188 protein-coding genes, 8 tRNA genes, 1 rRNA gene, 1 other RNA gene, 3 pseudogenes and 3 riboswitches are annotated in these 200422 nt (G+C 41.0%); of the genes and pseudogenes, 44 read left to right on the plus strand and 157 right to left on the minus strand.

Annotated features, from left to right (window positions below; all coding sequences use genetic code 11):
- Positions 1-182: 182 nt before the first annotated feature.
- From O0550_RS13545 to O0550_RS13595, 11 genes are all read right to left on the minus strand, one after another.
- Positions 183-518, minus strand: coding sequence for a metal-sensitive transcriptional regulator (locus O0550_RS13545; protein WP_003340917.1), 336 nt, complete (start codon positions 516-518; stop codon positions 183-185).
- Positions 519-571: 53 nt separating this feature from the next.
- Positions 572-778 carry a copper chaperone CopZ gene (copZ, locus tag O0550_RS13550; protein ID WP_003334601.1) on the minus strand — a complete coding sequence of 69 codons (207 nt, stop codon included), beginning with the start codon at positions 776-778 and terminating at the stop codon, positions 572-574.
- 211 nt (positions 779-989) lie between these two features.
- Positions 990-2552: a flotillin lipid rafts scaffold protein FloT gene (floT, locus tag O0550_RS13555; RefSeq protein ID WP_003340919.1), complete on the minus strand. Its 1563-nt coding sequence runs from the start codon at positions 2550-2552 to the stop codon at positions 990-992.
- A gap of 36 nt (positions 2553-2588) precedes the next feature.
- Complete coding sequence (locus O0550_RS13560) at positions 2589-3098, minus strand: NfeD family membrane protein (RefSeq protein WP_022585592.1); 510 nt, start codon at positions 3096-3098, stop codon at positions 2589-2591.
- 229 nt (positions 3099-3327) lie between these two features.
- Entirely contained in the window at positions 3328-4089 is a 762-nt protein-coding gene (locus O0550_RS13565) for a suppressor of fused domain protein (protein ID WP_258426618.1), read from the minus strand.
- Positions 4090-4251: 162 nt separating this feature from the next.
- A tRNA-His gene (locus O0550_RS13570) sits at positions 4252-4327 on the minus strand.
- A gap of 29 nt (positions 4328-4356) precedes the next feature.
- Positions 4357-4449: transfer RNA gene (locus tag O0550_RS13575), tRNA-Ser, on the minus strand.
- A gap of 124 nt (positions 4450-4573) precedes the next feature.
- Positions 4574-4927, minus strand: coding sequence for a hypothetical protein (locus tag O0550_RS13580; protein WP_003340921.1), 354 nt, complete (start codon positions 4925-4927; stop codon positions 4574-4576).
- Between the two features lie 61 nt (positions 4928-4988).
- A complete protein-coding gene (locus tag O0550_RS13585) occupies positions 4989-5282 on the minus strand; it encodes a MerR family DNA-binding protein (RefSeq protein WP_309304388.1) in 294 nt (97 codons plus the stop codon).
- A gap of 328 nt (positions 5283-5610) precedes the next feature.
- The gene (locus tag O0550_RS13590; protein WP_258426620.1) at positions 5611-6699 is read right to left on the minus strand and encodes a GerAB/ArcD/ProY family transporter; all 1089 of its coding nucleotides are present in this window, start codon (positions 6697-6699) and stop codon (positions 5611-5613) included.
- 158 nt (positions 6700-6857) lie between these two features.
- Positions 6858-7499, minus strand: a complete 642-nt coding sequence (locus O0550_RS13595; RefSeq protein WP_258426621.1) for a hypothetical protein — start codon at positions 7497-7499, stop codon at positions 6858-6860.
- 215 nt (positions 7500-7714) lie between these two features.
- Between O0550_RS13595 and O0550_RS13600 the strand changes: the two genes are divergently transcribed.
- Complete coding sequence (locus O0550_RS13600) at positions 7715-7957, plus strand: cupin domain-containing protein (protein WP_258426622.1); 243 nt, start codon at positions 7715-7717, stop codon at positions 7955-7957.
- Positions 7958-8071: 114 nt separating this feature from the next.
- Here O0550_RS13600 and O0550_RS13605 read toward each other — a convergent pair whose 3' ends face one another.
- The gene (locus O0550_RS13605; protein ID WP_258426623.1) at positions 8072-8419 is read right to left on the minus strand and encodes a DUF3139 domain-containing protein; all 348 of its coding nucleotides are present in this window, start codon (positions 8417-8419) and stop codon (positions 8072-8074) included.
- Between the two features lie 138 nt (positions 8420-8557).
- Here O0550_RS13605 and O0550_RS13610 point away from each other — a divergent pair.
- A pseudogene (locus tag O0550_RS13610) lies at positions 8558-8851 on the plus strand (tyrosine-type recombinase/integrase); the annotation flags it as partial.
- Between the two features lie 230 nt (positions 8852-9081).
- Here the strand turns inward: O0550_RS13610 and O0550_RS13615 are convergent.
- Positions 9082-9303 carry a DUF7667 family protein gene (locus tag O0550_RS13615; RefSeq protein ID WP_003343611.1) on the minus strand — a complete coding sequence of 74 codons (222 nt, stop codon included), beginning with the start codon at positions 9301-9303 and terminating at the stop codon, positions 9082-9084.
- Between the two features lie 75 nt (positions 9304-9378).
- Positions 9379-9573 (minus strand): helix-turn-helix transcriptional regulator, encoded by a 195-nt coding sequence (locus O0550_RS13620; protein WP_104030946.1) that lies wholly within the window; start codon positions 9571-9573, stop codon positions 9379-9381.
- Positions 9574-9775: 202 nt separating this feature from the next.
- Here O0550_RS13620 and O0550_RS13625 point away from each other — a divergent pair, with 202 nt between their 5' ends.
- Positions 9776-10453: a hypothetical protein gene (locus tag O0550_RS13625; protein ID WP_258426624.1), complete on the plus strand. Its 678-nt coding sequence runs from the start codon at positions 9776-9778 to the stop codon at positions 10451-10453.
- Positions 10454-10910: 457 nt separating this feature from the next.
- Here O0550_RS13625 and O0550_RS13630 read toward each other — a convergent pair whose 3' ends face one another.
- Complete coding sequence (locus O0550_RS13630) at positions 10911-11249, minus strand: YolD-like family protein (RefSeq protein WP_258426625.1); 339 nt, start codon at positions 11247-11249, stop codon at positions 10911-10913.
- 231 nt (positions 11250-11480) lie between these two features.
- Between O0550_RS13630 and O0550_RS13635 the strand changes: the two genes are divergently transcribed.
- Entirely contained in the window at positions 11481-11870 is a 390-nt protein-coding gene (locus O0550_RS13635) for a hypothetical protein (protein ID WP_258426626.1), read from the plus strand.
- A gap of 6 nt (positions 11871-11876) precedes the next feature.
- Positions 11877-12329 carry a hypothetical protein gene (locus O0550_RS13640; RefSeq protein ID WP_258426627.1) on the plus strand — a complete coding sequence of 151 codons (453 nt, stop codon included), beginning with the start codon at positions 11877-11879 and terminating at the stop codon, positions 12327-12329.
- Positions 12330-12550: 221 nt separating this feature from the next.
- Here the strand turns inward: O0550_RS13640 and O0550_RS13645 are convergent, their stop codons facing one another.
- The 29 genes from O0550_RS13645 to O0550_RS13785 form a co-directional block, all read right to left on the minus strand.
- Positions 12551-13975 carry an IS1182 family transposase gene (locus O0550_RS13645; RefSeq protein ID WP_258426628.1) on the minus strand — a complete coding sequence of 475 codons (1425 nt, stop codon included), beginning with the start codon at positions 13973-13975 and terminating at the stop codon, positions 12551-12553.
- A gap of 219 nt (positions 13976-14194) precedes the next feature.
- Complete coding sequence (locus tag O0550_RS13650) at positions 14195-15811, minus strand: type I restriction-modification system subunit M (RefSeq protein ID WP_258426629.1); 1617 nt, start codon at positions 15809-15811, stop codon at positions 14195-14197.
- Positions 15812-15829: 18 nt separating this feature from the next.
- On the minus strand, positions 15830-17065 hold the full coding sequence (locus tag O0550_RS13655) for a restriction endonuclease subunit S domain-containing protein (protein ID WP_258426630.1): 1236 nt from the start codon (positions 17063-17065) through the stop codon (positions 15830-15832).
- Between the two features lie 42 nt (positions 17066-17107).
- Positions 17108-20164: a type I restriction endonuclease subunit R gene (locus tag O0550_RS13660; protein WP_258426631.1), complete on the minus strand. Its 3057-nt coding sequence runs from the start codon at positions 20162-20164 to the stop codon at positions 17108-17110.
- A 4-nt stretch (positions 20165-20168) separates the two neighbouring features.
- The gene (locus O0550_RS13665; RefSeq protein ID WP_258426632.1) at positions 20169-20747 is read right to left on the minus strand and encodes a restriction endonuclease subunit S; all 579 of its coding nucleotides are present in this window, start codon (positions 20745-20747) and stop codon (positions 20169-20171) included.
- Positions 20748-21606: 859 nt separating this feature from the next.
- Positions 21607-21909 carry a hypothetical protein gene (locus O0550_RS13670; protein ID WP_258426633.1) on the minus strand — a complete coding sequence of 101 codons (303 nt, stop codon included), beginning with the start codon at positions 21907-21909 and terminating at the stop codon, positions 21607-21609.
- A gap of 30 nt (positions 21910-21939) precedes the next feature.
- On the minus strand, positions 21940-22062 hold the full coding sequence (locus O0550_RS13675; RefSeq protein WP_258426634.1) for a hypothetical protein: 123 nt from the start codon (positions 22060-22062) through the stop codon (positions 21940-21942).
- Between the two features lie 352 nt (positions 22063-22414).
- Positions 22415-23812 (minus strand): Fe-S cluster assembly protein SufB, encoded by a 1398-nt coding sequence (sufB, locus tag O0550_RS13680; RefSeq protein WP_003334570.1) that lies wholly within the window; start codon positions 23810-23812, stop codon positions 22415-22417.
- 42 nt (positions 23813-23854) lie between these two features.
- The gene (sufU, locus tag O0550_RS13685; protein WP_035318447.1) at positions 23855-24292 is read right to left on the minus strand and encodes a Fe-S cluster assembly sulfur transfer protein SufU; all 438 of its coding nucleotides are present in this window, start codon (positions 24290-24292) and stop codon (positions 23855-23857) included.
- Positions 24279-25505 carry a cysteine desulfurase gene (locus O0550_RS13690; protein WP_022585580.1) on the minus strand — a complete coding sequence of 409 codons (1227 nt, stop codon included), beginning with the start codon at positions 25503-25505 and terminating at the stop codon, positions 24279-24281. The genes sufU and O0550_RS13690 overlap by 14 nt, the downstream gene beginning before the upstream one ends.
- Positions 25502-26803: a Fe-S cluster assembly protein SufD gene (sufD, locus tag O0550_RS13695; RefSeq protein WP_003334567.1), complete on the minus strand. Its 1302-nt coding sequence runs from the start codon at positions 26801-26803 to the stop codon at positions 25502-25504. Before sufD ends, O0550_RS13690 begins: the two co-directional genes overlap by 4 nt.
- 24 nt (positions 26804-26827) lie before the next feature.
- Positions 26828-27610 (minus strand): Fe-S cluster assembly ATPase SufC, encoded by a 783-nt coding sequence (gene sufC, locus O0550_RS13700; RefSeq protein ID WP_003340935.1) that lies wholly within the window; start codon positions 27608-27610, stop codon positions 26828-26830.
- A 359-nt stretch (positions 27611-27969) separates the two neighbouring features.
- Entirely contained in the window at positions 27970-28566 is a 597-nt protein-coding gene (locus O0550_RS13705) for a DUF1802 family protein (protein WP_031309395.1), read from the minus strand.
- A gap of 248 nt (positions 28567-28814) precedes the next feature.
- Positions 28815-30392, minus strand: coding sequence for a phosphoenolpyruvate carboxykinase (ATP) (gene pckA, locus O0550_RS13710; protein ID WP_003340939.1), 1578 nt, complete (start codon positions 30390-30392; stop codon positions 28815-28817).
- Between the two features lie 275 nt (positions 30393-30667).
- Entirely contained in the window at positions 30668-31030 is a 363-nt protein-coding gene (locus tag O0550_RS13715) for an SCP2 sterol-binding domain-containing protein (RefSeq protein WP_258426635.1), read from the minus strand.
- A 421-nt stretch (positions 31031-31451) separates the two neighbouring features.
- The gene (locus O0550_RS13720) at positions 31452-31853 is read right to left on the minus strand and encodes a VOC family protein (RefSeq protein WP_003334561.1); all 402 of its coding nucleotides are present in this window, start codon (positions 31851-31853) and stop codon (positions 31452-31454) included.
- A gap of 57 nt (positions 31854-31910) precedes the next feature.
- The gene (locus O0550_RS13725; RefSeq protein WP_003334560.1) at positions 31911-32342 is read right to left on the minus strand and encodes a hypothetical protein; all 432 of its coding nucleotides are present in this window, start codon (positions 32340-32342) and stop codon (positions 31911-31913) included.
- 227 nt (positions 32343-32569) lie between these two features.
- Positions 32570-33961, minus strand: a complete 1392-nt coding sequence (locus O0550_RS13730) for a HAMP domain-containing sensor histidine kinase (protein WP_258426636.1) — start codon at positions 33959-33961, stop codon at positions 32570-32572.
- A gap of 3 nt (positions 33962-33964) precedes the next feature.
- A complete protein-coding gene (locus O0550_RS13735; protein WP_003340952.1) occupies positions 33965-34660 on the minus strand; it encodes a response regulator transcription factor in 696 nt (231 codons plus the stop codon).
- 49 nt (positions 34661-34709) lie between these two features.
- A complete protein-coding gene (locus O0550_RS13740; RefSeq protein ID WP_258426637.1) occupies positions 34710-36065 on the minus strand; it encodes a hypothetical protein in 1356 nt (451 codons plus the stop codon).
- Positions 36066-36215: 150 nt separating this feature from the next.
- On the minus strand, positions 36216-36596 hold the full coding sequence (gene gcvH / locus O0550_RS13745) for a glycine cleavage system protein GcvH (RefSeq protein ID WP_003334555.1): 381 nt from the start codon (positions 36594-36596) through the stop codon (positions 36216-36218).
- A gap of 150 nt (positions 36597-36746) precedes the next feature.
- Entirely contained in the window at positions 36747-37199 is a 453-nt protein-coding gene (locus O0550_RS13750) for a redoxin domain-containing protein (RefSeq protein ID WP_003334554.1), read from the minus strand.
- A 91-nt stretch (positions 37200-37290) separates the two neighbouring features.
- Positions 37291-37836: a peroxiredoxin gene (locus O0550_RS13755; RefSeq protein ID WP_003334553.1), complete on the minus strand. Its 546-nt coding sequence runs from the start codon at positions 37834-37836 to the stop codon at positions 37291-37293.
- Between the two features lie 203 nt (positions 37837-38039).
- Entirely contained in the window at positions 38040-38411 is a 372-nt protein-coding gene (locus O0550_RS13760; protein ID WP_258426638.1) for an arsenate reductase family protein, read from the minus strand.
- Between the two features lie 219 nt (positions 38412-38630).
- Positions 38631-38768: a hypothetical protein gene (locus tag O0550_RS13765; RefSeq protein WP_258426639.1), complete on the minus strand. Its 138-nt coding sequence runs from the start codon at positions 38766-38768 to the stop codon at positions 38631-38633.
- Positions 38765-38929, minus strand: a complete 165-nt coding sequence (locus O0550_RS24535) for a recombinase zinc ribbon domain-containing protein (RefSeq protein WP_309304385.1) — start codon at positions 38927-38929, stop codon at positions 38765-38767. Before O0550_RS24535 ends, O0550_RS13765 begins: the two co-directional genes overlap by 4 nt.
- Before the next feature lie 524 nt (positions 38930-39453).
- On the minus strand, positions 39454-39723 hold the full coding sequence (locus O0550_RS13775; protein ID WP_258426640.1) for a hypothetical protein: 270 nt from the start codon (positions 39721-39723) through the stop codon (positions 39454-39456).
- 760 nt (positions 39724-40483) lie between these two features.
- Entirely contained in the window at positions 40484-41017 is a 534-nt protein-coding gene (locus O0550_RS13780) for a DUF4367 domain-containing protein (RefSeq protein WP_003340958.1), read from the minus strand.
- A 28-nt stretch (positions 41018-41045) separates the two neighbouring features.
- On the minus strand, positions 41046-41558 hold the full coding sequence (locus O0550_RS13785; protein WP_003340959.1) for a hypothetical protein: 513 nt from the start codon (positions 41556-41558) through the stop codon (positions 41046-41048).
- Between the two features lie 45 nt (positions 41559-41603).
- On the opposite strand from O0550_RS13785, the gene O0550_RS13790 reads away from it, so the two are divergent.
- Positions 41604-41768 carry a hypothetical protein gene (locus O0550_RS13790; protein WP_233882583.1) on the plus strand — a complete coding sequence of 55 codons (165 nt, stop codon included), beginning with the start codon at positions 41604-41606 and terminating at the stop codon, positions 41766-41768.
- 102 nt (positions 41769-41870) lie between these two features.
- On the opposite strand, the gene O0550_RS13795 is transcribed toward O0550_RS13790, so the two are convergent.
- The 6 genes from O0550_RS13795 to O0550_RS13815 all read right to left on the minus strand — a co-directional run bounded on the left by O0550_RS13795 (position 41871) and on the right by O0550_RS13815 (position 46496).
- Positions 41871-42044, minus strand: a complete 174-nt coding sequence (locus tag O0550_RS13795) for an aspartyl-phosphate phosphatase Spo0E family protein (protein WP_258426641.1) — start codon at positions 42042-42044, stop codon at positions 41871-41873.
- 290 nt (positions 42045-42334) lie between these two features.
- On the minus strand, positions 42335-42475 hold the full coding sequence (locus O0550_RS13800; RefSeq protein WP_003340961.1) for a hypothetical protein: 141 nt from the start codon (positions 42473-42475) through the stop codon (positions 42335-42337).
- A 14-nt stretch (positions 42476-42489) separates the two neighbouring features.
- A complete protein-coding gene (locus O0550_RS24540) occupies positions 42490-43260 on the minus strand; it encodes a tetratricopeptide repeat protein (RefSeq protein ID WP_309304386.1) in 771 nt (256 codons plus the stop codon).
- 5 nt (positions 43261-43265) lie between these two features.
- Positions 43266-43772, minus strand: coding sequence for a helix-turn-helix domain-containing protein (locus O0550_RS24545; RefSeq protein ID WP_309304387.1), 507 nt, complete (start codon positions 43770-43772; stop codon positions 43266-43268).
- Between the two features lie 407 nt (positions 43773-44179).
- Entirely contained in the window at positions 44180-45502 is a 1323-nt protein-coding gene (gene alr / locus O0550_RS13810) for an alanine racemase (RefSeq protein ID WP_258426642.1), read from the minus strand.
- 184 nt (positions 45503-45686) lie between these two features.
- Positions 45687-46496 (minus strand): DUF2797 domain-containing protein, encoded by an 810-nt coding sequence (locus O0550_RS13815; protein WP_096887053.1) that lies wholly within the window; start codon positions 46494-46496, stop codon positions 45687-45689.
- A 135-nt stretch (positions 46497-46631) separates the two neighbouring features.
- Between O0550_RS13815 and O0550_RS13820 the strand changes: the two genes are divergently transcribed.
- Complete coding sequence (locus O0550_RS13820; RefSeq protein ID WP_003340970.1) at positions 46632-47363, plus strand: polysaccharide deacetylase family protein; 732 nt, start codon at positions 46632-46634, stop codon at positions 47361-47363.
- A 78-nt stretch (positions 47364-47441) separates the two neighbouring features.
- On the opposite strand, the gene O0550_RS13825 is transcribed toward O0550_RS13820, so the two are convergent.
- The 6 genes and pseudogenes from O0550_RS13825 to O0550_RS13850 all read right to left on the minus strand — a co-directional run bounded on the left by O0550_RS13825 (position 47442) and on the right by O0550_RS13850 (position 53841).
- The gene (locus O0550_RS13825) at positions 47442-49364 is read right to left on the minus strand and encodes a heavy metal translocating P-type ATPase (protein ID WP_258426643.1); all 1923 of its coding nucleotides are present in this window, start codon (positions 49362-49364) and stop codon (positions 47442-47444) included.
- A 269-nt stretch (positions 49365-49633) separates the two neighbouring features.
- On the minus strand, positions 49634-50836 hold the full coding sequence (locus tag O0550_RS13830; RefSeq protein ID WP_003340973.1) for an MFS transporter: 1203 nt from the start codon (positions 50834-50836) through the stop codon (positions 49634-49636).
- A gap of 75 nt (positions 50837-50911) precedes the next feature.
- A pseudogene (locus O0550_RS13835) lies at positions 50912-51169 on the minus strand (multidrug ABC transporter permease); the annotation flags it as partial.
- Between the two features lie 54 nt (positions 51170-51223).
- Positions 51224-51805, minus strand: a complete 582-nt coding sequence (locus O0550_RS13840; protein WP_258426644.1) for a GNAT family N-acetyltransferase — start codon at positions 51803-51805, stop codon at positions 51224-51226.
- Between the two features lie 122 nt (positions 51806-51927).
- A complete protein-coding gene (mtnK, locus tag O0550_RS13845; protein ID WP_258426645.1) occupies positions 51928-53154 on the minus strand; it encodes an S-methyl-5-thioribose kinase in 1227 nt (408 codons plus the stop codon).
- Between the two features lie 24 nt (positions 53155-53178).
- On the minus strand, positions 53179-53841 hold the full coding sequence (locus O0550_RS13850) for a DUF1722 domain-containing protein (RefSeq protein ID WP_003340986.1): 663 nt from the start codon (positions 53839-53841) through the stop codon (positions 53179-53181).
- Between the two features lie 10 nt (positions 53842-53851).
- A riboswitch (SAM riboswitch) is annotated at positions 53852-53975 on the minus strand.
- Between the two features lie 225 nt (positions 53976-54200).
- A riboswitch (SAM riboswitch) is annotated at positions 54201-54330 on the plus strand.
- 87 nt (positions 54331-54417) lie between these two features.
- On the opposite strand from O0550_RS13850, the gene O0550_RS13855 reads away from it, so the two are divergent.
- Genes O0550_RS13855 through O0550_RS13870 form a run of 4 tightly spaced genes read left to right on the plus strand, consistent with a single transcriptional unit; the run spans position 54418 to position 57531 of the window.
- Positions 54418-55632, plus strand: a complete 1215-nt coding sequence (locus O0550_RS13855) for a 2,3-diketo-5-methylthiopentyl-1-phosphate enolase (protein WP_258426646.1) — start codon at positions 54418-54420, stop codon at positions 55630-55632.
- On the plus strand, positions 55629-56306 hold the full coding sequence (locus O0550_RS13860) for a 2-hydroxy-3-keto-5-methylthiopentenyl-1-phosphate phosphatase (protein WP_003334526.1): 678 nt from the start codon (positions 55629-55631) through the stop codon (positions 56304-56306). Before O0550_RS13855 ends, O0550_RS13860 begins: the two co-directional genes overlap by 4 nt.
- A complete protein-coding gene (locus O0550_RS13865) occupies positions 56303-56962 on the plus strand; it encodes a methylthioribulose 1-phosphate dehydratase (protein ID WP_003340989.1) in 660 nt (219 codons plus the stop codon). The genes O0550_RS13860 and O0550_RS13865 overlap by 4 nt, the downstream gene beginning before the upstream one ends.
- A gap of 56 nt (positions 56963-57018) precedes the next feature.
- Positions 57019-57531, plus strand: coding sequence for a cupin domain-containing protein (locus O0550_RS13870; protein WP_258426647.1), 513 nt, complete (start codon positions 57019-57021; stop codon positions 57529-57531).
- Between the two features lie 171 nt (positions 57532-57702).
- On the opposite strand, the gene O0550_RS13875 is transcribed toward O0550_RS13870, so the two are convergent.
- From O0550_RS13875 to O0550_RS13885, 3 genes are all read right to left on the minus strand, one after another.
- Complete coding sequence (locus tag O0550_RS13875) at positions 57703-58758, minus strand: copper amine oxidase N-terminal domain-containing protein (RefSeq protein WP_258426648.1); 1056 nt, start codon at positions 58756-58758, stop codon at positions 57703-57705.
- A gap of 158 nt (positions 58759-58916) precedes the next feature.
- Positions 58917-59702 carry an endonuclease/exonuclease/phosphatase family protein gene (locus tag O0550_RS13880; RefSeq protein WP_101669182.1) on the minus strand — a complete coding sequence of 262 codons (786 nt, stop codon included), beginning with the start codon at positions 59700-59702 and terminating at the stop codon, positions 58917-58919.
- A gap of 1 nt (position 59703) precedes the next feature.
- Entirely contained in the window at positions 59704-61338 is a 1635-nt protein-coding gene (locus O0550_RS13885; RefSeq protein ID WP_276565014.1) for a PTS transporter subunit IIBC, read from the minus strand.
- Positions 61339-61694: 356 nt separating this feature from the next.
- Here O0550_RS13885 and O0550_RS13890 point away from each other — a divergent pair, with 356 nt between their 5' ends.
- Together O0550_RS13890 and O0550_RS13895 are read left to right on the plus strand one after the other, a co-directional pair.
- Complete coding sequence (locus tag O0550_RS13890; protein ID WP_258426650.1) at positions 61695-64058, plus strand: glycoside hydrolase family 31 protein; 2364 nt, start codon at positions 61695-61697, stop codon at positions 64056-64058.
- An 85-nt stretch (positions 64059-64143) separates the two neighbouring features.
- Positions 64144-65199: a LacI family DNA-binding transcriptional regulator gene (locus tag O0550_RS13895; RefSeq protein ID WP_121472971.1), complete on the plus strand. Its 1056-nt coding sequence runs from the start codon at positions 64144-64146 to the stop codon at positions 65197-65199.
- 53 nt (positions 65200-65252) lie between these two features.
- Here O0550_RS13895 and O0550_RS13900 read toward each other — a convergent pair whose 3' ends face one another.
- The 4 genes from O0550_RS13900 to O0550_RS13915 form a co-directional block, all read right to left on the minus strand.
- On the minus strand, positions 65253-67031 hold the full coding sequence (locus O0550_RS13900; protein ID WP_258419787.1) for an acyl-CoA dehydrogenase family protein: 1779 nt from the start codon (positions 67029-67031) through the stop codon (positions 65253-65255).
- An 86-nt stretch (positions 67032-67117) separates the two neighbouring features.
- The gene (locus tag O0550_RS13905) at positions 67118-68296 is read right to left on the minus strand and encodes an acetyl-CoA C-acetyltransferase (protein WP_003341005.1); all 1179 of its coding nucleotides are present in this window, start codon (positions 68294-68296) and stop codon (positions 67118-67120) included.
- Positions 68297-68326: 30 nt separating this feature from the next.
- Positions 68327-70735, minus strand: a complete 2409-nt coding sequence (locus O0550_RS13910; RefSeq protein ID WP_258426651.1) for a 3-hydroxyacyl-CoA dehydrogenase/enoyl-CoA hydratase family protein — start codon at positions 70733-70735, stop codon at positions 68327-68329.
- A 254-nt stretch (positions 70736-70989) separates the two neighbouring features.
- Positions 70990-71403 carry a hypothetical protein gene (locus tag O0550_RS13915; protein WP_003334513.1) on the minus strand — a complete coding sequence of 138 codons (414 nt, stop codon included), beginning with the start codon at positions 71401-71403 and terminating at the stop codon, positions 70990-70992.
- Between the two features lie 246 nt (positions 71404-71649).
- Between O0550_RS13915 and O0550_RS13920 the strand changes: the two genes are divergently transcribed.
- The 7 genes from O0550_RS13920 to O0550_RS13950 all read left to right on the plus strand — a co-directional run bounded on the left by O0550_RS13920 (position 71650) and on the right by O0550_RS13950 (position 77875).
- Positions 71650-72387 (plus strand): hypothetical protein, encoded by a 738-nt coding sequence (locus O0550_RS13920; protein ID WP_258426652.1) that lies wholly within the window; start codon positions 71650-71652, stop codon positions 72385-72387.
- A 382-nt stretch (positions 72388-72769) separates the two neighbouring features.
- On the plus strand, positions 72770-73915 hold the full coding sequence (proB, locus tag O0550_RS13925; RefSeq protein WP_258426653.1) for a glutamate 5-kinase: 1146 nt from the start codon (positions 72770-72772) through the stop codon (positions 73913-73915).
- 26 nt (positions 73916-73941) lie between these two features.
- Positions 73942-75243, plus strand: coding sequence for a glutamate-5-semialdehyde dehydrogenase (locus O0550_RS13930; RefSeq protein WP_258426654.1), 1302 nt, complete (start codon positions 73942-73944; stop codon positions 75241-75243).
- 28 nt (positions 75244-75271) lie between these two features.
- Positions 75272-76120, plus strand: coding sequence for a pyrroline-5-carboxylate reductase (gene proC, locus O0550_RS13935; RefSeq protein WP_003341014.1), 849 nt, complete (start codon positions 75272-75274; stop codon positions 76118-76120).
- A gap of 119 nt (positions 76121-76239) precedes the next feature.
- Positions 76240-77067, plus strand: a complete 828-nt coding sequence (locus O0550_RS13940; RefSeq protein ID WP_003341018.1) for a nucleoside/nucleotide kinase family protein — start codon at positions 76240-76242, stop codon at positions 77065-77067.
- Positions 77068-77222: 155 nt separating this feature from the next.
- Positions 77223-77513, plus strand: coding sequence for a hypothetical protein (locus O0550_RS13945; RefSeq protein ID WP_003341029.1), 291 nt, complete (start codon positions 77223-77225; stop codon positions 77511-77513).
- 29 nt (positions 77514-77542) lie between these two features.
- Positions 77543-77875 (plus strand): spore coat protein, encoded by a 333-nt coding sequence (locus O0550_RS13950; RefSeq protein ID WP_003334500.1) that lies wholly within the window; start codon positions 77543-77545, stop codon positions 77873-77875.
- A gap of 125 nt (positions 77876-78000) precedes the next feature.
- Here O0550_RS13950 and O0550_RS13955 read toward each other — a convergent pair whose 3' ends face one another.
- The 18 genes and pseudogenes from O0550_RS13955 to O0550_RS14040 form a co-directional block, all read right to left on the minus strand.
- A complete protein-coding gene (locus tag O0550_RS13955; protein WP_258426655.1) occupies positions 78001-81108 on the minus strand; it encodes an efflux RND transporter permease subunit in 3108 nt (1035 codons plus the stop codon).
- The gene (locus tag O0550_RS13960; RefSeq protein WP_258426656.1) at positions 81101-82348 is read right to left on the minus strand and encodes an efflux RND transporter periplasmic adaptor subunit; all 1248 of its coding nucleotides are present in this window, start codon (positions 82346-82348) and stop codon (positions 81101-81103) included. The genes O0550_RS13955 and O0550_RS13960 overlap by 8 nt, the downstream gene beginning before the upstream one ends.
- A 96-nt stretch (positions 82349-82444) precedes the next feature.
- Entirely contained in the window at positions 82445-83014 is a 570-nt protein-coding gene (locus O0550_RS13965) for a TetR/AcrR family transcriptional regulator (RefSeq protein ID WP_003341032.1), read from the minus strand.
- A 259-nt stretch (positions 83015-83273) separates the two neighbouring features.
- A complete protein-coding gene (locus O0550_RS13970; protein WP_003341033.1) occupies positions 83274-84491 on the minus strand; it encodes an MFS transporter in 1218 nt (405 codons plus the stop codon).
- Between the two features lie 84 nt (positions 84492-84575).
- Positions 84576-85526, minus strand: a complete 951-nt coding sequence (locus tag O0550_RS13975; RefSeq protein WP_022585544.1) for a 4-hydroxy-3-methylbut-2-enyl diphosphate reductase — start codon at positions 85524-85526, stop codon at positions 84576-84578.
- Positions 85527-85564: 38 nt separating this feature from the next.
- Positions 85565-86491, minus strand: coding sequence for a ketopantoate reductase family protein (locus O0550_RS13980; protein ID WP_258426657.1), 927 nt, complete (start codon positions 86489-86491; stop codon positions 85565-85567).
- 167 nt (positions 86492-86658) lie between these two features.
- Complete coding sequence (locus tag O0550_RS13985; RefSeq protein ID WP_096887074.1) at positions 86659-87747, minus strand: quinone-dependent dihydroorotate dehydrogenase; 1089 nt, start codon at positions 87745-87747, stop codon at positions 86659-86661.
- A 162-nt stretch (positions 87748-87909) separates the two neighbouring features.
- Positions 87910-89037, minus strand: coding sequence for an alanine dehydrogenase (gene ald, locus O0550_RS13990; RefSeq protein ID WP_003334490.1), 1128 nt, complete (start codon positions 89035-89037; stop codon positions 87910-87912).
- Positions 89038-89194: 157 nt separating this feature from the next.
- Positions 89195-90424, minus strand: coding sequence for a PucR family transcriptional regulator (locus O0550_RS13995; RefSeq protein ID WP_258426658.1), 1230 nt, complete (start codon positions 90422-90424; stop codon positions 89195-89197).
- Between the two features lie 126 nt (positions 90425-90550).
- Positions 90551-91810, minus strand: coding sequence for an MFS transporter (locus tag O0550_RS14000; RefSeq protein WP_003341038.1), 1260 nt, complete (start codon positions 91808-91810; stop codon positions 90551-90553).
- A 151-nt stretch (positions 91811-91961) separates the two neighbouring features.
- Positions 91962-92237 (minus strand): PqqD family protein, encoded by a 276-nt coding sequence (locus O0550_RS14005; protein ID WP_003334486.1) that lies wholly within the window; start codon positions 92235-92237, stop codon positions 91962-91964.
- Positions 92237-93532: a radical SAM/SPASM domain-containing protein gene (locus O0550_RS14010; protein ID WP_101669195.1), complete on the minus strand. Its 1296-nt coding sequence runs from the start codon at positions 93530-93532 to the stop codon at positions 92237-92239. Before O0550_RS14010 ends, O0550_RS14005 begins: the two co-directional genes overlap by 1 nt.
- Positions 93533-93867: 335 nt before the next feature.
- The gene (locus O0550_RS14015; RefSeq protein WP_121472983.1) at positions 93868-94698 is read right to left on the minus strand and encodes an alpha/beta hydrolase family protein; all 831 of its coding nucleotides are present in this window, start codon (positions 94696-94698) and stop codon (positions 93868-93870) included.
- A 108-nt stretch (positions 94699-94806) separates the two neighbouring features.
- On the minus strand, positions 94807-95250 hold the full coding sequence (locus O0550_RS14020) for a S1 RNA-binding domain-containing protein (RefSeq protein WP_003334483.1): 444 nt from the start codon (positions 95248-95250) through the stop codon (positions 94807-94809).
- Positions 95251-95363: 113 nt separating this feature from the next.
- Positions 95364-96455 (minus strand): acetate/propionate family kinase, encoded by a 1092-nt coding sequence (locus O0550_RS14025; protein WP_233882867.1) that lies wholly within the window; start codon positions 96453-96455, stop codon positions 95364-95366.
- Between the two features lie 150 nt (positions 96456-96605).
- Positions 96606-97103 (minus strand): annotated as a pseudogene (pduL, locus tag O0550_RS14030) (phosphate propanoyltransferase); the annotation flags it as partial.
- Positions 97104-97223: 120 nt separating this feature from the next.
- Positions 97224-97730, minus strand: a complete 507-nt coding sequence (locus tag O0550_RS14035; RefSeq protein WP_003334481.1) for a VanZ family protein — start codon at positions 97728-97730, stop codon at positions 97224-97226.
- Positions 97731-98157: 427 nt separating this feature from the next.
- A complete protein-coding gene (locus O0550_RS14040) occupies positions 98158-98973 on the minus strand; it encodes a Cof-type HAD-IIB family hydrolase (RefSeq protein WP_003334480.1) in 816 nt (271 codons plus the stop codon).
- Positions 98974-99178: 205 nt separating this feature from the next.
- On the opposite strand from O0550_RS14040, the gene O0550_RS14045 reads away from it, so the two are divergent.
- The 3 genes from O0550_RS14045 to O0550_RS14055 all read left to right on the plus strand — a co-directional run bounded on the left by O0550_RS14045 (position 99179) and on the right by O0550_RS14055 (position 101503).
- Positions 99179-99874 carry a CoA transferase subunit A gene (locus tag O0550_RS14045; protein ID WP_121472985.1) on the plus strand — a complete coding sequence of 232 codons (696 nt, stop codon included), beginning with the start codon at positions 99179-99181 and terminating at the stop codon, positions 99872-99874.
- 95 nt (positions 99875-99969) lie between these two features.
- Positions 99970-100626, plus strand: a complete 657-nt coding sequence (locus tag O0550_RS14050) for a CoA transferase subunit B (protein ID WP_068792579.1) — start codon at positions 99970-99972, stop codon at positions 100624-100626.
- A 172-nt stretch (positions 100627-100798) separates the two neighbouring features.
- The gene (locus tag O0550_RS14055) at positions 100799-101503 is read left to right on the plus strand and encodes an alpha/beta hydrolase (protein ID WP_258426659.1); all 705 of its coding nucleotides are present in this window, start codon (positions 100799-100801) and stop codon (positions 101501-101503) included.
- On the opposite strand, the gene purU is transcribed toward O0550_RS14055, so the two are convergent.
- A complete protein-coding gene (purU, locus tag O0550_RS14060) occupies positions 101476-102375 on the minus strand; it encodes a formyltetrahydrofolate deformylase (RefSeq protein ID WP_003341052.1) in 900 nt (299 codons plus the stop codon). The two genes, O0550_RS14055 and purU, sit on opposite strands and share 28 nt — an antisense overlap.
- Positions 102376-102526: 151 nt before the next feature.
- On the opposite strand from purU, the gene O0550_RS14065 reads away from it, so the two are divergent.
- Entirely contained in the window at positions 102527-102805 is a 279-nt protein-coding gene (locus O0550_RS14065; protein ID WP_022585532.1) for a DUF5316 family protein, read from the plus strand.
- A 407-nt stretch (positions 102806-103212) separates the two neighbouring features.
- Positions 103213-103488 (plus strand): YesK family protein, encoded by a 276-nt coding sequence (locus O0550_RS14070; protein ID WP_233882587.1) that lies wholly within the window; start codon positions 103213-103215, stop codon positions 103486-103488.
- A 63-nt stretch (positions 103489-103551) separates the two neighbouring features.
- Here the strand turns inward: O0550_RS14070 and addA are convergent, their stop codons facing one another.
- Genes addA through O0550_RS14090 form a run of 4 tightly spaced genes read right to left on the minus strand, consistent with a single transcriptional unit; the run spans position 103552 to position 116155 of the window.
- Entirely contained in the window at positions 103552-107742 is a 4191-nt protein-coding gene (addA, locus tag O0550_RS14075; protein WP_258426660.1) for a helicase-exonuclease AddAB subunit AddA, read from the minus strand.
- Positions 107739-111209, minus strand: a complete 3471-nt coding sequence (addB, locus tag O0550_RS14080) for a helicase-exonuclease AddAB subunit AddB (protein ID WP_258426661.1) — start codon at positions 111207-111209, stop codon at positions 107739-107741. The genes addA and addB overlap by 4 nt, the downstream gene beginning before the upstream one ends.
- Positions 111210-111221: 12 nt before the next feature.
- Positions 111222-114899 carry an AAA family ATPase gene (locus tag O0550_RS14085; protein ID WP_258426662.1) on the minus strand — a complete coding sequence of 1226 codons (3678 nt, stop codon included), beginning with the start codon at positions 114897-114899 and terminating at the stop codon, positions 111222-111224.
- Positions 114899-116155: an exonuclease SbcCD subunit D gene (locus O0550_RS14090; RefSeq protein ID WP_003334467.1), complete on the minus strand. Its 1257-nt coding sequence runs from the start codon at positions 116153-116155 to the stop codon at positions 114899-114901. The genes O0550_RS14085 and O0550_RS14090 overlap by 1 nt, the downstream gene beginning before the upstream one ends.
- Before the next feature lie 183 nt (positions 116156-116338).
- On the opposite strand from O0550_RS14090, the gene O0550_RS14095 reads away from it, so the two are divergent.
- Positions 116339-116893 carry a GNAT family N-acetyltransferase gene (locus tag O0550_RS14095; RefSeq protein ID WP_003334466.1) on the plus strand — a complete coding sequence of 185 codons (555 nt, stop codon included), beginning with the start codon at positions 116339-116341 and terminating at the stop codon, positions 116891-116893.
- A gap of 72 nt (positions 116894-116965) precedes the next feature.
- On the opposite strand, the gene O0550_RS14100 is transcribed toward O0550_RS14095, so the two are convergent.
- Entirely contained in the window at positions 116966-117862 is an 897-nt protein-coding gene (locus tag O0550_RS14100; RefSeq protein WP_003334465.1) for a COX15/CtaA family protein, read from the minus strand.
- A 205-nt stretch (positions 117863-118067) separates the two neighbouring features.
- Positions 118068-119018 carry a heme o synthase gene (cyoE, locus tag O0550_RS14105; RefSeq protein WP_022585527.1) on the minus strand — a complete coding sequence of 317 codons (951 nt, stop codon included), beginning with the start codon at positions 119016-119018 and terminating at the stop codon, positions 118068-118070.
- A 269-nt stretch (positions 119019-119287) separates the two neighbouring features.
- Between cyoE and O0550_RS14110 the strand changes: the two genes are divergently transcribed.
- Together O0550_RS14110 and O0550_RS14115 are read left to right on the plus strand one after the other, a co-directional pair.
- Positions 119288-120058, plus strand: coding sequence for a sulfite exporter TauE/SafE family protein (locus O0550_RS14110; RefSeq protein WP_003334461.1), 771 nt, complete (start codon positions 119288-119290; stop codon positions 120056-120058).
- 120 nt (positions 120059-120178) lie between these two features.
- Positions 120179-120265, plus strand: coding sequence for a putative holin-like toxin (locus O0550_RS14115; protein WP_113756953.1), 87 nt, complete (start codon positions 120179-120181; stop codon positions 120263-120265).
- A gap of 264 nt (positions 120266-120529) precedes the next feature.
- On the opposite strand, the gene O0550_RS14120 is transcribed toward O0550_RS14115, so the two are convergent.
- The gene (locus O0550_RS14120) at positions 120530-122827 is read right to left on the minus strand and encodes an immune inhibitor A (RefSeq protein ID WP_258426663.1); all 2298 of its coding nucleotides are present in this window, start codon (positions 122825-122827) and stop codon (positions 120530-120532) included.
- A 345-nt stretch (positions 122828-123172) separates the two neighbouring features.
- Between O0550_RS14120 and O0550_RS14125 the strand changes: the two genes are divergently transcribed.
- On the plus strand, positions 123173-123487 hold the full coding sequence (locus O0550_RS14125) for a DUF4870 domain-containing protein (protein ID WP_003334459.1): 315 nt from the start codon (positions 123173-123175) through the stop codon (positions 123485-123487).
- 80 nt (positions 123488-123567) lie between these two features.
- Here O0550_RS14125 and O0550_RS14130 read toward each other — a convergent pair whose 3' ends face one another.
- The 4 genes from O0550_RS14130 to adhE form a co-directional block, all read right to left on the minus strand.
- Positions 123568-124362, minus strand: coding sequence for an ABC transporter ATP-binding protein (locus O0550_RS14130; protein ID WP_258426664.1), 795 nt, complete (start codon positions 124360-124362; stop codon positions 123568-123570).
- Positions 124356-125285, minus strand: a complete 930-nt coding sequence (locus tag O0550_RS14135) for an ABC transporter permease (protein ID WP_003341063.1) — start codon at positions 125283-125285, stop codon at positions 124356-124358. The genes O0550_RS14130 and O0550_RS14135 overlap by 7 nt, the downstream gene beginning before the upstream one ends.
- A 125-nt stretch (positions 125286-125410) precedes the next feature.
- The gene (locus O0550_RS14140; RefSeq protein WP_101669204.1) at positions 125411-126424 is read right to left on the minus strand and encodes an ABC transporter substrate-binding protein; all 1014 of its coding nucleotides are present in this window, start codon (positions 126422-126424) and stop codon (positions 125411-125413) included.
- 374 nt (positions 126425-126798) lie between these two features.
- Positions 126799-129408: a bifunctional acetaldehyde-CoA/alcohol dehydrogenase gene (gene adhE, locus O0550_RS14145; RefSeq protein ID WP_258426665.1), complete on the minus strand. Its 2610-nt coding sequence runs from the start codon at positions 129406-129408 to the stop codon at positions 126799-126801.
- A 399-nt stretch (positions 129409-129807) separates the two neighbouring features.
- On the opposite strand from adhE, the gene O0550_RS14150 reads away from it, so the two are divergent.
- Positions 129808-130095 (plus strand): HesB/YadR/YfhF family protein, encoded by a 288-nt coding sequence (locus tag O0550_RS14150; protein WP_003334454.1) that lies wholly within the window; start codon positions 129808-129810, stop codon positions 130093-130095.
- A gap of 95 nt (positions 130096-130190) precedes the next feature.
- On the opposite strand, the gene O0550_RS14155 is transcribed toward O0550_RS14150, so the two are convergent.
- The 3 genes from O0550_RS14155 to O0550_RS14165 form a co-directional block, all read right to left on the minus strand.
- The gene (locus O0550_RS14155) at positions 130191-130967 is read right to left on the minus strand and encodes a 3-hydroxybutyrate dehydrogenase (protein ID WP_162988380.1); all 777 of its coding nucleotides are present in this window, start codon (positions 130965-130967) and stop codon (positions 130191-130193) included.
- Positions 130968-131043: 76 nt separating this feature from the next.
- A complete protein-coding gene (locus O0550_RS14160; RefSeq protein ID WP_258426666.1) occupies positions 131044-132426 on the minus strand; it encodes a GntP family permease in 1383 nt (460 codons plus the stop codon).
- A gap of 325 nt (positions 132427-132751) precedes the next feature.
- Positions 132752-134146 (minus strand): sigma-54 interaction domain-containing protein, encoded by a 1395-nt coding sequence (locus O0550_RS14165; protein ID WP_258426667.1) that lies wholly within the window; start codon positions 134144-134146, stop codon positions 132752-132754.
- Between the two features lie 445 nt (positions 134147-134591).
- Positions 134592-134757, plus strand: a riboswitch (cyclic di-AMP (ydaO/yuaA leader).
- A 5-nt stretch (positions 134758-134762) separates the two neighbouring features.
- Between O0550_RS14165 and O0550_RS14170 the strand changes: the two genes are divergently transcribed.
- The 3 genes from O0550_RS14170 (at position 134763) to O0550_RS14180 (ending at position 138042) form a co-directional block, all read left to right on the plus strand.
- Positions 134763-135545 carry a CAP domain-containing protein gene (locus O0550_RS14170; protein WP_101669207.1) on the plus strand — a complete coding sequence of 261 codons (783 nt, stop codon included), beginning with the start codon at positions 134763-134765 and terminating at the stop codon, positions 135543-135545.
- 188 nt (positions 135546-135733) lie between these two features.
- On the plus strand, positions 135734-136567 hold the full coding sequence (locus O0550_RS14175) for a MerR family transcriptional regulator (protein WP_003341081.1): 834 nt from the start codon (positions 135734-135736) through the stop codon (positions 136565-136567).
- Between the two features lie 113 nt (positions 136568-136680).
- A complete protein-coding gene (locus tag O0550_RS14180) occupies positions 136681-138042 on the plus strand; it encodes an MATE family efflux transporter (RefSeq protein WP_101669208.1) in 1362 nt (453 codons plus the stop codon).
- Positions 138043-138132: 90 nt separating this feature from the next.
- Here O0550_RS14180 and O0550_RS14185 read toward each other — a convergent pair whose 3' ends face one another.
- The 6 genes from O0550_RS14185 to O0550_RS14210 all read right to left on the minus strand — a co-directional run bounded on the left by O0550_RS14185 (position 138133) and on the right by O0550_RS14210 (position 141595).
- A complete protein-coding gene (locus tag O0550_RS14185) occupies positions 138133-139014 on the minus strand; it encodes an ROK family protein (RefSeq protein WP_258426668.1) in 882 nt (293 codons plus the stop codon).
- A 49-nt stretch (positions 139015-139063) separates the two neighbouring features.
- Complete coding sequence (locus tag O0550_RS14190; protein ID WP_096887093.1) at positions 139064-139462, minus strand: DMT family transporter; 399 nt, start codon at positions 139460-139462, stop codon at positions 139064-139066.
- The gene (locus O0550_RS14195; RefSeq protein ID WP_258426669.1) at positions 139459-140049 is read right to left on the minus strand and encodes a TetR/AcrR family transcriptional regulator; all 591 of its coding nucleotides are present in this window, start codon (positions 140047-140049) and stop codon (positions 139459-139461) included. Before O0550_RS14195 ends, O0550_RS14190 begins: the two co-directional genes overlap by 4 nt.
- Positions 140050-140196: 147 nt before the next feature.
- Complete coding sequence (locus O0550_RS14200) at positions 140197-140367, minus strand: hypothetical protein (RefSeq protein ID WP_003334443.1); 171 nt, start codon at positions 140365-140367, stop codon at positions 140197-140199.
- Between the two features lie 79 nt (positions 140368-140446).
- Positions 140447-140857, minus strand: a complete 411-nt coding sequence (locus O0550_RS14205; protein ID WP_064017349.1) for a disulfide oxidoreductase — start codon at positions 140855-140857, stop codon at positions 140447-140449.
- A gap of 3 nt (positions 140858-140860) precedes the next feature.
- The gene (locus O0550_RS14210) at positions 140861-141595 is read right to left on the minus strand and encodes a DsbA family protein (protein WP_258426670.1); all 735 of its coding nucleotides are present in this window, start codon (positions 141593-141595) and stop codon (positions 140861-140863) included.
- Between the two features lie 638 nt (positions 141596-142233).
- Between O0550_RS14210 and O0550_RS14215 the strand changes: the two genes are divergently transcribed.
- On the plus strand, positions 142234-142962 hold the full coding sequence (locus tag O0550_RS14215; protein WP_258426671.1) for a copper amine oxidase N-terminal domain-containing protein: 729 nt from the start codon (positions 142234-142236) through the stop codon (positions 142960-142962).
- A gap of 209 nt (positions 142963-143171) precedes the next feature.
- Here O0550_RS14215 and O0550_RS14220 read toward each other — a convergent pair whose 3' ends face one another.
- The 21 genes from O0550_RS14220 to O0550_RS14315 form a co-directional block, all read right to left on the minus strand.
- On the minus strand, positions 143172-143615 hold the full coding sequence (locus O0550_RS14220) for a flavodoxin (RefSeq protein ID WP_163245867.1): 444 nt from the start codon (positions 143613-143615) through the stop codon (positions 143172-143174).
- Between the two features lie 165 nt (positions 143616-143780).
- A complete protein-coding gene (locus tag O0550_RS14225; protein ID WP_041752418.1) occupies positions 143781-144272 on the minus strand; it encodes a DUF4188 domain-containing protein in 492 nt (163 codons plus the stop codon).
- Positions 144273-144300: 28 nt separating this feature from the next.
- Positions 144301-144387 carry a hypothetical protein gene (locus tag O0550_RS24865; protein ID WP_488153943.1) on the minus strand — a complete coding sequence of 29 codons (87 nt, stop codon included), beginning with the start codon at positions 144385-144387 and terminating at the stop codon, positions 144301-144303.
- 41 nt (positions 144388-144428) lie between these two features.
- Positions 144429-145982 carry an MDR family MFS transporter gene (locus O0550_RS14230; RefSeq protein WP_258426672.1) on the minus strand — a complete coding sequence of 518 codons (1554 nt, stop codon included), beginning with the start codon at positions 145980-145982 and terminating at the stop codon, positions 144429-144431.
- Between the two features lie 10 nt (positions 145983-145992).
- A complete protein-coding gene (locus tag O0550_RS14235; RefSeq protein WP_003341104.1) occupies positions 145993-146658 on the minus strand; it encodes an HlyD family secretion protein in 666 nt (221 codons plus the stop codon).
- A gap of 225 nt (positions 146659-146883) precedes the next feature.
- On the minus strand, positions 146884-147498 hold the full coding sequence (locus tag O0550_RS14240; RefSeq protein WP_258426673.1) for a TetR/AcrR family transcriptional regulator: 615 nt from the start codon (positions 147496-147498) through the stop codon (positions 146884-146886).
- Positions 147499-147662: 164 nt separating this feature from the next.
- Positions 147663-148145, minus strand: coding sequence for a DinB family protein (locus O0550_RS14245; RefSeq protein WP_258426674.1), 483 nt, complete (start codon positions 148143-148145; stop codon positions 147663-147665).
- 130 nt (positions 148146-148275) lie between these two features.
- Positions 148276-149379 (minus strand): hypothetical protein, encoded by a 1104-nt coding sequence (locus tag O0550_RS14250; protein WP_258426675.1) that lies wholly within the window; start codon positions 149377-149379, stop codon positions 148276-148278.
- Between the two features lie 278 nt (positions 149380-149657).
- Complete coding sequence (locus O0550_RS14255; protein WP_258426676.1) at positions 149658-151760, minus strand: WG repeat-containing protein; 2103 nt, start codon at positions 151758-151760, stop codon at positions 149658-149660.
- Positions 151761-151919: 159 nt separating this feature from the next.
- Positions 151920-152873 (minus strand): alpha/beta hydrolase, encoded by a 954-nt coding sequence (locus O0550_RS14260; RefSeq protein WP_003334427.1) that lies wholly within the window; start codon positions 152871-152873, stop codon positions 151920-151922.
- Between the two features lie 346 nt (positions 152874-153219).
- Complete coding sequence (locus tag O0550_RS14265) at positions 153220-154146, minus strand: iron-hydroxamate ABC transporter substrate-binding protein (protein ID WP_258426677.1); 927 nt, start codon at positions 154144-154146, stop codon at positions 153220-153222.
- A gap of 22 nt (positions 154147-154168) precedes the next feature.
- On the minus strand, positions 154169-155185 hold the full coding sequence (locus tag O0550_RS14270) for a FecCD family ABC transporter permease (RefSeq protein WP_096887104.1): 1017 nt from the start codon (positions 155183-155185) through the stop codon (positions 154169-154171).
- Complete coding sequence (locus tag O0550_RS14275; protein WP_258426694.1) at positions 155186-156160, minus strand: FecCD family ABC transporter permease; 975 nt, start codon at positions 156158-156160, stop codon at positions 155186-155188.
- A gap of 468 nt (positions 156161-156628) precedes the next feature.
- Positions 156629-157072 carry a YehS family protein gene (locus tag O0550_RS14280; RefSeq protein ID WP_003341127.1) on the minus strand — a complete coding sequence of 148 codons (444 nt, stop codon included), beginning with the start codon at positions 157070-157072 and terminating at the stop codon, positions 156629-156631.
- A gap of 25 nt (positions 157073-157097) precedes the next feature.
- Positions 157098-158078 carry an ABC transporter ATP-binding protein gene (locus tag O0550_RS14285; protein ID WP_163245880.1) on the minus strand — a complete coding sequence of 327 codons (981 nt, stop codon included), beginning with the start codon at positions 158076-158078 and terminating at the stop codon, positions 157098-157100.
- Entirely contained in the window at positions 158053-159063 is a 1011-nt protein-coding gene (locus O0550_RS14290) for an ABC transporter ATP-binding protein (RefSeq protein ID WP_031309379.1), read from the minus strand. The genes O0550_RS14285 and O0550_RS14290 overlap by 26 nt, the downstream gene beginning before the upstream one ends.
- Positions 159064-159106: 43 nt before the next feature.
- Positions 159107-159952 (minus strand): ABC transporter permease, encoded by an 846-nt coding sequence (locus O0550_RS14295; protein ID WP_258426678.1) that lies wholly within the window; start codon positions 159950-159952, stop codon positions 159107-159109.
- A gap of 4 nt (positions 159953-159956) precedes the next feature.
- Positions 159957-160907, minus strand: a complete 951-nt coding sequence (locus tag O0550_RS14300; protein ID WP_003334415.1) for an ABC transporter permease — start codon at positions 160905-160907, stop codon at positions 159957-159959.
- Positions 160908-161003: 96 nt separating this feature from the next.
- Positions 161004-162602 (minus strand): ABC transporter substrate-binding protein, encoded by a 1599-nt coding sequence (locus O0550_RS14305; RefSeq protein ID WP_022585491.1) that lies wholly within the window; start codon positions 162600-162602, stop codon positions 161004-161006.
- 222 nt (positions 162603-162824) lie between these two features.
- Positions 162825-164558, minus strand: coding sequence for a sensor histidine kinase (locus O0550_RS14310; RefSeq protein ID WP_258426679.1), 1734 nt, complete (start codon positions 164556-164558; stop codon positions 162825-162827).
- Positions 164551-165270, minus strand: coding sequence for a response regulator transcription factor (locus tag O0550_RS14315; protein ID WP_258426680.1), 720 nt, complete (start codon positions 165268-165270; stop codon positions 164551-164553). The genes O0550_RS14310 and O0550_RS14315 overlap by 8 nt, the downstream gene beginning before the upstream one ends.
- A 553-nt stretch (positions 165271-165823) precedes the next feature.
- Here O0550_RS14315 and O0550_RS14320 point away from each other — a divergent pair.
- Positions 165824-166822, plus strand: a complete 999-nt coding sequence (locus O0550_RS14320; RefSeq protein ID WP_003341146.1) for a PLL family lectin — start codon at positions 165824-165826, stop codon at positions 166820-166822.
- A gap of 178 nt (positions 166823-167000) precedes the next feature.
- Here O0550_RS14320 and O0550_RS14325 read toward each other — a convergent pair whose 3' ends face one another.
- The 4 genes from O0550_RS14325 to O0550_RS14340 all read right to left on the minus strand — a co-directional run bounded on the left by O0550_RS14325 (position 167001) and on the right by O0550_RS14340 (position 169898).
- Positions 167001-167201, minus strand: a complete 201-nt coding sequence (locus O0550_RS14325; RefSeq protein ID WP_003334410.1) for a YwbE family protein — start codon at positions 167199-167201, stop codon at positions 167001-167003.
- A 44-nt stretch (positions 167202-167245) separates the two neighbouring features.
- The gene (locus O0550_RS14330) at positions 167246-168559 is read right to left on the minus strand and encodes a WD40 repeat domain-containing protein (protein WP_258426681.1); all 1314 of its coding nucleotides are present in this window, start codon (positions 168557-168559) and stop codon (positions 167246-167248) included.
- A gap of 160 nt (positions 168560-168719) precedes the next feature.
- Positions 168720-169226 (minus strand): hypothetical protein, encoded by a 507-nt coding sequence (locus O0550_RS14335; protein ID WP_258426682.1) that lies wholly within the window; start codon positions 169224-169226, stop codon positions 168720-168722.
- A 60-nt stretch (positions 169227-169286) separates the two neighbouring features.
- Positions 169287-169898 (minus strand): hypothetical protein, encoded by a 612-nt coding sequence (locus O0550_RS14340; protein ID WP_003341154.1) that lies wholly within the window; start codon positions 169896-169898, stop codon positions 169287-169289.
- Between the two features lie 208 nt (positions 169899-170106).
- Here O0550_RS14340 and O0550_RS14345 point away from each other — a divergent pair, with 208 nt between their 5' ends.
- Positions 170107-170466, plus strand: a complete 360-nt coding sequence (locus tag O0550_RS14345) for a PhzF family phenazine biosynthesis protein (RefSeq protein ID WP_255253119.1) — start codon at positions 170107-170109, stop codon at positions 170464-170466.
- Between the two features lie 207 nt (positions 170467-170673).
- On the opposite strand, the gene O0550_RS14350 is transcribed toward O0550_RS14345, so the two are convergent.
- The 7 genes from O0550_RS14350 to secG form a co-directional block, all read right to left on the minus strand.
- Positions 170674-171324 carry a FusB/FusC family EF-G-binding protein gene (locus O0550_RS14350; protein WP_258426683.1) on the minus strand — a complete coding sequence of 217 codons (651 nt, stop codon included), beginning with the start codon at positions 171322-171324 and terminating at the stop codon, positions 170674-170676.
- Between the two features lie 179 nt (positions 171325-171503).
- Positions 171504-171776 (minus strand): CD3324 family protein, encoded by a 273-nt coding sequence (locus O0550_RS14355; protein WP_022585481.1) that lies wholly within the window; start codon positions 171774-171776, stop codon positions 171504-171506.
- Positions 171777-172074: 298 nt separating this feature from the next.
- Positions 172075-173118 (minus strand): hypothetical protein, encoded by a 1044-nt coding sequence (locus tag O0550_RS14360; protein ID WP_258426684.1) that lies wholly within the window; start codon positions 173116-173118, stop codon positions 172075-172077.
- Positions 173119-173356: 238 nt separating this feature from the next.
- Positions 173357-173711: a transfer-messenger RNA gene (ssrA, locus tag O0550_RS14365) on the minus strand.
- Between the two features lie 190 nt (positions 173712-173901).
- On the minus strand, positions 173902-174375 hold the full coding sequence (gene smpB, locus O0550_RS14370; RefSeq protein WP_096887117.1) for an SsrA-binding protein SmpB: 474 nt from the start codon (positions 174373-174375) through the stop codon (positions 173902-173904).
- Positions 174376-174478: 103 nt separating this feature from the next.
- Positions 174479-176968: a ribonuclease R gene (rnr, locus tag O0550_RS14375; RefSeq protein ID WP_258426685.1), complete on the minus strand. Its 2490-nt coding sequence runs from the start codon at positions 176966-176968 to the stop codon at positions 174479-174481.
- A 184-nt stretch (positions 176969-177152) separates the two neighbouring features.
- Positions 177153-177395, minus strand: coding sequence for a preprotein translocase subunit SecG (gene secG, locus O0550_RS14380; RefSeq protein WP_003334399.1), 243 nt, complete (start codon positions 177393-177395; stop codon positions 177153-177155).
- A gap of 419 nt (positions 177396-177814) precedes the next feature.
- Between secG and O0550_RS14385 the strand changes: the two genes are divergently transcribed.
- A complete protein-coding gene (locus tag O0550_RS14385; protein WP_003334398.1) occupies positions 177815-178216 on the plus strand; it encodes a c-type cytochrome in 402 nt (133 codons plus the stop codon).
- Between the two features lie 33 nt (positions 178217-178249).
- Here the strand turns inward: O0550_RS14385 and O0550_RS14390 are convergent, their stop codons facing one another.
- From O0550_RS14390 to rpoN, 9 genes are all read right to left on the minus strand, one after another.
- Positions 178250-178396 carry a hypothetical protein gene (locus O0550_RS14390; RefSeq protein ID WP_258426686.1) on the minus strand — a complete coding sequence of 49 codons (147 nt, stop codon included), beginning with the start codon at positions 178394-178396 and terminating at the stop codon, positions 178250-178252.
- Between the two features lie 108 nt (positions 178397-178504).
- A complete protein-coding gene (gene eno / locus O0550_RS14395; protein ID WP_003341170.1) occupies positions 178505-179794 on the minus strand; it encodes a phosphopyruvate hydratase in 1290 nt (429 codons plus the stop codon).
- 27 nt (positions 179795-179821) lie between these two features.
- Positions 179822-181360, minus strand: coding sequence for a 2,3-bisphosphoglycerate-independent phosphoglycerate mutase (gene gpmI, locus O0550_RS14400; protein WP_035318481.1), 1539 nt, complete (start codon positions 181358-181360; stop codon positions 179822-179824).
- A gap of 13 nt (positions 181361-181373) precedes the next feature.
- Positions 181374-182129 carry a triose-phosphate isomerase gene (gene tpiA / locus O0550_RS14405; protein ID WP_258426687.1) on the minus strand — a complete coding sequence of 252 codons (756 nt, stop codon included), beginning with the start codon at positions 182127-182129 and terminating at the stop codon, positions 181374-181376.
- 36 nt (positions 182130-182165) lie between these two features.
- Positions 182166-183347 (minus strand): phosphoglycerate kinase, encoded by a 1182-nt coding sequence (locus O0550_RS14410; protein ID WP_258426688.1) that lies wholly within the window; start codon positions 183345-183347, stop codon positions 182166-182168.
- 116 nt (positions 183348-183463) lie between these two features.
- Positions 183464-184468 carry a type I glyceraldehyde-3-phosphate dehydrogenase gene (gap, locus tag O0550_RS14415; protein ID WP_003341177.1) on the minus strand — a complete coding sequence of 335 codons (1005 nt, stop codon included), beginning with the start codon at positions 184466-184468 and terminating at the stop codon, positions 183464-183466.
- Positions 184469-184796: 328 nt separating this feature from the next.
- Entirely contained in the window at positions 184797-185840 is a 1044-nt protein-coding gene (locus tag O0550_RS14420) for a sugar-binding transcriptional regulator (RefSeq protein WP_003334390.1), read from the minus strand.
- A 154-nt stretch (positions 185841-185994) separates the two neighbouring features.
- Positions 185995-186294 carry a glutaredoxin family protein gene (locus O0550_RS14425; protein WP_068792508.1) on the minus strand — a complete coding sequence of 100 codons (300 nt, stop codon included), beginning with the start codon at positions 186292-186294 and terminating at the stop codon, positions 185995-185997.
- Positions 186295-186344: 50 nt separating this feature from the next.
- The gene (gene rpoN / locus O0550_RS14430) at positions 186345-187730 is read right to left on the minus strand and encodes an RNA polymerase factor sigma-54 (RefSeq protein WP_258426689.1); all 1386 of its coding nucleotides are present in this window, start codon (positions 187728-187730) and stop codon (positions 186345-186347) included.
- A gap of 263 nt (positions 187731-187993) precedes the next feature.
- Here rpoN and O0550_RS14435 point away from each other — a divergent pair.
- Together O0550_RS14435 and O0550_RS14440 are read left to right on the plus strand one after the other, a co-directional pair.
- Positions 187994-188068 (plus strand) — tRNA-Arg (locus O0550_RS14435).
- A gap of 589 nt (positions 188069-188657) precedes the next feature.
- On the plus strand, positions 188658-189173 hold the full coding sequence (locus O0550_RS14440) for a stalk domain-containing protein (RefSeq protein WP_003341187.1): 516 nt from the start codon (positions 188658-188660) through the stop codon (positions 189171-189173).
- Positions 189174-189265: 92 nt separating this feature from the next.
- Here the strand turns inward: O0550_RS14440 and ytzI are convergent, their stop codons facing one another.
- Positions 189266-189373: a YtzI protein gene (ytzI, locus tag O0550_RS14445; protein WP_241494848.1), complete on the minus strand. Its 108-nt coding sequence runs from the start codon at positions 189371-189373 to the stop codon at positions 189266-189268.
- Between the two features lie 250 nt (positions 189374-189623).
- On the opposite strand from ytzI, the gene O0550_RS14450 reads away from it, so the two are divergent.
- The 5 genes from O0550_RS14450 (at position 189624) to clpP (ending at position 192931) form a co-directional block, all read left to right on the plus strand.
- Positions 189624-189884 (plus strand): hypothetical protein, encoded by a 261-nt coding sequence (locus tag O0550_RS14450; RefSeq protein WP_003341189.1) that lies wholly within the window; start codon positions 189624-189626, stop codon positions 189882-189884.
- Between the two features lie 52 nt (positions 189885-189936).
- Positions 189937-190554 (plus strand): RNA polymerase sigma factor, encoded by a 618-nt coding sequence (locus O0550_RS14455; RefSeq protein ID WP_003334380.1) that lies wholly within the window; start codon positions 189937-189939, stop codon positions 190552-190554.
- Positions 190538-191092 carry an anti-sigma factor family protein gene (locus tag O0550_RS14460; protein WP_096887122.1) on the plus strand — a complete coding sequence of 185 codons (555 nt, stop codon included), beginning with the start codon at positions 190538-190540 and terminating at the stop codon, positions 191090-191092. The genes O0550_RS14455 and O0550_RS14460 overlap by 17 nt, the downstream gene beginning before the upstream one ends.
- Positions 191092-192219 carry a DUF8173 domain-containing protein gene (locus tag O0550_RS14465; RefSeq protein WP_258426690.1) on the plus strand — a complete coding sequence of 376 codons (1128 nt, stop codon included), beginning with the start codon at positions 191092-191094 and terminating at the stop codon, positions 192217-192219. The genes O0550_RS14460 and O0550_RS14465 overlap by 1 nt, the downstream gene beginning before the upstream one ends.
- A gap of 130 nt (positions 192220-192349) precedes the next feature.
- Entirely contained in the window at positions 192350-192931 is a 582-nt protein-coding gene (clpP, locus tag O0550_RS14470) for an ATP-dependent Clp endopeptidase proteolytic subunit ClpP (RefSeq protein WP_258426695.1), read from the plus strand.
- Positions 192932-193013: 82 nt separating this feature from the next.
- Here the strand turns inward: clpP and O0550_RS14475 are convergent, their stop codons facing one another.
- The 13 genes from O0550_RS14475 to O0550_RS14535 all read right to left on the minus strand — a co-directional run.
- Positions 193014-193214: a hypothetical protein gene (locus O0550_RS14475; RefSeq protein WP_003334376.1), complete on the minus strand. Its 201-nt coding sequence runs from the start codon at positions 193212-193214 to the stop codon at positions 193014-193016.
- Positions 193215-193316: 102 nt separating this feature from the next.
- A complete protein-coding gene (locus O0550_RS14480) occupies positions 193317-193574 on the minus strand; it encodes an HPr family phosphocarrier protein (RefSeq protein WP_003334375.1) in 258 nt (85 codons plus the stop codon).
- 50 nt (positions 193575-193624) lie between these two features.
- On the minus strand, positions 193625-194572 hold the full coding sequence (whiA, locus tag O0550_RS14485; protein WP_003334373.1) for a DNA-binding protein WhiA: 948 nt from the start codon (positions 194570-194572) through the stop codon (positions 193625-193627).
- Positions 194573-194578: 6 nt separating this feature from the next.
- Positions 194579-195571, minus strand: coding sequence for a gluconeogenesis factor YvcK family protein (locus O0550_RS14490; RefSeq protein WP_035318498.1), 993 nt, complete (start codon positions 195569-195571; stop codon positions 194579-194581).
- 93 nt (positions 195572-195664) lie between these two features.
- Positions 195665-196579, minus strand: coding sequence for an RNase adapter RapZ (rapZ, locus tag O0550_RS14495; RefSeq protein WP_258426691.1), 915 nt, complete (start codon positions 196577-196579; stop codon positions 195665-195667).
- A 193-nt stretch (positions 196580-196772) separates the two neighbouring features.
- Positions 196773-197732, minus strand: coding sequence for a thioredoxin-disulfide reductase (gene trxB / locus O0550_RS14500; protein WP_003334370.1), 960 nt, complete (start codon positions 197730-197732; stop codon positions 196773-196775).
- A 121-nt stretch (positions 197733-197853) separates the two neighbouring features.
- Entirely contained in the window at positions 197854-199587 is a 1734-nt protein-coding gene (locus O0550_RS14505; protein WP_258426692.1) for a tetratricopeptide repeat protein, read from the minus strand.
- A 255-nt stretch (positions 199588-199842) separates the two neighbouring features.
- A tRNA-Gly gene (locus tag O0550_RS14510) sits at positions 199843-199918 on the minus strand.
- A gap of 7 nt (positions 199919-199925) precedes the next feature.
- Positions 199926-200008, minus strand: a tRNA-Leu gene (locus O0550_RS14515).
- 7 nt (positions 200009-200015) lie between these two features.
- Positions 200016-200091 (minus strand) — tRNA-Lys (locus O0550_RS14520).
- Between the two features lie 9 nt (positions 200092-200100).
- Positions 200101-200176, minus strand: a tRNA-Phe gene (locus O0550_RS14525).
- Positions 200177-200198: 22 nt separating this feature from the next.
- Positions 200199-200275: transfer RNA gene (locus O0550_RS14530), tRNA-Asp, on the minus strand.
- 56 nt (positions 200276-200331) lie between these two features.
- Positions 200332-200422, minus strand: a 23S ribosomal RNA gene (locus O0550_RS14535); the annotation flags it as partial.

Here is a 200422-nt window from a genome sequence, read left to right on the forward strand (position 1 = left end):
CCATAGGGTAACTCACTCTCGTTGCCAAAGAAAAAACACCTCCAGGTTACTTCCATATCTTACGACATGGTTGCATTCTCTTGAAGGTGTTTTGATTTGTCTCACGTTATGGGGTCAGTCCCGTTCTCATATACACACAAAAGAGAGCTTTTCTTTAATTAGCAGGCTATAATCCATACATGTTATTTCATTAGCTTTGCCACTGTTTTTAGCAACTCATCAATTACTTCCTGGTCGCCTTCCTGAATGCGTTCCACTACACAGCTTTTCATATGACCTTCCAACAGAATCTTCCCTACGGAATTGAGCGCTGATTGAACAGCAGCTATCTGATTTAGTACATCATCACAATAGACATCCTTTTCAATCATACCCTTGATGCCGCGAACCTGTCCCTCGATTCGATTCAATCGGGATTGCAAATTCCCCTTTAGCTTTTCGGAATGATGACTGGTTCGCTCCTGACAACATCCTTTTTCCTTTTCATCAGGTACAAGCTGTTGATAATCTCCCTCCATTTCATTCCCCCCTTTTTCTCATATTCTCTATATAGTGTATACGTTATTCTCTCTTATTCTACATCATATCCTTGGTCATCAATCGTTTCTTTAATTGCTTCTACTGTTACTTTCGTAGAATCATAAGCTACATCCACCTCTGCCTCAGACAATCTAACTTTGACTGAAGTAACTCCTTCTAAGTTACCTACAGCTTTTTCAATCGCTTGCACACAATGATTGCACGACATACCTTGTACTTGTAATACGACGTTTTCCATCTTGTTCAAACCCCTTTCGATTTATCATTTACATTATCGTTCTCTTATACTACTATACCCCCCTAATGTATGTAAAGTGTATTGATTCTTGTACAAATGATTATTCATAAAAAACCCTCCTACCTCAATAAACCTCGGTAGAAGGGTTCGTACAACCAATCGATCTTTACAAAACTATGACAGCTCCAGTCAGTTATCATTGCTCACGAGCCTATTTTTCTTGTGGAATCTGCTCAGTTAGCTTACTAACCTCAGAGGCTTCTTCCAGAACTTCAGCTTTAGCATGATTGATCTCTGCGGTAGCGGCTACCTGCCCCTTTTTCATGAAGCCCTCAATCATCTCATTCATATCTAAGCCAGAGACATCCTTTAGCATTTCTGGTAACTGCGTCATTAATTTAGTGACATTCGTACTTAAACGATTTACACCGTCTCCTTGCCCACCACCAGTATCAATAATTGTTACCTTGTCGATTGCTTTCATTGGTTCAGCAACCTTCTCGGCCAACTCAGGCAACATCTTGACCACAATATCTAATACAGCCGCCTGACCAAACCTTTCGTATGCTTCAGCCAGTTTACGCTTCCCTTCGGCTTCGGCTTCCAGTTTGAGCTGAGTTACCTCCGCTTCTGCTGTACCGCGTGCTCTTTCTGCATCAGCATAAGCAAGACCCTCTAAGCGCTTTTGTTCTGATTGTGCCTTCGCTTCTGCCTCGATACTATATTTTTTAGCATCCGCTTCACGCATTTTCTTCGCTTTCTCCGCTTCAGCCGCCTGCTCTACAGCATAGCGATCGGCATCCGCCTTTTTCTTTACTTCCGCATCGTACTGACGCTCTCTACGCAGAATTTCTTTTTCTTCTAGCTCAATCTCTTTCTCACGGCGTACGATGTCTACTTTCATTTCCTCTTGAGTAACCTGTTGTTTCATCTTCGCCTGTTGTAATGAATACGCCTGGTCGGCTGTAGCACGCGCTCTGTCTTGCTCCTGCTTAAACTCTGAAATTTTCAGTTCCTTTTCTTTTTCTGCTTCAGCAATGTTGGTTTCTTTCAATAATTCAGCCTTTTTAGCGTGCTCTTCGGCTTGGGCCTGCTTGATGCGCGACTCTTTATCAGCCTCTGCTTGGGAGATGCTAGCATCCCTTTTCACCGCAGCAATTTGCGGAATACCTAACGCAGCCAAATAACCGTTTTTATCTCGAACGTCTTTGATGGTAAAGCTTACAACAGACAGCCCCATCTTTTTCAAATCTTTAGCAGCTACTGCCTGCACTTCCTGGGCAAAGCGCTCCCGATTCTTATAAATTTCCTCTACTGTCATGCTTCCAAGGATAGCACGTAGATACCCCTCTAGAACCTCCTGAGCTTCAGCACGTAGCGACTCATCTGGTTTCCCCATAAATTGTTCCGCCGCTGTAGCAATGTCTTCTATAGAACCGCCAACTTTAATAATTGCCACACCGTCAGCCATCACAGGCACACCATGCTCTGTGTAAACCTCTGGGGTAGATACATCCAATTTATGTGATAATAAGCTTAAAAAGTTCGCTTGCTGGAAAATTGGTAGAACAAACGTACCTCCACCTCGTACAATCTTAATTTTGTTGCCTGATTCGTCAGTTAGTACGTTCTTGGTACCAAGTGCACTCCCCGTTACAATCATTGCTTCATCAGCACCTACTGTTTTGTATCTAGCCCAAAACGCAATACCCAGGATTACAAAAACAGCGATTACAGCAATAATAGGTCCAAGCACAATGATGTCAAAATCCATTAGCAAACATCCTTCCTTTATGTATTCATCTAGCATTTATTCAAAGGGAATCACTTGTAGAACATGATCCTCTACTTTGACAACTATGACACGAGAACCCTGAGGAATCATAACCTGATCTTGGCTAGAGGCAATTTGGTTACTAGTCCCACTCAGCATTGTAATGATAATTTCTCCATATCCCTTGGCAGGAATGGTGGTAACAACTTCCCCCAATTGCCCTTCCAATTGGGTAAGCGAATAGCCTGTAGAATTTTCAGCGTTTTTCATGGGGCGAATCCAGATAAAATACCCCACTGCAGCAAGTAGTAGACCACTACCAGCCGAAAGTAACACGACACTTGTGATGGAAAGTAATGTGAACCGATGCAGAAGAAAGCCGCAAGCACCAAAGGCTGTAATAGCACTCACAACACAAACAGGTTGTAATACAGGGCTTTCTACACCACCTGTAAGGGCATGACTATGATCAACAAACATCAACACAATAGCAAACAAGAATCCAAGTCCTATACAGCTAATAAAAATAATATCCCATGTCCCCATGTAAACACCTCATCCTAGAATTAAGTCAAGTGCGTAAAAGGGTGCAATCATTTTATCTTGCACTTGTTTATACGTTTCGATTTGCATACGGTTTCAAAATTTCCAGATAATTTCCATGATTTTTTTGTCCTTTCCGTATTCTTTCAATGGGACTGTCTTCATGCTTTGATAATATCAATTTTATTTTATACTTTATCCCCATATAAAAGAAACCTCCGAATCATCTAATTTAGATGACAGAGGCTCGATTCCATTCTAAAGTATTTACATCATTTTCTATGAAGATCGCTTCTAATTCAGACCAACCATTTTGTGTCACAAACTCAGCCTCTGTGCGCCATAAAGGAACTAGCATGTATATGCTCACAAGTTCTTTTCCATCGGTAAAATGGGCAAACCCTTCTGGTTCAAAAACAGGAGGCAGGCAAATGACATGTGTAAAACCATGATGTGTCCCAAATGGTTGACCGCTCGAAAAGAGCTGCTCATTAGTAGAACTGTCTATTTCTACAGCCTGTTGTATAATGTGTTCAATCAGTATAGGCAATTCCTGATGTTTTTCATAAGTGCTAATGATATATTCTGTGCCATTCTTTATTGCGCAGCCACAAGTCGCATACGTAAACCATCCTCGACTGCGGTTACACGGATACAGAAGCACTGCTATCTCCTCTGTTTCCTGTTGAATCGAAACCTGATCAATGGGTTGGTCATGAAAAAATGCTTGATAATGCGACTTGATCCACTTTTGCCAAGTCACATCTGTTTGCTTATTTTTTGGTTCATCATGATAAATATCTGGGGACTCTTGTTTCTGAGAATGCTGTATAGAGCGAGATCCTGCTTCAGTAACCGCCTGCTCGACCACACCCAGCCAGACCTTTAGCATTTCCGGCTGTTTCGTACACTCCTTTTTCTTAGATATGAGATAGAGGAAGAAAAGCAGGAAAAGAAACGCGATCATCAGTAGCATTATTTTAAGCAGAAGCATCTGTCTCCCCCTCTCTTGAAAATTCTCCATATATAAGCCTATGCTACATCATACATACGGTTCCATCAAATACCCGAATTCGTCAAAAAACCCCTTGTCTTCAAGTCTCCTTGAACAACAAAGGGGTTTTAATCGTAGCAGTTATATGTCTTTAAAATAAGATGGGGCGATCGATGGGAATCGAACCCACGAGTGTCGGAGCCACAATCCGATGCGTTAACCACTTCGCCACGACCGCCATGTATGAAAATAAAAGATAAAGTAAAATGGCGGACAGAGTGGGATTTGAACCCACGAGACGGGTCGACCCCGCCTACACGATTTCCAATCGTGCTCCTTCGGCCACTCGGACACCTGTCCATATGTTTCATACAAGAACTAATATAGCAGATTTATTTTAAAAATACAAGGGTTTTTAATCAATTTCTAAAAAAAGTAGTGTAAGCGGTTACTGATGAATCGACTGTAACCGCTTTTTTTCATTTTATTCTGACCTTTCTTTCTGAAAAGCAAGTTTAATTACCTGATATATCAGCAATTGTGGAAAAGCGTACAGCCCGGAAAGAATTAGTGCGACCAGCTCTGCTGTCAATGGCTCAAAGTAAGCATCGCTTCCACCCATAAAATAGTGTGCAAGAGCTATGGTTAGAACCATTGAAATAGCAATGCCCCCCAGCATATATCTGAATTGATTCACACACAAGGGCAATAAGATCATGGACAATAAATACATCCATGCGCTACCTTGTTTGTAATCCATATACATGGTGAGAAATAGTAACGGAGAACAAAGAACGATTGCCAGTAAATTCCATGCGGAAGATTGGATGAATTTCATGTTAACCAACACCTTGCCATTAACACTTTTTCAATATTCTACCATATTCTTCCGGAATTCACTAGCAGATTAACCGTTCAAATATGTTTACATGTCTACTTGACCATTCTCCAAGGCCTGACGCTTCGTATATACGGCTAGCGCTTTCTGAATATATATTCCCTCTGTTTCCGTATATAGCATGGGGAAAGGCGATTTTAACTTGATCAAGCTTCTCCCGTTTTTCCTCCAGCAATTTCTTTTGCATCTGTAATGATTCCTCTAAATCGACTGGCTGGATTGGCTGAAGAGCTTTCATTTCCTCCAATGAAAAGCCTACATATTTTAGTGTCAAAATTTGTTGTAGTATCTGAATTTATAAAGGTGCTTGTATCGGCATTTATTCAAAAAAACAAGACTCTGCTATTATTTGATTTGCGGGTGTTTCGGTTGCGAGCATCTGTTTATAAATAGATACTGTATCATGTAAAACAAATGACGTCTTAGACATTTTTAGCCTTTCCCTTCAATGAACAATTCCTGGTAAGCTTTTCCGTCTTTTCTGCTTTCATTACCAATAAAAAAAGACTTTCCTTAGCAGAAAGTCGTCTTCTTCCTCTCTTGCTTTTTCCCATCTTACAGGGTGACGTAGCGTCATAGGCAAGAGTTTTTAGCTTTATTGTCGATGTAGTGTAGGCAATGAATCAAGTGCCTTTTCTTTTTGGTACAAGCATCACATATAGCCAAAAGAACACAGGAAAAGCAAAAGCTACGATATAAGAAAAAGGAGCTAAAAGGATATTTAACAAGTTTATGTTAGTAAAGTACGGATGATAAAACAGATAGCTCACTATAAAAATCCCTAAAATGATATATAGCTGTGACCGCTCTCTTCTTTTCGTAAGCTCAGAGATACCTTCTGTAACAAAAAATAGATATGGGATAACGGATGATAAAAAAATGAGGATGTAAAAAGAGACGTAGACAATTTCAAAGCGCTCCAAAAATGCGAAATGTATCGGCTTGACCAATGTTAGGGTAGGCCAGATATACTTTGTAATCTCATCAGGACTAAAAACCATATAACATATAATAGTGATTTCCAAATAGATCAGCAAAGTGATTCCATTGGCAATAATAATGCCCTTTGCGGCATGCTCTTTATTCTTTATGTATGGATAAAAAAGATAGGCCAATTCAAAGCCTAGGAAGGGAAACACGGCGATCCGTACACCTTGAATAACAGGCTCCCACCCCTCCTTTAGAATTGGCAGCAGAAACACGAAATGACTTTGATCTAAAGGGAAAAGGAGGACTAGTAATAACCATAAAGTTGAAAAAAACACAACAACCTGAAATCCGCTAAGCACTCGAATGCCACCGCGTATTGCCATGTAAATGGGAACAATAAATAGAACACTAATAAAATAATTAGGTGTATTTGGCAGTATCCATTCATTAATAATGTAGACGCTCGAAACAAAAATAGAGAATGCACTAATAAAGCCATATACAATCCAGATAACCATCATTACATTTCCTATTATAGAGGAGAAATAAAGATGGAGGATTTGTAGCATTGTCTTTCCTGGATGCTTTGACATGACCTTTATAATGCATAGGCTAACTATGGTGGACAGAACATACCCAATCAAAATGGAAATCCAGCCATCCGTTCCAGATGCCTGTGCAAGCTCTGCAGGAAGTGTCAAAATGCTTGTTCCAATTTCAATGCTAGTAATGGTTAAAATAAAATGTAGGAGAGAAATCTCTTTCTTCATGAATGTAGACATTACCTTGTCCCCCCTATTCCTATACGTCTTCTAATTTTTTTGCTAGCAGGGAAGTCGGGAGTATCATCTGTATATAAAAGTAATATCTGCAAAAAAAGGACAGGATATTCCTATCGACTAGACAAGAAATATGCTTATTTCTCCAATCCTTGTTAAGACTATGAATATAATTGGATAAGAGACAATAATCTTATTTTAACCTCCTCAGGCAACGGTTCTTGCAGTAATCGTTTACAAACATCTAGATTGGTACCGTTCTTTTCAAGATATCCATATATTCTATCTGCTTTTTGACTACGGTCTATTAGGTGATAAGCTACAGCCCATACCTCAGGAGCGCAGACCGGGATGCCTCTCCATTCGTAAGCTGGCAGGCAGGGAAGATGACATACACCCGTTTTTGTTTTCACAGAAAAATTCCCCATAAAATCAATCTCTTTTCCATGTAGCTCCACCGATAAGCGATATTGAGTGTTGTATATACCATCACCCGAAATCTCTACTGTCACAGGATATTCCGTTAATGCTTCGCTTAGCTTGTCTACTGATGCATCTGTGGTGATATCTATATCGCGAAAGGTAGTTTCTAATCCTAAGCTGTATAATAGAGTACTGCCACCTAGGGCAAAGGTTATATCTTTTTGATGCAATTGTTTTCCTAGTCTTGCTACCTGGTCTAAAATATCTTCCATCGCTAACAATCCTCTCTTTTTATGCTTGTCCTTTCCATACTTCTTTCGTCTAGTTGTATGGCACTGACCGATTGTAGCCATTGTATGCTCTTCAAAATTTTTAATCAATGTTTACCACGCCTTTGCGTTTAAATGAAAAAAAACATTTTTTTCGAAAAAGTAGTTGTCTTTCATGTGAATAAGCTGTACAGAAAACCTTGTATAACAAATAAAGCCGTGATTCAGCTATTCATTGAAGACAGATAGAAGATATTGAATGACTCTTATCAAGATTTTGTTTATAAGCTAGGAGAAGGAATAACAAATAATTCGGAGGCTTAAATATGTTTAAAAAAAGATTACTTATGTCGTTGATGTCAGTCTCACTAATATTTACTGGGGCTTTAGGTGTGTCAGCTTCTGAAATAGAAAGACAGAAAATCAATAAGCCAGAGGATGTTCCAGTCGAAGCAACTTATCCGAATTCAAGAGTTGAGATTAAACCAGGGGATATTCTTATAACAAACAATACCAGTTCTAAAGGACTTACTGGTCACGCTGCGATTGTTGTAGATACAGAAAACTAGAAATCGCTGCTCCTTACGATCTGGAAGACAGTTCAGACGTGACCACTGTACTTACCCAAGGCAATTTCTAAAAAAGAGTACAAAAAGTTACCTGCCATTTGACAGGTAACTTTTTTATGGTTCCTTATGTTTTGTTTCATCACTTAAATCATCTTTTTTATACTTAGAAGCTCCAATACCTGTTTGTATGACCTCTCCATCAATTATGCTATAGCCATATGTTTTGTCTTTCTCGTCACTAAAAATGACTCTAGCAAAATACGCATCGAACTTCCTTAGATAATCAACCCTAATTTCTGTAATATCACTTCTTTTGTACTTTTTTTCATTTATAAGGTAGGCTTCTATTTGACTTTTCATTTCTTCTTTCTTGTATGAGTAACCGCCAATAAGCCACTCAAAATTATAAATAACTAAAAATGCAATCACTAAGGTTATAACAGACAAAAATATTTTTTTCAAACCCTACCCTCCTTCTTACACTACAACATCATCTGCTTATTATACCATTAAGGATAATTTTATCCAAATATTCTTTCAACTCAAATTACATCTATCAATGTCATATTATGGTCATCACTTATGGCATAGACCAATTTATACACGGCTACAAAAGAGAATATTGTTTTCCATCAACAAGACGGCAGATGGTTACGTATAAACATGGTACGGGAGTATTTCAAAGAAGTATGTAAGCGTGTGCGGGGGCTCCTGTCCTCTCGCCTTAGGCCACACCATGCTGTTCATCTTTTGGAATCGGGCGCAAATATAAAATACGTGTCCGAGAGACTCGGACACGCAAGTGTTAAAGTAACCGCTGATACATATCTTCACGTCACCAAGAAGATCGAGGATGACGCTTTGAGTCTGTACGAGCGGTATGTTCAATTTTAAAAAAGGGGGCAAGCCCCTTTTCAGAAGTCGAAAACCCTTGATACAACAAGGTTAACCAATAGACCCTTCCATTTCGATCATTCTTTCGCGAAACTAAAACCAAGAACGCATAAAATGCACTTTTATACCGTTTGGCGCAACGCCTTTTTAACACGAAAATCATTATTTAAACAAAAAACGGTATCAAGAGTGGTATCACGTCATTTTAAAATGGTAGAGGGTTTTTCATTTCAGCCCTCTATCTTCTCTATCCTTGAACATAGCTCATGCTGCCAGTCCATATCGTTCGTCATACTGGCGATTAAGGATAAGTTTTTGAGTTTTGCAATCTCCCAAGCTCTTTGAGCGTTTGCACTCAGACAATGACTCATTTCTGTCATTTCCGAGTCGGTAAGCTCCCTTGTCTTATTGATGAACCAAAGCTCTGCCATCCGTTGATGGACAATCCACATCTGCACCAGCTCCTTAATCTTGATGGTACAGTGTATGCGTTTATTGGGTAAAAATTGCTTTTACACGATATAAAATTATTCCTCTAAAACCCAAATGTCTTCAACGTGCAACTGTAGTACCCTTGCAATGCGTATAGCATCTTTAAGTATAGGGACTGATTTTCCATTTATTATTCGGTTAATAGCACTCTGACTCATGCCTACACGTTCCTGTAACCACTTTTGTTTGACTCCTCGTTCTTCCAATATCTCTTTTAATCTACTCTGCATTTCATCACCCCATAGCTCACTTCACTTTAGGGCTTGTCGAATCCTTTAGCGAGAAAACAGAGGTTTTGCTGAAAAAGCTCCAATAAACGCCTGTTTTTTCCCAATTATGACACAACTAGAGTTGAGAACAAATAATTTGTAAAATTTTAGCTTGTTTGTTATAATAAGGTTATTGGTTTCAATAAAATTTAGGGGGTTCTCTATGAAAAAGTTACGTCGATCTTTTATTGTCCTTTGTAGCTTAGCTATGTTTTCCTCTGTAACACCTGCTTTTGCATACAATTCAAACCATTCTAATAGTAACGTACAATCCCAAGAACGGTCTGAAAAACAAACAATAACAAAAGAATTCATCGACAAGGTATCACCATATGTTAATCTTGATGAAAAAACTAAACAATTCTCTCTTTCAGAGAAAGCAAAGAAAGGTTTAGATAAAGATACCTATAACAAAGCATTAGAGATAATCAATAAAAGCAATGCCCAAATTAGCGAAATTAAGAACGAACTAGTAGTTTCCTCAAAGGGTACATTAATAGATAAAGAAAATGAATCAAAGATGTCGGCTATTGATCATGATGAATACTGGGATTATGACTTCACTTGGTGGGGACTCCAAATTTATTGGTCCCATGACTTTGTGGAGGATTTAAAAGATAAAATAGGACTAAAAACTTCAGTAACTGTTGGTACCTTCATAGGAACTGTTCAATATCTCATGGAGAAACATGGAAAGAGAGCACCTAGCTGGTTTTCAGCTTTTACTACCGCAGCGGCTGCCCTTACTTTATGGTCATTTTTAGAACAAGATGAAGGTTGTGGAATTTATCTAGATTGCTATCTATATGTTCCAACACGTTGGTATTCCGCTTGCGATTAAGAATAGAAGGTAAATAAAAAAGTGCACTTCATTGCATAATGAAATGCACTTTTTTATCGTAATTATGGTAGTATAGCCGAAAAACGAAAGGAGCCCATAGGAATGAATAAATTTCAAGAATACGTAAAAAAGCGACTTATATGGACAGTTATAACGTCTGTCATTCTAGCCACTGTCCCTTATTGGATTGGTACACAAAACATTTCGTTAACAATCATTTGGGAATGGCTGATTTTGTTTTCTATAGTCACTATCTTCGATATTTTATCTATTTCTTCTCGACAAAACATAAAAAAATAATAATAATAATAATAAGAAGCATCCCTTCGCTACTCCGTTATTCCGCATAGGCCATGTCGAATCCTTTGACGAGTAAGAGGGTTTTGACGAAAAAAAAAGACCTCGCCAATAAGATGATGGCGAGGTCATCTGTATCCCTGCCTCACAGGTTCACTACTTAGGCTTCTACACTAACCACATCTTCTACAGGTATCCACCAAAAATCCTCATCATTCTTTAGCTTGATCTGTTTAAATTGGGAATCAAACCTATCTACCCATCCCCAGGCGGATTCAATTACTCCTCTACCCCCTTTTGTCTCTTTCCACCAGCTAATCGTAAGGGCATAGTCATACTGACGTGAGTCAGATATCCTGTAGCAAAACTCGGACAGCTCATCCTCTTCAATGATCGGCTTCTCGATCAGTTTCTTGTCCTCGTGATATTGACGTAACATTTCTGCATGTTCTGGCAAGATGAATTTCGTTACAAGTGGATCAAGAATTTTGCTAGCCATCAAAACATCTCCTAAATACGAATACACGTTCTCATTTTATTAAATGATGAGGAGAATTTGCAACGAACAATTTTTGACTATCTAAATTAAAAAAGAAAATATTTTTTAAAAAATATACAAAATGCACCATAATTAATTACATATTTTTCAATTTATGTTTTGTTTTATGAAATTTAATCTCGTATAATGCAAATGTGTCGGCCGACATAGAACTAATTTATGGAGGAAAAAATGTTCTTATCTAAACTTAAAAATCTAATATTAACATTTTTTGCTTTTGTTATTGTTTTATCAGGACAGAGTTTTGCCTTTGCTGAGGAACAGTATTCTGATAATTCAATCCCTTTAATGACTAGTAATACAGAACCAGAAGGAATTGCTAGCGCTAGTAGTATTTATCGCGATGCTAAAGATAAGGTTCAACCTTATCAAGTATTTGATCATGCTAATGATTCTCTGGGATGGATTGGTGATTATAATCTAAATTACGGTTGGATAGCTTATGAGTTTCCTGCAAAAACAGTTGTGAATAAATACACTTTATTAGTTGACCCATTTGAGCGTAATTCATTTTCAAATCCTAAAGATTGGACTTTTGAAGGGTGGGATGGCGTTAATTGAATAATTTTGGATAAACAAAGTGAAATTCTGGATTGGGATCCTGAAATAAAAAAAGAATTTTCTTTTAATAATAATATTCCTTATAAAAAATATAGACTTAATATAACAGCAACTCGTGTTCCAAAGCCAAATTATTTAGCGCTAGGTGAAATGGAAATGATGCAAAGGATTTCCTCTACACCTGATCCAGAGACTAAACCAGAAACTAAACCAGAGACTAAGCCAGAGTCAACAGGAGATAGAGCTTTAATAATGATCCATATGGTTAGTGGAGAAGTCAAAGAATATGACATGTCCTCTAAAGAAGTTGTAGATTTTATTGAATGGTACGAAGGTAGAGCAAAAGGAAACGGTAGAGAAGCATACATCGTTAATAAGAAAGACAACATCGGACCTTTCAATTCTAGAAAAGACTTCATTAGTTATAGTCATATTGAAAGCTTTGAAGTTCGAACTTGATTAATGTTGCTCGAAATGGCACGAACTGATTAACAATAAAACCGGTCAAACCTTTGATATAAAGCCATTTCTTCAAATGTTTTAAAATGGATTATAATTTCAAGTTGGCACGGACTTGGCACAGTTTTGGCATACGAATTTGGCATGTGCTGAAGCCGCATAAAATAATATTAATCAAGAGCGTATTTATTACGCTCTTTCAGACTGTGGACAAACTCTTCTTATGCTACTGATATAAGGAGAGTTTGTTTTATTTTTTGTTGGTAAAAAGTCAGTGATTGAAGAAGCTTGCGCTTCTCTTTTTCAGGATTCCAGAGCCAAGTAGCGAGCTTTTTTAAATTCATAGAAGCAAAAACAAGCATCACCTGCATAGTCACTTTTTTAATCCCTCGTAAAGTGGTCCATCTCAAGCCATGCTTTTCCTTTAAATCTGCAAATACTCGTTCAATCGTTTCTTTTCTTCTTGAATAGATTTCTTTATTTTTTGGCGTATGTCTAAGATGATCAGCTTCTTCTATGTATTCCGTCCATATATGACGACTGATTTTTTTCACTGAATCCTTGCTATTTGTACATTGGTTCCGAAAGGAACAATCTTTGCAGATTGATGGATTCGATCTGTACATTCGATACCCCTCACGGGTTGTTGTCTCATAAGATAATATTTCATTTGCAGGACAAATATAGCAATCATAATATTCATCATAAGTATATTCATATCTCTTAAAGAATCCATCCTTTGTACGTGGTCGCGTATACGGCATTACAGGACGTATACCAGACGTAATGAGGGTTTTAGCAATATAAGGAGTTTTATAGCCTGCATCTACTGCTACTGCATATGGTTTTCCTACTTGATGAATAGCTTGACTTAAAACATCTTGGAACATTTGGCTGTCGTGAACATTAGCAGCTGTTACTTTTGCACTTAAGATGAATCCGTTCTTATCGCTTGCGGCATGGAAAGAATATGCAAATAATCTTTCTTTTTCATCCTTAATAAACCAACCACTATCAGGGTCAGTAGTGCTCAACTTCACTTTCTTTTTTATATACTCAGACTCTTTTGGCAAGGGCTTCTTTCCGTGATCGATCCTATCCTGATTTAATTCGTCTGTTAAGTAAGATAGATATTTTTTAGGCTCTTGTTCAACTATAGTCTTTATGTATTTCTTCTTATTAGCATTAGCCTTTACATGAGTAGAATCAATAAACATAACAGAAGGATCAACAAATCGATGCTTAAGAGCTTGTCCAAGAATATGTGCGAAAATGGTTTCAAAGAGGTCTGTATCTTGAAAACGACGAGCATAATTTTTACCGAAGGTAGAGAAATGAGGAATTGGTTGAGTGAAGTCATAACCGATAAACCACCGATAAGCTACATTCGTTTCCAGTTCTTTGATTGTCTGACGCATAGATTTTATTCCAAATAAATATTGAATAAATACGATCTTGATTAATACAACAGGGTCGACACTCGGTCTCCCATTATCTTGCGAGTATTTGTCTTTTACAAGGTCGTATATAAAAGTAAAATCAATTGCTTTCTCAATTTTACGAACTAAATGATTAGAAGGGACAAGCTCATCTAATGAAACAACAGACAGTTGGTAACGGACTTCTGCATCTTGTCTTTTTAACAAGAAACTCACTCCTTTCCACTATATTCATACATTCAACAAAAAAGCGTGCAGACCTTCATACCTTTCGGTATTTTGTCTACACGCTGCAAGAGCGTATTTATTACGCTCTTTTATATATATATATATATATATATATAATATGAAGAAAAAGGAAATAAAGAAATTTATTAAAAGCCAAAAAGAGCCAAGGTTTAAATCCTTAGCTCTTTTCTAACACTATTATTTACCTAAGAGACTGATAAATTTACTCAGTTCCTCTTTGGCTTCATCGGTTGTCCCGTTCAACTCGTTCAAAAGCTCAAACAATTTGTCATATGAATTCGTAATATCTGCTTTTACTTCTGTCAACTCTTGAGCCACTTGTGAAAGTGGAATAACTTCTTCTTCTTCAAACGTGTCGACATAACGTGGAATGTTCAAATTGTAATCATTTTCTTTGATTTCATCCAAAGATGCCACATGAGCATATTTCTCAACGTCTTCACGGTTACGGTAAGTTTCGATAATTTTGTTGATGTTCTCAGCAGAGAGTTTGTTTTGGTTCTTGCCCTTTTCAAACTCATTTGAAGCATCGATAAATAAAATATCTTTATTCTTGCGAGCTTCACGACCTTTAAACACCAGCACACATGTTGGGATGCTTGCGCCATAGAACAAGTTAGCTGGCAATCCAATAACAGTATCTAACAGATTGTTGTCGATGATATTTTTACGGATTCTAGCTTCAGACGCACCACGGAAGAGCACCCCATGCGGCAATACGATAGCCATTGTTCCAGTTTTATCTAAATGATAAAGTCCATGCAGAACAAAGGCGTAATCTGCCTTAGAAGCTGGCGCTACACCATAACCCTTGAAACGTGGATCTTTTTCCCGATCAACGTCTTTCGTATCCCATTTCTGAGAATACGGAGGGTTAGCTACGACCGCGTCGAACTTCAATGGAATTTGTGTGCCGTCTTTTTCAGCAAATGGCCAGTCCGCATCAAGTGTGTCTGCGCGTTTCAACTCCATATTGCGATAATTTACCCCATGCATCATCAGGTTCATGCGAGCCAAGTTATAAGTCGTCGTATTTAACTCTTGACCGTAAAACTCAACGCTTCCCTCTTCATCACCATTTGGCAATTCATTTTGAACTGTTAAAAGAAGTGAACCTGATCCCATTGTAGGGTCATAAACACGGAATTGATCGCCAGTACCAGCTGCATCAATCGTGACAATTTTCGCCAAAACTTGACTAACTTCATGAGGTGTATAGAATTCTCCACCTTTCTTACCAGCATTTGCAGCAAATTGCCCAATCAAATACTCGTAAACGTCACCCAAAATGTCATGTCCCGAATCGTCTTTAAAAGTAAACTCGTTAATCATCAACACGATATCATTCAAAGCCCTTGCACGTTCGTTTGTACTTGAGCCAAGACGTGTGTCCCCAAGATTAACATCTGAGAATACGTTAGCAAAGTCAGCTTCTGCGATCGCGTTACGTTTGGCATTTGTATTGAATGAGTCAAACATGTCTTGGAAGTCACTAGCTTTGATTTTGTGATATTCAATTTTTGATACGATTTTGTCCCAGGTGTAGGCTGGGTCAATCGCATATCCGATACCTTTACTGATTTCTTCAAGGTAATCTTCTTTTTCAGTGTCGTCTGTCACTTCGTAGAACTCTTCCAGATCATTGACTTTCAAGTATTCATCTTGATTTTCTGATAAGTAGCGATAGAACATAAATGGCAAAATATAGTTCTTGTACTCACTTGCATCCATTGTCCCACGCAGTTTGTTAGCCATTTCCCATAGCTTTGATGTAATATCTGTTGCATTACTCATTTGTGTAATCTCCTTTTCTTATACAAACATTTGTTGAAGCAGTGATTTCTTTAATTTTTCAAGTGAGTTTAACTCACGATGACAAAGATCGATAGTATTGTCTAGTTGTTCGAAGAATTTACCAATTTTTAATTGCTCATCCTTAGAAATAGGTAATAAAACATTTAAAGATAAAAGATTTTCTGGTTTAACAGATTGACGTTTTGTAACAGTTCCTTCTTCATATTGTAAAGCCCGTTGTTTAAAGTTTTCACTTTTAACTATTAATTCAATGAAGGATGGAATTTCATCTGTTTCAAATGTAATGTAAATTGGAGATATTACTCCTTGACCATGTTTATTTCTATCAATTGCACCATACTTTAAGTTTGAAGGATTATATACAATATCATCGTACTTTGTTAATAAGTAAGTTTTTTTAGATGCATCTTTTGTTAAAAAATCTCTATTATTGGTTTTCCTCTCGCTTCTGTCAATAACTCCTTGTCCAGATGCAAAAGCTAAGAGAGGTGCCTCTTTAGATATTTTTTGCTTCACATTTCTTTCTTTTAGGATTGTATCCAGCTTACGTTCTTCCCAAGCATCAGTAAATCCTGCAAAGCGAATTTCAGGAACATTGGCTCCATCCTTCGGAAACATTTTTTGAAGTAGACTCTTTTTCGTATCCTTCAGCAGTTCCAACTTACGCTGTTGAAGGATGATCGTTTCGCCAAGTTGTTTGAAAAATGAACCTATCTTTTGTTGTTCGCTGTTGGTTTTTGGTAAAAAAAGTTCAGTATCAAAAAAATCAGCTGCAGTAATATTTAATAAACCATGGTTGCGTGCGCCTTCAGCAGCTCTCATTGCAACTTCTTTATGCCAATTATTCGTATCGTAATAACAAACTAAAAAATCAGAATCAACCTTCATAGGTTTAAATGTAATATAAAGTGTTGATAAAACACCATTATCATATAAATCCAAACGTTTTACTGCACCCCATGGGTAATCTTTAGAATAGCTTTTATTGTATGCAAACTCACCTTTCATCAATAAATAATATCCACTAACATCTTTACTTGCTACGACTTTTTTGAAAAATGTTTCTTGGTCTACTAACCCATATTGAGCCGAAATAGTTAATGGCAATGTTGATTCTAAATCTTTATTCTTTCTGGTAACTCTTTCAGTAATGTCCCCCAACCTACGCAGTTCCCAAGCATCTGTAAATCCTGTGAATCTAATTTGAGGTGACTTTGTTATTTTATCGCTCATTTCCGATCTCCTTTTTTTAGTCTGCTTAATTTTATCACCTGACTATTCTCCCTTTTTAATTTCGTCAGCCATTTCGTAAAATGCCTTACGGAATTCAATGCGATATCGTACCCATGTTAATGCTGCAATCTTTTCAACTGCAATTTCTTTATAATCAGCCCTTGCGTCATTCATGATTGCGGTTAACTCACCTTGTTTATCCATATCCTCTTGACCTAATCGGTGTTTTTTTATCAACTTTTCAAGTTCCTTAGGTTTTATGCTGTTATCAAGTCCCCAAGTACGGATGAAGTTCGTTACAAGTTGGATATTTGTATCCTTTTGTGCTTTATCCATTGCTTGGTTCATTTTTTCAACACTTCGAGGTGCTGGATAACTATCAAATTCAAATCCTTTAGAGAAAATCTTAGATACAAAGTTGCGCATCTTAGATTTTTCTTTTTCATTGTCAGACTTGGCAATTTCAAGATGGATTTCATCACGTGTGCTTTCCGCTTTCGACATATCGTTAGCGTGAACTTCGTCAGCCATCCGGGCAATCAAATCAATCAAATAATCATAGTTGATGGTAACATCGTGAATATGAACCATAGAGAGATTGACTTGCGAAATATCAATGTCTTCTCGCTTCGCACGTCGTTCTTTCAACTCACCGGCGATTACAGTTGTTAAAATGACTTCCTGCTCTTCAGTAATACCTAGACGTTCATAGAACTCTTCAGGATTATCATAGGCGGAAATAGGATTTTTGTCATCGTCTTCGGTATATTGTTTCAACTGACTCAACAAGCGATTATACTCTTTCAGATTCTCAAAGACTTCATCCTGTGCTTTTTCACTTGGTGGTAATTGTATAAAATCGTCTGTGAGCGTTGAAAGCTTCTTGATGACTTCTTGGATCTCAGCTTGAACCTTGCTAAATGGTTTGGAAGTGATACCAGACTCTTCGTTGCCTTTCTTCAATTCTTCAAGTGAAAGCTGTTCGTCGGCAGATGCACGATTTGAATAGATAGCAAAAGCCTTATTCATTTCATACTCGTTTTGCTCCGGCCAACGATAGTTCACGACATTTCCCCAAGGCTTATCGACAAGGTTATGCATTCGATTTGTACGTGAGTATGCCTGAATCAAGTTCCCCCCCTTAAGTGTTCGGTCAATATAGAGCGTATTCATCTCAGGAGCATCAAAACCGGTCAAAAGTTGATCCACAACGATTACCAAATCTAAATAGTTACCATCATCAGCTGTCTTGTTAAGCCGCCGTGCTAAGTCTTCTGTGTAGGATTTAACTGTCGTCATATCAAAAGCTGTGCCAAATATTGCGTTATAGGCTTTGATGGCTCTGTGCAAGTTTTCGTTCGTTTTCAGTTGATGAATACTATTGGATGTATCTGCCGAGAAACTCACCGCAACTTTTAGTCGTTTATCTGCTGTACGATTCGCATTCTCTTCCGCAAACTTATCGAAGTATTCCATCGCTCTTGGTGTACTTGCTTTATTACCACCAACGTGGACTGTAAACAAGGCATTATACTTATGATCATTTGAACGTTTCTTCCAGTTATCGAATATGTCCTTTACTACTAAGTTCACATGTTCTGGGCTATAGTCGTAAACACTACCACGAACATTATCATCGATATCATCTTCGGTGGGATCTTCGGGAGCCTCGATCGTTTCCTTGAATTCAACGTTAAACCCTAAGACGTTTTTATCCGCAATAGCTTCTTTAATGGTATATGCATGTAGTAGTTCACCAAAGATTTCTCGCGTTTCAGGGAATTTTGGTGTACCGGTATAACCAACCCAAGCAGAATTAGGAATAGCTTTTCGGATTGTTTCGAGCATACCTTCATTTTCAGTACCGTCACCAGTTGAACGGTGGGCTTCATCAACTATAAAAAGAATATTTTCATTAAGTGGCTTGAAGCTGTCCCGCGCTACATAACGCGACATCTTTTGGATACTTGTCACAATAATGTTCTTATCGCTTTTCTTCGTTAGTTTGCGATGAAGGTCTGAGATATTGGCTGTGTCACCCACCACACCAGTTTTCCCTTCAAAACCCGCAACAGGATCATAGGCTTTATAGGCATCAGCTGTTTGGTTGGTAAGCGCGATTCGGTCAATCAAGAAGACAACTTTATCTACATTAGATAGACGGCTTGTAAGCCACGCTGTCTTAAAACTTGTGATTGTTTTACCTGAGCCTGTCGTGTGCCAAATGTATCCCAATTTACCATCATCATATTTGAAGTCAAACTTTCTAACTTTATCAAGCACACGCTTTGTGGCATAGACTTGATAAGGACGCATAACCTTGATACTTTCTTTGTTTTTAGTACCATCAAGTACCATGTAGCGTGTTGCCAAATCATGAGCCATTGGAATGGACAACACTTTATCCGCAAACGTCTTCCATGAACGAATAGGGCGAGCATCATCTTCGTTTTGCCAGTTGAAAGCAAAAGCTCGGTTAAAGCTTTTGAGTGGGGTATTTGCCATGTAACGAATATCAAACTGCGTCATCGCGATTAAAATCTGTAAGGTTGAAAAGATACCGCTGTATTGTTTTTCAGCAATATACTGTTCCATCTGGTTTAAGGATTCTGTAGTGCTGTGAAGTGCTTTCTTTAATTCGATTTGAATAATTGGCAAACCATTAATAAGCAACGTCACGTCAAACCTGCGATTCGGCTTACCATCCATTACTTTTGGCCGTTTAATTTGATTTACTACTTGATAAACAGTGTTTCCACCGCCAACTTGGGCTTGGTCGAATACTGTCAAAAACACATGCTTACCATTGTCAAGGTCAACTTCAATTTCGGAAACACCGTTCACACCATACAAAAATTGCCCAGCCTGGTAAGGTGATTCAATACTAGTGATGATTTTCTTCACCTGGTTAAATTCAGTGACAGACAATGGTTCATCTAAACGAGCACGATTGTTTTGTTCTAGGATTATTTTAAAGTTATCCCAGAGTTGTTCGGTTGTTTTGATGTCCTTTTTGTACTCCCATTGTTTTACTCCACCGATTTTGGTCAAATAATCGATAACTTCATTTTCAAATGCTAATTCCGATTGACTTTTCATTTGATTATTTCCCCTTTAAGGTTTCTTCTATTATTGAGCCCGTAAACTGCTCAATCAAGTCTCCGTATTTGTTTAACTTATTTTGTAGCTTCAGTGTTTCTATGTATATAGCGCCTATTTTCTTCTGTTCCTCGATCGGAGCAACAGGAACGATAATTTCCCCAAGAGCACGAAGCGGAATTCTTAGAACAGGGCCGCTCCCCTGTAGCTCCCTTTCTTTTTGTCGCTTCACATCTTTGTAAGCATTAAACAAGAAAAGAAAATACCTCTTATCAAGTTGTTCGCTATCAAACTCTATTTTTGTGAAGTTGAGGGACAGCACTTTACCAACATTATTTTTACCGACCATTGTTGCAAGCTGTAATGAGTTACTGATAACAACATCATCTTCATTTAATGATAGGTTATTTTGAGATGAAGATTTTGACTCATCCTCAACCACTACGTCCTCATGATTAAAATCAGCTTCAAAAGACAACTGGTCATAATAATTTATTACTTGAGTACCAAACTGTTTTTGCGCCCTTGTTGGATTTATACCTGGGACGAATGTTACGAACTCTTTTAATCCTCTTTTCTCCAAATAAATCACCTCCAAACTACAGATAGTATTTTTTGAAATATTTCTATATTACATATTAAATCACATCGAATTTGTTTCGTCAAACGATAATATGAAATATTTTTATATTTCATATTATCAGTTTAAAAAAAGCCTACAGAAACTATTATGGAATCCCTGTTTTTATTTCACTCTTCCGCCAAATTGTTAAACCATCAACACAAAAATGCATCCCCTATTCAAGTCATTTCTATTTCCACAAACGACTTCAAACCGCTAAAACCAACAACGCTCATGCCTAATCCCAAATCCCACAAAACAAACAAAACCCTTGAAATCACACCATAGGCAATTTCAAGGGTTCAACAATCTTATATTTTCATCAGCAGTGCGACCGTCTCCTCATGACTAGTGTGCTGATTGTTGAAACTAAATTATTGATGATTGATGTAGCTTTGTTCACCTAAAACAAGCCGTTTTCGTTCTTTTACTCGATTATATTATATGGAGAAAAATGAATAATAAGGTCGTTTAATATCATGCCCTAGACTGTTTTGTGTTAATAAATCAGAGATAAAATGAAACATCATAATATATGTTTTGTGGTCAAAAATAAAAAAGATACCCAATGTTTATCTTAAATCGTTCCGTTTTGAGGTGCATATTCTATAAATGACAATGAAAATGGCGTGTGAACTGACAACAGTTTTGACACGCCACTTTTTATTCTTTATGGAGTTTTTGTCACCGCAAATCAGAGAATGTATAAATCCCGACATCTCTCCATAAATCCAAAAAAATACATGTAAGCATCACGCAGAAAAATTCTTCTCCCGCCACCGGTACCCAGAATGAAGCCCCATCATTTTTGACAGGGGGGCTAGGCGAGTTCTTTTTGTAATAAATTTTTTAATGTGTTTTCAATATCGGTTATACTATTGATTCTTCCGAATTTGAATTCAAATTGTTGAATCAGGTCTGGTTCCAAACTAATCGTAACAGCCCGATAGTTTTCTTTCCTCCGTTGTTCCATCCATCGTTCATCTTGTTCCTTCTGCGCTTTAAACGTCTTCTTCACCTTTGTCCATATCAAACTTCGGACAAAAGTCTCCAGCGATAGTCTTACCTTATCCGCTGCTGCATCCAATCGTTCTTTTACATCCTTATCAAACTCGAGTGTCAACCAGTCCTTTGTGTCTTCTTCTGTTTGTGGTTAGATTAACTCATCCACCTCATCAATGCCTTCAAGTGCTGTTCGAACAAAGCGCATATATCCCTGATTCTTCATATGGCACGCAGAGATAACCGCTTTATATTCCTGTTCCGTTATACGCACCTTAACTTTCCCATCATAGGGCTTCTCTGCCTGTTCCTCTTTCTGAAACCACTGAAAACCTCTTTTTTTCTGTTCTTTACTCGGCAATTGCTCTTTGTTTTAATGGTTTTATGTCCCAATCGATTTGATACAAATTCAAGTCTTGCTCCCGATTCAACCAGCAGGACTGCATGAGTATGCCTAAAGCGGACACTTATCTTGATATTACCGAAAAAATAGAAGAAGACGAACTTCAAAAGTTCGCCTCCTATACTAAAAGATGAGTTCAACTTGGCACGAATTTGGCACGCCACCAAGTTGGCACGATATAAAATCCCCTCAAATCCGCAATATATAAAGGTTTTTTTGGATATTATCCAATAGACCCTTCCATCTCGAACTTAATCAGACGGTTCATTTCAACGGCATATTCCATTGGCAATTCTTTTGTGAATGGCTCAATAAAGCCCATTACGATCATTTCTGTAGCTTCCGCTTCACTTAAACCGCGGCTCATCAAATAGAACAATTGATCTTCAGATACTTTAGATACAGTCGCTTCATGCTCAAGTGTTACGTAGTCATTCATGATCTCATTGTATGGAATCGTATCAGAAGTGGACAATTTATCCAAAATCAATGTATCACACTTGATGTTAGATTTAGCACCCTCTGCTTTACGACCAAATTGAGCTAGACCACGATATGTTACTTTACCACCATCGCGAGAAATAGACTTAGATACGATCGTGGAAGTACAATCAGGCGCTAGATGGATCATCTTCGCACCAGCATCCTGATGCTGACCTTTACCCGCTACTGCGATAGAAAGAACTGTACCTTTAGCACGTGGTCCTTTCATGATAACGGCAGGATATTTCATCGTTAGCTTGGAACCGATGTTTCCATCAATCCATTCCATGTTTGCATCAGCATACGCTACAGCACGTTTGGTTACTAGGTTATATACGTTATTAGACCAGTTCTGGATCGTTGTATAACGGCAACGAGCGCGTTCTTTAATAATGATTTCAACTACAGCAGAATGCAAGGAATCTGTGCTGTAGATTGGCGCCGTACAGCCTTCTACGTAATGAACAAAGCTATCCTCGTCCGCAATGATTAGTGTACGCTCGAATTGACCCATGTTCTCTGAATTAATGCGGAAGTATGCTTGAAGTGGAGTTTCTACTTTTACACCTTTTGGCACGTAAATGAAGGAACCACCAGACCATACAGCAGAGTTAAGCGCCGCGAATTTATTATCTGCTGGCGGAATAACTGTCGCAAAATACTCCTTCACGATATCAGGGTATAAACGTACAGCAGAGTCCATGTCCGTAAATAAAACACCTAGAGACTCTAAATCTTCTTGCATGTTATGGTAAACAACCTCAGACTCATATTGTGCAGATACACCAGCTAAGAACTTTTGCTCAGCTTCTGGGATACCTAGCTTGTCAAAGGTAGCCTTGATTTCTTCTGGTACCTCATCCCAGCTACGACCAGCTTTTTCAGATGGTTTTACATAGTAAGTGATGTTGTCGAAATCCAATTCATCAAGGTCGCCGCCCCACTTAGGCATTGGCATTTTATAGAAAATGTCTAGCGCTTTTAAACGGAATTCTAACATCCATTCTGGTTCTTCTTTGATTTTCGAAATCTCTTCTACGATTTCACGAGTTAAACCTTTTTTCGTACGGAAAATCGAAACGTCTTTATCGTGGAATCCATATTGATACTCTTGGATTTCAGGGGCTTTCTTCGCCATATCGTTCACTCCTTTTGCCTCACAATTCAATTGGAGGGTATATTACTTCACGTCCGTCTGGTTAATACCTTGCTCCAATGCCTTCCAGGCGAGCGTTGCACATTTAATGCGCGCTGGAAACTTGCAGACACCTTGCAGAGCTTCAATATCGCCTAAATCAATATTGTCATCCGGCTCTTTTCCCTGCATCATATCAGAGAAGATTTGAATCAACCGCAACGCTTCCTCTTCGGTTTTTCCTTTTACAGCTTCCGTCATCATAGAAGCAGAGGACATAGAAATGGAGCATCCTTCCCCGAGAAATTTTGCGTCTATAACTACACCGTTCTCTACTTGCAACGATAACGAAATACTGTCTCCACAGGTTGGATTATTTAGATTGATCACCAATCCACTTTCATCCTCTAGCTTTCCTTTATTCCGTGGTTTTTGATAATGATCCATTATGACACGTCTATAGAGATCATCAAGAGAAGACATTTCCAAAATACTCCTTCGCTTTTTTCAACCCAGCGATTAAGGCATCCACATCCTCTTCTGTGTTATACAGATAGAAGCTGGCACGAGCAGTAGCGGTAGCTTTCAACCATCTCATCAACGGCTGTGCACAATGATGGCCCGCACGTACAGCAATACCTTCTGCATCTAAAACCGTTGCCAAATCATGCGGATGAACGTCCGCCAGGTTAAAAGTAATTAGACTGCTTCTATGTTCGATAGGACCGTAAATCGTAAGTCCATCCAATTCTTTCATGCGTTCCATTGCATAGCTAATCAGTTTCTTTTCATGTGCTTCAATTTCATCCATGCCCAGATCATTTAGGAAATCAATCGCCGCCCCAAGTCCGATGGCCCCAGCGATAATCGGCGTTCCCCCTTCAAATTTCCAAGGGAGCTCCTTCCATGTAGAATCCTGTTCATATACAAAATCGATCATTTCGCCACCAAATTCAACTGGCTCCATTTTTTCCAAGAGTGCGCGTTTTCCATACAAGACGCCGATTCCTGTAGGCCCGCACATCTTATGACTGGAAAAGACATAGAAATCACAGTCCAGATCCTGTACATCGACTTTTTTATGTGGAGCGCTTTGGGCACCATCCACAACCAAAATAGCGCCATTTTCATGTGCAATTTTAGCAATTTCCTTGATGGGAGTTGTATCACCTAGAACGTTAGAGATGTGATGGATTGCGACCACTTTGGTTTGTGGTGTGATTGTTGCTTTCACTGCCTCAAGGGTAATCGTTCCATCTTCAGCTAACGGGATGAACTTGAAAGTTGCTCCAGTTGCCTTAGCTGCTTGTTGCCAAGGAATAAAATTGCTATGATGCTCAACTAGCGTGGTTACAATCTCGTCCCCTTCAGTAAGGAACGTGCGAGCATACCCGATTGCAATGGTATTTAATGCGGTAGTCGTCCCGCGCGTGAAGATTACCTCAGCCGTTTCTTTGGCATTGATGAACGCACGTACCTTTTCACGTGCTCCTTCATAAGCGTCCGTCGCGTACGTACCAAGCGTGTGGACGCCGCGATGAACGTTAGAGTTATAGCTGCGATAATATTTATCTACCGCTTCAAGAACTTGAATCGGCTTTTGAGAAGTAGCGGCGCTATCCAAATACACCAATGGATGCCCATTTACTTCTTGATGTAAGATAGGAAACAATTTACGGACTTCATGTGCGTTCATCGTCCTAACTTCCTTTCCAATGCTTGGCGTAGCTTGCTTTTCACTCCTTCAATCGGAATCTCGGCAACCACTGGGTCCAAGAATCCAATAATGACAAGACGCTCAGCCTCTTTTCGTTCAATACCGCGAGACATTAGATAGTACAAGCTTTCTTCGCTCACGCGACCAACAGAAGCAGCGTGACCAGCTTTTACATCGTCTTCATCAATTAAAAGGATTGGGTTTGCATCACCACGAGCTTTTTCAGATAGCATCAAAATGTTTTCTGCTTGCACACCGTTTGCTTTTTCTGCGCCTTTTTCAATCTTGGTAATTCCGTTTAGGATGGCAACCGCTTCATCTGTCATTACTGCTTTACTCAACATATTGGATTCAGTATGCGTTCCGATATGCTGCACTTGCGACGTCAGATTTTGACGTTGTTTAGCTGTTCCTACAGTGATGGATTTGGTATCAGCGTTTCCGCCTTTACCTTCTAAAATGGAGGTATTGTTCGCTACTGTGTTACCATCGTTCATCTCGCCCAAAATCCATTCCATATTAGCATCCTGGCCGATCAAGGCACGTCGGTATACATAATCGTGAACCTCAGTAGAGAAGGAACGAACAGACGCTACTTGTACGTGTGCGTTAGCGCCTAGGTGTACTTCTACAACGCTATTTGCTACCATATTGGTTCCCTCTGCAGATACAAAAGAATCTACATAAGTTACACGGGCATTAGCTTCTGCTACGATAACAACATGGGGTGCTAGTAGGGATTCTTCGCCTGCTACTTCATAAATAGCTTGCAATGGCATTTTCACTTCTACGTTTTTTGGAACGTACAGGAATACCCCGCCATTTGCCACTGCTGCATGCAAAGCAGCTACACGGTGCTCGTCTTCTTTGACAATTGAATAGATATATTGTTTCACAAGTTCACCATGTTCACGAAGCGCTGTAGCAAGGTCAGTAAAAATAACGCCTTGGCTTTTCAACTCTTCATCCACCTTATGGTAGACTACAGACGCATTTTTCTGTACGAGCAGGCTGGTTATGTCTTTATCATCCAGTTGTTCTTTTACGACTTCATCCAATTGTTCGATGTTGTCTACACGCGCTTCTAGTTGGAACGGGTGAAATTGATCGAAGTTCCATTTATCAATCTTGGTTTTCTCCAACACAGGGAGAGATAGCGTCTGTGCTTGTTCGAATGCAGCTAGACGCTTTTCTAAAAACCAGGTTGGTTCTTGATTCGCTTGGGAAAATTGCTTAATCGCTTCTTTACCAAAGCGAAGTTGTGTTTCTGTACTCATGATAGTCTCGACCTCCTTCGCCTCTTATTCTGCGTTAACGGTCTCGTCTTCGATACCGAGCTCAGCTTTAATCCAATCATAACCTTCTGCTTCTAGACGTTCTGCCAATTCAGGGCCACCTGATTTTACGATACGGCCTTGCATCATAACATGTACGAAATCAGGCTTCACATAGTCTAGTAGACGTTGATAGTGAGTAATGATTAAGAAACCGCGATCCTCAGCGCGCATCTCATTAACACCTTTTGCTACGATTTTAAGAGCATCGATATCTAAACCAGAGTCGATCTCATCTAAAATACAGAGACTAGGCTGAAGCAACATCATTTGTAGAATTTCATTACGTTTTTTCTCCCCGCCAGAGAAACCTTCATTTAGGTAACGATGAGCAAACGCTTCGTCCATTTCTAATGTACTCATTTTGCTATCCATCTCACGGATGAATTTCATTAAGGAAATTTCATTTCCTTCGCCACGAGTAGCATTCATAGCAGAACGCAAGAAATCGGAATTCGTTACGCCTGTGATTTCAGATGGATATTGCATAGCTAGAAACAGACCTGCACGAGCACGTTCGTCTACAGCCATGTCCAATAGATCTTCACCATCTAGGATAACTTCACCATCAGTTACTTCATATTTAGGATGTCCCATTAGCGTAGATGCCAATGTAGATTTACCTGTTCCGTTTGGTCCCATGATCGCGTGGATTTCCCCACCTTTGATCTCTAGGTTCAAGCCTTTAAGGATTTCCTTCTCCTCAATCTTTGCGCGTAAATTCTTAATCTGTAGATGTACAGCAGCCATCTTGCATTCCTCCATATATTATGATCAAACAGTCTTCACGATGTTGTAGACAAGCACTATACTATCCTATCGAAAAACCTGTGCATTCTCAATCCATTCTCAATACATTTTATAATAATAATTCTAAGAAAGCAAGGAAAGAACTATTGCCATATTTATAAAACATGAATGTTTCTTAAATCAGGATAAGCCTATTATAAAGCGGTAAAATCCCTTGTATAAACATGGTGTTTTTTCTATTTGCAACGTACTATTTTTAACTGTTGATCCATTTTTTACATAACTGTTTTCTCATAAGACGAAAAGAGCCCACTACTAGCATAGTGGGATTTTCCTCATGTTACAGCCAAAGAGAAATGCTACTCTTCCTGCGTTAGTACATCCATAATGACTTGGCGGGTACGTGCATATTCCTCGTCGCTTAGTACTGGTGTATAACCATTTTGCGGAAGGCTGGACAAAAGGTTATGCCAAGATTTACAGCCTTTATATTCTTCAGCAATCTCGATCGTCACTGGCTTGTCTAATTTATAAACTCGGGCAAATAGAATATGCAGTGGTTTCTTCTTTTTCCAGTGCAGACGAACATCAGCAAAGTCGTCCGTCCAAATATGGTAAGGGTTCAATGCACGAATTTTTGCTTCATCTAAAATTTCTATATCATCTGTAATATGAGCAAAGTATTCGATATCTACAGTTGGTTTATCAAGGCTCCAGCCTACAAGAGTTGCTTCCAGATCAGCTTGATTCTCAGGTTTGATCATCTCTGCTTTTTGGTGCTCATAGGTTGGGTACAAATAAAATGTATCGTTTTCTAGTTTAAAATCTCTTGTTTCTTCATATAAACCGCCTTTACGGACAGTAATAATTTGTTTTCCTTCCCCTAATGCTTTAATCGCTACAGCCCACTCTTTTAAAGAAAGTGTGGATTCAGGTTGTTTTTTATCGTTACTCATGTGCAGTTGCCCCTTCCCTTTTACATAATCCATCCTCTTTTGCTACTTACTTTTATCTTTTATATCTAGGTGTACGTATCCATTGATGCAGACTTGAGAAATTTTCTCTATTAGCCACTCCCCACAGTGTAGCAGAATTCCCTAACCTAGCAAAGTTTACGAGTTTGATTTGTCATGGACTCGACACAAAAGCCAGATAACAAACAAAAAAACCCGGGGAAATACCCGGGTCTTCTACTACGTTCTCTTTATTTAACGACAGGACCAGCCTGTGAAATATCAGTTGCTTTCGGGAACTTTTTAGCAAAGTTAGCCTGGAACAGCTTAGCTAATTCATTTGCCTGTTGATCATAGGCATCCTTATCTGTCCACGTTTGACGTGGTTGTAGCACTTCACTAGGTACACCTGGGCAAGTAGTTGGCACTTGTACTCCAAACACAGGATCAGTAGCGTATTCTACCTTTTCTAGTTCTCCATGTAGAGCAGCCGTTACCATTGCACGCGTAAATGCCAATTTCATCCGGCTTCCAACTCCCACAGGTCCACCTGTCCAGCCCGTATTCACCAAATATACAAGCGCATTAGACTCATCAATCTTTTTCCCTAGCATTTCTGCATAAACGATAGGACGCAATGGTAAGAAAGGAGAGCCAAAGCATGTGGAGAATTCACTTAGAGGCTGGGTTACACCTCGTTCTGTTCCAGCCATTTTACTCGTATAGCCAGATAAGAAATGATACATTGCCTGTTCCTTGTTTAATTTAGAGATTGGAGGAATTACCCCAAACGAATCTGCTGTTAGGAAAAGAATCACATTTGGATGACCGCCCACACCAGGTATGACGGCTCCTGGAATCGATTCTACAGGATAAGCCGCACGTGTATTTTCTGTGTAGCGATCATCATCATAATTAGCCATACCATTAGCATGATCGACCACTACATTTTCTAGCACGGCACCAAAATTGATTGCATTCCAGATTTGTGGCTCCCCTTGTTCAGAAAGACGAATGCATTTTGCGTAGCATCCTCCTTCTATATTAAAGACTCCTTGATCAGACCATCCATGTTCATCATCGCCAATCAAACGGCGGTCTGAATCAGCAGATAGGGTGGTTTTCCCTGTGCCTGACAAGCCAAAGAATAAAGCCACATCTCCGTCACGGCCAACATTAGCTGAACAATGCATAGATAACACATTGCGTTCAGGTAACAGCATATTCATCACGCTGAAAATGGATTTCTTCATTTCACCGGCATATTCTGTTCCGCCTATTAAAACTACCTTCTGTTCAAAACTAATAATAATGAATGTATCAGAATTGGTTCCATGAACCTCCGGATTTGCTTTGAAGTTCGGAACATAAATAACTGTAAAATCGGCTTGATGCCCTTTTAATTCTTCCACTGTTGGACGGATAAACAATTGATGAGCAAACAGATTATGCCACGCAAATTCACTTACTACACGAATGGGTAAACGAAAGCTACGATCCGCTCCAGCAAATCCATCAAAAACATAAAGCTCTTTGTTTTCTAGGTAAGCTAGAACTTCCGCATGTAATTGCTCAAATTTTTCGATTTGAATGGGTTTGTTATTGGCCCAATCAATTTTGTCATGGACAGAGGGTTCATCGACTATGAATTTATCTTTCGGAGAGCGCCCTGTGAATTTGCCAGTTAGCGCGTTTAAAGCGCCTTTATCTGTCAGAACTCCTTCGCCACGTTTAACTGCTTCTTCAATCAACTTGGGTACAGCCAAATTATAATGAGCATTGGCACCAGCAAGAACTTCTGATAGACGCTTAACCGTTTTGGCTTCCATGTAAATGTATCTCCTTCCCCAACCGTAAAAAATGTGGGCTATATCATGATTTATTTGTAATTAGTATATCACATTAGATCAATTAAGCTACAAGATTTTGCGTTTTTTTTGAAAAAGATGTGAATAACTAGAGACGATTCATTGAAATCTAGGTATGAGCCTAGTAAATGGATTCTATCTTCCGTTTCATCAGCAAAAACAAACAGCCCCTTTTTAAAAAGTGGCAGGGATAATTTATATACTATTGATATCTACGAGTAAATGCAATATTAAAACTAGGCTAACTTTTCCTCATTCTCCAAAGATAATCGCAGCAGGGAATCTAATTTTAATTGATCTCGGACGTGTCCCCTCATCTCAATGTTTTCTTTAGCATAGCGATAGGAGAGCTCATCACCGGTCAAAAGCATCTGTAAGCGTTGGACATCCCCTTTTACAACAACCTCCGCCTTATACCCCTTATTCCACTCCGTTACGATTATTTCTCCATTAGCAAAGACTAAACAACTATCAAGTGTTCCATCTTCTAATTTAAAACCAATATGGCGATTCCAATCCTTCATCAAACTTTGTAGGTATCTTTTTCGTTCCAAGCGTTTTTGCACTTCAAACAATATTGCTCTTAATTGAGAAGCCATTGTCATCCCTCCGCTCACATCACGATCCATTCACTACCTACATATTCGTAAATTTGTGAGTCGAAACCTTTGGCGAGGAATTGGAGCCTTTGTCGTTCTCTGTCTACCGCAGACAGTTTTTATCGTCATATTTCTACGTTCTTTATCACGGAATAAATATCACGAAAAAATTTGGTAAGATCATTTGTTGAATATGCGGAAACTGATTTAACTTTTTAAAAAAATATTAAAAATTGATTGAAATTTTCCGAAAAATAATGCATAATAGGTAATAATTAGTAGATAGGTATTTACCTACTACTCACCCATTAGTACCCCCTTTTTCATTATAAACTCCTTTCTTGTCTGCCTTTTCCAATTGAAGGCAGACCTTTTTTTTGTAGAAGTTTATCGAATGTACACAAAGAAAAAAGACGCCTTCTTAGGCGTCATCCGTTTCATCCTCTTCATCCTTGTCCAAACGTATCTCCAAGTGGTGACCGTCTGGCGTTTCAAAATAAAGATTATAACTTCCTGGGCGTTCAATCGGCCCACGGTAACATATATTTTCCGCTTCCAACTTATCAACAAGATAGTCTAATTCATCACGTGTTGCCACTGCAAAAGCAATGTGATCCACGTGACCGGAATTTATATTTAGCTCTTTGGTAGTTGGATGTAGACCAATTCGTGTATAAGGCCCAATGTTGAAATAAACTGGCTCATCTTCTCCCGATTGATCAAGAGAAATCGGTACTTCTAAAATCTCTTGAAAAAATTGAGCTACGCCCATCACATTGCGACAGCTAAGAGCAATATGATGAACACCTTGAAGTTGAAGCATCGAATACAATCCTCCTAAACGGCTGACCTCCATCAACTGTTCACTGGTTAGCCCCTATTAAAAGGCTTTTTTTGTCTTTCGCTCATTGGCGTGATGTTGTCGTAACCGATGGCTTAAATTTGTTAATCTGTTTGTTAAAGCTTCTCGCCATTCCAAATCGTTCATTTGTTTGGCTATACCTAGCAAATCAAGGGCGATGTCAATTTGTCGTTTCAGACTCTCATCATAAGAACCTTGATCTGTCATTGAACAGTTCTCAAACAGCTCGGACAGCTTATCCAAATCTACAAACTCTGCGAAATCCACTTCTGCAGCGTGATCTCCCTGAGCATATTCAACAAGAATTTCATACTCACCTTCAACGGTCGGATGAACTCTCGTACGATTACAAACCGGACAATACATGATTGGTACATTGTGCACCAGAATTTCCACGTGACGAAGTGTTCCAAAAGAGCCAATCATCCCTGCTCCACAGCAAAAACCCATAAGCTCTCCCTTCCATGTACATGTGGTCGAACTCTTATTTGTTTTTATCTGAACAGACACACAAGTACAAAATCGTTATTGTCCCTTGATTGTATCTTACAAGCTTCCGATATGCTAGGTTTAAAATGCTACCAGTTTCACCAATGATAATTCTACCAATCCCGTATTTGATTATAGCCGTTTCTGATGATTTTTCAATGAAATCCTGATATTCATCTTCACTCTTCTTATTGTTCATATATAGGTAAACAGACCTGAATCGTTGTACCTACGCCAACCTTGCTCGTTACATGAAGTGTGCCCTGATGTAATTTTACAATTTCTAAACACAGCGATAATCCGATGCCGCTACCTGATTGCTTATGCTTACCTTTATAAAATTTATCTGTAATTCTAGGCAATTCCTCTTCCGATATTCCGGCTCCCTGATCTATGACTTCTATAATAATTACCTGATCTTCTCGATAGCTACGAATTGTGATAGTGGTGTGCTCCTCACTAAACTTCATTGAATTATGAAGCAGATTTATGACCACTTGCTTTAAGCGATTCTCGTCTCCTAATACACGCAAGGGTTCATCTGGAGTTTCTGTCACCAAGTTAATCTCCTTTTGGAAGGCACGAGCAGAAAACTGCTGCTGGACATCCATTAAGAGCTGATTCACCTCTAGCTCTGTCTTATGAATCTCCATTCCTCCTGCCTGCAAGCGGGAAAAGTCTAGCAATTGTTCTACTAATCCAGTGAGTCGATCCGTTTCCTTCACAATGATCTGCATGGCTAGGCGTGTCTCTTCCTTGTCTTCCATGTCACCTGTCAGAACCACCTCAGACCAGCCTTTAATAGAGGTCAAGGGAGTTCGCAATTCATGGGAGACAGAAGAAATAAAGTCGTTCTTGATCTCCTCAGCCTTCTCTAATTCGCTCGCCATATAGTTAAAGGTTTCGGCCAACGTTCCAATCTCATCATCTCCTGCCTGCCTAGCCCGTTGACTAAAATCACCTTTTGCCATTGACTTAGCCGCACCCGTAAGCTCAACAATAGGGCTTATAATTCGCTTAGATAAAATCAAATTTAAGACTAGAGATAAAAGAACGAGACCAGCGCCAATGCTCCACACAAGCAGTGTAATCTGGTTCACAACCTTGTCGATCTCTTCAACAGAGGTCACATAACGCAGGACTCCTGCTGTTGAATTATAAAAGGTGAGTGGCTTAGATACTGCAAGAATATGTTCCCCTGTATCTTCACTTTTTCCCACCCAAATCCCTGTGTCACCTTTTAATGCATCCTGTACATCCTGTGTAAGTACACTTTTTCGTTTAGTGAAACCGTTAAAGTCTAAAATCACATTACCATCTAAATCAATGACCTCTACATGTGCGAGATCATCCTGTGACGTATGCTCGAAAATATATTTTGCTTTACTTTGCAGATTATAATATTGAATGTATTTGTTATAAAAGTTCGTAGACACATTTATACGGCTAAGTAGCGCCTGTTCTGCACCACCATAATAAAAACTACGCACTCCTATAACAAACGAGCTTCCTAGTACTAGAATTACCATTAATACGACAAAGGTAAAATTCATGACTAGACGTTTTTTTATTCCATACATATTTTACGTTCCTTCTTTCCACTGATAACCAAATCCCCAGACTGTCTCCAAATATTTCGGTTTCGAGGGATCATCCTCGATTTTCTGGCGGATGCGTCTAACGTTAACATCTACTACCTTTAAATCCCCAATGTAATGTTTTCCCCAAACTTCATTTAGGATGTCATCACGACTGACTGCACGATCCTTTTGTTCCATTAATAAGTGGATAATTGCAAATTCCTTGGGCGTGCAATCTATTTCTTGCCCATTTTTGATCATTTTTCGATCCGTCAATCGCAGGGTAAATGGGCCAGAAGTAATCAATTCACCTGGTTTTACAGTGGAAGGTATCGTTTCTACCCGTCGTTTCAGCGAATTCATTCGGGCAATCAGTTCGGCGGCACTAAAGGGCTTTGTAATGTAATCGTCTGCTCCTAAATTTAATCCTTCGATCTTATTTACTTCTTGAGCTTTAGCAGTAAGCATAATAATCCCCAATTGCGGATACATCTTCCGTAATTCCTGACAAACCTCCAGACCACTGATGCCCGGAAGCATTACATCTAATACAGCTATAGCGATATCTGGCTCCTTCTTAGCAATTTCCAACGCCTTTTCGCCTGTCTGTGCCTCTAATACTTCAAACCCATTTCGTTTAAATTGAATGCGGACAAATCCTCGGATGGATTCCTCATCTTCTAGCAATAGTACTTTCATCTCTCCCCTTGCTCCTTTCTGCCTTGTACCTAGATGCTCTGCTATTCACCTATATTTTTCGAAATATCTCTTGGATCTGCTGCAAATTAAATAGCATTTTTCGATAAGCAGGTTGTTCCTTTGCTGGAACACTGCTCATATTAGTCGGGAATCGAGCAATAAAGATGTTTTCACCATTTTCATCTATAACGCTATACTCTTTTCTTTGTTGTTTTAACTCCTTCTCTTTACTCGCCCACTCTGTTTTTTTAATCGGATCAATGGTAAACAACTCGGCTGATGGCTTTCCCTGATAATCTAGGTATAAAAAGGTGATCGCCCCTGCTTCCTTTGTAGTGACCAGCCTGATCGTATAATGTCCGAACCAGTAGTTTGGTATATTTATTTGAAATCCATTGCTAACGTCATCATAGGATTCTTTTACTTTGATCAGGCTTTTTTGACCGTTCCATTGGTACCACTCTGTAATCCAAGGCGTATCAACCATGGACAAATCTTCTGCTCCCACCGGCTGTACTAATGTCGAGATTTCGATAATTCCGTCATTATTAATATCCTTACTAAAAGTAGAATAAGGCTTATACATTACGTTATCGTAATTCGACAGGTCTACCTGTGTTAGCTTCCCCTTGTTACTGACCAAAAGTGCCGTTTGCCCTGAATGGGCACCGACACCCGAATCTAAAAATATCCCATTTTGCTCTTTAGATGCCTTGCCTAATAAAATATTTTCATATCCATTAATCGACCAATCTAATCCCAACTGCTGAATCATTTTCATTTTCGAAGTCGCTTTGTCATACTGGTACACTTCCGCAGGAGCTTTCATTTTGTCATGATCCAGCTTGAACACATAGGCCTTTGATACCCCTGTCTTGTCTAAATCCCCTACGATAGCTTCCTTGCAGGATGTTTTTAAAATTTGAATCATTTGTCCATCTGTCCACTTGTATCCGCCAAACTCTTTGTCTACACCCTCACTTGCCATCCAGTTAACGAAAATCTCTTTTTCCTTATCTCCTGAAACATCCTCAAAGGCCACATAATCGACATCCTGACCCGTCTCCTCGATCTGTCCAACCTTTTGCCAGCTATTCTCAGTTTTTTGCATCACAATAAATCCCACGTTATATTCATCTTGCTTATAAAAAGCTACAACTTCATTACTTCCATCGCCATTTAAGTCTTTTTCGATAATGGCTCCATTTTCATCAGAATTATTGCGTGGAATCATAAGCGAGCTTCCTTGCGGCAAATTAGCTAGTACTGCCTTTTTTACTTCTTCTTGATTTTTATTTAAGGTGGGAGCCTTCAATAATTCATTCGGGGAAGCAACAGGTGTACACCCTGCCAATAAGCCTACCAACAGTACACCAGCACTCCACTGTTTCAAATTCATAATCATATGATAGAAAACCTCCAACTAAACTACATACCTTTCCTTCATTATAAAAGAGTATCACTCTGTAATGTTTGCAAAAAGGTTACGAAAACAAAAAAAGATCGGTTTCTGATAACCGATCTTTTTGTTCATAACGTTAGTAAGCGCTATTGATTATTCTTTTACCATTGCCTCGTATTTATCCGCATCCATAAGCTTATCCAACTCACTGGAATCAGACAACTCAACCACGATCATCCAAGCTTTGTCATAGGAAGATGTGTTTACCAATTCAGGCTCCTCTTCTAGAGCAGCGTTAATTTCTAATACTTTACCAGTAACTGGAGCATATAGTTCAGATACGGTTTTAACAGATTCTACACTACCGAATGGTTCATCACGTTGGATGGTAGAGCCTACTTCTGGCAATTCAACAAATACGATGTCACCTAGTTCGGACTGAGCGAAAGAAGTAATACCGATATAAGCCTTGTTGCCTTCTACACGTACCCATTCATGCTCTTCGCTGTAACGTAACTCTTTTGGAAATTCCATCTAACTTCCTCCTTTTTTCGTAGAACACTCGGATGTTTATCCAAGACTTCTGGTGACGGCAAAGCCGACATTGCTCCTCTTCTCTGAAGTGTATGAGCAACGGGGGTCTACTTAGAGTTTCCCCTCTACATAATTGGACATGTAAGGACCCTAATCCTCTTCAATACCCAAAATTCGATGCAAACGTTTTTTGACCATATTTAAGCCCTTTTCGCCTGCTTGGAAATGACGAAGTGCCATTGTCTCATCAAACAGATAGTAGGCAGGAACGTATTCGTTTTGGAACGCATCAGTTGTTGTCATTTCGTTATCAATCGCTACTGGATGAGTAAGCTCATATTGAGCGATGGTTTCTTTAATTTTCGCAATATCTGTATCAGCTTCGGAACGCGGCATATGAATACCAATAACTTTTAAGCCCTGATCTGCATATTTTTCACGCCACTCGTTAATTTGTGGTAGAGATTCTTTGCACATATAACAACTAACGGACCAGAAATGTACAAGAACTGCTCTTTCGCCCTGCAAATCAGCCTTAGAAACTTGACCGTTTACCCATTCTGTGATGCCTGGAAAGTCTGGAAGTTCTTCACGTAAACGCATGGTTCATGCCTCCTTTAATATAGAAAAGGGCCTAACACTGTAAAGTTAGACCCTTTTGTTTGTGTACACGATACCCAATCTAAATCAGGAATTATCCTTTTAGATGAGCTTGGCCTGGACGCCAGTTAGCTGCGCAAAGTCCGCCGGATTGTAGAGCTTGAAGAACACGTAGAGTTTCATCGTTAGAACGTCCTACGTTCATATCAGTTACTACTTGGTATTTAACAACGCCTTCTGGATCGATGATAAATAGACCACGGTAAGCTGCACCGGATTCTTCATCCAACACACCGAAAGAACGAGCAACTGTTTTGTTGAAGTCAGCAGCAAGTGGGTAGTTCAAACCACCAAGACCATTTTGGTCGCGTGGAGTGTTGATCCAAGCTTTGTGAGAGTGTACAGAGTCAACAGATACACCTAGTACCTCTGCATCCAAATCTTTGAAATCTTCATATGCATCGCTCAAAGCGATAATTTCAGTTGGACATACAAAAGTGAAATCTAGTGGATAGAAGAACAATACCAACCATTTACCTTTATAGTCAGAAAGAGAAACACGACCGAATTCTTTTCCGTCACCGGATACTGTTTCCATAGAAAAATCAGGAGCTTGAAGACCAATAATACGTTGTGCCATATATATTACCTCCTTAAGGAATAGTAAATGTTATTTACAAGAGTTATGATATCAAAATCAATAGATTATAGTCAATATTAATTTGTAATAATTTTTATTAAACAGTGGTTTTTGTTTGACAATGATCCTCAATCTCTATGTATGCTACCCGATTGTCATGAAAATCGGTATCTGACTCTTCCCTTTTTGACTAGAAGATTGGGTTATTTACCCCACATTTCTTCTAAGGTTTGTTCTTTAAAACCGAGTGTTGTCTTTGCCCCATTTGTGATAAGAGGTCGCTTAATTAGCTTACCATTGGATGCGAGTAGCTCTAGCATTTCATCCTCTGACATTGTTGGCAGCTTCTCCTTCAGGTTCAGCTCACGATAGAATTGGCCGCTAGTATTAAAAAATTTGCGAATATCCAACCCGCTATTTTGCCAGATTTGATGCAATTCCTCTTTCGATGGCGGAGTATCAACAATTGGGATTTCTGTATATGTAACCTCATTGGTATCCAGCCATTGTTTAGCTTTGCGACATGTGCCGCACTTTGCGTAACTATACAAACGAATATTTTGTGCGTTTGTCAAAAATCCTCACCTCTTCTATTACATCTTCAAATAATACTTGTAAGGCTCCTAAAACCTCTAAACTATAGCCTTCATTCTTTCAATTACATCTTTACCCTTAGAGACATTTTTATCATGGTTTTCTAATTCAATGATTTGTCTCTTAGTTAAGAAATTTGTTCATCTAATGTTTGGATTTTCTGCTTAAGCCCCAGTAATATTTCTGTACTTCCTTCATCATCAAATAAATCCATATTCATTACAACCTGAACCTGCTTCTTTTTTTAGCTGTTCTCTTTCCTTATTCAGCTTCTCTAATTTCTCTTTATACGATCTAACCTCAATTTCGTTGTCAATAACATATTTTCCTTCTTTCATTTTTGTAAATTCTTCGAGTAAATCATCATATATAGTTTTTCAAGTTTCTCAGCATTTATTCCATTTTGAGTACACTTTCTATCACCATCGTTTTGAGTAGATGAGCATCTATAGTATCGAGACGTATATCTTTTCCCTCGCCATACCTCCACATTTTGCACTGAAGGATATTCCGGTTAGTGGATATTTTGCCCTATTACTAACAGTCTGTTGTTTATTGCGTTTTTTCATTATTTCACTTAATCGGTAACCCATTGGTGTATGTTTATCCTGTTTCATCATCTTTAGGTGAAAATCTTCTTTTATCCATTGCCTGCAACACTTAGTTTATGTAGTCTAGTTTCCATTATGTCTATATGTTAAGAAAAAATTCAGTTGATACACTATAAAGTGGGCGATATGAAAACTTGTAATCTTTTCTTCATAAAAGGAATACCTTCTAAAAGATAATCAATATGAATATTATACCATTTTTTATCCTCTTAATATAAAGTACCAGACCTGTTCTTACTCAACCACAAACAAGCCAACAGAAAGAATTTATCAACATTATTTTAAATTATTCTTCGATGCTTCTTACAACCATGATTTTGTACTATATAAACATATCAAAAACGCCCGAATTTGAGTTCGGACGCTTTTTTACATAATGACTATTATCGGGATCCACATAAAGCCCTTTTGCTTAGTTGCTTTTTCTTAAACTTTTAGTTAATTTTGCTACTTGAAGGCAAGCAGCGATTGTTAGTAAAGATACAGCTAAAGGTTTAATTGCTGTTTGATCATTTAAAAACATGTATACATCAAACCCAATTAAGAAAACAAGAAACAGTACCTCTAAGTATATATTTTTGGGGGTGCCGGTTTTTTTTCTGAAAAACATGAAGCCTAATAGTAGCACAATCAACAGGATACCTACTGTGTTAACGATATTGAAAAATGAAACAATGCCCATTGTATCACCCTCTTTTTTTATCCTTTTAATATAAAGTATCAGACCAGTGCTTACTTAACCACAAACCAAGTCAACAGAAAGAATTTATCAACATTATTTTAAATTATTCTTCGATGCTTCTTACAAACATGATTTTGTACTATATAAACATATCAAAAACGCCCGAATTTGAGTTCGGACATTAAGGCATATAAGACATGTTTAACAGGGCTCTATGTAAATAGTAAGTAACGCCAAAATCTTGCTATACTTTTTACTCTTTGCTATTGATTTTTTTTAAGTAATTCAATTACAGTTTTAATTTGTTTGTTCAGTTCCTTAATCCCAAAAGCAATAGCAATTAACAAACCCGCATACAACACTTGAAAAAAATACTCAGCCAACTTTATCGCCTCCTATAAGTTAATAAAATATAAATGATCTATTAATAAAAAACCGCCCATAAAAAGGCGGTTCTGTAATTTTATGATGCTTCACTTACTTCTTGGATTGGTAGAAAATTTTGTAGATTCTTAGTAGATTTTGAGTGATTTTTTGAAAAGATCGTTTCTCAAAAGACGGCGAGTAACAATTGATGGTTAATTCAAGTTTTTGTAATATCTTTGCTGAGTCTTCGAACTCAATTTCTTGATAAGAGTCACCCATATCACATCTAGTTAACATTAAAAGGTGGTAAATTTCCCCACAGAAAACTACATTCCCATTGTTAGACATCTCTAACAATTGTGTTGAAGCACAAATTCCACTCGACGTTTAGGCTTTACTCTACGATAGAATTAGCGAATTTTAAAACTTCTTCACGTGTTAATGTTTCTGATTTTTTAGCTAGTACCCAGTATGTTAGACCTTTATACTTCCATGACAAGTTAATGACGTTTTCATTTTCTTGAATTTCTGCCTTTGAGCCATTAATTTCTGTTTCTTTAACGGCTCCACCAATATGCATATTTCCTTCTGTAACAATCATATATAGAGAGTTACATACCTTTCCTTTTTCGCATGAACCAGAATAAAAAATATCGTATGTTTTAAGCCTATTTTGCAATTCACTAGCTGTAATTTCTCTAGGGGGATCGTTCTGTACTACAGATTTCAAGGTAAGACTCTCTGGTACATATTTAGGCATAATAAAACCTAAATCATTTTGAACAGTTCGCAATGTGACTACCTTAGATGGTTCTTCACTTCTTATTTTGTATCCTTGTACTGATTTGTTCTCAACATTGGCTGAGACAGAGAAGCCTATACTCAATAAAGCTAAGGTTAATAATGCACCAGCAAAGTGTTTTTTCATAGAATGTTCTCCTTATTTAGCTGTTTTATTAAGGCTGATAAACGTATTTATTTCGAACAAAATATGAGTCACCAGCTCCACAACCATTTGCATGTGCAAACACTCTTGATTCTGTATACGCAAGCGCTCTTGAGGTTGTTTTTAGCTTGACACCTGTATCGAATTTTTTGTTTCCACTAGTTAAGCCGTCACAAAAAATATCATTATAAGTAGTGGTATTTTCCCCACCGCCTGCACTGTCAACAACCAGATAAATTCCATAAGAGACACCATCATCTGAAGCCTTAGCTTTTGTAAAATCAGCTCTTTGGAATTCAATCGTATCTTTGCTTATTCTTTTTATGGTATCATAATGTCTAAAAGAGAAAGTTTCATAACCGTTCAAATAATCTGGAGAACCATCTTCTACATCTTGATAATATGTGTATGTGGCTCCAATGTCCGGTTTTAATTTTGAAACATAAGTTTCATCAGCATATACAGGACTTGTGCCAATAATGGACAATGCTAAAATGGAAGTTAAGGCTAAAAATCGCTTCATTTTTTCAGCTCCTTACTATTCAAATATGAAATGGGAGGGAATAAGATGAACTTTTTGTACTTTGGGATTGGTATTGTTTTACTTATCGTAGGTATTGGATTATTTCCTTTGATGGATTCAATCAGTTTAAGAAAAAGGGATAAACATGGTAGTAAACATCCAATAGATGAATCTAACTATCCCTCATCATCCGAAAATCGACCAGATTAATACAGCTAGAGGTCTTTAGTGAATAGCTGAAAAACGGCTTTATAATTATTCCCCCTACTGGGCTTTGTAAAGTTTCCCGTACAGCTTCTTCATATCGACCAACTATTGTCTAATCTTCTCAAACATAACGATGTACTTATCTAGTTGTTGGCTCATTTGTAGTACGGTTGGGTGTACAAATGAGCCTTCTTTGTAATACAACATCTCTAATTCTTTACGAAGGAGTTCAATAAGCTTCTGTAAATCATCTTTTGATTTTAAATTTTCTGTTTTCATATTTTGTAAGTGAGTGGTAAAATGAACTTGAGTAACATTTATTGTTGCTCAAGGTGGGGGGCGTTCCGATGGTCAGCAAACTAACGGGAACGCTCCTTTTAATTGTTAAATTATATAATTTGAAGATCACACCTCCTTTCTTCCTTCTGATCATTATTTTACCATATGTACTATAAATTACCTCCTGGTACTGAAAATGTAGAACGTACTTAAAATTTCAACAACAATTACATTTTTGAACATAAAAAAGAACGCTGGATTAACAGCGCCATTGAAGAGAAATAATTGATTTAATATCCCGGATCAACAACATACGGAGTACTTTTTAATGCGATGACATTTAGAGTGTCTTCTGTTTTGTTTAAAGGTAATGAATCCGCAACAACAATTAATGATAAGCATAATACCGCCACAGTTAGCATCTTTCTCATTCCACATTCCTCCTTTAATTACAATTTATGTTCGTAATATTATTATACACCTCATCTAATTGTTTTATATATTCCAAATCAAACGACATTGACTTTTTGGTAAAATGGGAAAAAACATCTTTCATGCATATTGACATTTCTTGATATGCACTCACCTTCCCAAAAGAACTTAAACTCAGCAGATAGCATTCTTTTCCTTGTTCAGGAATTCCAGTTTCCATCATAAAATTTCCTTTGTATTGATAAAATATTCCCATAGATATGAACTGAAATGGTGTTTGAGGATTGCTAATTATACATTCCTGTTCTAGGATCAGCAATTCTGCAATGGAGTTCATGTCTCTCGTTTGAAAATATACATCAAATAATTCATTCGCCACATGTATTTTAAGTTCCTTACTAACCTCATCTAAACATTCTTTTAACATTGGAATAGCTACATCATGCTCTTTCTTTTTAGCTTTTACAATGCCACGTGTGATTTTGGTGGCATCTGGAACGAAACTGTATTCAAAATTTTCAAAAACATCTAAATGATGTTCGACCTCATCATATTTTCCTAATAATAAAAGAGAGTTAATCATTGCTAAATAGGCTCTAGCCTTTAATTCATTGCTGGATTTGTCTTCATTAAGACCTGCTTCAGCCAGTTCGATGCTTTCATGGTATTTCTTAATGGCAAATGCTTGTAGCGCCATACGAAAATAAAAAATGGCTTTTTCTTCTTCAGTCAAGAATCTTTTATAATGTATAATTTCTTGACCCAGTGAAAAACTATCCTCCATTTTTTTTAGATTTTTTCTTTCAATAAGATATTTTTGTAACAAACCTTTACTATATATTTTGGTTCCCCACGCAATCTAGCGTACTCAATAATAACGTTATATAGCTTTAATTTGACCTCATTCCTTATTGTGTTACCTGCAAGATCATACAACCGTTCTAATAATGTATATGTATCTTCTTGGGGATTCTCAAGAATTTTTTTGGCTAATTTAGCTATTAAAAACAAATTTCTCATTTCTATTGCTTCGGATAATAGGCTATCCAAAAATTCAATTCTGTGCTCAACATCAATATAGCGCTCTATGATTTCTTCATAAGGAATTGCCAAGACATCCGCAATTGGCTTTAAAGTTCTTAATTCTGGACGCTTTGTTTCATCGTTTTCAATCTTCGATAAAACCCCTTTACTAATCCCTGTCATTCTGGACACTTCTGACAAACTGATGCCTATTTCTACTCTTTTCCTCTTTATCAGTTCCCCCAATGTTGTGAAAGTTAGACTTACACTCATGTTAATCCCCTTCCATAAATTATAAATAATCCCATTGATCCCTTTATTAATCTTAACTTGATTCTAACTTTATTGTATATATATGTAAATAACAATAAAAATTATTGGATTGATTTTACTTTATTTAATGAAAAGGATTTTGAAAGTCGAGGATTGTCGAGGGTTATAAATATCTTTCATAAAATATATCTTTCATCAAAGGGTATCAAAAAAGATGAGTGCGGACGACGTTATGATGACATCTGTTAACGTATCATAAAATCAACATCTAGGATGGATTTATGGAAGTGTTCATCCCCATATTCGAAATATGCACATGCTGAATGGATGTAAAAGTATCCCCCTTTCGAAAATATCCAATCATCACGAACAAAAAAGCCATCCACTTTCAATATGTATCAGCTCCGTTACTTTTTCTTCTGTTTTCTTGGCTTAGGATTTATCGATCCTAATAAATTACGTACGGAAACGATTTTATTTTGTTTGGTATAAACCCGCGGTAATCGATAATTAAGCATGCATGCTACCTCGTAATTAATCGTACCCATTAGTTCGGCTACTTCTTCAAGTGTGATCTCTTCCTTGCCAGATCGACCGTAAATCACAACCTCATCTCCTACTTTTGCCTTGATTTTATTTACACTTACCATGCATTGATCCATCGTTATCCTGCCTACCACGCTAAATCTCTTTCCTTGTAAAAGGACGCTTCCCTTATTCGAAAGCAACCGCGAAAAACCGTCTCCATAGCCGATCGGAAGAGTAATAATCTGTTCCCCTGGTGAAGCGATATAGGTAACACCATAGCTTATGCCAAACGGCTTTTGCATAAACTTCACATTTGAAACACGGGTTTTTACTTGCAGAGCAGGTTTTAGATGAAGTATATGCAATGACTTTATATAGACAGATGGATATAATCCATACATTCCAATTCCTAGTCGAATATAATTAAATCCCCATTCAGGATGAGTCATCGCTGCTGCAGTATTGCAGCAGTGAATAGCAGGTAGTTTAAACCCTTTTCTCTTTAAAAATTCTAAATAGTCTTGGAATCTTTCGAATTGCTGATTCAAATAAGTGACATTCTGTGAATCTGCCGTGGCAAAATGAGTATAAATGCCATCCCATTGAAACACTTCACTGTTATAGACACCCTTTGCCACAGAAAGAAGGGCTTTTTTTGTCCTTACACCAATTCGTCCCATACCTGTGTCGATGTTGATATGTACAGACAAGCGTTTACACCCCTGTGTGGCTATGTCCTTCTTATCTTGAGCATTCTTTGTTATTGATTTGTCTTCATTTTTATCTGCATGGTTATCTCCATGATTATCTGCATGGTTATTGGCTTTCTTCTTTTCCTGTTTCTTGCTTAAGATTTTTTCCGCTTTTTTTATCCAATTCGTTTGAAACACAGTGCATGAGATGTTCCATTCAAATGCTTTTTGCACCGCTCTTATCGGTGTATAGCCTAAGATCAGTATGGGACACTTGATGCCTGCCTTCCTAAGGACAATCCCTTCATCTAGAAACGCGACGGCTAGAGCGGTAGCACCTGCCGCTAGGGCTTCTCTTGCGACTGCTACGGAGCCATGTCCATATGCATCTGCTTTTACTACTGCCATGATTTCAGTTTTTTTTGGTATATGCTGTCGAAAGGTCAATATATTGGTCCGTATATCGTCCAAATTGACCTCTACCCACGTATCACGATAGAATTTGTTCATTTGAAAACACCTCTTACGTTTTTCAAAAAGTATATGAGTCTCCATTTCACAATATCCATTGGATACGCCTTACATCTGTGTGATATTTCAGGGAACATTAGAAGTCGGGCCTGGGTAGAAGTCGCCTTTACACAGCAAAAAAACCATGATCCCGTTCGACCATGGTTTTTGCTGTTGCTTTGGTTTATCCAGTTTTCACCGTTACATGATAACCTGCATGTTTTCGTACCTGGAAAACTCCAATATCCATAATTAAATATTGACCTTTTACACCAAGTAGCTTTCCAGAAACACATTCGAGCTTGTCCAAGGATAAAGAATTAATTTTAGACAAGGTTTCTAAGATTGGATAGGTAATATCGATCCACTCGTCTTCACGCAATTGGAATGGCTTAAACTCTTCCGGAAATTTCTCATAAGCTTCTTCCCGAAGTTGAATTAGATCGGCTTCTTTTACTTCACCTTTTAACATTTTGCGCCAGTTTGTTTTGTCTGGCATGAATTGGCTGAGATGTACCTCAAGCTCTCCTGCCATTCGACGTGTTGGGAGCTCTGCGATCGGTATAGCCCGAACGGCTCCTTGATCTACCCAACGTTTTAACTCATTGTTCTTACGGGTAAGTCCCACTTTGACATCGCTAGAGAGCGCCAGATATACATAATGCGGAATCATGCAATGTGATTCTCCAAAGCTCTCATCTCTACAGGTTCCTTGGTCAAAATGACATTCATGCGGTTTGACAATACAAAGATCGTTCTCTGGTCGTTTCGTAAAACAAGGATAACAGTAACCACTATTAAAGGTTTTATTGGTTTTGCGTCCACAAGCAATACAATTTTTTTGTCCATCATATTGAATCGAAATTTGTTGTCCAATCCACTCATTCAGGCTTATTTTTTCTTCATTTAAATGAAGATAATAATCGACAGGTTGTTCTTTTCCTTGATAGGTATGTGCTAGTCCATGCAGCAAGCCGCTTTTTTCCAACGTCATGTCACTCCTCTCGCCCTTAACGTTTTCCCTCCATGATACCATATCCGACAAACTTTGCGCTTTTCTTCCAGCATGTTCTTATCCCTGTTCGGTCAACCTAAGGAAGGAAATGACGGAAGAAAGGAGTGGCTTCACGTGAAGAAGCGATTGGCAAGAAGCTTTACATGCTGCCTTGCCCTCATAGGTTTAGCATGGTTAGGGGTAACTTCATCAGGTTCTGTTGGTCTTTTTGCCAATCGAATGGTCTATGAGCCTATCCACCGAATTGAAACGCAAAAAAAGGTGGTGGCTTTAACCTTTGATGATGGTCCAGATCCAACTTATACACCTCGTATTCTAGAAACGCTGCATAAGAACGGTATTCTTGGCACCTTCTTTGTCTTGGGCTCCCAGTCTGATAAATATCCTGTCATTATGCAATGGATAAAAAAAGCTGGCCATGAAATCGGAAACCATGGGTATCATCATTACGATCTAAATAAATTAACCGAGCAAGAGATCTATGATGAAATTAAACAAGCTGAAAAATCCATATACAAGGCTACAGGTGTCCTCCCCCAATACTATCGTCCGCCAGGGGGTGTGATTACCACTGATGTAATGAATGCTGTGCAATTGTCGGGTTATGATATCATCTATTGGTCGGTTGATCCGCGAGACTGGTCCTTAGCTCGCACCTCATCTGTTATTGTGAACAGTGTTAAAAAGCATACCTCCCGGGGGGATATCATCCTCTTCCACGATGGCGGGATGAATCAAAAGCAAACCTTAAAAGCCTTACAGGAGCTCATTACTGATTTGCGTTCTAAAGGATATAAGTTTGTTACTGTTAGTCAATTGCTGGATGAGGGAAACAAAGTTCATTGATACTGAGCAAGCAGATGTTGACTGCAAGGGATAACCTGACCGTAGCATTATCCCTTGTACAGCTTCCATCTGCTCTTTTTACAATCCGACAAATTTATTGATAGATTGAAGCTTTCCTGTATCAGTAGCATACCCGGCTGATGAATGCGCTCCATGATGCGGAGAAGATGGACGCGAATTTTTAGGAGTAGATAAAAAACCGATGAGTCTGGCAGAGTTTAATACCACCAATACCGAAGTAATATTGTGAACGAAAGCACCAAATACCGGGCCCAACACGCCTAATAAAGCAAGCAGAATAGCAGCGCTGTTAATAGCTGTAGAAATGATTAGATTTTCCCGGATCACTTGTACTGCCTTTTGACCCAACCGCATGACATCGGCAATTTTGCGCAGATCATTTGACATTAATACCACATCAGACGCTTGCGCAGCAATTTGGGTACCGTGTACACCCATCGAAATCCCTACATCAGCTAGTGTTAGCGCTGGAGCATCATTAATCCCATCACCAATCATCGCTACCTTACGACCCGCTTTCAGTTGGCGCTCTACCTGCATATATTTCATGTCCGGCATTTGTTCCGCATACACCTGTGTAATTCCCAGTTGCTCCGCCATAAACTGTGCCGCACCCTTGTTATCTCCAGTAACGACCGCTACCTCAACACCTGCCTTTGCTAATGTTTCAACCGTTTCCCTAGCTTCAGGTCGAAGCTGATCTGATACTGAAATGAGTCCTAGCAGCTTGTGCTCGGAAGCAATAAGAATATTCGTCTTTCCTTCCTTTTCTTTCGTTGTAAGCAAGCCTTGAACCTGTTCAAGACCTATTCCTAGTCCCTTCATAAAGGATGGATTCCCCACATAGATGCGTTTCCCTTCAACAACCCCCTCAATTCCACTGCCAGCATGCATGATAAAGGATTCTACAGTAGGAAGTTCTAATTCCCATTTTTTAGCTTGATGTAAAATAGCTGTAGCAATCGGATGCTCCGAATGCTGTTCCAAGGCCGCTGCCCAACGCATTACCTCTTGGGCACTATGCTCCGCGTGTGCAATCCCGGCAACGGACAATGCTCCTTTTGTTAGCGTACCTGTTTTATCAAATAAAACCGTATTAATTGAGCCTAACTGCTCTAGCGCTACACCGCTTTTAATTAAAATCCCGTTTTTAGCTGCGTTTCCGATCCCTGCCATAATCGCAGTCGGAGTAGCCAGTACCAAAGCACAGGGACAAAATACGATTAGAACGGTCACAGAACGCACCATATCATTTGTAACAAGATACACAAGAATAGCCAATAATAAGCTAGCCCCGACGATCCATACCGCCCATTTGTCCAACAAGCGTTGTACAGGTGCCCTCTTCTCCATTGCTTCCTCTACCAATCTCGTTACCTTCGCAAATGCTGTTTCTTCTCCTACACGAGTGGTTTGAATTTCTAGGGAGCCGTTTGTGTTGGTAGTACCTACGAATACTTCATCCCCTTGCCGCTTCTCAACAGGTAAGGACTCTCCTGTTAAAATTGCCTGATCAATCGCAGCCTGACCAGCTACTACAATTCCATCCACTGGTATCTGCTCACCCGGTTTTACCAGTACCAGCTCACCTACTAGCACTGAATCTGCTTTTGCCTCAATCCACTGTCCCCCTCGCATGACGCGAGCTTGTTCAGGAGTCATTTCTACCATTTCCTTTAAAGCCGAAGTGGCTTTGGCAACGGTTTTCTCTTCTAGCCACATTCCAATCATCATAATAAAGGCTACCTCAGCCGCAGCTAGTAGCTCCCCAATACAGGTAGCCGCGATGATTGCAATCGTGACCAGCACATCGCTATTCAGACTTCGTTGCTCCCATAATTCCTTACCCGCTGTAATGGCAATGGGTACCCCGCATACCACAATGGCAATCCAAGCAGGATCAATCCCTGCGATACTGCCCCATAGCCAGCTAATCAGAACACACACACCTGAAAGAATCATCATCCCTTTTTGTAACATACAATCACCCTTCTTTCTTTTTTGGTTTGAATTTTTACTTTGTTGAGAAAGAGAATCATACTTAAAATTCCCCTAAAAACAAACGAAGCTGCTACCCGAAGGTAACAGCGTTCATGCGGCTTTATGCATTTTTCCATAGGTGAATATAATTGAACAAGGCAAACTTTTTAATAATGATTACAATCATAGTATAATTCTTTTTTACATGCGTCAAGAACAATTTTGGAAAAGAAAAAAGACCTAGCCGTCATAGCCAGGTCTCGTTTATCCTACTTCATTTCCACTCCTTCAAACTCTTGAATAGATGTAGTCTGCGCTTTCTCTGGTCGGAAGAAAAGAGCTGCCAAGAAGAAAACGATAAACATAGCACCCATCGCCACAAAGATTGAGGTTGGAGAAACATAATTGATTAAGAATCCATTAACACTAGGTGTAATAATACTTGCTACGCTAAAATTCATGCTTGCAATAATTCCTGCAATCGGAATTAAGCCTTGTGGCAGGATATCAGCACAATAAGCTAATCCTAGCGAGTAGAAAGAGCCCACCGCTGCTCCCGCAGAAGCTAATAACAGCATCATTAGCGGTACAGAGGATGTTGCCAACGGGAACAGCATAAACGCGATGCAGCCAATTATGGCACAGTACATCATGACTTTTTTGCGTCCTACTCTGTCACTTAGGGTTCCAAGTGGCAACTGTAGGAATAAACTACCTACTACAAAGGATGGCAAAATAATAGAAACCGATTCTGCCGAAATTCCCGTACGTAGGGCCGCGATCGGAAAGCTGCCGTTTAACGTTGTTTCCATAAAACCGTATAGGAAAGCTGGAATCAAAGCCAGCCATGTCATTTGGATAACCATCTTGTACTTTTCTCTTGATTTAACTACCTTTTTTCCATCGTTTGCTTTTACTTCAGGTGGGAAGGCGTTACGAATTTGTAACAACATGAAGAAAGCCACCAGATTACAAGCAACAAGTGCCATAAAAGGTGCCCACAAGCCAAACGGCATTAAATTAATGGCTAATGGTCCTACGCTAAAACCAGCTCCATAAGACAGACCGTATAGCGAAAGATCACGCCCACGTCGCTCTGGTGTAGATGTTGCCGTCACCCAGATCTGACTGGTATAATGCAGAGCAGAGTCGCCCATCCCCATTATCAAGCGGAGGACAAACCATACACTAAGCGATGTAAACAATGGAAGTAACAAAGTAGAAAATGTCACCAGTACAAGCCCTATAAATAGACATGTCCGATAACCCCATTTTCGTAAAAAGATTTCCATCAATGGCGACATAATGAACATTCCGACATAGAGAGCAGCAGCATTCAAACCGTTAGAAACAGCAGAAATGCCGCGTTCCTCTAACAAGATAGCTAGCAAAGGAAGCGTCAATCCCTGAGTAATACCAGCAATAAAGACCACTACGAGCAATGTTGTAAAAGTAAAGCGCGAAGATTTCATGTATGCGATCTCCTTTCCATTAGAAGATCATACACCGTATCCCTACTCTTCCACAACCCTCTACTTTTTCTCAATTTACTTTAAAGGCTTTCCTTGCTGAAGCTGATACATCTTATAATAGATGCCCTGCTTCTCCATTAACTCCTCATGGTTCCCCTGCTCAACGATCTCTCCCTGTGACAACACCCATATAACGTCGGTATCCTGAATGGTTGACAGTCTATGAACAATGATAAAAGTTGTCCTTCCTTGCACTAGAACCTTCAAAGCATCCTGTATCGCCGATTCCGTCTCACTATCAATCCTAGCTGTTGCTTCATCTAATACAAGAATGGCTGAACCCACTTTCCAACACTTCTCCATCCACAAGTCCCAAAATTCAGTCAATTATAAAATGGGACTCCTAGCTTCCCTCTCTTTTTTTCGCTGCTTCCATTCCTGCTGTAGCATTCCATATACAGCATGGTCCACGTAATGATCGTACAGCCATTCATTTCCTCTCATAATTCCTTCTAATTGAAACCCTAGCCGTTCCGGGATAGCACGGCTTTTCTCATTTTGTACAGCAGCTGCAATTTCTGTCCGATGTAAATTCCACTTCCCAAATACCAAGTAATCAAGATATGCCTCAACTGCTTGCGTCATGATACCCTTCCCCTGAAATTCAGCCCCCAGCCAATAGCCAATTACCGTTTTACGATGATTCCATTCGATAAAATTGGCGGCAACTCTTCCTGCAAGTTGGCCTCGATACCAAATCGAATAATGCGTTCCCTGCATATTTGCTGCCTGTTGAATGGCAAAGCGAATATTATTTTCCGAATCCTCTACATCTCGCACATTATCTAGCCATGGCAAAAACTCCCGCAAATAATCTCGGTTTTTTTCTATTAAAGCAAAGGTGACTGCTGCATCCTCAATACGAACTTCCTTTAGCTCCAAATCAGGCGATATGACGATATTTTTCATGCTTCTCCCCCTTTTTTTAGCCTTTTTTGATGCAATAGATTGAACAATAATTCTCTAAAAAACAAAAATCACCTGCTTGCCCTGTTTAGCAGGACAGCAGATGACTCTGTTTGATTGCCGCTTTACTTTTGTAGGACCTGCTCCCGTTCAACCGTAATCTCTCGCACGATCGCCGTGATATCTGTGATTTCTGCCAAATGCTTACGATTGAGAATGAAGGATTGGCCGATCTCTAATGCCAGTCTTTCGGCTTCTGCTCGAAGCTCCTCTTGTTCAATTCTATTTAAATCAGCTACACCCGCCAGTCCAATCACACGTCTTAGGATTTTGCACCCAGCATATCCTGCCGTATCCTGTAAGACCTGAGATACATAATCCTGCCAAAAATCAGGAACATGCGCACTACGCTCCTCCGCTTTTTTATGCCACAGACGAACGAATTGCGATACAAACTCATTCCAGACGTTTTCTATCGTATCCAATAAGTAAAAACGATACTGCTCCCGTTTCTCTATGTCCGCTTGAAGGCCGTGCTGTCCTGCATAATTTAAGACAAGATTAGCGATGATAGCCCCAATGTCAAAACCTATTGGCCCATAAAAAGCAAACTCGGGATCAATCACCTTTGTACTTGTTTTGGTGACAAAAATACTGCCTGTATGCAGATCACCATGCAACAAAGCTTCTGCTCGTGTCAAAAAGTCGTATTTTAGCTTAGCAATCTCTCGACGTAATGCGTGATTCCCCCATATTGCTTCTACGTCTTGGCGGATAAGCGGATTAAAATGATTGGTGTCATGGTCCTCATATGGATCAGTAAATACAAGATCCTCCGTAATTTTACATAGCTCTGGATTAATGAACCTGCTCACATTAGCCTTTTTAGCAAAAGGATTCATTCCAAGATCAGAGGTAAAAAATAAGGTATGAGCCAGAAAAGTTCCAATATGTTTAGCGAAATGCGGGTATATCTCTCCCTCAATAAGGCCTGCACGAAGTAGCTTATGATCACCTACATCCTCCATAATCGTCAAAGCCAGCTCCGAATTGTGATGGTATACCTCAGGTACTAAATCTCCTACCAGCTCTCGCTGAATTTTGAGCGCCTCTGCTTCAATCCGAGATCGGTCCAGCGTTAACGGCCATGATTCGCCAACCACGCGGGCATAAGGCAAAGCCTGCTTCACAATGACACTTTTACCGGTCTCTTCATCCGTTATTCTAAAAACCAAATTTAAATTGCCATCACCAATTTCTCGGCTAACAAGAGGCGCATCTTGTGTAAAAATCGTTCCCTGATTCTGTACGTATAAAATGGATTCTTGAACCGATAACGCTTGATACCCCATATCTTTTCCTCTCCTTTTACCACTCTAGTCTCGGTTGATGTATTGATCGTAATGTGCCAGGGGATGAACGATTCCTCCTAGATTGGCTAATAAGCGATATTTGGTTAATAGGTTAACTTGATACACGCCGACTCGCTCCCAAACTTCCCATGGCTCAAGAATCTTCCACTGCCCCAAATCCTTTGCAATAAAAAAATCCTTGCCACGAAACCGAATCCATGTGTGACTGCTAGGAGCCTCCGGTGAAAATAGGCGAGACCGCGACAAATAATCATCACCATATTCCATAGTAAGTAAGAACAATATACGATGAGCTTCCTCCCAGTTCCTTTGCAATAAGACATGCCAGGAGCCGCTTTCTTGCTCCGTAAGTTTTCCGCGCAGATGACCGAATGCATGACTCAAGGCATTACAGGCATTGCCTGAATCAATAGGCAGTTTTCGCATCTTCTGAAATTCATGTAATAACTGTTCTGCAAATATACTCCAATCGCGTTCGCCTGTTTCGCGAGACGTTTTTACTTGATCCCGAAATGCTTGTGAGATTTGCTTATATTTTTGATAACACCTCATCATGACCCAATACTTATGCTCTGCCCATATCTGTTCACACCATGCTTTGCTTACCAAAGAAAAAGAAAACCTCTTTTCCGAAGAAAAGAGGTCGTTTTGACATGTCATATTCATAAAACGTTCCCCCTTATCTACCAGAATTTTACATGTCTCTGCAGGAATTAGCACCGTGCACATGCCAGGTTAGCGGCTATGTGTCGGTTGCTGGGTTTCATCGGGCCAGTCCCTCCACCGTCTCTGGATAAGGTATCCATTAAGTATATGTAATTGTAGGTGAACACAGGTTCCTATCCTGCGTAGCTAAAGCCTCATAAATGAATCGTTAGTAGAAATATACACAGGTAATCCAGTTATGTCAAACAATTTATTCAACTCAGTTTTTATTTATAAAAAGGGTTGACGCATGTTACAAAAAGGGATAAGATGATCTCCAAGAATCAGCTTCAATTTTGACAATTACAACAATTACCTAGCTCTTATTGAGAGAAGGCGGAGGGACTGGCCCTATGATGCCCGGCAACCCTCGCATCGGGATAAACGATGCGAAACGGTGCTAAATCCTACACATAATCGTGCTGTACTGATTTATGTGAGAGATAAGAGAAGAAGATGATCTGTCTATCGGACGCCTCCTTCTCTTGAAGGGGGCGTTTTTAGTTGATAAATTCTCTACCTACAAGGAGGCCATCCATGAGTACAGATCGAATCCTCGTAACCTATTTAACTCAAGCAAAGGATTTACAAAAAAAAGCGGAAGGTATTGCAGTTGGTATGACAGTAGGCTCATGGACGGACCTTCCTCTGGCAAAGCAGGAGCAGCTACGCCCCTATTTAGGTGAAGTAGCGGATGTATCTCCTCTTGAATCCACCTCATCAGGTGAAACACGAGGTTATATCACGATTAGTTATCCAACCATATGCTTTACACAGGATATCCCTTCTCTTCTTACAGGGGTATTTGGCAAACTATCAATGGACGGGAAAATCAAGCTGGTAGACATTCAGCTTCCTCCTTCTTTTTTACAAGGCTTTCAGGGTCCAAAATTCGGCATAGAAGGAATACGGGAAATAACCGGTGTGCATGATCGTCCATTATTAATGAGTATTTTTAAATCATGCACAGGTTTGTCACTAGAGGAACTAGAAGTGCAATTTCGTGCCCAAGCAGAAGGCGGCCTTGATTTGATTAAGGATGATGAAATTTTCTTTGCTGATGATAAAGCTCCATTTATCCAACGTATCAGACGCTTCAAAGTCATTTCAGATGAAATTGCAGAACAAACCGGTAAGCCTGTCTTGTATGCCGCTAACCTTACAGGGCCTAGCTCACAGCTTATTGAACGGGCGAAGCAAGCTGTCGATGCAGGTGCTTCCTGCCTTTTGTTTAATGCACTTGCTTTTGGCTTCGATCTCCTGCAACGTCTAGCAGAAGACCCGGACATTCAAGTGCCAATCATGGCGCATCCCGCACTCGCCGGCGCCTATTATCCTAGTCCTGATCACGGCATTGCCGCTCCGCTCCTGCTCGGTAAGCTATTGCGTTTAGCCGGGGCTGATTTAGTGTTATTCCCTTCTCCATACGGAAATGTAGCATTAGATAAGAGCGAGGCTACTCAGCTAGCTAATCATTTAGTTGAGGAATACGGCACCTTGCAACCTGCCTTCCCTGTTCCATCAGCGGGTATTCATCCCGGATTGGTTCCCCAACTGTACGCCGACTTTGGCCTAGATCAGGTTGTTAACGCAGGCGGCGGCATTCATGGGCACCCACTCGGAGCAACAGCAGGCGGTCGAGCATTCCGTGCCGCTATTGATGCATCCGTGAATGGAATCAGTCTTACAGCAGCAGCTTCCGACTCTAATGAACTGCGACTAGCACTAGAAAAATGGGGAGGTTCTGCATGACGAAACAGCTTGTGCTTTTTTGCGATTTCGATGGAACGATTACAGAAAAAGACAATATTGTGGCAATCATGCGCCACTTTCATCCCCCAGGCTGGGAAGAGTTAACCGAACAAATTTTGACGCAACAAATATCCATTAGAGAAGGGGTAGGAAAGCTGTTTTCCCTGCTTCCCTCTTCACTCGAACATGAAATCACTCAATTTGCTGTAGAGAATGCCCGTATCCGCCCTGGTTTTGCAGAGTTTGTGGATTATTGCCGGCAGGAAAACGTGACTCTGCTCATTACAAGCGGAGGTATCGATTTTTTTGTTCATCCGATTCTTGCTCCGTTTCAGCTTGATGGCCCAATTTATTGTAATGGCAGTGATTTTAGCAAAGAGAGAATAAAAATTACGTGGCCGCATACCTGCGATGAGCATTGCCAAACAGATTGCGGAATGTGTAAAACTACCATTATTAGAAGCTATGATGCTACCGGCTATACACGTGTTGTTATTGGGGATAGTATCACTGACTTGGCAGGGTCTCGAATTGCTGATTTTGTCATTGCCCGTTCCTTCCTACTGGAAAAATGTCAGGAAGAAAATTTATCACATAAACCATTTACTACTTTTTATGATGTGATTTCAATTATTAAAGCCATTAGGGCCAAACAGGAGGGGATTGTGCTATGACAACAACACTTGAACAGCGCACCGCCGCTTTTAAAAAATTAGATGAGGTAAAGCTAACGTTTGCTAGAAGAGATTGGTTTCCGGGTACAAGCGGAAACCTCTCTATTAAAATCAGCGATGTACCCTTACAATTTGCTGTGACCGCCAGTGGCAAAGATAAAACCAAACTATCGCCAGAAGATTACTTGATCGTTGACGGCGATTGCAATTCTGTAGAGCCTACCAATTTGAAGCCCTCTGCGGAAACATTAGTGCATGCTGTTGTCTACCAAAGCATTCCCGATGCTGGCGCTTGCTTTCATGTACACACGATTGCCAACAATGTGATTTCCGAGGTGTATGCACAAAAGCAAAGCTTTACTATTCATGGTCAGGAATTAATCAAAGGACTGGGCATTTGGGAGGAAAACGCTCTTCTTACCGTCCCGATTGTAGAAAACTATGCAGATATCCCTACGTTAGCAGCGGCCATTAAAGAGGCGATCAAGCCTGATGTACCCGGCGTGTTAATCCGCAACCACGGAATATATGCCTGGGGTCGTAATGATTTTGAAGCAAAAAGACATATAGAAGCTTTTGAATTTCTATTTGAATATCAACTGCGCTTATTGCAAGTAGGTAATTTATCTGCAAAAGCGTCTGGTATTGCCATTTAATTCAGTCTGATTAAATAAATAATTCATAAGATTACAACATTAGGAGGTCCTTCTTCATGGCAAAAGTACGTTTTCACGATACCAATGAATATATTGAGGATAGAGAGGCGGTTCAGGCTTTTTTAAACTCGCAGGATGTTATCTATGAATATTGGGGTGTGGATCAATTAGATCCTGCTTTGCGAAATAATTACGCGCCAACTGATGCTGAAAAACAGCAAATTTTAGATACCTTCCAAAAAGAGATACAAGAGATTAGCGAACGCCGCAACTACACCACAGCAGACGTCATTGTCCTAAGTGACAAAACACCAGAGTTAGATAAAAAATTAGAGAACTTCGTCAAAGAACATCATCACACGGATGATGAAGTCCGCTTTTGCGTAGATGGTCATGGTATTTTTGCGATTTTAGGCACAGACGGTCGCTACTTTGATGTAGAGCTATCCCCCGGCGATTTAATCTCTGTTCCTTCTTCCTATCGTCATTACTTTACCTTAATGGAGGATCGGAAAATTATTGCGATTCGTCTGTTTGTAACTCCTGCTGGTTGGGAAGCGATTTACTAGGAACATAATTAAGCGAACATCAGAAAAAAGGGAAAGCTTATCCTTAAGCGATTAGCCTGGTTTTCCATAACATAAAAAACGCTTGGATCATCCGTCCAAGCGTTTTTTATAGTCCGTATTCAAGCCACGATCTCCAGAGCATCTGTAGCTATCTACTTAGGCTGTAGCTTTTTATTTAGGCTGAATCAAAGACTCCTGCTCAACCACGATTTTCATCGCCTGCCCAATCGCTGGTAGGCTCTTTGTTGTCACAGGACCATAGAATCCATAGACTTTTGTCCCTTTACGCAAGTCCTCTGCTTTTAATGGACTATTATCCTTTGCGTCGATAATCGGAGTATCTTTTGCTAGATTTAGCGCAATCATCTCAAAGGATTGGTCGTTTAGCTTCTCGCCTTTAATCACTACCTGCACGGTTCCATCTGTTAATGTTTTCGCTTCAACGACTTCACCAACCGTTCCTAAAACCTCAGGAGTAGCCATTTTATCATTTACCACGATTTTCACTGCATTGGTCATAGGCGGAATACTCATAGTCATAGCCAGACCGTGTTCAACTTCAATTTCTTGACCCAACTTCAAATCAGCTATGGTCAGCTTTTTACCATCCTGATTAACGATGCTTGTCTCGTCTGTGATGTTTAAACGCACACCGTTTGTAAATCCATTCACCATGATAGCCCCTTTAAGAGAAGCATCCTTTTCGTCAATAGAGATGTTAGTAATACTGCCTTTTTTCGTAACCCCTTGAGCTTGTTCGCCAATTTTTATTGTCCCATCCTCCTCAACAATTACTTGCTGATGAAGCACTTTATCAAAGAAGGTAACTGGCACGTAGGTTACTCCTGCTTTTGACTCGGGAGCTGATCCTAACTGCACATACATTTTATTTACACTGTATTGATCTTTCCCCACCGCAACTGCTGTCCATTGCGCTCCTTTTTGCAACTCAGCACTCTTCGTTTCTGCATTCCAGGTAACCTTATAGCCTAGTTGATCAGAAATTGTACGCAAAGGAATCATTAGTACATTTTGTTTATTTGCGTATACGTCTAGCTTCTGATCGACTACTTTACCATTTACATAAATCGCATGCTTAGATGCTGGTTTTGGCTGTATAAGATTTGTTTGTGTTAGTTGTGGAGTAGCGGCATAAGCAGAGATGGAGCTGGTAGCCACCACAGCGGTAACTAGAGCAGCACTTAACATTTTAAAGGTTTTATTCATTGTGGATACCTCCATTTTCATTAACAAAATTTCCATTTTGCTTGATTCACACTCTTTGACGAGGTGTTTTTCACAAACGTTTCAGGAAAAGATAAAAAAAATAAAAATAAAAAAACCAAAACCCGATTGTTAGTAAATCGGATCTTGGTCTTTTAGCATCAAATCAGGACGTCTACTCCAAAATGATCAGATACGACTGGCTTATTGGTTCCGTTAAAAATCACTTTTGATTCCTGGATAGAGACAGGCTGATTAACCCAGATATAATCGATCCGCAAGCCTTCCTGATTCCGATCCCATCCGGCTATCTTTCCTTGAACTGTACTGCCCTCGTCTCGAACCTTTGCGAGTAGAAACGTATCGTACCAGCCCTGCCCTTTTACCATGTCATAGCCTTCCCCTCTCGCTTTGGCATGATTATTAAAATCTCCCATTAAGAAGGTAAGTTCGTTTTTATCCGTCCTCTTTATGAAACGTTCGAACTGAGCATGAAAGGGTTCCTCTTCATCCTCCCACCATCCGAAATGACAGGAAAAGAATGAAATGCACTTCTGATGATACTCCACAGTCGCTTTGATAACCTTGCGGGTTTTCCAATATGACGTATCTGTATGCTTGGATACATAAAATGCGTCTTGCTTTATAATGGGGAGGTTGGTTAGCAAAGCTACCCCTTCTTCGTATATCTCATAGCCGATATGGCAAAACTCCCAGACCATCCGATAATCGTTTAGTCCACGCTTCTGAAGCTCTTGTAATAACAGATAAGCATAGTTATCTGCTTTAATCTGATCCTTTATCACTACAGCATCAATCGATTGGCTAACCTCTTGCAAAGCTATAACATCGTAGGCATGCTCTGCTATGGCATCCGCTAAGTCCTCTAGCTTTTTTTGCTGATTAGATTCCTGCCACGAATGACAATTCAGTGTTAATAATCTCATATTAGACTCCTAAGTAATCCTGAACGCTTGATTTAATCACATCTGCCTTCGGACCGTACACAACCTGAACTCCCTTATCTTTTAAAATCAGTCCGAGCGAGCCTGTCTTTTTCCACTCTGATTCTTTAGCCACATCTTCTATATTTTTAACGGTTACTCGCAGACGAGTCATACAAGCATCCACATCTTCTATATTATTCTGTCCCCCTAATAGCTGAACAATCGTTTCGGCAACACTAGTAGTGGTTTTCTTCAATTGCTCTTGTTTTGTGGAGGGCTCTTCCTCATCTGTATAATTTCCAGCGCGCCCTGGAGTAGGGAAGTTAAACTTTTTGATCAAAAAATGAAAGACCGTGAAATTCAATCCAAAGAAGACGAGACATGTTATGGCAAAGTTGATGATATCCTGGATCATTCCCGCCCGTATCGCCATTGGTGTTCGTGTTAACAGCTCGATAAATCCAAAGGAATGTAGGCGTAGGTGGATAAAATCAGCCATCGCAAAGCTAAGTCCAGTCAAAATGGAGTAAACCACATACAAAAGTGGTGCGGCGAACATGAACATAAATTCAATCGGTTCTGTTACCCCTGTCAAAAATACCGCCAAAGCAGCAGAGAAAAACATGGATTTATATTTTGGCCGTTTCTCGATATCCACATGACGATACATAGCTAACGCGATACCAAGCAATGACGCCGTTGACAAAATCATCTGACCTACTTTAAAACGAGCTGGCGTTACACTATTTAGCAATTGCTGATAAGCAGCCGTATCACCTTGAGAAAGTAGGTTGTTCAAATCAGCAACCCAAGCCAGCCACAATGGATCTTGACCCGCTACGACCTGACCTGCACTGGTACCAGTAAGCAATGTGTATGTACCGCCAAGCTGGGTATAATTAATGGGAACAGTCAGCATATGATGCAATCCAAATGGTAGCAATAAGCGCTCTAGCATCCCAAAGATAAAGGGAGCAATCACAGGCGCTGAATCTTTAGAAGAAGCAATCCATTTTCCGAAATCATTCAAAATTCCCTGAATAGACGGCCAAATAACAGACAAAATGATAGCGGTTACAGCCGACCAAAAAATAACGACAAACGGAACAAATCGCTTCCCATTAAAGAAAGCTAACGATGCCGGAAGTTTATTGTAATCATAGTACTTATTAAAGATAACGGCCCCTAGGAAACCAGAAATAATACCAATAAAAACACCCATGTTAAGAGCAGGGGCCCCTAAAAATGAAATAAAATAATCTTTCACTACTAACTCTTTTCCAAATAAGGAGGAGACCGTAGCGTCAGGGCTTGATAACATATCCCCGCTTACTCCAAAAATTGCACCCGTAATCCGATTGATTAAGATAAAAGCAATCAGTGCGGCAAATGCGCCGCCTGCCCTCTCCTTAGCCCATGAGCCACCAATGGCAACTGCAAACAAAATATGAAGATTACCGATGATAGCCCAGCCTATTTCTTCCATCACGTGGGCAAATCTGACGACAAAGGTTACATCTCCACCTGCCATCGCAATCAGCTTGGCTAGAGAAATCATAATCCCCGCAGCAGGCATGACAGCAACTACCACTAAAAGTGCTTTCCCAAGCTTTTGCCAGAAATCAAAAGATGCCATGTTTCTCACTGTGACTCCCCCCTGAATACATCTATCATTTATTTTATCAACTCAATGAAATCGTTTGCGCAAAATCATTGTAATAAAAACGCTTTCATAAAACAAGAGAAATTTTATAATAGTTCCTCTTTTCGTTCCAAAAATAAAATCGCTTATTTCCCTTAACTGAAAATACATTTAATACAACTATTTATCCCTTCATAAACCAAATGAAAGACAGTCCCTTTAAGAGAACAACAATAAAATACTCGAAAATAAATTAGTGCAATCGGTTGCGCAATTAATTGATTGAAAATATAATGATTGTGAGATTCTTTCAAACATGCGGTCAACCAAAGAATAAAGGAGGTTTTTATATGCAAGATACCAGTTTTGCCATTCATCCTGGAAATGAACAAGCAAGCAATTCGAACCAATACTACGATATTGGTGCCTTATTAGACTATGAAAAAACTGATCTCTTCCACTTTCGCTGTGAGCGCGGTTGGGTTAGTCTGTCCTTTTATGCAGATGATATTGTGCGGATAACTATGAAACCGCTATCAAAACCTACCCTAGAAAGCAGCTTTGCCCTCATAAAAGCTTCTCAGGATGTCCATACAATATGTGAGGACCATGATCAGTATCTCCTGATTAAAGCAGCTGGGCTTCACCTAAAAATCAACAAAAATCCTTTTCGCATTTCCGCCTATGATCCTCTGGGACGACTGCTTGTAGCTGAGGGCGAAAGAGGAATGGCCTTTACACAAAAACAAGAAATTATTTGTTTTAAAGAAATGGATGCCGCCGACCATTTTTATGGATTTGGCGAAAAAACCGGCTTTCTTGATAAACGTGGGGAAAACATGACGATGTGGAATACAGACGTTTTTGCTCCGCATAATCCAGAGACTGATGCTCTCTATGAATCGATTCCGTACTTCATGACAATTCGAAATGGTTTTGCACATGGAATCTTTTTTGATAACACGTATCGCAGCGTTTTTGATCTGAAATCTAGTCAAACCCGCTATTCCTTCGGGGCAGAAGGCGGGGAATTAGATTATTACATTCTGGCAGGGCCTACTCCAAAGGATGTTATTACTCAATACACGACATTAACAGGCCGCATGGACATTCCCCCTAAATGGGCACTTGGCTATCATCAATCACGTTACAGCTATAAAAACGAGCAGGAAGTACGGGAACTGGTAAGAAATTTTAAGAATAAAGAAATTCCAGTCGATGCGATCTACTTGGATATTCATTACATGGACGGATACCGTGTATTTACTTTTGACTATGATCGATTCCCGCATGCCCATTCGCTGATTCAAGAATTAAAAGCAGAAGGGATTAACATCGTTCCCATTGTTGATCCAGGTGTCAAGCAAGATGCGGAGTACCCTATCTATCAAGAGGGGGTACGGGAAAATCATTTTTGCAAATACCTGGATGGAAATATATATGTAGGGGAAGTTTGGCCCGGAATCAGTGCATTCCCTGACTTTTCCAATACAAATGTGCGGAAATGGTGGGGACAGAAGCAAAAATTCTATACTGACATGGGCATTGAAGGTATCTGGAATGATATGAATGAGCCTGCTGTTTTCAATGAAACAAAGACCATGGATTTATCAGTCATACATGAAAATGACGGAAATCCAAAAACTCACCGCGAATTGCACAATATCTATGGTCTCCTAATGGGTGAAGCGACTTATACAGGTTTAAAAGAACAGTTATCTGGAAAGCGTCCGTTTGTGCTGACCAGAGCTGGATACGCTGGTGTACAGCGTTATGCCGCTGTCTGGACAGGAGATAATCGAAGCTTCTGGGAGCATATGCAAATGGCGATACCTATGTGCATGAATCTTGGGTTATCTGGAGTGCCATTTACCGGACCTGATGTTGGAGGTTTTGCACATGATACTACAGGGGAATTGCTGACACGCTGGACACAGCTCGGAACTTTTACCCCCTATTTCCGAAACCACAGCAATCTTGGTACAGTAGCGCAAGAGCCATGGGCGTTTGGAGAAGAAGTGGAAATGATCACGAAGAAATATATTGAACTACGTTATAAATGGCTTCCGCACCTATATACGTTGTTCCGTGAAGCACATCAGACAGGTCTTCCTGTCATGCGCCCGCTTGTTCTGGAATATCCAAACGATCCACATACATCCAATCTGTCCGATCAGTTCTTGATTGGTGAGAATGTTTTAATCGCGCCAATTACTAGACCAGCAACGTACCATCGCGTTGTTTATCTGCCAGAAGGCACCTGGTATGATTACTGGACAGACACTAAATTCGATGGCGGTAAGCATATCATGGTTTCTGCCCCTCTCGATACCCTACCGATTTTTGTGAAGGAAGGGGCAATTATTCCGGAGGCACCAGCTAAATTATCCACTAAGGTTCCTGACGAGCAAATCATGATTCATCTCTATCCAAGTCAGCAACAATCAGAGTATATCCTTTATGAAGATGACGGAAGTACGTTCTCCTATCAAAATAATCAATATCTAGAGAGAAAAATTACTTGTCACCACGATGAAAATCAAGTAGAAATAAACATAGAGGACATTTACACAGGCTACTCTCCTTCTTGGAAATCTATGATTATCCACGTTCACGGAGTAGATACGATGAAAACCATTTATGTAAATGGGGAAGAAGTGAAAGGCTCTTATTTGAAGGATAAGCAGATCTTCACATTTGAACTAAACCAATAATTATTCAAACAGTTGGGGGCACCTCCCTGACTGTTTTTTCATGAGTGATCATAATGAAAAATGAAGTGGAAAGGGATGGTAACGCATGGGGGTAACAATTAAAGATGTAGCAAGGGCAGCAAATGTAGCACCATCTACAGTCTCTCGTGTCGTTGCCAACCATCCTCGCATTAGCGAAAAAACGAAGCAGCGTGTTCGAAAAGCCATGGAACAACTCGGTTATCACCCTAACTATCAGGCTCGGAGTCTTGCTAGCAAATCCTCCCAAACCATTGGGCTGGTAATGCCTGATTCAACGGATCGGATCTTCCAGAATCCTTTCTTTCCTGAAGTGATCCGAGGTATCAGCAAAATTGCTCATAGCCGCGAGTACGCTATCTGTATGTCCACCGGGGAAACGGAAGCGGAATTGTATGATGGCGTTGTGAGAATGGTTCAAGGTGGTCGAGTAGATGGATTGATTCTGCTTTATTCCAAAATTAACGATCGCGTCACCAATTATCTAAAAGAACGAGATTTTCCCTTTGTAATGGTGGGAAAACCACATACGGACATGGATGCCATTAATCATGTCGATAACGACAATTATTCAGCAGCGAAGGAAATCACCGAGTACCTCATCAAAAAGGGGCATGAGCGAATCGCGTTTGTTGGTGGTTCACCTGACATGGTGGTAACCATTGACCGTTTAGAAGGCTATAAACAAGCCATCACGCAAGCTTCCCTCACCCTACATGACGAATATATTGTTCGAGAAAAAGTCCTGCGTGAAGGCGGTGAGGAAGCCGCAATTGAACTTATGAATTTGCCTAACAGACCGACTGCCCTGATCGTGACGGATGACATGATGGCCTTGGGCATTTTGCGAGTCCTAAACGAGATAGGGGTTAACGTGCCTCAAGATGTGTCTCTTATTAGTTTTAATAATGCTCTGATCACGGAAATCTCTCAGCCGCCGCTCACCTCAGTAGATATTCAAATCTTTCAACTGGGATATCAGGCTGGAAAATGCTTGATTGAGAAGCTTGAACAACCTGATGAACCTACCAAGCGCATTATTATCCCTTTCAAATTGGTCGAGCGAAATTCTTGCGCTAACTATCGTGCTTCCACCCAAAAGGATGTAAAAAAGAAAAAGTAAAAAAAGGTTGCCGACTTCCTTGGCAACCTTTTTTAGGCTCAAGCTATATGCTTTTATACTGCGTAGCCATTCTTCTCTAATACGTGAGCCGCGATTTGGCGTTTCAAGCCAATGCTGTTGATTGGGTCACGACGTGTCAATTTTTTAAGAATAGATAAGCGTAAACGAAGGTCGTCTCCCTCTTCCATTCCCGCTAACGCTTCCTTCGCTCCTTGCTCGATACGATCGAATGCCTCATGCACAAACACTGTTGTCAGGTTCTGCTTGTGCTGTTCTTTATCTGCTCCATTTTTGGCGATCGCTTTTTCTGTGCGCTTCACGGCACTGTCCATCGCATATAGCTCAATTAGCATGTCAGCCGCAATCGCTAGTAGCTCTTGCTCTTGATCCAATTGTTTTTGGTACTTCATTAAAGCAGAGCCTGCAACCATTAAAATGATTTTGCGTGTCATCTCCAGCAGATGCTTTTCAACAGCCAAAGGAGCTTCCTCTAGCTCACTAGGATAGTAGCTCATCAGCTCCTCCTGTAAGCCTGATGCTGCTTGCAACAAAGGCAATTCGCCTTTCATTGCTTTTTTAACCAATGTGCCCGGAATTAATAAGCGGTTAATTTCATTGGTACCTTCAAAAATACGATTAATGCGAGAGTCACGATACATATTCTCGATTTCATACTCGGACATAAAGCCATATCCGCCATGGATTTGTACGCCTTCATCCACACAGAAATCCAATACCTCGGAACTAAACACCTTATTGATCGAGCATTCGATCGCATAATCAGCAATTGCTTTTGCTACTTCACGGCCATCATTTGCTTTTTCTCCCAAGCTTGACAGGGAGGAATCAAACATCCCTACTGTGCGGTACACAGAGCTTTCAGACGCATATACTTTCGCTGCCATAGAAGCTAATTTATTTTGAATAAGTGGGAAGTTGGCAATTGGCGTTTTAAATTGTTTACGCTCTTTTGCATATTCTGTCGCAATATCTAATGCACGTTTTGCAGAACCTACTGTACCTACCGCTAGTTTGTAACGACCAACGTTTAAAATATTAAACGCAATGACGTGACCTTTGCCCTGCTCACCCAATAGGTTTTCGACCGGTACCTTAGCGTCCTCAAAAATAACGGTGCGTGTTGAGGAGCCTTTTATCCCCATTTTTTTCTCTTCTGGTCCAAATGATACGCCAGGGAAATCACGTTCTACAATAAACGCTGTAAAATGCTCACCATCGATTTTGGCATAGACTACAAATACATCAGCAAATCCAGCATTGGTGATCCATTGCTTTTCCCCATTTAATAGGTAATGCGTGCCATCCTCAGATAGACGCGCTGTTGCCTTAGCACCCAATGCATCCGAACCAGATCCCGGCTCTGTTAAGCAATAAGCCGCTAGACGACGACCCGATGCCAAATCAGGCAGGTACCGACGCTTTTGATCATCATTGCCAAAGTATACGATTGGCAGGGAACCAATCCCTACATGAGCACCATGGCTTAGGCCAAAGCTACGTGCACGTGCCATTTTTTCTGTAATTAACGCAGAGCTCATTTTATCAAGTCCAAGCCCCTCATACTCTTCTGGAACATCTGCACCTAACAGCCCTAATTCTCCTGCTTCCTTTAACAGGCGAACCGAATGATCAAAATGATGTTGTTCAATCTCCTCCAAGTGAGGTAAAACTTCGTTAACCACAAATTCTTCTGTGGTTTTGGCAATCATTTTTTGTTCTTCTGTATAATCCTCTGGTGTAAATACATCTTCTGCTAAACCTGCTTCGATCAAAAAGCTTCCACCGCGTACAATTTCTTTTACATCTGCCATTTTTTATTTCTCCTTTCCATATTTAACGATCAAGCTATTCATGCTTTGAGCGATTACAATTTTTTATAAAACCTCAAACATCTTTTTTACAGAACCTCAAACACCCCAGCAGCACCCATACCGCCACCGATACACATTGTTACAACACCGTATTTTGACTGACGTCTCTTCATCTCGTTTAGTAGAGATACCGTTAATTTGGCACCTGTGCATCCTAATGGGTGTCCTAATGCGATTGCACCACCGTTAACATTCACCTTCTCAGCATCAATGCCCAGCTCACGAATAACAGCTAAGGATTGCGAGGCAAATGCTTCGTTTAACTCAAACAAATCTACATCCTGAAGGCTAAGTCCAGCCTGCTTCAGGGCCTTTGGAACAGCAACAACTGGACCAATTCCCATGACATCAGGATCAACTCCACCTACTGCAAAGGAATGGAACTTAGCGATTGGCTTAATACCCAATTCGTCTGCTTTTTCTCTAGACATCACGAGAACGGCGGCAGCGCCATCGCTAGTTTGAGACGAGTTACCCGCTGTAACGCTTCCTTTTACATGAAAGACTGGTCGTAATTTTCCTAAGGTTTGAACATTTGTATCAGTGCGTACACCCTCATCCGTATCAAACACAAATTCTTTCTCATGACGTTTACCGTTCTCATCCACAAATACCTGCTTCACTGGCACTGGGACGATCTCATCTTTACACTTACCAGCCGCAATCGCCTCCGCCGCACGTTGATGGCTTCTTACCGCAAACTGGTCCTGATCCTCACGACTAATGCCATAGCGCTGTGCTACTCTCTCTGCCGTATGTCCCATGCCCATGTATGCTTCTGGCATCGTTTCCACCAAGGTTGGGTTCAAAGCTACCTTATTCCCCACCATCGGTACAAGACTCATGCTTTCCACACCACCTGCAATGATGACATCAGCACCACCGCACATGATTTGTTGGGCCGCATAAGCAATACTTTGTAAACCAGACGAACAAAAACGATTTATCGTAATCCCTGATACATTGGTCGGCAATCCAGCTCGAAGACCGATTAAACGAGCCATATTGGTTCCTTGCTCCGCTTCTGGCACTGCATTTCCAATAATTATATCCTCAATCAACGCCGGGTCCAGATTCGGAACACGGCGAAGCAAATCCTCTACAACATATGCGCCCAAATCAACTGGATGAACATCCTTTAATGAGCCGCGCTTTGACTTACCTACAGCCGTACGTGCCCCAGCCACGATGACTACTTCTCTCATGCTTTCTCCTCCTTCTTTTCCGACGCTCGTTTAGTTACGCAACGGTTTTCCCTTAGCAAGCATATGCTGCATGCGCTGTTGGGTCTTTTGGGTTTTGATTAATTCAAGGAAGCCTTGGCGCTCAAGTTCAAGAATATACGTTTCGTTAACCTGTGTACCTGCTGGGACATCTCCCCCAGACATGATATAAGCGATTTTCGTTGCAATGAGTTCATCATGCTCACTGATCATGCCGCTTTCACGCAATCCATAGATATTTTGGCGTAATGAGGCAAATCCTGTCGTTCCGATAGCTGGAATCCGGCGTTCAACAGGAGCTGTATATCCGCGTTTATCAAGCTCTAGTACCGCTTGTTTAGCATCATATAACAGATGATCCTGATTGATTGAAACGCGATCGGTTGGGCGCATATACCCTAATTTGATTGCTTCCTTACCGCTGGTGGATACTTTCGCCATGGCAATGGTTTCAAATGCTCGTGCTACAAATGGGAAGGCATCGACAGGAGTAGGAGTTCCGCTTGGGATGTTTTCCATCGCTCTAAAGAGCATTTCTTTGGTACCACACGCTCCAGGCAATACACCAACGCCTACTTCTACAAAGCCCAGATAGGTTTCCGCCGCTACTTGCACCTGATCAGCCATATAACAAATCTCTACTCCGCCACCAAGCGTCATTCCGAACGGCGCAGCTACTACCGGACGAGGCATTGTACGTATTCGGTTAACGGTGTTGTGGAATTTCTTTGCCAGCATATCTAGCTCAAACCAGTTTTCGTCCTGTGCCTCCATTAATGCCATCGCTAGGTTTAATCCAACACAGAAGTTCTTACCTTGGTTTCCGATCACCATACCGGTGAAGTTTTTCTCTACTTCATCTGCTGCTTTATTGAACATTTGCAAAATATCTACGCCAAGCGCATTATGCGGGGTGGTAAATTCAAAGCAAGCAACCCCATCACCTAAATCAATTAAGGACGCACCTGCATTTTTGACAACCACCTTGCCCTGTTCTTTTAGAGCGGCTAGATTAATGACTTCTTTTTTCTCTTCTAGTTCTCTAAAGGCTCCGCCGATATGAAAAGCAGCAACCTTTCCTTCCGCTTTTTCATAGAATGAGGTTTTTCCACTAGCCAATAGCTCCTCTACCAAAGCTGGAATGGTTTCGCCCTCTTCTCTCATGCGAGCTACTGATTTTTCAAGACCTATGGCATCCCATGTTTCAAAGGGACCTAGCTCCCAACCAAAACCCCATCTCATTGCTTTATCTACTGAAACAATGTCATCTGCAATCTCTGGTACTTTTGCGGCTGCATACAGCATTGTCTTTTTCAATACGTTCCATAAAAATTCGCTGCCTTTATCTTTTCCATACACAATTGCCTGCAATTTTTGTGGCAATGTTTTGGCTTGCTTAGCCGCCTCCAATGAAGCAAACTTCGCTTTTACCCTTGGCTTATATTCCAACGTCCTCGTATCCAAGACTAAGATCTCTTTTCCTGCTGCTGTTTTCTCCTGCTTAAAGAAGCCCTGACCTGCCTTTTGACCTAACCAGCGATTTTCCACCATCTTGGTAAGGATCTCAGGAATTTCAAACATGGCTTTTTCAGCTTCGTCTGTAGCTTTATCGCGAACATTTTTTGCAACGTGCACATACGTATCCAAACCCACCACATCCAAGGTTCGGAACGTCGCACTTTTTGGACGACCAATTAATGGACCTGTAAGAGCATCTATTTCATCTGCGCCTAACTCAAGACGCAGCATTTCCTGAATGGACACTTGCAGACCATATGTACCTACGCGGTTGGCGATAAAGTTAGGTGTATCTTTACAAAGAACAGTTCCTTTTCCGAGTACAAATTCTCCAAAATGCATCATAAATTCAACTAAAGCTGGATCAGTATGCTCACCTGGGATAATTTCTAAGAGCTTTAAGTAACGAGGGGGATTAAAAAAGTGAGTTCCCAGGAATGATTTTTTGAACTCTTCTGAACAATCCTGACACATTTCATTGATGGAAACACCTGAGGTATTAGAGGACACAATCGCGCCAGGTTTGCGATAAGCTTCTATTTTAGCAAATACCTGCTTTTTCACATCTACATTCTCGACAACAACCTCGATGATCCAATCCACTTCTCTTAGTTTGTCTAGATCATCCTCCAAATTGCCTACTGTGATGAGGGAGATGGAATCTTTATCATACAGAGGCGCCGGCTTTTCCTTTAGCAGTCGATCACGACCCGCTTGTGCAATACGATTACGAACGGCTGGGTGATCCAGCGTCAATCCCTTTTTGCTCTCTTCCTCCGTCAGTTCACGCGGTACGATATCCAGCAGATAAGTAGGGATACCTACGTTAGCCAAATGGGCTGCAATACCAGCTCCCATGACCCCTGATCCCAAGACCGCAGCTTTGTTAATTTTGCGTTCCATGAAGTCTCCTCCTTCATATGCCGTATCATGGCTTGATTTTAGCAGGTAGGCAGATTTGGTGTCGTTTTTCATCTTGAATGAATGCTCATTCATTATCTGCCTATAAAAACATTCCACAAAAATCGCCTTATTTTTTCGATTCTGTGGAATGTTGACATTTACTACCAAAAAAGTACTTGTTCAGATTCATTGTAAACCAAATAACCATACCTTGCAATCCTATTTTCTGAATTTCATCACTATTTGGTTAGATTCTATAATGATGTAAAGGATTCATCGCGCAGCATAGTTAATTCGCCCATAAAGAAAGCTAACTCCTCTGTTTCTTCCAGCTTGCCAGCTTCTTGAAGCATTTCAAAACGACGGAGCATCATATTTGCGAAATCTTGAATTTGAATAGGTGTCGAATCAGGGTCTACAGTGTCATGAATGTTGATGCTTTCTACCCCTTCATAATGCGTAATAATCTTAAAATCACCAAGCTCACCTAGATATTCTGTTGAATTGTATTTGGATTTCTCCAGCTTCGTAATCATACTCATAATATCAGCGGCCTGAGAGCTGTGAAAAGCGACTTGGAAAAAGTCACGGCCTCTGCCATCTTTTGTTTTTACCAGCAATACGTCATACGTCATTAATTTTCTTTGTTTATTTCCAAATCCGAACATGCGTTATGACCACCTCAAATAAACCGGGGCTTCCCCCTATTTTCGAATGCTTATCCCTTTTATGATAGTGGGAAAACAGCCAACAAACAACCCCTCGTCGTTCTTTTTTCCCTTTTCTCGTTTCAATATTGTCTTATCATAACCATCTCCTCCTTCCTCCATGCCCTTTTTTAGTAAAATCTAACGGGTTTGAAATCGCCTTCCTACTCAAAAGCTAGCAAAAAAGGAGAAACGAGGTGCTTTTTTATGCACAAAAATTGGTATATTCCGTTGATAATAGCTCTGCTTATAACTGGTGCAACGGGATGTAAAGGTGGTAAACCACCAGAGCAATCAAAGAATACCAGTGAAAAGGAACAGAGCCAAAAGGCTGAGAAAACAGTCAAATCAAAAGGTGCTACCAATAAATCCAAGGACGATTCTGCTACAACTGCTGAAAAATCAGATCACATAAAAACAGCCAGTACCAAAAAGGAACAGGCTAAATGGCAAACGACAGCAATGACTCATATGGAAACAAATCTCAATGATGTGTCGGTATTCTTACAAAAAGCCGAACAGGTCATTAATGATTTAGAATATGCTGCCGCTACCCTTCCTGATGGCAAAGAGATTAAAGAAGATGGGATCATTTATCGACAGCTTCCAAAGCCTTATCATACCAGAGATGGGATTCTCGCTTTCTTTCAGCAGTATTGGAGCAGACCATTAGCTGTTGCCCTGTACGATCATTTGGATACAAAAATCGTTGATGGACATGTTTACTTGTCTACTTCGACAAAACGCTATCCTGTATTTATCTCTACTCAGAATATGAAGGTCTCTGTTGAAAATAGCGGTTTGATTGTGGAGGTTTCTGGAATTTCACCTACTGTTGCATCCTCTAGCTCGCTTGTGAGGTATCACTTAGGACGGGATCAGGAATCCAAACGGTACGAAATAACAAAACGCTCTGGCATATATGGACAAGAAAATTTCCAGTAACGTCCCTTGACATTTTCCCGTCCTCCCCATCATAATGATGTAAATAATCATACTTCATCGCTTTGAAGGGAAATAGTAAAGCCCCCTTTCTGCTCCAGAGAACGCGATCCATTGGCTGGAAGATCGCGTGCATGAAACAGCTTGAACCCATCCCAGAGCGGCTAGGGATGACCTAGACAGGATTCTTTCCCCTGTTATCAAGGAAAGCGCTTATCGGCCATATATGGCTTTCTTAAGTGTAAAGATAGATGTCGATCCATGTAAGGGTTGGTTCGGCATTTAATTAAGGTGGTACCGCGAAAGTAAACCTTTCGTCCTTATGTTTTTCTAAGGATGGAAGGTTTTTTTGTTTGTTAGAGATGAAAAAGGAGAGCAGATCAACATGAATCAGACCGGAAAAATGCGCATTGTGGTGAAAGTAGGAAGCAGTTCCTTAGCAAAAAAACAAGGCGGCTGCGACCAGCAAAAAATGAGTCTCTTGGTAGATGCCATTGGAGCTCTGCGTGGTGAAGGACACGAGGTCGTACTCGTGAGTTCAGGAGCTGTAGCAAGTGGATATTGCCTGCTAGGCTATGAACAACGACCGCGAACCATCGTAGCTAAGCAAGCCGCAGCAGCCATCGGACAAAGTATTTTGATGGAGCATTACTCAGCTTTGTTTGCTGCCTATAACTATCATATCGCACAGATTCTGTTGACTCGCAGTGACTTCTCTAATCAGGAACGATACCGTCATGCGTTTCAAACGATGTCCCTACTCCTTTCACGCAACATCACTCCTATCATTAACGAGAACGATACTGTCTCTGTTGCCGAGTTAACGTTCGGCGATAACGATATGTTAGGTTCATTAGTGGCTGGTATGCTGCATGCTGACATCTACATCATTTTGACTGATACAGATGGTATTTATAATAAAGACCCAAGAAATAATCCTGACGCAAAGCGGTTCGACAAGGTCGCTACCATTACAGATGAAATTAAAGCAGTAGCTGGCGGTTCAGGTTCATCTCTTGGTACTGGAGGAATGCAATCCAAGGTAATTGCTGCTGAAACGGCCTTAAAGGTAGGCACGCGTACCTTTATCGGCCGGTTATCCTCCAAGGATAGTTTATTGCATGTTATCAATGGGACAGGAGAAGGAACCTATATTGGAGATTTTGGCGGAATAAATTCGGACACCTCTACTACTCATGCTGCTGAAAAGCGCGAGAGTGTTTCTACACAGAAGCAGTGGATTGCCCTGCATTCCGCTATCGCCGGTCGCTTGCATGTAGATGCTGGGGCCCAAGAAGCGATTCAGCAACGCAAGAGCAGTCTGCTACCAGCGGGAATTACCAGTGTAGAGGGTGATTTTTCACAGGGGGATGTTGTTGAAGTGTATGCTCCTACTGGTTTAATTGGTCGAGGTGTCTGTCGCTATGATAGTGAACTGCTGCGCCAAATCATCAGTGAACCGCAGAGGGAAAAACCTTTTACAGAAGCTATTCATCGAGATCAATGGGTATCTCTGCCTCATCTCATATAAAAATAAGCAAAAAAGGAGCGGGAAACATGAGAGAAGGAAACCACCAAACGAATGTAGCCTCCAAGCAGGTGATTGATCAGGTTACGAAGCAGGCAAAATTAGCTCAAGTAGCCTCACGAAAGTTGGCACTTTTGACCAGCGAACAAAAGAACGCTGCATTACGCGCTATAAAAGAACAGCTTTTAGCTGATCAAGCTTATATTTTAGCTGAAAATAAACAGGATGTTGACAAGGCAATTGAAAGTGGACAGCTTACGAGCTTAATTGATCGTCTTAGTCTAACACCCGAACGAATTACTGCCTTAGCTGATAGCCTAGAGGATTTAGCTGCTCTTGCTGATCCTATTGGCGAAACAACTGCGGAGTGGGTTCAAAAGGACGGCTTGGCTATTCGTTCCGTACGTGTACCACTAGGGGTAGTCGGTATGATATATGAAGCACGTCCAAATGTTACAGTAGATGCGGCCGCCATTTCACTAAAAACAGGAAATGCCGTTGTACTGCGCGGTAGTGCCTCAACCACTCGTTCTAACCTAGCTTTGGTAAAAAGTATTCAAACCGCCCTTCAAAATCTTGGGCTGCCACATGAAGCGGTTCAGTATCTTGCTACGACCGATCGGGCAGCGGTAGATGTGATGTGCAGCCTCCATGGAATTATCGACGTGATCATCCCACGTGGAGGAGCATCCCTAATAAATCGTGTTGTGAAAAACTCCATTGTGCCTGTTATTGAGACCGGAGTAGGTAATTGCCATATCTTCATTGATCAATCCGCTGATTCGGCTATGGCCCAAGCTATCGTACAAAATGCTAAGCTAAGTCGTCCTGCTGTATGCAATGCTCTTGAGTCCTTACTCATCCATCAGGATTTTGGACATGATCAATCCGCAGCTCTTTTGACATCCCTGCTAGATGCAGGCGTAGAGCTACGCGTATGCGAAGGAACAATGGCTTCCCACCCAGAGCTACGCGATCGCTTTGTCTTAGCTACCGAATCGGATTGGCATGCTGAATTCCTAGACACCATTCTTGCTGTTAAAACGGTTACGAATATAGATGAGGCCTTGGAACATATCGCTACTTATGGAACCAAGCACTCGGAATCAATTTTGACTGAGGATCAAATGCAAGCAGAACGCTTCTTGCAAGCCGTAGATGCTGCTGTTGTTTATCATAATGCTTCTACACGTTTTACAGATGGTGGAGAATTTGGCTTTGGAGCTGAAATTGGAATTAGCACACAAAAATTGCATGCTCGCGGTCCGATGGGTCTAACAGCATTGACTTCCATTAAATATCGTGTCTTAGGAAACGGACAAACAAGGTAATTGTTATTTACGAAAGGAGATCTCTCTCATGAACGATCATCAAGCTAACCAGATATGCCAACAACTTCACGTAGGTTTTATGGGAGCAGGTTCCATCGTAGAAGCCATTGTAAAAGGTATCACCGCTAAACATTTACTACCTGCAAATAGCATCTATGTGACTAATCATTCAGATGATGCTAGGCTCCGTGAACTACAAGAACAGTACGGAGTGATCCCAACTCGTGATTTATCAACCATGCTTCTACAGTCTCAAGTGATCATTTTGGGAATGAAACCAAAGGACGTCGCCTCAGCATGCCAGACCCTGCGTGAGTACGTAACTCCTGATCATTTGATTATCTCTGTCATTGCCGGAGTCCCTACTTCCTCTATTCAGGAATGGCTTGGCGTCGAATGTCCAATCATTCGTGCGATGCCAAACACATCTTCAGCCGTAGGTTTATCCGCAACTGGAATAGCTGCTGGTAAATTTGCGTCTGAGCAACATCTGGCTATAGCAGAATGTTTATTTCAAGCAATCGGTCATGTGTGTATCGTTTTCGAACAAGAATTAGATATTATCACTGGCTTATCTGGGAGTGGGCCTGCTTATATTTATTATCTTGTGGAAGCCATGGAGGGTGCTGGACAGCAAGCGGGTCTTTCCCAAGAGATATCCCGGGAGCTAACCGTACAAACATTGCTTGGCGCCGCTCACATGTTGATCGCGACCAAGGAAGAGCCAGCGGTCCTGCGTAAAAAAGTAACTAGTCCAGGCGGAACTACACAGGCAGGCCTAGAGGTATTGCAGTCGCACGGCTTTAAACAAGCCATAACAGAAGCCATTCTGCGAGCTACTGAGCGAGCACGAGAGCTAGGGGCGCCTTATCGGTAAAAAAGTCATCTCAGACTTCTAAAAGCGATTTCGCTGTGCTTCTATTCGGCACCCCGCTTTTCTCCCTGCGCTTGATTAATCCATGCTATACTGAATAAAAAAGTGGAGGAGGGAAGTTTGTGCAAGTATATGCTCTCTATGGCCCTAGTGGTACAGGTAAAAGCACCAGTGCATTAAGTCTCGCTCACTCACGTCACATTGATGCCATCATTGATGATGGAATTCTTATCTATCAAGGTCGTAAGGTTGCAGGCTACTCAGCTAAATATGAAAAAACAAAAATTCGTGCAGTAAAACGCGCTATCTTTCATTTTTCAGATCATGTGGATGAAGTACAGCGCGTTCTGCACAAGCTTCCTATTGAGAAGATTTTAATTTTAGGCACCTCAACACGGATGATTGGAAAGATTATCACTGCGCTCGATTTGCCGGAAGTAACGGAATACATCCCAATAGAAGCGATTAAACCTGAAAAAGAGATTGAAGCAGCCCGCTATGTTCGTGAAACAATGGGTCAGCACGTAATTCCTATTCCACGTGTAGAAGTGGAGAAGGATTTATTTAAACGGATTGTTGATTCAGCATGGCAAATCTTTGCCTCTAAAAAACACATGGGTGAAACCACAGTTGTTCAACCTTCCTTTTCCCAAGGCCGGATTCAAATTCATGAACAGGTACTGCGGAAACTGGTACAGCAGGCCTGCTATCGAAATAGCACTGTCGTGAAAGTGCACAGGGTGGATTATACATTTCAAGCCATGCCTCGCCTTGAGGTAGCACTATCTGTACAAGCAAAGCTTGGAGAAGATTTACGTTCTCGGTTAATTGAGCTACAGCATCAATTACAGGAGGAGCTAGAATACTTCTTATTCATCGCTCCAGCCAGCATCGACTTTGAAATAATCGCTTTGCAATTCATCCAAGCTACAAGCGACAACTCAAAGTAGACATACCCGATCAAGCATGAAAATACATACATCATAGCCCTTTCCTAACAGGCCGATTTGGCTTTGGAAAGGGCTTTTTTGTCTCGTATGAAACCTTCTGTCCAAACAAAAGCTATCCCTGTAAACTGTCCAGATTTGAAAGGAGGCTTTCCACTATGCAAACCATCTCTTCTAAATTAGCCAACACCCAAAATCAACAAATTCCATTCCCCACTCCACCTACAGTCATTACGGGCAAGGATTTATCTTACCTAAAGGATGCTATGTCCTGGGAGTTAAACGCCTTTAAGAAGCTGCATTATTTCGCACAGCAGGTACAGGACCCTCAGATTAAAGATTTGTTAAACAAAACGGGCTACATGCACCAAATGCATTATGAGCAACTGTTAACACACCTTACTATCAATAATACAAATGTCATCAAAACGTTGCCACAGATGCAATAATTTTCTAGGAAAGGGAGGGAGTCTTCCTCATGCAAAACAAACAAATTGCGAATCCGCAATCCAATCAATTGCCAAAGGTCAAAGGCCCTGAAATGAACGATCGCGATTATATCAATGATGCGCTTAGCACCTGCAAATATTTAACTGATAGCTTAAATGATGCAGTACGAGAAGCAAGTCACCAGCAATTACATGAAGCCTATATGCAATTATTAACGGAAACTCATCAATCAGCCCGTGAATTATATAATTGTATGTTTCAAAAGGGCTGGTATAAGCTTGAAGCAGCAGATCAGCAAAAAGTAACACAAGCTCATCAGCAATTTAGCGGATATTCAACTCAATTCCCATATAACCATTAATCAACAACGAAAAGCTTATCGTAGTCTTGTAAAGACACGTAAAAAAGAATGGATAGCAGTCATAAATCAGTTGACTCGCTATCCATTCCCTTTTTACTTTTTTATGACACTGAGGAAGCCTTGATTTACAATGACTTTTCAACCTGTTGGCTATTTATCTGTTCCCGAGCCTTCTTTCTTGCTATTTTCCGTTGCTTGCCAATTGCAAGAACCGTGTACAGAGATGGAACCACAATCAGTGTTAGCAGCATAGAGAACAACAAACCAGAAATGATAGTAATAGCGAGCGGTTTGAACATCACGCTCCCCGTAATCGCCATTGGTGTAAGCCCTGCTATCGCTGCCACAGATGTTAACAGGATCGGTCTCAATCGGGCTTTACCAGCTCCAATAACTGCTTCCTTCAGTTCAAGACCAGTATGTCTTGCCTCCTCGATAAACTCAATCAAGACAATCCCATTTCGCACAACAATCCCAGACAAGGAGATAAAGCCCGCCACTGTCATAAATCCGATTGGTGTTCTTGTAATAAATAACCCGATTAAGCTGCCAGAAATCGCCAGATAAACCGTACTCATGACCAAAATAGGAATGGATAATGAATTAAACTGTATGACAATCAAGAGAAAAATGAGGAAAACGGCTACAACCGCCAGCATTCCTAAATCAAGTAAAATATCGGTTTCCTCTTCTGTTTCACCCGTTACATTCCATGCATACTCTGCTGGTAATTCTAGCTTCTCCATCTTCTCTTTCAATTCCCTCATCACATCATCTGCCGTCCGATCTCCTACATCACTTGTAATCGTGACACTGCGTGATAAATTGTAGCGAGGTATATTCTGTAATGATAAGGTTGGCTTCATTTCCGCTATCTGAGAGACAGGAATGAGCTGCCCCTGAACGTTGGGAACCGTGAGCTGTTGAAAGACTTGCTGAGTCGTCATTCCCGACTGATCCGCAAGCAGAGTGAGATCAACTAAATTTTTCCCATTATCAAATTGGCCCATAGGAATTCCTTGGCTAATCAGACGTAATGTCCGTGTTAAGTCAGCTTCACTGATCAGCTTCTTATCCATGTTTCCCTGATTCACATTGAATTGCAGGGAATATTGCTCGTTACCCAGAGTATCGTTTATATTATAGGTTCCCTTCGTCTCGGCAATCAGTTGTTTTATTTGCTCCGAAATGGCGTATAGCTGATCCAAATCGTCTCCATACACCCGAATGGCTACCGGACTTCCTGTATACATCGCGGCCTTTACACTATAGGGGATAATATTTGCTTCTGGGTACATCTGTTTAAACTGTGCCATCCACGGCTCCAGAATTTTTCTTGAATCCATCTGCTTATTATCAAATGTAACCACCAATTGTGCCATATTTTCTCCTGATCCGACAGGGGGTGCACTCGGAATCATCTGTGGCCCATTCCCACCCACGAAAGCAGAGACCTTTTCAATATGCGGCTGCTTCTGAATCCACTCTGTAACACCCTGAACAATTCGATCTGTTTCCTGCAAATTACTACCAATAGGCGTGCTAATGTTGACAACCATCTGTGGTCTGTCATCATCTGGAAAAAGTTGAACAGGTATAAATGTAATCAGTCCATAAAATACGGTTGCTATCAATACCCCAGTGACTCCTGTTTTTAATGGATTCTTCAGCATAATCGGCATGACGCGATCTCCATACCAATGGATCAAGGAATTGATTTGTTTGCCTAATAGACCGGCTGGCTTTTGGTAGTTTGTCTGTTTTTTGTTCCGTCTCTGGTTCCATTCTCTAAAAATAGGAACTATCGTAAGTGACATGAGCATTGAGGCTAGCATCGTAAAGATGATGATCACCGGAACGGGAAAGATAAAGTGCCCCGCATCTCCAGGAAGAAAAATAATTGGCCCAAACGCCGAGACCGTAGCGAGAGTAGCTGTGATAATCGAAACCGAAACCTCTTTGGTTCCAAGTACGGAAGCCGTATACGCATCTTCCCCCAGTACAGACAGCCTTCTCTCGATATTGTCATTCACCACTACTGCGTCATCCACTAGAATACCAAGTACAATGATAAGCCCGAAGATTGTCATTTGATTGAGTGTAATTCCAAAGAAGGGAAGGACAGCCATCCCTGCTGCCAATGAGATTGGAATCGCCAATGCCACCATCATGGATGTCGTCAGGTTCAGGCCTAGCGTGCATATGAAAAGAACGGCCACAATGGCAATCAGCATCTCGTGAAACAGTCCAGAGAAAAGCTCATCAATTCGATCCATCTGGGAAAAAACAGGTTCTTTTTTTGCCCACGAAGGAAGATTCTTTTCTAACGTTTCTAGCTTTTGATCAATGGCTTTCTGAACACCAGGAACATCGCTTCCCAATTCGGCATTTATGCTGACCGTCACAGCAGGCTTCCCGTTATAATAGGTTCGATATTCAAGTCTTTTGGTACTGTCTGAAATCGTCGCGATATCCTGAAGATAAACAGGCACTCCTTCTTTTGTACGGGTTACAATTACTTTGTTGAATGTGTCAGTCTTGTAGCTAACAGGTAACGTAAGCTGATATTTACGGGTGTCAACGTTAACGTCCCCAAGTGGCGTCGTTTCGTTTTTCGTTCGAACAGCATTCATTACCTGCGTCCAGGAAATTTTGTATTGTTGCAATCTTTGGGCATTTACATATATTTTTAGTTCCTGTTTTGGCAGACCGAGTATAGAGACCTCTGAAACACCAGGTATGGTACGAAGCTGATCCTTCCAAAGATCAAGTGTATCGCGTAGCTGAAGGATTTCCTCAAATGATTCGGCCGTAATTTGAAAGGTCTGGATAAACGTACGACTCATGTCATCATTAATGATTGGTTGCTCTGCTTCCTCAGGTAGATCAGCCTCAGCATCCTTCACTTTTTTCCGCAGTTCTTCAAATACCTTTTTCGGTTCGACTTTACTCTCTGACCGAACGGTAATAAGGGATACCCCCGAACGGGATTCGGAGCTAATTGATTTAATGCCTTGAACCTCATTGATCTTTTCTTCCAATTTCTTTGTTACGGTTTGTTCCATTTTTTCTGGAGTGGCCCCTGGGTAAATGGTTGTGACCGTAGCCATACTGACAATGGTGTCTGGTGATTCCTGCTTAGGAAGTGAGAGGGAGACGAATATCCCGATCAGCACCACCATCGTAAAGAAGACAAGCGTTATTTTTCGCTTTTTGATGAAATACTCAATCATGCTGTTTGCCCCCTCCCACGGCAACAATGTCACCGTCGAGCAATCGGTCAGCACCTTTCGTAATCAGCATATCTCCTGCTTGAAGCCCTGATGTAATTTCCAAAAAGTTATCAACGTACTGGCCAATGGCAACAGGCGTCTTTCTGGCTTTACCATCTTTTATCACATAAACGAAAGGACCGGACCCTCGGCTAAAAACAGCTTCGACCTGCACAAAAATTCCTTCTTTTTGTAACAAGGCGCGCTTGGCACTCACTACTTGTCCGGGAAACCAGTCATGCTTTGCATTATCAATCACAACTTCTACGCTAATCGTACCTGTCTGCTCATTGGTGGCCGGATAGATTTTTGAGACCTTTCCTGTTCGTTTTTGCTCATACAGTGTAAATTCGACTGTATCTCCTACATTCCAGGCGGATATATCCCTGTCAGGTACGGGTAAAACTGTTTTCAGTTGGGTAATGTTTCCGATACGGTAAACAGGAACGCCCGGACTCGCCAGTTGTCCCACATCCACTAATTTGGATAGTACTGTTCCCGTAATCGGAGCTTTTATCTGTGTTTTTGCTAGAGTGGCTGCGGCCTGATTTCGACCAACAACAGCGCCCTGATAGCTTGCTTGTGTCGAGCTTATATCTTCCGTCCGGGCCCCTGCCATTACAAGCGAGTAGGATTGCTGGGCCGAAGCAAAGTCTTTTTTAGCAAGTTCAAGTGCATTTTTGACATTTTCAAGCTCAGTTTGGGGGATCGCACCACTCTTATAGAGTTGCTCCATGCGTATGTAATCTTTTTGTGCCTTTTCCAGCAAGATTTTCTTTGCATCAACCGCTACTTTTGCTTGCTGAACCTCTTGTTCTCTGAAGCCATTTTTAACTTTAGCCAAATTAGCATTTGCACCATATACATGAGCCTCGGCCAAAGCTAGCTGGAGAGAGTAATCTGTGGAATCAAGCTGGGCCAAAATGTCCCCTTTTTTTACTTGATCCCCTTCTTTGTATGGTAGGGACTTGACCTCTCCTGCTACTTCAAAAGATAACGTTGTTTCTTCCTTGGGAGCAAGCGTTCCGGAAAGCTCACTCATCTCTTTAAATGTTTTCGCTTTAATTGTCTCTGCTACAACTATTTTCGCCTGCTGCGGTTGAACAGTTGCTTCCTTATCTTTACTGCATGCCGTCATCACGATCATCGAGAGGGAGAGTATGAGTAGAATCCAAAACCTTTTTTGTACGGTAGCATTCATGTTCTTATCACTCCTATATTTTAAATCTGTTAGATTGTGAAAACTGACTTGGGATCGGAATGAATATTCATTCCGTTTTGATAAGAGGGGTCTGAATTAATGAATTCTGACCGCATCCCAGCATGCTTCTTGTACACCTGCAATTAATTCTGATGGATTCTTAATTTCGCAAAATCGAATAGCCTTATTTAAAGCAATAAAGGCACCGTCAACGATCGTAAGCAATGCTTCAGCAGGTAGTGGGCGAATGATGTTCTTTTGTTGGCCCTGATGAATAAAGTCAATAAAGAAATCCCGTAGCATATTGTAGGATTGGCGACTAGCCTCGTCCAGATAATGCCTATTCGCATGTGAATCAAGAAACAATAATGCATACATGTTGTTCAATAAATAGCTAATCACCTGATTGGAAATGTGTTGAAATTGCTCATATACATCTTCAGAAGAATGAGGATATCCTTTTTTTACAGTCTCTAGTAAATCCACTACACATTCTTGAAACAAGGTATTGACGAGCGACTCCTTATTTTCGAAATACCGATAAAGAGTACCGGCACCAACTCCCGCTTTCTCTACAATCATCGGAACTGTTGTCCCATCAAAGCCTCGTTCCTCAAAAAGAATTAGTGCAGCTTTCATGATTAAATCGCGTTTAGATTCCGACACATCCTGTACTCCTTTGCGGAATGAATTTTCATTCTGTAAGGCGAGTATAAATCACAGCTCTGATGATTGTCAATTATTGTAAGTGATATCGTGCAGCAGCGCTTTATATCATAAGGTATAACGTAAAAAGTTGAATTCTCTTTCTCTTTTTTTGTTTTCTAATCACGTTTCGACCATAAAAAAACCGACTGAAAGACCTTCTAACATGGGCCTTTCAGTCGGTTTTCAGTTATATTGTTTCCGATTCTAACCTTGTATCTTATTTTGCAGCAACCTCTTCTGAACGGCGCTTCCAAGGACCATAACAGATGAGCAATAAAGGGATGATTCCGAGTAAGGTAGAAATCCCAAAGAATGTATACGTACGCAAAATACCGTAATATTCCATAACCCAGCCTGCTGTGTAATTAGCAACCATGGAGCCTAATCCCTGTCCAAATGAAGCAAATAGGGCTAGAGCTGTTACCTGCAAGGCAAGCGGTGTATTATCCCGTACATATTGAGCAGCCGTAGCGAGGAATAGCCCAACTGATAATCCTTGTAGGAAAAATAAGCTTAAGACAATTGTCGTACTAGGAGCTGATCCGTAGAAAAACCACCTGACACCAGAGACAAGGCAAGCAAATAAGAGTGTTTGCTCCAGACCTATTTTTTTGACAAGGCTTGATGCCAGCTTCATACAAGGTACTTCACTACCTGCAAACAGTAAAAAAGCAAGTCCTAATGTGGCAATCTCTCCACCGATATGCTGATAGTATAGATTAAACCAGGTATTATGAGCAGTCATTGGACCAAATACGAAAAATGTAGAGACGAGAAAGAGGATAAAGCGCGGACCTTTAAAAAGCGTCCCGGCCTCTTTAAAGCTATTACGCGTGATCGCCTTTCGCTCAATTCGCTCATCGGGAATTCTGATCAAAAAGAGTACAGCGATAAAATAAGCAAATCCTGTGCTGTAAAAAATAGCAGATGGACCCCACTGCTGAACAGCCAAGGCAGTAAGAAAAGCGGCAATAGCAAATCCAATCGCTCCCCATAAACGAATACTGCCAAAATGCATGGAGCGCTTGCTTACATAGCTAAGTGTTAAGCTATCTGAAATCGGGATAGCCGCGCATTGAAAAACAGACCAGAACGCAATGGTAAAAAACACCCATGCGTACGAATGAATAAAGGTAAACAAAAATGAGACGCAGGCTACAACGATAAGTGCTAGAATCAGCGCCTTTTTCCGAACCTGAAAGCGATCACAAATCATTCCCCAAACGGGCTGTAGCAGCAAGGATACTACAGGAGTGATCGAACTAAGAGTACCAATTTCAACTCCAGTTAAATGAATAGATTTAAAGTACTCTGTTAGTAGAGGCGAGTAAGCACCCATAGCGTAATACAAAAAGATATAAAGCCCACCTAAGGCTACATAAGCATTTGAAGCGCTTTCGTTTGTAAAAGTATGCTGGTTATTTTTGCTGTTCATGCAGTTTTCTCCTCTACTTTCCACATAAAGAACAGCTTCAATCGGAATTACCGAAGAAGCTGTTTTTGTATCAGATTGCTACTTTTACTCTTTTTTCTCTTCCTTTACGGTAGGTAATAGCTTACCGAAATTAACTGTCCGTACTTTTTCCCACGTAGAAGGATCATGCTCATCAAACTGTTCAAGAAAAGCAATAACTTCCCTTGTTAATGGTGTTGGAGTAGATGCACCCGCAGTAACAGATACACTCTTTTTCCCCTTCAGCCACTCAATATTAAGCTCAGACAGATCAGAAATGCGATAACTCGGAATCCCCGCAATCTCCTCTGAAACCTGCGCTAAACGATTGGAATTATTACTTCGAGGGTCACCTACAACGATCGTTACCTCTGCTTTTCCAGCATGTTTTGCTACCGCTTCTTGTCTAACCTGTGTAGCCATGCATATTTCATTGTGCACCTCTACCGAAGGGTATTTCTTTACAATAGCTTCCATAATGTGTCTGACATCCCATTGGCTCATCGTTGTTTGGTTGGTGACCACCAATTTGTCAGTCGTAATGTGGACGTTTTGCAAATCCTCCAGCGTCTGAACCAAATGAACACGATCAGGCGCTATCCCAATGGCTCCCTCTGGCTCAGGGTGTCCCTTTTTACCAATATAGAGAATATGGTAGCCTTCCTCCACCTTCTCTTTAATGAGATCATGCGTTTTCGTTACATCAGGACAAGTAGCATCCACAACCGTCAGACCTTTTTCCTTCGCCTTTTTGCGGACTTCTGGCGATACTCCATGAGCAGTGAAGATAACGGTTCCGTGATCAATTTTATCTAAAAGCGCTAGACGATCTTCTCCATCCAACGTGATAACTCCTTCACGTTCAAAGGCTTCTGTCACATGCGCATTATGCACGATCATTCCCAAAATGTAGATAGGGCGCGGTACATTTTGATTTTTTGCCGTTTTAATAGCCAGTACCATGGCATCCACTACGCCATAGCAATAACCACGGGGAGCAATTTTTACAACTTCCATTTCAGCATAGCCCTCCTTTTCTGCCCCTTATTATAACATTAGAATGTGCTTTGACGCTTTTGTTCATAAATTCTTACGTTATTATAAACAATTCGCAGCATTGGTGTTTCTATTCCCTGCTGTTCGGCAAGACGTAGCAAGTACCCCTGCAAATGCTCTCCTTCAATTGGCAGACGTTTTTCCATATCCCGTAGCATAGAGGATTTCATTTTATAGCCTTGTTGCTTAAAAGTCTCCATCACACGATCTACCATGTCAGCAGAGATAGGTGCGCCAATCGCCATCATGATTCTCACACATTCCTCTGTTACTTGTTTCGTTAGCTCAATTCCAAATGGAGAATCGCGAATTGGTCCTACTGCGGAGTTCATCAAGGTGGTAATGCCTGATAGCATCGTAATAAACAAATATTTTTGCCAAGCCTCCCGCTGAATGTTATGGGATAATTCGAAGCTCGCATTCGCTCCTTTTACATACTCATATAATCGCTCTACTCGCTCGGACGTACCACCATTCCATTCCCCAAAAACGAGCCTGTGAGCCTTACTAGTTTGGACGATATCCCCGTCAGCGCTTAGCGTTGTTTCTATAAAACACAATCCGCCCAAAACCTTTTCTGCCCCAAAATGCTCCTGTAATGGCTGCATATGAGCAATTCCATTTAAAAGCGGGATAATCATCGTATCCTCACCTACATAGGGAGTAATATCATTGATTACATCCTCCAGATGGTATGCTTTTGGCGATAACATAATGACATCAAAAGGGGGCGCTTCTTCTCCAGCTACTAATAAGGCGGGTTGGACTGTGGAATCGCCATTTACGCTTTGAATAACTAGACCTCGCTCTTCTAGTTGTTCCTTACGTTTTTGACGTACAAGAAAAGTAACATCTCTGCCACTCTCCACTAAACGACATCCAAAATATCCACCAATTGCACCCGCACCTACCATCAGTATCCGCATTACACTAACCCCCTATAATCATTTCTCTTATTGTATCGTCTCACATATATTGTAGCTGGTTTTTGGGAAATCCCAAGCAGAATTTTTGAAAGCAATGTGTAGAAAAATCGGCATATAAAAAAGGAGTCTTTCAAAACGAAAGAACTCCTTTTAGCAGAATTGCATCTTTATTTATGATCAATCCCAATAATTTCACTAATATGCGTAAATCCATCTCGCTTCATAAGCTGAACCAAACGCTTGTTAATCTCTGTGGCAGCACCAGGTCCCACATAGATCATGCTCGTGTAAATCTGGGTCATAGACGCACCTGCTCTCATCATGCGGTACGCATCATCACCAGTGAAGATACCCCCTACCCCAATGATAGGCATTTTGTCGCCTACTGCTTTATAAATATCACGAACGCATTCGGTTGCACGTGGCAATAGCATTGGACCACTCAGTCCCCCTGCTTCCTTCGCCAGCCTGCGATCGGAAACACTCTCCCGAGACAGAGTAGTGTTGGTAGCAATCAAACCATCCATTCCCTCTTCTAAAGCAACATAAACAACATCGCTCATATGCTCATCCGACATGTCTGGGGCTACTTTTAAAAGGATTGGTTTACGCTTCGCACCGTATTTCTCTAGCTGATCCGCCTTCTTACGGATTGTCCGCAAAAGATGACGTAAACTATCTACTTCCTGCAAGTCACGTAAGTTAGGAGTGTTAGGTGAGCTTACATTAATCGCAAAATAATGACCATAGGGATAGAGCGCTTCGAGGCATTTTTCATAGTCACTTGCTGCTTGATCATTAGGAGTTAGTTTATTTTTTCCAATGTTTACCCCAACTGGCATGCAGGCATCCTGATAATGACTCAAGGATTTCGCTGCTGCTTGTACACCGTGGTTATTAAAACCCATACGGTTGATAATCGCCTGATCTTCCTTTAAGCGAAAACAACGCGGCTTGTCATTACCTGGTTGAGCTAGCGGAGTTAACGTGCCGACTTCTACATGGCCGAATCCCATTAATCCGAGCGGAATATACACCTCGGCATTTTTATCGAACCCAGCCGCCAGTCCTACCGGATTAGGGAAAATGATATCCCATACTTTGTTTACGAGCATTGGATTTTCATAGCCATACATCATGTTTAATACCTTTTTGCCTAAAGGAATGCTGTCAGCCATTCGTAGTCCATTAATCGCATTCTCGTGTGCCGATTCAGGGTCCATTTTAAAGATAAACTTTTTTAGGTGCTTATACATTGTTGCCACTTCACTCCTAACGCATATTCTGTTCTCGATATAAGAGCATACCACAAACCTTTGGCATTGGATAGAAAGTCAAAAAAAGAAAAAGTGCTATACCTTTTTTAACAAAAAGTATGGCACTTTTTCAAATGAATTATTTTTATAATCTGGAACTTCTTATTTACTTGCTACTAGTAACGCATCTTCCAAAGAAACAAATGGCAGATTGTGTGTATCCGCTACTGCTTTATAGGTTACTTGACCATTAATAACGTTAACACCTTTTGCTAGAGCTTGGTTGCTACGGATTGCTTCCACATATCCTTTATTAGCAATTTGCACAGCATAAGGAACAGTTACATTTGTTAGAGCAAGTGTAGATGTGCGAGCTACTGCTCCTGGCATATTGGCTACTGAGTAATGAATAACCCCATGCTTTTCATAGGTTGGGTTATCGTGTGTAGTGATGCGATCAATCGTTTCAATAGAACCACCTTGGTCAATTGCAACGTCAACGATCACAGACCCTGGAGCCATTGTTTTTACCATTTCTTCTGTTACCAGACGTGGCGCACGAGCACCTGGAATTAGAACTGCTCCTACTAACAAATCTGCTTTTTTCACTGCGTTAGCAATGTTAAAGCTGTTAGAAATCAATGTGTGAACACGTCCACCAAATAGGTCATCTAATTGACGAAGACGATCAGCACTAATGTCTAAAATCGTAACATTTGCACCTAAGCCTACTGCCATTTTTGCAGCGTTAGTACCTACAATACCACCACCGACAATGACAACCTCACCTTTTGGAACGCCTGGAACGCTTCCTAGAAGTACACCTTTACCGCCGTATGGCTTTTCAAGGAATTGAGCTCCGATTTGAACAGACATACGTCCTGCTACTTCACTCATCGGCATTAATAGCGGAAGTGAGCCATTTGGCATTTGGATGGTTTCATAAGCGATCGCAATCACTTTTTTATCAACCAATGCTTTGGTCAATTCTGGTTCTGGTGCCAAGTGCAAGTAAGTAAATAAAATTTGTCCTTCACGGAAATAGTTATATTCAGAAGCAAGTGGTTCTTTTACTTTCATCACCATATCAGCTGCCCAAGCATCTGCTGCTGTTGGAACGATAGTAGCCCCCACTGCTTGATATTCAGTATCAATAAATCCACTGCCTAGCCCTGCATTTGTTTCAACTAATACTTGATGACCGCTTTGTACCAATGCTGTCACTCCAGCAGGCGTGATCGCTACACGGTTCTCATTGTTTTTAATCTCTTTAGGAATTCCGATAATCATAATTAAATCCTCCCCTTGATAGCCCCTGCTCAGTTCTCTTTCACTTACAATATTTTCTTCACTTCTCAATAATACAGCGTTTTCATAAAGGGGGCATTAGAGATTCTTTTGAGAGAAAAAGCGTTCGTTTGTGAATTTTCACAAATGCGCAAAAGAACTATCCCAGCTTCATTACCTTTAAATCAATATAGAGCGAATATCGCTGGTTCGGATCATCTAAATCAATCTGCATGATTTCTTCAATGCGCTTTAAACGATAGCTAAGCGTATTAATATGGATATGCAGATGAGCCGCTGTTCGGTTAACCTTTCCGACATGATCGAGAAAGACCTCCAACGTCTCGGTTAAATTCGTTTGGTTTTCTTGATCATAATAAAGCAGTTTAGCTAGCTGATCATTCTTGTAGGCTTGTTCTTTATTCCAGCTTTTCATCTGAGGCAAGAAACGGTAGATTCCCAATTGCTGAAATCTCAGTATCCGCTCTGTCTCCTGAGGAAACAGCCGTTTGATCACATTCATTTGCAAAGCCTCTTGATAGCTTTGACGCCCTTCAATAAGGGAACAAACCGGGCGGCCACAGCCAATATGGGCTTTTCCCTTTCCAAACTTATCTGTGAGCTTGGACATACATTCCCCTAAAAATTGCTCAGAATAAGTAACCAACACGTCTTCTGTAGCAGCTTGCCCTTTAGGGTGCTGCATAAGCAAAATCAGCTGAGAACCATCTGTTAAGCTATACATTTTATCTCGCATCAATAGAGGATAAAGCAATTGGTGCAGCTGTTCACCCTTGCCTTCCAGAACCTCTATGGTACAAACCATCAATGGAGGAACAATCTTCATGTGTAGATTAATCGCCTTCTGTTGCAGTTTCGTCTCCTCGCTATGTCCACCAAGTAAAAGCTCCCAGAGGAATTCTTTTTGTCTATCCTGCTCGGCTTTGCGCTTTCCTTGTCGTTGTAGCAGTCGAGGCACCGCTTCCTTAGCAGCCTGACGAAGAATTTCATCATCCCAGGAGGTCAAGGCACGATTTACCTCCTGCGCCCAGATATAGCCCAAGATATCATTGCCTCTGCGTATCGCAATTGCAACCCGTTTTCCAAGTCCAATCTCTTTCTTTTCAGGAATATGTACGGGGTCCTTTTGCGAAAAGAGCTGTTGAAAAACGCCATCCTTCCAGAGCCTTGCTAATACTGTTTCTGGCACACGCCGTCCCATAATCGTAGACCAACGCGCTGGATCGGTACTATCACCGTGAGAGCTATAAGCAATCAGTCGATGATCCAAATCTTCAATGGTAATTGGATTTTGTAGTAATTCACCTATAACATCTGCCAATTCATCAATATCACTATGCTGGTACTGCTCAAACAAATTTTGCTGCATACATGAATTCCCCGCTTTTTTAGTTACCTACATGGATCCGTTATCATCCTTTTGTCTCTTCATTATAACGAATGGGCATAGGGGGAAAAAGCGATTTTTCAAACGAATTGTTTCCATTATTCGCTTTTACATCTGTTGCTCAACAACTCGCTTATTTGCAAAATTCTTTTGAAAGATATAGTAGTAAAAAATGGCCGCTAGAAGCATACATGTGCCGTGTATGAAGAATAAGAAGCTTACACTTATATAGACAGGGAACGTAACTGCGATAATCCCCAACGTAACAGAATGTGACAGCATCATCATAGGCGTAAGGCACCCGTATACTCTTCCAATTATTTTGGGGTCAACGAGGCTTGGCAACCAACCGCCAAAACCTATATTTAATAAGGGAAAAGCCAGAGAAATGAAAAAATCAAGGAGAATAAAAATGGAGACGTTGTTCGTAAGACCTGAGAAAACAACCGAGCTTCCCATAATTATAAGGGAAAGAACTGCTATGTGATATAGTTTCATTTTAGTTGCTAAATAGGACCCGACTACACTTCCAAACAAAGAACCTATCCCTGACACAATCCCCATCCATAGCAATACTGTCTCATATGACTCTGGAGCAAGTTTATACTTTAATGCGTAAGTAGGAATGAGTGCATAACCGGCATTTATAATTCCAAATAGAAAAAAAGCACTTGATATGGCTAATACTAGTTTATTATTCCAAATATATCGAACACCTTTGCTGAAATCTGATATCAAGGCTACGATTGATACATCTTTCCACGATTTCTCACCATTTGGCAATCTGATTTCTACTTTGATATTGCATAATTGGATTAGCAATCCAGATACCAGATATGATATGGCATCTACCAAGATTGCTCCCTCTATACCAATGTGCCAATAAAGAAAGATACTAATGGAACTGCCTACTAATATAAGAATACTGTTTACCATTTGATTTAAACCGGTAGCTACTGGATATTCCTTTTCGGTTAAAATGCCTTGCATGATAGCTCTTTGTGCAGGACCAAAAAAATTAGAGACTGCACTCCTCACAAATATGATGAAAAAGGAAAGGACGATGGAATCAATGGCAATAGAAAAAAGTAATCCTAGAGAAAGAAAAGCACAAATAAAATCCGCCCAGGAAGCAATCTTTTTGCGGTCAAAACGATCTGCCACAGCACCAATGAACAAGAAAATGACAAGCATGGGGAGAGAGTACATTAATTCTGTAATGGTAGCAAAGATAGGCTGTGAAGAAAATCTTGTAAGAATATATAATGTGAATGCGATGAGACCAATTTTATTGCCCATAGAGGAGGTTACATTCGCCAGAAAAAGATATGTATAGTTTTTATTTTTGAATATTCTTATGATATCCAAACCAAAATCTCCTTCTTAACGTACAAATATTTTTAGATGCTACAGGGCATGATTGCATGTACTTACTTATTATCTTAGATGGTCATGCCCCAAATTGTTTGGCGTTGATATCCATCATTTTCGTTGTCATGATAGCAAATAGACACATTACCTAGGTAGTAAGTAACCTATGCCTAACTAATTCATCTAAAAACATTTGTATATCATTTGTAATCATCGTATTTTCTGTATTAACATTAAATTTTCCCGATATCTCTTTTAGCATCTCTTCAAGCGTAATTGTTTCTTTCGTACAAATATGTGTCCACAGTGTACAGGCTACTTCATCCTCAAACAATATCGTTTGTCCTTCAGGTGTAAGGACAAATATACCCTCTGCATTTTGATCATAAAAGATATCTTTGTTTACTTGATAGGGAGACATCATTAGGAAGGAACCTCCTCTTTTGATTTTCTAAAATAATTCCACATATGTTTTTTCAAGTTGCTTTTTATAATTTTGCATTCTTCCGTGTTTGTGCCATCTATACTGTCTGTATCGCTCCATTGGATAGCTCTGCATCCACCTCCACACATATGTTTAAATGTACATTTTCCACAAATCGGTAAGTTATCCGTGATTCTGTTTCGTGATGCAGTAAAGACTGGAGATTCGTAATAAATTTCTTCTAACGATTTGTCTTTTACATTTCCACCTAAAAACTGGGGATTATGCATGATTTTACAGGGAAATACATCGCCTTTGCTATCAACCGAAAACTCACTGTACGCGTGACCACAATGATTTTTAATGTAAAACTGGTTAACAGCATCAAAATTAGGTTGTTTGTTGATGATTGTGTTTTCGATTTTTATACGTTGCACATAATTTAATTCGTGTTCGTGAGTCTTGCCTCTTCCTAATGAAGCTACAGGAGCTATAATGAGCCTGATGTTATTTTTATTTGTATAATCGATTACGTCCTCCACAGCATCCATATTATTTTTCGTGATTGTCTGGTTAATTTTTAACTTACAACCAGCTTCTAGCAATAAATCAATGGCCTTTTTCGCCTTCTGCCACGATCCTTTTCCCCTATTTTTGTCATGCTCGTCCTCGATCATGGAATCAAGGCTTATCGTTACTAATTTCGTAATCTCGGCAATTTTGTTAGCTATCTCTTTGTTAGAAATAAAAGAACCATTTGAAATCATATGGACATGTAATCCTAAGGAATCGGAATATTCCATTAATTCTACGAGATCTTTTCGTAAAAATGCCTCTCCCCCTGTAAAAACAATCGTTTTTGTCCCTAATTCCTTTACTTCTGTAATGACTCTTTTAGCCTCTTCGGTAGAAATATCATTATCCATAGATCTGCTGGGGCTACTTTCTGCATAACAATAGACACAATTTAAATTACATTTGTATGTTGTAACAAAATAAACAGATTTAGGTACAGGTTTATGCATACTTTGCTTGTTCTCAGTATCTACCTTAAAGCTATCAATCTTATACAGTCTAATCAAACCAATGACCCTTTTTACCAAACTTGCATCGTACTGTTCATCAATTAAACCCTGCGGTGACTTTTTGTTGTAAATCATTTCATGCGCTATTTCATATTCTTGCTGATTCAACACAATCCAACTACTCACCAAGTAATTATGAATAATATAATCTTCCTTTTCTCGATAGACAGCTAATCTTGGAAAAGTTAATACATCATCGGTTACTAACATCGTATCATTCCTTTCCTAATAGAAATAGTAATGGCACTATTTTTACAAGTAGTGCCATTACTAATATTGCCTATGTGTCTTACGCTCCTGCTCCATTTTTTGCACCACATTGACAAGAATCAACTACATCAATTACGCCAGGGTTTACTACTTTCACTTTTGGTGTTGTATAATTTTTCATACTCTCACCTCCCTTCTATAAATGGCATAATATAACTTTACTTAAATTTACTTTTAATTCAATATATTGTCAATAATTAAAATAATTTACTTTTACTAAAAAAGCCAGTTAAACATTGATATGTTAATGTAACTGGCTTTACTTATCCTATTATCTATTTAATAGAAATGCTTTCTAACCAACGAAACATAGCTTTCGTATATTCTCCAATCTGCTCCGAAGTAAATAAGTGGGACTCATCCTCTACCAACCACAACTCATGTGGTTTATGATGCAGGACAAGAGCTTTCGCCAAACGATTCGCATGCTCTACCCCAACATTCTGATCGATTTTGCCATGAATGATTAACACGGGACAGGTGATTTTTTCTACCTCCCTCACTGGTGAGCGGCTCTCATACGCTTCGGGAGCAGAATCTGGGTCACCCATCATTTTTTTCAGCAAGGGCCGCAAATCCTCCCGTTCTGCATACGTAAGATGCATATCACTTACACCGCTCCAAACAACTACGGACGCAAAACGGTTAGGTATCATGCTAGCGCGCAGTGCCATCATTGCCCCTCTGGAGAAGCCATACAGATGTATCCGGCTGCGATCTACAAAAGGCATGTTAGCAAGTAAACCATAAGCTTGATGCACATCCTCTAGCTCTGCTCCGCCAAATTCGTCTTTACCAGGGGCGCCCTCATTTCCCCGATAGTGAGGAGCAATAATAACATAGCCGAAAGCTGCCATTTGAGAGATTCGCATTGGCTGAACTCTTCCGACTTTTTTATAGCCGCCTCGGCAGTATAAAAGGGCTGGCAAAAGACCTTCTGCTTTAGGCTGAGATTGTAATTTCTGATCTGGAATAGCTAAAAGTGCTTTTACTAGGTGTATTTCGCTACGATAGGTTACTGTGAACAATGCCACCTGCGGAATAGCTCGTTCTTCTTCCGTAATTTGAATGATCTCAGTAACACCCTGCAAAAGTTCTCTCCACATGCTTTATTACCACCTGTTCTCTATATTTATCCAGATTTTATGCTAAAACATGAAAAAGAAAAGAGGAACTATGATAGTTCCTCTTTTCTGTTTATAACATCGCTACGATTAGTATCCGCGCTTATTCTGTTTTTTATTGATGGTAGCTATATTTTCTTCGCTGTGCTTCAACCATTTTTTCATTTTGTCCTCAAACGAGTCCTTAGGAGTGTCACGCTTACTGAAGCTACGGTCTCCACCACGATTACCCCCACCACGATAGCCGCCACGTTCTCCACCACGATCTTTTTGTTCGTCGCGAGCTTCGCGTTCTGGTGCTGGTAAAGCTGCGCGAACGGAAAGGGAGATCTTACCCGCATCATCGATGGAGAGTACTTTAACCTTCACAGCAGCTCCAACGGAAAAGTGATCATTAATATCCTTTACAAAACCATTTGCAACTTGGGAAATGTGAACTAGTCCTTGTTGCGTTTCATCCACAGCAACAAACATACCAAAAGGTTTAATTGCCGTCACTTTTCCTTCAATGATGCTTCCAACTTCTACTGCCATCCATTTTGCACTCCTTTTATCTTTTCACCAAGTGTCGAGAACCTCACTTCATACAGGCTCATTTCCTAAGTATAGCAGACAAAACGATTTAATGAAAAGCCCATTCTTCACTTTTATACTTGTACCATATCTGTTTTATTTAGGAAAAGCTGGTAAGCATCGGTAGCCATCACTAATTCTTCATTAGTTGGGATTACCATAATCTTCACTGGAGAGTAAGGACTGTTGATGAAGCCCTCTCCTTTGTTGTTGCGATTTGCTTCTTTATCAAGAATAACACCAGCGTATTCTAGTCCGTTACATACCAATTGACGAACTAATTCACTGTTTTCGCCCACACCTGCTGTAAAGATGATACCGTCGATGCCGTTTAGGCGAGCCAAGTACAAACCAATGAAGTCATGTAGGCGTTGAGCGAATAATTCAAGTGCTAATTTAGCACGCTCATTACCTTCTGCTGTTGCTTTTTCAATGTCTCGCAAGTCGCTGGAGATGCCAGATAAACCTAGCACACCGCTTTCTTTGTTCAAAATCTCCATTGCACCCGCTGTATCTGTTTTTTCGATTTCAGCGATGTATGGCAAGATACCTGGATCAATGTTACCGCTACGAGTACCCATCATTACACCCGCTAGTGGAGTCATACCCATAGATGTATCAATGGATTGGCCATAGCGAACAGCCGTGATGCTTGCACCGCTACCAATATGACAACTAATTAGACGTAATTTTTCTTTTGGAGTACCCATTAATTGCTCAGCACGTTGAACAACATAACGGTGAGACGTTCCGTGGAAGCCGTATTTACGAATGCCGTATTTCTCGTAGTACTCATATGGTAATGGGTACAAATATGATACTGGAGGCATTGTTTGATGGAAAGCTGTATCAAATACGGCTACGTGCAGCGCATCTGGACGAATTTTTTGCGCCAATTCAATTCCTAGTAGATTGATAGGGTTATGAAGAGGTGCAAATCGAGACAATGCATCAATTTTTTGTTTTACGTCGTCCGTAATAATCACGGATTCCTTGAAATCCTCTCCACCGTGAACGACACGATGAGATACCATAGAGATATCGTATTGCTTGTATTTATCAAAGATAGCATTAATAGCTTGTTCATAAGCATCGCGTTTTACTTCTTCTACAATGCCTTTATCGATTACTTTACGGGAAGGCAATTCGAACAATTGATATTTCACAGAGGAACTACCGCAGTTAAGAACAAGACTTAGCTTTTTCTCCTGTGCTTTAAACTTAGAATAGGTGTCACGATTATCAACTGGTACAATAACTTCTAATTCCATGTTGTTTTTAAGACCAGCAGCATTGGCTTCGTCCGTATCAATGTGCAATTCCAAACGGAAATCCTTATGCACACGGCACAATACATTTTCAAACACAATGGAACGAGTTCCTGGAACTTCAACGGAAACAAATTGTTTGTCTTTTACGCCAAATTCTTTTGCTTCTTCTTCAGAGAAGTGAATGTGACGGAATGCAATGATAACACCTTCATCAATGGTAACAGTTCCATGAGGACCTTCGAGAGTGATACCAGGGCTGCCCTTAATGTCTCCAGAATCACGTACTGGAGGCTCTACACCCAAGACAAAGCTGTCCGTACGGGATACTTCTAGTTGGGTCGCTTTACGTACCGGTCCTAATACACGCACTTTATTAATTCTACCTTTTGGTCCAACAATGTTAACCGTTTCTTCTGCTGCGTACTGACCAACTTGTTTTAGATCTTTTAGCTTCTTAAGTTCATAGCCAGGTCCAAATAATTGATCCAGATCTTGTTGTGATAAGTGAATATGACGGTTTGAAATACCAACAGGTACTTTCATTTAACAGACTTCCCTTCTTTTTCCTAATTCTATAGTGGTGTTATCTCTCTTTATGATGGTTGATTTTCTAAATTTTATCATCAACCCTACGTTAAAATGTTAACACCTGTGAGTATTCTGTTACAACATTTTTAAACTTTTTTGTTTTTTTCTGAAAATTGTATAGACAAATAAAAATATTATGCCAATGAAGGCTCCCGAAAAATCAAGCACAACATCCGTAACGAGTGCAGAGCGATCGGGTGTAAAGGACTGATGCCATTCATCTAGCACCCCTAAAAAAAGGCTTAAAAACAAGCTCCATGGCAATGAATAAGCAGGGGAAGAGAAATAGCGAATGGCTTGGAACAGCATGATTCCAATGAACATAAAACCAAAGAAATGGCCTCCTTTACGAATGAAAAATTCTAAAACTCCTTCTACACCATTATTTTCAAAGCTTACCTCCTTGTTTACATATTGAAATGAAATATTTCCAACTTTCTCCTGAACATCATGTAGGTCGAGATATTTTTTTAATTGTCCGCGTATATCCTGTTGTCCATACGGTTGAGAAGAAAATACAAATTGAACAGCTAGTGCCAATAGTAGAATACATACGTACACCAGCCCCTTTCGACGATTCATGGGTCACCTCTTTGTGAAATAAACTGATTTTCACTATTATACCTGAAAGCTTGGCCAATGGAAAAAGGGCTATCCATTGAGTTGACAGCCCTTTTTGGTCTACTGTTTATGCCAAATCTATGGTTACCTGTTATTTAGTTATCTATTGGTATGCGGTAAGGGTTGAAAATCTTCCGAACATAACTTTTCCCGTCTATCTTCTATTTCTGCCATATCCTCTTCTTTCCTTCCTTCATTTCGATCTAAATTACCATCATTTACATAATTTCTTTTCCTTCTATTATTCCGCCAATTACCAAATAACTGGCAAGTTACCCCTTTGACAGCTCATCATCGGCTACCGCGAGCATCTGTTTCGCTTTACCGCAAAAACAAAAATAAAAGAGCAGCCCCACATGATACGTGGAAGCCGCGTCTTATATTCCTGCTATTTAGATGAATATGAAGGTGTCAACTGCCAGCCGTTTTGCAAAGCGACCCACTCTGCTGCCTCGCGCACGCTCTTTACTGTATGAGCCGCTTTTTCTTTAATAGGCTCATCAGCATGTCCCATGGCAAAGCTGTGTGTCACTGCTTCAAACATAGGCAGATCATTGTAGGAATCCCCGATGCAAGCCACTTCATCCGGTGATAGACCTAGGTTGTCCATCAATCGGCTTACGCCATCTCCTTTACTAACATGTAAAGGCATTAAATCTAGACAATCGCTAAAGGATACAAATGAATCAAATTGTTCAGGGTATAGCTCATGAACCTTTTGCTGTAATTGCTTTAATGTCTCCATTTCCCCGATATATGTTAATTTAGTTGGTTTTAGCTGATCGCTGAACATATTAATAAGGTTTGGCTCCTCTTTAATTTGTTCCTTATGAGCCTCTTCTATTTCCTTGTACGCTGTTTTTTTCGTCAGGTACACATCATCGCCCACACTCACCAAGCTTATTGCATCGAATTCCTGCCCTGTCTCACACAATTTCCGAGCCATCTCTGGATCAAAATCGCAAGCATGCAGTAACTGCTCTTCTCGCGTAATAACAAAACCACCATTTTGGCTCACACGATGGCATTGATGACCTAGCTCCTCAATGACCCATTTAATATCTCTATCAATACGACCGCTGGCAATACAAATTTGGATTCCCTTTTGAGCTAAAAACAGCAATGCCTCACGATCGGCCGGATCAATTTTTTTCTCATCTGTTAGTAAAGTGCCATCCAAATCGCTTACAAACATTTTTATCATGCAGGTTTCCTCCGTTTCAAAACTCTCTATCTATCCTTAGTAATCTTACCTTAAAAAGAAAAGATATGATAGGTCGCTAAAGTTGTGTTCTACCCTTTTATCTTTTTGAATAGTCTGATAAAATTCATCTTATAAAACGCTTACACACATCCCAGATCGTACAAAACTGTGATAGCTTTTTTTAAACAGGAGGGAGAGGTGCATCGTGGCAAAGATTTATGAATCATATAACGACATGGTTGCGGATATTCATGATGGGGCTACGTTATTAGTAGGTGGGTTTGGTCTCTGCGGTATTCCGGAAAATCTGATCATTGCCTTGCGTGATAAAGGGGTCAAGGGGTTAACCGTGGTTTCAAATAATTGCGGCGTGGATGATTGGGGGCTTGGCCTCATGCTACAGCAAAAGCAAATTAAGAAAATGGTCAGCTCTTATGTAGGGGAGAACAAAGAATTTGAGCGGCAATTCCTCTCCGGCGAACTGGAGGTAGAATTGACACCACAAGGTACGTTAGCGGAAAGAATTCGTGCTGGTGGGGCTGGCATTCCTGCCTTTTATACGCCGGCTGGTGTTGGTACACCAATTGCCGAAGGGCGTGAAACTCGTATATTTCATGATAAAGAATACGTAATGGAAACTGCGATTACCGGTGATTTTGCATTAATCAAAGCTTGGAAGGCAGATACGCTCGGTAATCTCATTTATCATAAAACCGCACGTAACTTTAATCCAATGATGGCGGCGGCTGGTAAAATCACGCTTGTTGAGGTGGAAGAAATCGTAGCGGCAGGTGAACTTGACCCTGATCATATTCATACTCCAAGCATATACGTACAACGCTTGATTAAAGCCCCTTCCTTTGAAAAACGTATCGAACGGCGCACTGTTCAGAAAGCTTGATATAACATTATTAAAAATATTATCGAACAATCACAAACATTGATAATGTTTAATCAAACGCTTACTCACTGTTTAAAATAAGGAGGTAGTTATCCATGACCTTGTCTCGCGAGCAAGTGGCCATGCGTGCCGCTCAGGAAATCGAGGATGGTTTTTATGTAAATTTGGGAATTGGTATGCCTACACTGGTGGCTAACTATATTGCGGAGGGTAAAACCGTAGTTTTACAATCAGAAAATGGATTACTGGGCATCGGCCCTTATCCGTATGCTGATGATATCGACCCTGATTTGATCAACGCTGGAAAAGAGACCGTTACTGCCATTTCTGGTGCTTCCTATTTCTCCTCTGCTGAGTCCTTTGGCATGATCCGCGGAGGTCATATTGATTTGGCCATTCTGGGTGCGATGGAGGTATCCGAGAAGGGTGATTTAGCTAATTGGATGATTCCAGGAAAAATGGTAAAAGGAATGGGCGGGGCCATGGATTTGGTCCACGGTGCAAAAAAAATTGTGGTGATCATGGAGCATGTAAATAAGCATGGAGAGAGCAAAATTCTTCCTGCCTGCACGCTTCCTTTAACCGGGAAACAAGTGGTTAACCGGATTATTACTGATCGTGCAGTATTTGACGTAACGTCAGAAGGCCTTACTTTAATCGAAGTAGCGGATGGCTTCACAGCAGATGATATTAAAGCCTGCACCGCCGCTTCCTTCCAAGTGGCAAACGAGTTAAAAACCGTTACCGTCTAACACGGTTACTTTCATTTCATTTCGCATAACCTAACAAGACATCGTAAGCTTGGCTTTGCACATATGCAAAAGCATCTCCTCTGTTGCGCTTGTTAGAGCTAAGAATCCCTGTATTCTAGGCAAAAAAAGGCAACCCTTGGGTCGCCTTTTTTATTTAGAAAGGAGCTTGCAAATGGCTACCACGCTTGGCTTTCTTGTTTTACATGGATTTGCAGGCAAAATGAATGATGTGCTACCTCTCGTTCAATTTTTGCGTAGTCAAGGCTATACTGTTGAATGCCCTACATTAGAAGGTCATGGGACCGATCGTTATCATTTGAAGCATTCTACTCGCCAGCAATGGATACATTCAGCCGAGCATGCCTATCAACGACTTAGCATGCGCGTAGATGTCACAGTGATAATCGGTTTTTCAATGGGTGGCCTACTTGCCTTCCATCTAGCCGCTCGTTACCCCGTTCGACTCTTGTTTACTCTGTGTACACCATACTACTATTGGGATATTCCCCAATCCCTTTCTAATTTAAAAGAAGACTTCAGTAACTACAGCAACAAATATCTGGCTAGCCTGTTCCGTATTCCGCTTACTAGCATGCTCCAGTTCCGCAGGCTTTTAGCTGAAACAAAGCTCATGATGCATCGTGTTACATGCCCGTACTACATTATTCAGGGGAAAAGGGATGATACTGTTCAAGCTGTTAGCGCAGAGTATCTACAGCGAAAGGTGACGAGCAAGCAAACCGCTGTTCAATATTTCCCAAACTCTGGTCATATTATTTTACATGGCCCTGAATCTCAGCAGGTCATCTCCTATATCAACCATGTTCTACAGCAAGAATTGCCCGATCTTTATGGGAAAACTACGGTTTTATTTTGATGAACCAAAACTCGATCCTCTAAATGCCAATGAACAGCGCGGGCCAACACGGTCCGCTCTATTTGTTTACCCAAACGCTTAAGATCATCTACATCATCACGGTGAGTCACACGTTCTACTCCCTGCTCAATAATCGGGCCCGCATCCAGTTCTTCCGTTACGTAATGCGCAGTGGCACCAATTAATTTAACGCCACGCTCATACGCTCGTTCATATGGCTTTGCTCCTACGAAAGCTGGTAAGAAGGAGTGGTGAATATTGATAATTTGGCATGGAAAATCTTGCAGGAAGGTCGGTGATAAAATCTGCATATAACGAGCTAATACAATCATATCTACCTTGCCTTTGATGAGCTCGATTTGCTTTTGCTCAGCTTCTTGTTTCGTGTCCTTTGTCACAGGAATATGATAGAAAGGAATCCCCATCGCTTCTACAATATCTTTCGTATCCAAGTGATTACTGATAACCATCGCAATATCCGCATGTAAGTATCCTGCACTGTACTGCCACAGCAATTCTACTAGGCAATGATCTTCTTTCGATACAAAAATGGCCATACGCTTACGCTTGCATGCCTCTACTAGCTTCCATTCCATCTCAAATTGTTTGGCAATCGGTGCAAACCCCTGATTTAATGACTCCCAGCACTCTTGTAGACGGCTTTGCTTAAATTCAATCCGCATGAAAAAGCGTCCACCTTCTGGGTCGGTTGTATATTGGTCAGATTGAATGATATTAGCACCTTGTTCATATAGATATCGAGAAACTGTCGAGACGATCCCGGGACGATCAGGGCACGTAATTAGCATAATTGCTGTATCTTCATGCTTTTGCTTAAATTGGTTCCATTCTTTGTCAGATATTGGTTGCATCGTAGGGTTCCTCCCGAATTTTTTCTTCAAAGTATAGCACGTTCCCCTTCGTTATCCAATCACCGTAATAAAGAACAGATTTATGGCATTTTTTCCTGTAACCTTTTCGGCCTGCCAAGCGTAAAAATGAGTGAGAAAGGAGAGGGGATTCATGTTAAAATCATTAAGTTTAGGTTTACTTGTCTCACTCCTCGTCTCATTACTCATTCAAGACCACCTGCTCATGCTTAAAGTAGCTGTTATCCTTGGTGCCTTATTCTGGGGGATCAGCGCATTCATTTCTACCTTTCTATTAGATAGTAGCAGAATGCATGAACGCTCTCTTTTTTATGATAAAAAACACAAAAAACAGCAAATGTGGGCCGTACATTTTTTTTTAGTAGGCCTTCCCAACATGTTATTATCTCTTTTTTTATATGTAGAAATGTAAAAGCAGGCATGTCTTTTCGCATATAGCAAAGGACCATACCTGCTTTTCTATGTTAGTAATTATGATGAATCTATCATTTATGATGCCAGCTATAGAAGAAATCATGCGGTACGAAAAGAATGTCATCATCACTTGAACCATTCAGGCAGTTTCCGAATAAAATAGGCAAGCAATAATCCTAAGGAGACAGGTAGCGCTATTGCAGTTAAGGCCCCCATAAACTCCATATATTCTCTACTTTCCATATCTTTCTTCCCCCTCCATACTAGTACGCTAAAAATCGAGGGAAGTTGCGGTCAACTGATAAGAAAACTCACATGTTGCCGGTAACGTGATTACTCATCACTAAATTTCCTGTTTAAAAATTGGATAAACTAAGCCAACAACACAAGGATGGTGATGTTTATTTGTTAGGCATAATCATGATAGCTATCATTACCTTTTTGGGCTTATTCTCCATTTCCTACTTTCTGTACATCAAAAAACCTGGAACCTTGTTTCTTATGTATATCCCTTCAACGGTCGTATTTATTGTCAGCAGTATAGCAGTTCTATATAGCATCAATATAAGTGGACTTGAAGGCTTGGGAATTGCATTTATTGGTGCTACGATCGGCATCACTAGCCTTCTGACTTGTATTGTACTCACTATGATGGTGCTGATTAAACAAGATAAAAAATAAAACGAAGAGGCTTCCCTCTTTCATTTCGATTTTCGGGAAACCTCTTCGTTTTTTCAATCGTCCTTACTCTTCATGCAATGGAACCGCAAGTCCTGTTGACATAGCTATCAAATAGCGGTTCGCAACTGGCTCTTTCCAGCTCTCCTCAAGAGCGAGTGCGTACAAGCTTATTTGCTCCTTGTATCTTGTCCGAAGCATCTGAGCTGCTTTAGTCTCATCTGCTGGTAATCGATCTGTTTTATAATCGATCAAAGTCAATCCACCGTCTGCCTCACGAATGACACAATCAATTACCCCCTGCACAAGTACCCGTTCGTCACCTGAATCAGATAATAATAATTCTGCTTGTTCAGCAAGCAAGCGAGATCTAATATCACGTAAAGGGACGGCAAGCGTAAATGGTAGCTCTCTGTACACCTTGGTAGCCTTTTGCATGCGCTGTCCTAAATCACTGGCAAAAAAACGAACTATAGAAGCAATATCCACCACATTGGCTTGCTCCCTAGTCAACATCTGTCCTGCTATCATCTGCTCGATTTGATCAGTAACGTCCGCCTGATCCAAGGCTCTATTCAACTGTAGATTTTGCATAATCAAATGCGTAAAGGTACCTATTTCTGCCTTCGTAAAAATAGGTTTTTCATACTTCGTTTGATTTACCAGCTTCTCGCGTCTTTCTTCCTTGATAATTACAGAATCATTATTTGTTATGATTTTCGGATCACATTTTTCGCTGTTTATATCCTTGCTCTTCTTGTCCATTTCAGTTAGAAATCTCGGCTTCTTTGTGAGCCTTGATGGACGTAGCCTTGGACCCTCTGCTATTTGCTCAGGGCTTGCATTAAGGTGACCGCGCTCTTCGGCTGCAGCCTGAGTGGTTAACTGTCTATCTATTTGGCTTTCTATTCCTGCTACCACTTGAGATTGCGTGTCAATACGCTCATTCTCCCAATCAAGCTTCACTCCAGCTCCTTCTGCTCCATCGGCTAGATTTACAGCTTGGCTCTTCAATTCGCTAACGGTCCATTTAGCCGGCACCTGTGACACAACCTGTGAAGCATACTGCCACTCCAGTACAGACCTAATCTGATCACGCCATTCCTCTGCATGTGGATGATCAGGAACTGGCTTTCGTTTCTGCAATAAGGAGAAAACCTCCTCATCATGCTCACTTTGTTCGGTTATCGCCATCAGATCACTCGGCTGATAAAACTGGAACTGCCACACAGACGGATCTCGCACTAGCGGTATCGAGGAAATATCCTGACTTTCTGGGCACAACAAGCGTAAAGGTTCTCCATGTTTGTGCCGGACTAATGCTCGACCAATCCAATCAAGATATCCTTTCGCTTGGATTAAATCTTCATCAGATAGGGTCTCTTTATCAGTAGACTGGCTGCACCAGGCGATGGCTGATTTGCTCAAGTCCTTAGCTGAGCCTACAAGGATAAGCTTCTCTCTAGCCCTAGTCAGCGCAACATACAGTACACGCATCTCTTCAGCTAGCATCTCTAATTTAAGCTTTTGACGAATTCCTAAAAAAGCTAAGCTTGGATAACGCAGGCGCAAAACCGCGTCGGCCACCTGTGGACCAAAGCCTAAGTCCTTGTGCAGTAAAAAACGACCTTTCATATCGCTTTGGTTAAACTGTTTACCCATTCCAGCCACAAATACGACCGGAAACTCCAATCCCTTACTTTTATGGATCGTCATTAAACGGACTACATTTTCACTTTCTGTAATGGTCCGCGCCTCTCCAAGATCATTCTCTTGCTCCTGCATTCGATCAATAAAGCGTAAAAATCGAAACAATCCACGATACGAGGTAGCTTCGTATTGCTTCGCTCTGTCATATAAAGCACGTAGATTTGCCTGACGCTGCGATCCATTTTCTAATGATGCTACATAATCAACATAGCCTGTCTCTGTATAAATATCAGACAATAACTCTGCTACCGAGCTTCGTCTTCCCCTTGTTCGCCAGCCCTGCACCATCCGATAGAATCGGCGAAGCTTGGCCATTACGACCCGATTCAACTGCTCCTCCTCTGTCATAACATACTGTTCGACTGCCTGATAAAAAGGCCCCGTAGGAGTCAATACTCGAATCTGAGCTAAATCTTCTTCGCTAAGACCAATAAGAGGAGAGCGAAGTACCGCCGTTAATGGGATATCCTGTTTTGGATTATCTATGACACGTAATAATGACATGATTACATCCACTTCATTCGCGGAAAAGTAACCCTGATTCTGTTCTACATAGATAGGTATTCCAGCCTGCTTACATTCGTCTGCTATTGCCTGTCCCCAGCCCGCTGTAGCTCGAAGCAAAATAACAATATCCCGATATTCTAGGGGACGCATTCCCTGTGTTTTCTTATCAAATACAAGTAACGGCTGACCGCCCACACCAGGCTCTAGCCATTCCTTAATACGCTTGGCAATCAATCGTGCTTCTAGCTGAGCAACAGAGGCTTCCTCTTCAAGAGTAGGTAGAGCTTCTCCTTCACTATCATAGCTATCTATACTTCCTGTAGAGCTAGTACCTACTCGCTCTGACACTTGCCCTAAACTGGACTCCTCCGATTCACCCCCCGTACGATCGATTAAATGTACTTCTACCACCAATTGCTCTGGCTCTATCTCTGGATAGGAAGCTCGACCAATCAATTCTGCTGCTTGATCGTAAGTAATCTCACCTACACGCGGAGTCATGACTAGACGAAACAGATAATTGACAGCATCCACTACTTCCTTTCGACTGCGGAAGTTAGCGGCCAAATCAATTCGCTTTCCCTTCAGCTCCAAAGGCACACTCTTTTCCTTAAGAGCGAAAGGGTCCTTTTCTTCATTGGTTTCATACGAATCGTACTTTTGCATAAATAGATTAGGCTCAGCAAGTCGGAAGCGATAAATACTCTGTTTAACATCCCCTACCATGAAACGATTTGCTGCCACTCCTGCTGTCTCTTTCCTTGAGACCAACTGTAAAATCGTTTCCTGCACAAGATTGATATCCTGATACTCATCGACTAGCACTTCAGCAAATTGTTCCTGTAGCTGCATAGCAATGGCAGAGGGGACGAAGCTGCCATCCTCTTGTTCCTGCTGCAAAATTCGCAGTGCCATATGCTCCAGATCGCTAAAATCAACAAGAGCCCGTTCTTGCTTAGCTTGTCGAAAGGCCTGTTTAAACTCACTAACAAGCCGAGCCAGTGTATGCATATAAGGAGCCATTCGGTTGAGGTCTGTCGCATATTGCTCAGGCGTCATCGTGAAATATTCTTCCAGTAGCTTCTTTATTTTATCTTTTACACCATTGCGTAGTTTTTGGACTTGTTCTTTAAGCAGCGGGTCAGCATCCTTTACTGCTGGCAATCGACCGAATGCAATGCTTCTCATACTGTCATCTAACTGCTTCCAGCCTTGCTCAGCAGCACATTTCGCTTGATGAATAAAAGTAAGCTCCTGCTGTAATAAAGGCACATATGCTCCAGGTCCATCTGGTTCTTCTGCAAGAGCTATTGCTTTTTTTACTTGCGACTCAAGGGCAGATAACTCTAAAGAAATAGCCCCTGTCAATGTCACGACCCAAGGAGATTCGTGTAACTCTTCCACTTGTGTATGGGCAAACATATCGGCTGCATTTTTTAGCCAACGATCTGGATGCGGATGACTTTGGGAGAAGTCAAACAATCGCATAAATAACCCCATTAACGCATCGTCATCCTGGCCTTCTACCATCACGTCAGCTAATGCTGCAAAGCTTTCATCAGATTCATACCAGTGTTCAAATTGCTCTTCTAATACGTCCTGACGCAGTAATTCTGCCTCCATTTGATCTGCAATGCGAAACCCTGGATCAAGCTCCACTATGAAATAATACTGACGTAACAAGCCCAAACAAAAAGAATGCAACGTGGTAATAGTTGCTCGTTGCAGTAAAACCAACTGCTTACGTAAATGGGCAGAGGTAGGATCGCTTTCCAAGGCTTTACGCAGAGCATCGCCAATTCGGTGGCGCATTTCGGCAGCAGCCGCATTTGTAAATGTTACAACCAGTAACTGATCCACACCTACAGCATCGTTAACATCAGAGATTTTACGAATAATCCGTTCTACTAAAACTGAGGTTTTACCAGAACCGGCAGCGGCAGCTACCAGTAGGTTATCTCCCTTTTCGATAATGGCTCTCCACTGCTCATCCGTCCAATGACTCGGCTTTTGTTCCACTACATTCTCCTGCTCACTCATGCTCCTACCTCCCTTCCCTCGTCATCTTGTTCGTAGACTTCTTCACGAATTAACTCCCAAACTTCCTTATCGGTCTTTTTACTTAATAAACGTGGCTGATTGCCTTCCAATAAACTATCGAACTGACAAACCGACTTATACGGACAAGTCTGACATGCAAGTCTTGGCCCCTGCATATAAGGCGCGATGCTTATATCTCCATCCGTTAATCGTTTCCCCAGCTTCACAATACATTTGCGCACAAATTTTTGCAGAAGATCAAACTGCTCCTTGGAAGCTACTGATGAATATTGTGTGAAGCTTCCATCCTTTTTGATCCCAAACGGAAGCAGATCAGAATTCCCCGATTCCGTTTGGCTATCCATTAAGCGTGCTAATTGTGAGTCCGCTAGCATAAGCCCCTTCATTTTCAGCTTATTCTGCCGTTCCGCTTCCACCTGCTCGGCTGATAGCATTTGTTTAGCAGTAACAAACGGATCTGCTACTTGGTAATAGAAGACACCGCCTACCTCAGCCTGCTTGCCTACCCATTTCTCAGCGTTGCTCACAGCCACATCCAGATATACTAGCAATTGAAGATTCAATCCATTCCACACATCGGACAAAACAAGGGCTTTCGGGCCCGATTTATAGTCAATCACACGTAAAAATTCAGTTTCTGTTCCTACAGAGTGATCAATTCGGTCAATTCTACCTAACAAATGTAATTTGATTCCATCTTCCAGCTCCAGAGTCAGCCCCGGAATTTCTCCGCCAGGCCCAAAAGCAATTTCCAAACCGATCGGTTCAAATTGACTTCTTCGTGCATGCTCACCCAGTACAGAGATCGCACGCCCAACAGCACGTTTTAATTTCTTTGTGACATAACGATAACGAGCCGTGCGTTGCAAAATACTGCTTCTGGTTTGTGGAACAAGCTCCTCCACCACCTGATCAGCCAACTGCATGCTACCTTGCTCCGTCATATCACTCCAATTAACCTGCTGTTTATTCATTTGCTCTACTGCCATTTTCAAAGATGCATGAAAAAGCTCACCAACATCAAATCTTTCGAGACGATACATTTGACGTTCACTTAGCCGCAGACCATGTGAGGAAAAATGAGAATAGGCACAGGCTTGGAATCGTTCTAATCGGGAAACACTTACCCGAATCTCATTTCCGTATAAGGAACGACTAACTTCTTTGGAAAGTGGATAAGCACGGTTTTGGTATCCCAGCCCCGATAACAGCCATTTCTCTCGTTTTTCATCTTCTGCATGCTCAAGGAACCAGTCATACACCTCCCACCAAAATGGAGGAAGCGAAATTCCTTTTTTTAATTGACGAATTAATGTGAGTAAATGACTAAACACCTGTCGCGGTCTTCCCAGCAATCCTATATCCAACTGCGGTTCCGCAGTTGGTTCGTTGTGAAAATATCCAATCGTAAGGCCAGGTAAGGTCTTTTTCATCTCTTCGTACAAGCTAGATGGTAACAGGGCTTTGCCTTCTTCATCAGCCAGCGAGCAACTAATCCATAGTCGCTCCGATGGTCGTGTCATTGCACGATAGAGAAGATATTGCTCATTCATTAGCTTTCGCTTCGCTGTTGGTGCTAGTTCAATACCTGCCTTTTCCAGCTTTTCTCGCTCCGCTTCGTTTAAAATCCCTTCTTCTTTGGGACGTAGGGGGATCACACCTTCATTTGCTCCCATCAAGAACAAAGCTTTTACGTCAGGTTGACGGGAGCGCTCCATGGACCCAATGACCACTTGATCCAGCGAAGGAGGAACTAAGGCAAGACGAATACTATCCAGACCTGTATCAATGATCCGAGCAAATGTAACAAGCTCCATTTGTTCATCGCCCATTACTTCTACAATCTGATCCAATAAATCCATCACATCATTGTAAACCTGCTCGTGCTCACGGACAGCTTCCAAATCACCTTCTAATTCGGCCTGCTCCTGCCACTCCTCCAGTTTGGTAGGAACATCCTGCATTTGTAAAAATTCATATAGGACGGTCGCCATTTGGCGTACACCCGCTTTGCAAGCCACTCTCATATTAGCCTCAAATGTTGTAAGAGGTGTCGCATATTGTTGACGTATGGATTCAATTTGCTCGTATAGAGTATTAGTTCCGTGAAACCCCCACTCATCCATGGACCAATAATATCCCTGAATGCCATAGCTCAGCACATAGTTTTCTAATAAATCAATCTCAGCCCTCGATTGGCTAAGCGGCTGATTCAGCGGGGACAGTAAATCAGTTTTTAAACAACGAAAGACCGCGTCATATCTCCAATTTTTAGAGATAACCTCAAGTGATGATCGAATAAATTCAATCAAAGGATGATGGCTTACGGTTCTCTTTTGATCAAGAAAGTATGGTATATCATAGCTCGTAAATACATGAGCAATTTCTTCAGAATAAGTACCCATTTCTCGCAAAAGCACAGCCATATCACGATACCGATAGCCATAATCACGTGCAAGTGACAAAATTTGCAGAGCGACCGCTTGTACCTCAGCCCTGCGATTGGCGGCTGTAAACAGCTTTACCTCGTCAACATGCTTAGGTGAAGGCAGAACAGCAGGCTTTTTCCAGTCAAAATATTTTTGTTCTATCTGTGCAAGCCATGGACTACTAGTAACACGATGGTTATGCTCAAACAAACGCGGCTCCTCAATTGGAATATTGCCTCGCATCGCAATATCTAGTAGCTTTTGATACGTTTCCATTGTTGGATAGAAATGCGAAAGATCATCTAGCGGTTTCATCCGATCCTGCGGGTCTAAACACAAAGTTATATTTACTTGTTTAGCGCAGTACATCAATTGCTCAATTAACGCATATTCCTGTTTTGTAAAACCACTAAAACCATCAATCCAAATCTCTGCCTCTGCAATAAAACTAGATTGAGCTAGCTTGCTGGCAACTGTGGAATAAAGTTCATCACTATCAAAATATTTATCTGTAACATACTCTTCATACGCCCTCATGATTAATAGCAAATCATGTAATTTATGCTGAAGGGTTGCATTTTCTATTTGTAGCTGCTCCAGCATTTCCAGACTGACACTATACTTTTTACATTCACTGATCATTTGTACCAATTCTTCAGCAAATCCTGGCTGCAAGGCAGACCGATGAAACACCTTTAATTCATCCTGATAACGTTCTAATAGCAGACGTAGCACCATCTGCTTACCACGTTCATCAATAGGCAACGTTGTCAGTCCCCCAACCTCCTGTAATATTCGGTAGGAAAGACGGCCAAAGCTTAACACCTGTGCCCTGATATGACTCGAATACCCGGGCAAATTAATTAATTTATATTCTTCCTGAAAAGTTGATTGCTCGGGAACCAAGTAGATTAGAGGGGGACCCATCCGTTCCTCATCGAGCTTTTTTATTACGTCAGAATAGATCGCAGCCGTCTTGCCGGTACCTGCCCGACCTAGTAAAAACTGTACAGCCAATTGTCTCCCCTCCTATTCCATCTCCATATGAATGCGACTACCAGACCCAAGCGGTTCAGCAGGGGTAATGACCAGTCGTCGCGGCATACGCAATTTTAGTTCCGGTACATGGCTAATTAATCCTATCGTAAATTGGGTCATTCTTAGCTTCTCTAAAGCATCCAACACAACCTCTAGCAATTCAGGATCTAAGGTTCCAAACCCTTCATCTAAGAAGAAGAATTCCAAACGACCTCCCCGCATTTGAATTTCAACTGATAAGGCCAATGCTAGAGATAAAGCCGTTAAGAATGTTTCCCCTCCAGATAGAGTGTTAACAGCACGGCGCAGTCCACCCGCTGCTTCATCTCGCAATACGAATTCTCCACCATCTCCAATTTCCAGTGCATAGCGGCCTTTCGTCATACGTCCTAAATGATAGGTAGCATCACGGGCGATCGTCATCATCTTTTCTTCAGCAATATACTGAACAAATGCTTTTCCTTCAAACAGCTTTCGTAACTCTTCTAAACGGCTCTGCTCATCAATGACAGCACCGAATTCCTTCTCTATTTTTTTCCATTTCTCGTGATTTTGTTGCACGATTAGAAGTCTCTCTTTTGCCAGTGTTAAAGCTTCCCTACATGCAGACAAGCGTTGCTCTCCTTCTGAAAAGGAGGTGTATAACTCATTGTAAGACTCCTCGCTTACAGACCGATCAGCAAGAGATTCAACCAAGCGTGTCTTAGCATATGCTAATTCCGTTAGCTGCTTTTGGTAGCTTTCTACCTCTGTCTGATACGACTCCAATAAAGCTCGGCGCTCATAATATTCATAGACGGTTTCCCGATCAGCAAACATAGCATGCGACAAAGCTTGTTCAACTTCCAATTCCAATTCCTTAGCTTGCTTCGTAAGCTGTAAATTTGTTTCTTCTAATGAAACTAATGATTCCATCAATTGTTGCCGCTGATTTGTCAGTTGAAGCTTTAGAGTATCGGCTTGTTCTGCTGCTGTCTGTAGCTCTTGTAGATTCTGCTCCAACAACTGCAATAATTCATTAGCCGGTCTACCTTGTGTACGTATCTGCCATTGCTCTTGTTTAGCTTTATATTGTGCCTCTCGATCGTCATAGCGTTGATGTAACGCTGTTAATCGGGCTTGTTTTTCTCCGCGCTGTTCTATCTGAACTTGTTTTTGTTGCTGTAATTCCTCAAGGGTTTTTTCCAGATTCACGCGTAGCGTACGCAGCTCTTCCTGCCTTTGCTCCATCTTTTCCATTCTAGCGTGATGAGCTTCAATCTGATCACGTGGAATTTCCCCCCGTAGTTCATCCAATTGCTGTTCTGCCGTTAATAAAGCCTTTTGATGATCCAATAGACGCTTGTTAACTTGTTGTAGCTGCTCCTGCTGACCCTCTAGCCAAGCGGTGATTTTTTGTTGTTGCGCCTTTTTTTCCAGCTCTTCATCACGTTGCTCACGAAGAAGCTTTTGCAATTCATCTAGCTGCTTCACATGGCTGTGACGTTGTTCCGAGAGTTCTTTTACTTCTTGACTAACCTGTTTGAACTTCCCTCCCAATTCATCGACAGACGCTACAACCCACTCTTCACCCAACTGAATTAATTGGTGTTTGATATGCTGCAAATCTTGATCAATCTGTGCATTTTCCTTTTGCAAGGAATCCTTTCGTTCCAATAACCCAGCCAGCTCGACTCTTATCTGCTGACAAGCCTCCGAGGCACTCCTCCATTCCTCTTCCACTTGTTCCAGCATGTGATCTAAGTTGGCCCGACGGTCACGTAAAGCCGTTTCCTGCTGTTGTAGCGAAGGAGCTTGGGCTGTTGTCTGCACGATATTGCCCGTATCCGCATCTGTATCCTTATAAGGATGATGCGTTGATCCACAAACTGGGCACTCTTCATTAGCTCTTAGCTGTAAACGCAACGCATGAGCCATATTAGCCTGCTGCCAAGAAGCCCATTGCGTCTCCCACTCTTTTAACTGATCCTGGCTAGCCCCTCTCTTGCTTTCTATGTGGTTCAACGTTTGTTCTGCCTGCTGTAATCTGGTTGTTACATCCGCATGTGAAGCAGTCCATTCCGTCCATTTTGACCGCCAATCATCCTGTTTTTTTTCGAAGCCACGCCAATCAATGCCGATCCGTTTTACATCTACTAGCTGTTCACGTAATCGAGTAATGTCTTCTTCACTTCTGATCGGCTGAGCCTCTTTTTCAACTACCGCGATTTCGGTCTCTTTACGTTTTTCATGAGCATGAATATAGAAGCTATCTGCTTCTTTTAATCGGGTTTGACCAAGCTGTACCTTTTGAGACAGCTCCGTTGCTTCACGCTCGGTGCTTACAAAACGTTGCTCTTCCTGAACAAAGGAAATTTTGGCCTGTTGCATCGCACGAATCGCTTTGCGTTCCTCTGAACGTAATGTGGTCTGTTGCCATTCAGCATCAATCTTTTGCAGGTCCTGAGCTACTACCGCTCTTTGCTGATCAAGTGCTGACAGCATAGCTTCATCCTGATCTATTTGCTGCTGTAATAAACGGATCTCTGTCTGGTATTGCCCGATTTCCTGAGCTAATTTTACTATTTCTTGCTCCCACTCTGCGGCTTGCTGTAGTTCGATTCGCTTCTGAATGAGCTGTGGCTCCTCTTGTCGCAATCGTTGTTGGGCTTGTTGGCTTACTTGTTCAGCCTCTTGGCAACGCAGCTCTACTTGCTCCCGTTCTATCCGTTTTGCAAGTAACTGTTGCTTACCATCTTCCCATAGCTTTATCGTCTGTCGTTCCTTTTGCACCAATGGATAAAGAGAAACAGATGCCTCCAGTCTAGCTATTTCATTTTTTCGCAGCATGATTTGCTGAGCCTTCTCTTCAAGCTGTGTCAGCTTTTGTTGGATTTCCCCCAATTCGAACTGCCACTTGCGAATTTGTTCCCATTCATTCTTTTGATTCAACAAAGCCTTGTGAATCTGCTCCGCTTCCGCATATTCCTTCTCTAATCCTGCTGCCTCCTGAGTCGCCGCTTCAACAGCCTCCTCACTCGCATCACCCAGCCGTGCTTCTTCCACTTCTAACTGATGTAGAGAGGCTTTATTGCTGTCTATCTGCTCCTTGACCCGTTGCATCAGCTTTTCGCCATACTCGTGCAAATGAAAAATACGCTGGAGCATTTCATTTCGCTCACTGCCTTTTAAGGTCAAAAACTTAGAAAATTGGCCTTGCGGTAGCACGACTGCCCGTGTGAAATCATGAATGGTTAAACCCACCAGGTTCTCGATCATGGATGTAGCTGCTGTTGCTTTAGATTCCAGCACCTGATCTTGTTCACCATCAAGTAAGCCGTGTTGAATTAAACGTACTTCCGGCTGCTTTCGATTACCATTTTTATTTAGACCAAACTCCCTCTCGATGGTAAAGCGCTGTCGTTGGCTCGCCCCTCCTAATTCAAAGGTAAAGGAGACAAATAGCCGTGACTCCAATTGATTGAGAACCTCATGCGGATGCGAACCTCCCCCTGTACGAACAACCTGTCCATACAACGCCAGCGTAATCGCGTCTAAAATGCTGGATTTACCGCTACCAGTAGGGCCAAAAATCCCAAACAATCCGGCTTCACACAACGTTTCAAAATCAATCTCCTGCAAATCTCGATAACTATTTAATCCTGATAGCTTCAAGTAAATAGGCTTCATTATTCATCTCCTCCTGGCTGTTTCTTTGTCTCAGCATCAGAGGCTATCATCATACGGGAAAATAATTGAATAACCTGCTCATCTGGTGATGTTCCACGCTTTCGTTCATAGAAACGAGTAAAAAGCTGTACGGGATTTAATTCCTCGCGTTTTTCTATTTCCTGCCTCTCTTGTTCTGTGGAGACAACCAGCACACGCTGTACCTTTACAAAGTTATCGCTCAGCTTACGAATACGTTGAAACTCTGCTGGATCAATCACATCATCCACGTGAATTTCTAAATCAATCCAACAATCTGCATCTTTTCCTTCCTCCAGCCACTTTTCAACTTCTGCTATTCCGCCAGTCGCTTTCCATCTTGCTAGAGTACGACCGCATTTTAAATAAATAATTTCTTCTGTCGGTTGCTGACCCGGAATAATCTCCACCATCACCACCGCCTTGCTTTGTCCCGCCTCCGAAAAGCTGTACGATAACGGTGAGCCACTATAGCGAATCAATGGTGCTTCACTCAGTTTTTGCAAACGGTGCAAATGTCCTAAAGCAACATAATCTGCTTGTGGAGGAAACGCATCCAGCGAGACAGTATGTGTCCCACCAATCTGGATGGGACGCTCCGAGTCAGTCTCCATTCCGCCCATAGCAAACAGATGGCTTGTGATAATATTGACCGTATCCTGCCGAAAATGGCTGGCTAAATCATGGAGGAGGTCCTTGATTCTCTCGCTAAATGCCTGTTGCATTTGCTCTGGTGTAAAGCTTTCACTTATCAATTCTTTTAATCGTGCTTCTGAAGGATATGATAAAGCCACCACTACAGCGGTATGGTCTACTCCTGGAATAGCAATCTCAAACCAGGATGATCCTCCATCGATGATTCTTACTTTATCTGCTGACGCCTCAGCCTTAGTAAGCAAAGGTAGCTCCTTAGGCAACCCAAGCAACACAATTCCATGCTTATGAGCTAGTGGCGAAGCAGCGCGCACCCGTTCTGGTTGGTCGTGATTACCTGCAATAACGACTACCCCGCGCTTACCTTCTGCTGACAATCTCTCTAAGGCTTCATAATACAGCTCCTCCGCCCATGCCGGTGGGTTTACAGAGTCATATACATCACCTGCTATCACTACTAAATCTATTTGTTTATCCTCAACAATCTGGCATAGTTCGTCTACAAAAGCCGCTTGTTCTATACGTCTATCCCGACCTTCCAGCAATCTGCCGAAGTGCCAGTCTGCTGTATGCAAAATACGCATCTTTCCACCTCTATCGATCATTTGTTTGCTTTTACCTATTGTACCAGAAGTAAGAGGGTTGCTTCAGAAAAGATAGTGATGAAAGTTTTGGAGATATTCTTTTGTTTCTACCAAAACCTGTGATATACATAGAATAAGAAAAAATAGGTTCAAGGAACTAATACATATAAAGGAGTTGGATCAATGATAACCGACTACCCTGTTCTCGTAACCGAACGACTCATGCTCCTCCATCTATCCTTGCATCAGGCCGATGACCTTTTTGAAATCTTTTCAAAGGAAGAAACCACGCATCACGTTCCTAGAAAAATCCATAAAAGTAAATTAGATACGGTTCTGTATTTAGAAAAACGAATGGCCGATTGCGCAGAGAAAAAAGCTTTTATTTGGGCGATCTATCATCGAGAATCTGGTAAAACCATTGGAGTCGCAGGTCTTTTTCAATATGCAGAAAAAGAAAAAAGCGCTTCATTAGGTGCAGTCCTTCATCCTGACTATCGCGGAAAAGGAATGACCTACGAATCGCTTCGGGCAGTAATGGCTTATGGGTTTAAAGAAATTGGTCTCGTTCGCATGGAAGGTAAATGTGAAGCAACTAACACGCTATCTGAGCGTGTCATGCAACGATTGGGGATGGTTTATGAAGGAACACTGCGTAAAAATGTGTTAATCAAAGGGGAACTGCGGGATTCAAAGGTTTACTCCGTCTTGCAGGACGAATACATGGAGGATGATTAGGCTTCCTCAGCTACTCATCCGTCTACCAAAGAAAAAGAGCGAGAACACCTCGCTCTTTTCCATTTCCGCTTTTTAGGATGGCCTCTTCAATGTCTGTAAGCCTAAGTAGCATAGTATGCCAAAAAATACTGTAATGATGGCAGAATGTGTCAAAGTAGCATATAATTCTAAATTAGCAAATACCACTAAGCCTCCACTAAGAACTTGAAGAATAACCAATACAAGCGCTAGCTTAGAGCAGGTATAAATATCTTTGCGTGATTCTTTATAATGTTTGGCAGCATATACATAAATTCCGATAATCAACAGCACCAATACAGCAGCAGCCACCCTATGTACAAACTGAACACCTACCTGACCGCTCAATTCTGGAATAAGCTTTCCATTACAAAGCGGCCAGCCCGAACAGCCCAAGCTGGAGCCTGTATGACGCACGTAGGCACCCAAATACACAACCCCGTAAGCGTATAAACTTACCATCCACACATATAAACCAAAGCCTTTTGTAACAGTTCCCTTGATTATTTTCTGGAGGCGTTCATGATTAATCACAAACATGGTGAGCATAAATACCCCTGTATAGGCGAGTAAAGAAAAGCCAAAATGAAGAGCCAAGACAGGTGAAGATTGTGGCCAAATGACTGCAGAGGCTCCTAGGATAGATTCTACTACAATAAAAAACATTCCGAAAATTGCTAGCCCTAATACTTCTTTATTGCCCTTGTATGTAAAGATCGAGTAAATAGAAAAGACAACCACTACAATCCCTGCTAGACCGGTGGTTAATCGATGAACATATTCAATGATCGACTCCAAAGCATAGGAGGGAACAAACTTCCCGTTACACAGTGGCCAATCATTTCCACAGCCGAGACCAGAATTAGTTTTGGTTACTAAAGAACCGGCAATCATCACGATAAACATAACAAGGGTCGAGAGGATCGCTAATCGTTTTACATTTTTGTCCATTTCCATACCTCTTTTATTAATGTAGCAAATCGTTTTGAAGAAGCAACGAACCTAGCTGGCGCAAAAATGTAACCGCCATCTTTTTAATAAATTCCTTTATTCCGAATTTTTTCTTACTTCCTTTAACAGTAAAGAAACATCCCCCGCTTTGCAAGAGATGTTCCTATATTAATGTGTGATAAACATGTCAACTTTTCAAACTTTTTTATAAGTGAACCAAAATAGCGCTGATAACCATGGCTGCACACATCACTGTTAAGTAAATGAGCGAATAACCAAATAGCTTTTTCGCCCATGCCATATCATCCTTGGCAGAAAAACCTTGGAAGAGAAGCACTACATAAATAATCCCCATGATGGATGCGACAATAAAATATAACATGCCTACATTCCCATATAGGAATAAAATGAGTGATGCTGGCAGTAGTGCAGCACCCCAGAAGAACATCTGACGCTTGGTCTCTTCAAATCCGCGTACCACCGGAAGCATTGGGATACCGCCTGCTCGGTAATCCTCCACCTTCATCATAGCCAATGACAAGAAGTGCGGAGATTGCCACAAGAAAATGATTAGAAACAAAGTCCAGGCTCCTAAATCAAGCGTTCCTGTTACGGCAGCCCAGCCAATTAAAGGCGGCATAGCTCCTGAGACACTACCTACCACGGTATTCAAAGTGCTGACACGCTTCATCGGGGTATAAATTAACACATAAAAAATGTGCCCCACCAGACCACAAACTGCTGCCAGTGGATTAGCTAGAAAGAACAGCACTATCAATCCAAGCAATAATAAACCTAGTCCAAAAATCAATGCATTGCGTGGTTGAATTCGTCCTGTTGCTAAGGCACGGCTTTGCGTTCGTTTCATTCTTTTATCCAGATCGCGATCCAGATAGTTATTCAGCACAGCACCAGAGCCAATAATGACAGAAGTTCCAATCAACGTATAGATCGTCAGGTCAAATTGAAAATTTTTAAAACCTGCTGAAGCAAGCCAAATACCAGCAAAAGCAGTGAGCAAGTTAGAAAAAATAATACCTGGTTTCATTAATTGTACATAATCTGATAGCGTTGCGGGTTCAGTTTGCACTTGTTTTGTATCCATATCATCTAGGAAAGAGGTGCCGGACTCCTTTAAGTCAACCTCGTGTTCCATATTGCAAGGCTCCTTTCCTTCTTTCAAAATAAGTGATCCCATATCCTATAACAGCGGAATATTTACTCGAAAGTCTATAGCTAAGAAGTGATTTTTTTCATAAATAGATTCGCATTCATTGTAGCGAATCTTTCCATATACAGTCAACAATAGAAACGCAGTTAGCACATAACAACTGCCCCTCGCCCATTTTTTGATCGATACGCACCCTGATTCTCTCTGCTCCATACCATGTAAGGTACATTCGCCCACAGAAGAGAGGGTTTCGCATGATCGATCTTTCATTAACTCTCATCGGTGTATTAGTTGGCTTTCTTGTCGGATTAACAGGAGTAGGTGGGGCAGCAATACTGACGCCCTTCTTAATCATGATGGGAATTCAACCAACAATCGCCGTAGGAACAGACCTTGTCTACAACTCCATTACAAAAATATTTGGTACTCTCCAGCATTGGAGACAAAAAACGGTGGACTGGACCATTGTATTCTACTTAGGTATTGGAAGTGTACCCAGCGCCATTCTCGCCGTTCATTCTCTACATTGGATACAAACAAATTTCGGTTCGGCTGATGTAGTAGTCAAAAAAGTATTAGGTTTTGCGCTGATTCTCATTCCTATTGTCATGCTGATCAAAACGATTCAATCTCATAAAGAAGTGAAGCCAAACAAATGGCAACTAAAAACGACGCAAGAAAAAAGTATGTTAGTCATTACTGCAGGGGCCATCTTAGGTTTTATCGTAGGCTTTACCTCTGTTGGCAGTGGTTCCCTATTTGCCCTTGTTTTGCTTTACCTTTTTCAAATGCGAGGTGCCTCAACGGTCGGAACCGATATTGCTCACGCTTTCTTTCTTGTTACCGCTGCTGGTTTTACTCATATCCTATATGGAAACATAAATTATGCTACCGTGTTCCAACTGTTAACAGGTTCAATTCCCGGTGTTTTTATTGGGAGTTTGCTTGCTCTTAAAGTACCTACCATTCATTTACGCTACATGATTTGCGTTATTATTTTAATCAGCGGTCTAAAAATGATTTAACAATCATGACATTTTACAAAATAATACAACAAAGGAAAATATCATGATATAATAAATTTTAAGCAGATAAGTCAAACGACGGTAAGGCGGACCGTATCCCCACGGAAAGGGGGTGGGCATATGTCAGTGTATGAAGGCTTATCATTGATGATTACGTTTGGGACACTCATCATAGCCTTGCTGACCGCCTCTGCCAAACGGAAATGACCACTAGTCTGTCTACTAAACAGAAAAGTGGCCATGGCTGACTCGAACGGCTACCTACCCCGTACGACTATTTGCGATCGCCGCAGGTGTTCGGCCACCTGCGGTTTTTCTATGCGGATCGACAATATTTTTTGTAATTTTTTGTCGAAATAGGTTGCTGTTTCCAACAATTCATATGTTATCACAAATGCTCGAATTCATGTAACCTATTTTCTAATTTTTGGTGAAGACTTTCTAACAAGTCGTCTTTTTTTGTCCTATTCTCTAGTCTTTCCACACTTCGATTGTAGCCTTTGAGAAGTCCTCCTCGACATCCTTAATCTTGATGGTAAGACCTACCTGTGGCAGTACCATTCCTACATCCTCTAAGCCTGGCATCGAGTAATCCTTTTCATCCGAGAAGGTTGTTACACCCTTCCTCGACGGACTCCACATCTTGCCCAAGATATAATCAAGATTAATTTCACTGGTACGATTTGGACTAAATGCAGCATCACTTACTTGGTAACGCGCATCAGCTGGTTTCTTCTTGTTATCGTCCCAATATTTTATTTGTTGATGGGAATCAACGACGCCAAGCATTCCATGACCAGGATGCAAGCTGGTTTTATTATCTTCGGTTACACCATATTTCCCATCGTAATACCAAATAACCATTCCAGGATCATAGGTTAAAAATGTTTCTCCACGGCGAAAATATTTCAATCCTTCGTCAGCACCGTTATAAGAGCGCAATTCTACGAGATAATAGGCATCATATTTTTTACCTTTTCCATCGAATTGAGTGAAGCCGTCTAAATCCATCTTAGGCTTCCCTTCTGCGTCATCTGTAAATACCTCTTCACCATCAACTGATACTACGATGTTATCCAGATATACTCCTTGCTTCGTCATAGCAGCATCTGTCACATATTCGAATTGGAATTTCATTTTTTTCCCGACATAATCAGAGAGATCAATCTCTACTTCCTCCCATTCCTCGGGATCATCGCTCCAATCCTCTACTAATTCCTCCTCGCCTGTATCTACATCAATAGCATTTAGGTATAAGAAATCATAATTTTTTTCAATACTCCTCCACATATCTACAGTCATTGTTGCTTCCGTAGCATCCGTGAGATCAATTTCAGGAGTGGTAATCGTACTGGTTAAATTATCACCCTCATCCGAAAAATAAGAATATTCACCCTGGAAGGGCTTCGTTGGTGCATCCTTCATAATCTCAGGCATATCAATTTTAAGTACCATGTTATTATCAATATCTTTGTTTACCGCTTCATGCAATGTAAACTTCTGTTTCTTGCGAAGGTCAGCATAATCTACTACCTTCGGAGATACCCATTTGCCTCCGTACATTTCTTGCAGCATCATCTTAGACCACGGATCAAGACTAGTTGGTTCTGTTTGAAATACATAGCCTGTGTGACTACCGCTTGACATTAATGACCAAGCTCCAACTGGAGAATCGTGTCCGCCTTTATTCGTATCATATAAGTCCGGTAAGCCCAAATTATGTCCATACTCATGACTGAAAACACCTGGCGCTCCATCTTCTGGTTGAATCATATAATCATATGCAAGTAGATTGGTTCCTGGTATCTTAACAGGCTCTTCCAGCGTCCAACGATGTGACCAGATCGCATCATCATCCTCTCCTGTTTCTTCCCCGATACCAGCATGTACCAGCATCAGATTATCCAAAATGCCATCTGGTTCATTTAAATCTCCGTCCCCATCAAGATCGTAAGGGTCACGTTGATCGTATTCCTCCTCATGTCCCGCGATTGCCTTACCTACCTGCTCCAAGGATTCAATAACTAGCTCACGTGGGTGAGCATCCCCACCATTCCTATTCTTCCCATAGTATTTATAGGAATGTTTAGCGGTTATCCAAGGTGTTACTATCCCATTTACGGACCAAGTATCACGCGATTGCTCTTCGTAATATTTAGCCATTGTGGTCATTGAAGTTCCCTCCGGCGTAGTATATCCGCCCGGTTCAAACAGCATTTTTTCATAATGCTCTTCATTAAAATCAGCCGTCCAGATCGAATCCTTCACTTTTGGTAATTCATTGTGAAGCCGATCGGGAAACTCAATGAGACTAACAACGATATTATCAACAAACATATTGTCATCAAAATTTCTGGAACGCTTCTTTCCTTTAAATTCAGCTACATTCTGGATGACCTCTTCTTTAGCAGCTTCTTGACTCCGCTTTGCCTCAGCACCAAATGAGCTTGAGGTATCTGGCCCGCTCGGTATACGCTTATCCTCCAGATATTCCTTGATAGAATCTCGAATCTCATCCTGAGTAGCATCTTCAGCGATAATGCCTCTTTCCTGTAGATTTTTCGCTAAACGATCGAGGTTAAGACTAGATTCGTCTACCGGTGAAAAATTGTCTTTTGTCGTTTCTTTGTCTTTTTTCTTCTTCTGGTGATGCTTTTGCTGTTTGGTATCTTTCTTACTCTTAGCTTCCGTTATCCTTGGTACGCCTGCCATTGTACTAAAAAGCAGCGCGGTGGCAAGCATCGCAGACATTGTCTTTCTCCACTTCATCTGAAAACCTTCCTTTCCTCCTATAAAAACTCATTATTCGGGTATCTTTTTACCATTCTTTTCATTATCTTAAAATCCTTTTACATTTTTTTATTTTTTTCGATAAACCAAATATATATTTCGACAATCGTTCAACTTTCATTTAACTATTCCTCTCAGTCTCTAGGAGGAGATAAAAATCATTCGTTTGCTGGTATAAAAAACATTGATTCACTTGTAAAATAAAAGTGTAAAACAAAGAAATATTTTGAGTATGACATTTTGAAAATTCATTAGGAACATGATATCATGTGAATCTATTGTTACTTACGTGATATTTGCCTTAACGAATAGGAGGTTTTTGCTATGGAAATGAATCAAGTGTTAAAATTACTTTCCCATGCCAGCACTTTTTTTGCTCCCATCATCGGGCCCATTCTTATTTGGTTACTTGCATCTGATCGATATGTCAAAAACGTAGCTCTGCAAGCACTCGTTTTCCATATTTCCATGTCTGTATTGATCGGTATTTCTTGGGCTTTGTCGTTTATACTAATTGGTATTCCGTTCCTCATCGTGTTCGGAATCATGGCTCTCTACTGCCCAATCAAAGGTATTTTCTACTCTCTTACAGGTAGAACGTACTACTATCCAATCATTGGTCGTCTGATCAACGGCTAATAGGGATTTTCATATAAAAAGCCAATGCCTAGGTCCTTTGTCCATAAGCATTGGCTTTTGTATTTTCATAGTTTCGTTTGTTACGACAGTAAATATCGATCCTCTGTAAAGCTCTCGCCCCGCGCTGTTTCAAAAGCCTGTAACAGCTCTTTTGTCGTCATGCTAGCTTTTTGCTCCTGCCCTACGTCCAAAATAATTTTGCCCTCATGCAGCATCAGCAATCGATTTCCTAGCGAAAGTGCCTGCTCCATGTTATGTGTGACCATGAGAGTCGTTAGCTGATCACGTGCGACAATTCGCTTAGTCAGTGCTGTTATCAGTGCTGCCCGCTTCGGATCAAGCGCTGCGGTGTGCTCATCTAATAGCAAGATTTTTGGCTTAGTCAGGGTTGCCATTAACAAGCTTAGAGCTTGACGTTGACCTCCAGACAATAGACCCACCTTAGCCTGCAAGCGATCTTCTAACCCTTGCTCCAAAATGCTTAGTTGTTCGCGAAAGAAGCTCCGTTTTGACTTCGTGACCCCTAGTCGGAACAATCTCCGCTCCCCTCGCGCTAGTGCGATAGCTAGATTTTCCTCAATAGTCATATGAGGTGCGGTTCCCGCCATTGGGTCTTGGAATACTCGACCTATATATTTGGCGCGTTGATGCTCTCCCCTGCGTGTTACATCTTTCCCATCAATACATACTTGTCCACCATCCGGCAACAAGGCTCCGCCGATCATATTTAGCAATGTTGATTTACCCGCTCCATTACTGCCTATTACGGTTACAAAATCACCCGGCATCAAATGTAAATGAATTTGCTGTAAAGCAATCTTCTCGTTTACGGTTCCTCTATAAAATAGCTTAGATACATCTGTTAGCTTTAGCATGATTTATTCCCTCCTTTACCTAAGACAGGCAGGTGCTTATTCATCCCACGCAATACATTCGGTAAAGTAAGTGCCACAATCACTAGTAAAGCGGTAATCAGCTTCATATCCCCAGGCGACAAGCCAACTTTTAGTGCATAAGCAATGACAAATCGGTACAATAAGGAGCCAATAATAACTGCAAATGTAGCTCTCATGATACTCTTATCGCCAACAATCACTTCTCCAATAATAACAGAGGCGAGTCCAATGATAATCATGCCGATTCCCATGTTTACATCGCCAAACCCTTGAAATTGGGCAATCAGCGCCCCAGATAAGGCCACGAGTGCATTAGATAGGGCCAGTCCCATAATTAACGTTCCATCCGTACCAACACCATAGCTCCGTATCATAGTTGGATTATCTCCCGTAGCACGCAGATCAAGCCCTATATCAGAATGTAAAAAATAATCTAAGATTCCTTTTAAGAGAAAAACGCCCGCTAGGAAAAGGAACGCAACTCCTGAAAACAATGTCATACCATTCACCGTGAAGTCTGGAATAGACATATCCTTTGCTATTGAGTACAGTGTCGTTTCACGTAATAGGGGAACATTTGATTTACCCATGATTCGTAAATTAATCGAGTATAGGGCAATCATGGTTAAAATCCCTGCAAGTAGCCCGTTAATTTTCCCCTTCGTAGTAAGTACTCCTGTAAAAGCTCCCGCTAATGCTCCACCTCCTGTGGCAACTAAAGTAGCTAATACAGGATTTGTTCCTTCCGAAATCAAGGTAGCTGCCATTGCTCCACCTAAGGCAAAGCTCCCATCTACTGTTAGATCAGGAAAGTTAAGAATGCGAAACGTAAGATAAACACCTAAAGCCATTACAGCAAATAATAATCCTTGTTCCAAAGCTCCCATCATTGCTACACTCATCTGTCATCCTCCTGTGCTCGTCTCAGCTTACTAATCTCAACCTTCTACATCAAAGGATTTTTGCTCTCTTCAAGCAGTACCCTGTCTAATCGCACGCCAAAAAGAGGGCATCGCTGCCCCCTTTGTTATTTCACGATTTCTTTCGCTTCTTTACGCAAATCATCTGAAATAGTCAAACCAAACTTTTGAGCAGCCTTCTCGTTAATGACCAATTCGGTATCCTTTCCAACTTCAACCGGTGTATTTGCCACACTCTGACCATTCAGAATACGCGCGACCATTTCCCCGGTCTGTTTACCCATCTTGTAATAATCAATGCCATACGTAGCCACTGCACCGCGTTTTACCGTATCCATATCGGATGCAAACACCGGTACTTTAGCCTTCTCCGCTACACCAAGCACGCCTTCAATGGAAGCAACCACTGTATTATCAATCGGGATAAAAATAGCTTCCACTTTGCCAAGTAAGGATTGAGCGCCCATTTGCACTTCATTTTGACTGCTGATGCCTGCTGGGACTACTTCGATACCCATTTTTTGACCAGCCGCCTGTAAATCCTTAACCTGAACCTCTGCATTTACTTCTGATGTAGTATAGATGACACCGATTTTTTTGATGGTAGGAATGAACTTTTGAACGAGCTGCAACTGCACTTCCATTGACAATTTATCAGAAGTTCCTGTTACATTCTTATCTGGTTTATCTAAAGAAGGCACTAATCCTGCTGATACAGGATCTGTCACTGTAGTAAATACTACTGGAACATCTTCAATAGCTTTAGCCAACGATTGAGCGGACGGAGTAGCAATCGCCACTGCCACGTCTTTCTTGTCGCTCGCAAATTTCTGAGCAATTGTGATGGTATTATTCAGTTCGCCGTTTGCGTTCTGATAATCTATTTCCAGATTTTTACCCTCTTCAAAGCCTTTATCTTTTAATCCATCCTTAATTCCTTGATAAATGGAATCTAGGGCAGGATGCTGTACAAATTGGGATACACCAATTTTGACCTGCTTCTCTGATGTATCTTGTCCAGCTGCTGTTACTCCCTCCTGCTTTGCAGTTGGTGCAGCACCACATGCAGCTAATGACAACGCTAATCCAATAGACATAATAAAACCTGTTACTTTTCTCATCTAAACTCTCCTCCTCAGCTCTATAAACCCTTTACTATACTGGTCTAACCTGCACTGTTTACTAAAAACCTATCTACTCTTCTCTATCTGCTCTCTCAACTGTACTGCTATGTTCTTTTGTAATACATTATCTGATTTTTTGAAGACTGTAAATATAATTTCTGAAATATGCTGAAATTAACAAACGCTTCAGTAAAATTTTTTACATAGTAAGAAGATAGCAATTAAAGTAATAAGATTGCTGTCGCGCAGGAAAAAGAAAAAAACGGCGAGCCTGATTCGGCTCGCCCAATTTAGTAGTGTGAAGGGAAGGTTATCATATGAAATCGGAAAGGAGAAACTATATGGTATAGCTAACACAAATTTGTGTAGCTCTACACGCCTTTGAATGCGTTTCGGTAAATCTCTGCAAGCTCAGTAACTAATGGCATTTTAGGGTTAGCCGTAGTGCATTGGTCTTCGAATGCGAGAACTGCTAAGCGATCCACTTCTTTTTCGAAGTCTTCTTTCGTTACTCCATTCGCTTCAATGCTCATTGGGATATCTAAAGATTTTCCTAATGTAATGACGGCTTGAATTAAACTTTCTACACCCTCTTCTGTTGTTTTAGCAGGCAGTCCTAACAAACGAGCGATTTCTGCGTAGCGCTCATGTGCTATGAACTTTTCATATCGAGGGAAAGATGCGAATTTATTCGGAACAGTCGCATTAAAGCGAATAACATGTGGCATTAAAATCGCATTGGAACGACCGTGTGCAATATGGAATTCAGCCCCCAATTTGTGTGCTAAGCTGTGGTTGATACCAAGGAATGCGTTCGCAAAAGCCATACCTGCTATGCAAGATGCATTGTGGACCTTTTGACGGGCGACCTCGTCTCCACCGTCTTTATAGGCACGTGGCAAGTATTCAAAGATAAGTTGAATGGCTTTTAATGCCAGACCATCTGTGAAATCATTTGCCATTACAGATACATACGCTTCCATCGCGTGAGTAAGGACGTCCATACCAGTATCAGCAGTGATTACCTTTGGTACAGTCATTACAAATTGCGGATCAAGGATCGCTACGTCAGGAGTCAATTCATAATCGGCAATTGGATATTTCATGTTTTTCTCACGGTCAGTAATTACCGCAAATGGTGTTACCTCAGAACCAGTACCAGAGGTGGTAGGAACCGCGACGAATTTAGCTAAGCGGCCCAGTTTAGGGAATTTATAAACGCGTTTACGAATATCCAAGAATTTTTGGTATAGGTTTTGGAATTCTTCATTTGGATATTCATAGAACAACCACATCGCTTTCGCTGCGTCCATCGCAGAACCGCCACCTAATGCAATGATCACATCAGGTCGGAAATCCACCATGAGCTCGGTTCCTTTCCGTACAGTTGTTACAGATGGATCTGGCTCTACGTCGCTAAACACTTTGCAATGGACGTATTGAGAACGACTGCGCAGATTTCTCAATACCTTATCTACATAGCCTAGTTTTACCATAGCTGGGTCTGTCACGATTACAGCACGAGAGATATCAGGCATATCATGTAGATATTGAATAGAATTTTTCTCAAAGTAAATTTTCTCTGGAATCTTAAACCATTGCATGTTCACGCGTCGTTTCGCCACCTTTTTGACGTTGATCATATGCACAGCACTAACGTTGGTAGATACAGAGTTTCGACCATAAGAACCACAACCAAGCGTTAGGGATGGGATGAATTCATTGTAAATATCCCCGATTGCACCTTGAGAAGATGGAGCATTCACTACGATACGGCAAGCTTTCATTCTCATTCCAAATGCTTCCATAAGATCATCGTCTTCTGTATGGATAACCGCTGTATGTCCCAAGCCGCCGAATTCAAGCATTTCTTCGGCACGGCGGAAGCCTTCATCCGCGTTTTTCACCTTATAGCATGCAAGAACAGGACTTAATTTTTCACGAGATAATGGATGATCAGGGCCTACACCTGTCAATTCTGCTACTAAAATTTTCGTTTCCGGATCTACATGTATACCAGCCATTTCTGCAATAACTGCCGCTGGTTTTCCTACGATATCCGCATTAACGGCGCATGTATTTTCATTTATGACCAATTTCTCCACTTTTGCCTTTTCATCAGCCGTCAAAAAGTGACAATTATTGGAGATCATCAGTTGTTTAACTCGTTCATAGATTGGTGCATCAACAATCACGGCTTGCTCAGAAGCACAAATCATACCATTGTCAAATGTTTTGGATAAAATCAAATCATTTACCGCACGCTCGATTACCGCAGTCCGCTCAATATAGCAAGGTACGTTACCAGGACCTACACCAAGTGCCGGCTTCCCTGTACTATAAGCTGATTTCACCATACCGGCTCCACCTGTTGCTAATACAAGAGCTGTGCCTGGATGATTCATCAATTGTTTGGTTGCTTCTAGGGAAGGCTGATCGATCCACTGAATGCAATTCTTTGGAGCACCAGCTTTCATTGCTGCTTCATATAATGTACGCGCCGCTTCTGCACTAGACTTCTGTGCAGATGGATGGAAGGCGAAGATAATTGGGTTTCGTGTTTTAATAGAAATGATTGCTTTGAACATGGTGGTAGAGGTCGGGTTTGTTACTGGTGTAACCCCTGCTACTACCCCAATCGGTTCAGCTATTTCGATGATGCCATTCTGCTCATCTTCACGGATAAGACCAACTGTTTTATCCTTTTTAATACTGTTATAAATATATTCTGTAGAGAAAATGTTTTTGATCATCTTATCTTCAAAAACACCGCGTCCTGTTTCCTCATGAGCCAATTTTGCTAAATATACGTGTTTATCTAACCCGGCTAATGCCATTGCTTTTACAATGCTGTCTATTTGCTCCTGATCGTAATTAGCAAAGTCCTTTAACGCTTGGTTACCATTCTCGACCAAGGTATCAATCATTGTTTTTACTGCCTCTTCTTTTGCTTGCTCCTGCACTTTTACTTCATTGCTCATGGTTTCTTCCTCCTTATTAAATAAGAAAGCATTGTATCCACAGATTTAGTGATTTTTTTCACGTACGCCTTAAAAAAATAAAGCGAAAGTGAAATTTTTCACATTCTAGTTTACAAGGAATTTTTGTTATTGATGTTAAGTAGTGCATAAAAGCAATTCCTTATAAACCACCTTGGAGCTATCTTTTTCTATTCAGCTCCTTGGTACACTCTAATCTTACTCGATAACTACGTATATGTATGTGATGTTTCTCACACGTTTACCTGGATTTTTTTAACTAACTTTTTTAGACTTTACACTTATCTCCTATCATGTTTCAATAAAAATCTGGTATGCTACATAAAAGGATACTTCTGTATCGACCAATCTCCAGACGACATGATGAAGGAGTGGCTCTCAATGTCCATTACCATTACACCACAGGCACTTGCTTGGTTCAAAAAAGACTGGGGCTTTAAATCAGGCGATTTCATTCGCTTTTTCGTCCGATACGGCGGAGGCACTAGCCTACATAAAAGCTATTCCATGGGGATTTCTAAAACCGAACCGAATGAGATTGCACTCTCCAGTACGGTTGAAGGCATGACCTTCTTTTTTGAACAAGATGATATGTGGTTTATTGAAGATAAAAGCATGACCGTTGATTTTAATGAAGCTTTAGAAGAAATTACGTTTTCTTTCCAATAAGAAAATAGATAGAAAGGCAGGTAATAGCCAAAGGACTTCTCTACTCCTTTTCTGTTACCTGCTTTTTCTCATTACAGTTGCTCATAATGGTTCTTTTACTGAGCGGTATATCCGCCATCAATAGCGGCGGCAATGCCTGTCACTCCCTTTAATCTATCGCTTACCAGCATAGAGGCATAGTCTGCAATCTCCTCTACGGACAACAATCTCTTCTGAGGAACTAAAGGGTAAATGACTTCCTCCAATACTTTTTCTAAAGGTACGTTACGAGTAATAGCCAAATCCTTCAGTTGATTTTGTACTAAAGGAGTGTCAACATAGCCGGGACACAAGGCATTTACTGTAATCCCATGTACTGCTCCCTCTAATGCGGCTACTTTCGTCAATCCAATTACTCCATGCTTGGCACTGTTGTAGGCCGCTTTTCCAGCAAATCCGATAAGCCCATTTATGGATGACATATTTAAAATCCGACCGTATCCCTGCTGTTTCATAATAGGGAAAGCATGCTTAATGCCTAGAAAAGGCCCCACTAGCATAACCTTTAGCAGTAGCTCAAAACGCTCTGTCGGAAATTCCTCAATTGGAGACACATGCTGTAGACCAGCATTATTGATTAAAATCTCCAATCTGCCATACTCTTCGACAACTCGTTGGACGCTGGCTGCAACCTGCTCCTCATTTGAAACATCACAGGGTAAGCCGATCACCTTATACCCCTGCTGACGTAGTCTCTCTGCCGACGCAGCAACAGCTCCTGCATTCAGATCAGCGATGGCAATAATTGCTCCTTCCTTAGCAAAATGCCTAGCCATCTCATAACCAATACCGCTCGCAGCCCCAGTGATGAATGCTACTCTTTGATCTAGCAACCCCATACGACATTTCTCCTCTTCCTTATCATCATGGCAACAGCCTTTCTTTCTTCCCTTTTCCGCCCTCATCTCATTAGAAAATGGAAACCACGAAAGCCAATAGGAAAACCGTTACTGTCTTCAATACAGTAATAATAAAAATATCCTTGTAGGACTGACGATGCGTAAGACCCGTGATAGCCAATAATGTAATGACAGCACCATTATGAGGCAGCGTATCCATCCCCCCTGAGGCCATGGAAGCAATCCGATGTAGGAGTTCTGGGGAAATATTAGCGGCATTTGCTAGCTCTACATACTGTTTGCCCATTACCTCCAAGGCAATCGACAAACCACCAGAGGCGGAACCAGTCATTCCAGACAGTACATTTACCGCTAAGGCCTCAGAGACCAATGGATGATCACTTGCGCCCAAAATCCAACCCTGAATGCTTTTAAAGCCTGGCAATGTCTTTACCACGTTCCCAAAGCCCACCTCTGAGGCCGTGTTAAAGATAGCAAGCAAAGCCCCCATGGCTGCTGTTGTGAGACCTGCCGCTAGCTTGCTGTGCACCGTTTTTACATTGATAGTTAAAGCTGAAATAACCCCTACTAACAACGCAATGATCAAAGCCCATGAAGAAGCTACCGTCTTCACATTTTCAATCTTAAATTTTTCGTTAAGCATAACTGGATCATACCAGCTATCGACCGCAATGAATCCTCTGCTTAACAGAAAATTAGTGAGAAGCACCAGCAACAAAGGCAAGATAGCCAAGGCAATAGGAGGATATTTTTCAGTTTCTTTTGCTTCTGGCTCATTCTTATGATTGTCACCATATCCCTCTCCCGCTATAGCCGCCTGTTTGCGACGTTTTTCCAACCACAGCATCCCGCCCAGAAAAATCAGGAAGGCTCCCACAATTCCTACTAGTGGAGCCGCATAGGCATCTGTCCCAAAGTAATTGGTTGGGATAATGTTTTGAATCTGTGGTGTACCGGGTAACGCATCCATGGTAAATGTAAACGCTCCTAAAGCAATCGTCCCCGGAATCAAGCGTTTCGGGATATTCGCTTCCCGGAAAAGAGCTGCTGCAAAGGGATAGACCGCAAAAGCTACAACGAACAAGGAAACGCCACCATAGGTAAGGATTGCACAGGCTAATACAATGGATAACACTGCACGCTTTGCTCCTAATCCTTTGACAATTGTCTGTGCGATAGAACCAGCCGCTCCGTTCAATTCCATCACCTTACCGAAAATCGCTCCCAATAAAAAGACGGGGAAAAATGCCTTAATATAATTAGCTGCATTGCTCATGAATGTCTCTGTATAGCTTGGCAATAGCGATAAGCCAGATAAAGCGACAGCCAACAGAGTAAAAATGGGGGCAAATACGATAACGGGATAGCCTCGATATGCAAAAAACATTAGTAGACTCAAAGATACAAGGATCGCTACGATCTCTAACAGCATAAATACTTCCCCTCTCTCATGTGACAAAATGGTGTCTGTCGTTTACAAGAGAAGCATAATTCATGCCATTCATTCAGTAATACGTGTTCTTTACTATCATTCCAGCAACTCACACAGATACGAACAGCCTTTTTCGCGTCCCATGCTTTTACCAACGGAACGCTTTCACATATCGCTCTTGAATTAAAGTCCAAATTTTCGGAAATAAATTCGCACGCTCTTTGCTTCCTACAAATATATAAGCTCGTCTCTATAAGAATCATAAGCCTTATCTTTGTACATGTAAAAAAGTCCAAGATTCTGGACACCTTCCAAAATATTGGACTTACTGCTTCACTTGTTGCATTTGCCTGTCAATTAGCCTCTCCCACTTATGATAAAAGCTGGATTTACTAATTCCGAGCAGTTTTGCTGCCTCCCGTTTATTTCCCCCAGTTAGTTGAACGGCCCGTAGCAACGCCTCTCGTTCAGCCTTTGCTAACCAATCTTTAAGAATAGGAAGGCTACTCTGTACCATTGGGTTTCCTGATGTGGCTGTTGGCAGCAGAATATGCTCGGCCCGAATCCAACTCCCCTCCATCATATGCATGGCACGCTCCAATACATTGCGCAGCTCTCTTACGTTGCCGGGCCAGCGGTGATAACGCAACAGCTCCCATACCTCTTCATCCATCCCTTTCACAACAATCCCCGTTGACTCCATCAGTTGCTCTTGTATACTCTCTACCAAATGCGGCAAGTCTTCTAGCCTATCACGAAGCGGCGGTATGGTAAGGGTAACAACGTGCAAGCGGTAAAATAAATCCTCGCGAAACTTTCCCGCTTTCATTAAAGCAAACATATCTTTATTCGTAGAAGCAATCACTCGTACATCTAACGAGATTGGTCGACTTGCTCCGACTCGCTCTACTTCTTTTTCTTGCAAAACGCGTAAGAGCTTGGATTGTAGAGCGAGTGGCATATCCCCAATCTCATCTAGCAGGATTGTACCTCGATCAGCTAGCTCAAATTTCCCTTTTTTCCCTTTGCGCAGAGCTCCTGTAAATGCTCCCTCCTCGTATCCAAACAACTCGGACTCCAATAAATTATCTGGGATTGCCGCGCAATTTACCCGAATAAATGGTCCCATCGCTCGCTGACTTGCCGCATGAATAGCATGCGCAAATAGTTCTTTGCCCGTCCCGCTCTCTCCCGTAATAAGTACAGTTGTATTGCTTTTAGCAACCTTCATCGCCAATTCCTTACATTTATTCATTAAGTGGCTGGTGCTAACAATCTGTTCAAAACGATAAACTGCTCCCAGTTTTCTTTGCAATTCGCCTTTATAGTAATCTAATTCTTGTTTTAATTGATCGACAGTAGCAGACAAAGCGTGAAGCTGCCGCACATCCTGAAACATAACAGTTCCTAGCACAGCAATCATGTTCCCATCCCGATAAATAGGGACACGGTTCGCTATCATATCACGGCCGTTAATCCGTTGAACCTCAGCCAATTCAGCTAATCCGGTCTTAGCTACTATATGCATGCGCGTATTCTCAATGACTGAAGTAACATGTCTGCCGATTGGATTAGCTATCCCGATGAAATTCCGATATGTATGATTCATCATTAGAATGATGCCTTCTGGATTAGTGACCACTATACATTCATATGCTTGTTCAAATACATCCTCTACTAGTTTTAGGTATTCCGACGATGCTGCGGTCTGAAAAACCATTAGTCATCCCTCCTTCTAGATCGTAACAAATGATATTCTTCCATTTATCTACCATTAGTTATAGGTTTGTTTCCTCCTAGTACCCATCTTCACTTTTCTTACATACTTTCAATTTTCAGATTTTTACTCTAAAATGAACCTCCTATTTAACTTTTCCACATCCAGCTTGTCTTATAGTAGACTTTGATAGGAGGATGTTTTTTACAATTCATTCTAATTTATTCCTGCTTCATCTGCTTCGCTCTCCTCCTCCACATAACAAATGTGCTGTTTTTTTCAAAACTACCTGTTACCAAGGCCTTCATTTTCTATCATTTTGATCCAGCTTCATCCCTTTAGCCGCTTGATCTCTTCCTTATTCCTCCTTTTCTCATCAAATTTTAATAGGAATTTTTATCTACTTTTACCAGTTATCTACCGCTTTTTCCGTGCTTGCAACTTTGTTATTCTGAGTTTGCCGAAACTTCCCAAGTCATGAGAAGTGCGGGGGATGACCGATGGTGTAAGGCTTATGCTAGCCACCTGGGGTGAATCACACATAAATGCTGCGTAGGGTTGTATCCTCAATCCGAACCCGACAACTAACCTCGTAGGTAAAAAAAAGGAGCGATGAATAATGAAGAAAAATTGGATGTCTAAAACGGTATTTGCATTGGCAGTAGGAATGGCAGTAAGCGGTGTCGCTACGTCTGCATTTGCTGCTTCTCCAGTATGCGCGGTAAAAAATCTACCAGCCAAACAAGATATTGCTTCATTGACTGAATTACTTAATCAAAAGCAAGGGAAATCCAAGGATTGCCTTCCTACAGATCTATTAAATAGCCTATTGAATCAATCGAAAGATAAGGACAACTCCATTTTTCAAAAGTTAAAAAACATTGAAGATTCGGGCACTAAATCACCTTCTGCACCAAAGATTGAAAACAGATTTGCTGACGATTCCGATGAAGCTTCTGTAGACAAACAGAAAAAACCTTCTATGAAACAAGAGAGAAAAGATAAAGCTTCAAAAGAAAACGTATCTGCTGACGCAAGCGCAATGGTGAACGAAGTAGTAGATATCGTAAACAAAGAACGTGCTAAAGCTGGTCTGAAACCACTTAGCATGGATACAGAGCTAGCTAAAATGGCAACAGACAAAGCAAAAGACATGGCAGACAACAATTATTTCGACCATGATAGCCCAACCTTCGGATCTCCATTTAACATGATGGATCAGTATAAGATTTCCTACCAAACAGCGGGCGAAAACATCGCTGAAGGCCAACGTTCTGCTGAAGAAGTAATGAAAGACTGGATGGGCAGCGACGGACACCGTGAAAACATCATGAATTCTTCCTTCACAAAAATCGGAGTAGGATACTACAACGGTTACTGGGTACAAGAATTCATCGGATAAGCAATTCTCTCAAAATAGAGGAGCAACAAAGCCTCTATCCATGTTATCTCATAAAGACAGGCGAAATTCATCATTTCGTCTGTCTTTTTTATATGCTTCTTTGACTTAATTGATTTTATATAACAGGACAAGATAATGTATTACTAGAACACAAGAGGAAACGTGTACCCGAACCGGAGGAATCTGTTATGAAAAATCGCTTTACAATTGGCAAAATGGCTCGTATGCATCGTATCGCGGAATCAACGCTTCGCTATTATGATGAAAAGGGCATTTTTCAGCCCAAAACTATTGACCAGAAAACCCAGTACCGTTACTACACCATTGACCAATTTTCTACTTTGACTTCTATTAAGTTTTTTCGCCATTTAGGGATTCCCCTACAAGAGATTAAAAGATTTATGGATGAACGTACACCCGATTTGGCTTTGGACATCCTAGAAAAGCAAAGAACATCTCTTCAACAAAAACAACAGGAAATTGTCTACATGTTAAATCGCTTGGAAAGTAAGATCACAACCATTAAACAAGGCGTAGATAAACCGGATGATTCCGTGGTATTTAAAGAGTTACCAAAGCGATATATTCACTCCATAGTCGTGGAAGCAGAACTCTCTGATGAAGAATTTGAATATCACCTTAATACCTTGCAAAGCGATCTTCAGCTTTTAGAGGTATCCTTATTTGCTGGTGATATCGGTACCTCTGTGTCCAAATCCGCCATCCTCAAAGGAGACTATCAAGATTACAACAGTTTATTTATTATGATTGATGATCTCCCCGTCGATAAAGAGCGCTATGCCAGTATTCCTGCTGGTCTGTATGCATGTACAATGCATTATGGGCCTTACGAACAGCTTGATCAGTCATATGAACGCCTCCTTTCAGCGATCAAACAGTGTCATTATGAGATTACAGACAAATCCTATGAGCTAGGCATTGTAGATTTGTCTATCACCAGTGAATCGGATGAATTTATTACTGAAATTCAAATCCCAATTCAGCCTCTATCCTCCTTATAAATCACTGATTTCAACAGAATTTATTGACTCGCAAACAAAAAATTTTCTACGCCCCCTTGAGTTTCAAGTAGCTTGAAGGTTTACAATAAGAGCTATCACAAGGAGGTCGTATTATGACAGACGCAGCAATTAAACTAAGGGAGACCCCCGTGCCAAAGCTATTCATCTCTTATCTCATCCCTTCTGTACTCGGCATGTTACTGATGTCGATTAATATTTTTGTGGATGGAGTATTTGTTAGCCGCGGGGTGGGACCAGAAGGATTAGCCGGGGTAAACATCTCCGTACCCGCCTTTTCTATCTTCCTTTCTATCTCTCTTTGGATTGGAATGGGTGGAGCCACTCTCTACTCGGCTGCCTTGGGAAGAAATGAAGTAACACACGCTCGCCAGATTTTTACCCAATCTTTTGCACTGGCACTTCTATTGGTTAGCCTCATCATGGCTGTTTGCTTAACACATATCGAACAAATAGCCTATATTTTTGGAGCTGACAAGACAATCCTGCCTTATGCACTTGATTATTTACATGTGCTGTTAACCTTCGGGATCGTTTATGTATTAGAAAACATCCTGAGCATTTTTATCCGTAATGATGGAAACCCCAAGCTAGCGATGATGGGCCTAATCGTCACATCGGTTCTGAACATACTATTTAACTATATCTTTATTTTCATGATGGGAATGGGTGTAAAGGGAGCGGCCTACGCTACGATCTTATCGGCTGCTATCGGATTTTTAGTGCTACTTACCCACTTTTGGAAGAAAGGTAGCACATTGCGTTTTGTGGCATTCCGATTTCAGCTAAAGGAAATCAGGCAAATCGTAAATATTGGCTTTCCTAGCTTTATTGCGGAGAGTACGATCGCGATCACTACTTTAGCGTACAATCTGGCTTTCATGAAATATCTGGGGGCACAGGGGGTTGCAGCCTATGCCATCGTCAACTATATTCATGCAATGCTATTGTTATTGTTCATGGGGGTAGGAGCGGCTCTGCAACCGATTGCCAGCTTCCATTATGGTGCTCAATTAAGTGAACGATTGCGAGCTAGCTTACGTTTAACAGTAAAAACTGGCTGGGGCTTCGGAATCGCCGCCTTACTTTTTGGCGTTTTGTTTTCGAATGTATTTATCATGTTATTTGACATCCAATCAGAAGAATTGATTCAAATCACCGTGAACGGGATGAATCTATTTTTTATCAACTATCTTTTCTTAGGATATAATCTTGTATATGGGGAGTATTTCCAAGCCATACAGAAGATACGCAAATCACTGTGGATTATTTTAACCCGTGGTGTCTTGCTGGTTATTCCTTTGGTGTTTATCCTGCCAAAATGGTTCGGGGTAAATGGCATTTGGCTCGCAATCCCTATTGCCGAAGCATTGACCGCATTAGGCATTCGTATGTTAAATCGCAAAACACCACCTGTTCCACAATTTACAAAGCGCGAAACAGAAGTTACTGTCTAACAAGTACGAAAAAGGTAGCCCGAAATGAGCTACCTTTTTTATATACATGCAAAATCAATTGATCTTCAATCAAAACCTTGTTGGTTGCTGTTATCCTTGTACCAAGCTTCTTTTCGCTAAGGCTAGAGCACCGCACACTCCTGCATTATCCCCTAGTGCCGGTGGAACAATATAGGTTGACAAGTCGTTACAGAAATACTGATTTTCACTCACATAGCCTTGTAATAGCTCGCTCAGTTGCTGTCTTACTAGGGGAAATAGCTGCTCCTGCTTCATAACCCCGCCGCCTATGATGAGCCTTTTAGGTGCTAAGATAAGGACATAATTCATCAACGCTTGAGCTAAATAATAAGCCTCCAGCTCCCAGACCTCTGTGCTTGCTTGCAATTTTGCTCCCTTTTGATTCCACCGTTTTTCAATAGCTGGTCCAGATGCCATGCCCTCTAAACAGTTGCCATGGTACGGACACACACCTGTAAACGAATCGAGATGGTGTGGTTTTACCAAGATATGTCCCATCTCTGGGTGAGACATACCGTGTAATAGCTTTCCTTCAACAATAGCCCCAACACCAATTCCCGTACCTACTGTCATATAGATGCAACTATCTAAGCCTTTTGCGGCACCCCAAGTAGCCTCACCCAATGCAGCAGCATTTACATCTGTATCAAACGCAATCGGAACAGAAAAATGCTCTTTCATATGACCAAGCACGTTATAATTTCTCCAAGCGAGCTTTGGCGTATTCCTTACATATCCATAGGTAGCACTAGCTGTGTTTAGATCAATCGGTCCAAACGAGCCTATTCCAATCACATCTAGCTTCTTTTGGTGTAAAAAGGTTATTACCTGCTCCAAGGTTTCTTGAGGAGTCGTGGTTGGAAAGCTGCTTCTCTCCAAAATCTCTCCAAATTCATTTCCGATTGCACAGACAAACTTTGTTCCCCCTGCTTCCACTGCCCCTAGTCTCATTTCTTGGTGCACTCCTTTGTAGCCTGAATGGTTTTACATCATCTTTTGCTTACTGGTATAAGCCACTCTTACTATCAGATGCTACCACTTCGGTTTCTTCACTGTGCTTTCCTTCTGCTGGTGCTCCATGGGAGCCACCTTGCAAATTTAAAAGAACACATCCTGCGATGATCAATAGAATAGCAATCACCTTTTGTAAGGATAGACTATCCTTAAACCAAATAATCCCAATGGTCGCGATTAATGCAGTACCGATTCCTGACCAAATTGCATACACAACGCCAACCTCTAATTTTTTTAAAGCTAAACTTAACGAGGAAAAGCAAATCAGATAAAACACAAACATAAGAATGGTTGGCCATATCTTCGTTAATCCATTCGACAGCTTCATCATAGTCGTGCCTGCAACCTCTAATAAAATAGCTACTCCCAAAAAGACCCAACTCATTTCGCTCTCTCCTCTCTATTTGCTGACTCACTCTCTCTATCTCTTACACCCTCCACCATGATATCCATGATGGCTTCCAGCGCCTCATGCACTGTCATTTGCTGCTGTGTGAGCGGAGATTGATAGGTCATCTGCTGTAAGGAACCTATAAACATCTGGATAAAAACCTTCACATTCACAGGCCGAAAGACACCTTCTGCAATGCCTTCTTCCATAAATCTGCTTATATTGTCCCATCCCTCATGCATAAGCGTATTAAAAATCTGCCACTGCTCAGGATAAAACCTCTTTAATTCTTCTAAGAATCGTAAATCAAACGTGATAAGCTCACTAGGAATCACGAAGAACAACTGCTTTAATTTTTCAATTGGTCCCAGCTGCTCATGTTGTAAGATTTCTGTTTCTTTATTGAAATAATGCTGCATATCCTGCTGAATAATGTAGGCTAGCAGCTCCTCTTTGGATGTAAAAATACCATATAAGGTTTTCGTGCTAACGCCTGCATGCTGAGCAACGTTTGCCATTGTGAATTTGACACCATATCGCTTCACCTCTTCAATCGCACACACTGCAATGCGATTTTGCATTGAGATCACCCCCTCTGGAACCAAGGAAAATATTTTATTTTTTATATTTTCCACTGTTACTATTTTAAAATAAAAAACATTTGTTAGCAATCCCCTACCACTCATTCCCTTTGACGAAGCTATGTTACTATTCCCCTATTATTCAATTTACTTAGCCCCATAGGTAGAAAATAAAGCTTTTACCAGATAGGCGGCTTCTGTCCCAACACTGCCTTGCTGATGAATCGGTACACGTTGCCCTATAAAAAAAACAGAGTGCTGGGAATTCTCTCTTCCAACACTCTGCTTGTCTGTTGCTATCTGCAATAGCTTATGCACTTCATTTGGCCACTATGCCGTTCTTGTTAGCAAATTACCAATAAATTTTTGCCCAGCTCTATACTCACTTCTTTTGTCCTTACTCGGTATCTGTCCCTCTTTTCACTACAAGCAGACAAATCGTAATCATCACAAAGGCAACTAATGCTAAGAAAGGTATTGTGATGAAGCCGAGCCAATTAATATACTCACCTGTACATGGCACACCTTGCGTACAGAAGGACATTCCTTTCATAAAAGGAACCTTCTGTACGCTATAGTGGTAAGCCGAAGTGATCATGCCAATAATCGAAAGCGGCAAAATGTATCTATAGATACTGGTATCATTGCGATACACAGCCATCCCCAACAGGATTGTCAAAGGATACATTAAGATTCGCTGATACCAGCAAAGCGTGCACGGGACAAAATGCATTACTTCACTAAAATAAAGGCTGCCAACCGTGGCAATAATTGCAGTAATCCAGGAAAACACTAACGGCTTGTTCATACGCTATTTCCCCTCTGTAACAGGGTTAGCGGCTTCTTCTACAGCCTTTTTGAAGTCATCCATGGTAGTTCCCTCAAATCGCTTACCATTAATGTATAAGGTTGGGGTTCCTCTTACATCCAGCCTTTTTACAATAGCCAAATCCTTGTCAACAGCCGCTTGGTATTTCTTAGCCGTAAAAGCCTGCATAACCTTTTCCGTTTGCTTTTGATCAGCGATTTGACCGATAAGACCTTTTAGCTTATCCTCTGTAAAATAATCTTGTTTTTCCAGACTAAGGTCCTCTGGCTGGTTTTTATATAATAAATCATGGAATTTCCAGAAAAAGTCATTCCCTAATTCTCCATAAACCGTTTCAGCAAATAAAGCTGTTCGGTGAGAATCTACAGCAAGAAATGGATCTTGGAAGAAATAAAACTGAGCTATTCCAGTCTCCACAAAATCTTTATCAATTTGTTTTACAAGCTCTTCATTAAATGTTTTGCAGGCTGGGCATTTATAATCACCAAACTCTATAATTTTAACTTTGGCAGTCTCTTTACCAAAGTAAGGCTGCCCTTCATAATCTGTAGCTTCCATCAATGCCAGTTGCGTTGATTTTGGCATAAGAAAGAGATACGCTACTACTAAAACAGCTATGATTCCGATACTCCAAAAAATCCATTTTGAAGATTGATCAGAGGATTGTCCTTTTTTACCTGATCCAGCTTTCGTCTTTTTGTTGTGTTGCTTTTTCAACTTGACACCACCCATACTATTATTTATTTACTTACAAAAGTACAGTTATTTTCCATAGTAGTTGATCTTGGACTTTATCGCAATGCTGTGATCTTCTCTAAAGTGGATATTTTTTGAACGAATTGTAACATTACTTCTAGTTTTCATTTTTTTCTAATCAGCAATCCTTGTCGAGTATCTCCAGTATATTTTTTATTTGTTTGCAATTGCAAGTCTATTCTTCGCTATTCAACAAGGATATTCTGCTTTATTAGACATTTATGATATATGGATTACATCACTGTTTAGATAATTTCCTCTGGTTTACATTAACTGAAAGATTAGTAATTATTTCCGTTATTTACTTTGGATACTTTTATCTTAACTAAAAAACTTTCCCAGTATAAAAGCTTTTAACTAAAATAATGGAAAAAAACGACACGAACCTAGCAGGAAAAAAGATGAAAAATGGGACGACAGTATGACTTTTTTCTCTTGTAAAAAAGCGTGATAAGCACTATTCTGATACTTAGCCGTATATTTTCAGGAGTTCTATATTTAGAGAGAATTCCATGCTAACTTGCCGTTTCAATATCGGGATAAAAGGTTTACAAATGAGTATCAAAAGAAGATTGATCCACTATCTGGAGGGGAAAGACATGTTTAAAAAGAAAACGCTACTTTTGCTGTCCTCAGCTTTGTTAATTGGGGCTTTGCCTGCTACAACTGATGCAGCTGTCGTGAAAAAAAATATTCAAGCTACTTACAACAATGTGAAAGTAAAGTATAACGGCTATGTAGTTCCAACTGATACCGAGCCATTCATCGTAAACGGTACTACATACATCCCGCTTCGCATGATGGCAGGGGTATTTAACAAGGATGTTTCTTGGGATCAAGCTTCCTTTACAGTATCTGTAGGAGATCGTGTAGATCCTAAGATTGCACAGCTACAAGCAGAGCTTGCTGCCAAAGATTCTAAAATCTCTACGTTAGAAAAAGACGTTACCTACTATAGAGATCAATTAGATAAGAAGGATAAAGATAAAAAGAAAAAGAGCAAAAAAGATGATGTAGATGATCTAGAGGACAATCTAAACGATGATTATGGTAAATGGAAAAAAATCGAATGGGATATCACTCTAAAAGGTGACGAGGATGATATCGACGTAACCATTAAGGTTGACCTTGATGATTATAAGAGCAAATATGAAGACCTAAGTGAATCAGAAATCAAAAAATTCATCAAAGATATCTGTGATGACATCTGGGATGAGTTTGATGATGCTGACATTGATGGAACAATCTATGACACTGATGGTAAAGATGACTTGTGGGAATTCAAAGGTAAAGGTAAAACGAATAAAGTTACCTACGACAAGCAATAAGCTAAATAACCAAGAATTCTTATTCAATCGGTCCCGGAGGCTTTCTCCGGGGCTTTTTGCATGATGGTCGGCCTATAAACAAAAGGAAACAGAAAACTGAACAGAACAAGAAACCAGATATGAACAGAAATTACCTGGTTCATCTTCTGGCTTCTTTATCATTTATCCCTATCTTTATTCGTAAAAGGTACTCGTATCCGAGCTATTCATTATCCTAGCTTCTGGGCAAAGGTAGCGCCAAACTCCTTGCATTCCTCAATTTCCTTATCTCCAGGTGAAAGCTCGATCTTCAAGCCCTCTACTACGATTTCTGCTCCTAAGGATTGCAGCTTCTTAATCAGTGTCTCTACAGCCTCTCCAAACATTGGATAGCTCGTATCGCCAGAGCCGAATACAGCCGCTTTCTTGCCACTAAGATCAAGTCCGTCCATTTCATCGTAAAAGTCGAGGAATTCATCCGGCAGATCTCCGTCGCCCCAAGTGTATGCCCCTAACAGGATTGCATCATATTCAACCAAGTCAGCAGCTTTCGCATTCCATACCTCTTTTACTTCAATTTCTAGCCCTTGTTCGCGAATGCTTTCCGCAATCAGTTCTGCCATTTCCTCGGTGTTTCCTGTCATGCTCGCATATATCATTCCAATTTTGCTCACGGAGATCTCTCCCTTATATCTATATTTCTAATCCTTAAATGAAAATTATTATCACTTACATAATATTGATACTGATTCTCATTGTCAATATTTTTTTAAAAAATAACAAGCTGATTTTACACCAGCTTGTTGCCTACATATCCTAGAGGAAGCCTTGCTCCATCTTCATTCTGCTTTCTCTTCTGAAGGGTTTGCTGTTAATCTTTTTCGAGAGCTTTGATATTTACCAGTGGCAGGGACCTGACCAATCGCTTTGGCTAGTCCGAACAACGGCATATTCGCGTAAATTGCCTCATACTTGGAGGGTTCCATGCTATAGGTTTCGTGAAAAATACCTACACTTCCATCTGAACCTATTTTGCGCTGAAAATCCTTCCAAGCCTTTAGATGATAGCCACCATGGGCATAGCTTTCTAGCTGATCATAGGAATCCCAGTACTGTATGAGACCGATTGTTCTACCATTCCAACAATTTTCTGCTCCTATAAACCCTAATTCTGGGTGCTGGTATAGCTCTTTAAGCATCTTCACCATTGCGAGAAAGACAGGAATCCATTTATGAACGGCCCACCATTTATTGATGCGCATTCCAATGTAAAACACCACGAAGGATTTACCCCCTGATGCTGCGAATCGACCATTTTGTACTTTATTCATCATCTTCTCTCCCCTTCTTTGTGCATTCTTATTTCGTATCTTCCGTGATTGTTACTAACCCTGTCATTCCAGGCCGCAAACGTAATTCAGCATGATCCAGTAGCACCTTGACCATAAATGTATGGGAACCGCTATCTGTGATGGGTGAAATCTGCTCTAAGGCATTTTCTTTTCCCGTACCAAAAAAATCAATACAAGAGCTACCGCGAATGCGAGCACTGCCATCGCCAAGCTATCCTGCAAAGCCTGAATAGTAGCATATTTTTGAACCAATTGCCCCATTAATCCCAAAGACATACTCTGTGCCTCCATGCTCGAAAATCCTTTATGGCTAAACATTTGTATAAATTGCTGTAGTGTCTCGCTGGTTGACACGCTTTTATATGTAACCGTTTCTGATAAATGAGCCGTATATGTAGCACCGCGCTGATAAAAATAGCTAATTAAGCCAGCGATGCCAATTGAGATAGCCATTTGTCGAGAAACGTTAGTAATGACAGAGCCTGCCGATATCCTGCTTTGATCCGTAATAGCTAACAGAGGAATCTGCATAGAGGTCATTAAGCATAAACCCATTCCTACACCCCTGAGTACCAGTAACCATGTCATATAGCTCATATCCGTATGTAGATCGATCTGAGCAATGCCGATCCCAGATAGGATACATAGTGCAATGCCACTAATAATAAAAGGCTTTACTCCCCATTTAGGCGCCAGTATTCCACTTAGCGGCGTCACAATACCAGATGCAATCGCTTGAGGCAGTAGGAGAAGGCCTGTTTCCATTGCTGTTTTTCCTAGCATGTTTTCCGAATAAATAGGCAAGAGATAAATAACACTAAAATTGGCTGCCATGATCAAGCTGTTAACCAAAACACCTAATGTAAAATCTCGATTACCAAACAAACGGATATCCACTAAAGGCTCCGATGTCGATAGCTCTCTCTGAATAAAGAGAACACCACTCACTAATGCTGACAAAAATAACGAAACGATATAAAAGGAACTCCACCCCTCCTGCTCTCCCTTCGTAAAGGCTAACAAGGTCGCAACAAGAAATACACTCGCGTACACAAACCCCAGTAAATCAAAGCGGTGCCCTCCTTCTGCACTTGTCTCTGGTAAAAAGCGCCAGACTAAATAAAGAGCCAGTAATCCAAATGGAATATTCACAGTAAAAATCAATCGCCAATCCAAATATTCTACAAAATAGCCACTCAAGCTAGGTCCGATTGCTGGCGCGACAAATACCGAGATGCCAAATACCCCCATTGCCGGACCCATTTTTTCCACAGGTACAACATATTGAATCATCGACTGTCCAATTGTCATCATCAAGCCACCGCCCATGGCTTGAACAATTCTTGCTGCGATCATGCTTTCATTGCTCCATGCCAATCCACAAAATAACGAACCTAACGTAAACAGGAGCAGGCTAACAAGATAGCTCACCTTCATGCCATAACGAGCGCCTACATATCCTGAAAGGGGAATGATAGCTGCCATCGTAAGTGTATAAATCGTAACTACCCATTGAATCTCGTCCGTAGAGACTCCAAAAACATTCATCATTTCTGGGATCGCCACATTAACAATACTGGTATCCAATACCGCCATAAATGTGCCTAGCACAATAGCAAATACAGCGGGCCAAAAGCTCTGGGAAGAAGAATGCGCTTGGTCTAGATAACGTTGTTTCGTTCTACTCATGATTTCTCTCCTATCTCACAAGAATCGTGACCGTAGCATTACTTCCAGGCGTAAAATGAAAAGCTTGTTGAACAAAGCTGATTTTAACCGGAATACGTTGTGTGACCTTGGTAAAACTACCCCCTGCATTCGTTCGAGGGAGCAAAGAAAATGTGGACTGCGTCGCCTCTCCGACATATTCAACCTTGCCTTGATACACATGACCGGGAAACATATCTAAGCGAATCTCCACCGGCTGCCCAGCTTTAACATAGCTTGCTTTGGTTTCTTCTATATTGGCCTGAATATATAAGGTGGCTTTGTTCATTACAAGGGCTAACGGATTACCAGCACCTACAATCTCCCCTTGATTAGCAAGCTTTTGAATAATGACACCATCGATTGGAGATCGTACAACCATGTTTTCTAAAGAAGAAACATTATTGGCATTTACTTGTTCGAGCCTGGAAACTACCTGATTCATGCGAACCTGCGTACCCTCTTCTAAACTGAATTGTTCTATCTTTCCTGGTACCTTAGCTGCTATTTTATAGATTTCCCCTGTAACCTGAGCATCTTCAGTTGTGACGTAATAGTAATTTTTGTAGCTGTAGTACAAAATAATTGAGATCGCCACCACTAGAATAATAGTAAGGATGATTTTAAAATTGCGCGTCTTAGTTGATCTTGCTTTCATATAAGCTAAACACTCCTATTAACATACCGACTGGCGGTTTGTATTCGATAAAAAATAAAGAGCTCCTATGCTCGTTCTCATGATTGTTTCTTTGGATTGGACTACAATACTTTCTCTTTATTGGCTCAAGGCAGAAGGATCGTGTTCCATACTTGGATCATTTGCAAAAGCTCCTTTCCCTGTAGGTAAAGCAGACGGAGATCAGTAGTTGACCTCCTGCTATTCCTAGTATTTTTCACTTGCTTCTTTTTTGTTTTGCAATAAATCATTCATAATAAGGTATAAATCATCAGCCGCAAATAGATTAACGCCCATTTCTTTTGCAATTATGCTCCCATACATATTTATCATAAAAAAATGAGCCATTTTCCGTGGATCGATATTTGGGGAAATAGCATCTGCTTCCTGCCCGCATTGAAGCCACTTCATTTGCATATCAACAGAAAATTGATGAAATCGGTTTAATAAAGTAGCAATCCCTTTATTTTCCTTTTGGCTAAGGAGATATATAAAAATTTGACTGGAGACTTCTTTTTCTCCCTGTAGCAACTCAGTAAAACCATCAATGATGGCTTTTAGTGGATCATGCAATTCTCCACGTTTGGCAATTTCCACTTGGTGCTGAAATTGCTCGTTTACCTTTTCCATTTTCGTTTGCAAAATATAAGCAAATAGCTCATCCTTACTTTGCACATAATGATAAATGGCTCCTTTTGACAATTTGGTTCTGTTCATAATCTCTTGTAGGGTAGTTTGCCGGCATCCCCGTTCACGAATGAGATCCTCCGTAGTTGCTACTAGTAGCTGAAAAGTGGACACGGCGTGATTCTGTTGTGTCATGAGCACGTTCTCCTTTTAGCATAATTTCCTTGTCACTATTTTACAAACCGCTGGTCGGTTTGTAAAGAGGAATATAAAAAAACAGACAACGGATTGGCAGTCTGTTTTTCCTTTTTACGGGTTTTCATTAGACAAGCGCCAGCAGAAACACCAAATCTAGCTAGCTACACCGATAAGTGATCCTTGATTTCTTTGATTTGCTCTAGGTGTCTTTGCTCATGAAGTCCAACAAATTCAATCCATTGATTTATGTCTAGAAGCCCAAATGCTGGATGAGTAAATCCTTTTTTGGCAAGCTGAGAACTCTCTGTATCTTCGCAAGCGCCCAACAAAGAGGTACGAGTAGATTCCAACTTCAGGAGTAAGTCCTGTAGATGTTTAGGTTCATCTGTTGGTTCATAAGGAGCGGGAGCTTGCACCTTGTTGTTACGATCCAGTATGAAGGAAATGGACTTTGGATCTATTTGTACATCCTCACTATGTAGCGCCTTCCTCACATGGTAAGCTACCGCTTTTTCGGTCAGATACAAATGCTCCAGTACCTGTCCTATCGTCCAGACACCCTCCATTGCTCTTTGATTGAGTTCTGTATCTGACAAATCATCTACCGTCTCAATTAATTCTGTCCTGACTGCATGTATATTCATAGGTGTACCTCCTTTTTCTAGAATTTTCCCAATATCTATCTGTTCTTCACATTGATTGGAATTTCCTGTCTCACTTTCCCTTATAGAATTTACACTCAAAGGAAATAAACATTGAACACAGAATGTTCCCTTAGTTTCCTGAAATATATTGTCCCACTGGTAAATACTCTCCCATCTGCATAGAAACCTGTTGACCAAAGGGGATATTTACTGCTGTGCAAGGAAAACATGCAGATACCACCATATTGCGATAAATGACACCTTTTACTGGCTGATTGCCTAAATCAATCCAAGTGTACCCATGCTCAGGAATGGCAAAGGCGGGACGCGGAGCTCCGAATCCTACTACCAATGTAGCAAATCCTTGTTCGTCCAACACGGTTTGATAATCAGCCACCGTACAAATGGTAGCAGTCCCAATCTTAGAGACAAAGGACATGCTCCAATATCGCATATTTTCTAGTCCTGTAATGGACTGATTATGGTACGTATCAGGGAATGTGGGGGCCTTCCATCTCAAACACAAATACTGAGTAGGCGAGGAATAAAGCGGGGCATATATATAACCTCCCTGTGGGTTACCTAGTAAAACGAGATTTTGCTTGTAAGATGGACGAGTCCAGGTGAGCCCATTAGTATTTGGCGGCAAAGCTCCTGTTCGATTTGCTATTGGATTAGACGGCATGGAGCATGCTTGATTGCTTTGTTGTAAAATAGCTTTCATATCAAATGGCTTCGAATTTTTTATTCTGAGACGTTTGCCATCTCGTATGCGCCGATAGGTGATTTTCGGTAGAGCTCCCCCTGCCTCGTCTGCTCCTTCACTTGCTACATATATACGATAGACTAGAATCCCCCACGAATTAGGCTGACCATTTGGCAGTGCGCCAACAAAAAATATATTATTGCCTACCCCAGGAACAAAAGGGCATACATATTGAGGTGGTGGTATGAACTGAAGCTTGAGTGTATAGCTGCGATTTGTAGCTTGCCAATTCGCATATGGCTCAAACGTATTTACACATCCATCATTGGGGATTAGCATTTGATCAAACGCGGTTGCAATCACTTGCAGATTGCAGCCGTAAACTGTATAAGACATATAACGTGAACAAGGATATTCTCCCTCGATAATGATCTCTACGTCAGGATCAACTACAAACGGATAGAAATAGTACCTCGCATGACAATCAGGGTACAATGCATTTTCTTCAAAAGCCGTCCACTCTGTCATGAATATTTCCCTCCTCTAGTAAAAATGATCTACCCTAATTCCTTACGCCTCTCCTGTTATGTAACTTCGTGTAAATGATCTGATACATGCATCCGTCCCTTTTGATGTATTCACATACCTGACATCCTATTCCTGAAAAATAAACACTTATCTAAAACATATGTATAAAAGTACGAGCCTTAGTAGTCAAGAATCAGAAGATCATACAAATATTTTTCGCACATACAAAAAGGCCACAACTCAAAAAACATGAATTGCGGCTTTTCGTATCTAGCTTGTTAATGGAATGCCTTCCAAAACGCTCCCTGTGTATTAATAATAGGCATAATCTCTTTAAATGGAATCCGAAAAGTAGGAAAGCCTGCAGCATAAGGTGCGATTTCATAGGGAGGAAAATAAATATACAAAGCGTCCTCATGCACATAAAAGGGCTGGTCCGGCGCGATTCCTTTGAAGGCATTAGGAAAAACATAGGAGTATTGTGGGTCTGTCTTAATCATTTGGCCGATAATGTAACTTAAAATCTTTACATAGTCACTACTAGGTTTGAATAAATCCTGTAGCTTATAGAATTGCCCCGTCACCAAATCAATTGGAGGATAGATTTGTGTAGGCATTCCATGTGCAGCTCCAAACGGATAGTTATAACCCTGTAGCTTTAATTGCACAAGCTGATTATTGAAGAAATCAACAGAGAAGTCACCGAAATAATTATAATCTAACTGGACATTCGGATCGATCGGCTTGACTTGAGATAAATCTTTTAAACGCTTGTTTACTTGTTCCTGAATCGTGCTGGTAGCCATTCCTTCTATTTGCGGGTAGTAGACGAGATAATCCTTGTTAGGATGGTACATCTCCTCTTTGACCCGGTATTGCCTGGTAAGTGGAATAACCGTATTTTGTGCATAAATCAATGTGCCATTTGGTTGATAATAGCTTACTCGCTGGTTCACATCAGCCCTAATTACGTTTCCTATCTTACTAAGCGTTCCGTTCCCTTTAAGAATGGGGAGATTCTTCATGATCTTTCCAAACCGATCGATAAAGAAGGTAGACTGTTCATTAGTCGCTGAGGCTATCCCATCCTGATATTTCTCTACTTTATTAAACACGAATTCTGTAAAAAAACGCCCATCCTTATCAGCAATTGCATATGTAGAACCCATGTATGGTGCTTTGCTGTCCTTTAGAATGCCTGCTGCTACCCGGTCTTCCCCTAACATCTCAATATCACTGTACCCCGGCTTAATTTTGAATGCTCCTGTTTTATCAATCAGCCCCAATGTAAACACGAAATCATCCACCGATGTATTAACTACAGCACGATCTCCTTTGAATGCCTGTGCTGAAGTAAATTGCGGCTTGATGATTATTTTTCCTTGTTCATCCATATAGCCAAACGGCTCTTTTTCTTTATGCTGAACAGCCATTAATCCATCGCTCAACGGACCTACAGCATGGTAGGGATACGTATGTAATATCTCCCCATTACGGCCTAAAAGCGCATATTGATTCTCTTTGATTTTGACAACTGCCTTCCCGTCAATGAAATCATTGGCTTCTTCATATTTGTTAGGTATCACAACCTTCCCTTCCAAATTAAGATAGCCGTATCGATACCCCTGTTCATTTGTATCAGCAAATACTGCCCTTCCATCTCGGTACGTTCCAATAAAAGAGTGGGGTTTATCGCTCAACACCTTTCCCTTGTCATCTATCACCCAAAAGCCCTTGTCATCGATTACAGTTGCCCGACCTTCCGTAAACGAGCTAATTGAATTGTAAATAGGCTTTACAACGTACTGAGCTTGTTCATTGATTAATCCGGTACCATTTGCGACCGTTACAACAGCAAGCCCGTTCTTTTCAAAGGGAAGGGCGTATACAAATTGGGGGATGATTAAAAACTGTCCGCGCTCATTAATATAGCCCCATTTCACTCCTTCCCTCGTACTCATGGATGCCGGATAAAGAGCAACTAACTTTTGTGTTATTTGTATACGAATCGTTTTAATTAACTCATTCCATTTTGGTGCATAGATAGCTGATGATTTGACTCGGATACCTGCTCCTATAGATTCAATAGCCTTAGCGGGTAAATTTTCCTGCAATTGAGCTTCAGCCAGATAGTACCAATAGAGCGGATGAGCCGTATCTTCAAAAACTGCCTGCCAACCAGCACAGTCTCGCTTGAGCATCACCAGTGAAATTCCCCCAGACCATCTATACGCAACAGCAACGCTTGGATTGCCTTTTTTACCTGTGTCAATTGTACGAACATAAGATGAATGTTGAGGCTTTATCATTGGCAAAACCTCCGCATCATCCGGCAAATATTGCCGTGCCGCCTCTAAAACATCCGATTCCTCCCACATCATGAGGCACCCTCCTCTAGTTGTGTTTTTCATATTCTATGTAATAGAAAAGGCAATGTACCAAACAAAAAAGCATCTGTCACAGCAATAACGCTATAAACAGATGCTCTACATTTATTTTTATTTTTTGCTAACGGAATGCCACGTCACATAAACATTTGCCTAAAGTGCCTGCTCAATAAAATTCTTTATACGCTTTTGATACTCTTCTTTTGCTACGGTGAATGATTTCGTGTGTCCTGCTCCAGGCACTATCCAGATCTGTTTTTCTCCTTGTGCTGCGTCAAAGATTCGATAAGCCATCTCTGTTGGCACCAGCTTATCCTGATCGCCGTGGATGATAAATAACGGTCGAGTATTCTTCTTCACTTGTTCAATAGGAGAAACTTCTGCAAACGAATAACCTGCCCGTAGCTTAGTCGTCCAACTCGTTGTTTGCATAAGCGGGAAAGTCGGCAACTGATATAAATGCTTCAACTGATAAGCCAATTCCTCGGTCATGGATGTGAATCCACTATCCTCAATAATTCCTTTTACCTCAGGTGGCAGCTCCTCGCCGCTAGTCATTAAGACTGTGGCTCCACCCATTGAGACTCCATGTAAGAAGATATGCTCTACTTTTGCCTGTTTCGTTAGCATTTTAATCCACCCTAGATAGTCCTTACGATCATGCCAGCCGTATCCGACATAGTCGCCTTCACTATTCCCATGGCCACGCGCATCCGGCATTAGCACTTGAAAGCCTAAGTCATGATAGAATTTTGCGTAGCTTTTCATGTCTTCCCCTTTACGGCGATAGCCATGAGCTAAAATAACTGCCTTGTCGCTAGGTTGATCACTTGGTATGTAAGTGGCTTTTAGCTTTAATCCGTCAAAGGACGTTTGCTCTAAACTGCCCTTTTCCTGATTTTTGTACCATTCCTCTACACTGATTTTATCCCGTTCCACTTCTGCATCTACAGGGGTAGTAGCAGCCTCCTGCTCACCAGAATACAGCGTGACCTGACCATCACGACTGATGCTGATCTGATAAAAATAGCTACTGGCGGCAATGATCGCAATAAAAAAGAAAGCTACGATTGAGCCACAAGTAATAATGAGTCGTCGTTTGTTCATGCGTGTTTCTCCTCTTAAAGTATGCTTATTCTGTTCTCACAGGTTGTTCGGTGTTACATTTCCTTGAAATAGAAATCAATACCAACTAATTCTATAAAAAATAACAAATCCCTCTGAATGTTATTGCGGACTGTCCGATTTTTGGCAAAGGTGTTACCTGTGACCAACCCTTCTTATAGAAAAATGAGGCACATTCCATTTTATTTTTTGATTCCCCTATTAATGCCATCCATCATTCGCTGTATAGATACCTCGCTACCATTTACTTCCACAAAAATTTTTCCATTCCTCTTTTTCAATAAGCAAAAAGCCATGCGCAAGAATCGCATGACTTTTTGGTTGTTGTCTATTTACTAAAGATTTTTTCAGCTTGATCCAATGCCATTTTTGCCCCAAGTGCTGAGTAATCTAGCCACGGTTGTTCTGGAATCATGTAGACGTGATTTGCTTTCACGGCCTTTAAATCTTTCCAGATCGGATTGCTCTGTAATTGCTCAAAAATCTTGTCGGCCCCACCTCTATTGTTCACAATAACAAAGATGGCATCTGCATCAAAATCTGGAAGGACCTCTTGTGAAATCACTTCAAAAGCTTTCTTTTTATTTAGCTTCTCTACACCCTTCGCAGGTTTCAAGCCTAAGTCCTCGTATAAAATCGGTCCCATTGGTCTTCTTGTGCTAAATACGCGTAGCTCTTTCCCCGTGACACGTATTCCCATCACGGTTCCATCACCGATTTTGCTCTGTACAAGCTTTTTCACACGATCTGCCTGTGCTTCGTAATCCTTAATAAAGGCTTCCGCCTGCTGCTCTTTGTTTACAAGCTTTCCTACTTTTTTCAACGTATCTCGCCATGTACCATCATCTAGGTTAAATGAATGTGTTTTTGCAATTTTTTCATACTTAGATAAATCTTTTCCGGCATATTGTTGATCTACATAAATTACATCTGGTTTTAATGCTAATAGAGCTTCCATATCAGGGTCTGCTACTACTCCTAATGGTTTCGTATCCTTCAGACGATCAGCTACGTGAGGCAGGAAGGATTTTAAATCGCCACCAATTACAGAACCAACTGGCGTAATGCCTAATGCAAGCAGGTTATTTGTCAAATGGATGGACATGGAGGCAATACGGGGCTCTTTCTTATCTGCCGATTGCTCGACTGTTTGCCCTTTTGTCGACTCTGTATTTGACTGTGGCGTTCTTTGTCCACAAGCAGACAATACAAAAATAGTGAGGATGCACATTAGAATCAGTAGTTTCTCTTTCATTTTTTCTCCTTTTGAAAATGATTTATTTTGTTTTACCTAATACATATAAAAAATAGGGGGCACCTACAGCAGCCACTACTACTCCGGCTGGAATCGCATTTGGTTGAAAAATAGCACGACCAACCGTATCTGCAATCACTAGAATGACCAAGCCAATAAGACCCGCTATTGGTAGCAAATGCTGATACAACGGTCCAACCAGTCGACGCGCTAAATGAGGAGCAACTAACCCAATAAAACCGATTCCTCCCACCATCGAAACACTGGCGCATGATAAGGCTACCGCGGTTATCAGTAATAAGAAGCGTTTACGGTTCACGGCAGTTCCAATCCCCATCGCCACTTCATCCCCAAGTGAGAAAGCATTCAGTGCTTTTGATTGGGTGAATGCATATGGTGTAAAGATCAGAATCCATGGCAGAAGAGCCACTACATTGATCCAATCTCGTCCCCATACGTTACCAACCAGCCATCTAGAAGTGAAAGCATATATTGTTTCATCTAAGGCAAGTGACAGAAACAGCGTAATTGCACTAAAGCCTGCTGTAATGGCAATGCCAACCAGTATGAGGCGAATCGGCAGCAACCCTTTATGTCGATCATAAGCTAGGAGCATGATCAGTACCGCGGTCACTACACCACCTAAAAAGGTAAACAGCGGGATCAATAAAGCTTGAGACCCTTTTAGGGATTCAAAAAAACTAACAAAGATCATCAAGCCAAAAGCAGCACCTGCATGCAGACCCAAAATCCCCGGATCTGCCAATGAATTACGGGATACCCCTTGCAGTATAGCTCCCGAAACTCCCAAGCCCACTCCAGCAAGCATGGTGACAACAATACGCGGCAGGCGGTATTCAAATAAAACCATCATATCCTCTTGACTGCCATTGCCTATAAAGGCTTGTAAAACAGTTAACGGAGCAAGTCGGATAGAGCCTGTATTAAGACTGATAAGAATGGTAACCAAGCTAATAAGCACTAGAATGATTCCGACCAATCCGGCTCGCCTGTCTCTTTTGAAAATGCGCTGTTCCATTTATAAGCTCCTCCCTTCTTTGCGGGCAAGGTAAAGAAAGAAAGGAACACCGACAAGTGCCACCATTACGCCTATCGCTAACTCTCTAGGCGGATTTATTGTCCTTGCTCCCAAGTCAGCTAACACCAGCAGAATTGCCCCTAATAAAGCTGACATTGGAATAATAAATCGATAAGTAACTCCTACTAGCTTTCGGGAAATATGCGGAATGACTAATCCGACAAATCCAATGGAACCAACAGCAGACACAGACACACCAGCAAGCAATACAGCAAGCGCCATTCCAAATAACCGAATCCGCTTTGTATGAGCGCCTAAATTATCTGCCACCTCGTCGCCCAATGAAAGTAACGAAACAGAACGCCCCAATAAAAAAGCAAACAAAATGGCAATCAGGATAACCGGCACCAGTATCTTAAGATGAGACCATCTCACTCCAGAGACACCACCGGCATACCAAAAGGCTAAATCTTGACTCAAATCATAATAAATAGCGATTCCTGAACTGAGTGAATGTAGAAAAGCTGCAACAACCGCTCCGGCGATCGTTAGACGCAATGGTGTTAATCCTCCAGTTGCCCTCGATCCCAATAAAAAGATGAGTAAGGTACTAAGCACCGCTCCTAGAAATGACAGAACCATCAAGCTTGAGTAGGTCAAATTTGGAAAGAATGCAAAGCTGAGCGCTACAACAAACGTAGCACCTGCATTAATCCCCAAAATCCCTGCATCAGCTAGCGGGTTACGTGTAACTCCCTGCATCAACGCCCCAGCAACTGCGAACGCTGCTCCGACAACAGCAGCCCCAATCACACGCGGTAACCGCATTTCGTGAATAATTTGATGTGTTGTCAGCTCTGCATTATAGGAAGTAACAGCCGTCCATACCGTTTCTAGTGTCAAATCCTTTGCTCCAAATGAGATGGCTATGAACATAGAAGCAAGTAAACCGACAAGCACCAAGAGAAAAAGCATCGAGATGAGTGATAGACTCCATCTTGCTGTAGTTATTTTTATCACAAGCTTATTCAACAGCATTCCTTCTCCTCAAACCAATTCTTGTTTGAATTTTATGTATAACAAGCTTACTTTTTGAAAATGATAATTATTTTCAGTTGTGATTATAGCTTGGTTACTTATAAAAAATCAAGAAAAATTATACCCACAATTGTTTTTATATTTTTGTGAAAGTTGTTCCTTCATTCATGATCTATCAGATCGAAATCAATCTCTAACGTCAATAAAAAAACAGCACCTGTTGGCGCTGAGTTTATAAAAGGAGCCATACTGCGTTGTTGAATAATGACTAGATATATCGTAGTGCTGAAGTGTTACGCCAGTATGACAAAAAAAGAAAATGATACGATCGTGATGCTTAAACGACAAAAAGTCACCCTGACAGGTGACTTTCCATTAATAAATGACGGTATGATACTCCTATGCTTACGAATGAACCAATTCGATTTGGACGACCTTTAGCTCTGAGTGTTGATCTTGCTTTTGCTCTACGACTGTCCAATTCTTAGAGAGCACAGACTGTAGCCAGATGACTTCCGCTTCTTTCAGCTTAATTTCCGATAGAGATTCTCCCTTGTTTTGATAATCACGGTCAGCTACTTGGTTTAGTCTTACAGAGATCAGATATTTAATCCCATTGATTGTATTAAATTTAATCTGATATCCTTCTCTGACTGCTTGTTCAAGCTCATTCCAGTTTTGTCTGGAAAAATCGAGCAGATGAGAAAAGTCGAAGTCATCGCTACATTGCTGAAAATCGCTGATATCTTCCTTTTTTAAAGCGTCCAATAATTCTTCATCTGTCACACCCTCTGCTCGAAGGACTTCAATCATCAGGGCTTCATTTTGCGAAAGCTTTACTAGAGACATTGTGAATCCCCTCTCGATTTTTGACTTATTCACTGAATAAATGACAGGCAACCTGGTGACCCGCGCTAATCGATACTAGCTTTGGCTGCTCTTCTGCACAGCGTGACGATGCATAAGGACATCTCGATTGGAACTTACAGCCGCGAATGGTTGACAACGGGCTTGGAATGTCCCCTTTCATCATGATACGATTTTGATCGCGCAGCTTCGGATCAGCTACCGGTATAGAGGAAAGCAGTGCTTGTGTATAAGGATGTGCCGGATGCTCATATAGCTCGCCACTCTCAGCTACTTCTACCAATTGGCCTAAGTACATCACTCCAATTCGATCTGAAATATGACGGACCATCGATAGATCATGGGCGATGAACAGATAGGTCAACCCTAGTTCATTTTGCAAATCCTCTAGCATATTGACCACTTGGGCTTGAACAGATACATCCAGTGCTGAGATTGGTTCATCGCACATAATAAACTCCGGCTTCACAGCAAGAGATCGGGCAATGCTAACCCTTTGTCTCTGTCCACCGCTAAATTCATGCGGGTAACGCTCCAGATGTTCTTTCTTTAAACCTACACGCTCCAAGAGAGCCGAAATGATTTCCTTACGCTCATTTGCCCCGAGCGATTCATGGATATTCATAGGTTCACTGATCAGCTCAAAGACAGTCATACCCGGATTTAATGAAGAATACGGGTCCTGAAAAATTGTTTGCATTCGTTTGCGGAATGGCTTAAGCTGTTGTTCGTTCATTTTTGCTACATCATGTCCATCAAACAGTATTTTCCCTTCAGTCACATCGAACAGTCGAACGATACTGCGTCCTGTTGTAGATTTACCACAGCCAGACTCACCAACCAGTCCAAACGTTTCTCCCTTATAAATCTGAAAGCTGACATCGTCCACAGCCTTCACATATGTCTTTACCCCACCAAAAAAGCCTTTATGGATTGGATAATATTTTTTGAGATGCTCTACATCAACTAAAATGTCTTTGGTTTTCATACCGATTCCCCCCGATCTCTTCTCCCAGCCAGCATTTCATCCGTTGATCGGAGCCCAATTCATAAGAAGGCGGAATCTGATTCAGACATTTATCCATCATATGCGGGCAACGCTCGGCAAATGGACAGCCATTCGTAGGGTTTAATAAACTAGGCGGAGTTCCCTCGATGGGAGTTAGTCTTTCTTTATTCCCCTTATGATGTTTCGGCAGGGAACGCAAAAGCCCCTGTGTATAAGGATGCTGCGGGCGATAAAAGATATCCTCAACCTTCCCCTCCTCCATCACCATACCGCTATACATGACAATTACTCTTGTACATACTTGGGCAACTACACCCAAATCATGCGTGATCAGCATAACTGCTGTATCTGATTGGTTAGCGAGCTCTTTTATTAAATCAAGAATCTGCGCCTGAATCGTTACATCTAATGCGGTAGTAGGCTCATCGGCGATCAATAGCTCCGGTTCACATGAAAGCGCCATTGCAATCATCACTCTCTGCCTCATTCCGCCGCTGAATTCATGGGGATATTGGTTGAAGCGTTCCTCAGCAGAGGAAATGCCTACCTGTTTTAATAATTCGATTGCCTTTTGTTTCGCTACAGACTTACTCACCTTTTGATGTCTGATGATTACTTCCGTTAGCTGACGCCCGATTTTATATACCGGATTCAGCGAAGTCATGGGGTCTTGAAAGATCATAGCGATCCGATTCCCACGAATTGCTTTATGCTCCTTTTCTGTCGCTAAAAGCAGATCCTTTTCACCAAAATTGATCTGTCCACCAACAATTTTTCCCGGGTGTGCAATCAAAGAGAGAATGGATTTGGCGGTTACGCTTTTTCCACTTCCCGACTCGCCTACAATCCCAATTATCTCACCTTTGTGTACGGAAAAACTGACTCCTCTAACAGCCTGCACCTCTCCAGCGCGTGTGAAGAAGGACGTTCTTAAATTCTTCACATCCAATAAAACTTCCGTCATATGACTCACTCCAAGCTGATCATCTTCATTCGTTATTCTATGTCTATTCGTCATTGGCTTTTGGTTCAAAGGCTACTCGCAAAACATCCCCTAAGACATTAAAGCTCATTACCGTAAGCAGAATAAACAAGCCGGGAAATAGAGCTAAATGGGGTGCTTCCCCTATAAATCCTTGTGCGTTGTTTAGCATGCTCCCCCAGGATGAATTAGGCTGTTGAATACCTAATCCCAGAAAGCTCAGCGCCGACTCCATCAAGATGGCAGAAGCAATATTGATGGTCGCCGTCACAATGATAGTAGAAGAGATACTTGGAATGATGTGATAGCAGATCATTTTAAATGAGCTTTGTCCCGACACCTTGGCGTACAATACATATTCTCGTTCCTTGACAGATAGTGTCTCTGCTCGGACAAGTCTAGCTACATTCATCCAGGTCAAAAGTCCAATAATAATAATCACGGTTTGAATACTAGGCTTTAAATACACACTTAGAATCAGCATTAATAAAAAGGATGGAATTGACATTAAAATCTCTACGATGCGCATGATGATGCTATCGACCATACCTCCAAAATAGCCGCTAATCGCTCCAATTGTTGTACCAAGTCCGGTAGCGATAATCATAGCAGCAAATCCCACCAGTAAAGAGACTCGCCCACCATATAGAGCCCGAGAAAAATAATCTCTACCGTAATCATCAGTTCCAAAAAAGTGCGTTTGGCTCATCGCCTGAAGCCTATCCTGAATAACGATCTGATTAGGATCATACGGAGCTAAAAAAGCAAATAGGGAGCCTAGGGCAAAAACAAGCAAAATCATAATCGAGATCAAGCCCAGCTTATTAGAGAACAATTCCATTTTTACGTTATTCCATCTTCTTCTATTCATCTTGCTACCTCCATGCCCTGATTCGAGGATCAACTACGCTGTATAGGATATCTGCCAGTAAATTGCCGATGATAAGCAAGACGGACGTAAACATGGTAATCGCCATAATGATTGGGTAATCAAATCCAAAGGCAGCCTTAATACTAAGTGAGCCAATTCCCGGCCAAGAAAATACCGTTTCAGTAATAATCGCTCCAGCAATCAAATCAGGTAATGACATCCCCAGAAGGGTAATAATCGGTAAAAGTACATTTTTTAGCACATGGCGAAAAAGAATCTGCCATCGGGTAGAGCCGTACGCGTATTGGATTTGAACATAATCCTCTTTTAGTTGTCCAATCGTATTGGAACGAATATATCTCATATAAACAGATAATTGCCCAAAACTAAGAACCAAACAGGGAAGAATCCCGTGCTTGATAACATCCCAGGTGGAGGTCACTCCGATTGTTCTTATTCCCATGCTAGGAAGAAGATGCAGTTTAATCGCAAAAAAGTAAATCAGAAGCATAGCAAACCAAAAGGCTGGAATAGAAATGCCTACATATGAAAACATATTTAAAATACTGTCAATCCATTTATTTCGATTTGCCCCTGCCAGCAATCCTAATGGAATAGCCAACAGAACAGAGAGAAGGATAGAAGCTCCCATTAACCCTGCTGTTGCCGGCAACCGTTCGATTACCTGTGTCAGCACAGGCCGATGATTGATAAGCGAATAGCCAAAATCACCCATAAACACATTTTTCAGCCACATCAAATACTGAACATACCCAGGTCGATCTAATCCCATGTTATGCCGAATCCGTTCGATATCCTCAAGGCTCATTTTGGGAGTAATGAAGGCTTGCAGGGGATCACCGGGAGCCAGCTTTATCAAAGCAAAGCAAACAATAGAAATAAAAAATAACATTGGAATGGATTGAAGAATCCGTTTTGCTATAAATGAAAACACATGAATGCCCTCCTACAACAGCTTCTGGGAATGAAAATAAGCTGATTCGAATCAGCTTATTTTCTCCCTTGTTCCCTATAAATGATTGAACTATTATTATTGCTCGTAAATTTTCGACAAATCCTCAAACATGGTAACCGGCTTCGTAACCGCCTCTTGCAACCCACCAAATTTTTTGTCCACCGCTATAATGGATTTAGGGTATGCAATGGGATAGATTGGTACATCATCTGCTACTGTTTGCTGGATTTTTTTATACAGCTCAGCACGTTTTGCCGTATCAACCTCTACAGCAGCCTTGGACCATAGCTGATCAAACTCTTTGTTATTGTAGTGCGAATAGTTAAAAGGCTCTGTACTAACAAATAGAGATTTATAAGCATCCGGTTCATAGCCCATAATATAGCCGCCAAAGGACAAGTCATAATCTTTGTTTTTCATATCCTGAGATTTGTTTGAGAACGCTGCTGGATCTAATGGCTGTAGTTCGATTTCAATTCCGATATCCTTCAATTTCTGCTGTAGATAGAGCGCTTGGCTGGTTTGCGGTTTATTGTTATTCACATAGGCCAATCTAAGCTTCAAATGATTGACTCCTGCTTTTTTAAGCAATTCCTTAGCTTTCTCCACGTTATAATCATACGTAGGCAACTCCTTTGTATAGTAAAGCGCATCAGGAGTAAGCAAGGAATAAGCAGGCTCAGCATAATCAAGAGACGAATACGCTGCATGAACTAATTCATTTTTATCAATCGCATAGGCAATCGCTTGGCGAACCTCTTTTTTCTGTAAAACATCAATATTGAGGTTAAAAGCCATGTACACCAATCGACCTTCATTATATTTAATTAAGGTAAACATCTGCATGTCATTCATCTTGTTATAATCCTGTGGGTCGATGAACTTCATTTGAATTTCGCCATTTTGCATTGCTAAATTCGCAGCGTTACTATCCTTGGTAATTCGATACGTGATCGTGTCCAAATAGGATTTTCCTGCAAAGTAGTTATCAAAACGTTCTAAGGTTACATACTCTCCAGGTTTATATTCCTTGAATTTGAACGGACCAGAACCGACTGGACTGAAGTTTTTTTCACTCTTTTCAATATCCTCTATATTTTCAAAAATATGTTTAGGAATAGGGGAAACCTGAACCAAAGCTCCCTCAAAAGCTGCACTGACCTGAGGAAGTACAAAGTCTACTGTTGTATCGTCAACTTTTTTCACCTGAATCGGCTTTCCATCTAAGACAAACAAGCTTCGTTGTGGGCTGTGTTGCTTTTCATCCAAAATACTAGCAAGCGTAAAGACTACATCATCAGCAGTCAGCTTTTTCCCATCATGCCAAGTCAGGTTATCTCGCAGTTTTAGCGTATAGGTTAAAAAATCCTTGGATTGCGTCAGGCTCTCAGCCAATACAAATGTTTTCTTCCCCTCATTGATTGTAAATAAGGGTGCAAACAAGGATTGATTAATCGTTAAGGTCACGCGATCCCCAGCATAGTTCGGGTTAAGTGCGCTAGGATCATCGCCAACTGCGATTACCAAGCTTCCCCCATTTTTGGGTGTCCCGCTCCCGGCTACAGGTTGACTTTGGTCTCCTCCCTGCTGAGGTGCTGTACCTTCACTAGCACAGCCGCTAAGAAATAAAAGGATACTCATCATAATAGAAATAATTCCAAAGCGCTTCGTCATGTCGACTCCTCCGATTTTGATCTTCATTTCGGGAATAACGTTAAGTTGTTTTCTAGTATAGCACCTTAACGAAAAAAGGCAAGTAAACCGATCGGAATTAATCCATAAAATAAAATAAAGCAGCCATTACAGGATGACTGCCTGTTAATGCCTGCTTTACATCTGGATAATTCGGCTTTGCACAAGATTCGCTCCTCAAGCATGAGAAGCTCCCTACTGATGTTATTCACAAGGAAATGATAAGGTGATCGCAGTGCCCCTGCCTACTCCTGTTTCTACCTCGACTGTCCCGTGATGCCCCTCTGCAATGGCCTTTGCAATACTCATTCCCAGACCGGAGCCTTCTGTCTTCTCCTCCGTATGAGTGCCACGATAATAACGTTCAAATAGCTTTTCTTTCGTTTCCTCATCCATTCCTAATCCTTCATCTTTTACAATTAATATTGCTCTATTCTCCTGGCGCTTCGTCATAACTGTAACCATCGTCCCCGGAGGAGTATGCTTGACTGCATTGATAATCAGGTTATCCAGCATGCGCGTGAACCACTTCGGATTAGCCATCATGTACAGTGGCTCAGGATTACTTTCGTAGGTAAATGAGGTTTCCTCTATGGTTACGTCATTGATATGCTGCAAGATAATCCTTCTTACAAATTCATTTAGCTCCACCCGTTCTACAAAAAAGGATACCGCATTGTTCTTTAATTGAAAGGAAAGGGAAAAATCCTCTACTAAGATCCGCATATAATCCGCCTTTTCTCGAATCATATGCCCCACTTGCTGTAATTCCGTTTCTGTCCAATCAAGCTGTTTGCTTTCAAGCATATGTCCATAGCCCTGAATGGTTGTCAGAGGTGTTCGCAGGTCGTGAGTAATTCCAGTCATCCACTCTTCTCTGGTTTTTTCTAACCGTTTTTTCTCCCGCTCCGACTCTGTTAGCTTTTCAGCCATTTGATAAAAAGCCTCAATAACCTCCTGATAAAGTCGATATCGCATGCGTAGCTTTCCGCTTTTACGATACGCATTTTTCCTGTCCTTCTTGGTCAATACCTCATCGTAGCGTCCCTGTCCCATTCGCTCCAGCCAGCCAATAAATAACAGCAACGGCTGACCATAACGATAGCCATGCCAGATGGAAAAAAGAATGGCCAGAGCAAAAAGTCCCCCGCATAATTTTACAAGAATATAAATGATTTCATGTAAAAGCGGTTGCTTCTGATACTCTCCGTCTTTTTTCGTAATATGTAGAACCCACGTATTAAGAGATGTAGGGTCATAATATACATCAATTTTCGTCGGATAAGAACCTGGCTCCATCTGCATCTTCACTAAATCAATAGGAAGATACTGCTGTTTCTCTGTTTTTTTGCCAATTGTTTGAATAACATTTCCTTGTGGATCGACAACATGTAGGTAACCTAGATCATTCACTTCTTTTTCTATCTGTGCCAGAGAAGAAGTGGCCACTATTCCTTGATGAGCATAGCGGGCAAACCATTTAGCCGCCAATTCTTTGTTTGGTTCACTATTACCTAGTAAAAATAAATACGGTGAATCAAATGTGTTATAAATCTTTGTGTATATCGTATATGAATTCCAATGACCTGTTTGATGAATCCCCCACAGCTCATCGATTCGATAGCTGTTTGGCAAGCCTTCGGGAACATTGACTGAATGAATAACGCGCCCATCTTCCCTAACGATTTGTAGCCACATGCCCTTTTCACGTATCTGCTTTAGTAACAAGTCATTTAATTGGACTTTGTCTTTTTCAATTATGGTATCAGACACCATTATGTCCAGTGCACCTGTGGGAAAGTTCCGTTTAATCTCGTTCTGACTGATTTCTTGTACAAGTACAATTAATCCCACAGTGATGAGCAGAAGTGTTCCGATTGCAAGTAAAAAAAACTGATACATAAAGTGTACAGCTAGCCTTCGTTTTAACCTACTCACGTCTGTTCTCCTTGACAAGTTTGTACCCCAGCCCTCGAACGGTTACCAGATATTTTGGATCACTGGGATTAACCTCAATTTTTTCACGAATTCTACGAATATGAACCATGACCGTGTTATCATCTGCTAGACCATCTAATCCCCATACCGCTTCATACAATTGACCTTTCGAAAATATCCGATTGGGATGTTTACACAAATAGAGCAGCAACAGAAAAACCTGTGCCGGACACGAGACCCGCTGTCCTTCCACGATAAGCTCCCCTGCCGTTTCGTTTACGATAAACCTGCCAAAATTGTAGCTATATGTTGTAATCTCTGGCTCTGAGATTGGAATAGATAAATTATCTCGTCTCAGGCGAGCCTTAATTCTCGCAGCGATTTCCAATGGATTAAATGGTTTTGTTACATAATCATCTCCGCCTGTAGCAAATCCCGTCAAAATGTCCAAATCGGAGGCTCTTGCCGTAACAAACAAGATATGGGCATGGGACATCTGCCTGATTTTTGGACAAATATCAAACCCACTTTGGTCCGGCAGCATGACATCAAGCACAATGAAATCTGGTTTCTGCTTCTGAACCATTTGCAAGGCTTCCTTTGCTGTTGAAGCGTGAAATATCTGATGAAAGCCTTCATTTCTCAATACTTTCTCCAGCATCATAACAATTGATCTTTCATCATCAACAAGTAAGATCTTGGCGTTCTCCACAATTCTCCACCTCGTTGTTATCCTATCACAGTAACCTTAACAACACCTTAACGTTAAGGCGGAGATTTTATCCCTGCATAAGGCTGTGTTTACTTTTCCATAAAGGAGCTGTTTTATCGTAGTGGCCGAGATGAATACGAAATGGAGCTAAACAGACAAAGAATAACAATCGTAGACGGAATCTGCGGAGTAAGACTTTTAGGTGTCCTGATGGCTAACGTGTTGATTTTTCAATATGGACTGTCAATAAAAAAAACAAGTTAGTCTGTTACACATAACTACTATTTTGTTCAAACAAAGAGCGATCGTTTTCATAGTGAGCTGTCTAGGAAAACAATCGCTCTTACTTTTATTTTACAAAGTAGCTTAGGAGTACGTTCTATTGGAGTCAGTCAAAGCAGAGGAACATCGCCTTCGTATTCATGGCTTTCTCATTCTATTATTTTTGATGCACAAAAACCTATTTTTTAATCCTTTGTAACAAGAATCTTATTTGCTAAATAACATACTTTTGGAAATATTTCCAATCTATTACTGAAAGATGGTGTTCATAATGTCAGCAACAGAAAAAGGCTTAGCCAGTCGAATAGATTTCTTTGCTCGCGGCAATGATCAAGCTCTTTGGCATAACTGGCAAGTTGCTTCAAGTAAAAGTGGTTGGAGTGGCTGGACCTCCTTAGGTGGTGCCATTCATTCACCTGTAGTAGCTCGTAATGCTGATGGACGCTTAGAGGTTTTTGCTATTGGTACAGATAATGCCCTCTGGCATATTTGGGAATTGACCCCGAATGGTCGTTGGAGTGATTGGGCTTCTCTTGGCGGTTGGATCGATAGGTTAGCTGTAGGTAAAAATGCTGATGGGCGCTTAGAGGTCTTTGCTCGGGGGAGTGATCAGGCTCTTTGGCATATTTGGCAAAGTGCTCCTAATAATGGCTGGAGTAAGTGGGACTCCCTCGGTGGCTGGATTGATCTGCTAACCGTAGGAAAAAATGCTGATGGGCGCTTAGAAATTTTTGCTCGGGGCAGCGATCAGGCTCTTTGGCATATTTGGCAGAGTGCTCCTAATAATGGCTGGAGTAAGTGGGCTTCCCTTGGTGGCTGGATTGATCTGCTTGCTGTAGGACGCAATGCCGATGGGCGCTTAGAGATCTTTGCTCGGGGGAGTGACAAGGCTCTTTGGCATATTTGGCAAAGTGCCCCTGATAATGGCTGGAGTAAGTGGGACTCTCTCGGCGGTTGGATTGATCTGCTTGCTGTAGGACACAATGCTGATGGACGTTTAGAGGTTTTTGCTCGGGGGAGTGATCAGGCTCTTTGGCATATTTGGCAAAGTGCTCCTAGTAATGGCTGGAATAATTGGGCTTCCCTTGGTGGGTGGATTGATTTGCTAGAAGTAGGACAGAATGCGGACGGGCGTCTTGAGGTCTTCGCTCGGGGTAATGACAAGGCTCTTTGGCATATTTGGCAGAGCGCTCCTAGTAATGGCTGGGGGAATTGGGACTCCTTAGGTGGGGGGATTGACCAGATAACGGTAGAGTCCAAATTCCGTTAATGAAATACCTAGTAATGAATTTATCAGTTTCATACACGAAAAGATAAAAGAGAAAATGGAGATTAACATCGACTGATTGTTACATCTCCATTTTCCTTTATGTTAGCAAAAAAGATTTGTAACCTACTTACAGACTTCTTTCTAAAGCTCCACCATAGGGATTAATCTTAAACGTAAGCTACTCCCCTTTGATAATCTCTTGTACTCTACCTACCATTCCGTTCGTCAATCTTACTTTAATACCATGTGGATGCGTGCTGGAATTCGTCAGTATGTCTTTCACAATTCCTCTTGTACGCTTTCCTGTTCGCTGATCTTGTTTTAAAACAATCTCCACTTCTAGCCCAGCTATGATCTCACTTCGCTTTTTCCCATTCATGTCCGCACCGCCTGTACCATGCTATATCATTCCTATCTATTTGATTACCAACGCAAAACTTCATCTAGTCCCTTCCAAGTGATAAAACGTTCACATTCACGCAGCCTCCCCGTTCCAATCTCGTATTCGTCCATCTCCTCCGCCTGCAAATCTAGAAGATGAAGCATGCCCCCATAGGTACCAACTGCCAATAGCGTTTCGTCCTTGGAGACCGCTATGCCAGAAATCGTACTGCCGACAAAATGACGCCATAGCTCCTGACCTTCTGGATTGATATAACACACGTAGCCGTATGCATTGCCAAGCACAGTGCCCCCTGATAGTGCCACAGCAGTATAGACCCTGGATTCTTCATCCATGATTGGCCACTCTTCTACTGATTTCGCCTGACCATTATCCACCTCTTTCAATGGAACGCGAAACGTTATTCCATTATAAAAGTGACATGAGTTAAACCAAACGCTCTGATTGTCTTTAGAGAATAAGCAGTAATGCGGGTAGCTAGACTCCGGGTAGAACGAATGGCTCTCCCCTGTTTTTCGATCTATAAGCAAATGGTCACTGCATTGACTGCCAAAGGCAATCCAACGTTCATCATGGGAAACAGAAGCGTGGGGCATATCAATATCAGTATCCTCCAGCTCATCTTCTAAGCACTCTGACACACTAGGATGCAGGAGAGTTACTTGATCTTTTTCTATGAAGTAAATCCCGTACCCACTAGCCAGTAGCAAACTTTTCCCGTCTGAAAATGGAATTACTTCCTCTAGTATTTCCTCAGGATGCTCACAATCTGCAAGCGTATTCAAATCAGGAATTGTTGTTTTAATCTGTGACAATAAATCCTCCCAACGAAACACTGCTACTTCTTCTCCCTGTAAATGTCGATCCGGATGACGAATCAGACGGATATCCCGCTGACTAACCAAAGCATATACAGAACCATCCATCGAGCAGCCAATATAGCTTAACTCTTTACATTGCTCTACGCCCTCTTCACTCGCTATGAAAACACTACTTTTCTCCCATGTTGCTCCTGAGGTGAAGACGAGTGTTTTGCCATCCAGAAATGAAATAGACCTTACAGCCTGCATCTCCTTTTCAAACCTCGTAGCCAATGGCCATGTCGCAGGAGGAAGCTCTTGACGAAGCTGTTGCCATTTACCCTTCTTGTTAGCGGCCTTTATCATTTCGAAAACTTCTTCCGCCAATTGAGACCTTTGATCATCTGAAGGATACGCAGGCTCCTGTTTTCCTTCCATCTCTTTTATTTCGCGGATAAAACGGTTTACATCTGAAGCATACCGTTTTCCTTCCTCACGCCATGCCCCTGCCACTTCTTTGTTTAGCCAGTCCATGTCTTCCCCTCCTAGATGCTTTCGTTAAAAGAAACTGAATTCACTTGTAAGCCGATATGATTAACTCCTGATTCTCAAGAAGGGAGGTGGGCGGCATCAATCTATCCTCTAGAAACTCCTGCCGTCTTCTCTCGTGAGTTAATCCATCCTTGTTTTTCTCTTACGGGATAGATGATGAAATTTGCTCTCCCGTCATGGAGCACGCTGCAAGAACAAGCCAAAAATTCTTGTCATCATAACCATTGATGACTCCACTGATCCTATATCCAGGATATAAATACTCTGGTTTTACCTGACTCTTAACAGCCTCGTACTCTGTGACTGCATAGACGCTATCGTTTACCCTAATGATAATTCCCTGAGGATAAAACATTTCGATGACTCCCATGATTTCCTGCCCTATGCTATACTCACTTTTAATCTGATCCCATTCTGCCTTATATGGTTCCAGCACGAAGTTCCATAGCCTTTCAAATTCAGCTTTATCTATCACTTCATCGTCTGCATACTCTATTTCAATCTCACTTAATTTAAAATCAGGTCTAGTCGATACCGTATAATGATCGTTATCGGTTACCACAATTTGTCGATATGCGACTCTGCGATCATCAATCTCAAAATAATAGAGTTCATTCTCCTCCATTACTGGCACTCTTACATATTGCATGAATTGTCGCTCCCCCTCATACCTTTATTCGTATAAATCCACTCATTTCTTTCGACTTTGCTAATCTTCAAATTTTTTCTGTAGCTTATGGAGTATTTTTACGATAGCGTCCCGATTCTTCGCCTCTTTCATATACGCAGGAAGGGAATGAGAAGCAGTTCGCATAGGACCATTTGCTGGTTTTTCACGCAAGGTGGCTGACGTATAGGATATCAGATAGCTCAAATGCTCTCGATTTACAGCCCACACCGGTTTCCCGCGAAAATAATCCAAATAGTATAGCTCCATATGAAAAATGGGATCCCTCCCACCTCGAATATCCTGATATCGCCAACGATAATCTGCCACTCTATGCATTGGCACTTGATTGATTGTCTGACAATGAGGGCAAGCTATATTCAGTTGTTTTTGGGTTAGTTGCTTTTCATCCTTTACTTCCAGATTGAAGTATCTTTCACAATGCTGGCATACCCCTCTAGCCGAGTATTTATAGGCTTCCATTTGCGTTTCGGCATGATAACACGCTCCGCATCTTAGAACATATTCATTAGATTCTATTGAAATATATGCGTTTTTCGAACATTTCGGGCAATGCACGACTATCTTGCCCCCATAATGAGTTACCATATTAAAGCAATATTTATGACCATACTCGTCTGTAAATCGTTCCAATATAGACCCTCCTACTTGTTTATCTATAAAATGATTGATCCTTCTCTTCTACACCTACAGCGTTATTGACCTATCATATATATCGTCAAAATGGTAGACGTCTCTTGAATCGACCAAATAAACTAGTCCAGCACTTTTCTGAATCAGATGATCAACGGGATTAAAAGATATCCTTGTTCCCATAAAAAACCTAGAGATTCTCCATAACATTACACCTGATTTTGATCTGATCTCACAACTAAGCAAAAAATATCAGGTTATTGGCTTTCATTTATTCACATTGGATACAACAAACGAAATGATTGCTGCTTGTCGGAACTTTGCCCCTTTGTATGATATACCAGAGGAAAGTGCGACAGGGACATCCTGTGGGGCACTAGCATGCTATTTGTACAAGCATAAATTCATTTCTGATCAGGCCATTCACCGCTTAGCTTTCTCTCAGGGTCACAGCATGAATCAGCCTTCCACCATTATTTCAAGACTTTCTATTAAACAGGGGAAAATCGAACAAATTGAGGTTGGCGGGACTGCATCAAATATTCAACAAAGGTTCGTCATCATATAAATGTTATTCTGGAAGCCCCGTGTAATATACAAAAAAAGACACCTGAATTATAAGGTGTCTTTTGATTTGCGATATGATAGTGCATCGATAGTTATTCTCTTAGAAATGTCTATTGTTCAGCCATTGATTAAGCTGTGACTTATCAGGTTACGAAAGGTTCAATGAGGGGTGAGTATTTTATATGAGTTAATACCAACTAGAACTGATTTAGCCTATTACATCCTCAATAAACCTCTCTAAGGCAGTAACATCCGTAATCCTGCTGTTACACTCATGACTATTGATACATATATACTGACCAACCGCTTTGTAATAATCAGAGGATACATGAGCAGCTCTTGATTTCGAGATCGCTGAAAATAAAGCAACATCCGCATATCCATGGCATAATGCACATATGTTTTTCTTGTGTACAAGAGAATATCTCCCTTCAATCCCAACGGCTTTCCCCTTCAAATGATAAACAATGAATAGTTTATTACTAGAAATGTTAATCCAGCCAAGATAGGTTACCTTGAGGAAGTCAATCGTTTCTAAATCAGGAACCTTAAGCTTTTTATTTTTGGGGAATAGCTTCCTGATCTGTTTTTCAGTCACATGTGGAAATTCAAGTAAGTAGGGTGTTAATGAACGGAGATAATCCTGAAACTCTTCCGCTTTTATGAAAGAGATTCTCCCCAACAATTGTTTTTGAATATCCGTAACGGTAGGAAACACGTCTATTACTTTTACTTCTGCTCCATACCTCACCGCTTCCATTACTTTAGGATCAGCAACAGTTAAGGTAGCGTTCCGCAGAATATCTATTTGCTTCTTTATAAAGTTATATTGATGATTTTGAATAAATGGCTCCACCATATCGTTCCCTCCAAATCCATAAACCTAGTCTTTTCAAAAGGCTCAAGTTTCTTCCCTTCTTCACTCTTTCACTATAAAAAATTGGCTTGTGCTTTGATATGCAGTCTTTGATTCAGAAATGAACTCGACATACAAAAAGCACTTATAATCTTGGGAATAGATTATAAGTGCAGCAATCTTCACGCCTGTTTACTGGAATATACAATTTTTTTAATCGTCTCTACCGAAAGAAAATGGTCATCAGCTAATTGATGAATCGTTTTTCCATTTTTGAATGCATGCCTAATGGCAGTATTTCTATCATCAATGAGCTTTCTTCCGCCAGAACGCGAGCCCCATTTTTGGTGTGTCGTTTTTGGTTTGGGAATATATATGGTTTCACCTTGAATATATTTTTGAATTTCAACAAGCAGCTTTTCGGGTAAAATAGCTGTTGCACTCACATATTTCATTTCTGACTGCCCCCTATTCATTAAATCAATGAAAATAAGGTGCAAAGCCAAAAATTAGAAATGATCTATGCTAACTTGGGCGATTTTCTATTGAATATCCACCCCATGCAAAGTATCGCCTCCAATACTTGGCTTTGCATGAGATGCTGCGGTTTCTGACAAACTACGCTTCATTGCCATTGCTTATCACCTCCTGGGATTTTCATTAGTCATTTTTTGTATAATTTCAATCATATATGATGTGGTTTGTCAGGGGAAGTGAGTTATGGTTGATTGGTACTGATTTCGGATACCCAGTCTAACCAAAATCTTCGCTTAGGAATACATTATAATGATTATATCGAGTTTCTAACGTATACCTATCATTCATGTTGTTCTGTAATTTGGCAATATGCTCATACAGCCAATCTTCATGTACATCCCTATTTTTGTATTCCTTTATTCTTGTCTCATTAAAAATTTTATCTTTTTCATTGTTGCTCGCCTTGTATTTTATCAAGCATTGTACATCATTTGGAATGTCGCCCCATAAATAGCTTATGCCTTCTGCTGTTATATCTATTTCACTCAAAGTCTGATTGTAATTAACCTGCTCAATTAATTTTCCATTTAGTGTTCTCTGATTGGCTTTTACTTGTTCAATAAAATCTTTCGTGTTAAAAATCATGATGGTTTCCAAATGGTCATAGTAAGGATCACTTGCTTTTGTCTCTCTCCACATGCTTTGTTTTTCATACGCATAAATTCTACCTGTCTTCATATAGAAGTAGTAATGCTGATCGGCATAGAAAGCTTGTAGGCTATCAAGTCGAAGCAAACTATCATTATGACCTATATCTGAAGTTATTTTATAAACAGATGGTTCAATCGAATCAATTAAGAAAATATCACTATAATAAGGTTTCCCATACTCTACCCCTGAATTTGAGATAAAAAAAATGGCGTACTGATCATCTAGGGCATATATTTCAGATAAATGAGCCTCAACGTCATTCAGGCTATTGGTTTCCATCCATTTATTGCGATATTCGTCAGCTGGTATCACTGCAATTTTATTTGTACGTTTTTCATTGGTCTCTATCGTATAAAATGCGATTACATTTTTGTTATCTTGCTGATCAAGCTCAGCTCCGTATATTACATTGCCTGTAGGTGAGATTGAGATTTTCGCTATTTGGTGAGGGGTGGGATATAGGGTTTTCTTTTTCCCATTTTCGAGATTAATGTTACAGATTTCCAGTTTTCCTTTTTCACAGGAATGACTGCAAGCTATGAATGATGGATTTACGATAGGATTAAGTGGGATTATGAGAGGTATTTCGCCCCATTTTTCTTTTTGCATTATATATTTGCCTCCAATATATAAATACGGGTATGGTTTCATCGATGATAATAACATGATTTCATAATTTTCGATCATTTCACACGAAAGACTGACACTAATTTTTCAATACGATTTCTTTTCCTTGTCCTAGCAAAAAAAAGTGTGTTTCCATCTATTTTCTAAATCATTCTTCATAAAAATGAAAATTGGGAGATTCAACAGCTTTTACCTGTCAAATCTCCCAATTTCGGTACTTTTATGGAGGCGGGGGGATTCGAACCCCCGTCCGAAAACAGCGATACATGAGCATCTCCGAGCGCAGTCACTCATTTATGTTTCGGTAGTGGATTCGCGGAGTGACGCGCTGACCCGCTACCTAGTCTGATTGATCTTCTTCCATCGGCTCCAGACGGAAGCCTCAGGCGTATCCCACTAAGAGTGAGTGCTAGTCACGCCACATGGGCGATGGAGTGGTAGCACCTAGCTGAGATTAGGCAGCTAGAGAAAGTTGTTTGTTGCCAGTTAATGGCTTTCCGCGTTGTTGACGAGGTCCGCAGCCCCCCGGCTCGCTTCTCATGCTCTACCATCCCCGTCGAATCCAAAACGCCCCCAGGATAGAAAGAGCAAAGAAAACTTATTCAGTTTTTCTTTACTACACAGCCTGATATAAAATAAATGGCTTGCAACGATGTCTCAAATCGTCCATCGTTGTACACCTATACTACCACAGTTTACGTAAAAATCTCAATGTGGGTTACTGGCAGAGTTGGAAGAACTGCCGCCTGAAGCCGTTCTTTTCCTCTAATATTTCTGACGGTCTCTCAGAGCTCTCGCAACCTCGCGTTGGGCATCCTTTTTCTTCAGGTCCTCACGCTTGTCATAATTCTTTTTCCCACGGACAACAGCAAGCTCAAGCTTTGCCCAGCCGTTTTTTAAATAAATGCTAAGCGGAACAAGGGAATATCCCTGTTCACGAATCAAGCTGTTCAATTTCAGAATCTCCAAACGCTTCATTAACAAACGGCGATTTCGTTCAGGTTCATGATTGAATCGATTGCCTTGTTCGTAAGGGCTAATGTGCACGTTATATAAAATAAGCTCTCCATTAACAATACGAGCAAAACTATCCTTCAGCTGCACTCGTCCGCCTCGAATCGACTTGATTTCCGTACCGGTTAGCTCGATACCTGCCTCCATCACTTCTTCAATGTGATAATCATGTCGGGCTTTTCTGTTTTGGGCTACAGTTTTTGTTCCTTTTTTAGAAACGGTCACGGAAATCACCTCATCTGAGCAAGAGTAGTGCCTTTAATTTTAACAAAAATAAGACAAGAAGGCAATGCTTTGTACTCCATTGCCTTCTTGCGTCTCTTCACGCTTATCTCCGCTTACGCTTCGCTTGTTTTACCACGGATTTTCGTTTTTTCTTTTGCTTGGAGCTTACAAAATCCTCCCAAAAGCCCTTTTGTTTGGATTCCACTGCTTCCTGATTTTCTTGGCCTGGAAGTGCGATAAACCGTCCCGCTTCTGTTTTACCAGTTGAACGACGCTGTGCATCTTTTCCACGGGTATTTTGACCACCTGGATTTCGTTCCTGCTTATGCTTTCGTTTCGCAGCCGCCGGACCTGTATCTTTATAAGACTTCGAGCGACGCTGTTTTCGATTACCACCGCGATCCTTGTCTCGGCCATTACCATTAATCACTTTTGCCTGACGAGATCTGTTAAATCGTAGCTCACTTGGCTTTTTCATACCTACGATTTCAAAGTCAATGGTGCGTTCGTCAACATTAACAGTAGTTACACGGACCAAAACCTCGTCGCCAATGCGATACTGCTTTCCTGTACGTTCTCCGATCAGAGCGTACATTTTTTCATGGTAATTATAATAGTCATCTGTTAGATAGCTAACGTGGACTAATCCCTCAATCGTATTTGGCAGCTCTACAAAGATACCGAAGGAGGTGACACTTGAAATCACGCCCTCGAACTCTTCGCCAATATGCTGTAGCATGTACTCAGCTTTTTTCAGATCGTCTGTTTCACGCTCGGCATCTACTGCTACGCGTTCTCGTTGTGAAGTATGCTCTGCGATGATTGGCATTTCAGCAATCCAATATGCTTCTTCCTTCGCATCAAGCTGTTTTTTCTCCAACCATAAACGAATCATTCGGTGCACAATTAAATCCGGATAACGGCGAATAGGCGAAGTAAAATGCGTGTAATAATCGGTAGATAGCCCAAAGTGTCCCATACTTTCCGCATCGTAACGTGCTTGTTTCATGGAACGAAGCAATACCGTACTAATAATGACTTCTTCTGGTGTCCCCTTGATTTCCTCCAACAGCTGCTGTAACGCTTTTGGATGAACTGACGTTCCCTTGCCGCGCACGCTGTACCCAAAGCTAGTGATGAACTCCATGAAGTTTTGTAGCTTTTCTTCCTTTGGATCTTCATGAATCCGGTAAATAAAAGGACGCTTCAGCTTATGGAAGTGTTCTGCAACTGTTTCATTGGCTGCGAGCATGAACTCTTCAATGATTTGCTCAGCTATGGAGCGCGTGCGGAAGCCGATATCGGTTGGTGTTCCTTCAGCGTCTACATAAATTTTCGCCTCACGGAAATCAAAATCGATAGCCCCGCGCTGCATCCGTTTTTTACGCAATTTGAGACAAAGCTCTTCCATGCTTTCAAACATCGGGACTAATTCCTGATATTTCTCACGTAACTCCTGATCCTGATCCACTAAAATACTACGCACATCTGCATATGTCATTCGCTCGTTGGTTCGAATTACACTTAAATAGATATCATACGAAACAACATTAGCCCCTGCATCAAATTCCATATCACAGGTAATCGTTAACCGATCCACTTTTGGATTTAAGCTACAAATACCGTTTGATAATCGGTGTGGGATCATCGGAATGACTCGATCCACTAGATACACGCTTGTACCACGTCTGTAAGCTTCCTGATCTAGCGCTGATTTTCCTTTGACATAATAGCTTACATCAGCAATGTGAACGCCTAGACGCACATTCCCATTCTCTAATTGCTCCAGAGAAACGGCATCGTCCAAATCCTTTGCATCTGCTCCATCAATCGTAACCATCATGCGCTCACGCAGGTCGCGTCTACCTTTTATCTCTTCATCCGAAATCCGATCAGGAGCCGCTTCCGCTTCTGCAAGCACATCATCGGGAAAGCCCTCTGGTAAGTTAAACTTTCTAATAATCGAAAGGATATCCACCCCAGGATCGTTTTTATGCCCTAGAATCTCGGTTATTTCTCCTTCGGGGTTTCCTCTACCCTCTGCGTACTTAACGATCTGTACAACCACTTTATGGCCATCTACAGCCCCATTTACTGCTTGCTGTGGAATAAAGATATCTTTACCAATCCGCTTGTCATCTGGAATAACAAAGCCGTAATGGCGTTCATCCTGATAGGTTCCGACAATCGTATGAGTGCTACGTTCCACTATCCGAACGATTTTACCCTCCAGCCGACTTCCGAATGCTTCTTTTTCCACTCGAACTAATACCGTATCCCCGTGCATTGCTCCCTGCATATCATTAGAGTGCACATACACATCCTCTTCGCCTTGAGTCTCAGGAATGACAAAGCCAAACCCTTTAGGATGGTTTTGTAGCCTACCGCGAAACAAGTTCATTTTTTCTGGAATCCCATAGCGGTTTGCACGTGTACGTACAACTTCCCCATTATCCTCAAGCTGATTCAAGGTTTTTACTAGCTGCTTAAAATCGTTTGAGTTCTGTAAGCCAAACGCTTCTTCTAGTTCATGTATTGTCATCGGATGATACGCCTGTTCCCTCATAAAGGAAAGGATATCTATATCTTTCATGTAAAAGCTCCTTTTTTCTTGATTATGTTTTAGTATGCCAAGTTATGTTTAACACAAAACATGTTCTTCTCTCGTAATACTTTCCTTACTATTGTACCCGTCATTTATTTCTTTGTACCATCATATGTAGAAATGCGTACAAAAAAAGACAGCAACACAAAAGCGTCTGCTGTCTTTTTACCATTTACTTTGCTTGAAGGAAGAATGCCAGCAAGATAGCGGATAGCATAAATAATACAGCGAGAACCACTGTGATTTTACCTAAAACAGCATCCATTCCTCTTGCTTTCTGTTTACCAACAAGTTGTTCAGCCCCACCGCTAATTGCACCAGAAAGACCGGCGCTTTTACCAGATTGCAGAAGAACGACAAGAATTAAACCGATAGCGGAAACTATTAAGAAAATCTTTGCAAGTAAAGCTAGCATAAAATTTCACCTCGTTACAATGTAAGTACAACCGACCCTTCATTGTCTATAATCTTTACTTTACCACAATTAAAAGGGAACAACAACTTGCTGAAACATCCTTTCCATACACTTCCAGACAATGGATTCCCTATACAAAAAATTGCCAAGGTTTTATAATGATAAATGTCAGACTTTTTTAGATTAATCAATTTATTTCACTTTTAATCTTTACCTTTTTTACCGATAAAAGCGCTTACTTTATCCATCATTTTGAATATGTTTCTATAATAAGGTAAGAAAGCATAAGTTCTTTAAATATTGTCAGAATTGTGTACATTGTGAACTAGTGTGTCACTTTCCTTGCAAGTACACTGCTTTTCCCGTAAAATGCAAGTAGGTTTCATTCTTATATCTAGTATTTAGGAGGTTCCTTTCGCATGGCTGGTTCAAACTTTAAGAAAGACGTGAATCAAAACGACGTAGTTGACTCGGCGAAAGCATTTGGGTTCTCTTTTGGTATCTTGTTCCTCGTTTTCGTACTGTTCCTCGTAGCCTCTATTATTTATCCGCCTAAACATGGCGAAGAAGCAAAGGGCGGCGGAGCTGGTGGAACTACCAATATCAATGCTGAAGAAATTGTTAAACAAAAATGTACATCCTGTCACGGTCAAAACCTGGAAGGCATGGTGGGTCCCGCACTTGCAAACATCGGCTCACAGCTTGATGAAAAAGCGATAAGTGATGTCATCAAAAACGGTAAAGGTACTATGCCAAAAGGTGTTCTTCAAGATGCAAAGGAAATATCAGCAGTATCTAAATGGTTGTCTGAAAAGAAATAATTCATTTACTCTTCCGAACACATCAAAAATATATCAGACGAGCGCCTTTCCTGATATAGTCAAAAGCTCTGATCGTCCAAATGACATCAGAGCTTCTTTGTTTTTGCTGCTTAATCCGTGATAAAAATGCTTGCAATGCTCTTTTTGTAAGGGATGATGGCGATAATGCATCTCTACCAAGGTATACCACTCCTGCGCATTCAATGCTCCTTGTTCGACCTTTTTGTTCCATGAACAAAAAAAGACACCCTTGCAAAAGCAAAGATGTCTTTTCGTATAAAACGAAGCTTATTTTTTAAGGTTGTAGAATGCTGCACGGCCACCGTAACGAGCTGTTTCACCCAATTCATCTTCCAAACGAAGCAATTGGTTGTATTTCGCAACACGGTCTGTACGGGATGGAGCACCTGTTTTAATTTGACCAGCGTTAGTTGCAACCGCGATGTCAGCGATTGTGGAATCTTCTGTTTCACCAGAACGGTGAGAGATAACTGCTGTGTAACCAGCGCGTTTAGCCATTTCGATTGCATCGAAAGTCTCAGTCAATGTACCGATTTGGTTAACTTTAACCAAGATGGAGTTAGCAGTATCTTTTTCAATACCAGTAATTAGACGTTCCGTGTTGGTTACGAACAAATCGTCACCAACCAATTGAACTTTGCTTCCTAGGCGGTCAGTTAGAAGCTTCCAACCTTCCCAGTCATCCTCAGCCAATCCGTCCTCGATAGAGATGATTGGGTATTTGGATACTAGGCCTTCATAGAAAGCAACCATTTCTTCTGTCGTTTTTACTACGCCTTCACCAGTGAAGTGGTATTTGCCATCTTTGAACATTTCAGTAGCAGCTACGTCAAGAGCGATGAATACGTCTTTACCAGCTTCGTATCCAGCAGCTTTGATAGCTTCTAGGATTGTAGTGATCGCTTCTTCGTTGGATTTCAAGTTAGGAGCGAAACCACCTTCGTCACCTACTGCTGTGTTAAGGCCTTTATCATGAAGAACCTTTTTCAAGGAGTGGAAGATTTCAGAACCCATACGTAGAGCTTCTTTGAAAGAAGGAGCATTTACTGGCATAACCATGAATTCTTGAATATCTACTGTGTTATCAGCGTGCTCTCCACCGTTAAGGATGTTCATCATAGGAACTGGAAGAGTTTTCGCGTTGAATCCACCCATGTAGTTGTACAAGGAAACACCTAGAGAAGTAGCTGCTGCACGAGCTACTGCCATAGATACACCTAGGATAGCGTTAGCACCCAATTTTGCTTTGTTTGGAGTACCGTCTAAAGCGATCATCGTCATGTCGATACCAACTTGGTCAGTAGCGTCCATACCGATTAGCTCAGGTGCGATTGTATCGTTTACGTTTGCAACAGCTTTTGTTACACCTTTACCTAGGTAACGAGATTTGTCACCATCGCGAAGCTCAACTGCTTCGTGTGCACCAGTGGAAGCACCAGATGGAACTGCTGCACGGCCCATAGAACCGTCTTCCAAGTATACTTCTACCTCTAGAGTTGGGTTACCACGGGAATCCAGAATTTCGCGAGCGTAAATATCAGTAATAATTGTTGTCATAAATGCCATCTCCTTATTCTCTTATTCTTATTTAATAATAGATTTTCCTGTCATTTCGGCTGGTTGTTCTACACCTAATAGCTCCAACATAGTAGGAGACAAATCAGCTAGAATACCATCTGCTCTCAGGTCGATACCTTTTTTGGTCACAATAACTGGAACAGGGTTTGTGCTATGAGAAGTGATTGGTCTGCCTTCTTCTGTAAGCATCCAATCAGCGTTTCCGTGATCGGCTGTGATGATAGCTACTCCGCCCTTAGCAATAATAGCGTCTGCTACGCGACCTACGCAAGCATCAACAGTTTCAACAGCTTTAATGGTAGGCTCCATCATACCTGAATGGCCAACCATATCACAGTTTGCAAAGTTAAGAATGATTGTATCGAAGTTTTCTTCTTCAATTTCCTTCACTACTGCATCAGTTAGTTCATAAGCGCTCATTTCTGGTTGTAGGTCATAGGTAGCTACCTTTGGAGAAGGAATCAAAATACGCGTCTCACCTGGGAACTCCTGCTCACGACCGCCACTGAAAAAGAACGTTACATGCGGATATTTTTCTGTTTCCGCGATGCGCAATTGCTTCAGATTATTTTGAGCTAACACTTCACCTAGCGTGTTATCTAGGTTTGTTGGTTTGTAGGCTACATATCCATCGACTGACTCAGAGAATTTCGTTAAGCATACAAAGTGTAGGTCTTTCGGATAATTCTCTCCACGGTCAAATCCACGGAAATCCTCATTCGTGAACGCTTGAGAGGTTTGGATAGCACGGTCAGGACGGAAATTGAAGAAGATAACTGAATCACCGTCTTCTACTTTCCCAATCGGCTGGTCATTCTCATCAACCATTACAGCAGGCATAACGAATTCATCCATGACAGATTTCTCATAGGATTCCTTTACTGCCTTGATTGCATCAGAGTAATGAGGGGCATCGCCATATACCATAGCACGGTATGCCTTTTCAACGCGTTCCCAGCGTTTATCACGGTCCATAGCGTAATAACGGCCTTGGACAGTCGCGATTTTACCAACGCCAAGCTCATCCATCTTACGTTGTACTTCTTCAATGTAGGTAACGGCACTATCAGGAGCTACATCGCGACCATCTAGGAATCCGTGGACAAATACATCCTCTGCGTTTTCCTTTTTTGCAAGCTCAAGCAGAGCAAGTAGATGGTTGATGTGGCTATGAACACCGCCATCAGACAATAAACCAAAGAAGTGAACCTTTTTGTTATTCTCTTTCGCATGCTTAAAAGCAGCGATCAATGTTTCGTTTTCAAAAAATGCGCCTTCTTTAATGGACTTGGTGATGCGAGTAAGATCCTGATAAATGATGCGTCCTGCACCAAGATTCAAGTGACCTACCTCGGAGTTACCCATTTGTCCTTCTGGAAGACCTACTTCAAGACCAGATGCTAGCAAGGTAGCATTCGGGTAATCATTCATCAATCGCTCGTAGTTTGGTTTTTTCGCTTGATTAACAGCATTACCGTAATCATTCGTGCGAAGACCAAACCCGTCCATAATAATTAACGCAACTGGTTTTGGTCTGTTAGCCATATAGCTTCCCCTCCTACTGTTGTACTCCGTTGACTAAGCCCATGTAGCCTTCAACAGTTAGGCTCGCTCCGCCAACTAGTGCTCCATCAATGTCGGACTCACCCATATAGCTTGCCACATTTTCAGGTTTCACGCTACCACCGTATTGAATGCGTACTTGAGCTGCTGTGTTAGCATCAAATGCACCAGTAATTACACTGCGGATGAAAGCGATCGTTTTATTAGCATTTTCAGCCGTAGAAGATTTACCTGTACCGATTGCCCAAATTGGCTCATAAGCAATTACAGTTTCTTTTACTTGCTCAGCAGTTAGACCGCTAAGAGCAGCTTCTGTTTGCGTACGAACCACGTTTTCAGTGATATTAGCCTCGTACTCTTCTAGGGACTCCCCTACGCAAACAATTGGCTTCATACCATGAGCAAGGATTGCTTTTGCTTTTTTGTTCACCGTTTCGTCTGTTTCGTTGAAGTATTGGCGACGCTCGGAATGTCCGATAATCACGTATTCAACACCTAGCTCTTTTAACATTAGCGGGCTGATTTCACCGGTAAATGCACCTGTTTCTTCAAAATGCACGTTTTGAGCACCTAATTTATAAGGAGTACCTTTGAATTGCTCAGCCAATGCTGGCAAGTTTGTGAAAGGTGCGCAGATTACTTTTTCAATTTGAGGAGCTTGATCCTCTTTTGGTAATTGAGAGGCAAACGTAGTTGCTTCCGCGATTGTTTTGAACATCTTCCAGTTCCCAGCAATAATTGGTGTTCTCATTACTTCCACTCCTCACCTTTTACAAAAGATAGCATTTTACTTGTCTTGCAATGCGGTTACGCCTGGTAGCTCTTTACCTTCCATGAACTCAAGGGAAGCTCCACCACCAGTAGAAATGTGGGTCATCTTATCTGCTACACCTGCTTTTTCTACAGCCGCTACAGAATCACCACCACCGATGATTGTTGTGCCCTGGCATTCTTCCATTGCGTTAGCAACAGCAATCGTACCACTTGCAAAAGCATCCATTTCGAATACACCCATAGGTCCGTTCCAGACTACTGTTTTAGAAGGAACAATTGCATCACGGTAGTTATCCACGGTCTTTGGTCCGATATCGAGGGCCATCCACCCTTCTGGAATCGCGTCAATGCTTACCACTTGCGTATTGGCATCTGCTGCAAATTTATCAGCAACCACTACGTCCACTGGCATAAGCAGATTCACATTGCGCTCTTTTGCTTGCTCCATCAACGTGCGAGCAAGATCCAGCTTATCTTCTTCACAAAGGGAAGCCCCAACATTGTAACCTTGTGCTTTGATGAAAGTGTTAGCCATACCGCCACCGATGATCAAAGTGTCTACTTTGCCCAACAGATTTTCAATTACGCCGATTTTGTCTTTTACTTTCGCTCCACCCACAATTGCTGTGAAAGGACGCTCAGGCTTGGACAAAGCACCACCCATGAATTGAATCTCTTTTTCCATCAACAAGCCAGCTACTGCTGGAATGTGCTGAGCGATACCCGCAGTCGTTGCATGTGCACGATGAGCTGTACCAAATGCATCGTTTACAAACAGGTCAGCAAGGCTTGCAAAGCTTTTTGCTAGCTCAGGATCGTTCTTTTCTTCCCCTTTATGGAAACGAACATTTTCAAGAAGGATTACGTCGCCTTCCTTCATCGCTTGAACAGCAGACTCAACCTCTGCGCCAATTGAATCGTTCAGTTTTTTTACGGGTTTGCCAAGAAGAGAAGCTAGATGTTCGCCTACCGCAGTAAGACGCATTTCTTCCACTACTTCACCTTTTGGACGGCCGAAATGGCTAGCCAAAATGACTTTAGCATGGTTATCGATTAAATATTGAATAGTTGGAACAGCAGCACGAATACGCGTGTCGTCTGTAATTACGCCATCTTGCATTGGGACGTTAAAATCTACTCGACAAAACACACGTTTACCTGCTAATTCTATATCGCGAATGGACTTTTTGTTCACGGAAGGTACCCCCCTCAGACTTGTTACCTGACTAAATACTTGCTTAATCTAGCTTATACATAGTGGAAAAGGGAGAGAAGCTCTCCCTTTTCACATTACATGAAAGTTTGTATGGCTTACAGACCTTTTTCAGCAATGTATTTGCAAAGATCTACTACACGGTTGGAGTAACCAGACTCGTTATCATACCAAGAAACTACTTTAACCATGTTGCCTTCCATTACCATTGTAGATAGAGCATCAATGGAAGAAGAATCAGGGTTACCATTATAGTCGCAAGAAACTAGTGGCTCTTCAGAGTATCCCATGATACCTTTCAATGCGCCTTCGGAAGCTTCTTTAAGAGCTGCGTTTACTTCTTCAACTGTTGTAGAAGTTTTTGTTTCAACAACTAGGTCAACTACAGACACGTTTGGAGTTGGTACACGCATTGCAAAACCGTTTAGTTTACCTTTCAACTCAGGCAATACCAAAGATACGGCTTTCGCTGCACCAGTAGAAGTTGGGATAATGTTCTCAGCCGCTGCACGAGCACGACGAAGGTCTTTGTGTGGCAGATCAAGAATTTGTTGGTCATTTGTGTAAGAGTGAACAGTAGTCATCAGACCTTTAACGATTCCGAATTTGTCGTTCAATACTTTTGCAAATGGTGCCAAGCAGTTTGTTGTGCAAGAAGCGTTAGAGATTACAGTGTGAGCTGCTGGATCATATTGTTCGTGGTTAACACCCATAACGATTGTGATATCTTCGTTTGTAGCAGGTGCGGAGATAACTACTTTCTTAGCTCCACCCTCAAGGTGTTTCGCAGCATCTTCACGTTTTGTGAAACGACCAGTAGATTCAACTACGATTTCAACACCTAGCTCGCCCCAAGGCAATTTAGCAGGTTCACGCTCAGCTAGAACTTTTACTTCTTTGCCATTAACAATTAGGCTGTTTCCTTTTACTTCAACAGTAGCATTCAATTTGCCATGTACAGTGTCATATTTCAAAAGATGCGCTAATGTTACTGCATCTGTCAAGTCATTTACTGCAACAATTTCAACTGCTGGGTTGTTTAGAGCTGCACGGAATACGTTACGTCCAATTCGTCCAAAACCGTTAATTCCTACTTTTACCATGTAGATAACCTCCTAAGTTCCACTCTTAGAATAATTTTTTAGAGAATCTATATCGAACCAGTTCATAGCTTACTATGACCAGACGATTACAAAACCATGTTACGAATAAAAAGCCTTTGTTTTTAGTATGTCAAACTTTATCCAACCAATTCCATGTCTACAAATCTTTTTACCCTAGTCCTTTACTTGTCAAACGTGTGATCTGTTTATAACTCTCCACACTATTTGTTTGCAAGGCAGGCTTCACTAGAGCTGATACAAAATCAAATTCCAATGATTAGTGTATCCACACACAATTACAAAACATACCAAGGCTGCAACTGTTATTTTAGATTGTAGCAGAGGATTGACGATGCTCTTCCAAAATGGCTCGAGCCGCACCTTCATCGGTAATTAAAACAGTTTGGCATGCTTGTTTGGCAAAGGCCATGATTGCTTTTGCTTTGCTACTGCCTCCACCTAAGGATAAAACTACATCAGCTCGCTTCACGTCTTCTAGGGACAAGCCAATGGTCGGCATTTTATAGATAGTTTCTCCTGCCGCATTAAAGTAATATCCAAATGCTTCACCAACAGCCCCAAGCTCTCGTAGTACTTCAAGCTCTTCTTCTGTGTACTTACGTCGCATAGCCATGGCCATTCCATCACCAATTCCATGTATAACCACCCTAGTTTTGTGAAGCAGTTGCATAACCTCGGCAATCTGTGCTTCTCCCAATAAGGATTGAACTACATCAGGGCTTAAACGATCAGGCACATGCAATAGATGATAGGTTCCACCTGACTTTGCAGCAAGAGAAGAAGCAATCGTATTAGCCTGCATTTCTACCTTTTCCCCAAGTCCACCACGCGCTGGCACAAATTGTACATCACGAAAATGCGAGGAAGGAGTAACATGCTCAGCTACCGATACAATCGTGGACCCACCTGTAACAGCAACCACGTCACCTTCTTGAACTACTTGTTTTAATATCCGGGCTCCTACTCGTCCCAATTCCTTTTTACCCCATTCCGATACGTCGACGTCACCAGCAACCACAATTACTTTAGGAATATGTAAGATGTGTTGTAATTGTAGAGCAAGGTCGTTAAAGCCGAACAGTTCATCTGCCATAGAATCCATCTCTTTTAAAAGCTGGATTCCCTCTTCCGTACAGCTCATACCAATCGGGCTGACGTGAATTAAGCCCATATCTTTGAGGAGCTCTACTTCTGACCTGAGGATGCGCTCAGTCGTTTGTAAATTCTGTGCTAACGCCCTGCGACCGACAGGCTGCAAATGACGAATCGACTGCATAAGATCGTATCGTTTACGCAATACTTGTACGAGGTCGGGAACAAGCTTGTTTTGGATATTTAATAAAGTACGCATTCCACACTCATCCTTTTCCAGTCTCAACGGGACTCCAAACGTCCCACATCATACAAATTATGTCCCGCAGCTTTCAAAAAAATAAGCAGAATGCTTACTCTTAATGTAGCATACACTCTGCTAGCTGACAAGAAGCCAAAAGAGAAATCTTAATTTATTCACATTTACCCATTTTTTCTTGCAAATATAGGCGTAATTCCTCCTCGGTAACAACCGAGTCTACAGATACAAAAGCTTCTAGCCCGTTAATTTCAACTACGGGAATCGTAAACATGTACTTTTCCTCTAATCGCATATCTAAAGTGATGTCGACAACTTTATACGTGATCGGAAATTCCTCAGCTAATCGTCTGATATGCTCCTCAACATCATCACACAAGTGACAGCCGGGCCTACCATATAAAATCATTTCAATATGATCTGATTGTAATCCTTTGCTTTCTTCGCTAGCCATGGTAACGGGTTGGCTCCTTTATCTTCTCTTATTTTACATTCTTTTTATCATTACAAAAAGCGTTTTCGTTTAGCAGACGATGAGATCAGCATTTCCTCTCGATACTTAGCCACGGTACGCCGGGAGATTTCAATCCCTTCTTTCTCCAGCAATTCCGCTAGCTTTTGATCCGAATATGGTTTATTCCGATCTTCTTTGTCAATGAAAGCTTTAATTCGTTTCTTCACGCTTTCTGAAGATGCCGCTTCTCCACTTGCTGTGGACAGGGCCGAAGTAAAGAAGTACTTTAATTCGAAAACACCGCGGGGAGTTTGTACATATTTATTACTGGTAGCTCGACTGATTGTAGATTCATGCAATTGAACTCGCTCTGCAATATCTTTTTGCGTCATCGGTTTTAAATAATGAATCCCTTTCTCAAAAAAGTCATTCTGCAAGTCAACAATCGCCTGTGTTACACGCAACAGGGTCATTCTTCTTTGCTCTAGACTTTTTGCAAGCCACACCGCTGCATTTAGTTTTTCATGAACAAATTGCCGAGCCTCATCCTTCTCGGTTTTCTCTTTTAGCATTCGTTCATAAAAGGGATTGATAGACAATCGCGGTAACGAAGAATCGTTGACAATGACAATATACTCTCCCATTACCTTTTCAACTGTAACATCAGGCACAATGTAGCGTATATCTGCGCTGCTATAAGCCACTCCAGGTCTCGGATTCAGCGTACGAACCAAATCAGCAATCCGTTGTACATCCCCTACGCTTATATGAAGCTGTTCAGCAATTTTTCCAAAACGATTATTTGCCAGATCAACTAGATGATGCTTAATGACTTCTACGATATGTTCGTCATCCTGTCCCTCATGCTCTAGTTGTAACAGCAAGCATTCTTCTAGCGAACGCGCAGCTACACCAGCCGGGTCTAAATGCTGAATCACTCGAAGAACATCCTCTACCTCCTCCAAATCAACTCCTAACCGCTCCTTAATGTCAGTGACAGGCACTTCTAGATAACCTCGCTCATCGAGATTTCCTATAATATATTGGGCAATCTGACGTTGTACTGGCGTCAATCTTTTTACATAACCGAGTTGTTCTTCTAAATGCGAAAATAAGGTGGTTCGTGTATCACTCACATAATCTAGAGGATTGTAGGCGCTTTCATCTCTGTTGACTGAAAAATCATTATGCCCCGGATTATTCAATAATTCCTTCCAATCAAAATCCAAGCTCTTTTCCCGTTTATCTACAGGCAACGGTTCTTGGGCAATAGCAATTTCCTGAAGATCAATCACTGGATTTTCGATCGCTTGTTCCTGCAAATAATTCATCAGATCAATGGCCGAAAACTGCAATATCGTAATAGCTTGACGCAATTCAGGCGTCATCACTAACTTTAACGTCTGTTCTTGATACAAACCTAAGCTCATATTCATATTGCATTCCTCCTCCCGTCAGAAACCATCAAGCTGTCGATAGCTCCAACAACTTCTTTCCACCCTTCCTTACTCTCTTCCTCTATTATAGCGTTCATGCAATTTTCCTGCCAAGACGTATCTTGTATTGGCACACTTATCATACAGTATATCAAGATTGGCTCGGCAAAGACTCTTTTTTGTTGCTCTTTTTAATCATACAGTAAAAAAGTTGTCCTATGCTCCATTTTCGTATATAATAAACTTTGTTGTCTGAAACATATGCGCCCGTAGCTCAGTGGATAGAGCAGCGGTCTCCGGAACCGCGTGCGTAGGTTCGATTCCTATCGGGCGTACCATATTAGGTAAACCTCGAAGCCTCCGTTTATTACGGAGGTTTTTATGTGTGTAAAAATGAAGCTGCATCTAATTTTAGCTGATTCTTCAAAAATGATATCCATTACATAATTCCTTTGCTATAATATTATCAGATTATTCCAAAAGTTGGTGATATTTATGCGGAAGGTACTATTTTGTGTAGGGTGGTTAACAATGTCATGGATGTTTCTTTATGTAGTAATGCTTCTGCGATAAACACTAACCTTGTCCAAGCAACAAATGCCTTTAGATGACTAGGTATTTCTGAAAGCGCAATCATCTTGTAACTAATTACTACTAAGCAAGTGGTTCTTTCTACTCAGTTTTGCTTTCGTTATCAGCTTTCTTTGGCCTCTGTAGTGCTTGAGAATGAGATGACACTCCAGTAATCCTATGATGAAATGAAATATCTCACATGATACGAGGTTTTACAGGGCGAAATACTAAATTTCTACCTATTATTTATGATCGTTAGATACAATTTCCTATTACCCACGACTTTTGCAGATTTTGTCATCATTTGTCATACTGTGATTAACAAAAATAAAGATAAGTGGGGCTTATTTACGTATGGGTAAGTTAAATGTAAAATCGTTAGCAATTGGCATTGGAATCGGGGCTCTATTATCCTCCTCTATCGCCTATGCCGCTTCAGAAATGGCTGTCAAACCAGATATGGAAAAGCCGATTACTTTTTACTTCGATGGTGTACCTAAATCACCACCTGTTCAAACACAAGGATTTCTATACAAAAATACAGCATATGTCCCTGTTCGTTTTGCAGCAGAAAACCTTGGAAAACCGATCGTATACGATGGGAAATCGCTCTCTGTCTACATCGGTAAACTCCCGACAAGCAAAACCTATTCTAAGTATCAAGCTGTAGAATTGGTACGCCAGAAATATGGGAAAGAGGTACCGGAGAATTTCACGATTGCCTATGATCACGATGATGAACGCGGAAATTATGTTATCCAGATTTATCAAGAAGTGGTAAATAATTTCCAGAGCGGAGATCGTTATATTAACACCTACGGCTGGTATATCGTAAACCCTAATACCGGTGATATTAAGTCTTTGTTTTAACGTAATAGCAATTATTATGTGATCTTTTCTATCTAACAAAATTTCTTGTCTTATAAAAGGAAAACACACCTGCATGCGGTGTGTTTTTTCTTTTACTCATCTATATCGTCTATTTTGTTTTTGTAAGAATATCCTTTATTTATGGCCCAAATCGAACATCCAACTATGATACCGACAATGACAACAACTGCAATAATCATGGAACTCAATTTCCATCACCCCCGTTTGTTTGGTGTACAGTCCCCCTTACATTGTACAGAACATTCAAAAACAAACCAAGGAGTAAAGCTTCCTCTGCACAATGCATAATTATTTACGTATAATAACCCGTCTGCCTCCGTATGATCTAGTGCTGTTGTTACATAATAACCATAAACAATTCCACGAACAAATGTTTTGTGCACAACCTGTTGATAACTTTGTGGATAAATACTAGGGAGGCCTATCAATATGGAAGAACAATTATTTCTCATTTATCAGGAATCAAATGAAGATGAATGCCTTCTAACAATTCAGCCCTATTTAACTTCAGAGGAATTAGCGGAGGCAATTAGTCGCTTAGAACATCGAGACATTACAGACTACACCATTATTAAAGGAAAAAAAATGAAGGCAAAAATGAGGGTCATGATTGACCTAACAGAAGATACTGGAAAAGATTTGAAGGAAGAAGACCCCCATAAGTCGAATGAAGAAAAGGATTTAGAGTAACGAAATTTTTAAGATGAAACTTACGTACTAGTACTAGAAAGGAGGACCGAATGTGGAAGAGCAATCACGCGAAGATCTTTATGCGCTAAATCGAAAAGCCCTAGAATATATCCTGAAATTTTTAAAAGGGGATGCTGATTCTTTTCCTCTACTTGTTGAGCTTTTTGATCAGCGCGTGCAGCGCATCGTCCTCAAAATGGTCTATTCCTATCATGATTCTCAGGACGTATGCAATGATATTTGGCTAAAAGTAGCCCAAAACCTAAATAAATTTGATCAATCCTACCCTTTCCATTCTTGGCTATACCGCTTATCCTCAAATACCTGCATCGATTTCCTTAGAAAAAAGAAGGAAATTACCATGAAGGACGACCAATTGTATCACCAAGTAAATAAACAACAAAAATCCGTTGAAACACCGGAAACCTTATTTATGAAAAAGGAGTTTTACTCCCATATTCAAGAACTGTTATATCACTTGGAGGAAGTAGATCGATTAATTGTTACTCTTCGTTTTGTGGATGAGCTAAGCTATGAAGAAATTGGCGCCATTGTAGGAATGAGCAAAAATACGGTTGGTACCCGTCTATTCCGTTCCCGGAAATTTTTAAAAGAGTTGCTGAGCCATAAATCAATAGAAAGGAGTGTATACAATGCAACATCCGGATGAGTTTACTTTCATGATGTATGCAGACGGTGAATTAATCCAAGAGGAACATCAACAAGTGGCCAGCCATTTGCAAAGCTGCTCCGAGTGTCAAAAACTATACGCTACTTTTCTTGAAGAGCAGGCAGAGCTTGTAAAAGCCATTCATTTAACAACACCAACGCTTCCACCTATCCACTTGGAAAAAAACGTTTGCGATCAAATTAATCAAATTGCAACCTTTAATCAAAACCGTCACCACCTATTTGTTCATCGTCTACGCTTTGTTTTTGGAGCATCCCTTGGTTTCTTTCTTGTCATGCTCTTAGCTGGAATCAACTGGCTAAATGACTGGAATAGTGCAATTAATTCTTTATTTCAGTGGCAATCGATCTGGAGCTCTATGTTCTGGTTAAAAGAAAAAGCAACAATGATTTTACTGATGTTTAAGAATTTTTACCTCATTGGCTTTATCTCTTCTATTTTGTTTGTTCTAGCCATCCTATTATATTCTATTCGCCTGTCCAGCAAAATGAACGCGAATAACTGGAGAACTAGATAATGAGTAAGAGAATATTCTACCTCTCTTTCTTGCTTGTTTTTTGTTTTATCTTGGCTAGTTCTGCTTATGCTATCAATCTCCATAATGGAGAGCTATATCAAGTAAAGTCTAATGAGATACATCACGGGGATGTTATAACAAACGCCAGTAAAGTAGTGATTGATGGAACAATAGATGGGGACTTATATGCTTTTGCAGAAACGATCGATATAAAAGGGACTGTCACAGGAGATGTAATCTCATTTGCTTATCTTACAAACGTATCAGGGACAGTAGGCGGTAACATACGCTCCTATTCTCAAGCACTCACTGTCTCAGGTACTGTCCAGAAGAACATATCGGCAGGTGCTGATGAGCTTCGTGTCAATCAATCTGGGAACGTGAACGGCAGTATTTTAGGTTTTGTCAATGAAATGAACATAGAAGGACGTGTTGGGAAAGAGACAAATGGGTTCTACACTCAAGCCACGATTTCAGGTTTATTAGGGGAAGGTACATCCCTATTCCAAGTAGAATCTCTTCATCTTAAGCCTACAGCTACAATTCAAGGTGATCTTATTTATACATCATTTGAGCCTGCTCAAATTGATGCTGGAGCTAATATCAAGGGACAGCATAAGCATACTATTATTGAACCTAGACCTTCCTACGGCTCCTTTATGTTAATGATGTCTGTCTCTTCATGCTTAAGTACATTGATTTTTTGGCTACTTATCCGTTATTTCTTTGCTGGTTCTCTATACAATGTGAGCCAACACTTGCACACTCGCCATCCTTTTAAACAATTTGGGGTCGGCTTGTTTATTTTTATCATGGCTCCATTGCTTAGTATTGTGATGTTACTTACTGTTGTTGGTATTCCTGTAGGTTTCATTATTGCAATCGCCTACACCCTGCTCCTTATTTTAGGGAAAGTGTATGTTGGCACTTGGTTGGGACAAAGGTTAATAAGTTTTTTTCAGTGGAAAATCTCACCTTTATTTGCTGAATTTATTGGTGTATTCCTATTAGTACTTATCATCCAAATCCCTTTATTAGGATTTTTACTCGGAATGTTGGTCAATATATATTTCTTCGGCGCGATTACAAGCTGTGTACGTGCCAGTAACAAAAGAACCGCTCTGTAATTTTTTAGACAAGGTTTAAAATATACATTTTTTGGGTTAAATAATGGAGTAGAGTTCTGATTTTGTTTGACCTTTATTGACCAATTGTGTATGATTATTGTAAGAAAAGGGAGGAGGAACGTGAATGAATATGAATCTAATTCCAACTGTAATTGAACAAACAAATCGTGGAGAACGCGCTTACGATATCTATTCCCGTTTATTAAAAGATCGTATTATCTTTTTGGGAACACCTATTAATGATCAGGTAGCTAATAGTATTGTAGCTCAGCTCTTATTCCTACAGGCAGAAGATCCTGACAAAGACATCAGCATCTACATAAACAGCCCTGGTGGATCAATTACAGCCGGTATGGCTATCTATGACACGATGCAATATATTAAACCAGATGTATCAACGATCTGTGTTGGATTAGCTGCATCTATGGGATCGTTCCTGCTTTGTGCCGGAGCAAAAGGAAAGCGCTATGCTTTGCCTAATAGCGAAATCATGATTCACCAACCTCTAGGTGGCGCTCAAGGTCAAGCGAGTGACATTGAAATTGCCGCAAAACGTATCATTAAAATGCGTGAACATCTAAACGGCATCTATGCTGAACGTACGGGTCAACCATACGAACGGATTGCTAAAGATACAGATCGCGACAACTTCCTGTCCGCTCAAGCTGCAAAGGAATACGGCTTGATCGACGAGGTTATCACTAGAAAATAAGGTAAGATACACATAAAGAGGGCGACCCTAGGTTGCCCTCTTTTACATATTCGTTACCATTTATCAATAGGGAATAAAGAAATTACAGTTCGTTGCCGCGTAATTCTTTATTTGTTGTATACTCTCCATCCATGGAATCAACGGTAGTCTCTTCAATCAAGCCGTTATATGCAGCCACCGTACCGCCTCCCAGCCCTTCATTGACCATACGATCTATATCCATAAAGTTCTTATCTCTACCTTCTAGACAGCAATCTGGCAATCCCTTAGCTTTATTGGACATACGCTTCCCTCCTGGCTCAGATATTCCTAATTAGGATTTCACCATAAGCAGCAGGACATACAAGCAAAAACCAGCAATATCTGCTGGTTTAGCGTTTACATTTTATTCGTCTTTATTAATGAGACCAGCCAGTGTATCGACCGCCATTTGGGCATCATCCCCACTAGCCAAGATGGTAATCTCTGTTCCCGAGCTGATCGCCAAACTCATAATTCCCATAATGCTTTTGGCATTCACCTTTTTATTGTCTTTTTCTACGTAAATTTCAGAACGGTATCGATTTGCTTCTTGAACAAAGAATGCCGCTGGGCGGGCTTGTAACCCTGTTTTAAGTTTAACCATAACCCGTTGCTGTACCATCTTGGACCTCCCCGCTTGGAATTTTCCTTTATTTCTATTATAACATGTCCCTACGTAGAAAGACTCAGTTTTTCTCGCAGGTTATCTGCAATCTCATTTATTTTACGCAAGCGATGGTTAATTCCAGACTTACTCACGACTCCACTCGGAATCATCTCGCCTAATTCCTTCAAATTAATGTCAGGGTTTTGTAAGCGAAGCTCTGCTACCTCTCGTAAGCGAATAGGTAAATTCTCAAGACCGATTTCTTTTTCGATCAGTTGAATATTCTCCATTTGTTTCGTAGCGGCATTTACCGTCTTGTTGATATTGGCAATCTCACAGTTATGCAAACGATTAACTGAATTCCGCATGTCCTTCACAATACGCACGTCTTCAAAATACAGCAAGGCCTGATGTGCACCAATTACACTTAAAAAGTCGGTTATTTTTTCGCCTTCCTTTATGTACATAACAAAACCTTTTTTGCGTTCAATACATTTGGCATTCAATTCATAGCGATTCGCTAAAACAGTCAACGCTTCACAAAAATCCTGGTACGCCGAAAAAATTTCTAAATGGTAGCTAGAAGCCTCTGGATGGTTTACAGAACCCCCTGCAAGGAATGCACCTCGAAGAAATGCGCGCACGCAACATTCATTCGCCACGAGATCAGGTGAAATGCCAGGATAAAACGTTAAATTCTTATCCATAATCCGTAAATCTTCTAGGATCTCATAAGCCCGAAGTGGTATTCGCACAATATACACGTTGTTTTTTTTCAGACGCATTTTTTTACGTACTAATAATTCGGCATGAATCTGAAAAATTTGCTTAACCAACGTATAAATTCTTCGTGCAATCGCCGCATTCTCTGTAGAGATATCCAATATAAATTTTCCTGTTCCTAATTGAATGGTTCCATTCATGCGAATCAGTGCAGCAAGTTCTGCTCGATTACAGCAAGTCGAAGCTTCAATCATTGTTAACTCTTTTTTCGTGTGTGCGGCGAATGACATGTCACATCACTTCCTTTCTTGTTGCGATATAATCTGGCGAAGGATAGCCACGATCTCCTGACTTACTCGTTTCGCATCATGTCGCAAGTATAATTCCCCATAGGTAATCATAGGTTCAGCTACAATCGTCACGCCTAGCTCCTTCAGCTTATCCATATCACATAAGACTGGATACGCGCCCTTTTCCGCGTATTTAGCCAAATAATCCTCAGGTACCTGTTCAGTGTTTACTACAATCGTATCTAAAAATTCAACCCCAACATGATCATATAATGCTTTAACATGATCATAAGCTGTAAAATTATCGGTTTCACCCGGTTGAGTCATTACATTACAAATATATACTTTTGGTGCCGTTGATTCCAATATTGTCTCAAAAACACCGTTAACTAATAAATTAGGCAGGATACTTGTATATAAGCTTCCTGGGCCCAAAATGATTGCATCTGCCTCTTTGATAGCATCTAAGGCTTCGATCAAAGGGCGAGCATCTACTGGGTCCAAAAAAACACGCTTGATTTTCTTTCCAGACAACGGGATTTGCGACTCTCCTGAGACGATGGTTCCGTCTTCTAATTCGGCTTTTAACAGGATAGATTGTGTAGACGATGGCAACACATCCCCGCGTACCGCTAAAACCCTGCTGAGTGCCTTCACGGCCGTGACAAAGTCACCCGTGATATCATTCATCGCGGCAAGCAACAGATTTCCTAAATTATGGCCTGCCAAGCCTGTACCCGTGTTGAATCGATATTGCATGAGCTGCTTCATTAGTGGTTCTGCGTCAGCAAGTGCTGTTAACACGTTACGAATATCACCCGGAGGTAGCATATCCATCTCTTCACGAAGACGTCCCGAGCTACCTCCATCATCAGCAACTGTAACAACAGCCGTGATATGAACGGCCTCTTCCTTCAAACCGCGTAACAGGACAGACAAACCTGTCCCTCCCCCTACTACAACAACTTTTAACATTTCCTCTCTTTGTTGCATGTTCATGCCTCTCCCTAATGCCATAGGTCACCTCGATTCCCTTTGTTGAGAGTTCTTTGGTGCTAAAATCCCACTTATTCTTTATTTTATCATCTTATGTTATTTATTCTTTTCGATGTCACGATGTGTAACGCGAACCTGATAATCTTTACGGAACGTTTCTCCAATGTGCTCTGCAATAGCCACAGACCGATGCTTTCCACCCGTGCATCCGATACCAACAACAAGCTGACTTTTGCCTTCGCGTTGATAATGAGGGATGGTAAAATTCAAGAAATCAATCAACCGAGTTAGGAATTCTTGCGTATCAGTCCACTTCATGACGTAATTAGCTACCTCGCTATCACAGCCTGTTTTTGGACGTAAATCATCTACATAATGCGGATTTGGTAAAAAACGCACATCAAAAACTAAATCTGCATCAATTGGAATTCCATATTTAAAACCAAATGACTGAACATTAAGGGTCCATTCAGAGCTTTGCTGAGAATACTGGTTTATGATTTTATCACGAAGCTGCATAGGCTTCATTTGACTTGTATCAATGATCTGATTGGCTCTTCCTTTTAAATCCTGAAGCAGTCTTCGCTCTGCCATAATCCCCTCTAAAGGCGTACCTGTCGGGGAAAGAGGATGCCGTCTTCTCGTTTCCTTATAGCGACGAACTAAATTCTGATCGTTCGCATCCAGGAATAGAATTTGAAAGTGAATTCCTTCTCTTTCTGATAATCCATCAATAGCATCAAAAAGACTATCAAAGAATTCACGGCCACGTAAATCAATTACAAGAGCAACCCGTTCGATCCCGCGTCCCGATTGGATAATAAGCTCCGCAAATTTAGGAATAAGGATTGGTGGCAAATTATCTACACAGAAAAAACCTAGATCCTCTAGACTTTGCACAGCTGTGGTTTTCCCCGCTCCTGACATGCCTGTAATAATGAGTAAGTTTACCGCTTTCTGTTTACTTTCTTCACCCATTTTCTCGCCTCCATCCTCCTCTAAGGATACCATATGACACAGCTCCCAGTAAGAGTTTCCTTATTATTCTTGCAAAAAGTTCCAAATATTTCCGCCCAAAAAAAAGACGTGGTCTATCCGCAGACCACGCAAATCAAGGTTATATAGAAAAAGGGGGCAATTCACATTCATTAAAGTAACTGTCTTTATTGTACCCGCCTAATATTTCAGGAGTGTTACAAGCGTTTTACGATATTGTAACATCTTGTTCTTTTAGTCGCTCTTCTAGCTCTTCTACGTAGATTTGAGCGTTTTGTGCGGCAATGGAACCATCTCCAGTAGCCGTTACAACTTGACGCAGCAATTTATCACGTACGTCACCAGCAGCAAAGACTCCTTCTACCTTTGTACGCATTAATTCATCAGTTGGAATGTAGCCACTCTCATTCGTGACACCCAAATTCTTAACAGCTTCAGTCAATGGGTCCATTCCTACATAAATAAATACGCCATTTGTTGGGTACTCGGTTTGCTCACCGGTTTTCACGTTTTCCAATAAAACACCTGTTACGACATTATCACCGCGAATTTCTTTCACAACAGTATCCCAGATAACATGGATTTTATCATTTTCGAAAGCTCGCTTCTGGATAATTTTTTGAGCACGGAATTCATCGCGACGATGTACGATTGTTACTTTTGTTGCAAAACGAGTTAGGAAGATAGCCTCCTCAACAGCCGAGTCTCCTCCACCCACTACAACAAGCTCCTTGTTCCGGAAAAATGCTCCATCACAAACAGCACAATAAGAAACTCCTCGACCGGACAATTCCTTTTCACCCGGTGCACCCAGTAGACGATGCTCTGCTCCTGTAGCCACGATAATAGATTTAGCTTTGTATTCCTTATCTCCTACTACCACGGTTTTGTATGGATTACCATCACGGATTTCTTTGATGTCACCATATTGATATTCTGCTCCGAACTTCTGCGCATGCTCAAACATTTTATTAGACAAATCAGGTCCTAAAATGCTAGTGAACCCTGGAAAGTTCTCGATATCCTCCGTATTTGCCATTTGTCCACCTGGAATACCGCGCTCCAGCATTAAAGTAGACATATTCGCTCGAGATGTATAGACAGCTGCCGTCATTCCGGCTGGTCCCGCCCCTGCAATAATTACGTCGTAGATTTTTTGATCGCTCATAAAGTAACTCCTCCTTGGTGGGAATTAGCCTCTTTTCTATCATCAATATATAACCAATTTCTTAGTACATGGTAACGTTATAAGATAACAGATTATACTTATTATAAAATAAGAATTCTTTTTAATCAATATAAGACAAAGCCCGTAAACATTTTGTCAAAGTTGACTTCGAAACACCGTATTGTTCAGCAATGCTATTTTGCGAAATTTTATGAGTACCTTTCGATCTTTCATATAAATAGTCTAATGCAGCTGCCCATGCTTCCAGCTTACGAACTTGAATTTGTTCTTTTTGACTAATGTAATACTTCCACTGGTGAATCATCCACTCACGCTTCTCATGATTGGCTGGCGAGGACAATTGCTCAGTAATAATAAACTCCACTTCATCCGTAATGGATTGTTTATCTGTCGATGTACTCAAATCTAAAGACGATTCTTCAGATTGGTCTCTTTGATGTAGTGTGGTGATATTTTCTTCTGACCATTCATTAGAAGAAGACGTGACCTCCTTCAGTGTAGGTCCCCCACTATTTTCAGGTTCCATTCTTGTTTGTAGCTCTTCAAGAGCTGCTAGCGCTATTTCTTTTAGTTCTTCATTATTTGTGATGTCTATATAATACTCTAATGTGGAAATTGCTTCGGAATCACCGATCATAGCTAAAGTGCGGATAACCGTCTCTTTGGATTCTTCTTTGCCATGTTGCAAAGCCCATAGCATAGAAGCCCTTACCATTGGATTATATTTAAAATCCTGTGCGGTAATAGGAGCTTGGTTCATTTCTATTTCTCTTTGCGGATGATGATAGTGATAAGGAATATTTTCCTTAGGCATTCCATGCAAGGCGCTTTTTGCTTTCTCTAGATAGTATTGGGCAATGCCTGCGTCAGGATCCATCTGTTGCACTTTTTTCCACCATTTCATTGCCAGATGGTAGCGTTCTGATAAATATGCCGAGGTAGCCGCATAGTGGTAGGTAGACACGTCATGTAGTACAGGCTGTCTCAAAATTTTTTGATAGAGCCTACAGGCATCATCATGCTGACCTAAAACCCCCATTGTTGTGGCCAGTTTGTACATATGGTCGTAATGAAAAGGCTGGATTTTTTTCAGACGAGTGATAATGGGAACTAGTTCAGCCCATTTATTGTGATGGGAAAGCAATACCGCCATATTGCAAATGGCATGCAGATTACCCGGATCTTTTTCCAAAGCTAGTTCAATTGTATCCATAGCCTTATTAAAATCACCAATATAATAATAAGCTAGAGCTAAGTTATTCCATGCGGGCATAAAATCAGGATACTCTTTAACTAAGCTGTTTAAACAATCAACAGCCTGCATAAATTTCCCTTCTTCTAGCTTTTTACGAGCCTTTTCATGCTGTATGACTACTGTCTCGTCTTCTTGTGGTTCAAGTGGATTGCGCGGCGGTAAATCAAGTTCAAAGTAAATATAATGGAGTAACTCTTGAGCTTCCTCCGCATAAATTCCATCAGCTTCACAAGTTAGATACTTAACAGCCATATCAGCGGCCATTTCAAAATCATCCATATTCGCGTAATTATTTGCTAGGAAAAAATAGACATCAACCAGGGACGAATCGATTTTTTCTATAATGGAATATAGGATGTCGTTTGAATCTTCAAATTTACCCATTTCTGCTAGCACACTAGCTTTATTGCAATAATGTACTGCATTTGCGGGTTCAATTTCTAACGCTCGTTCAAAGCATTGTAAGGCCTTAGCGAAATTATTTCGTTGAAGAGAACGCATTCCCCAGTTGGCAAAAAAATTGGCGTCCTGCTGAAAGCTAGTAATTACGCCACGTCTCTCTTGCTCTTTTTTGTTCATAATTCCTCCTTGTTATCCAGGAGCTCAGAGTAGCTATTCATAATCTCAACATATCGTATCAAATCGTAGCCCGTGTCTCAACCTGGAAAACACTTAAAGCATCATTTTATTAGAATGTTTTATTCTATCAATCTCTATGTTTGATATCTAAAAAACCCAACGATTGCAGAGCCTGCTATCAGCGCAAATAGCCTTGTATACATCAACAAACACCACCTGCATAGCAAGTGGTGTCATACGGTTCAATTATAAAAATGGAGCGGACGACGGGTCTCGAACCCGCGACCTTCGCCTTGGCAAGGCGACGCTCTACCAATTGAGCTACGTCCGCGAATAAATGGTGCGGGTGGAGGGACTTGAACCCCCACGGTCGCCCGCCAGAACCTAAATCTGGTGCGTCTGCCAATTCCGCCACACCCGCGTGGCAATGGTGAGCCATGAAGGACTCGAACCTTCGACCCTCTGATTAAAAGTCAGATGCTCTACCAACTGAGCTAATGGCTCCCATTAAAATGGTGGCTCGGGACGGAATCGAACCGCCGACACGAGGATTTTCAGTCCTCTGCTCTACCGACTGAGCTACCGAGCCATATCAAGTTTTAGTAAAAACATGGCGGAGCTGACGGGACTCGAACCCGCGACCTCCGGTGTGACAGACCGGCGTGAACTCCAACTTCACCACAGCTCCATGTTTATAAATTTGTTCTCTGAAAACTAGATAATGAAAGTCAGCATAAAGGCAATGTGGATAAGTCCTCGACCGATTAGTATTCGTCAGCTCCATGCATTACTGCACTTCCACACCGAACCTATCAACCTCATCGTCTATAAGGGG

It is taken from the genome of Brevibacillus halotolerans, assembly GCF_026891775.1.
In the GTDB taxonomy this organism is placed as follows: domain Bacteria; phylum Bacillota; class Bacilli; order Brevibacillales; family Brevibacillaceae; genus Brevibacillus_B; species Brevibacillus_B halotolerans.

Coding starts and splice junctions, on each gene's coding strand:
- purU (WP_003341052.1), bottom strand. CDS start 102,375: ATGCAACCAATATCTGACAAAGAATGGAACCAATTTAAGCAAAAGCAT.
- O0550_RS13620 (WP_104030946.1), bottom strand. CDS start 9,573: ATGCAGAGTAGATTAAAAGAGATATTGGAAGAACGAGGAGTCAAACAA.
- O0550_RS14010 (WP_101669195.1), bottom strand. CDS start 93,532: ATGTTAGTAACCGATGATGTATTAACTTTTCCAAGATTAGCTGTCTAT.
- gap (WP_003341177.1), bottom strand. CDS start 184,468: ATGGTAAAAGTAGGAATTAACGGTTTTGGACGAATTGGACGTAACGTA.
- O0550_RS13910 (WP_258426651.1), bottom strand. CDS start 70,735: ATGGAACGCAAAATTAACAAAGCTGCGGTCTTGGGATCAGGGGTCATG.
- O0550_RS14490 (WP_035318498.1), bottom strand. CDS start 195,571: ATGAACATGCAACAAAGAGAGGAAATGTTAAAAGTTGTTGTAGTAGGG.
- O0550_RS14135 (WP_003341063.1), bottom strand. CDS start 125,285: ATGAGTGTAGCAATGATGGGAGCTTTGGAACAAGGATTATTATTTGCT.
- O0550_RS13955 (WP_258426655.1), bottom strand. CDS start 81,108: ATGATTGAGTATTTCATCAAAAAGCGAAAAATAACGCTTGTCTTCTTT.
- rapZ (WP_258426691.1), bottom strand. CDS start 196,579: ATGGTATCCTTAGAGGAGGATGGAGGCGAGAAAATGGGTGAAGAAAGT.
- O0550_RS13725 (WP_003334560.1), bottom strand. CDS start 32,342: ATGGGTTTTTGCTGTGGAGCAGGGATGATTGGCTCTTTTGGAACACTT.
- O0550_RS14250 (WP_258426675.1), bottom strand. CDS start 149,379: ATGACAGAGTGGACGGCTTTTGAAGAAAATGCATTGTACCCTGATTGT.
- O0550_RS14280 (WP_003341127.1), bottom strand. CDS start 157,072: ATGTCTCTAGTAAAGCTTTCGCAAAATGAAGCCCTGATGATTGAAGTC.
- O0550_RS14475 (WP_003334376.1), bottom strand. CDS start 193,214: ATGTCCAATAAAGCTAAGGGATTGCCAGATTGCTGTCTAGAAGGTAGA.
- sufD (WP_003334567.1), bottom strand. CDS start 26,803: ATGAGTACAGAAACACAACTTCGCTTTGGTAAAGAAGCGATTAAGCAA.
- O0550_RS13885 (WP_276565014.1), bottom strand. CDS start 61,338: ATGGCATCTTTTGATTTCTGGCAAAAGCTTGGGAAAGCACTTTTAGTG.
- O0550_RS14465 (WP_258426690.1), top strand. CDS start 191,092: ATGAGTAAGAGAATATTCTACCTCTCTTTCTTGCTTGTTTTTTGTTTT.
- O0550_RS14330 (WP_258426681.1), bottom strand. CDS start 168,559: ATGGACTGGCTAAACAAAGAAGTGGCAGGGGCATGGCGTGAGGAAGGA.
- O0550_RS13565 (WP_258426618.1), bottom strand. CDS start 4,089: ATGCTTCTGCTTAAAATAATGCTACTGATGATCGCGTTTCTTTTCCTG.
- O0550_RS14115 (WP_113756953.1), top strand. CDS start 120,179: ATGTCAGTGTATGAAGGCTTATCATTGATGATTACGTTTGGGACACTC.
- O0550_RS13855 (WP_258426646.1), top strand. CDS start 54,418: ATGAGTACAGATCGAATCCTCGTAACCTATTTAACTCAAGCAAAGGAT.
- O0550_RS13630 (WP_258426625.1), bottom strand. CDS start 11,249: ATGGCTAGCAAAATTCTTGATCCACTTGTAACGAAATTCATCTTGCCA.
- adhE (WP_258426665.1), bottom strand. CDS start 129,408: ATGAGCAATGAAGTAAAAGTGCAGGAGCAAGCAAAAGAAGAGGCAGTA.
- O0550_RS13590 (WP_258426620.1), bottom strand. CDS start 6,699: ATGTCTACATTCATGAAGAAAGAGATTTCTCTCCTACATTTTATTTTA.
- O0550_RS13750 (WP_003334554.1), bottom strand. CDS start 37,199: ATGCGTTTACGTGAAGAACTTCCAGACTTTCCAGGCATCACAGAATGG.
- O0550_RS13995 (WP_258426658.1), bottom strand. CDS start 90,424: ATGCAGCAAAATTTGTTTGAGCAGTACCAGCATAGTGATATTGATGAA.
- proC (WP_003341014.1), top strand. CDS start 75,272: ATGAACGATCATCAAGCTAACCAGATATGCCAACAACTTCACGTAGGT.
- O0550_RS13660 (WP_258426631.1), bottom strand. CDS start 20,164: ATGAAAAGTCAATCGGAATTAGCATTTGAAAATGAAGTTATCGATTAT.
- O0550_RS14440 (WP_003341187.1), top strand. CDS start 188,658: ATGGGTAAGTTAAATGTAAAATCGTTAGCAATTGGCATTGGAATCGGG.
- O0550_RS13945 (WP_003341029.1), top strand. CDS start 77,223: ATGCAAACCATCTCTTCTAAATTAGCCAACACCCAAAATCAACAAATT.
- O0550_RS13890 (WP_258426650.1), top strand. CDS start 61,695: ATGCAAGATACCAGTTTTGCCATTCATCCTGGAAATGAACAAGCAAGC.
- sufU (WP_035318447.1), bottom strand. CDS start 24,292: ATGTCTTCTCTTGATGATCTCTATAGACGTGTCATAATGGATCATTAT.
- O0550_RS14050 (WP_068792579.1), top strand. CDS start 99,970: ATGACCTTGTCTCGCGAGCAAGTGGCCATGCGTGCCGCTCAGGAAATC.
- O0550_RS14480 (WP_003334375.1), bottom strand. CDS start 193,574: ATGGTACAGCAACGGGTTATGGTTAAACTTAAAACAGGGTTACAAGCC.
- O0550_RS14460 (WP_096887122.1), top strand. CDS start 190,538: ATGCAACATCCGGATGAGTTTACTTTCATGATGTATGCAGACGGTGAA.
- rpoN (WP_258426689.1), bottom strand. CDS start 187,730: ATGAATATGAGCTTAGGTTTGTATCAAGAACAGACGTTAAAGTTAGTG.
- O0550_RS24865 (WP_488153943.1), bottom strand. CDS start 144,387: ATGGTCAAGGTGCTACTGGATCATGCTGAATTACGTTTGCGGCCTGGA.
- O0550_RS14320 (WP_003341146.1), top strand. CDS start 165,824: ATGTCAGCAACAGAAAAAGGCTTAGCCAGTCGAATAGATTTCTTTGCT.
- O0550_RS13930 (WP_258426654.1), top strand. CDS start 73,942: ATGAGAGAAGGAAACCACCAAACGAATGTAGCCTCCAAGCAGGTGATT.
- pckA (WP_003340939.1), bottom strand. CDS start 30,392: ATGGAAGCCAAAACGGTTAAGCGTCTATCAGAAGTTCTTGCTGGTGCC.
- O0550_RS13755 (WP_003334553.1), bottom strand. CDS start 37,836: ATGGCACAACGTATTATTGGTCTTCAAGCTCCTGATTTTTCTATGGAA.
- O0550_RS14195 (WP_258426669.1), bottom strand. CDS start 140,049: ATGCAAAATCGCATTGCAGTGTGTGCGATTGAAGAGGTGAAGCGATAT.
- O0550_RS14225 (WP_041752418.1), bottom strand. CDS start 144,272: ATGAATAAAGTACAAAATGGTCGATTCGCAGCATCAGGGGGTAAATCC.
- O0550_RS14015 (WP_121472983.1), bottom strand. CDS start 94,698: ATGTGGAGAGAACTTTTGCAGGGTGTTACTGAGATCATTCAAATTACG.
- O0550_RS14215 (WP_258426671.1), top strand. CDS start 142,234: ATGTTTAAAAAGAAAACGCTACTTTTGCTGTCCTCAGCTTTGTTAATT.
- O0550_RS14160 (WP_258426666.1), bottom strand. CDS start 132,426: ATGCTGTTAGAGATCGTAGCGATCCTTGTATCTTTGAGTCTACTAATG.
- O0550_RS14270 (WP_096887104.1), bottom strand. CDS start 155,185: ATGGAACAGCGCATTTTCAAAAGAGACAGGCGAGCCGGATTGGTCGGA.
- O0550_RS13635 (WP_258426626.1), top strand. CDS start 11,481: ATGTTCTTATCTAAACTTAAAAATCTAATATTAACATTTTTTGCTTTT.
- O0550_RS13600 (WP_258426622.1), top strand. CDS start 7,715: ATGTTTAAAAAAAGATTACTTATGTCGTTGATGTCAGTCTCACTAATA.
- O0550_RS13950 (WP_003334500.1), top strand. CDS start 77,543: ATGCAAAACAAACAAATTGCGAATCCGCAATCCAATCAATTGCCAAAG.
- O0550_RS13960 (WP_258426656.1), bottom strand. CDS start 82,348: ATGAATGCTACCGTACAAAAAAGGTTTTGGATTCTACTCATACTCTCC.
- O0550_RS24540 (WP_309304386.1), bottom strand. CDS start 43,260: ATGGAGGATAGTTTTTCACTGGGTCAAGAAATTATACATTATAAAAGA.
- O0550_RS14035 (WP_003334481.1), bottom strand. CDS start 97,730: ATGAATCGTCGAAAGGGGCTGGTGTACGTATGTATTCTACTATTGGCA.
- O0550_RS13870 (WP_258426647.1), top strand. CDS start 57,019: ATGGCAAAAGTACGTTTTCACGATACCAATGAATATATTGAGGATAGA.
- O0550_RS13880 (WP_101669182.1), bottom strand. CDS start 59,702: ATGAGATTATTAACACTGAATTGTCATTCGTGGCAGGAATCTAATCAG.
- O0550_RS14140 (WP_101669204.1), bottom strand. CDS start 126,424: ATGAGAAAAGTAACAGGTTTTATTATGTCTATTGGATTAGCGTTGTCA.
- O0550_RS14260 (WP_003334427.1), bottom strand. CDS start 152,873: ATGAACAAACGACGACTCATTATTACTTGTGGCTCAATCGTAGCTTTC.
- O0550_RS13715 (WP_258426635.1), bottom strand. CDS start 31,030: ATGGCTTCTCAATTAAGAGCAATATTGTTTGAAGTGCAAAAACGCTTG.
- O0550_RS14290 (WP_031309379.1), bottom strand. CDS start 159,063: ATGACGGAAGTTTTATTGGATGTGAAGAATTTAAGAACGTCCTTCTTC.
- O0550_RS14130 (WP_258426664.1), bottom strand. CDS start 124,362: ATGCTAAAGCTAACAGATGTATCTAAGCTATTTTATAGAGGAACCGTA.
- cyoE (WP_022585527.1), bottom strand. CDS start 119,018: ATGGAACACGAGGTTGACTTAAAGGAGTCCGGCACCTCTTTCCTAGAT.
- gcvH (WP_003334555.1), bottom strand. CDS start 36,596: ATGGAATTTCCAAAAGAGTTACGTTACAGCGAAGAGCATGAATGGGTA.
- O0550_RS14505 (WP_258426692.1), bottom strand. CDS start 199,587: ATGAACAAAAAAGAGCAAGAGAGACGTGGCGTAATTACTAGCTTTCAG.
- O0550_RS14240 (WP_258426673.1), bottom strand. CDS start 147,498: ATGACACAACAGAATCACGCCGTGTCCACTTTTCAGCTACTAGTAGCA.
- O0550_RS14425 (WP_068792508.1), bottom strand. CDS start 186,294: ATGGCTAGCGAAGAAAGCAAAGGATTACAATCAGATCATATTGAAATG.
- O0550_RS14385 (WP_003334398.1), top strand. CDS start 177,815: ATGGCTGGTTCAAACTTTAAGAAAGACGTGAATCAAAACGACGTAGTT.
- O0550_RS14305 (WP_022585491.1), bottom strand. CDS start 162,602: ATGACGAAGCGCTTTGGAATTATTTCTATTATGATGAGTATCCTTTTA.
- O0550_RS14110 (WP_003334461.1), top strand. CDS start 119,288: ATGATCGATCTTTCATTAACTCTCATCGGTGTATTAGTTGGCTTTCTT.
- O0550_RS14100 (WP_003334465.1), bottom strand. CDS start 117,862: ATGGACAAAAATGTAAAACGATTAGCGATCCTCTCGACCCTTGTTATG.
- secG (WP_003334399.1), bottom strand. CDS start 177,395: ATGCTAGCTTTACTTGCAAAGATTTTCTTAATAGTTTCCGCTATCGGT.
- ald (WP_003334490.1), bottom strand. CDS start 89,037: ATGATTATCGGAATTCCTAAAGAGATTAAAAACAATGAGAACCGTGTA.
- O0550_RS13615 (WP_003343611.1), bottom strand. CDS start 9,303: ATGTGGATTGTCCATCAACGGATGGCAGAGCTTTGGTTCATCAATAAG.
- sufC (WP_003340935.1), bottom strand. CDS start 27,610: ATGGCTGCTGTACATCTACAGATTAAGAATTTACGCGCAAAGATTGAG.
- whiA (WP_003334373.1), bottom strand. CDS start 194,572: ATGTCATTCGCCGCACACACGAAAAAAGAGTTAACAATGATTGAAGCT.
- O0550_RS13970 (WP_003341033.1), bottom strand. CDS start 84,491: ATGAACAGCAAAAATAACCAGCATACTTTTACAAACGAAAGCGCTTCA.
- O0550_RS13825 (WP_258426643.1), bottom strand. CDS start 49,364: ATGTTACAAAAAGGGATGATGATTCTTTCAGGTGTGTGTGTTCTGATT.
- O0550_RS14165 (WP_258426667.1), bottom strand. CDS start 134,146: ATGGTTTTTCAGACCGCAGCATCGTCGGAATACCTAAAACTAGTAGAG.
- O0550_RS13895 (WP_121472971.1), top strand. CDS start 64,144: ATGGGGGTAACAATTAAAGATGTAGCAAGGGCAGCAAATGTAGCACCA.
- O0550_RS14120 (WP_258426663.1), bottom strand. CDS start 122,827: ATGAAGTGGAGAAAGACAATGTCTGCGATGCTTGCCACCGCGCTGCTT.
- O0550_RS13545 (WP_003340917.1), bottom strand. CDS start 518: ATGGAGGGAGATTATCAACAGCTTGTACCTGATGAAAAGGAAAAAGGA.
- rnr (WP_258426685.1), bottom strand. CDS start 176,968: ATGAAAGATATAGATATCCTTTCCTTTATGAGGGAACAGGCGTATCAT.
- O0550_RS14190 (WP_096887093.1), bottom strand. CDS start 139,462: ATGAGTTGGGTCTTTTTGGGAGTAGCTATTTTATTAGAGGTTGCAGGC.
- O0550_RS13795 (WP_258426641.1), bottom strand. CDS start 42,044: ATGAAAACAGAAAATTTAAAATCAAAAGATGATTTACAGAAGCTTATT.
- O0550_RS14350 (WP_258426683.1), bottom strand. CDS start 171,324: ATGGTGGAGCCATTTATTCAAAATCATCAATATAACTTTATAAAGAAG.
- O0550_RS14005 (WP_003334486.1), bottom strand. CDS start 92,237: ATGATGTCTCCCTATCAAGTAAACAAAGATATCTTTTATGATCAAAAT.
- O0550_RS14420 (WP_003334390.1), bottom strand. CDS start 185,840: ATGCGTACTTTATTAAATATCCAAAACAAGCTTGTTCCCGACCTCGTA.
- O0550_RS13920 (WP_258426652.1), top strand. CDS start 71,650: ATGCACAAAAATTGGTATATTCCGTTGATAATAGCTCTGCTTATAACT.
- O0550_RS13840 (WP_258426644.1), bottom strand. CDS start 51,805: ATGAAAAATATCGTCATATCGCCTGATTTGGAGCTAAAGGAAGTTCGT.
- O0550_RS13815 (WP_096887053.1), bottom strand. CDS start 46,496: ATGACGTTGGAAAAAAGCGGCTTGCTGCATGGACTAGCACATACCTAT.
- O0550_RS14275 (WP_258426694.1), bottom strand. CDS start 156,160: ATGCTTTTTCTCTTGGTGCTTGTCGGTTTACTTGCTTCTATGTTCATA.
- O0550_RS13785 (WP_003340959.1), bottom strand. CDS start 41,558: ATGAAGCGATTTTTAGCCTTAACTTCCATTTTAGCATTGTCCATTATT.
- O0550_RS13580 (WP_003340921.1), bottom strand. CDS start 4,927: ATGAAATTCATCCAATCTTCCGCATGGAATTTACTGGCAATCGTTCTT.
- ytzI (WP_241494848.1), bottom strand. CDS start 189,373: ATGATTATTGCAGTTGTTGTCATTGTCGGTATCATAGTTGGATGTTCG.
- O0550_RS13765 (WP_258426639.1), bottom strand. CDS start 38,768: ATGAAAGAAGGAAAATATGTTATTGACAACGAAATTGAGGTTAGATCG.
- O0550_RS13740 (WP_258426637.1), bottom strand. CDS start 36,065: ATGATTATGAATTTGAAACAGTGGAGTGCTGGTGTACTGTTGGTAGGC.
- O0550_RS14325 (WP_003334410.1), bottom strand. CDS start 167,201: ATGAATGGGAAAAAGCGAAGTGAGATCATAGCTGGGCTAGAAGTGGAG.
- addA (WP_258426660.1), bottom strand. CDS start 107,742: ATGAGTGAGCAGGAGAATGTAGTGGAACAAAAGCCGAGTCATTGGACG.
- O0550_RS14150 (WP_003334454.1), top strand. CDS start 129,808: ATGTCCATTACCATTACACCACAGGCACTTGCTTGGTTCAAAAAAGAC.
- O0550_RS13975 (WP_022585544.1), bottom strand. CDS start 85,526: ATGGAAGTTGTAAAAATTGCTCCCCGTGGTTATTGCTATGGCGTAGTG.
- O0550_RS13735 (WP_003340952.1), bottom strand. CDS start 34,660: ATGAAAGTACTATTGCTAGAAGATGAGGAATCCATCCGAGGATTTGTC.
- O0550_RS14065 (WP_022585532.1), top strand. CDS start 102,527: ATGTTAAAATCATTAAGTTTAGGTTTACTTGTCTCACTCCTCGTCTCA.
- O0550_RS13800 (WP_003340961.1), bottom strand. CDS start 42,475: ATGAGAAAGATGCTAACTGTGGCGGTATTATGCTTATCATTAATTGTT.
- O0550_RS13875 (WP_258426648.1), bottom strand. CDS start 58,758: ATGAATAAAACCTTTAAAATGTTAAGTGCTGCTCTAGTTACCGCTGTG.
- O0550_RS14170 (WP_101669207.1), top strand. CDS start 134,763: ATGAAGAAAAATTGGATGTCTAAAACGGTATTTGCATTGGCAGTAGGA.
- O0550_RS13980 (WP_258426657.1), bottom strand. CDS start 86,491: ATGCGGATACTGATGGTAGGTGCGGGTGCAATTGGTGGATATTTTGGA.
- floT (WP_003340919.1), bottom strand. CDS start 2,552: ATGGATTTTGACATCATTGTGCTTGGACCTATTATTGCTGTAATCGCT.
- O0550_RS14335 (WP_258426682.1), bottom strand. CDS start 169,226: ATGCAATATGTAAGAGTGCCAGTAATGGAGGAGAATGAACTCTATTAT.
- O0550_RS14285 (WP_163245880.1), bottom strand. CDS start 158,078: ATGAAAACCAAAGACATTTTAGTTGATGTAGAGCATCTCAAAAAATAT.
- O0550_RS14175 (WP_003341081.1), top strand. CDS start 135,734: ATGAAAAATCGCTTTACAATTGGCAAAATGGCTCGTATGCATCGTATC.
- O0550_RS13560 (WP_022585592.1), bottom strand. CDS start 3,098: ATGGGGACATGGGATATTATTTTTATTAGCTGTATAGGACTTGGATTC.
- O0550_RS13655 (WP_258426630.1), bottom strand. CDS start 17,065: ATGAGCGATAAAATAACAAAGTCACCTCAAATTAGATTCACAGGATTT.
- copZ (WP_003334601.1), bottom strand. CDS start 778: ATGGAAAACGTCGTATTACAAGTACAAGGTATGTCGTGCAATCATTGT.
- O0550_RS14205 (WP_064017349.1), bottom strand. CDS start 140,857: ATGAACAAGCCGTTAGTGTTTTCCTGGATTACTGCAATTATTGCCACG.
- O0550_RS13720 (WP_003334561.1), bottom strand. CDS start 31,853: ATGCTTCAACTTCAAGGTGTTCATCATATTGCTCTTAGCTGTCGCAAT.
- O0550_RS13900 (WP_258419787.1), bottom strand. CDS start 67,031: ATGGCAGATGTAAAAGAAATTGTACGCGGTGGAAGCTTTTTGATCGAA.
- O0550_RS14295 (WP_258426678.1), bottom strand. CDS start 159,952: ATGAATAGAAGAAGATGGAATAACGTAAAAATGGAATTGTTCTCTAAT.
- O0550_RS13690 (WP_022585580.1), bottom strand. CDS start 25,505: ATGAACGCACATGAAGTCCGTAAATTGTTTCCTATCTTACATCAAGAA.
- O0550_RS14255 (WP_258426676.1), bottom strand. CDS start 151,760: ATGATGTGGGAGGAATCGGATGTTTTAGAGGCGGCACGGCAATATTTG.
- mtnK (WP_258426645.1), bottom strand. CDS start 53,154: ATGGGGTATCAAGCGTTATCGGTTCAAGAATCCATTTTATACGTACAG.
- O0550_RS14355 (WP_022585481.1), bottom strand. CDS start 171,776: ATGAAATATGTGAGTGCAACAGCTATTTTACCCGAAAAGCTGCTTGTT.
- O0550_RS13780 (WP_003340958.1), bottom strand. CDS start 41,017: ATGAAAAAACACTTTGCTGGTGCATTATTAACCTTAGCTTTATTGAGT.
- O0550_RS14020 (WP_003334483.1), bottom strand. CDS start 95,250: ATGGCAGTAGAAGTTGGAAGCATCATTGAAGGAAAAGTGACGGCAATT.
- proB (WP_258426653.1), top strand. CDS start 72,770: ATGAATCAGACCGGAAAAATGCGCATTGTGGTGAAAGTAGGAAGCAGT.
- eno (WP_003341170.1), bottom strand. CDS start 179,794: ATGACAACAATTATTACTGATATTTACGCTCGCGAAATTCTGGATTCC.
- gpmI (WP_035318481.1), bottom strand. CDS start 181,360: ATGGCTAACAGACCAAAACCAGTTGCGTTAATTATTATGGACGGGTTT.
- O0550_RS14055 (WP_258426659.1), top strand. CDS start 100,799: ATGGCTACCACGCTTGGCTTTCTTGTTTTACATGGATTTGCAGGCAAA.
- O0550_RS13730 (WP_258426636.1), bottom strand. CDS start 33,961: ATGTATGGAATAAAAAAACGTCTAGTCATGAATTTTACCTTTGTCGTA.
- O0550_RS14185 (WP_258426668.1), bottom strand. CDS start 139,014: ATGAGACTAGGGGCAGTGGAAGCAGGGGGAACAAAGTTTGTCTGTGCA.
- O0550_RS14450 (WP_003341189.1), top strand. CDS start 189,624: ATGGAAGAACAATTATTTCTCATTTATCAGGAATCAAATGAAGATGAA.
- O0550_RS13915 (WP_003334513.1), bottom strand. CDS start 71,403: ATGTTCGGATTTGGAAATAAACAAAGAAAATTAATGACGTATGACGTA.
- O0550_RS13830 (WP_003340973.1), bottom strand. CDS start 50,836: ATGAAATCTTCGCGCTTTACTTTTACAACATTGCTCGTAGTGGTCTTT.
- O0550_RS14090 (WP_003334467.1), bottom strand. CDS start 116,155: ATGCGTATTTTGCATACAGCAGACTGGCACTTCGGCAGATTGCTGGAA.
- O0550_RS14085 (WP_258426662.1), bottom strand. CDS start 114,899: ATGAAGCCTATTTACTTGAAGCTATCAGGATTAAATAGTTATCGAGAT.
- O0550_RS14235 (WP_003341104.1), bottom strand. CDS start 146,658: ATGAAAGCAAGATCAACTAAGACGCGCAATTTTAAAATCATCCTTACT.
- O0550_RS14360 (WP_258426684.1), bottom strand. CDS start 173,118: ATGCAAAAAGAAAAATGGGGCGAAATACCTCTCATAATCCCACTTAAT.
- O0550_RS13790 (WP_233882583.1), top strand. CDS start 41,604: ATGAACTTTTTGTACTTTGGGATTGGTATTGTTTTACTTATCGTAGGT.
- O0550_RS14245 (WP_258426674.1), bottom strand. CDS start 148,145: ATGAATATACATGCAGTCAGGACAGAATTAATTGAGACGGTAGATGAT.
- sufB (WP_003334570.1), bottom strand. CDS start 23,812: ATGGCGAAGAAAGCCCCTGAAATCCAAGAGTATCAATATGGATTCCAC.
- O0550_RS14265 (WP_258426677.1), bottom strand. CDS start 154,146: ATGAAAGAGAAACTACTGATTCTAATGTGCATCCTCACTATTTTTGTA.
- O0550_RS14125 (WP_003334459.1), top strand. CDS start 123,173: ATGGAAATGAATCAAGTGTTAAAATTACTTTCCCATGCCAGCACTTTT.
- O0550_RS13905 (WP_003341005.1), bottom strand. CDS start 68,296: ATGAGAGAAGTAGTCATCGTGGCTGGGGCACGTACGGCTGTAGGTAAG.
- trxB (WP_003334370.1), bottom strand. CDS start 197,732: ATGAGCGATCAAAAAATCTACGACGTAATTATTGCAGGGGCGGGACCA.
- O0550_RS13860 (WP_003334526.1), top strand. CDS start 55,629: ATGACGAAACAGCTTGTGCTTTTTTGCGATTTCGATGGAACGATTACA.
- O0550_RS13625 (WP_258426624.1), top strand. CDS start 9,776: ATGAAAAAGTTACGTCGATCTTTTATTGTCCTTTGTAGCTTAGCTATG.
- O0550_RS14230 (WP_258426672.1), bottom strand. CDS start 145,982: ATGAGTAGAACGAAACAACGTTATCTAGACCAAGCGCATTCTTCTTCC.
- O0550_RS13705 (WP_031309395.1), bottom strand. CDS start 28,566: ATGAGTAACGATAAAAAACAACCTGAATCCACACTTTCTTTAAAAGAG.
- tpiA (WP_258426687.1), bottom strand. CDS start 182,129: ATGAGAACACCAATTATTGCTGGGAACTGGAAGATGTTCAAAACAATC.
- clpP (WP_258426695.1), top strand. CDS start 192,350: ATGAATCTAATTCCAACTGTAATTGAACAAACAAATCGTGGAGAACGC.
- O0550_RS14040 (WP_003334480.1), bottom strand. CDS start 98,973: ATGATAAAAATGTTTGTAAGCGATTTGGATGGCACTTTACTAACAGAT.
- O0550_RS13775 (WP_258426640.1), bottom strand. CDS start 39,723: ATGGGCATTGTTTCATTTTTCAATATCGTTAACACAGTAGGTATCCTG.
- O0550_RS13985 (WP_096887074.1), bottom strand. CDS start 87,747: ATGTATAAGCACCTAAAAAAGTTTATCTTTAAAATGGACCCTGAATCG.
- O0550_RS14095 (WP_003334466.1), top strand. CDS start 116,339: ATGATAACCGACTACCCTGTTCTCGTAACCGAACGACTCATGCTCCTC.
- O0550_RS13865 (WP_003340989.1), top strand. CDS start 56,303: ATGACAACAACACTTGAACAGCGCACCGCCGCTTTTAAAAAATTAGAT.
- O0550_RS13850 (WP_003340986.1), bottom strand. CDS start 53,841: ATGAATATGACATGTCAAAACGACCTCTTTTCTTCGGAAAAGAGGTTT.
- O0550_RS13650 (WP_258426629.1), bottom strand. CDS start 15,811: ATGAGTAATGCAACAGATATTACATCAAAGCTATGGGAAATGGCTAAC.
- O0550_RS14180 (WP_101669208.1), top strand. CDS start 136,681: ATGACAGACGCAGCAATTAAACTAAGGGAGACCCCCGTGCCAAAGCTA.
- alr (WP_258426642.1), bottom strand. CDS start 45,502: ATGAACAAATTCTATCGTGATACGTGGGTAGAGGTCAATTTGGACGAT.
- O0550_RS24545 (WP_309304387.1), bottom strand. CDS start 43,772: ATGAGTGTAAGTCTAACTTTCACAACATTGGGGGAACTGATAAAGAGG.